The organism is Streptomyces sp. NBC_00659, from assembly GCF_036226925.1.
GTDB lineage: Bacteria > Actinomycetota > Actinomycetes > Streptomycetales > Streptomycetaceae > Streptomyces.
In genome coordinates, this window is the sequence record NZ_CP109031.1 from 2,242,586 (window position 1) to 2,472,036 (window position 229,451).

The 229,451-nt window shown below is 70.9% G+C and carries 197 protein-coding genes, 1 tRNA gene, 3 rRNA genes and 6 pseudogenes (2 of these 207 running past the window's edge); 79 read left to right on the forward strand and 128 right to left on the reverse strand.

What is annotated here, in order from left to right:
- From tatC to OG410_RS09695, 10 genes are all read right to left on the reverse strand, one after another.
- Positions 1–489, reverse strand: partial view of a twin-arginine translocase subunit TatC gene (gene tatC, locus OG410_RS09650; RefSeq protein WP_329298738.1) — the 5' portion only. Its footprint begins 459 nt before the window's first position; 489 of the gene's 948 nt are visible here — the first part of the coding sequence; the start codon lies at positions 487–489; its stop codon lies beyond the left edge, outside the window.
- Between the two features lie 47 nt (positions 490–536).
- On the reverse strand, positions 537–824 hold the full coding sequence (tatA, locus tag OG410_RS09655) for a Sec-independent protein translocase subunit TatA (RefSeq protein WP_329298739.1): 288 nt from the start codon (positions 822–824) through the stop codon (positions 537–539).
- A gap of 237 nt (positions 825–1,061) precedes the next feature.
- Positions 1,062–1,256, reverse strand: coding sequence for a hypothetical protein (locus OG410_RS09660; RefSeq protein ID WP_329298740.1), 195 nt, complete (start codon positions 1,254–1,256; stop codon positions 1,062–1,064).
- 25 nt (positions 1,257–1,281) lie between these two features.
- Positions 1,282–1,542 (reverse strand): hypothetical protein, encoded by a 261-nt coding sequence (locus OG410_RS09665; protein WP_103553753.1) that lies wholly within the window; start codon positions 1,540–1,542, stop codon positions 1,282–1,284.
- A gap of 140 nt (positions 1,543–1,682) precedes the next feature.
- Positions 1,683–2,708 (reverse strand): helix-turn-helix transcriptional regulator, encoded by a 1,026-nt coding sequence (locus tag OG410_RS09670; protein ID WP_328454264.1) that lies wholly within the window; start codon positions 2,706–2,708, stop codon positions 1,683–1,685.
- Positions 2,709–2,724: 16 nt separating this feature from the next.
- The gene (locus OG410_RS09675) at positions 2,725–3,678 is read right to left on the reverse strand and encodes a helix-turn-helix transcriptional regulator (RefSeq protein ID WP_328454262.1); all 954 of its coding nucleotides are present in this window, start codon (positions 3,676–3,678) and stop codon (positions 2,725–2,727) included.
- Between the two features lie 133 nt (positions 3,679–3,811).
- Positions 3,812–4,183, reverse strand: coding sequence for an FKBP-type peptidyl-prolyl cis-trans isomerase (locus OG410_RS09680; RefSeq protein WP_326788774.1), 372 nt, complete (start codon positions 4,181–4,183; stop codon positions 3,812–3,814).
- A 61-nt stretch (positions 4,184–4,244) separates the two neighbouring features.
- Positions 4,245–5,252 (reverse strand): FKBP-type peptidyl-prolyl cis-trans isomerase, encoded by a 1,008-nt coding sequence (locus OG410_RS09685; protein WP_329298741.1) that lies wholly within the window; start codon positions 5,250–5,252, stop codon positions 4,245–4,247.
- 128 nt (positions 5,253–5,380) lie between these two features.
- Positions 5,381–6,742 carry a Pup--protein ligase gene (gene pafA / locus OG410_RS09690; RefSeq protein ID WP_019066118.1) on the reverse strand — a complete coding sequence of 454 codons (1,362 nt, stop codon included), beginning with the start codon at positions 6,740–6,742 and terminating at the stop codon, positions 5,381–5,383.
- Positions 6,743–6,751: 9 nt separating this feature from the next.
- Entirely contained in the window at positions 6,752–8,011 is a 1,260-nt protein-coding gene (locus tag OG410_RS09695; RefSeq protein ID WP_329298742.1) for an MFS transporter, read from the reverse strand.
- 107 nt (positions 8,012–8,118) lie between these two features.
- Here OG410_RS09695 and OG410_RS09700 point away from each other — a divergent pair, with 107 nt between their 5' ends.
- Positions 8,119–9,132 (forward strand): LacI family DNA-binding transcriptional regulator, encoded by a 1,014-nt coding sequence (locus OG410_RS09700; protein WP_329298743.1) that lies wholly within the window; start codon positions 8,119–8,121, stop codon positions 9,130–9,132.
- Between the two features lie 102 nt (positions 9,133–9,234).
- Here OG410_RS09700 and prcA read toward each other — a convergent pair whose 3' ends face one another.
- From prcA to arc, 6 genes are all read right to left on the reverse strand, one after another.
- Positions 9,235–9,981, reverse strand: coding sequence for a proteasome subunit alpha (gene prcA / locus OG410_RS09705; protein WP_329298744.1), 747 nt, complete (start codon positions 9,979–9,981; stop codon positions 9,235–9,237).
- Between the two features lie 57 nt (positions 9,982–10,038).
- Entirely contained in the window at positions 10,039–10,884 is an 846-nt protein-coding gene (gene prcB, locus OG410_RS09710) for a proteasome subunit beta (RefSeq protein ID WP_329298745.1), read from the reverse strand.
- Positions 10,836–11,429 carry an endonuclease VII domain-containing protein gene (locus OG410_RS09715; protein ID WP_329298746.1) on the reverse strand — a complete coding sequence of 198 codons (594 nt, stop codon included), beginning with the start codon at positions 11,427–11,429 and terminating at the stop codon, positions 10,836–10,838. Before OG410_RS09715 ends, prcB begins: the two co-directional genes overlap by 49 nt.
- 32 nt (positions 11,430–11,461) lie before the next feature.
- Positions 11,462–11,680, reverse strand: coding sequence for a ubiquitin-like protein Pup (locus OG410_RS09720; protein WP_326788768.1), 219 nt, complete (start codon positions 11,678–11,680; stop codon positions 11,462–11,464).
- A gap of 156 nt (positions 11,681–11,836) precedes the next feature.
- Positions 11,837–13,348, reverse strand: a complete 1,512-nt coding sequence (dop, locus tag OG410_RS09725; RefSeq protein WP_443063730.1) for a depupylase/deamidase Dop — start codon at positions 13,346–13,348, stop codon at positions 11,837–11,839.
- A gap of 234 nt (positions 13,349–13,582) precedes the next feature.
- Complete coding sequence (gene arc, locus OG410_RS09730) at positions 13,583–15,349, reverse strand: proteasome ATPase (protein WP_326788767.1); 1,767 nt, start codon at positions 15,347–15,349, stop codon at positions 13,583–13,585.
- 253 nt (positions 15,350–15,602) lie between these two features.
- Between arc and OG410_RS09735 the strand changes: the two genes are divergently transcribed.
- The gene (locus OG410_RS09735; RefSeq protein WP_326788766.1) at positions 15,603–15,908 is read left to right on the forward strand and encodes a ferredoxin; all 306 of its coding nucleotides are present in this window, start codon (positions 15,603–15,605) and stop codon (positions 15,906–15,908) included.
- A gap of 99 nt (positions 15,909–16,007) precedes the next feature.
- Here the strand turns inward: OG410_RS09735 and OG410_RS09740 are convergent, their stop codons facing one another.
- The 3 genes from OG410_RS09740 to OG410_RS09750 form a co-directional block, all read right to left on the reverse strand.
- Positions 16,008–16,583: a hypothetical protein gene (locus OG410_RS09740; RefSeq protein ID WP_329298749.1), complete on the reverse strand. Its 576-nt coding sequence runs from the start codon at positions 16,581–16,583 to the stop codon at positions 16,008–16,010.
- 840 nt (positions 16,584–17,423) lie between these two features.
- On the reverse strand, positions 17,424–18,326 hold the full coding sequence (locus tag OG410_RS09745) for a tRNA (adenine-N1)-methyltransferase (protein WP_326788764.1): 903 nt from the start codon (positions 18,324–18,326) through the stop codon (positions 17,424–17,426).
- Between the two features lie 41 nt (positions 18,327–18,367).
- Positions 18,368–20,107 (reverse strand): site-2 protease family protein, encoded by a 1,740-nt coding sequence (locus OG410_RS09750; protein ID WP_329298750.1) that lies wholly within the window; start codon positions 20,105–20,107, stop codon positions 18,368–18,370.
- A 175-nt stretch (positions 20,108–20,282) separates the two neighbouring features.
- Here OG410_RS09750 and OG410_RS09755 point away from each other — a divergent pair, with 175 nt between their 5' ends.
- Positions 20,283–21,194 carry a RecB family exonuclease gene (locus OG410_RS09755; protein WP_329298751.1) on the forward strand — a complete coding sequence of 304 codons (912 nt, stop codon included), beginning with the start codon at positions 20,283–20,285 and terminating at the stop codon, positions 21,192–21,194.
- A 38-nt stretch (positions 21,195–21,232) separates the two neighbouring features.
- Positions 21,233–21,904, forward strand: coding sequence for a response regulator transcription factor (locus OG410_RS09760; RefSeq protein ID WP_328667884.1), 672 nt, complete (start codon positions 21,233–21,235; stop codon positions 21,902–21,904).
- 274 nt (positions 21,905–22,178) lie between these two features.
- On the opposite strand, the gene OG410_RS09765 is transcribed toward OG410_RS09760, so the two are convergent.
- The 3 genes from OG410_RS09765 to metH all read right to left on the reverse strand — a co-directional run bounded on the left by OG410_RS09765 (position 22,179) and on the right by metH (position 28,616).
- Entirely contained in the window at positions 22,179–23,783 is a 1,605-nt protein-coding gene (locus OG410_RS09765) for an ABC transporter substrate-binding protein (RefSeq protein WP_329298752.1), read from the reverse strand.
- A gap of 452 nt (positions 23,784–24,235) precedes the next feature.
- The gene (locus OG410_RS09770; protein ID WP_329298753.1) at positions 24,236–24,949 is read right to left on the reverse strand and encodes an HAD family hydrolase; all 714 of its coding nucleotides are present in this window, start codon (positions 24,947–24,949) and stop codon (positions 24,236–24,238) included.
- Between the two features lie 139 nt (positions 24,950–25,088).
- Complete coding sequence (gene metH / locus OG410_RS09775) at positions 25,089–28,616, reverse strand: methionine synthase (RefSeq protein WP_329298754.1); 3,528 nt, start codon at positions 28,614–28,616, stop codon at positions 25,089–25,091.
- A 266-nt stretch (positions 28,617–28,882) separates the two neighbouring features.
- Between metH and OG410_RS09780 the strand changes: the two genes are divergently transcribed.
- The 7 genes from OG410_RS09780 to OG410_RS09810 all read left to right on the forward strand — a co-directional run bounded on the left by OG410_RS09780 (position 28,883) and on the right by OG410_RS09810 (position 38,683).
- Entirely contained in the window at positions 28,883–29,647 is a 765-nt protein-coding gene (locus OG410_RS09780) for an IclR family transcriptional regulator (protein ID WP_329298755.1), read from the forward strand.
- A gap of 615 nt (positions 29,648–30,262) precedes the next feature.
- Positions 30,263–31,057 (forward strand): MIP/aquaporin family protein, encoded by a 795-nt coding sequence (locus OG410_RS09785; RefSeq protein ID WP_329298756.1) that lies wholly within the window; start codon positions 30,263–30,265, stop codon positions 31,055–31,057.
- Positions 31,058–31,172: 115 nt separating this feature from the next.
- The gene (glpK, locus tag OG410_RS09790) at positions 31,173–32,711 is read left to right on the forward strand and encodes a glycerol kinase GlpK (protein WP_329298757.1); all 1,539 of its coding nucleotides are present in this window, start codon (positions 31,173–31,175) and stop codon (positions 32,709–32,711) included.
- A gap of 19 nt (positions 32,712–32,730) precedes the next feature.
- Complete coding sequence (locus OG410_RS09795; protein WP_329298758.1) at positions 32,731–34,347, forward strand: glycerol-3-phosphate dehydrogenase/oxidase; 1,617 nt, start codon at positions 32,731–32,733, stop codon at positions 34,345–34,347.
- Between the two features lie 297 nt (positions 34,348–34,644).
- Positions 34,645–35,829 (forward strand): PAC2 family protein, encoded by a 1,185-nt coding sequence (locus tag OG410_RS09800; protein ID WP_329298759.1) that lies wholly within the window; start codon positions 34,645–34,647, stop codon positions 35,827–35,829.
- Positions 35,830–36,274: 445 nt separating this feature from the next.
- Positions 36,275–38,023 (forward strand): S8 family peptidase, encoded by a 1,749-nt coding sequence (locus OG410_RS09805; protein WP_329298760.1) that lies wholly within the window; start codon positions 36,275–36,277, stop codon positions 38,021–38,023.
- Positions 38,024–38,086: 63 nt separating this feature from the next.
- On the forward strand, positions 38,087–38,683 hold the full coding sequence (locus tag OG410_RS09810; RefSeq protein ID WP_329298761.1) for a hypothetical protein: 597 nt from the start codon (positions 38,087–38,089) through the stop codon (positions 38,681–38,683).
- Positions 38,684–38,782: 99 nt separating this feature from the next.
- Here the strand turns inward: OG410_RS09810 and mshC are convergent, their stop codons facing one another.
- The 4 genes from mshC to OG410_RS09830 form a co-directional block, all read right to left on the reverse strand.
- Positions 38,783–40,012 carry a cysteine--1-D-myo-inosityl 2-amino-2-deoxy-alpha-D-glucopyranoside ligase gene (gene mshC / locus OG410_RS09815; RefSeq protein ID WP_329298762.1) on the reverse strand — a complete coding sequence of 410 codons (1,230 nt, stop codon included), beginning with the start codon at positions 40,010–40,012 and terminating at the stop codon, positions 38,783–38,785.
- 94 nt (positions 40,013–40,106) lie between these two features.
- Complete coding sequence (locus OG410_RS09820; protein ID WP_329298763.1) at positions 40,107–40,934, reverse strand: SCO1664 family protein; 828 nt, start codon at positions 40,932–40,934, stop codon at positions 40,107–40,109.
- The gene (locus OG410_RS09825; protein WP_326788750.1) at positions 40,898–41,488 is read right to left on the reverse strand and encodes a DUF3090 domain-containing protein; all 591 of its coding nucleotides are present in this window, start codon (positions 41,486–41,488) and stop codon (positions 40,898–40,900) included. Before OG410_RS09825 ends, OG410_RS09820 begins: the two co-directional genes overlap by 37 nt.
- A 117-nt stretch (positions 41,489–41,605) precedes the next feature.
- Entirely contained in the window at positions 41,606–42,292 is a 687-nt protein-coding gene (locus tag OG410_RS09830) for a histidine phosphatase family protein (protein WP_329298764.1), read from the reverse strand.
- 98 nt (positions 42,293–42,390) lie between these two features.
- Here OG410_RS09830 and corA point away from each other — a divergent pair, with 98 nt between their 5' ends.
- Positions 42,391–43,389, forward strand: a complete 999-nt coding sequence (gene corA / locus OG410_RS09835; protein ID WP_329298765.1) for a magnesium/cobalt transporter CorA — start codon at positions 42,391–42,393, stop codon at positions 43,387–43,389.
- Between the two features lie 9 nt (positions 43,390–43,398).
- On the opposite strand, the gene OG410_RS09840 is transcribed toward corA, so the two are convergent.
- Both OG410_RS09840 and OG410_RS09845 read right to left on the reverse strand, forming a co-directional pair.
- Complete coding sequence (locus OG410_RS09840; protein WP_329304073.1) at positions 43,399–44,187, reverse strand: ferritin-like domain-containing protein; 789 nt, start codon at positions 44,185–44,187, stop codon at positions 43,399–43,401.
- A gap of 227 nt (positions 44,188–44,414) precedes the next feature.
- Positions 44,415–45,470 carry an LLM class F420-dependent oxidoreductase gene (locus OG410_RS09845; RefSeq protein ID WP_329298766.1) on the reverse strand — a complete coding sequence of 352 codons (1,056 nt, stop codon included), beginning with the start codon at positions 45,468–45,470 and terminating at the stop codon, positions 44,415–44,417.
- Positions 45,471–45,766: 296 nt separating this feature from the next.
- Here OG410_RS09845 and OG410_RS09850 point away from each other — a divergent pair, with 296 nt between their 5' ends.
- Positions 45,767–46,750, forward strand: coding sequence for an aldo/keto reductase (locus OG410_RS09850; RefSeq protein WP_329298767.1), 984 nt, complete (start codon positions 45,767–45,769; stop codon positions 46,748–46,750).
- Positions 46,747–49,041, forward strand: coding sequence for a helix-hairpin-helix domain-containing protein (locus OG410_RS09855; RefSeq protein ID WP_329298768.1), 2,295 nt, complete (start codon positions 46,747–46,749; stop codon positions 49,039–49,041). Before OG410_RS09850 ends, OG410_RS09855 begins: the two co-directional genes overlap by 4 nt.
- Before the next feature lie 96 nt (positions 49,042–49,137).
- On the opposite strand, the gene OG410_RS09860 is transcribed toward OG410_RS09855, so the two are convergent.
- Complete coding sequence (locus OG410_RS09860) at positions 49,138–49,854, reverse strand: hypothetical protein (RefSeq protein ID WP_329298769.1); 717 nt, start codon at positions 49,852–49,854, stop codon at positions 49,138–49,140.
- Positions 49,855–49,901: 47 nt separating this feature from the next.
- Between OG410_RS09860 and OG410_RS09865 the strand changes: the two genes are divergently transcribed.
- Positions 49,902–50,090, forward strand: a complete 189-nt coding sequence (locus OG410_RS09865) for a DUF5703 family protein (protein WP_326788735.1) — start codon at positions 49,902–49,904, stop codon at positions 50,088–50,090.
- 184 nt (positions 50,091–50,274) lie between these two features.
- Here the strand turns inward: OG410_RS09865 and OG410_RS09870 are convergent, their stop codons facing one another.
- The 3 genes from OG410_RS09870 to OG410_RS09880 all read right to left on the reverse strand — a co-directional run bounded on the left by OG410_RS09870 (position 50,275) and on the right by OG410_RS09880 (position 53,245).
- Positions 50,275–51,255: a chaplin family protein gene (locus tag OG410_RS09870; RefSeq protein WP_329298770.1), complete on the reverse strand. Its 981-nt coding sequence runs from the start codon at positions 51,253–51,255 to the stop codon at positions 50,275–50,277.
- A gap of 215 nt (positions 51,256–51,470) precedes the next feature.
- A complete protein-coding gene (gene chpH / locus OG410_RS09875) occupies positions 51,471–51,704 on the reverse strand; it encodes a chaplin ChpH (protein WP_329298771.1) in 234 nt (77 codons plus the stop codon).
- Positions 51,705–51,919: 215 nt separating this feature from the next.
- Positions 51,920–53,245 carry a M20/M25/M40 family metallo-hydrolase gene (locus OG410_RS09880; protein WP_326788732.1) on the reverse strand — a complete coding sequence of 442 codons (1,326 nt, stop codon included), beginning with the start codon at positions 53,243–53,245 and terminating at the stop codon, positions 51,920–51,922.
- Between the two features lie 186 nt (positions 53,246–53,431).
- On the opposite strand from OG410_RS09880, the gene OG410_RS09885 reads away from it, so the two are divergent.
- The 6 genes from OG410_RS09885 to OG410_RS09910 all read left to right on the forward strand — a co-directional run bounded on the left by OG410_RS09885 (position 53,432) and on the right by OG410_RS09910 (position 62,017).
- A tRNA-Leu gene (locus tag OG410_RS09885) sits at positions 53,432–53,519 on the forward strand.
- Positions 53,520–53,879: 360 nt separating this feature from the next.
- Positions 53,880–54,908 (forward strand): glycoside hydrolase family 11 protein, encoded by a 1,029-nt coding sequence (locus OG410_RS09890; protein WP_443063731.1) that lies wholly within the window; start codon positions 53,880–53,882, stop codon positions 54,906–54,908.
- Positions 54,909–54,946: 38 nt separating this feature from the next.
- Positions 54,947–55,954 carry a polysaccharide deacetylase family protein gene (locus OG410_RS09895; protein WP_329298772.1) on the forward strand — a complete coding sequence of 336 codons (1,008 nt, stop codon included), beginning with the start codon at positions 54,947–54,949 and terminating at the stop codon, positions 55,952–55,954.
- Positions 55,955–56,282: 328 nt separating this feature from the next.
- Positions 56,283–60,158, forward strand: a complete 3,876-nt coding sequence (locus OG410_RS09900) for a Pls/PosA family non-ribosomal peptide synthetase (protein WP_329298773.1) — start codon at positions 56,283–56,285, stop codon at positions 60,156–60,158.
- A 73-nt stretch (positions 60,159–60,231) separates the two neighbouring features.
- Positions 60,232–61,638, forward strand: coding sequence for a M1 family metallopeptidase (locus OG410_RS09905; protein ID WP_329298774.1), 1,407 nt, complete (start codon positions 60,232–60,234; stop codon positions 61,636–61,638).
- Between the two features lie 4 nt (positions 61,639–61,642).
- Entirely contained in the window at positions 61,643–62,017 is a 375-nt protein-coding gene (locus tag OG410_RS09910; RefSeq protein WP_329298775.1) for a YchJ family protein, read from the forward strand.
- 26 nt (positions 62,018–62,043) lie between these two features.
- On the opposite strand, the gene OG410_RS09915 is transcribed toward OG410_RS09910, so the two are convergent.
- Both OG410_RS09915 and OG410_RS09920 read right to left on the reverse strand, forming a co-directional pair.
- On the reverse strand, positions 62,044–62,745 hold the full coding sequence (locus OG410_RS09915; RefSeq protein WP_329298776.1) for a FadR/GntR family transcriptional regulator: 702 nt from the start codon (positions 62,743–62,745) through the stop codon (positions 62,044–62,046).
- Positions 62,746–62,888: 143 nt separating this feature from the next.
- The gene (locus OG410_RS09920) at positions 62,889–64,517 is read right to left on the reverse strand and encodes a transposase (RefSeq protein ID WP_329298777.1); all 1,629 of its coding nucleotides are present in this window, start codon (positions 64,515–64,517) and stop codon (positions 62,889–62,891) included.
- 166 nt (positions 64,518–64,683) lie between these two features.
- On the opposite strand from OG410_RS09920, the gene OG410_RS09925 reads away from it, so the two are divergent.
- Positions 64,684–65,202, forward strand: a complete 519-nt coding sequence (locus tag OG410_RS09925; protein ID WP_329298778.1) for a gluconokinase — start codon at positions 64,684–64,686, stop codon at positions 65,200–65,202.
- A 109-nt stretch (positions 65,203–65,311) separates the two neighbouring features.
- Here the strand turns inward: OG410_RS09925 and OG410_RS09930 are convergent, their stop codons facing one another.
- From OG410_RS09930 to OG410_RS09950, 5 genes are all read right to left on the reverse strand, one after another.
- Complete coding sequence (locus OG410_RS09930; protein ID WP_329298779.1) at positions 65,312–65,947, reverse strand: cytochrome b/b6 domain-containing protein; 636 nt, start codon at positions 65,945–65,947, stop codon at positions 65,312–65,314.
- A complete protein-coding gene (locus OG410_RS09935; protein ID WP_329304075.1) occupies positions 65,931–66,620 on the reverse strand; it encodes a molybdopterin-dependent oxidoreductase in 690 nt (229 codons plus the stop codon). Before OG410_RS09935 ends, OG410_RS09930 begins: the two co-directional genes overlap by 17 nt.
- A 345-nt stretch (positions 66,621–66,965) precedes the next feature.
- Positions 66,966–68,531 (reverse strand): APC family permease, encoded by a 1,566-nt coding sequence (locus OG410_RS09940; RefSeq protein WP_326788724.1) that lies wholly within the window; start codon positions 68,529–68,531, stop codon positions 66,966–66,968.
- Positions 68,532–68,571: 40 nt separating this feature from the next.
- Entirely contained in the window at positions 68,572–69,522 is a 951-nt protein-coding gene (locus OG410_RS09945; RefSeq protein ID WP_329298780.1) for a hypothetical protein, read from the reverse strand.
- Between the two features lie 315 nt (positions 69,523–69,837).
- Positions 69,838–71,493, reverse strand: a complete 1,656-nt coding sequence (locus OG410_RS09950) for an FAD-binding dehydrogenase (RefSeq protein WP_329298781.1) — start codon at positions 71,491–71,493, stop codon at positions 69,838–69,840.
- Positions 71,494–71,795: 302 nt separating this feature from the next.
- On the opposite strand from OG410_RS09950, the gene OG410_RS09955 reads away from it, so the two are divergent.
- The 6 genes from OG410_RS09955 to OG410_RS09980 all read left to right on the forward strand — a co-directional run bounded on the left by OG410_RS09955 (position 71,796) and on the right by OG410_RS09980 (position 76,717).
- The gene (locus OG410_RS09955; RefSeq protein ID WP_329298782.1) at positions 71,796–72,689 is read left to right on the forward strand and encodes a DMT family transporter; all 894 of its coding nucleotides are present in this window, start codon (positions 71,796–71,798) and stop codon (positions 72,687–72,689) included.
- Positions 72,690–72,948: 259 nt separating this feature from the next.
- A complete protein-coding gene (locus tag OG410_RS09960; RefSeq protein WP_329298783.1) occupies positions 72,949–73,464 on the forward strand; it encodes an NUDIX hydrolase in 516 nt (171 codons plus the stop codon).
- A gap of 87 nt (positions 73,465–73,551) precedes the next feature.
- Positions 73,552–73,944 carry a YidH family protein gene (locus tag OG410_RS09965; protein WP_329298784.1) on the forward strand — a complete coding sequence of 131 codons (393 nt, stop codon included), beginning with the start codon at positions 73,552–73,554 and terminating at the stop codon, positions 73,942–73,944.
- Positions 73,941–74,270 (forward strand): DUF202 domain-containing protein, encoded by a 330-nt coding sequence (locus OG410_RS09970; RefSeq protein ID WP_329298785.1) that lies wholly within the window; start codon positions 73,941–73,943, stop codon positions 74,268–74,270. The genes OG410_RS09965 and OG410_RS09970 overlap by 4 nt, the downstream gene beginning before the upstream one ends.
- Before the next feature lie 203 nt (positions 74,271–74,473).
- Positions 74,474–75,496, forward strand: coding sequence for a phosphotransferase family protein (locus OG410_RS09975; RefSeq protein ID WP_329298786.1), 1,023 nt, complete (start codon positions 74,474–74,476; stop codon positions 75,494–75,496).
- Positions 75,497–75,502: 6 nt separating this feature from the next.
- The gene (locus OG410_RS09980) at positions 75,503–76,717 is read left to right on the forward strand and encodes an acyl-CoA dehydrogenase family protein (RefSeq protein WP_329298787.1); all 1,215 of its coding nucleotides are present in this window, start codon (positions 75,503–75,505) and stop codon (positions 76,715–76,717) included.
- Between the two features lie 141 nt (positions 76,718–76,858).
- Here the strand turns inward: OG410_RS09980 and OG410_RS09985 are convergent, their stop codons facing one another.
- From OG410_RS09985 to OG410_RS09995, 3 genes are all read right to left on the reverse strand, one after another.
- Complete coding sequence (locus OG410_RS09985) at positions 76,859–77,452, reverse strand: TetR/AcrR family transcriptional regulator (protein WP_328454182.1); 594 nt, start codon at positions 77,450–77,452, stop codon at positions 76,859–76,861.
- A 73-nt stretch (positions 77,453–77,525) separates the two neighbouring features.
- Positions 77,526–79,187, reverse strand: coding sequence for a class I adenylate-forming enzyme family protein (locus OG410_RS09990; protein WP_329298788.1), 1,662 nt, complete (start codon positions 79,185–79,187; stop codon positions 77,526–77,528).
- Entirely contained in the window at positions 79,184–79,948 is a 765-nt protein-coding gene (locus OG410_RS09995; RefSeq protein WP_329298789.1) for an SDR family oxidoreductase, read from the reverse strand. Before OG410_RS09995 ends, OG410_RS09990 begins: the two co-directional genes overlap by 4 nt.
- A gap of 204 nt (positions 79,949–80,152) precedes the next feature.
- On the opposite strand from OG410_RS09995, the gene OG410_RS10000 reads away from it, so the two are divergent.
- Positions 80,153–81,400, forward strand: coding sequence for an exo-beta-N-acetylmuramidase NamZ family protein (locus tag OG410_RS10000; protein ID WP_329298790.1), 1,248 nt, complete (start codon positions 80,153–80,155; stop codon positions 81,398–81,400).
- A 125-nt stretch (positions 81,401–81,525) separates the two neighbouring features.
- Positions 81,526–82,848, forward strand: coding sequence for a serine-threonine protein kinase (locus OG410_RS10005; RefSeq protein ID WP_329298791.1), 1,323 nt, complete (start codon positions 81,526–81,528; stop codon positions 82,846–82,848).
- Between the two features lie 95 nt (positions 82,849–82,943).
- On the opposite strand, the gene OG410_RS10010 is transcribed toward OG410_RS10005, so the two are convergent.
- Positions 82,944–85,736 carry a penicillin acylase family protein gene (locus tag OG410_RS10010; protein ID WP_329298792.1) on the reverse strand — a complete coding sequence of 931 codons (2,793 nt, stop codon included), beginning with the start codon at positions 85,734–85,736 and terminating at the stop codon, positions 82,944–82,946.
- A gap of 299 nt (positions 85,737–86,035) precedes the next feature.
- On the opposite strand from OG410_RS10010, the gene OG410_RS10015 reads away from it, so the two are divergent.
- Together OG410_RS10015 and OG410_RS10020 are read left to right on the forward strand one after the other, a co-directional pair.
- A complete protein-coding gene (locus OG410_RS10015) occupies positions 86,036–86,638 on the forward strand; it encodes a hypothetical protein (RefSeq protein WP_329298793.1) in 603 nt (200 codons plus the stop codon).
- 479 nt (positions 86,639–87,117) lie between these two features.
- Positions 87,118–88,224: an RNA ligase (ATP) gene (locus tag OG410_RS10020; RefSeq protein ID WP_329298794.1), complete on the forward strand. Its 1,107-nt coding sequence runs from the start codon at positions 87,118–87,120 to the stop codon at positions 88,222–88,224.
- A 62-nt stretch (positions 88,225–88,286) separates the two neighbouring features.
- On the opposite strand, the gene soxR is transcribed toward OG410_RS10020, so the two are convergent.
- The gene (gene soxR / locus OG410_RS10025; protein ID WP_329298795.1) at positions 88,287–88,838 is read right to left on the reverse strand and encodes a redox-sensitive transcriptional activator SoxR; all 552 of its coding nucleotides are present in this window, start codon (positions 88,836–88,838) and stop codon (positions 88,287–88,289) included.
- Between the two features lie 106 nt (positions 88,839–88,944).
- Between soxR and OG410_RS10030 the strand changes: the two genes are divergently transcribed.
- On the forward strand, positions 88,945–89,406 hold the full coding sequence (locus OG410_RS10030; protein WP_329298796.1) for a MaoC family dehydratase: 462 nt from the start codon (positions 88,945–88,947) through the stop codon (positions 89,404–89,406).
- Between the two features lie 132 nt (positions 89,407–89,538).
- On the opposite strand, the gene OG410_RS10035 is transcribed toward OG410_RS10030, so the two are convergent.
- From OG410_RS10035 to OG410_RS10045, 3 genes are all read right to left on the reverse strand, one after another.
- Positions 89,539–90,165 carry a TetR/AcrR family transcriptional regulator gene (locus tag OG410_RS10035; protein WP_329298797.1) on the reverse strand — a complete coding sequence of 209 codons (627 nt, stop codon included), beginning with the start codon at positions 90,163–90,165 and terminating at the stop codon, positions 89,539–89,541.
- Positions 90,166–90,261: 96 nt separating this feature from the next.
- Positions 90,262–90,516: a YiaA/YiaB family inner membrane protein gene (locus OG410_RS10040; RefSeq protein WP_326788704.1), complete on the reverse strand. Its 255-nt coding sequence runs from the start codon at positions 90,514–90,516 to the stop codon at positions 90,262–90,264.
- A gap of 65 nt (positions 90,517–90,581) precedes the next feature.
- Positions 90,582–91,733 (reverse strand): acyl-CoA dehydrogenase family protein, encoded by a 1,152-nt coding sequence (locus OG410_RS10045; RefSeq protein ID WP_329298798.1) that lies wholly within the window; start codon positions 91,731–91,733, stop codon positions 90,582–90,584.
- A gap of 103 nt (positions 91,734–91,836) precedes the next feature.
- On the opposite strand from OG410_RS10045, the gene OG410_RS10050 reads away from it, so the two are divergent.
- Complete coding sequence (locus OG410_RS10050; protein WP_329298799.1) at positions 91,837–92,478, forward strand: TetR/AcrR family transcriptional regulator; 642 nt, start codon at positions 91,837–91,839, stop codon at positions 92,476–92,478.
- A gap of 123 nt (positions 92,479–92,601) precedes the next feature.
- Positions 92,602–93,645: a DMT family transporter gene (locus OG410_RS10055; protein WP_329298800.1), complete on the forward strand. Its 1,044-nt coding sequence runs from the start codon at positions 92,602–92,604 to the stop codon at positions 93,643–93,645.
- 73 nt (positions 93,646–93,718) lie between these two features.
- Here the strand turns inward: OG410_RS10055 and OG410_RS10060 are convergent, their stop codons facing one another.
- From OG410_RS10060 to OG410_RS10095, 8 genes are all read right to left on the reverse strand, one after another.
- Positions 93,719–94,801 (reverse strand): Zn-dependent alcohol dehydrogenase, encoded by a 1,083-nt coding sequence (locus tag OG410_RS10060; RefSeq protein WP_329298801.1) that lies wholly within the window; start codon positions 94,799–94,801, stop codon positions 93,719–93,721.
- 10 nt (positions 94,802–94,811) lie between these two features.
- Entirely contained in the window at positions 94,812–96,200 is a 1,389-nt protein-coding gene (locus OG410_RS10065; RefSeq protein WP_329298802.1) for an aldehyde dehydrogenase family protein, read from the reverse strand.
- 149 nt (positions 96,201–96,349) lie between these two features.
- Positions 96,350–97,696 carry an ABC transporter ATP-binding protein gene (locus tag OG410_RS10070; protein ID WP_329298803.1) on the reverse strand — a complete coding sequence of 449 codons (1,347 nt, stop codon included), beginning with the start codon at positions 97,694–97,696 and terminating at the stop codon, positions 96,350–96,352.
- A 240-nt stretch (positions 97,697–97,936) separates the two neighbouring features.
- Entirely contained in the window at positions 97,937–98,650 is a 714-nt protein-coding gene (locus OG410_RS10075) for a class F sortase (protein ID WP_443063732.1), read from the reverse strand.
- 52 nt (positions 98,651–98,702) lie between these two features.
- Entirely contained in the window at positions 98,703–99,407 is a 705-nt protein-coding gene (locus OG410_RS10080; protein ID WP_329298805.1) for a hypothetical protein, read from the reverse strand.
- Between the two features lie 228 nt (positions 99,408–99,635).
- Positions 99,636–101,891 (reverse strand): molybdopterin oxidoreductase family protein, encoded by a 2,256-nt coding sequence (locus OG410_RS10085; RefSeq protein WP_329298806.1) that lies wholly within the window; start codon positions 101,889–101,891, stop codon positions 99,636–99,638.
- Between the two features lie 401 nt (positions 101,892–102,292).
- Entirely contained in the window at positions 102,293–102,910 is a 618-nt protein-coding gene (locus OG410_RS10090) for a TetR/AcrR family transcriptional regulator (RefSeq protein WP_329298807.1), read from the reverse strand.
- 147 nt (positions 102,911–103,057) lie between these two features.
- The gene (locus OG410_RS10095) at positions 103,058–103,630 is read right to left on the reverse strand and encodes a hypothetical protein (RefSeq protein ID WP_329298808.1); all 573 of its coding nucleotides are present in this window, start codon (positions 103,628–103,630) and stop codon (positions 103,058–103,060) included.
- A gap of 215 nt (positions 103,631–103,845) precedes the next feature.
- Here OG410_RS10095 and hmgA point away from each other — a divergent pair, with 215 nt between their 5' ends.
- From hmgA to OG410_RS10115, 4 genes are all read left to right on the forward strand, one after another.
- The gene (hmgA, locus tag OG410_RS10100; protein WP_329298809.1) at positions 103,846–105,186 is read left to right on the forward strand and encodes a homogentisate 1,2-dioxygenase; all 1,341 of its coding nucleotides are present in this window, start codon (positions 103,846–103,848) and stop codon (positions 105,184–105,186) included.
- Positions 105,187–105,234: 48 nt separating this feature from the next.
- Positions 105,235–105,984 (forward strand): GntR family transcriptional regulator, encoded by a 750-nt coding sequence (locus tag OG410_RS10105; RefSeq protein ID WP_329298810.1) that lies wholly within the window; start codon positions 105,235–105,237, stop codon positions 105,982–105,984.
- A 41-nt stretch (positions 105,985–106,025) separates the two neighbouring features.
- Positions 106,026–107,240 carry a type ISP restriction/modification enzyme gene (locus OG410_RS10110; protein ID WP_329298811.1) on the forward strand — a complete coding sequence of 405 codons (1,215 nt, stop codon included), beginning with the start codon at positions 106,026–106,028 and terminating at the stop codon, positions 107,238–107,240.
- Positions 107,241–107,310: 70 nt separating this feature from the next.
- Positions 107,311–108,507, forward strand: a complete 1,197-nt coding sequence (locus OG410_RS10115) for a CaiB/BaiF CoA transferase family protein (protein WP_443063733.1) — start codon at positions 107,311–107,313, stop codon at positions 108,505–108,507.
- Positions 108,508–108,663: 156 nt separating this feature from the next.
- On the opposite strand, the gene OG410_RS10120 is transcribed toward OG410_RS10115, so the two are convergent.
- From OG410_RS10120 to OG410_RS10130, 3 genes are all read right to left on the reverse strand, one after another.
- A complete protein-coding gene (locus OG410_RS10120; protein WP_329298813.1) occupies positions 108,664–108,933 on the reverse strand; it encodes a hypothetical protein in 270 nt (89 codons plus the stop codon).
- A 115-nt stretch (positions 108,934–109,048) separates the two neighbouring features.
- Positions 109,049–109,837 (reverse strand): anti-sigma factor, encoded by a 789-nt coding sequence (locus tag OG410_RS10125; RefSeq protein WP_329298814.1) that lies wholly within the window; start codon positions 109,835–109,837, stop codon positions 109,049–109,051.
- Positions 109,838–109,892: 55 nt separating this feature from the next.
- A complete protein-coding gene (locus tag OG410_RS10130; RefSeq protein WP_328667960.1) occupies positions 109,893–110,435 on the reverse strand; it encodes a sigma-70 family RNA polymerase sigma factor in 543 nt (180 codons plus the stop codon).
- 351 nt (positions 110,436–110,786) lie between these two features.
- On the opposite strand from OG410_RS10130, the gene OG410_RS10135 reads away from it, so the two are divergent.
- From OG410_RS10135 to OG410_RS10150, 4 genes are all read left to right on the forward strand, one after another.
- Positions 110,787–112,328: a DUF4331 domain-containing protein gene (locus OG410_RS10135; RefSeq protein ID WP_329298815.1), complete on the forward strand. Its 1,542-nt coding sequence runs from the start codon at positions 110,787–110,789 to the stop codon at positions 112,326–112,328.
- Between the two features lie 111 nt (positions 112,329–112,439).
- On the forward strand, positions 112,440–114,023 hold the full coding sequence (locus OG410_RS10140; RefSeq protein WP_329298816.1) for a tetratricopeptide repeat protein: 1,584 nt from the start codon (positions 112,440–112,442) through the stop codon (positions 114,021–114,023).
- Positions 114,020–115,921, forward strand: coding sequence for an urease accessory protein UreH domain-containing protein (locus OG410_RS10145; RefSeq protein ID WP_329298817.1), 1,902 nt, complete (start codon positions 114,020–114,022; stop codon positions 115,919–115,921). The genes OG410_RS10140 and OG410_RS10145 overlap by 4 nt, the downstream gene beginning before the upstream one ends.
- A gap of 45 nt (positions 115,922–115,966) precedes the next feature.
- Positions 115,967–117,604 (forward strand): serine/threonine-protein kinase, encoded by a 1,638-nt coding sequence (locus OG410_RS10150; protein WP_329298818.1) that lies wholly within the window; start codon positions 115,967–115,969, stop codon positions 117,602–117,604.
- Between the two features lie 88 nt (positions 117,605–117,692).
- On the opposite strand, the gene OG410_RS10155 is transcribed toward OG410_RS10150, so the two are convergent.
- Positions 117,693–118,499, reverse strand: a complete 807-nt coding sequence (locus OG410_RS10155; RefSeq protein ID WP_329298819.1) for an SGNH/GDSL hydrolase family protein — start codon at positions 118,497–118,499, stop codon at positions 117,693–117,695.
- A 450-nt stretch (positions 118,500–118,949) separates the two neighbouring features.
- On the opposite strand from OG410_RS10155, the gene OG410_RS10160 reads away from it, so the two are divergent.
- The gene (locus tag OG410_RS10160) at positions 118,950–120,044 is read left to right on the forward strand and encodes a DUF5925 domain-containing protein (RefSeq protein WP_326788681.1); all 1,095 of its coding nucleotides are present in this window, start codon (positions 118,950–118,952) and stop codon (positions 120,042–120,044) included.
- Positions 120,045–120,076: 32 nt separating this feature from the next.
- Here the strand turns inward: OG410_RS10160 and OG410_RS10165 are convergent, their stop codons facing one another.
- Positions 120,077–120,451, reverse strand: a complete 375-nt coding sequence (locus OG410_RS10165) for a GntR family transcriptional regulator (RefSeq protein WP_329298820.1) — start codon at positions 120,449–120,451, stop codon at positions 120,077–120,079.
- 71 nt (positions 120,452–120,522) lie between these two features.
- Between OG410_RS10165 and OG410_RS10170 the strand changes: the two genes are divergently transcribed.
- The gene (locus OG410_RS10170) at positions 120,523–121,452 is read left to right on the forward strand and encodes a GNAT family N-acetyltransferase (protein WP_329298821.1); all 930 of its coding nucleotides are present in this window, start codon (positions 120,523–120,525) and stop codon (positions 121,450–121,452) included.
- Positions 121,433–121,933 (forward strand): DUF402 domain-containing protein, encoded by a 501-nt coding sequence (locus OG410_RS10175; protein WP_329298822.1) that lies wholly within the window; start codon positions 121,433–121,435, stop codon positions 121,931–121,933. The genes OG410_RS10170 and OG410_RS10175 overlap by 20 nt, the downstream gene beginning before the upstream one ends.
- 144 nt (positions 121,934–122,077) lie before the next feature.
- On the opposite strand, the gene OG410_RS10180 is transcribed toward OG410_RS10175, so the two are convergent.
- Complete coding sequence (locus tag OG410_RS10180; RefSeq protein WP_329304076.1) at positions 122,078–122,701, reverse strand: class I SAM-dependent methyltransferase; 624 nt, start codon at positions 122,699–122,701, stop codon at positions 122,078–122,080.
- Positions 122,702–122,862: 161 nt separating this feature from the next.
- Here OG410_RS10180 and OG410_RS10185 point away from each other — a divergent pair, with 161 nt between their 5' ends.
- Positions 122,863–122,997: a hypothetical protein gene (locus tag OG410_RS10185; protein WP_263974428.1), complete on the forward strand. Its 135-nt coding sequence runs from the start codon at positions 122,863–122,865 to the stop codon at positions 122,995–122,997.
- A 114-nt stretch (positions 122,998–123,111) separates the two neighbouring features.
- Here OG410_RS10185 and OG410_RS10190 read toward each other — a convergent pair whose 3' ends face one another.
- The gene (locus OG410_RS10190) at positions 123,112–123,594 is read right to left on the reverse strand and encodes a GNAT family N-acetyltransferase (RefSeq protein WP_329298823.1); all 483 of its coding nucleotides are present in this window, start codon (positions 123,592–123,594) and stop codon (positions 123,112–123,114) included.
- A gap of 176 nt (positions 123,595–123,770) precedes the next feature.
- On the opposite strand from OG410_RS10190, the gene OG410_RS10195 reads away from it, so the two are divergent.
- A complete protein-coding gene (locus OG410_RS10195) occupies positions 123,771–125,015 on the forward strand; it encodes a hypothetical protein (protein WP_329298824.1) in 1,245 nt (414 codons plus the stop codon).
- Between the two features lie 12 nt (positions 125,016–125,027).
- Here the strand turns inward: OG410_RS10195 and OG410_RS10200 are convergent, their stop codons facing one another.
- Positions 125,028–125,534 carry an NUDIX hydrolase gene (locus tag OG410_RS10200; protein WP_329298825.1) on the reverse strand — a complete coding sequence of 169 codons (507 nt, stop codon included), beginning with the start codon at positions 125,532–125,534 and terminating at the stop codon, positions 125,028–125,030.
- Between the two features lie 489 nt (positions 125,535–126,023).
- Between OG410_RS10200 and OG410_RS10205 the strand changes: the two genes are divergently transcribed.
- Positions 126,024–127,103, forward strand: coding sequence for a lytic polysaccharide monooxygenase auxiliary activity family 9 protein (locus OG410_RS10205; RefSeq protein WP_329298826.1), 1,080 nt, complete (start codon positions 126,024–126,026; stop codon positions 127,101–127,103).
- Positions 127,104–127,262: 159 nt separating this feature from the next.
- Here OG410_RS10205 and OG410_RS10210 read toward each other — a convergent pair whose 3' ends face one another.
- Together OG410_RS10210 and OG410_RS10215 are read right to left on the reverse strand one after the other, a co-directional pair.
- Complete coding sequence (locus OG410_RS10210) at positions 127,263–128,123, reverse strand: esterase/lipase family protein (protein ID WP_329298827.1); 861 nt, start codon at positions 128,121–128,123, stop codon at positions 127,263–127,265.
- Between the two features lie 170 nt (positions 128,124–128,293).
- Positions 128,294–128,740: a MarR family winged helix-turn-helix transcriptional regulator gene (locus OG410_RS10215; RefSeq protein ID WP_326788671.1), complete on the reverse strand. Its 447-nt coding sequence runs from the start codon at positions 128,738–128,740 to the stop codon at positions 128,294–128,296.
- 128 nt (positions 128,741–128,868) lie between these two features.
- Between OG410_RS10215 and OG410_RS10220 the strand changes: the two genes are divergently transcribed.
- Positions 128,869–129,243, forward strand: a complete 375-nt coding sequence (locus tag OG410_RS10220; RefSeq protein WP_329298828.1) for a cupin domain-containing protein — start codon at positions 128,869–128,871, stop codon at positions 129,241–129,243.
- 31 nt (positions 129,244–129,274) lie between these two features.
- Here OG410_RS10220 and OG410_RS10225 read toward each other — a convergent pair.
- The 7 genes and pseudogenes from OG410_RS10225 to OG410_RS10255 all read right to left on the reverse strand — a co-directional run.
- A pseudogene (locus OG410_RS10225) lies at positions 129,275–129,508 on the reverse strand (hypothetical protein); the annotation flags it as partial.
- A pseudogene (locus tag OG410_RS10230) lies at positions 129,492–129,971 on the reverse strand (DNA polymerase III subunit alpha); the annotation flags it as partial. The pseudogenes OG410_RS10225 and OG410_RS10230, both read right to left, overlap by 17 nt.
- A gap of 367 nt (positions 129,972–130,338) precedes the next feature.
- Positions 130,339–131,421, reverse strand: coding sequence for a S1 family peptidase (locus tag OG410_RS10235; RefSeq protein WP_329298829.1), 1,083 nt, complete (start codon positions 131,419–131,421; stop codon positions 130,339–130,341).
- A 386-nt stretch (positions 131,422–131,807) separates the two neighbouring features.
- On the reverse strand, positions 131,808–132,695 hold the full coding sequence (locus OG410_RS10240) for a slipin family protein (protein WP_329304077.1): 888 nt from the start codon (positions 132,693–132,695) through the stop codon (positions 131,808–131,810).
- Between the two features lie 165 nt (positions 132,696–132,860).
- The gene (locus OG410_RS10245; RefSeq protein WP_329298830.1) at positions 132,861–133,763 is read right to left on the reverse strand and encodes a S1 family peptidase; all 903 of its coding nucleotides are present in this window, start codon (positions 133,761–133,763) and stop codon (positions 132,861–132,863) included.
- 244 nt (positions 133,764–134,007) lie between these two features.
- Positions 134,008–134,808: a DUF1684 domain-containing protein gene (locus OG410_RS10250; protein WP_329298831.1), complete on the reverse strand. Its 801-nt coding sequence runs from the start codon at positions 134,806–134,808 to the stop codon at positions 134,008–134,010.
- A gap of 208 nt (positions 134,809–135,016) precedes the next feature.
- On the reverse strand, positions 135,017–136,276 hold the full coding sequence (locus tag OG410_RS10255; protein ID WP_329298832.1) for a DUF5685 family protein: 1,260 nt from the start codon (positions 136,274–136,276) through the stop codon (positions 135,017–135,019).
- A 289-nt stretch (positions 136,277–136,565) separates the two neighbouring features.
- Between OG410_RS10255 and OG410_RS10260 the strand changes: the two genes are divergently transcribed.
- Positions 136,566–137,003 (forward strand): cell division protein SepF, encoded by a 438-nt coding sequence (locus tag OG410_RS10260; RefSeq protein ID WP_329298833.1) that lies wholly within the window; start codon positions 136,566–136,568, stop codon positions 137,001–137,003.
- Positions 137,004–137,054: 51 nt separating this feature from the next.
- Here OG410_RS10260 and OG410_RS10265 read toward each other — a convergent pair whose 3' ends face one another.
- Positions 137,055–138,245 (reverse strand): acyl-CoA dehydrogenase family protein, encoded by a 1,191-nt coding sequence (locus OG410_RS10265; RefSeq protein WP_329298834.1) that lies wholly within the window; start codon positions 138,243–138,245, stop codon positions 137,055–137,057.
- Positions 138,246–138,470: 225 nt separating this feature from the next.
- Entirely contained in the window at positions 138,471–140,159 is a 1,689-nt protein-coding gene (locus OG410_RS10270) for an MFS transporter (RefSeq protein ID WP_329298835.1), read from the reverse strand.
- Between the two features lie 283 nt (positions 140,160–140,442).
- On the opposite strand from OG410_RS10270, the gene OG410_RS10275 reads away from it, so the two are divergent.
- Positions 140,443–141,594, forward strand: coding sequence for a glycosyltransferase family 39 protein (locus OG410_RS10275; RefSeq protein WP_329304078.1), 1,152 nt, complete (start codon positions 140,443–140,445; stop codon positions 141,592–141,594).
- A 251-nt stretch (positions 141,595–141,845) separates the two neighbouring features.
- Positions 141,846–142,892, forward strand: a complete 1,047-nt coding sequence (locus tag OG410_RS10280) for a phosphatase PAP2 family protein (protein ID WP_329298836.1) — start codon at positions 141,846–141,848, stop codon at positions 142,890–142,892.
- A gap of 150 nt (positions 142,893–143,042) precedes the next feature.
- On the opposite strand, the gene OG410_RS10285 is transcribed toward OG410_RS10280, so the two are convergent.
- From OG410_RS10285 to OG410_RS10300, 4 genes are all read right to left on the reverse strand, one after another.
- Positions 143,043–143,258 (reverse strand): proteinase inhibitor I78, encoded by a 216-nt coding sequence (locus OG410_RS10285; RefSeq protein WP_329298837.1) that lies wholly within the window; start codon positions 143,256–143,258, stop codon positions 143,043–143,045.
- A gap of 440 nt (positions 143,259–143,698) precedes the next feature.
- Positions 143,699–144,715, reverse strand: a complete 1,017-nt coding sequence (locus tag OG410_RS10290; protein WP_443063734.1) for a helix-turn-helix transcriptional regulator — start codon at positions 144,713–144,715, stop codon at positions 143,699–143,701.
- 75 nt (positions 144,716–144,790) lie between these two features.
- The gene (locus OG410_RS10295) at positions 144,791–146,071 is read right to left on the reverse strand and encodes an ABC transporter substrate-binding protein (RefSeq protein ID WP_329298838.1); all 1,281 of its coding nucleotides are present in this window, start codon (positions 146,069–146,071) and stop codon (positions 144,791–144,793) included.
- 6 nt (positions 146,072–146,077) lie between these two features.
- On the reverse strand, positions 146,078–146,617 hold the full coding sequence (locus tag OG410_RS10300; protein ID WP_329298839.1) for a hypothetical protein: 540 nt from the start codon (positions 146,615–146,617) through the stop codon (positions 146,078–146,080).
- 122 nt (positions 146,618–146,739) lie between these two features.
- Here OG410_RS10300 and OG410_RS10305 point away from each other — a divergent pair.
- The 3 genes and pseudogenes from OG410_RS10305 to OG410_RS10315 all read left to right on the forward strand — a co-directional run.
- Positions 146,740–147,213: pseudogene (locus OG410_RS10305) on the forward strand (hypothetical protein); the annotation flags it as partial.
- A gap of 152 nt (positions 147,214–147,365) precedes the next feature.
- Positions 147,366–150,359, forward strand: coding sequence for an ABC transporter permease subunit (locus OG410_RS10310; protein WP_329298840.1), 2,994 nt, complete (start codon positions 147,366–147,368; stop codon positions 150,357–150,359).
- Positions 150,356–151,084, forward strand: coding sequence for an ATP-binding cassette domain-containing protein (locus OG410_RS10315; RefSeq protein WP_329298841.1), 729 nt, complete (start codon positions 150,356–150,358; stop codon positions 151,082–151,084). Before OG410_RS10310 ends, OG410_RS10315 begins: the two co-directional genes overlap by 4 nt.
- Here the strand turns inward: OG410_RS10315 and OG410_RS10320 are convergent.
- Entirely contained in the window at positions 150,972–151,670 is a 699-nt protein-coding gene (locus OG410_RS10320; protein WP_329298842.1) for a LysM peptidoglycan-binding domain-containing protein, read from the reverse strand. The two genes, OG410_RS10315 and OG410_RS10320, sit on opposite strands and share 113 nt — an antisense overlap.
- A 201-nt stretch (positions 151,671–151,871) precedes the next feature.
- Positions 151,872–152,576: a transglycosylase family protein gene (locus OG410_RS10325; protein ID WP_329298843.1), complete on the reverse strand. Its 705-nt coding sequence runs from the start codon at positions 152,574–152,576 to the stop codon at positions 151,872–151,874.
- Positions 152,577–153,110: 534 nt separating this feature from the next.
- On the opposite strand from OG410_RS10325, the gene OG410_RS10330 reads away from it, so the two are divergent.
- Together OG410_RS10330 and OG410_RS10335 are read left to right on the forward strand one after the other, a co-directional pair.
- On the forward strand, positions 153,111–153,890 hold the full coding sequence (locus OG410_RS10330) for a hypothetical protein (RefSeq protein WP_329298844.1): 780 nt from the start codon (positions 153,111–153,113) through the stop codon (positions 153,888–153,890).
- A gap of 280 nt (positions 153,891–154,170) precedes the next feature.
- Positions 154,171–154,512: a hypothetical protein gene (locus OG410_RS10335; RefSeq protein WP_329298845.1), complete on the forward strand. Its 342-nt coding sequence runs from the start codon at positions 154,171–154,173 to the stop codon at positions 154,510–154,512.
- Positions 154,513–154,589: 77 nt separating this feature from the next.
- Here the strand turns inward: OG410_RS10335 and der are convergent, their stop codons facing one another.
- From der to aroH, 5 genes are all read right to left on the reverse strand, one after another.
- On the reverse strand, positions 154,590–156,068 hold the full coding sequence (gene der, locus OG410_RS10340) for a ribosome biogenesis GTPase Der (RefSeq protein ID WP_329298846.1): 1,479 nt from the start codon (positions 156,066–156,068) through the stop codon (positions 154,590–154,592).
- Between the two features lie 76 nt (positions 156,069–156,144).
- The gene (locus OG410_RS10345) at positions 156,145–156,858 is read right to left on the reverse strand and encodes a lysophospholipid acyltransferase family protein (RefSeq protein ID WP_329298847.1); all 714 of its coding nucleotides are present in this window, start codon (positions 156,856–156,858) and stop codon (positions 156,145–156,147) included.
- Complete coding sequence (gene cmk, locus OG410_RS10350; protein WP_329298848.1) at positions 156,816–157,511, reverse strand: (d)CMP kinase; 696 nt, start codon at positions 157,509–157,511, stop codon at positions 156,816–156,818. The genes OG410_RS10345 and cmk overlap by 43 nt, the downstream gene beginning before the upstream one ends.
- Positions 157,512–157,649: 138 nt before the next feature.
- Positions 157,650–158,735 (reverse strand): prephenate dehydrogenase, encoded by a 1,086-nt coding sequence (locus tag OG410_RS10355; RefSeq protein WP_329298849.1) that lies wholly within the window; start codon positions 158,733–158,735, stop codon positions 157,650–157,652.
- Positions 158,732–159,094, reverse strand: coding sequence for a chorismate mutase (gene aroH, locus OG410_RS10360; protein ID WP_329298850.1), 363 nt, complete (start codon positions 159,092–159,094; stop codon positions 158,732–158,734). Before aroH ends, OG410_RS10355 begins: the two co-directional genes overlap by 4 nt.
- 252 nt (positions 159,095–159,346) lie before the next feature.
- On the opposite strand from aroH, the gene OG410_RS10365 reads away from it, so the two are divergent.
- The 4 genes from OG410_RS10365 to OG410_RS10380 are packed head-to-tail and all read left to right on the forward strand — an operon-like array spanning position 159,347 to position 161,894.
- Positions 159,347–160,030, forward strand: coding sequence for a hypothetical protein (locus OG410_RS10365; RefSeq protein ID WP_329298851.1), 684 nt, complete (start codon positions 159,347–159,349; stop codon positions 160,028–160,030).
- Positions 160,031–160,056: 26 nt separating this feature from the next.
- Entirely contained in the window at positions 160,057–160,641 is a 585-nt protein-coding gene (locus OG410_RS10370; protein WP_326788647.1) for a DUF6529 family protein, read from the forward strand.
- Entirely contained in the window at positions 160,638–161,048 is a 411-nt protein-coding gene (locus OG410_RS10375; protein ID WP_329298852.1) for a Rieske (2Fe-2S) protein, read from the forward strand. Before OG410_RS10370 ends, OG410_RS10375 begins: the two co-directional genes overlap by 4 nt.
- A 21-nt stretch (positions 161,049–161,069) precedes the next feature.
- Positions 161,070–161,894, forward strand: coding sequence for a nucleotidyltransferase domain-containing protein (locus OG410_RS10380; protein ID WP_329298853.1), 825 nt, complete (start codon positions 161,070–161,072; stop codon positions 161,892–161,894).
- Here the strand turns inward: OG410_RS10380 and OG410_RS10385 are convergent.
- The 12 genes from OG410_RS10385 to OG410_RS10440 form a co-directional block, all read right to left on the reverse strand.
- Positions 161,862–162,680 carry a nucleotidyltransferase domain-containing protein gene (locus OG410_RS10385; protein WP_329298854.1) on the reverse strand — a complete coding sequence of 273 codons (819 nt, stop codon included), beginning with the start codon at positions 162,678–162,680 and terminating at the stop codon, positions 161,862–161,864. The genes OG410_RS10380 and OG410_RS10385 overlap by 33 nt on opposite strands.
- A gap of 3 nt (positions 162,681–162,683) precedes the next feature.
- Positions 162,684–163,706: an ADP-ribosylglycohydrolase family protein gene (locus OG410_RS10390; protein ID WP_329298855.1), complete on the reverse strand. Its 1,023-nt coding sequence runs from the start codon at positions 163,704–163,706 to the stop codon at positions 162,684–162,686.
- 11 nt (positions 163,707–163,717) lie between these two features.
- Entirely contained in the window at positions 163,718–164,461 is a 744-nt protein-coding gene (locus tag OG410_RS10395) for an NUDIX hydrolase (RefSeq protein WP_326788642.1), read from the reverse strand.
- A gap of 301 nt (positions 164,462–164,762) precedes the next feature.
- Positions 164,763–166,067 carry a pseudouridine synthase gene (locus OG410_RS10400; RefSeq protein ID WP_329298856.1) on the reverse strand — a complete coding sequence of 435 codons (1,305 nt, stop codon included), beginning with the start codon at positions 166,065–166,067 and terminating at the stop codon, positions 164,763–164,765.
- Entirely contained in the window at positions 166,067–166,723 is a 657-nt protein-coding gene (scpB, locus tag OG410_RS10405; RefSeq protein ID WP_326788640.1) for an SMC-Scp complex subunit ScpB, read from the reverse strand. Before scpB ends, OG410_RS10400 begins: the two co-directional genes overlap by 1 nt.
- On the reverse strand, positions 166,720–167,988 hold the full coding sequence (locus OG410_RS10410) for a segregation and condensation protein A (protein ID WP_329298857.1): 1,269 nt from the start codon (positions 167,986–167,988) through the stop codon (positions 166,720–166,722). Before OG410_RS10410 ends, scpB begins: the two co-directional genes overlap by 4 nt.
- Positions 167,989–168,006: 18 nt before the next feature.
- A complete protein-coding gene (locus tag OG410_RS10415) occupies positions 168,007–168,585 on the reverse strand; it encodes a hypothetical protein (protein WP_329298858.1) in 579 nt (192 codons plus the stop codon).
- Positions 168,570–169,697 (reverse strand): ParA family protein, encoded by a 1,128-nt coding sequence (locus OG410_RS10420; protein ID WP_329298859.1) that lies wholly within the window; start codon positions 169,695–169,697, stop codon positions 168,570–168,572. Before OG410_RS10420 ends, OG410_RS10415 begins: the two co-directional genes overlap by 16 nt.
- A 437-nt stretch (positions 169,698–170,134) precedes the next feature.
- Positions 170,135–171,259 (reverse strand): alanine dehydrogenase, encoded by a 1,125-nt coding sequence (gene ald, locus OG410_RS10425; RefSeq protein ID WP_329298860.1) that lies wholly within the window; start codon positions 171,257–171,259, stop codon positions 170,135–170,137.
- Positions 171,260–171,420: 161 nt separating this feature from the next.
- Positions 171,421–173,502: a tetratricopeptide repeat protein gene (locus tag OG410_RS10430; RefSeq protein WP_329298861.1), complete on the reverse strand. Its 2,082-nt coding sequence runs from the start codon at positions 173,500–173,502 to the stop codon at positions 171,421–171,423.
- A 216-nt stretch (positions 173,503–173,718) separates the two neighbouring features.
- Positions 173,719–174,345 (reverse strand): NUDIX hydrolase, encoded by a 627-nt coding sequence (locus OG410_RS10435; RefSeq protein WP_329298863.1) that lies wholly within the window; start codon positions 174,343–174,345, stop codon positions 173,719–173,721.
- 120 nt (positions 174,346–174,465) lie between these two features.
- Complete coding sequence (locus OG410_RS10440) at positions 174,466–176,133, reverse strand: CTP synthase (protein WP_329298864.1); 1,668 nt, start codon at positions 176,131–176,133, stop codon at positions 174,466–174,468.
- A gap of 548 nt (positions 176,134–176,681) precedes the next feature.
- On the opposite strand from OG410_RS10440, the gene OG410_RS10445 reads away from it, so the two are divergent.
- From OG410_RS10445 to OG410_RS10455, 3 genes are all read left to right on the forward strand, one after another.
- Positions 176,682–178,484: a glycoside hydrolase family 15 protein gene (locus OG410_RS10445; RefSeq protein ID WP_329304079.1), complete on the forward strand. Its 1,803-nt coding sequence runs from the start codon at positions 176,682–176,684 to the stop codon at positions 178,482–178,484.
- 107 nt (positions 178,485–178,591) lie between these two features.
- The gene (locus OG410_RS10450; RefSeq protein WP_329298866.1) at positions 178,592–179,986 is read left to right on the forward strand and encodes an FAD-binding oxidoreductase; all 1,395 of its coding nucleotides are present in this window, start codon (positions 178,592–178,594) and stop codon (positions 179,984–179,986) included.
- A 99-nt stretch (positions 179,987–180,085) separates the two neighbouring features.
- A complete protein-coding gene (locus tag OG410_RS10455; RefSeq protein ID WP_329298867.1) occupies positions 180,086–181,714 on the forward strand; it encodes a PucR family transcriptional regulator in 1,629 nt (542 codons plus the stop codon).
- A gap of 33 nt (positions 181,715–181,747) precedes the next feature.
- Here the strand turns inward: OG410_RS10455 and OG410_RS10460 are convergent, their stop codons facing one another.
- From OG410_RS10460 to OG410_RS10480, 5 genes are all read right to left on the reverse strand, one after another.
- Positions 181,748–182,884: a glycosyltransferase family 4 protein gene (locus OG410_RS10460; protein WP_329298868.1), complete on the reverse strand. Its 1,137-nt coding sequence runs from the start codon at positions 182,882–182,884 to the stop codon at positions 181,748–181,750.
- Between the two features lie 592 nt (positions 182,885–183,476).
- Complete coding sequence (recN, locus tag OG410_RS10465; protein ID WP_329298869.1) at positions 183,477–185,219, reverse strand: DNA repair protein RecN; 1,743 nt, start codon at positions 185,217–185,219, stop codon at positions 183,477–183,479.
- Between the two features lie 144 nt (positions 185,220–185,363).
- Positions 185,364–186,269, reverse strand: coding sequence for an NAD kinase (locus OG410_RS10470; protein WP_326788629.1), 906 nt, complete (start codon positions 186,267–186,269; stop codon positions 185,364–185,366).
- A complete protein-coding gene (locus OG410_RS10475) occupies positions 186,266–187,081 on the reverse strand; it encodes a TlyA family RNA methyltransferase (protein ID WP_329298870.1) in 816 nt (271 codons plus the stop codon). Before OG410_RS10475 ends, OG410_RS10470 begins: the two co-directional genes overlap by 4 nt.
- Before the next feature lie 75 nt (positions 187,082–187,156).
- Complete coding sequence (locus OG410_RS10480) at positions 187,157–187,447, reverse strand: hypothetical protein (protein WP_329298871.1); 291 nt, start codon at positions 187,445–187,447, stop codon at positions 187,157–187,159.
- Between the two features lie 42 nt (positions 187,448–187,489).
- On the opposite strand from OG410_RS10480, the gene OG410_RS10485 reads away from it, so the two are divergent.
- Entirely contained in the window at positions 187,490–187,837 is a 348-nt protein-coding gene (locus tag OG410_RS10485) for an SCP2 sterol-binding domain-containing protein (protein WP_326788626.1), read from the forward strand.
- Here the strand turns inward: OG410_RS10485 and OG410_RS10490 are convergent.
- From OG410_RS10490 to OG410_RS10505, 4 genes are all read right to left on the reverse strand, one after another.
- A complete protein-coding gene (locus OG410_RS10490) occupies positions 187,821–188,708 on the reverse strand; it encodes an ABC transporter ATP-binding protein (RefSeq protein WP_329304080.1) in 888 nt (295 codons plus the stop codon). The two genes, OG410_RS10485 and OG410_RS10490, sit on opposite strands and share 17 nt — an antisense overlap.
- 65 nt (positions 188,709–188,773) lie before the next feature.
- Positions 188,774–189,850, reverse strand: a complete 1,077-nt coding sequence (locus OG410_RS10495) for a FecCD family ABC transporter permease (protein ID WP_329304081.1) — start codon at positions 189,848–189,850, stop codon at positions 188,774–188,776.
- Between the two features lie 20 nt (positions 189,851–189,870).
- Entirely contained in the window at positions 189,871–190,914 is a 1,044-nt protein-coding gene (locus OG410_RS10500; protein WP_329298873.1) for a FecCD family ABC transporter permease, read from the reverse strand.
- Between the two features lie 283 nt (positions 190,915–191,197).
- Positions 191,198–192,226, reverse strand: coding sequence for an HAD hydrolase-like protein (locus tag OG410_RS10505; protein ID WP_329298875.1), 1,029 nt, complete (start codon positions 192,224–192,226; stop codon positions 191,198–191,200).
- Between the two features lie 72 nt (positions 192,227–192,298).
- Between OG410_RS10505 and OG410_RS10510 the strand changes: the two genes are divergently transcribed.
- A complete protein-coding gene (locus OG410_RS10510; protein WP_329298876.1) occupies positions 192,299–193,591 on the forward strand; it encodes a DUF1015 domain-containing protein in 1,293 nt (430 codons plus the stop codon).
- Positions 193,592–193,679: 88 nt separating this feature from the next.
- On the opposite strand, the gene OG410_RS10515 is transcribed toward OG410_RS10510, so the two are convergent.
- The 7 genes and pseudogenes from OG410_RS10515 to OG410_RS10545 form a co-directional block, all read right to left on the reverse strand.
- Positions 193,680–194,561, reverse strand: a complete 882-nt coding sequence (locus OG410_RS10515; RefSeq protein ID WP_329304082.1) for a hypothetical protein — start codon at positions 194,559–194,561, stop codon at positions 193,680–193,682.
- A 741-nt stretch (positions 194,562–195,302) separates the two neighbouring features.
- Positions 195,303–195,551: pseudogene (locus tag OG410_RS42560) on the reverse strand (DEAD/DEAH box helicase); the annotation flags it as partial.
- A gap of 836 nt (positions 195,552–196,387) precedes the next feature.
- Positions 196,388–196,504 (reverse strand): 5S ribosomal RNA (gene rrf, locus OG410_RS10525).
- A 137-nt stretch (positions 196,505–196,641) separates the two neighbouring features.
- Positions 196,642–199,764: ribosomal RNA gene (locus tag OG410_RS10530) — 23S ribosomal RNA — on the reverse strand.
- A 313-nt stretch (positions 199,765–200,077) separates the two neighbouring features.
- Positions 200,078–201,603: ribosomal RNA gene (locus tag OG410_RS10535) — 16S ribosomal RNA — on the reverse strand.
- Together the 16S, 23S and 5S rRNA genes form the textbook arrangement of a ribosomal RNA operon.
- Positions 201,604–202,245: 642 nt before the next feature.
- A pseudogene (locus OG410_RS10540) lies at positions 202,246–202,553 on the reverse strand (DNA-3-methyladenine glycosylase); the annotation flags it as partial.
- A 141-nt stretch (positions 202,554–202,694) separates the two neighbouring features.
- Positions 202,695–203,303, reverse strand: coding sequence for a DNA-3-methyladenine glycosylase (locus OG410_RS10545; protein ID WP_329298877.1), 609 nt, complete (start codon positions 203,301–203,303; stop codon positions 202,695–202,697).
- Between the two features lie 381 nt (positions 203,304–203,684).
- Here OG410_RS10545 and OG410_RS10555 point away from each other — a divergent pair, with 381 nt between their 5' ends.
- The 3 genes from OG410_RS10555 to OG410_RS10565 all read left to right on the forward strand — a co-directional run bounded on the left by OG410_RS10555 (position 203,685) and on the right by OG410_RS10565 (position 205,701).
- Positions 203,685–204,470: a sporulation protein gene (locus OG410_RS10555; RefSeq protein WP_329298878.1), complete on the forward strand. Its 786-nt coding sequence runs from the start codon at positions 203,685–203,687 to the stop codon at positions 204,468–204,470.
- 40 nt (positions 204,471–204,510) lie between these two features.
- Positions 204,511–205,050, forward strand: coding sequence for a YbhB/YbcL family Raf kinase inhibitor-like protein (locus tag OG410_RS10560; RefSeq protein WP_329298879.1), 540 nt, complete (start codon positions 204,511–204,513; stop codon positions 205,048–205,050).
- Between the two features lie 144 nt (positions 205,051–205,194).
- Entirely contained in the window at positions 205,195–205,701 is a 507-nt protein-coding gene (locus OG410_RS10565; RefSeq protein WP_326788617.1) for an HNH endonuclease, read from the forward strand.
- 69 nt (positions 205,702–205,770) lie between these two features.
- Here OG410_RS10565 and OG410_RS10570 read toward each other — a convergent pair whose 3' ends face one another.
- From OG410_RS10570 to OG410_RS10580, 3 genes are all read right to left on the reverse strand, one after another.
- Entirely contained in the window at positions 205,771–206,730 is a 960-nt protein-coding gene (locus tag OG410_RS10570) for an SPFH domain-containing protein (RefSeq protein WP_326788616.1), read from the reverse strand.
- 130 nt (positions 206,731–206,860) lie between these two features.
- Positions 206,861–207,295, reverse strand: coding sequence for an NfeD family protein (locus tag OG410_RS10575; RefSeq protein ID WP_329298880.1), 435 nt, complete (start codon positions 207,293–207,295; stop codon positions 206,861–206,863).
- Between the two features lie 96 nt (positions 207,296–207,391).
- Complete coding sequence (locus OG410_RS10580) at positions 207,392–208,183, reverse strand: ABC transporter ATP-binding protein (protein ID WP_329298881.1); 792 nt, start codon at positions 208,181–208,183, stop codon at positions 207,392–207,394.
- 121 nt (positions 208,184–208,304) lie between these two features.
- Here OG410_RS10580 and OG410_RS10585 point away from each other — a divergent pair, with 121 nt between their 5' ends.
- Complete coding sequence (locus tag OG410_RS10585) at positions 208,305–209,093, forward strand: hypothetical protein (protein WP_329298882.1); 789 nt, start codon at positions 208,305–208,307, stop codon at positions 209,091–209,093.
- Positions 209,094–209,431: 338 nt separating this feature from the next.
- On the opposite strand, the gene OG410_RS10590 is transcribed toward OG410_RS10585, so the two are convergent.
- From OG410_RS10590 to OG410_RS10605, 4 genes are all read right to left on the reverse strand, one after another.
- Positions 209,432–209,671, reverse strand: a complete 240-nt coding sequence (locus OG410_RS10590; protein ID WP_329298883.1) for a chaplin — start codon at positions 209,669–209,671, stop codon at positions 209,432–209,434.
- Positions 209,672–209,867: 196 nt separating this feature from the next.
- Complete coding sequence (locus OG410_RS10595; protein WP_326788611.1) at positions 209,868–210,113, reverse strand: chaplin; 246 nt, start codon at positions 210,111–210,113, stop codon at positions 209,868–209,870.
- Positions 210,114–210,258: 145 nt separating this feature from the next.
- On the reverse strand, positions 210,259–210,900 hold the full coding sequence (locus tag OG410_RS10600; protein WP_329298884.1) for a response regulator transcription factor: 642 nt from the start codon (positions 210,898–210,900) through the stop codon (positions 210,259–210,261).
- On the reverse strand, positions 210,893–212,059 hold the full coding sequence (locus OG410_RS10605) for a GAF domain-containing sensor histidine kinase (RefSeq protein WP_329298885.1): 1,167 nt from the start codon (positions 212,057–212,059) through the stop codon (positions 210,893–210,895). Before OG410_RS10605 ends, OG410_RS10600 begins: the two co-directional genes overlap by 8 nt.
- A gap of 183 nt (positions 212,060–212,242) precedes the next feature.
- Here OG410_RS10605 and OG410_RS10610 point away from each other — a divergent pair, with 183 nt between their 5' ends.
- The 3 genes and pseudogenes from OG410_RS10610 (at position 212,243) to OG410_RS10620 (ending at position 215,122) form a co-directional block, all read left to right on the forward strand.
- Positions 212,243–212,938: an SDR family NAD(P)-dependent oxidoreductase gene (locus OG410_RS10610; protein WP_329298886.1), complete on the forward strand. Its 696-nt coding sequence runs from the start codon at positions 212,243–212,245 to the stop codon at positions 212,936–212,938.
- 8 nt (positions 212,939–212,946) lie between these two features.
- Positions 212,947–214,060, forward strand: a pseudogene (locus OG410_RS10615) (S-adenosylmethionine:tRNA ribosyltransferase-isomerase).
- A 291-nt stretch (positions 214,061–214,351) separates the two neighbouring features.
- The gene (locus tag OG410_RS10620) at positions 214,352–215,122 is read left to right on the forward strand and encodes a transglycosylase SLT domain-containing protein (RefSeq protein WP_329298887.1); all 771 of its coding nucleotides are present in this window, start codon (positions 214,352–214,354) and stop codon (positions 215,120–215,122) included.
- Positions 215,123–215,203: 81 nt separating this feature from the next.
- Here OG410_RS10620 and OG410_RS10625 read toward each other — a convergent pair whose 3' ends face one another.
- Positions 215,204–217,687, reverse strand: coding sequence for an ABC transporter ATP-binding protein/permease (locus tag OG410_RS10625; protein ID WP_329298888.1), 2,484 nt, complete (start codon positions 217,685–217,687; stop codon positions 215,204–215,206).
- A 238-nt stretch (positions 217,688–217,925) separates the two neighbouring features.
- Between OG410_RS10625 and OG410_RS10630 the strand changes: the two genes are divergently transcribed.
- A complete protein-coding gene (locus OG410_RS10630; RefSeq protein ID WP_329298889.1) occupies positions 217,926–219,785 on the forward strand; it encodes a streptophobe family protein in 1,860 nt (619 codons plus the stop codon).
- Between the two features lie 579 nt (positions 219,786–220,364).
- Complete coding sequence (gene serB, locus OG410_RS10635; RefSeq protein ID WP_326788603.1) at positions 220,365–221,582, forward strand: phosphoserine phosphatase SerB; 1,218 nt, start codon at positions 220,365–220,367, stop codon at positions 221,580–221,582.
- A 73-nt stretch (positions 221,583–221,655) separates the two neighbouring features.
- Here serB and OG410_RS10640 read toward each other — a convergent pair whose 3' ends face one another.
- The 4 genes from OG410_RS10640 to OG410_RS10655 all read right to left on the reverse strand — a co-directional run bounded on the left by OG410_RS10640 (position 221,656) and on the right by OG410_RS10655 (position 224,502).
- On the reverse strand, positions 221,656–222,174 hold the full coding sequence (locus OG410_RS10640; RefSeq protein WP_329298890.1) for a SixA phosphatase family protein: 519 nt from the start codon (positions 222,172–222,174) through the stop codon (positions 221,656–221,658).
- 165 nt (positions 222,175–222,339) lie between these two features.
- Positions 222,340–222,555: a hypothetical protein gene (locus OG410_RS10645; RefSeq protein WP_329298891.1), complete on the reverse strand. Its 216-nt coding sequence runs from the start codon at positions 222,553–222,555 to the stop codon at positions 222,340–222,342.
- A gap of 282 nt (positions 222,556–222,837) precedes the next feature.
- Positions 222,838–222,954 (reverse strand): SGM_5486 family transporter-associated protein, encoded by a 117-nt coding sequence (locus tag OG410_RS10650; RefSeq protein WP_326788600.1) that lies wholly within the window; start codon positions 222,952–222,954, stop codon positions 222,838–222,840.
- A 120-nt stretch (positions 222,955–223,074) separates the two neighbouring features.
- A complete protein-coding gene (locus OG410_RS10655; protein ID WP_329298892.1) occupies positions 223,075–224,502 on the reverse strand; it encodes a CynX/NimT family MFS transporter in 1,428 nt (475 codons plus the stop codon).
- Positions 224,503–224,613: 111 nt separating this feature from the next.
- Here OG410_RS10655 and OG410_RS10660 point away from each other — a divergent pair, with 111 nt between their 5' ends.
- The gene (locus OG410_RS10660) at positions 224,614–225,300 is read left to right on the forward strand and encodes a FadR/GntR family transcriptional regulator (protein WP_329298893.1); all 687 of its coding nucleotides are present in this window, start codon (positions 224,614–224,616) and stop codon (positions 225,298–225,300) included.
- A gap of 96 nt (positions 225,301–225,396) precedes the next feature.
- Here OG410_RS10660 and OG410_RS10665 read toward each other — a convergent pair whose 3' ends face one another.
- The 3 genes from OG410_RS10665 to fabG all read right to left on the reverse strand — a co-directional run bounded on the left by OG410_RS10665 (position 225,397) and on the right by fabG (position 227,449).
- Positions 225,397–225,798: a hypothetical protein gene (locus OG410_RS10665; RefSeq protein WP_329298894.1), complete on the reverse strand. Its 402-nt coding sequence runs from the start codon at positions 225,796–225,798 to the stop codon at positions 225,397–225,399.
- Between the two features lie 158 nt (positions 225,799–225,956).
- On the reverse strand, positions 225,957–226,724 hold the full coding sequence (gene fabI / locus OG410_RS10670) for an enoyl-ACP reductase FabI (RefSeq protein ID WP_329298895.1): 768 nt from the start codon (positions 226,722–226,724) through the stop codon (positions 225,957–225,959).
- 5 nt (positions 226,725–226,729) lie between these two features.
- Positions 226,730–227,449, reverse strand: coding sequence for a 3-oxoacyl-[acyl-carrier-protein] reductase (fabG, locus tag OG410_RS10675; RefSeq protein WP_329298896.1), 720 nt, complete (start codon positions 227,447–227,449; stop codon positions 226,730–226,732).
- 271 nt (positions 227,450–227,720) lie between these two features.
- Here fabG and OG410_RS10680 point away from each other — a divergent pair, with 271 nt between their 5' ends.
- On the forward strand, positions 227,721–229,244 hold the full coding sequence (locus OG410_RS10680) for a TldD/PmbA family protein (protein ID WP_329298897.1): 1,524 nt from the start codon (positions 227,721–227,723) through the stop codon (positions 229,242–229,244).
- Positions 229,241–229,451, forward strand: the 5' end (the start) of a protein-coding gene (locus OG410_RS10685) for a metallopeptidase TldD-related protein (protein WP_329298898.1). It continues 1,184 nt past the right edge of the window; 211 of the gene's 1,395 nt are visible here — the first part of the coding sequence; it begins with the start codon at positions 229,241–229,243; its stop codon lies beyond the right edge, outside the window. The genes OG410_RS10680 and OG410_RS10685 overlap by 4 nt, the downstream gene beginning before the upstream one ends.

The window sequence follows — 229,451 nt, forward strand, 5'->3', positions numbered from 1 at the left end:
GAACTCCATCAGGACCTTCGCCGTGGTGGGAAGCACCTTGTAGGCGAAGAACGCGCCGCCGAAGAACAGCGGGACGCCGGTGCCGACGAACGCGTACGCGTACTTCTTCTCGCTCCTGTGCAGCCCCGGGGCGACGAACGCCCAGAGCTGGTAGAGCCACACCGGCGAGGCGAGCACGACGCCCGCCATCAGGGAGACCTTCAGCGCCAGGGTGAACGGCGCGAGCAGACCGTTGATCGTGATCTGCGCGCACTGGTGGTTCTTGGGCTGCTTCGCCAGTTCGGCGAACGTCTCCGGGCACCCGACGGAGTTCAGGACCGGCTTGGTGAAGAAGTTGATGATGTCGTTGTAGTAGAAGGCCGCGACGACGGTCACGAGGACGATCGCCAGCACCGCCTTCGCGAGCCGGTTGCGGAGCTCGCGAAGATGGTCCGCGAGAGGCATACGCCCCTCGGGGTCCTTCTCCGTGTTGCGGGCAGACTTGAGCAACCCACATCCTCATCTCATGCGGCGGGCCGGATGTCACCGGCCCTGCGTCAGCGCTGGGTCGTGTCCGTCGGCTCGTTGACCGGGCGCGAGCTGGTCACGTCGCCGGGAGCCGCCTGGATGGTGCGCTGAGCCGGGGTCTGCTCATCGGTGCTCGGCGGACCGGCCGGGGCCGGAGTGGTGCCGCCGTCGTCCTTCATCGCCTTGGCTTCGCTCTTGAGGATCCGGGCAGACTTGCCGAGGGAGCGCGCCATGTCCGGAAGCTTCTTCGCGCCGAACAGCAGGATGATGACGACGAGGATGAGAATGATCTCGGGAGCTCCGAGCCTTCCGAACATAAGTCTTTACCTTCTCACCGAGGCTGCATGGTCGGGGTGCCGTCCGATCGATCGGACATGTGTCCGGTCATCGTGATGTCAGCGATCGTAACGCTCAGGGGTAAACGCGGGGCAATCCCTGTGCGTACTCCCAGTTCGCGGCCCGCGCCTCGTTCTCCGGGCTGCGCCCCTGAGGGTACCTGGCCGCCGTAACAAGTCGACAGGCTGGCGTGACGCATTGCGTATCCATGGAACGACTCATACCGCGTCCATGGAGCGTGCCGCCCCGACCGCGGCTCTTTCCAGGTCGTCGGAGGCTGAGCCGATACGGCGGGCGGAATCGGCGACCTGGCGGCCCAGACGCTCCGCTTCCAGGAAGACACGGACGGCGAGAACCCCGAGAACCGTGATTCCCAGGAAACCCGCGGCGATCGCAAACATCGGCCAGAACATGACGACGACCCTAGTACCCCCGGCGCTAGAGAGTGGAGTGCAGCCGCAGCGTGCGGACCCCGCCCCCGGTGAGGAGTTCGACGATGCGTTCTCCGGCGGGCTTGCGGACGGCGGATCCGCAGGCGGGGCAGGTGAACGAGTAGAACGTCGTGCGGCTGCTGGCGCCGATGGCCAGGCGCAGGGCACCGGGCGTGAGCTCGAAGCCGGCCCGGCAGTCGGGGCAGGCGGCCTTGAACATCACCTCGACCACCCGGCGCATCCCGGCGAAGGCCGTCCCCACCGACATCTCCGGCGCGCCCGGGGCCGACCCGGCCCGTCCCGCCGTCCCCGTGGCCGACCCGGCGCGCCCCGGCGCCCCCGCCCGCCGCGCGGAACCCGGCTTCTCCGGGCTCCCCGGCCTTCCCTGCGCACCAGACGACGACGTCCTCAAAGCCCCTGCTCCCGCCCCTCGTACGGCCTGTCCGGGACCGCCCCGAGCCCGTCCGGCCCGTCGTAGGCGGCGAGCGCCTCGCGGGCCGCGCTGCGGGCGCTGTCCGCGAGAGCCTGCGGCGAGACGATCCGGCCGTCACCGCCGAGACGCAGGGCCAGCCGCCGCAGCGACGTGGGATCGGGGGTCCGCAAGGTGATACGCAGCCCGCCGTCCGGCAGCTCATCCGCGCTGTCGTGCGGGTAGTACTCGGCGACCCAGCGCCCGCCGGGACCCACCTCGACGACCACCTCCGGATCCTCGGCCGCGGGCTGGACCAGCCCCTCGGACAGGTCCCGCAGCTCGATCTCCGGCGGCGCGGACGGCTCGTCCAGGATGCGGATCTCGGCGACCCGGTCGAGCCGGAAGGTCCGGCGCGCCTCGGAGCGGCGACACCAGGCCTCCACATAGGTGTGCCCGACGCTGACCAGGCGGATCGGGTCGATCTCGCGTTCGCTCAGCTCGTCCCGCGAGGGCGAGTAGTAGCGGATCCACAGTCGGCGCCGCTCGGAGATCGCCCGGTCCACGTCGGCGAAGACGCCGCCCTCGGACTCGAAGGTCACCGACAGCCGGGAACTGGCACCCGCCGCCTCGCCCGAGGCGGCCTCCACCTTGGCGGTGGCCCGCAGCAGCGCCTGCCGGTCGCCCTCGCGCAGGCCGGGCAGGGTGGACACCGCGCGGGCGGCCACCAGCAGCGCGGTCGCCTCGTCGGCGGCGATCCGCAGCGGCTCGGCGACGTCGTCCGGGTTGTGCCACCAGATCCGGTCGCCGTCGGTGTCGATGTCGAGCAGATCCCCGCCGCGGAAACTCGTCCCGCACAGCGGCAGCACGTCGAGGTCGGAGATCAGCTCGTCCTCGGTGATCCCGAAGGCGCGAGCGACATCACCGACCCGGGCGCCGGGGCGCTCGCGCAGATACGTCACCAGCGAGAGCATCCGCCGGGTCTGGTCGATCGCGTTCGTGGGCCTGGCCGGTTTTCCTGCCACTTTCTTACTTTTCCCCTCAGCCCTTGGCCACGGCACGCAGCCGGTCGACCACATCGGCCCGCAGTTCGGCGGGCTCCACGACCACCACGTCCGGCCCGAACTCGACGAGCCAGGCGTCCAGACCGTGCCCGTACGGAATCTCCAACTCGTCCCAGCCGTCGCCCAGTTCCCGCACGGAGACGGCCTTGGAGCGCAGCGGGTAGCCGGCGCCGGAACGCAGCCGGATCAGCGCCGAACGGTCGGTGATCTCCCCCGCCCAGCCGGCCACCGTCTCGCGCACGGTCACGACGTCGGGGACCTCGGCCGTGTAGCGGCCCGCACGCGCGCGGACCTTGCCGGTGATCCGGGAGAGCCTGAAGACGCGCTCGGCGCCGCGGTCACGGTCCCAGCCCGCGAGATACCAGTGGCCGCGCCAGCACTCCAGGGCCCAGGGCTCGACATGCCGGGTCCCGGGCTGCGCCGCGTTGCCCTTGCGGTAGTCGAAGACGACCGGGCGACGGTCGCGGCAGGCGAGCATCAGGGGCTCGAAGGCCGCCTCGTGGACGGGGATGTGCGGTTCGAGGGCGCCGTGGGATCCGTACGGGTCCACGTCCTCGGGCAGACCCGCGGCGCGCAGCTTCTGGAGCGCGCCGCTCGCGGCCCCGGCCAGCCGTGCCTGCTGCCAGACCTTGGCGGCCAGACCGAGGGCGGCGGCCTCCTCGGCGTCGAGGGTGATCGGCGGCAGGCGGTTGCTGTCGCGGCGGGCGAGGTAGCCGACGTCGCCGTCGAGGTTCTCCACCGTCTCGATGACCAGGCCGAGTTCGCGCAGATCGTCCTTGTCCCGCTCGAACATCCGGTTGAAGGCGTCATCCGAGCCGGCTTCGAGGTAGGCCTCGATGGACCCGCGGAGTTCCCGCTTGCTGAGCGGCCGCCGCGTCCCGAGCAGACACAGTGCGAGGTTCATCAGCCGCTCGGCCTTGGCAATGGCCATCGACGCCCTTCCTATGGTGCTTCCGACCGATGACCGTACCGCCCCGGAGTGTCGCGGCAAAAGCCGAGGGCCCATGCCCGGACGGACATGGGCCCCAGATGATCGGATCCAGGTCGGATCCGGTCTGCCGTGATCAGACCGCGATCAGGTCGACCACGAAGATCAGCGTCTCACCGGGCTTGATCGCCGGAGTCGGGCTCTGGTCGCCGTAGGCGAGGTGGGCGGGGATGGTCAGCCGGCGACGACCGCCGACCTTCATGCCCTGCACACCCTTGTCCCAGCCCTTGATGACACGGCCACCACCGAGCGGGAAACGGAACGGCTCGCCCCGGTTCCAGCTCGCGTCGAACTCCTCACCCGTGCTGAACGACACACCCACGTAGTGCACCGTGACGTTCTGACCCGACTTGGCCTCGGGGCCGTCGCCCTCCCAGATGTCCTTGATCTCAAGGTCCGCCGGCGGCTGGCCCTCGGGGAAATCGATCTCGGGCTTCTCGATGCTCACGTCTTTGCTCCTGCTTTGTGTACGTAAGGACAACATGGACAGTCTTACATCCCCGGAGGGGTCAGAACGTCGCCAGGATGTCGACCGAGAAGACGAGAGTGGAGTCCTTCTCGATACCGCTGCCCGCCGGCGGGTTGTCGCCGTAGCCCAGAGCCGGCGGAATCACGATCAGGACGCGGCTGCCCACCTTCTTGCCCGTCAGCCCCTGCGCCCAGCCCTTGACGACCTGCTGCAGCGAGAACTGCGTCAGCTGGCCCCGCTTGTACGTCGAGTCGAACTCCTTGCCGCTGTCCCACAGCACACCCTCGTACTGCACCAGGACGCTGCTGTCGGCCTTGAGCTCGTCGCCGTCGCCCTCGATCACGTAGTTCGCCACGAGCTTCGTGGGAGCGGCCTTCTTCGGCACCGTGATCTTGGGAGCGGCGCCGTCCGTGTTCGTGCCGACCGTCGGCAGCGAGGCGTCGTTCTGCGGCACGTTCTTGCCCTTGGCGGAACTCTTGGAGTTGAACGTGCCCTCGATGTCCACCACGAACACCAGCGTGTCCGTGCCCTTGATACCCGCCTGCGCGTTGCCCTCCGAGCCATAACCCCAGGTCGGCGGCACCGCCATCTCGACGCGGCTGCCGGTCTTCTTGCCGACCAGACCATAGCGCCAGCCGTCGATGATGCTGCCCTGCGCCAGCTGGATGAGCAGCGGCGCCCCCCGGTCGTAGGAGTTGTCGAAAACCTTCGCCGTGGCCCAGATCTGACCCAGGTAGTTGGCCTGGACGTAGTCGTTCTCCGCGACCGTCTTGCCGTTGCCCGCGATCACCGTCCTGACCGCGAGATCCTTCGACGGCTCCCCGGTGCCCTTGGCCACGGTCGGCTTCTCACCGAACTTCGTACCGGCCGTGATCGCCGGCAGCGGCCCGTCGACGATCTTCGGCGGGGGCGGCGCGGACGCCGCCGCGGACGCCGAAGGCGACGGGCTGTTGCTGGACTTCGCCGTGTCTGACTTGCCGTCGTCACCGCATCCGGCGAGCGTGACCAGTCCAGCGGGTACGGAGAGAAGGAGTGAGCGTCGGCGCACGGTGGGGGCCTCGTATCGGTCGATCTTGGTGGATGGCGTGCGCGCAACTCTACGACGTGAGCAGGGCGCCGTACGGAAAACGTACGGCGCCCCGCGTTGCGTTCCGCGTCACCCACGGAACCCCCGGCTCACATTCCGGCGATCAGCTTCTCCACCCGATCGTCCACCGAACGGAACGGGTCCTTGCACAACACCGTGCGCTGCGCCTGATCGTTGAGCTTCAGGTGCACCCAGTCGACGGTGAAGTCCCGCCGCTGCTCCTGGGCCCGCCGGATGAAGTCACCGCGCAGACGCGCCCGAGTGGTCTGCGGCGGCACCGACTTGCCCTCGAAGATCTTCAAGTCGTTGCAGATCCGCGCGGCTTGCCCCTTCCTCTCCAGCAGGTAGTACAGGCCACGACGGCGGTGGATGTCGTGGTAGGCGAGGTCTATCTGCGCGACCCGGGGGTGCGACATGGTCATGTTGTGCTTCGCCCGGTACCGCTCGATGAGCTGGTACTTCATCACCCAGTCGATCTCGGTACCGATCCGGTCGAGGTCCTCGGCCTCGATCGAGTCGAGCACACGGCCCCACAGTTCGAGGACCTGTTCGACGGTCCCGGTGCGGATACCGCGGCGCTCACAGAAGTCCACGGCCTTCTCGTAGTACTCGCGCTGCACCTCCAGCGCGGAGGCCTCACGGCCACTGGCCAGGCGCACCTTCCGACGGCCCGTGATGTCATGACTGACCTCGCGGATCGCCCGAATGGGGTTCTCCAGAGTCAGGTCGCGCATCACGGTGCCCGCCTCGATCATGCGCAGCACGAGGTCCGTGGCACCGACCTTGAGAAGCATCGTCGTCTCGGACATGTTCGAGTCGCCGACGATCACATGCAGACGGCGATAGCGCTCGGCGTCCGCGTGCGGCTCGTCACGCGTGTTGATGATGGGCCGGGACCGGGTCGTCGCCGAGCTGACGCCCTCCCAGATGTGCTCCGCCCGCTGGCTGACGCAGTACACGGCACCGCGCGGAGTCTGCAGCACCTTGCCCGCACCACACAGCAACTGCCTCGTGACCAGGAACGGAATGAGAATGTCCGCGAGCCGGGAGAACTCCCCGTGCCGGGCCACCAGATAGTTCTCGTGGCACCCGTAGGAGTTTCCTGCCGAGTCGGTGTTGTTCTTGAACAGATAGACGTCGCCCGCGATCCCTTCCTCGTGCAGGCGTCGTTCGGCGTCCACCAGAAGACCTTCGAGAATGCGCTCGCCGGCCTTGTCGTGGGTGACGAGCTCCGTCACGTTGTCACATTCGGGTGTCGCGTATTCCGGATGTGATCCCACGTCGAGATAAAGGCGGGCACCGTTCCGCAGAAAGACATTGCTGCTGCGGCCCCATGACACGACACGGCGGAAGAGGTACCGCGCCACCTCGTCGGGAGACAGCCGACGCTGTCCCCTGAACGTACACGTGACGCCGTACTCGTTCTCCAGCCCGAAAATGCGGCGGTCCATGACTGAACATTACGCCCGATCCCCCGAGCTGAAACGGGGTTCGACGGCTCGGTTTGGATCATTTTCCGATGAGACCGCAACAACCTCGCCCCTCCCGGTAGCTGCGAGGACCCTGCCCGTGGCCAGCAGAACCACCAGCGCGGCAGCTCCCGCGACCCCCGCAACGGCGAAGCCCCGCCCCGCCCCGCCCCACTCCACGACCGGCCCCGCGACACCCGTTCCCACCGAAGCACCCACGGTGAACGTCGTCACAAGCCAGGAAAAAGCCTCGGTGACCGTACCGGTGGGCGCGTGCCGGTCCACCAGCACGAAGGCACACGCGATGCTCGGCGCGAGGAACACCCCGGCAAGCGTCGCAAGCCCCGTCATGGCCACCGGACCCGGCACCAGCACCAGCGGGACGTAACACACCGCCAGAAGGGCCACCAGCACCCGCAGTCGCCGCTCCGGCGCCCCGCCCCAGCGACGCGCGCCGTAGACCACACCGCCCAGCAGCGCCCCGAGCCCGATGCCCGCCATCAGCCAGCCGTACACCACGTCCCCGCCGTGCGCGTCGGCGTACGACACCGCCGCCACCGTGATCGAGCCGAGCGCCATCCCGACGAACAGGAACGCCCCGAGCAGGGCCAGCAGCCCCGGCGAACGCAGAGCACCCAGCCAGTGCGCCTCGCGCGGAGCCGAACGCCACGCGCGCGAGGGCTCCGAGACGACCACGGAGAGGGCACCGAGGACACCGATGACGGCCAGGATCAGCAGGGCGGCCTGCGCGGACCAGAGCGACACGCACAGCGTCACCAGCAAGGGCCCGACGGTGAACATGACTTCCTGCGCCACCGCGTCCATCGCGTACGCGGTGTGCACCTGCTCCTCCTTGCCCAGCACGGAGGGCCACAGCGCCCGCAGGCCGCCCTCCAGAGGAGGCGTGAAGAGCCCGGCCACGGCCATCGCGGCGCAGGCGAGCGCCACCGGCTCCGTTCCGGCCAGGGCGAAGGCGCCCATGCCGAGCGCCGAGACGACCGCGGCGGGCAGTTGCACCCGGGGCTGGCCGTACAGGTCCACCAGCCGGCCGAGCAGTGGCTGCCCGACCGCGTTGGCCACCCCGTACACCGCCGCGAGCGCGCCCGCCAGGCTGTACGTGCCTCCCCCGGCCCGCACGAACAGCACCACGGCGATGGCCGCCGTGGCGTTCGGCAGCCGCCCCACCAGCGTCCCCGCGAGCAGCCTGGCGGCATGCCTCGCCCTGAGGATCTCCAGGTATCCCGCGGCCATGGCATGCCCTTCCGGTAGCGCGTGACGTCCAAGTGTTACGTATAACGTCTCCCTCCATACGTACCATGTGCGCTGACCGGGAGTCCAGACGAAGGAGCAGGCCCACGGTGGCAAGAGGTAGCACGCGCCCCACCAGCCGGGACGTCGCCGAGGCCGCCGGGGTCTCCCAGGCAGCCGTCTCCCTCGTCCTCGGCGACAAGTGGCGCGGCCGCGTCTCCGCCGCGACCGCCGACCGCGTCCGCGACGCGGCCCAGGAACTCGGCTACCGCCCCAACCTGGCCGCCCGCAACCTCCGCCTCGGCCGCACCCGCACCGTCCTGCTGGTCGTCCCCGCCCTCACCACCGAATTCTTCGCGGGCGTATACACCGGCGCCGCCCGCGTAGCCGCCCAGCACGGCTTCGGAGTCGTCCTCTACCCCTCCCCCGAAGGCATCGGCCCCGCCCGCGACCCCTTCGGCTCCGCCCAGGCCGCCCTCGACGGCGTCATCGCCTCCTCCATGGCGGCCGACGCCCTCACCGCGATCCGCGGCGACCAGCTTCCCCTCGTCATGCTCGACAGCGACCCCGCCGGCAGCCAGGGCGCCGCCACCGTCAACCTCGACATCGCCGACGGCGTACGCCAGGTCACCGACCACCTCCTCGCACTCGGCCACCGCCGCTTCCTGCACCTCGCGGCCGACATCCCCTCCTGGACCTTCGAGGTCCGCGCCCGCGAACTGGCCTCCTGCCTCGTCGAAGTCCCCGGAACCAGCCTGCGGGTCGCCCACGCCCCCATCTCCTTCGAAGACGCCCTGGCCGCCGCGCAGACCGCACTCTCCACCCCGGGCCCCCGCCCCACCGCGATCGTCTGCGACGACGACAAACTCGCCGCGGGCGCCTACAAAGCCGCCCGCCGCCTCGGCCTGCGCATCCCCGACGACATCTCCGTCACCGGACTCGACGACCTCGCCCTGGCCCGCGCCCTCGACCCCGAACTCACCACGGTCCGCCTGGACGCCGAACGATTCGGCGAACAGGGCATGAAAGCCCTCCTGGCCGTCCTCGACGGCCGCACGCCCCCACAGGAGGACATCCCCGTCGAACTCGTCGTACGGGGCTCCACGGCCCCTCCTGGCACCTAGGGCCCTCGCCTCCCACAGCACACGGAAGGGGCCGCACCGGTCTGCACCGGGGCGGCCCCTTCCGTACGAACACCCGAACGGGCACGAGGTCCGACCACGACCTCACTCGTCGTCGTCGGCGTCCTCGGCCTCCGTCGCCGTCTCCGCGCCCCCGGCCTCCAGCAACCTGTCCAGCTGGCGGCCGACGATCCGCTTGAACTTCCGCTTCTGCGGCCGCGTCCGGTCCAGCACCGCGACCTCCAGCCGCTCCGCCGGAATCTCCCGCTCGCCACCGTTCGGCTCCCGGGACAGCGACTGGACAGCCAGCTTCAGCGCCTCGGCCAGCGACATGCCGTCCCGGTGCTGCGTATCCAGATACGTACTGATCTGCTCGGCGTTACCGCCGACAGCGACCGAACCGTGCTCGTCCACGATCGAACCGTCGTGCGGCAGCCGGTAGATCTGGTCACCGTCCGGCGTCTCCCCGACCTCGGCGACCACCAGCTCCACCTCGTACGGCTTCTCCGCCGCCGACGAGAAGATCGTGCCCAGCGTCTGGGCGTACACATTGGCCAGACCACGAGCGGTCACATCGGCACGGTCGTACGTGTAGCCACGCAGATCGGCGTAACGCACACCGCCGATCCGCAGGTTCTCGTACTCGTTGTACTTACCGGCGGCCGCGAAGCCGATCCGGTCGTAGATCTCGCTGAACTTGTGCAGCGCGCGGGACGGGTTCTCGCCGACGAACACGATGCCGTCGGCGTACTGCAGCACGACCAGGCTGCGGCCACGGGCGATGCCCTTGCGGGCGTACTCCGCCCGGTCGGCCATCGCCTGCTGGGGTGAGACATAGAACGGCGTCGACACCGGCTATCCGTCCCTTTCTGTCGAAGTCACTGGATCACCTGGGAAAAGAGGCCGGACTCAGAGCAGCGCGGCGCGCGGGCCGTCGGGCTGCTCCAGTCGCCGCTCCAGGATCGTGCGGGCGATCTCGGAGGACTCCTCGTCGGTGAGCCGGCGGAAGCCGCTCTCGGTGATCACGGTGACGATCGGGTAGATCCGGCGCGCGACATCGGGACCACCGGTCGCCGAGTCGTCGTCGGCCGCGTCGTAGAGGGCCTGGATGACCAGCGTCGTCGCCTGGTCCTCCGTCAGATCCCTGGCGTAGAGCTTCTTCATGGCACCGCGCGCGAAGAGCGAGCCGGAGCCCGTGGCCGCGTAGCCGTGCTCCTCGGAGCGGCCGCCGGTGACGTCGTAGGAGAAGATGCGGCCCTTGCCGCGGTCCACGTCGAAGCCCGCGAACAGGGGGACCACGGCGAGACCCTGCATGGCCATGCCGAGGTTGGAACGGATCATCGTGGACAGGCGGTTCGCCTTGCCCTCCAGGGAGAGCTGCGCGCCCTCCACCTTCTCGAAGTGCTCCAGCTCCAGCTGGAACAGCTTCACCATCTCCACGGCCAGACCCGCCGTGCCGGCGATGCCCACCGCCGAGTACTCGTCGGCCGGGAAGACCTTCTCGATGTCGCGCTGGGCGATGACGTTCCCCATCGTGGCCCGCCGGTCACCGGCGAGGACGACTCCACCGGGGAACGTGACGGCGACGATCGTCGTGCCGTGCGGGGCCTCGATCACACCCTGGACGGGCGGCAGTTGCCGCTTGCCCGGGAGCATCTCCGGCTGGTGCTCGGACAGGAAGTCCATGAAGGACGACGACCCGGGCGTCAGGAAGGCAGCCGGTAGACGCCCGGTGCTACGAGTGTTGGCTTCCACGCGTTTCCCTCCAGGTAGGCGGCAGCCCGACGAACAGCGTCGGGATCGTCTCCCAACTTGCCGATGGCCGAATTGCAGTTGAAGCACAGTACGCCACGGACACTACCCGTCTTGTGGCAGTGATCCACATGAATGGCAGGAGCTTTCAGGCAGATCACGCAGAGCCCCTTTTGAGAGGCGACCATCGCGTCGCGCTGAGCTTCAGTGAGGCCGTAGTTGCGTTTCAGGTGCCCAGCACGTCCCTCGGCAGCTCGACACGCCTTGCAACGCGTCGACAGCCCGTCCGAAGCCGTTGCATTGCGATGCCACTCGCTCCACGGCTTGACCTCACCGCATTTGAGGCACAGTTTGTGTCCCTCGGGCACATCCACCTGAGGGCGAACTTTCCGCCCGAGGCTCAGCTGACGCTTTCGGTGATAGTCCGACGCACAATCTCGACAGTGATGCTGCAGACCGTCCAGATTGGACCGCTTACGAGCGAAGGCCGCGTGCGGTTTGACTTCGCCGCACCGCACGCAACACTTCACACCCTCTTCATTCCCCAACCCGAAGTCCCCCGCGACCTTGGATTCGAAGGTTACTCGCCGCCTTTCTGAACGAATGACCTCACGAAGTCCTCGGCGTTCTCCTCCAAGACATCGTCGATCTCGTCAAGAACCGAGTCGACGTCGTCGCTCAGCTTTTCCTGGCGTTCCTTGAGGTCGTCGGTCGCTTGCGCGTCCTGTGTCTGCTCCTCGGCCTCCTCGGTGGAACGCGTCGCCTTCTGCTGTCCGCCGCCGGTGTCCTTGGTCGCCATAACCCTCACCCCGCTCGGTTCGACGTTCTTGATCAGACCCTACAAGCAGGGTCCGACATCGGCCCCGCAGTTGCCACAACGCACGGGGACCATCTCGATGATTCCCGTAACGCCGGGTATTCCACCCTGTCCGGCCGGTGCCGTCCCGGGGGAAGCTCAGTTGCCCGACAGCACCCTGACCAGGTCCTCGGCCGTACGGCAGCGGTCCAGGAGTGCCTTGACGTGATTACGCGTTCCGCGAAGCGGCTCCAGGGTTGGGACGCGCTGGAGCGAGTCCCGGCCGGGCAGGTCGAAGATCACCGAGTCCCAGGAGGCCGCCGCAACGTCGTCCGCGTACTGCTCCAGGCAGCGTCCGCGGAAGTAGGCGCGGGTGTCCTCCGGCGGTGTCGTGCGGGCCCGCTCGACCTCACTCTCGTCCAGCAGGCGCTTGATCTTGCCCCGGGCCGCCAGACGGTTGTAGAGGCCCTTCTCGGCCCGTACGTCGGCGTACTGGAGGTCGACCAGGTGCAGCCGGGCGTGGTCCCAGTCGAGGTCGTCGCGGCGCCGGTAGCCCTCCATGAGCTCCCGCTTGGCGACCCAGTCGAGCTCTCCGGCGAGGCTCATCGGGTCGTTCTCCAGGCGGTTCAGGGTGTCCTCCCAGCGCAGGAGGACGTCCATGGTCTGTTCGTCGGCGTCCGCCCCGAACCGCTCCTCCACGTATTTGCGCGACAGCTCGAAGTACTCCATCTGCAGTTGCACGGCGGTGAGTGTGCGGCCGCTGCGGAGCGTGACCAGGCGCTTGAGGGTCGGGTCGTGGGAGACCTGGTGGAGGGTGCGTACGGGCTGGTCGACGGCCAGGTCGACGGCGATGAAGCCGTCCTCGATCATGGAGAGGACCAGTGCCGTCGTGCCCAGCTTGAGGTAGGTCGAGATCTCGGAGAGGTTGGCGTCTCCGATGATCACGTGCAGCCGGCGGTACTTCTCGGCGTCGGCGTGCGGTTCGTCGCGGGTGTTGATGATGGGGCGCTTGAGCGTCGTCTCCAGGCCTACCTCGACCTCGAAGTAGTCGGCGCGCTGGCTGAGCTGAAAGCCGTGCTCGTGTCCGTCCTGGCCGATGCCGACGCGGCCCGCTCCGGTGACGACCTGGCGTGAGACGAAGAACGGCGTGAGGTGCCGCACGATGTCCGAGAAGGGGGTCTCCCGCTTCATCAGGTAGTTCTCGTGCGTGCCGTAGGAGGCGCCCTTGTTGTCGGTGTTGTTCTTGTAGAGGTGGATCGGCTGGGCGCCGGGAAGCTGGGCGGCGCGCTCCGCGGCCTCGGCCATGATGCGCTCGCCGGCCTTGTCCCACAGGACCGCGTCCCGCGGGTTGGTGACTTCGGGGGAGCTGTATTCCGGGTGTGCGTGGTCGACGTACAGCCGTGCACCGTTGGTGAGGATGACATTGGCCAGGCCGATGTCCTCGTCGGTGAGCTGGCTGGTGTCGGCGGCCTCCCGGGCGAGGTCGAAGCCTCGCGCGTCCCGCAGCGGGTTCTCCTCCTCGAAGTCCCAGCGGGCGCGGCGCGCCCGGTGCATCGCCGCCGCGTAGGCGTTGACGATCTGGGACGAGGTGAGCATGGCATTGGCGTTGGGGTGACCGGGGACGGAGATCCCGTACTCCGTCTCGATGCCCATTACTCGCCGTACGGTCATGCGGCCCTCCTTGCCCGGCGGCGCCCTCGGTCGGGGGCGCTGCTCAAGTACCGCTGGCGCTCCGGTGCGTGTGCGGTGCCCGTCCCCGCACTGCGCGACTCGGCGGTACGAAAGAGCCTAGAACGCCTTTGCGCTGGTGGGGAGATCATTTGCGTCATTGCTGTGCTCCGGCTTTGTCCTGAAAAACAGTCGGCTGCGGGTACCCGTCGGGGGCACCCGCAGCCGCCCTGTCTTTTACAGGTACTGACCGGTGTTGGCCACCGTGTCGATGGAGCGTCCGGTGTCCGCGCCCTGCTTTCCGGTGATGAGCGTACGGATGTACACGATCCGTTCGCCCTTCTTTCCGGAGATCCTGGCCCAGTCGTCGGGGTTGGTGGTGTTGGGCAGGTCCTCGTTCTCCTTGAACTCGTCCACGCATGCCTGGAGGAGGTGGGAGACCCGGAGGCCCTTCTGGCTGTGCTCCAAGAAGTCCTTGATGGCCATCTTCTTGGCGCGGCCCACGATGTTCTCGATCATGGCGCCGGAATTGAAGTCCTTGAAGTAAAGGACTTCCTTGTCACCGTTGGCGTAGGTGACCTCCAGGAAGCGGTTCTCCTCGGATTCGGCGTACATCTGCTCCACGGCTGTCTGGATCATGCCGTGGACGGTGGCCGCCCTGTCGCCGCCGTGCTCTCCCACGTCCTCAGGGTGCAGCGGGAGACGCTCGGTGAGGTACTTCTGGAAGATGTCCTTCGCCGCCTCGGCGTCCGGGCGTTCGATCTTGATCTTCACGTCGAGCCGGCCTGGGCGCAGGATGGCGGGGTCGATCATGTCCTCGCGGTTCGAGGCGCCGATGACCACGACGTTCTGCAGGCCTTCCACGCCGTCGATCTCGGCGAGCAGCTGCGGGACGATGGTGTTCTCCACGTCCGAGCTGACGCCTGATCCCCGGGTGCGGAAGAGGGATTCCATCTCGTCGAAGAAGACGATGACGGGGGTGCCCTCGCTGGCCTTCTCCCGTGCGCGCTGGAAGATGAGTCGGATCTGCCGCTCGGTCTCGCCGACGTACTTGTTCAGGAGCTCGGGGCCCTTGATGTTGAGGAAGAAGCTCTTGCCGGTGGCCTGTCCGGTCACCTCGGCGACCTTTTTGGCCAGCGAGTTGGCCACGGCCTTGGCGATGAGCGTCTTTCCGCATCCGGGAGGCCCGTACAGCAGGACGCCCTTGGGCGGCCGCAGCTCGTGCTCCTTGAAGAGGTCGGGGTAGAGGTAGGGGAGCTCGACGGCGTCGCGGATCATCTCGATCTGGCCGCCCAGACCGCCGATCTGCTCGTAGCCGATGTCCGGGACCTCTTCGAGGACGAGTTCCTCGACCTCGCTCTTCGGAACGATCTCGTAGACATAGCCGGAACGGGGTTCGAGGAGCAGGGCGTCCCCGGGACGGATATTGACGTCCAGGAGCGGCTCGGCGAGCCGTACCACCCGTTCCTCGTCGGTGTGCCCCTGCACGAGGGCGCGCTCGCCGTCCTCCAGGATCTCCTTGAGGGTGACGATCTCGCCCACGCTCTCGTACTCCATGGCCTCGACCACGTTGAGAGCTTCGTTGAGCATCACTTCCTGGCCGCGCCTGAGCTCGTCGAGCTCGACGCTGGGGCTGACGTTCACCCGGAGCTTGCGGCCCCCGGTGAAGATGTCGGCCGTGCCGTCCTCGTTCGCCGTGAGGAAGACACCGAAGCCGGCCGGCGGCTGTGCGAGCCGGTCGACCTCCTCCTTGAGGGCCACGATCTGGTCGCGGGCCTCACGGAGTGTGTTCGCCAGTCGTTCGTTCTGTGCGGACACGCCTGCCAGGTTGGTCTGCAACTCGACGATCCGCTCTTCGAGAATCCTCGTGTGTCGCGGAGAGTCGGCGAGCTTGCGTCGCAGGACGGCGATCTCCTGCTCAAGGTAGGCAATCTGCCCGGCGGGGTCATCGGACCCTCTTCCCGGGCGGATGCCGCGGTTCATGTCGTCGTCGTGGGCTGCCACGGTCCTCACCTCCTCCAAGGGGAGCTGGACGCTTCCAGACCCTACCTGGGTGGGTGTCGATTGAAACCCCTAGATCACAAAGACTGTCGGGGTGTGTCCGATCTTCACCCTTGCGCTCTCCCTCACGCCAGGGGAATACCCACCGAACATGCTTGGGAAGCGGGCGGAGGTAGGGTCGAAGTGTTCAACACCCGTCAGAGCTGGCCCGATTCCCCAGTCTTCGGTCCGCTCGACGCAGAAAACGGCAGGAGAAATGACCGTGCAGCAGGAGGCCGGAGTCGACGGCGAGGCGCTTGAGGTCTGGATCGACCAGGATCTCTGTACCGGCGACGGGATCTGTGTCCAGTACGCGCCCGAGGTCTTTGAGCTGGACATTGACGGCCTGGCCTATGTGAAGAGCGCCGAGGACGAGCTTCTGCAGGCCGTGGGGGCCACAACGCCCGTACCCCTGCCGCTTCTGCGCGATGTGGCGGACTCGGCGAAGGAGTGCCCGGGGGACTGCATCCATGTCCGTCGCGTTTCGGACAAGGTCGAGATCTTCGGCCCTGACGCGGAGTGACCGTTCGGGCACCCCGCGTCATCGTGTGACCGGGTTCCTCACACCCTCCGCGTCGCGGAGGGTGTTGCCTTTTGTTCGGGTCTTGCGCCGGGGGCGCGTTCAGGCACCGCGCGCTTCGGACGGTGTCGAGCGGATGAACGCGCCGTTCTTCCACTGCCACTTGGCGTTCTGCCTCAGGTCGGGGCAGCAACTCGGTACGTCGGCCGAGGAGTAGCCGAGCAGCGTGGCGGTGACGTCTCCGTCGCCGACCGCGAAGTCCGTGACGCTGAGGCGGTCCTTGGGGTCGATCAGGGTCGCGACGACCCGGGGCCGCTGTGCTCCCTCGGCCTGGGTGAGGACGTAGACGCCGCTGGGCGGGGTGCCCGAGCCGGCGTCGCAGCGGACGACGGCCACGGTCTCCGGGCGGCCGTCGCCGTCCAGGTCTCCGGAGGCCTTCTTCTCGACGAGGACCTTGACGGGTCCGCAGACGATCGGGAAGTCGACGCCGGTCGGGTCGGGGGCTGCCGCCGGTGCCGTCGCCGCGCTGGGGCCTGCGCCGGGCTGGGCCGCCGTCGCCGGGTCGGGCTGGACGAGGGAGGACAGCGCCACGACTCCGGCGATGGCGGTGGCCGTGGCGACCCACTGGATGGGGCTGGTCTGCGTGTGTGCCAGTTCCGGGACAACGGATTGCTGCACTTGGGGTTTCTCCCGCGAGGGCTGTGCCGGTGGGGTGGGTGTCCCGCATGGTGCCACACGTCACAGGCTGGCGGAACGGCGGGGTCCGGACTTGTGGGGCGTTCCGGCGCGGTCTTCGGCGGGGCCCCTGCACGGCTCCGGCCGGGACGCCGGGAGGGGTCCGGAGGGGCGCGCTGTCCGCCGGGTCCCGGCGGGCCTTGGCGCTGTGCCCACGGGCCGTGGCGCTGTGCCCAGGGGGGATGGCGGGGCGGTCGTCGGGGCTCGGGTGCGGTTCGGTCCCGGGGACGCGTGCGTGAGGGGCGTGTACGGGGCTGCCGTCGGCGGCGTCGGCCGCCGACGGGCTGCAGGTCGGCGAACGGGCTGCAGGCCGACGGCGGACTCCGGGCCGGCAGCAGACTGCGGGCCTACGGCGGGTGGACTGCAGGCCGGCGGCGCTGTCTCGGACGCCCGCCGACCGGCCGGAGACAGTGCTGGAGGAACCCCGGCGTCGCTCCGCCGCGGCCCTGCGGCAGGCCCGTGCCGTGGGCGTTGCGGGAGGCACTCCGGGAGGCCTGTCGGCGCGCTCCGCGGTCCCCCACCGCCCAGGCCGCCGGGGGACCGCCGGGCTTTCGCCCGGCGCACCTCGTTGCCTCTTGGCAGACCTTGCCCGCGGACCTCACGGCCCGTCGGCTGCCTTGTGAACGGCCCGCCGGCCGGGCTCGGGGGCCGGTCGCCTCGGCTTCCCGGGTCCGTCCACCGGTTTCTGGTGGCGGGTCAGCCGGTGTGCCAACACCAAAACACTGTGGCCGAGTTCCCGGAGGGTTCCGGGAACTCGGCCACAGGCGTGGTGTGTTGGGTACGTCAGCGGGCGGCGCCGCCGTCGGCGTTGGGACCGGAGTAGTCCTCGCCGTACGCGCCCTTGGCGGGGCGGCGGCGGCGCATGGGCGGCTCGACGCCGTCCGCGAGGCGGCGGGCGGTCAGCAGGAAGCCGGTGTGGCCGATCATGCGGTGGTCCGGGCGGACGGCCAGGCCCTCGATGTGCCAGTTGCGGATCATCGATTCCCAGGCGGTCGGCTCGTTGAAGCAGCCGATCTCGCGGATGGATTCGACGGTCCGGGCGAGCTGGGTGGTCGTCGCCACGTAGCAGCAGAGGATGCCGCCGGGGACGAGCGCCTTGGAGACGGCCTCCAGGCACTCCCAGGGAGCGAGCATGTCGAGGATGACCCGGTCGACGTCGGCGTCGCTCAGGTTGTCCTGGAGGTCGCCGACGGTGAGCTGCCAGGCGGGGTGGGGTCCGCCGAAGTAGCGCTCCACGTTCTGCTGGGCGATCTCGGCGAAGTCCTCGCGGCGCTCGTAGGAGTGCAGCATGCCCTGGTCGCCGATGGCGCGCAGCAGGAAGCTGCTCAGCGAGCCGGAGCCGACTCCCGCTTCCACGACGCGGGCGCCGGGGAAGATGTCGGCGAAGGCCAGGATCTGCCCCGCGTCCTTGGGGTAGACCACGGCGGCGCCGCGGGGCATGGACAGGACGTAGTCGGGGAGCAGGGGGCGCAGCGCGAGATAGGCGACGTTTCCCGTGGTGCGGACAACGCTGCCCTCGGGAGCGCCGATCAGCTCGTCGTGGGGGAAGGAACCCTTGTGGGTGTGGAAGTTCTTCCCGGCCTCGAGCGTGAACGTGTAGTGGCGGCCCTTGGGGTCGGTCAGCTGAACCTGGTCCCCGACCTTGAAGGGCCCGCGCCTGCGGGCGGCACCGGTCGGTTCGGACATGTGAACAGCCTACCGGTCCCCGGCGGGGCCGCCGACCACGGTCAGGAGGGGCGGGCCATGGCTTTGACGAAGGCGCGTTCCACGTCGGCGGCGGACAGGACGCCGTAGATCTCGCCGGAGTCCTCGACGACGAGGTACTCGGTGGCGGGGCTGGCGCGCAGGACGTCGAGGAGGTCCTCTCCGGCGAGTTCGGCGGAGACCCGCATGCCGTCGGTGAGGTCCTGGGCGAGGCCGCTGACGGCGACCCAGGGGCGGCGGTGTTCGGGGACGCCGACGATGGCGGCTTCGCGGACCAGGGAGAGGGGTTCGCCGTCGGCGTCGACGACGACGAGGGCGCGGGCGCCGACGTCGTTGGCGCGGCGCAGTGCCTCGGAGAGGGGGGTGGTGGTCTCGACGGGGACGGCGCGGCGGGTGAGGGAGCGGGCGCGCAGTTCCGGCAGGTGTTCGCGCAGGCGGGCCATGCGGAGGCTGTTGCCGGCGCCGGTCCAGATGATGGCGGCGAGGATGGCGGCGAGGAGGGCGTCGGTGATGGTGTCCATGCTGCCGGCGTTCTCGGGGGCCGCGCCGAGTGTCTCGGACTGGGTGAGGAGGGGCAGTCCGACGAGTACGGAGACGGCGAGGGCGCGGCCGACCCATGCGGCGGCGACGGTGCCGCTCATGGCTCTGCCGGTGATCTTCCAGACGACGGCGCGGAGCATGCGGCCGCCGTCGAGGGGGAGGCCCGGGAGGAGGTTGAAGGCGGCGACGATGAGGTTGGAGATCATCAGGCCGGCGAGCAGGACGCCGGGGACGGTGCCGGGCTCGACGGGCAGCATGGCGAGGTAGAAGAGGCCGGACAGGACGAGGGAGAGGAGGGGGCCGACGAAGGCGAGGACGAATTCGCGGCCGGGGGTCTCGGCTTCCTTCTCGATCTCGGAGACGCCGCCGAAGAACTGGAGCTGGATGCGGCGGACCGGGAGTTTGAAGCGGAGGGCGGCGACGGTGTGGGCGAGTTCGTGGACGAGTACGGAGGCGTAGAAGGCGACGGCGAAGAAGAGGGAGACGAGGTAGCGGGCCGCGCCGAGTTCGGGCAGGACGCGGTCGAGCTGGCCGCCGAAGACCCAGGTGATCAGGGCGGCTACGAGGAACCAGCTGGGTGCGACGTACACGGGTACGCCGAAGGGCCGGCCCATGAGGAGTCCGCCTCCGGGTTCCTTGGGCCGGCGCGGGGGGCGTCCTTTGGTGGTGCCGGTGCGGCGGGCGCCGGTGAGCCCGTCCTGGTCCTGGCCCTGGATCCGGCCGAAGGCCGGCTCGGAGGGCTCGGCGGGCTGGGAGGGTTCGCCGTGGGCTGCGATCTCCTCGGTGCGCTCGGTGGAGGCGGGTGTCTTCGCCAGGGGGTCGCGGGCCGGTTCGGGGTGGGCCGTGGTCTCGGGCGCGGGTGCGGGGGTCGCCTCGGGTCCGGGCCGACCGCGATCCGTGGAGCTGTCGTGGGGGCCGCGATCCGTGGTGCTGTCGTGGGGGCCGGTCTCCGCCTGGTCGGGTGCTTCGTCGCCCGGGCGGGGGGTGTCCTCGGACCGTGCGGGGGGCTCGCTCGCGGCCCGGGTGCCGGTGTCCGTGCCGGACTGCGTCCGGGTCCGGGAGTCGTGATCGGGGGCCGTGGGGTCCGGCCCGGTGGTCTCGGGCCCTGCCGGTCCGGGGTGCGCGTCGGAGGCCGGACCGGTGGAGGCCGAGGGCCTCCCGTGGCGCTCGGTCGCCTCGCCGGTGCCGGACCGCGGCTGCCCGCTCCCGCCGCTCTCGTCCACGATGTCCCCTCGTTCGAAGCGTCCCCCGCCCCCGGTTCATGCGGAGCGGGAGGGTCTGGGTCGATGGTATGCGGCCGTCGCGGTGCGTTCCGCCCCGGCACCCCTTCTGTTTTGCGTGCCGTCGTGCCCGCCGGGACCGGTTCACTGTCGGTGGCGGGCCGTATGGTCTGTTGTCATGGAAACCAGCACCGAGGGCGCCGTGCCCGAAGAAGCGGCCGTGACCGGCGGGGCCGTCGCCGACGGTCCGGCTCCCGCGGTCGCGCGCGCGCCCGCCTCGCTGTCGCCTTCGCGTGCCAGTGACTTCATGCAGTGTCCGTTGCTGTACCGGTTCCGGGTGATCGACAAGCTGCCGGAGAAGCCGAGTGAGGCGGCGACCAGGGGGACGCTGGTGCACGCGGTCCTGGAGCGGCTGTTCGACGCGCCGGCCGTGGACCGGACGGCACCGCGTGCCAAGTCGTTGATCCCCGCGCAGTGGGACCGGCTGCGGGAGACGAAGCCGGAGGTCGTGGAGCTGTTCGCGGACGACCCGGAGGGCGAGCGGCTGGCGCGCTGGCTGTCCGAGGCGGAGCGGCTGGTGGAGCGCTGGTTCACGCTGGAGGATCCGACGCGGCTGGAGCCGGCCGAGCGGGAGCTGTTCGTGGAGGCGCGGCTGGACTCCGGGCTGACGCTGCGCGGGATCATCGACCGGGTCGATGTGGCGCCGTCGGGCGAGGTCCGGATCGTGGACTACAAGACGGGGAAGGCGCCACGGCCCGAGTACGCCGAGGGTGCTCTGTTCCAGATGAAGTTCTACGCGCTGGTGGTGTGGCGGCTGAAGCGGGTGGTTCCGCGCCGTCTTCAGCTCGTCTATCTGGGCAGCGGTGACGTGGTGACGTACGACCCCGAGATCGGGGATCTGGAGCGGGTCGAGCGCAAGCTGCTCGCGCTGTGGGAAGCGATCCGGGAGGCGACGGAGACGGGTGAGTGGCGGCCGCGTCCCACGAAGCTCTGCGGCTGGTGTGATCACCAGGCGGTGTGTCCGGAATTCGGCGGTACTCCCCCGGTGTATCCGCTCCCGGTCAGGGCGCCCGGGTCGGGCACCGGGTAGCAGGGCAGAATGGGGCCGGACTAGCGAAGGAGACTTACGTGGCCATCCGCGTCCTACTGGTCGACGACCAGCCGCTGCTGCGCACCGGCTTCCGGATGATTCTGGAGGCGGAGCCGGATCTCGCGGTCGTCGGCGAGGCCGGTGACGGTCTCCAGGCACTCGATCAGGTTCGTGCCCTGCAGCCCGATGTGGTTCTGATGGACATCCGTATGCCGCGGATGGACGGTGTGGAGGCGACGCGGCAGATCACCGGGCCGGGACGGGACGGTCCGGCGAAGGTCCTGGTGCTGACGACGTTCGACCTCGACGAGTACGTGGTGGAGGCGCTTCGGGCGGGGGCCAGCGGTTTCCTCCTCAAGGACGCGCCGGCCAATGAGCTGGTGCAGGCGATCCGGGTGGTCGCGGCGGGCGAGGCGATGCTCGCGCCGAGCATCACGCGTCGTCTGCTGGACAAGTACGCGGGTCATCTGCCGTCCGGGGACGATCCGGTTCCGGACACGTTGCACACGCTGACCGACCGTGAGGTCGAGGTGCTGAAGCTGGTGGCGCGCGGTCTGTCGAACGCGGAGATCGCGGCGGATTTGTTCGTCAGCGAGACGACGGTCAAGACGCATGTGGGGCATGTCCTGACGAAGCTGGGGCTGCGTGACCGGGTGCAGGCCGCGGTGTACGCGTACGAGAGCGGGCTGGTGCGTCCCGGGGCGCAGTAGCGCCGGCCGGTACCGGTCTGTCCGAGGCAGCGCGAAGGGCGCCCGTTCCCCTGGGGAACGGGCGCCCTTCGCGTGTGACGGTCAGGTGCGGTGCCCGGCGGGACCTCGGACGGTCCCGCGGTGTGCGTGCGGGCATGTGCCAGGGCGTGGATGCCGTCACGTGCCACGGCGTGGGTACGGGCACGTTCCGCGTCGTTGAAGCCGAAAGACCCGGGACCGTCGGGTCCCGGGTCGGGCCCGGGGCTTCACAGCCCCGGGTCGGATGATGCTTGGGTCACTCGCTGACGCCGCGGCTCAGCTCCCACAGCTGAAGGGTGGAGGAGGAGTTGAGCGCCCACTCCGAGCCCGTGATGTCGTCACGCGCGGCAATGTACTGCTTGCCCTGCCAGAGCGGGATGATGGGAACATCGTCGGCCACGATGCTCTGGATCTCGTTGAGGCTCTTGGACGCGGTGAGGCGGTCGGCCTCGCGGCGGGAGTCCGGGATCAGGTCGTTGTTGATCTTGCTGTTCACGTACGGCGAGCCAAGGAAGTTGTCCTTGTCGAGGAACGGCGCCAGGTAGTTGTCGGCGTCGGGGAAGTCGGGGAACCAACCCATCCCGTAGACGTCGTAGGCGCCCTTCTGCTCGGCCGGGCGGAACTTGGCCCAGGGCGTGCCCTGGATGTCGACGTCGAAGAGGCCGCTCTTGTTGAGCTGGTTCTTCAGAACCTGGAACTCCTGCTCGGTGACCGCACCGTAGTGGTCGGTCGTGTAGTGCAGGGTCATCTTGACCGGAGTGGTGATGCCGGCCTTGGTGAGCAGCCCCTGGGCCCTGCTGACGCTCGGGTCGCCGTACTTGTTGAAGAAGGCGTTGGAGTGGCCCGTGATGGTCGCCGGGACGAGCGAGTACAGCGGCTCGGCCTGGGAACCGTAGACCTTGGAGATGAGCTCGCCGCGGTTGATCACCTGGGCCATGGCCTGGCGGACGGCCGCCGACTTCACCGACGTGGCGTTGGTGTTGAAGGCCAGGTAGCGGATCTCGAGGCCGGGCATCTCGTTCAGGTTGACGTTGCCACCCGAAGCGTTGTCCAGCTTGTTGATCTGGTCCGGCGTCATCGAGCGCGTCATCAGGTCGATGTCGCCCTTTTCGAGGGCCGCACCCATGGTGTCGGCGTCCGTGAAGGAGCGCAGCTCGACCTGGGAGTTCTTGACGTTCAGCTGACCCTTGTACCGGGAGTTCTTCGTGAAGACGGCCTTGGTGACGGTGTCGTCGCTGGCCTCGATCTTCACGCTGTACGGACCGGAGCCGTCCACGGAGAAGCCGTCGCGCAGCTTGTTCTTCTCGTAGTCGTTCGGGTTCACGATGCCGGCGACCGGGGTCGACAGCTTGAACGGGAAGGTCGCGTCGGCGATCTTGAGGTGGAAGATCACCTCGCGGTCGCCGCGGGTCTCGACGGTGTCGATGGTGGACAGCAGGCCGGCCACACCACTGTCGGCCTTGATGGCCCGCGCACGGTCGATCGAGAACTTGACGTCCTTCGCGGTGATCGAGTCACCGTTGGAGAACTCCAGGCCCTCGCGCAGGGTGCACGAGTAGCGCTCGTTCCCGCTGTCGGTGAACCCGCACTTCTCGGCCGCCTCGGGCTGGGGCTCGCCGTCACCACGCGGCTGGACCATCAGCGTCTGCACGGTCTGGCGCAGGACGTTCCAGGTGCCGACGTCGTACGCGTACGCCGGGTCGAACGGTGCCGGGGCTTCCTTCGACGCGGTGAACTGGTCCGTGGTACCAACAACGATGGCATCGCCGCTGTCGCCCCCGCTGGCGGACCCGCCGCACGCGGCGAGCACTGGGGCGAGCAGGCCGACCACGGCCGGCATCACCAAAGTCTTGCGGTTCATGCTCGTGTTTCTCCAGAGCTGTAGGTTCCGCGAACCGGCATGCAGGGGTGGCGCGGCGGGTCACGGGGTTACGGCGATGTTCTCGCGATGACATTAGTCCGCACCACAAGGTCGGCAATCCGATGCGGGAGCCGCCTTTCGCTCACGCTGCGAAACGGGGCGTGGACGCACCGATAACCCGACACGGGAAGGATTAGTGCAGGGTTTCACCAATCGGGACAGAAGGGCACGTCGCGGCTCCACGAAAGGGCGGTGCGGGCACAAGCCGGTCCCGCTGTCGACCCTCCGCCACGTGGCGAACGTCACACAGTAAAATTGATTGAAGCTTCCGGAATTGGTCGTTCCGCCCCGATATGCATTCCACCGAGCCCTCGCTCGCGGTTATCACACGGAACGGCCGAGCCTTTGCCGCGCATTCGACTCGGCACGCTGCGTAATGATTCCGGCGACGTTCAGTGATCGCGTGAGTGGGCTTTTGTCATCAGACGATGCAGAAAGGGCAGGTCGACCTCTTCGAGGGAATTCACGACGGTGCGACGGGCGGCCGGGGCGATGGGCGCGACCGAGGGCACCGCGATCACCTGGCAGCCCGCGGCCTCGGCGGAGGCGATACCGGTCGAGGTGTCCTCGATGACGGCGCAGCGTGCCGGTTCGGCGTCGAGCCGGGCGGCCGCGAGGAGGTACGGGTCGGGGAACGGCTTGGTCCGCTCCACCTCGTCGCCCGCGACGGTCAGGTGGAAGAAGTGCGAGCCGATCGCGTCCAGGACGCGGTCGATGATCCGCCGGTGCGAGGCGGAGACGAGCGCGGTGGGGATCTCGTGCGCCGCGAGTTCGGCGAGCAGCCGGGCGGCGCCCGGCATCAGCGGCAGGGAGTGGCCGATGCGCTCCTCGAAACCGTCGTTGAGCAGCACGGACAGTTCGGGCAGCGTGATGTCGGCGCCGGTGGCCTCGATGAGGAAACCCGCGCTGCGGGTCATCGGGCCGCCGACCACCACATGGCGCCAGGAGTCGTCCAGCGCGTGTCCGAGGGTCGCGAAGACCGCGACCTCCACGTCCCACCAGAAGCCCTCGGTGTCCACCAGGGTTCCGTCCATGTCGAGGAGTACGGCCTGCAGGGCTGAGCCTTCGGCCGTACGGATTCCGAGCGCGGGGACCGTACTGGTCATCCTGGCGCACCTCCTTGAGGGACGACCAGGCCGGTCGCTCCCTGGAGCGCCAGGGGACAACCGGCCTGCGATGGACCGATAAGTGTACGACTTATCCGATCAGCGTGCGCCACGGCGCGTGCCGCGGCGCGTCGGAACCTCACCGTGCGTTGAAGTACTTGGCCTCGGGGTGGTGGATCACGATGGCGTCGGTCGACTGCTCGGGGTGGAGCTGGAACTCCTCGGAGAGGTGGACGCCGATGCGCTCGGGTTCCAGGAGCTGCGCGATCTTGGCGCGGTCCTCCAGGTTCGGGCAGGCGCCGTAGCCGAGGGAGAAGCGGGCGCCGCGGTACTTCAGGGCGAACATGTCCTCGACCTCGGACGGGTCCTCCCCCGCGAAGCCCAGCTCCGAGCGCACCCGCGCGTGCCAGTACTCGGCGAGGGCTTCGGCGAGCTGCACGGACAGCCCGTGCAGTTCGAGGTAGTCGCGGTAGGCGTTGGCCTCGAAGAGCTTGGCGGTCTCTTCACCGATCCGCGAGCCCACGGTGACGACCTGGAGGCCGACCACGTCGGTCTCCCCCGACTCCTCGGGGCGGAAGAAGTCCGCCAGGCACAGCCGGCGGCCGCGGCTCTGGCGGGGGAAGGTGAACCGGGTCCGCTCGTTGCCCTGGTCGTCGAGGATGATCAGGTCGTCGTCCTTGGAGACGCAGGGGAAGTAGCCGTAGACCACGGCGGCTTCCAGCAGGTTGTCCCGCTGGAGGCGGTCGAGCAGCCCGCGCAGTCGCGGCCGGCCCTCGGTCTCGACGAGTTCCTCGTAGGTCGGGCCGTCGCCGGCGCGGGCCTGCTTGAGGCCCCACTGACCCTTGAAGAGGGCGCCCTCGTCCAGCCAGGAGGCGTACTCCTTGAGCTGGATGCCCTTGATCACGCGGGTGCCGGTGAAGGGGGCCTTCGGTACGGGGTTGTCGGTGGAGATGTCGGAGCGGACGTGGCCCTCCTGCGGGCGCTCCTCGATCTCGGCGGACGCGGTGGCCCGCACCCGGCGCTGCTTGAGTTCGGGCAGGACCGCGCCGGGCACTCCGCGCTTGACGCCGATCAGGGCGTCCATCAGGCGCAGGCCCTCGAAGGCGTCGCGGGCGTAGCGGACCTCGCCCTGGTAGATCTCGTGGAGGTCCTGTTCGACGTAGGCGCGGGTCAGGGCGGCGCCGCCGAGGATGACGGGGTAGTCGGCGGACATGCCGCGCTGGTTGAGCTCCTCCAGGTTCTCCTTCATGATCACTGTGGATTTGACCAGGAGTCCGGACATGCCGATGACGTCGGCCCTGTGCTCCCGGGCGGCGTCCAGGATCGCGGAGACGGGCTGCTTGATGCCGAGGTTGACGACGTTGTAGCCGTTGTTGGACAGGATGATGTCGACGAGGTTCTTGCCGATGTCGTGGACGTCGCCGCGCACGGTGGCCAGCACGATGGTGCCCTTGCCCTCGGAGTCCGACTTCTCCATGTGGGGTTCGAGGTAGGCGACGGCCGTCTTCATGACCTCGGCGGACTGCAGCACGAACGGCAGCTGCATCTGGCCGGAGCCGAACAGTTCACCGACCACCTTCATGCCGTCCAGCAGCGTCTCGTTGACGATGTCGAGGGCCGGACGGTCCTGCAGCGCCTCGGCCAGGTCGGTCTCCAGGCCGTTCTTCTCCCCGTCGATGATCCGCCGCTTGAGGCGTTCGTCCAGCGGCAGCGCGGCCAGCTCCTCGGCCTTGCCCGCCTTCAGCGACTTGGTGGTGGCGCCCTCGAACAGCGCCATCAGCTTCTGCAGCGGGTCATATCCCTCGGCCCTGCGGTCATGAATGAGGTCGAGGGCGGTGGTGACCTCCTCCTCGCTGAACCGGGCGATCGGCAGGATCTTGGAGGCGTGCACGATCGCCGAGTCCAGGCCCGCCCTGACACACTCGTCGAGGAAGACCGAGTTGAGCAGGATGCGGGCGGCCGGGTTCAGACCGAAGGAGATGTTGGACAGGCCGAGCGTGGTCTGCACGTCCGGGCGGCGGCGCTTGAGCTCGCGGATCGCCTCGATCGTCGCGATGCCGTCCTTGCGGGACTCCTCCTGACCGGTACAGATCGTGAAGGTCAGGGTGTCGATGAGGATGTCGGACTCATGGATGCCCCAGTTGCCCGTCAGGTCCTCGATGAGGCGTTCGGCGATGGCGACCTTGGTCTCCACCGTGCGGGCCTGGCCCTGTTCGTCGATGGTCAGCGCGATCAGCGCGGCACCGTGCTCGCGGGCGAGCTGGGTGACCTTCGCGAACCGGGACTCGGGTCCGTCGCCGTCCTCGTAGTTGACCGAGTTCAGGACCGCACGTCCGCCCAGGCGCTCCAGGCCCGCACGCAGCACCGGAACCTCGGTGGAGTCCAGCACGATCGGCAGCGTGGAGGCGGTGGCGAACCGGCCGGCCAGCTCGTCCATGTCCGCGACCCCGTCCCGGCCGACGTAGTCGACGCACAGGTCGAGCATGTGCGCGCCCTCACGGATCTGGTCGCGGGCCATCTCCACACAGTCGTCCCAGCGCCCCTCCAGCATCGCCTCGCGGAACTTCTTCGAGCCGTTGGCGTTGGTGCGCTCACCGATCGCCATGTAGGCGGTGTCCTGGCGGAAGGAGACCGTCTGGTAGAGCGAGGCCGCACCGGGCTCGGGCCGCGGGCTGCGCTCGGGGGGCGTCAGACCGTTCACCCGCTCCACCACCTGGCGCAGATGCTCGGGGGTCGTGCCGCAACAGCCGCCGATCAGGGACAGGCCGTAATCCCGGACGAAGTTCTCCTGCGCGTCGGCCAGGCCCTCCGCGTCGAGCGGGAAATGGGCGCCGTTCTTCGTCAGGACCGGCAGACCCGCGTTCGGCATGCACAGCAGGGGGATGCGGGAGTGCCGGGTGAGGTAGCGCAGGTGCTCGCTCATCTCGGCGGGGCCGGTCGAGCAGTTCAGGCCGATCATGTCGATGCCCAGCGGCTCCAGCGCGGTCAGCGCCGCACCGATCTCCGAGCCCAGCAGCATCGTGCCGGTCGTCTCGAAAGCCATCGAGACCACCAGCGGCACCCGCACCCCGGTCGCCTCCATCGCACGGTGCGCGCCCAGCACGGAGGACTTCGTCTGCAGCAGGTCCTGGGTGGTCTCCACGATCAGCGCGTCGGCACCGCCCGCGAGCAGGCCCTCGGCATTGGCCTGGAAACCGTCACGCAGCGTCCCGTAGGAGACATGGCCGAGCGTGGGCAGCTTCGTGCCCGGACCGATCGAGCCCAGCACCCAGCGCTGACGGCCGTCACGGGCACCGAAGGAGTCGGCGACCTCACGGGCGATCCTGGCCCCGGCCTCGGAAAGCTCATGGACACGGTCCGCGATGTCGTACTCCGCCATCGCCGAGTGATTCGCACCGAAGGTGTTCGTCTCCACGCAGTCGACGCCGACCTCGAAGTACGCCTCGTGGACGGAGCGCACGATGTCGGGGCGGGTGACGTTCAGGATCTCGTTGCAGCCTTCCAGCTGCTGGAAGTCCTCCAGGGTGGGGTCCTGCTCCTGGAGCATCGTGCCCATCGCGCCGTCGGCCACCACCACACGGGTGGCGAGCGCTTCTCGGAGTGCTTCGGTTCGCTTCCGGCCTTCGGAAAGACCGGACGAAAGGGACGGGTTCGGCAACGAGGCCATGAAGGTGCTCCCTGGAGTGCGACGGCTGTCGGCTTTGCGCTTCCCATGGAAGGCGCACGCCGTCAGGGTATCCGCAGCACCGCGAATCAGGCATGGGCGTCCACGACACGGACGGTCGTGGCATGGGTGACGGCGGTGTGGAGACGGACGGAACGTGGGGCGACCACCCATTGGCGGGAGCTCGGTGACGACCGGTAGTGTTCGACATTGCCGAACGGGAGCGGGTAGTCGCGCCGGCGGTCGAAGGGGACGGAGGCAGCACGGCGATGGCACGGAACATCCAGTCGCTCGAACGGGCAGCGGCCATGCTGCGGCTGCTCGCGGGCGGCGAGCGACAGCTCGGCCTGTCGGACATCGCCTCCTCGCTGGGCCTGGCCAAGGGTACGGCCCACGGCATCCTGCGCACCCTCCAGCAGGAGGGGTTCGTCGAGCAGGACACGGTCTCCGGGCGCTATCAACTGGGCGCCGAACTGCTGCGACTGGGCACCACGTACCTCGACGTCCACGAACTGCGTGCGCGCGCCCTGGTGTGGACCGACGACCTGGCCCGCTCCAGCGGCGAGAGCGTCTACCTGGGCGTGCTGCACCAGCAGGGCGTCCTGATCGTGCACCACGTCTTCCGGCCGGACGACAGCCGGCAGGTCCTGGAGGTGGGGGCGATGCAGCCTCTGCACTCCACGGCCCTGGGCAAGGTGCTGTCGGCGTACGACCCGGTGGCGCACAGCGAGGTCCTGGAGGTCGAGCGCAAGGCGTTCACCCCGCGGACGATCAGCGAACTGGACGACTTCGAGGGCGTCCTCGACGTGACCCGCGCGCGAGGGTACGCGGACGACGTCGAGGAGACGTGGACGGGGGTCGCCTCGGTGGCCGCCCCGATCCACAACCGGCGCCGCATGCCGGTGGGCGCGGTGGGCATCACCGGGGCCGTGGAGCGGGTGTGCAAGGACGGGGAGCTGCGTCCGGAACTGGTCGCCGCGGTGCGCGACTGCGCCCGCGCGGTATCGCGCGACCTGGGCGCCGGCCGGTTCTGACGCGAACGCCGTTCGCCGGGCCGTCCCACCGCGCGCTGTCCGTGGAACACCTGACGTCTGTCAGCCGCCAGGGGCCGTTCGACGCCTGGGGCCCACCGTTCGCCTGACGACCCGAACACTGTTCGCCCGGCGGCCCTGACCGTACACACCGCCCGCCGGGCGGTTTCGACCCGTACGCCGTTCGCGCAACCGTTCCCGGACGCACACCGTCACGGGTCCCTTCCGACGCGCGCGTCGGCCTCGGCGTGCGCCGCTCCCGGTCTCGTACCCGGCGAGGTCCGGGATTCACAGCGGCCGAGGCCGGGATTCACAGGAGCCGAGGCCGGGAAGCGGAATGCTTCCCGGCCTTCTTCGCATGCCCTCGGACGAGTGACGACGCACCGATAGCACACATCAATCAATAACGATCGCGTTTTCGATAACCGAACCCTTGACGAGGCGACGAAGCGAGAGCGAGACTCCCGTCCATCGGTCGGCATTGTCGAACACCTACCGGCAATAGACGTTAGGGTGTGGCAATGCCGGGGCCGACATCGCTCTCACTCCCCGAGAGCACGAACCACCGGAGGGACCCGGGGTTCGGCTTCCCCTGGACGAAGGACAAAGGAGTCGCGGGTGTCCAGCTCCGACATCTTCATCGGCGAGACCATCGGTACCGCCGTTCTCATCCTGCTGGGCGGTGGCGTGTGCGCCGCCGTCACGCTGAAGGCCTCCAAGGCGCGAGCCGCCGGATGGCTGGCCATCGCCTTCGGGTGGGGCTTCGCGGTCATGACCGCGGTCTACATCTCGGCGCCGCTGTCCGGCGCGCACCTCAACCCGGCCGTCTCCCTCGCCCTCGCGATCAAGGACGACGACTACAGCAACCTCGCCACCTACTGGGGCGGGCAGCTGCTCGGCGCCATGATCGGCGCGGCGCTGGTCTGGGTGGCCTACTACGGCCAGTTCCTCGCGCACCTCACCGACCGCGAGATCGTCGGCGGTCCGGGTGCGCAGGCCACCAGGACCAAGGCCGTCGAGGCCCAGGAGACCGGCGCGGGACCGGTGCTCGGCATCTTCTCCACCGGCCCCGAGATCCGTAACGCCGTGCAGAACCTCGCCACCGAGATCATCGGCACCGTGGTGCTGATCCTCGCGATCCTCACGCAGGGACTGAACAACGACGGCGACGGCCTGGGCGTCCTCGGCGCCCTGATCACCTCCTTCGTGGTGGTGGGCATCGGCCTCTCCCTCGGTGGCCCCACCGGCTACGCGATCAACCCGGCCCGTGACCTCGGTCCGCGCATCGTGCACGCCCTGCTCCCCCTGCCCAACAAGGGTGGTTCCGACTGGAGCTACGCCTGGATACCGGTCGTCGGCCCGCTCATCGGCGGCGCGATCGCAGCAGGCATATACAACGTCGCCTTCGCCTAGGAGCCCTGCTCCAGCACGCTTGGAAGCCGCGCCCCATGCACCATGAGCCGCACAGCACCGCTTTGAAGCACCGCGCCGTATACAGCCCCTCTCCCACGGACACCAGGAGCACACCGTGACCGACGCACACACCGCCGGCCCCTTCATCGCCGCCATCGACCAGGGCACCACCTCGTCGCGCTGCATCGTCTTCGACCGCGACGGACGCATCGTCTCCGTCGACCAGAAGGAGCACGAGCAGATCTTCCCGAAGCCGGGCTGGGTCGAGCACGACGCCACCGAGATCTGGACCAACGTCCAGGAGGTCGTCGCCGGAGCCATCTCGAAGGCCGGCATCACCCGTGACGACATCAAGGCCATCGGCATCACCAACCAGCGTGAGACCACGCTGCTGTGGGACAAGAACACCGGTGAGCCCGTCCACAACGCGCTCGTCTGGCAGGACACCCGCACCGACGCCCTCTGCCGGGAGCTCGGCCGCAACGTCGGGCAGGACCGTTTCCGCCGCGAGACCGGCCTGCCGCTCGCGTCGTACTTCGCCGGCCCCAAGGCCCGCTGGCTCCTGGACAACGTCGAGGGCCTGCGCGAGCGCGCCGAGGCCGGGGACATCCTCTTCGGCACCATGGACACCTGGGTCATCTGGAACCTGACCGGCGGTGTCGACGGCGGCAAGCACGTCACCGACGTCACCAACGCCTCCCGCACCATGCTGATGAACCTGCACACCCTGGCGTGGGACGACAAGATCGCCGAGTCCATCGGCGTCCCGCTGGCGATGCTGCCCGAGATCCGCTCCTCCGCCGAGGTGTACGGCGAGGTCACCGGCGGCCCGCTCGGCGACCTGCTCGGCGGCATCCCGGTCGCCTCCGCGCTCGGCGACCAGCAGGCGGCCCTGTTCGGCCAGACCTGTTTCTCCGAGGGCGAGGCCAAGTCCACCTACGGCACCGGCACGTTCATGCTGATGAACACCGGTGACAAGATCATCAACTCGTACTCGGGCCTGCTGACCACGGTCGGCTACCGGATCGGCGACCAGAAGCCGGTCTACGCCCTGGAAGGCTCCATCGCCGTCACCGGCTCGCTCGTGCAGTGGATGCGCGACCAGATGGGCCTGATCAAGTCCGCCGCCGAGATCGAGACGCTCGCGTCCTCGGTCGAGGACAACGGCGGCGCGTACTTCGTGCCGGCCTTCTCCGGTCTGTTCGCCCCGTACTGGCGTCCCGACGCCCGCGGTGTGATCACCGGCCTGACCCGGTACGTCACCAAGGCGCACATCGCGCGCGCCGTCCTGGAGGCCACCGCCTGGCAGACCCGTGAGATCAGCGACGCCATGACCAAGGACTCCGGCGTCGAGCTCACGGCACTCAAGGTCGACGGCGGCATGACCTCCAACAACCTGCTGATGCAGACCCTGGCCGACGTCCTGGACGCCCCCGTGGTGCGCCCGATGGTCGCCGAGACCACCTGCCTCGGCGCCGCCTACGCCGCCGGTCTGGCCGTCGGCTTCTGGACCAACACCGAGGACCTGCGCGCCAACTGGCGCCGGGCCGCGGAATGGACCCCCAACATGGACGCGGACGTCCGCGACCGTGAGTACAAGAGCTGGCTCAAGGCCGTCGAACGGACCATGGGCTGGATCGAAGACGAGAACTGACGAGGAGTAAGAACCCGCAATGACCAGCCAGTCCACCCTGCAGTCCGTGCCTGCCCTCGGTACGCACCCGGCCTCCGGCTCCAACCCGAGCCGCGCCGAGACCCGGGAGCAGCTCTCCAAGGCGACGTACGACCTTCTCGTCATCGGCGGCGGCATCCTGGGCATCTCCACCGCCTGGCACGCCGCGCAGTCCGGGCTGCGGGTGGCTCTGGTCGACGCCGGCGACTTCGCCGGCGCCACCTCCTCCGCGTCCTCCAAGCTCCTCCACGGCGGTCTGCGCTACCTGCAGACCGGCGCGGTGAAGCTGGTGGCGGAGAACCACTTCGAGCGCCGTGCGGTCTCCCGCCAGGTGGCTCCCCACCTGGCGAACCCGCTCACGTTCTACCTTCCCGTGTACAAGGGCGGGCCGCACGGCGCGGCGAAGCTCGGAGCGGGCGTCTTCGCCTACTCCGCCCTGTCGGCGTTCGGTGACGGCGTGGGACATCTGCTCAGCCCCTCCAAGGCCGCGCAGGACGTGCCCGAGCTGCGCACCGCCAACCTCAAGGCCGTGGCCGTGTACGGCGACGACCAGATGAACGACTCCCGCATGGCCCTGATGACGGTCCGCGCGGCCGTCGAGTCGGGGGCCGCGGTCCTGAACCACGCCGAGGTCACGGGCCTGCGCTTCACCCGGGGCCGGGTGACGGGTGCGGAGCTGCGGGACCGGCTGTCCGGCGACGAGTTCGGCGTGAACGCCCGGCTCGTGCTGAACGCGACCGGCCCGTGGGTCGACCACCTGCGCAAGCTGGAGGACCCGAACGCGGCTCCCTCCATACGTCTGTCCAAGGGCGCGCACCTGGTCCTGAAGCGCACCTCCCCGTGGAAGGCGGCCCTGGCCACCCCGATCGACAAGTACCGCATCACCTTCGCCCTCCCCTGGGAGGACATGCTCCTGCTCGGCACCACCGACGAGGAGTACGAGGGCGACCCGGCGGACGTCTCGGTCAACGAGAAGGACACGGCCCAGATACTCGACGAGGCCGCGTTCTCCATCCGCGACCAGCAGCTCTCGCGCGACCTGATCACGTACTCCTTCGCCGGTCTGCGGGTGCTGCCCGGCGGCCCCGGCGACACGTCGAAGGCCAAGCGCGAGACGGTCGTCACCGAGGGCCGCGGCGGCATGCTGTCCGTCGCGGGCGGCAAGTGGACCACCTTCCGGCACATCGGCCGTACGGTCATGAAGAAGCTGGAGTCGCTGCCCGGCCACCCGCTGGGCGAGGACTTCGAGCCGATGTCCACGCTGCCGAAGAAGCTGCCGCTGCCCGGTGTCGCCAACCCGCGCGCGGTCGCCCACCGCCTGCTGGTGGACGGACCGGCTCCCGGTCCGCGCATGGCCGCCGACACGGCCCGGCATCTGGCCACCCACTACGGCTCGCTGGCCTTCGACATCGCCCGGCTGGCCAACGAGAACCCGGCGCTCGGCGAGCGCGTCCACCCGGACGCCCCGGAGATCTGGGCGCAGGTCGTCTACGCCCGGGACAACGAGTGGGCCGAGACGGCGGACGACGTGCTGCGCCGCCGTACGACGCTGACGATCCGCGGTCTGGCCACGGACGAGGTCCGCGGCAAGGTACAGGATCTGCTCGACGGCAAGTAGGCGCCCACGGCCGGGCTGAGGGGCGGCTCCCACGGGGGGGGGGTGCCGCCCCTCGGCCCGTGTGCGGGCGCCGCGCGCTTCGTGGCCGCTTCCTGCGCGGCAACCCTCACGGCTGCCCGGCGAGTTGACCGGGACGGCCCGGAGGCGCGGGCGGGGCGGGGTGGCGGGCTCGCGTGTTTCCGGGCCTTCGACGGGGCAGTGATCCGTTCACTCCCCCGTGCAAGGGGGCTGCGGAGGTCCCCTCGGCACGCCGTAAGGTTGAGGCGTACGCGAGGGCACATCGGAAGGAGGCGCTGGGTGATCGAGCTGGAGGGGGTTCCCGAGCTGATCGACCCAGTCATGGTGGCCGCGTTCGAGGGCTGGAACGACGCCGGCGACGCCGCCTCCGCCGCGGTCGCGCATCTGGATCGGGAATGGAAGGGCGAGGTGTTCGCGGCGCTGGACGCCGAGGACTACTACGACTTCCAGGTGAACCGTCCGACCGTGTGGCTGGACGCCGGCGTGCGCAAGATCACCTGGCCGACCACGCGTCTGTCGGTGGTCCGGATCGGCGGCGAGAAGCCGCGCGATCTGGTGCTGGTCCGCGGCATCGAGCCGTCGATGCGTTGGCGCTCGTTCTGCAACGAACTGCTCGGTTTCGCGCACGAACTGGGCGTGGAGCTGGTGGTCATCCTGGGTGCGTTGCTCGGCGACACCCCGCACACCCGTCCGGTGCCGGTCAGCGGAGTCACCTCCGACGCCGACCTGGCCCGCACGATGGATCTGGAGGAGACCAAGTACGAGGGCCCCACGGGCATCGTCGGCATCCTCCAGGAGGCGTGCACGCACGCGGGCGTACCCGCCGTGTCCCTGTGGGCGGCCGTACCGCACTACGTGTCGCAGCCGCCCAACCCGAAGGCGACGCTGGCGCTGCTCAACCGCCTGGAAGACCTCATCGACCTGCGCATTCCGCTGGGCGAGCTGCCCGAGGACGCGCGTGCCTGGCAGTTGGGCGTCGACCAGCTCGCCGCCGAGGACAGCGAGGTCGCCGAGTACGTGCAGACGCTGGAGGAGGCACGGGACACCGCCGAGCTGCCGGAGGCGTCCGGCGAGGCGATCGCCCGCGAGTTCGAGCGGTATCTGCGCCGCAGGGACGGCGGCGGTCCGACGGCGGGGGCTCCGGGCCACGCGACGGAGAGCGGCGAGCCGGCCTCGTACCTCCGCGACACTCCCGGCGGCCGCACCCGGCCGCCGCTGGCCCAGCGCCCCGAGTCCGACAACGGGCAGGACACCGGCCCGGACGAGGAGTCGGGGAAGGACAGGGAGCCGGGCAGCGCCGGCGACGGCACCGGGCCGGACGCCCACGACCGCGGGTCCGACTCCGGGGACACCCCGGGCACGTCGAGCACGCAGGCCGCGCCGGACGCGCCGGACGCGCCGGAGTCCACGGACACGCCGGATTCCTCCGGCCCCTCCGACGCGGACGACTCCACCGAGGACTGACAGGACCCGAAGGGGCGGTGCGCGCCACGCGTACCGCCCCTTCCGGCTGTCCGGGTCCATCGCCGCGGCCCCGCCTTCACGTCCCCGCACGCCCCCCACACGTCCTCAGGAGTGCTGTCCCGGCGCACCATAGGCGGCCGACCACCACTGCCGCCCCGCTGCATGACATCCGTCTCGTCTACCTTCGGCCTGAATTCGGCGTGACATCTGTTTCAGGACGGATTGCACACGTTGCCCAATTCAACTTGTCGGCAAACCAAGTTGGCGAATTCGGGGTGGACGGGACGCCGTGGGCGTGCCAGGTTGTGCCTCGAAGGCGCCGCCCCGGCAAGGGACATGGCGCATGCCGCCGGCCGGAGGACAGCGCACGGCACGGCGTACGGCACACGCAGGGAACGGCACACGCAGGGACCGGCACCCCAGGGATCGAAGGGAGCGGTACGCGATGACCGACCAGGTACAGCCGGCGCAGGGCCCGGGAACGACCGGGCCGGGGCCCGACGGAGCGGGATTCACCTACCGAGGAGCCGAGCGGGAGCTGATCGTCGTCGCCCGTCCGGAAGCCAGGCTGCGCGCACGGGCCGAGGGCGTCCGCTCGGCGGCGGGCGCCGACGTCTCGGCCCTCGACATGTTCCTCAGCGACGAACAGCTCGTCCTGGAGCCGCTGTTCGGCAGCGAGGAACGTCTCCGGCAGTCCGCGGCGGCGGGCACCGGGAGCGGTCCCGACCTCGCGCTCTTCTACCGGCTGCGCGGCGCGGGCAGCCGCGCCCAGGAACTGCGCGCCCGGATCGCCGCGCTGCCGGGGATCGACGCGGCGTACGTGAAACCCGGCGCCGTTCCCGCGGCGCCGGAACCGGGACCGTGGACCGGCGGGAGCTCCGAGGACGGCCGGCGGCTGAAGGAGGGGGCGCCCGTCACCCCCGACTTCACCAGCAGGCAGGGCTACTTGCGCCCGGCGCCCGAGGGCGTCGACGCGTACTGGGCGTGGCAGCGGCCGGGCGGTTCGGGCCGGGGCGTCACCGTGATCGACGTGGAGGGCGCCTGGCAGCTCGGACACGAGGACCTGGCGTCGAAGCTCGCCGGCGTGGTCGTCGGCACTCCGCACACGGACCTCGCCTGGCGCAACCACGGAACCGCGGCCATCGGCGTGATCGGCGGCGACCGCGATGAGCACGGGATCACCGGGATCGTTCCGGACGCCGTGACCGCGGCCGCGTCCGTCCGGGGCATCGGGACGGCCGCGGCGATCCACGCGGCGGCGGAACGGCTGGGCCCCGGCGACATCATCCTGGTCGAACTGCACGCTCCGGGGCCCCGGTTCGACTTCGAGGAGCGCGACAGCCAGGCGGGCTACATCGCCCTCGAATGGTGGCCCGACGACTTCGCCGCCGTCCAGGACGCGACCTCCCGGGGCATCCTCGTGGTGGCGGCGGCCGGAAACGGCGCCGAGTCGCTGGACGACGCGCTCTACGAGCGGCGCCCGCCGGAGTTCCCGGAGTGGTGGCGCAATCCCTTCAACCCCTCCAATCCGTCCTCCGGGGCGATCCTGGTCGGCGCGGGCGCACCGCCGCCCGGCACACACGGCCGCGACCACGGGCCGGACCGTTCACGGCTCGCGTTCTCCAACCACGGCGCGCGCGTGGACGCGCAGGGCTGGGGCCGCGAGGTCACGACCACCGGTGGCTTCTGGGACCGGCCCGGCGATCTGCAGGGCGGGGCCGAGGAGATCGCCTGGTACACGGACACGTTCTCCGGGACCTCTTCCGCCTCCCCGGTGGTGGTCGGCGCTCTGGCGGCGCTTCAGGGCATGCTCAGGGCCGCGGGCCGGCCGCCGATGTCCCCGGAACGTGCGCGCGAACTGCTGCGGTCCACGGGTTCCCCGCAGCAGGACGCGCCGGACCGGCCCGCGTCCCAGCGGATCGGCAGCCGGCCCGACATCAAGGCGGCGGTCACCCGTCTGCTGCCGGAGGCGGTCGGCTCCGGCCGGGCCGAACGGTACTGGGACGAGTTGCTGCCGTATCCGCGCGAACTCCCGCCGAGGCTCCGGCTGTACGTGTCCGGCGCCTGGCGCAACCTCGACCACCCGTCCCCCGAGGTCCGTCAGGCGGTGCACTCCGCCTTCGCGGGGGGACGGCCCGATGTACGGGTCTGGTTCTCGGACGACGAGATCGTCGGCCTGGTCGTGACGGGCTGAGGACGTGGTCCCACCGGACCGAGACGGAACGCAACCAACCATGGATGGAAGGTGGCACCCCGCATGAGCACGATCCCGCAGATGAGCCAGCAGGGACAGCAGGGACAGCAGGGACAGCAGCAGTACCCGAGCACGTCGCCCTACCAGCAGCAGGGCATGGCCCAGCAGCAGCCGTTCGGACAGCAGATGCCCATCGGGCAGCAGACGCTCATCGGACAGCAGGCGCCGATGGGGCAGCAGGCTCAGCAGTCCTTCGGCCGGCACGAGACCGGGCAGCAGGTTCCGCAGTACCTCCAGCAGCAGCTCCAGCAGCTCGGCCAGCAGCAGCCGTTCCAGCAGCTGCTCCAGCAGCTCGGCGGTCAGCAGCAGCACCAACAGCACCAGCAGATCCAGCAGGGTGAGCCGCTGATCCTGCCGAGCGCCGTCGAGACCCGGGCCCTGTCCATCGGCATGGCCCAGCACTTCCAGGACGTCGTGACGCCGCTGCCCGGCCAGCCGCAGGCCCTGTACCTGTTCATCGACAACGGCTGGCGCAGGCTCGTCCACCCCGACCCGGTGACCCACGACGTGGTCCAGAAGGCCTTCGCCTTCGGGCAGCAGGTCTACGGGATCTACGACACCGGCACCGGCACACTCCAGTCCGTCATCGTGACCAGGTAGGGACGGAGGTTCCAGGAACATGGCGAGTGCCGGGCGGAGAATCCCCGCCCGGCACTCGCGTGTCCCGCCGCGCTCGGTGGAGTGCGGCGGGACGAGGTCCTACAGGGCGACGCCGAGGAGGGCGTCGACGGCCCGCGAGACGATGCCGGGGGCGCCCTCGTCCGTGCCGCCCGTCTCGTGCTGGAGCGCCGCCCAGCGGTCGACCGCGGCGAGCGCGGCCGGTGCGTCGAGGTCCTCGGCGAGCGCGGCGCGGATCTCCTCGACGAGCGCGTCCGCGGACGGCCCGTCGGGACGCGACACCGCGGCCCGCCAGTCGTCCAGGCGCGCGACGGCCTCTTCGAGGACGCTGTCCGTCCACTCCCAGTCGGAGCGGTAGTGGTGGGCCAGCAGCGCCAGCCGGATGGCGGCGGGGTCGACCCCGTCACGCCGCAGCCGGGACACGAAGACGAGGTTTCCCTTGGACTTCGACATCTTCTCGCCGTCGAGCGCGACCATGCCGGCGTGGACGTAGGCCTTGGCCATGGGGAACTCGCCGGTCAGCACCTGGGCGTGCGAGGCGCCCATCTCGTGGTGCGGGAAGGCGAGATCGGAGCCGCCGCCCTGGACGTCGAAGCTCATGCCCAGGTGGTCGAGGGCGATGGCGACGCACTCGATGTGCCAGCCGGGCCGGCCGCGGCCCAGCGAGCCGCCGTCCCAGCTCGGCTCGCCGTCACGGGCGGCCATCCACAGCATCGGGTCGAGGGGGTTCTTCTTGCCGGGCCGGTCCGGGTCGCCGCCGCGCTCGGCGGAGAGCAGGCGCATCGTCGCGGCGTCCAGGTTGGACACCTTGCCGAAGGCGGGGTCGGCCTCGACGGAGAAGTAGACGTCGCCTTCGAGTTCGTAGGCGGCTCCGGCGTCCCGCAGCCGCTCGACGAGCGGCACGATGCCGGGTATCGCCTCGACGGCGCCTATGTAGTGGCGCGGCGGCAGCATCCGCAGGGCGGTCATGTCCTCGCGGAAGAGGGCGGTCTCCTTCTCGGCGAGTCCCACCCAGTCGACGCCGTCGCGCTCGGCCCGCTCCAGCAGCGGGTCGTCGACGTCCGTCACGTTCTGGACGTAGTGAACCTGCCGCTTGGTGTCGAGCCACACGCGCTGCACCAGGTCGAACGCGTTGTAGGTCGCCGCGTGTCCCATGTGGGTGGCGTCGTACGGCGTGATGCCGCAGACATAGATTCGGGCGACGGGACCGGGGTCGAGGGTGACGAGCCCACCGGTCGCGGTGTCGTGGATCCGTAGGTCGCGGCCCTCACCAGGCAGGGCGGGGACCTCAGAAGCGGGCCAGGCATACATGGCATGAGCCTAACCGGACGGGACTTCCGTATACGAACTGGGCATGAACTGACGTTGGCAAGGCCGTGTCGCGCGGTGCGGACACGCCGCCGCGCTACACCGGGGGCCAGGGAATCGCGGGCCAGTCCCCGCTCGGTTCCGGGTGCTTTCCGGACGCGAGCATGGCCTCGACCCGCGCGCGCGTGGCCTCGGTCTCGACGGCGGTGACGAGTTCGGCCAGGCGGGTGGCCAGGGGCGCGCCCGGGGCCAGGGCGTCACGCAGGGAGGCCAGGACCCGAAGTGCCTCGTCCGTGAGCGGCTCCCCCGCCCATCCCCACAGCAGGGTGCGCAGTTTGTTCTCGGCGTTGAAGGTGACCCCGTGGTCGATGGCGTAGAGGCGGCCTTCCTGCGCGGGCAGCAGATGGCCGCCCTTGCGGTCGGCGTTGTTGATCACGGCGTCGAGGACGGCGAGCCGCCGCAGCCGGGCGTCGTCGGCGTGCACGAGCAGGGCCGTCCCGCCCTCGCCGACCTCGGCGAAACCGATCGCCTTCCAGCCCTCGGCGGGCTCCTCGCCCTCCACGAGGGCGAGGAGCCCCTCACCGTCCTCGGCGGCGGACGGCTCGATCCACATCTGGCACATGCCCTCGCCGTACGGCCCGTCGCGCAGCACGGTGGTGGGCACGAGCCCCCAGCCGGTCGCCTCGGAGACCTCGTAGGCCGCGACCTCGCGCTGGGCGAGCGTGCCGTCGGGGAAGTCCCACAGCGGCCGCTCCCCGGCGACGGGCTTGTAGACGCAGAAGGCTTCGCGGCCCTCGTAGGACACGGAGCAGTAGAGCACCGCGTTCGAGGCCTCGCGGATCTGTCCGCGTACCTTCAGCTCGCCCCGGGCGAGCAGCTCGGCGGTCGTCACGCTCCGCGGCGGTATCCGTTCTGGCGCGGACATACGTGTCCTTCCGGGTCGAGCGGGAGGCTGCACAGCGGGCAGGGGGGCCGGCCGGCGTTGACGACGTCGAGTGCGCGCTTGGCGAAGGCTCTGGCCTGCGCGCCGGTGAGCCGGACCCGGAGCATGGGCGGGCCGTTCTCCTCGTCCTGGAGCAGCCGTTCCTCGGCCTCGGCGAGGTCCTCGTCGGACTCCGCCTCGACTTCCACGAGGGCCTGCGCCTCGACGATCATGCGCTGTTCTTCACCGTCCCAGGCCAGCGCCATGGTGCCGACCCGGAACTCCTCCTCCACGGGGGTGTCGAGGGGGGCGGTGTCGGACACCTCGGTCGGGGCCATCGCCGGGACCGGGGCGCTGCCACCGGTGCGCCGGACGACCTCGTCGAGGAGTTCGTCCATCCGCTCGGCGAGCGCGGCGACCTGGGTCTTCTCCAGAGCCACACTCGTCACCCGGGGGCCGGAGGATGCCTGCAGGAAGAAGGTACGACGTCCGGGCAACCCGACCGTACCGGCCACGAAGCGGTCCGGGGGGTCGTAGAGGAACACCTGACGGGACACGTCCTGTCTCCATTGAATCGGCATGGGGACCGGCTGACGGCGCCGGCCCTCATCGGCTGAGAACGGGTTGACAACTGCTGTGCTGGTTCGACCGCTTCACCCTACTGCGGCCGACGATCACGGTGCGCCCGCACCGCCCCCGACCGGTGCGTCGCCGCCCGGCGGTTCCTCGCGCGGGGCCAGGGAGGCGAAATCACCGGTGTCCCCGAGACGCACGAGAAAGGGCCTCAGCCGGGTGTAACGGATCGCGGTGATGGAACACGGTTCGACAGAGATCCGTTGAAAGAGGTCGAGATGAAGTCCGAGTGCGTCGGCGACCAGCGACTTGATGATGTCGCCGTGCGAACACATGAGGTAGACCGCGTCACCGCCGTGGTCGCGCTCCACGCGCGCGTTCCACTCGCGTACCGCCTCGGCGGCGCGGGTCTGCATGGCGCGCATCGATTCGCCGCCCGGGAACGCGGCCGCGGACGGGTGCGCCTGGACGACGTCCATGAGCGGCTCGTCCTTGAGTTCGGCGAGCTTGCGGCCCGACCAGTCGCCGTAGTGGGCCTCCCCGATCCGTTCCTCGGTGTGCACGGGGACGTCGGGGCGGGCCTCCAGCAGGGGCTGGACGGTCTCCCGGCAGCGCTGGAGGGGGCTGGTGACGACCTCGGCGATCGGCAGCCCGGCCAGCCGGCCGGGCAGGGCCGCGGCCTGCTGCGTACCGCGCTCGTCGAGGGCGACGCCGGGCGTCCAGCCGGCGAGCAGTCCCGCGGTGTTGGCGGTGGAACGTCCGTGCCGGACGAGGATCAGGGTGGGCATGCGGCCCAGCGTAAACGGAGGGCCCGGAAAGTCGGCGGGCCCTGTGGAAAGCGGCTCCCCATGTGCGGCGGGGCCCCGGCGGCGGGAGAATCCGCACCGTGATCGTCGACTGCGCCATCTACCGTGACGGCCGGCGGACCGAGGACCGCGGTGACCTCTCCGACGCCCTGGCCCAGTGCCGCGCCGGGGGCGACGCCTTCGTGTGGATCGGCCTGTACGAGCCCACGGAGAACGAGTTCGAGCTGGTCACGGAGGAGTTCGCGCTCCACCCGCTGGCGGTCGAGGACGCCCTCAAGGCCCATCAGCGCCCCAAGCTCGAGGTGTACGAGGATTCGCTCTTCGTCGTCCTGAAGCCGGTGGCGTACGAGCCGGAGAGCGACACGGTCACCTCCGGCGAGGTCATGGTGTTCGTCGGCGACTCGTTCGTGGTGACCGTGCGGCACGGCGAGGAGTCGCCTCTCAAGGCGGTCCGGGAGCGTCTGGAGTCGGATCCCGAGACGATGCGGCACGGGCCGACGGCGGTGCTGTACGCGATCGCCGACGCCGCGGTGGACCACTATCTGGAGGTGGCCACCGAGCTCGGCACCGACCTGGAGCACCTGGAGGCCGAGGTCTTCTCCCCGCAGTCCGGAGGCTCGCGGAACACCGCGTCGCGGATCTACGCGTTCAAGCGGCAGGTCCAGGAGTTCCGCAGGGCGACGGTCCCGCTGGCGGTGCCGCTGGCCCGGCTCTCGGGTCCGGGCCCCAAAGCGGCGGACGTGCCGTTCGTGAACGAGAAGGCGCAGCCGTTCTTCCGTGACGTCAACGACCACCTCCTGCGGGTCAACGAGTCGGTGGAGGGTCTGGACCGGCTCGTGTCGGACATCCTCTCGGCTCATCTGGCCCAGATGAGCGTGCGGCAGAACGACGACATGCGGAAGATCTCCGCGTGGGCGGCCATGGCGGCGGTCCCCACGATGGTGGCGGGGATCTACGGCATGAACTTCGACCACATGCCCGAGCTGCACTGGCTGTGGTCGTATCCGGTGGTGATCGGGAGCCTGGTCGTCCTGGAGTTCCTGCTGTTCCGGCTCTTCAAGCGGAGGGGCTGGCTGTAGGCGGGCCGGTCACGCGCATTCGGCCGCGGCCGTGGCGGGGCCGTCGAGCGCGCCGCGCCGCTCGGGCGTCTTCAGGGTGACCATGCGGCGCCAGCCCGCGGCCCGCTCGTAGGCGTACACGGCGTGGATGCCCGCGGCGAGGACGGCCGCCCTGGCCCTGGACCAGCCGAGGACGCGGCCCATGCGGGCCATCACGGCGAGGCTGACGTCCCGGTAGATCCGGATCTCGGCGAGCGCGCACTCGCGCAGGGCCCGCTGGATGGCGCGGCCGTGGCCGGCGTAGGCGAAGCGCAGCAGTTCCTCGTGGCAGTAGGCGAGGTGGTTGTCCTCGTCGGCCGCGATCATCCGCACCGCGCGGCCGATGTCGGGGTGGTCGGCGAAGTACCTGCGCAGCAGGTCCATCTGCTCGGAGGCGCGCTGTTCGGTGACCCGGCTGTGGGCCAGATAGGTGACGATGTCCTGCACGGTGAGGGGCTCGTCGCCCTTGAGCTTGTCGTGTGCGAGGCCGATGCCGTGCCGCTCCAGGAGCATCGTGTAGTCGGTGTCGGACGGTACCTCGACGGGTTCGAGGCCGCGCTTCTTCATGAGGGCGTTGAAGATCCGGCCGTGCTTGTCCTCGTCGGCGCCGTGCCGGGCGATCTTGGGGGCGAGGGCACGCTCGCTCTCCGGGACCAGGGCGGCGATCCGGCCGTTCTCCCAGCCGCCCTGCGACTCCCCGCCGGCGGCGATGGAACAGAAGAGGCGGTACGACTCGTCGTTGTCGAGGATTTCCTGGAACAGGCTCTTGGCGGACAGCATCATTGACACCCTCTCTGCAGAGTTGTGCAGAAAACGAGTCAAATGGGTTGCTTGCAACCCGGCAACCGATGTGTCCGACAAATCCGCCGAACGATGGACGGCGCGGCTGATCCGGACGCGTAACCAAGCGGCCGTCGGCGCGTTGTTCCCCGTGACGGCCGTGGCGGGGAAGACCCCCGAGCCCCCACCACGGCCGCAGAACTTTCCCGGCGGCGGTTCCGCCGGGGCTACGCGAGTCCGGCCCGCTCCAGGGCCTCGGAGCCGGCCCGCAGCGAGGCGATCCGGTCCTCCAGCGTGAAGCCCGCGGGGGCCAGCGTGAGCGTGGTGACGCCGACGGCGGCGTACGCCTTCATGCGCTCGGCGATGCGCTCCACCGAGCCGAGCAGCGTCGTCTGGTCGATCAGCGAGTGCGGAATCGCGGCGGCCGCCCCGTCCTTGTCGCCGGACAGGTACTTGGTCTGGATCTCGGCGGCTTCCTTCTCGTAGCCCATGCGCTGGGCGAGCTGGTTGTAGAAGTTCTGCTTGAAGCTGCCCATGCCGCCGACGTACAGCGCGGTGTACGGGCGGAACATGTCGGCGAGCGCGGGGACGTCCTTGTCGTCGCCGACGGCGAGCGGCAGGGTCGGGCAGACGTCGAACCCCTCCATCGTCTTGCCGGCCTTCTCGCGGCCCGCGCGCAGGTGGCTGATCGCGGTGTCCTCGAGGTGCTCGGCCGAGGGGAAGATGAGCAGCGCGCCGTCCGCGATCTCGCCGGTCTGCTCGAGGTTCTTCGGGCCGATCGCGGCGATGTACAGCGGGATGTGCTCGCGCTCCGGGTGCACGGTCAGCTTGAGCGGCTTGCCCGGACCGCCGGGCAGCGGCAGGGTCCAGTGCTCACCGTCGTGGGACAGCCGCTCGCGCGTCATGGCCTTGCGCACGATCTCCACGTACTCGCGGGTGCGGGCCAGCGGCTTGTCGAACTTGACGCCGTACCAGCCCTCGGAGACCTGCGGGCCTGAGACGCCGAGGCCGAGGCGGAAACGGCCCCCCGACAGCGAGTCGAGGGTCGCGGCGGTCATCGCGGTCATCGCGGGCTGGCGGGCCGGGATCTGGAAGATGGCCGAACCGACGTCGATGCGCTCGGTCTGGGCGGCGACCCAGCTGAGCACGGTGGCCGCGTCGGAGCCGTACGCCTCGGCCGCCCAGCAGACGGCGTATCCGAGCCGGTCGGCCTCCTGGGCGACGGCGAGGTTGTCCGCGTCCATTCCGGCGCCCCAGTAGCCGAGATTGATGCCGAGCTGCATGGCCGATCTCCTTACCGATCAGTAACGTCCCTTGTGCCCGAGACCCTAGCGTGCGGGCGCCCCGGCGGGGAGCGGCGCGTTCTCGTTCCCGGTACGGGCGCGGCGCGCCGCCGGGGCCGCCCGTGCCCGGCGCCTCGCGGCCCCTCGCGTCCGTCCGGCGCCGCCTTCGCGCGTGTCCGCGTGCGCCGGTGACGTCCGCCGCCCCGTGGCACCGGCCGTCCCGGACCGCCCCCGCCGGGATTTCCGTTGTCCACAGGCCCCCACACCGCCGGTGCCGGACAGTAATCTCGGCGTCCATGGAGCAGAGGCATCTCGGCCGTACCGGCCTGCGTGTTTCCCGGATCGGACTCGGCACCCTCACCTGGGGGCGCGACACCGACGAGCATGACGCCGCGGACCTCTTGAAGACGTTCTGGGAAGCGGGCGGGAACCTCGTCGACACGGCGGACGTGTACGGCGACGGGGACGCCGAGTATCTCCTCGGGCAGCTGATGGAAGGGCTCGTTCCGCGCCGGGACCTGGTCATCTCGACGAAGGCGGGCAGCGTGCGCGAGCCGGACCGCCGCTTCGACGGCTCGCGCAGTCATCTGCTGTCGGCGCTGGACGCCTCGCTCGCCCGCCTGGGCACCGACTACGTGGACGTGTGGCACGTGCACGGCTACGACCCCCTGACACCTCTCGACGAGACCCTCCAGGCCCTCGACCTGGCCGTCAGCAGCGGCCGCGCGCGCTACGCGGGCGTGTCCAACTTCTGCGGCTGGCAGCTCGCCAAGGCCGCCACCTGGCAGCTCTCGGCGCCCGGTATACGCACCCGGCTGGCCAGTACGCAGATGGAGTACTCCCTGTTGCAGCGCGGCGTCGAGCGGGAGGTGCTGCCCGCCGCCCTCGACCTGGGCGTCGGCCTGCTGCCCTCCTCGCCGCTCGGGCGTGGTGTGCTCACCGGCAAGTACCGGGGCGGGACGCCGGCCGACTCCCGGGGCGGTTCGGAAGACCTCGCACCCTTCGTGGCGCCGTATCTCGACGACACGGCGAGCGGCGTCGTGGAGGCGGTGACGACCGCGGCGGACGGCCTCGCCGTGACCGCGCTCCAGGTGGCGCTCGCCTGGGTCCGCGACCGGCCGGGGGTCGTCGCCCCCATCGTCGGCGCGCGCAACGCACAGCAGCTCACGGCCGCGTTGTCAGTGGAGGCGCTTAGTCTTCCTGACGAGATCTGCCGGGCGCTCGACGACGTGTCGGCCCCGGTGCACCACTATCCCGATCACGACTGGAGCACGCTGTGAGCACGGAGCCCGAGACCACTCAGGACGCGGAGCCGGGGACGCCGGGCGCGGACACGGCCGCCGACGCCCCTGAGCCGACGGGCGAGGACGTGGACCGGGCGGACCCGCGCCCCGGGGACGGCGACGGGGACGGCCCGGGGGACGCCTCCGGGGACGGGGACGGCTCCGGGGACGAGGGCACCGAAGCGGGCGACGGCACGGGCGCCGAGGGAACCGCGTCCGCCGAAGGCGCCGCGCAGGTGTCCGAGGCGGCCGCCGAGTTGGCTGCCCAGCGCGTGGAACGGGAGCGGATCGAGCGGCGGAAGGCGGAGAAGCAGGCGCCGATCGAGGCCGGGGGCAAGCTCAGCGGCACGGCCGCGGACCTGCTCGCGGCGGTGCGGGCCGTGGAGAGCGGCGAGAAGCCCGTGGCCACCGCCTTCCGCGAGCCGGATCCCGCTCCGCGCAGGGCCGCTCCGGAACCCGCACGGCAACCGCGGCCCATGGTGGCTCCGGCCGCACCGGCACCCGGCGCGGCGCCGGAGGCGGTCGCCGCCGTCCGCGCCGTGCTGGCCGGAACCGGCGCACCCGAGACGCTCGCGGCGCAGGTCGTCGCGGTTCTGGGCGAGGGCGCGGACGACCGGCTGCGCGAGGACCCCTGGCAGTTGCTGCGGGTGCCCGGAGTGCGCCCCGAGCAGGCCGACGGGTTCGCCCGGACGCTGCTCGGCGCGGAATGCCGCCCGGACGACGAACGCCGTGGCACGGCGCTGACCGTGTGGCTGCTGGAGCAGGCGGCCGTCGCCGGGCACACCGCGCTGGACGCCCCGGCCCTCGCCGCCGCGCTCTCCCAGCGCTCGGTGCCGGACCCGGACGCGGCCGTGCAGAGCGCTCTCGCGGAGGGCGAGGCCCTGGTCTTCCAGGACGCGCTGGACGTCGCTCCCCCGGCCCCGGCGGCCCCGGACGACACGGAGGAGCCGCAGGAACCGCAGGAACAGCCGGTGCGGATCCTGATCGGCCTGGAGCGGTACGCGCTGGCCGAGGAGAGCCTCGCCGACGGACTCGCCCGGCTGATGAACTCGGTGCCGAAGCAGGACGGTCCGGCCGCCGAATGGGAGCGGGCCGCTGCCTCGGCACCCCGCTCCGCCGGGGAGCTGATCCGGGCGGTCGCCGCCCACGGCCTCGTGCTGCACACCGGCGGCGAGGCCTCGCGGTCCGAGGCGGCGGCGCTGCTGCACGCGGCACGCGCGCTCGGCCTGCGCGGCTGGGCCGCCGCGCACACCTCCGGCGGGCGCGACGCCTTCGCGGCCGGGCACGAGCCTGCGGACGGCGCCGCGGAGCACCCCACGGACGGCGCGGCGACGGAAGCCGCCACCGTCGCCGGACTTCTCTCCGGCTCCGAAGGACCGGGCCTGGACGCGGAGGGCGCCCTGGACCTGGACGTCCTGGTGGTCCTGGACGCTCCGCAGCTCGACGTCGAGACGGCGGCGATGCTCGTGGAGTCGCTGCCGGACGGGGCGAGGCTCGTGCTGAGCGGTGATCCGGGCGTGCTGTGGTCGGCGGGCCCGGGCCGGGTCTTCGCGGACCTGCTCGCCGGCCGCGCCTGCCCGCAGGTGGCCTCGCGGACCCCTGACCCCGGGCCCATCGGCGAACTGGTCTCCGGGATCGGCATCGGCGAGCTCAACCAGGTCGAGGCGCCCGGCAAGGAGGTCGTGATCGTCCCGGTGCGCGACGCGGGCGAGGCGGTCCACCGGACGGTCCAGCTCGTCGCGGACTCGGTGCCGCGCGCGATCGGCGTCCCGGCCGAACAGACACAGGTCATCACCCCGGGGCACGGTGGCGCGGTCGGCACCCGCGCGCTGAACACCGCGCTCAAGGAGCGGCTGAACCCCGGTCCCGGCCGTTTCGGCGGCTTCGACCCGGGCGACCGGATCGTCCACTCCCCCGCACCGGGCCGGGTGCTGCAGGGCCGCGTGGTGAAGGCCGACGCCGAGGGGCTGCACCTGGACTGCTCGGGCGCCCCCGTGGTCGTACCGAAGGAGCGGGTGGAGCAGACCGTGCGGCACGGCTGGGCGCTCACCGCGCACCAGGCGGTCGGTCTGCGCTGGCCGGCCGCGGTCGTGGTGCTCCCGGGCGACGCCGCGGCGGCCCTGACCCGGCCCTGGGTCTACACGGCCTTCGGGCGGGCCGAGCGTCATCTCTCCGTCGTGCACGGGGTGGAGCAGGCGTTGCCGCACGCGGTGGCCGAGGTCCCGCAGAAGCCGCGCACGACCCGCCTCCAGTCCCTGCTGAAGGCGCAGACACCGACGACGGGCTGATCGGCACCCGCGCTCCCGCGACTCCGGAAAACGCGGGTGGCGGTCACCGGAATCCGGTGACCGCCACCCGCGTACGCCGGTCCGTGCCGGGCCGGCTCAGCGATCCGCGTCCAGTGGGTCCAGTGGGTCCAGGGACTCGGTCTCCCCGTCGGAGCCGAGGTCGTTGTCCAGTTCGTCGTCCAGGTCGTCGTCCGACTCCTCGTCGAACACCGCGCTGACGTCGAAGCGGCAGACGACACGCTGCGGGTCGATCGACTCGAAGGGTGTCTCCAGCCATTCACCGGGCTCGGCCGGTTCGTCGGAGGCAGTCACCCAGAGCGTGGAGTCGCCCTCCTCCAGTCCGAATTCCTTGTGCCGGGTGGCGATCTCGTCCGGCTCGAACTCTCCGAAGAGGACCCCGAGCGCGCCGTGAACGGTGCCGGACGCCGCGTCGAAGCCCTCGTCGGCGGTGGCGCCGTCCTCCTCCACCGCCTCCACCCGCTGGGCCTGTGCCAGCAGTCGCTGCGGCTCCACCACCGCGTAGTCCCGGCGGATCACCACGCTCAGCGCGTTCGGCTCCTCGGGTCCGGTGTACGGAGGCAGGGTGTCGTCACCGCCGGGGATCTCGAAGGGCGTGACCTCGTCGTAGCGGTCGTAGAGGAGCTCGTCATACTCCTCGGCCGCCGCGGCGAGCTCGTTGAAAGCCTCGTAGACGGCCGGGTCGTCATCGCCCGTCCTGCGCTCGACCGCGGCCAGGTGGCGGTCGAGTGCGGTCTTGACCGCCTCTGCGGCGGCGCGTACCTCGGCAGCGGTGGGCTGCACAGCATCAGACATAGTGCAGACGCTATCCGTACAGGGCCTCTGCCCGCACAATAGATGCGATGCCGGAATACGAATTTGTCGACGTGTACGTACCTCGCGGGGTCTCCCGCAAGGACACGACACGTCTGCTGACGGACCATGCAGAGTACGGACACTGGGAGTTGGACCGCCTGAGCCTGCTCCGTGACGGCAGCCGCAGAGTGCGGTTGCGCCGGCGGATCATCCGCCAGGTACGCGCCACGTGGTGACGGAAGGCCGCTGAGCCGGCGCGGGCCCCGTCATCACGAGGCCCGCGCCGTCACTCCACGGGGGGAAGGCTGTGGCGCCCCGGTCCCGGTCGTGCCGCGCAGCGATCAGACCTGCGCGCCGGGTGATGTCCACGCCTTACTCTCCGATGCGACCATCGCACCGTCAGCCTGTCAGGCCAGGGCTTCACGCCGCGGCGCGCGCCCTGCGGTAGAGCACGGCGCCGGCCAGCAGCGCGGCGGCTCCCGCCGGTACGGCCGCTCCGATCGGCAGCTCACTGCCCGTGTGGGCCAGCTGGGGCGCACCGTCCGTGCCCGGCGTCCGCACGGCGGCCCCCGAGCCGGGCCGGCCGACCTGCACGGCACCGGCGCGGTGCTTGCCGCCGCCCGAGGTGGACGTACCCGGGTGACCCGGGGTTCCGGGGTTGCCCGGCTGACCGGGCTGGCCAGGGTGGCTGGGGTGACCGGGGGTTCCGGGGTTGCCCGGGTGGCTGGGGTGACCGGGGTGGCCAGGGTGACCGGGCTCGCCCGGGTGACCTGGGTGACCTGGGTGCTCACAGTGACCGTCGTGACCCGGGTGACCGGGCTGACCCGGGTGACCAGGGTGGCCGGGGTGACTCGGATGTCCGGGCCGGCCGGGGTGGTGTGTCTGGTGGCCGCCGGTGGACGCGTCGTTCGCGCAGCTGTCGCCCGCCGCCGCGTTGCCGATCCCCACGACGTTCACGCTGTTGCCGCAGACGTTCACCGGGGCGTCGACCGGCACCTGTACGTGGTTGCCGGAGCCCACGCCCGGCGAGTGGGCGGCGCTGCCGACGGCCCGTGAACCGCCGCCGGAGTGGGTCCCCCGGCCGGCGTGACCGCCCTGGCCGCTGTGACCGCCCTGACCGGACCGGCCTTCGGACGAAGCGCCTCGGCCGCCTCGGCCGCCGCGGTTGACGCAGGTGTTGCCCATCGCCGGGTTGAGCAGCCCGACCACGTTCACGGTGTTTCCGCAGACGTTGACCGGCACGTGCACCGGCGCCTGCACCGTGTTGCCCGACAGCACGCCGGGAGAGTCCGACGCGGAGCCGATCGCCCCCGAGTCGGCGTGCGCGGAGACGCCGGTGACCGCGAGCACACCACCGGCCGCCACCACGGTCATCAGGCCCTTGCGGGTGACCTGTCGCATAGCTGAAATCCCTGCCTTCAGTCCTTGGGACGTGGACCGACAGTCCTTGGGACGCGGACCGTCGAGAACACGCGCACGCCACAGGACGTGCGCGGGAAAGCCGGTCGGCCCCGGAGCGCATGGCACGCACTCCGGGGCCGACGGACTCAGACCTTCACGAAGTGACCCTCATGAGGTGACCCATGGGATCCCCCCACAGGGGAGGAGGCGCAACGTCAGCCGTTGAAGCAGGTGTTGCCGAAGGCGGGGTTCAGCAGCCCGATCACGGAGACCGTGTTGCCGCAGACGTTCACCGGAACGTGGACGGGCACCTGAACGACGTTGCCGGAGGCGACGCCCGGGGACTGCACAGCGGCACCCTGGGCGCCCGAGTCGGCGACGGCCAGACCCGCACCCGCGAGAACCAGGCCACCCGTGGCAGCGGCGGCGGCGACGATCTTCTTGATCATTATTCCTCCTGATAGGCAAACGCGGTCCAATGCAGCGGATCGCAACACCTGTAACGAGGAGGAAGTAGTAGGGCTATGGGCTTATGGTCGCATTCACCCATCCCGGGCGATCCCCGCACGCGCGGGCGAATGCCGGCGTCAACACCCCGCACCTCCACGGCGGCGCGGCAGGTCAGCCCGCAGGCACCGTGCCGGGGCGTTCCGCCGGCGGCACGTCACGACGCGTCGATGAATCGGTCCAGTACTCGGACGCCGAACTGGAGCGCGTCCACCGGCACCCGTTCGTCGACGCCGTGGAACATGCCCGCGAAGTCCAGCTCCGGGGGCAGCTTCAGCGGGGCGAACCCGAAGCAGCGGATGCCGAGATCGGCGAAGGACTTGGCGTCGGTACCGGCCGAGAGCATGTAGGGAACGGCACGCGCGATCGGGTCCTCGGCGGAGAGCGCGGTCTGCATGGCGTCGACGAGGGCCCCGTCGAAGCCGGTCTCCAGCGCCTTGTCCGCGTGCACGTCCTCGCGCTTGACCCGGGGGCCGAGGATCCGGTCGAGGTCGGCGAGGAACTCCTCCTCGTAGCCCGGCAGATAGCGGCCGTCGACATGCGCGGTGGCCTGGCCCGGAATCACGTTGACCTTGTAGCCGGCGCCCAGCTGGGTCGGGTTGGCCGTGTTCTGCAGGGAGGCGCCGATGAGCTTGGCGATGCCGCCGAGCCTGGCGAGCGTCTCGTCCATGTTCTCCGGGTCGAGCTCGGTGCCCAGGGCGTCGCCGAGCTCGTCGAGGAAGTGCCGCAGGGTCTTCGTCACCCGCACCGGGAACTTGTGCCTGCCGAGCCTCCCGACAGCCTCGGACAGCTCCGTGATCGCGTTGTCCTTGTGGATCATCGACCCGTGCCCGGCGGTGCCGTCCACGGTCAGCTTCATCCAGTGCATGCCCTTCTGCGCGGTCTCCACGAGGTACAGCCGCAGCTTCTCGTTGACCGTGAAGGAGAACCCGCCGACCTCGCCGATCGCCTCGGTGACGCCCTCGAAGAGATCGGGGTGCTTGTCGACCAGATGCCGGGCGCCCCACGTGCCGCCGGCCTCCTCGTCGGCGAGGAAGGCGAGGACGATGTCGCGCGGAGGCTTGCGGCCGGTGCGCATCCGCTCCCGCACGACCGCCAGGGTCATGGCGTCCATGTCCTTCATGTCGACCGCGCCGCGGCCCCAGACCATCCCGTCGGCGATCTCGCCCGAGAAGGGGTCGTGGGTCCAGTCCGCCGCGTTGGCCGGTACGACATCGGTGTGGCCGTGGATGAGGAGCGCGGGCCGCGAGGGGTCCTCGCCCTCGATGCGGGCCACGGTGGAGGCACGCCCCTTGTGCGACTCGAAGACGCGCGGCTCGAGGCCGACCTCGGCGAGCTTCTCGGCGACGTACTCCGCGGCCTTGCGCTCGCCGGGGCCCGAGTGGTCCCCGTAGTTGCTGGTGTCGATCCGGATCAGCTCACGACAGAGGTCCACGACCTCGTCCTCGCCCGTGACGTTCCTGGTCGTGCCGCTCTCGCTCACGCTGGTTCCTCCCACTGTCGCCGCTGGTGGTCCCCCTCATCCTCTCCCCGACCCGCCTTCCCGCCCAAGAGCGGCCCCCACCCGTCACACGCAGTTCACGCCGCGACGGGGGGTGATCGGGGACCCTCGAAAGCCTGGTAATGTTTCACCTGTCGCCGCGAGGGAAACCCGCGCGACAAACACCTTGTCCGGGTGGCGGAATGGCAGACGCGCTAGCTTGAGGTGCTAGTGCCCTTTATCGGGCGTGGGGGTTCAAGTCCCCCCTCGGACACCAGCGAGACCCCACTGCATGTGGGGTCTTTTGCATGTCCGGACCTCTTCGCGTCCACATGCCGGGAGATCTTCCGGTGCCCCGGCTCCTCCGCGCCACCCGCCGGACGGTCGGGCGATTCTTCGAAACTTTCGAAGAATCCATAACCTTTTCCGATCTTGGTCGATGCATCCCCGACAGGCACCCACCCCGAGGCGAGTCGCCTGATGCACTTGAGCAGGGATAACGCCACTCATCGACATTGCCATCTCCGACGAATGTTTCGGCTTGAGTGTCGAAAGTATTGACAGTTGACAGGGCCGGTTCAAAACTGTCGGCGATTCACAGCGCGCCACCTCACGAGAACGAGGAGGAAACACGCACATGATCGACGCACCCGCACCCCCTCCGGGCCGCCGCGGCGGCCGCTCAGGGGCGTTCCGTCACCTCAGGCTGCTCATCAGCGGTGTCTGCACCATGCTGCTCGTCGCCGTGGCCGCCATGACGCTGCCCGGCACCGCCCAGGCCGACACGGTCGTCACCTCGAACCAGACCGGCACCGACAACGGGTACTACTACTCGTTCTGGACCGACAGCAGCGGCACGGTGTCCATGAACCTGGGCTCCGGCGGCAACTACAGCACCTCGTGGAGCAACACCGGGAACTTCGTCGCCGGCAAGGGCTGGAGCAACGGCGGACGCAGGAGTGTGACCTACTCGGGCACCTTCAACCCGTCCGGCAACGCCTATCTGGCCCTCTACGGGTGGACGTCCAATCCGCTCGTCGAGTACTACATCGTCGACAACTGGGGCACCTACCGGCCCACGGGAACGTTCAAAGGCACGGTCACCAGCGACGGTGGCACGTACGACATCTACAGGACGACACGGACGAACGCGCCGTCCGTCGAGGGAACCCGCACCTTCGACCAGTACTGGAGCGTCCGGCAGTCGAAGCGGACGGGCGGGACCATCACCACCGGCAACCACTTCGACGCCTGGGCCCGCGCCGGAATGAGCCTGGGCAGCTTCAACTACTACATGATCCTCGCCACCGAGGGTTATCAGAGCAGCGGGAACTCCAACATCACGGTGGGCGACGCGGGATCGGGCGGCGGAACCGGGGGCGGCTCCGGCGGCGGAACCGGCGGGTGCGCGGCGGCCCTGTCCGCGGGCCAGCAGTGGAACGACCGCTACAACCTCAACGTCGCCGTCACCGGATCGAGCAACTGGACCGTGACGATGAACGTGCCCGCCCCGGCGAAGATCCTCTCGACCTGGAACATCAGCGCCAGTTACCCCAGCGCCCAGGTCCTGACGGCCAAACCCAACGGCAGCGGCAACACCTTCGGCGTCACCATCCAGACCAACGGCAACTGGACCTGGCCCACGGTCTCCTGCACCACGAGCTGAGCCCTCCCCCCACCCCCGAGGCCGAAGGACCACTTCGCATGACCTTCCGCACGAGAATCCGGACGGCGTCCGGACGACTTCGCTCGTTACGCTCGCTGATCACGGGGCTGGCCGTCGTCGCGACGGCCGTCGCGAGCCCCCTCGCCCTCGACGCCGGAGCCGCGCACGCCGCCACCTGCAACGGGTACGTCGGACTCACTTTCGACGACGGGCCGTCCAGCACCACGTCGACCCTGCTCAACGCCCTCAAGCAGAACGGGCTGCGGGCCACGATGTTCAACGAGGGCCAGTACGCGGCGTCCAACCCCGCGCAGGTACGGGCCCAGGTCGACGCCGGCATGTGGGTGGGCAACCACAGCTACACCCACCCGCACCTCGTCCAGCAGAGCCAGGCGCAGATCGACTCGGAGATCTCCCGGACCCAGCAGGCCATCTCCGGCGCCGACGGCGGCACGCCGAAACTGTTCCGTCCGCCGTACGGAGAGACCAACACGACGGTGAAGGCGGTCGAGGCCAAGTACGGGCTGACCGAGATCATCTGGGACGTCGACTCGCAGGACTGGAACGGCGCGAGCACCGACGCGATCGTCCAGGCGGCCGGCCGGCTCACCAACGGCCAGATCATCCTCATGCACGACTGGCCGGCCAACACGATCGCCGCGATCCCGCGCATCGCGCAGGGACTGGCCGCCCGCGGCCTGTGCGCCGGGATGATCTCCCCGGGGACCGGCCGTGCCGTGGCACCCGACAGCGGCGGCTCAGGTGACGGCGGTGGCGGTGGCGGCTGCACCGCGACGCTGTCCGCGGGCCAGCAGTGGAGCGACCGCTACAACCTCAACGTCGCCGTCACCGGATCGAGCAACTGGACCGTGACGATGAACGTGCCCGCGCCCGAGAAGATCATCGCCACCTGGAACATCACGGCCGCCTACCCCAGTGCCCAGGTCCTGACGGCCAAACCCAACGGCAACGGCAACACCTTCGGCGTCACCGTTCAGACCAACGGCACGTGGACGTGGCCGACGGTCTCCTGCACCACGAGCTGACCCGGCGGGACCGCACCGAGGAACGGCGTCACCCGGCACGGCGGGCGAGGGCCCCGATCATCGGATCGGGGCCCTCGCTCGCTGTGTTCACGGCGTCACGGAAAGATGTGGGGCAGATCTCGTCACGTTGACATATTCCCACGTCACAGTGTTGGAGGAGGGGGCGGGAAGCCCCCCTCGGGGACGCCTCGCATCGCTGATCCGCAGGTCCGAAGCTAGCGTCGTACTAAAATTGCAGGCTTGTTCGGAGCTGGACCGGAATATCCCCAGGCGTACCTGCGGGCCCACCGGCTCCCCGGAGTATCCGGGAACAACACGTGAGGACCCGATGGCAGCCCTCCAGCAAGGCCCCGCAGTCGCGTTGTCCGACGACGAGGTGCGTGCGGAGTTCGGTGACCAGGCGCGCTTCTCCGCCGCGTCGGCCGCCTCGCCGCGCACGCTCGTCGACATCTTCGACGCCTCCGTACGGGCGTACCCCGACGAGCCCGCTCTCGACGACGGCCGGCGCGCCCTCACCTACCGCGCCCTGGCCGCCGAGGTCGAGGCCGTCCGGTGGCGGCTCGCGGAGGCCGGGGTCGGACTGGGTGACCGGGTCGGCGTGCGGGTCCCGTCCGGTACGAACGAGCTGTACGTGGCGATCCTCGCCGTCCTCGCGGCCGGGGCCGCCTATGTCCCGGTGGACGCCGAGGACCCGGACGAACGGGCCGAGCTGGTGTTCGGCGAGGCCGGCGTGCGGGCGGTCGTCGGCGCGGAGCTCGAGCTGACCGTCGACGGACGCTCGGAGATTCCCGCCGGGCGGCCCGGTGTCGAGCACGACGCGTGGATCATCTTCACCTCCGGTTCCACCGGCAGGCCCAAGGGCGTCGCCGTGAGCCACCGCAGCGCCGCCGCCTTCGTCGACGCGGAGGCCGACCTCTTCCTGACCGAGGAGCCGATCGGCCCCGGTGACCGGGTCATGGCGGGCCTCTCCGTCGCCTTCGACGCCTCCTGCGAGGAGATGTGGCTGGCATGGCGGTACGGGGCCTGTCTGGTGCCCGTACCGCGCTCACAGGTGCGCAGCGGCGCCGACCTCGGGCCCTGGCTGGCGGAGCAGGACATCTCCGTCGTCTCCACCGTGCCCACGCTCGCCGCCCTGTGGGAGCCGGAGACCCTCAACGACGTCCGGCTGCTGATCTTCGGCGGTGAGGCCTGCCCGCCCGAGCTGACGCAGCGCCTGGTGACCGAGGGCCGGGAGGTCTGGAACACGTACGGACCGACCGAGGCGACGGTCGTGGCCTGTGCCTCGCTGCTGACCGGCGACGAGCCCATCCGTATCGGGCTGCCGCTCAACGGCTGGGAGCTGGCGGTCGTCGACGAGGCCGGCGAGCTGGTGCCGATGGGCGGCACCGGCCAGCTGGTGATCGGCGGGGTCGGGCTCGCCCGCTACCTCGACGCCGAGAAGGACGCCGAGAAGTACGCGCCGCTCGCCTCGCTGGGCTGGGAGCGGGCGTACCGCAGCGGCGACCTGGTCACGGCCGAACCCGAGGGGCTGATCTTCCTCGGGCGGGCCGACGAGCAGATCAAGCTCGGCGGACGCCGCATCGAGCTCGGCGAGGTGGACGCGGCGCTCCAGGCGCTGCCCGGTGTCGCGGGGGCCGCCGCCGCCGTGCGGACCGCGCGCGGCGGCAATCAGCTCCTCGTCGGCTATGTCGTCACCCAGGACGGCTGGGACCAGGCGGCCGCCGTCGAGAAGCTGCGCGCCGAGCTGCCCGCAGCGCTGGTGCCGCTGATCGCGCCGGTCGAGGACCTGCCGACCCGGACGTCCGGCAAGGTCGACCGGAACGCGCTGCCCTGGCCGCTGGAGGGTCTGGAGACCGGTGGTGCCAAGGAGCAGCTGTACGGCACCGAGGCCTGGCTCGCCGAGCAGTGGAGCGAGGTGCTGGGCATCCCCGTCGGCGGAGCCGGCGACGACTTCTTCGCGATCGGCGGCAGCAGTCTCGCGGCCGCCCAGCTCACCACGAAGCTGCGCGCCCGTTACCCGAACGCCGCCGTGCTCGACATCTATCAGCAGCCCGTGCTGCGCAAGCTGGCCCGGCATCTGGAGAAGTCCGGCCAGGACGACGGTGCCGAGCGGATCGTCGCGCCGGTCCCGCTGCGCGCCAAGCTGGTCCAGCTGCTCGTGCTGATCCCGCTGTTCAGCCTGCTCGGGCTGCGCTGGACGGTGGCGCTGGCCGCGCTCGGCAACGTACTGCACTGGTTCGGCCCGTATCCGTGGGCGCCGGGCACCTCGTGGTGGCTGGTGGGCGCCGGTGCGCTGGTTCTCTACAGCCCGCCGGGGCGGCTCGCCGTCGCGGCGGGCGGCGCGCGGCTGCTGCTGCGCGGTGTGAGGCCCGGACGGTACCCGCGCGGTGGGAGTGTCCATCTGCGGCTGTGGACGGCCGAGCGGCTCGCCGGTTTCAGCGGCGCGACCTCGCTGACCGGGTCCTGGCTGGAGCGGTACGCCCGTGCGCTGGGCGCCAGGGTCGGCCCGGACGTGGATCTGCACTCGCTGCCGCCGGTGACCGGCATGCTCAAGATGGGCCGGGGTGCCGCCGTCGGGTCCGAGGTGGACCTGTCGGGGTACTGGCTGGACGGCGACCGGCTGGAGATCGGCCCGGTGAAGGTGGGCGCCGGTGCCGTGGTCGGGACGCGCAGCATCCTCTTCCCGGGGGCCCGGGTGGGCAAGCACGCCGAGGTGGCGCCGGGCTCCGCAGTGGCGGGCCAGATTCCGACCGGGCAGCGCTGGGCCGGGGCGCCCGCGGTCAAGCTCGGCAAGGCGAAGCACGCGTGGCCCAAGGACCGGCCGCAGCGCGGCACGTACTGGCGGGTGATGTACGGCGCGACCGGGCTCGCACTGAGCGCGCTGCCCGTGCTGGCCGCCGTCCCGGCGCTGCTGGTGGCCCGGGTGTTCGTGAGCGCGGACGCCGGGCTCGGTGCGGCGCTGCGCGGTGCCGGGATCGCCCTGGTGCCGGCGACGCTCGCGTTCGGTCTCGCGTACGCGCTGCTGCTCCTGATCGCCGTACGGCTGCTGAGTCTCGGGCTGGACGAGGGCACGCATCCCACGCACAGCCGGATCGGCTGGCAGGCCTGGACGGTCACGCAGTTGATGGACCTCTCCCGGGAGACGCTGTTCCCACTGTACGCGGGGCTGATCACGCCGGTGTGGCTGCGGCTGCTCGGCATGCGGATCGGCCGGGGCGCCGAGGTGTCGACCGTTCTCGCGCTGCCGAGTCTGACGACGGTCGGCGAGGGCGCGTTCCTCGCCGACGACACGCTGACGGCGCCGTACGAGCTCGGGGGCGGCTGGATGCGCATCGGGCGGGCCGAGATCGGCCGCCGGGCCTTCCTCGGCAATTCCGGGATGACCGCTCCCGGCCGCAGTGTGCCGGACGGCGGTCTGGTCGGTGTGCTGTCGGCGACGCCGAAGAAGGCGAAGAAGGGCAGCTCCTATCTGGGGCTGCCGCCGATGAAGCTGCCGCGTGCGGCGCAGGGCGGCGATCAGAGCCGTACCTACGACCCGCCCGCCCGGCTGCTGTGGGCGCGCGGTCTGGTGGAGCTGTGCCGGCTGGTGCCGGTGTTCTGTTCGGCGGCGCTGGCCGTGCTGACGGTCGCCGCGCTGTGTGCGCTGGGGCCGTGGGCGTGGGCGTTCTCGGGGGCCGTGCTGCTCGCGGTGGGCGTGCTCGCAGGCCTCGTCTCCATCGTGGCGAAGTGGCTGCTGGTGGGCCGGCACCGTGCCGGTGAGCACCCGCTGTGGAGCGGTTTCGTGTGGCGCAACGAGCTGGCCGACACGTTCGTGGAGGTCGTCGCGGTGCCGTGGCTGGCGGGATCCGTGCCGGGTACTCCGCTGATGACGGCGTGGCTGCGCGGCCTGGGCGCCCGGATCGGCCGGGGCACGTGGGTCGAGAGCTACTGGCTGCCCGAGACGGACCTCGTGACGCTCGGGGACGCGGTCACGGTCAACCGGGGCTGTGTCCTGCAGACCCACCTCTTCCACGACCGGATCTTGCGGACGGATACTGTGGTCCTCCGTGAGGGCGCAACTTTGGGTCCGGGCGGAATCGTCCTGCCCGGCAGCACCGTCGGGGCCCGCTCCACTCTGGGTCCCGCGTCGCTCGTGATGGCGGCGGAGTCCGTTCCCGACGACACCCGCTGGCTGGGCAATCCGATCGAGGCCTGGCGTTCGTAGCAGACTTGACCTGATCGGACACGAAGGGCGGTACAGCGGCACGTCGAGCACAGGGCAGGGAGCAGTCGCAGCGGTGAGCGTTCAGCAGACAGCGGGACCGGACCCCTATTTCCCGGCGAACGGAGATCCCCGTTACCGGGTGCACCGGTACGAGCTGGCGCTGGACTACCGCCCCGGCCCGAACCGGCTCTCCGGCACCGCGCGGATCAACGCCATAGCGGGCCGTTCCGCGCTGCCCGAGTTCCAGCTGAACCTGGCGGACTTCCGGATCGGCCGGGTCCGTGTCGACGGCAAGGCCCCGCACTACACGCACCGGGGCGGCAGGCTGCGTATCCGTCCGCCGAAGCCGATACGGGCCGGCGCCGCCTTCACCGTCGAGGTGCACTGGTCGGGCAACCCCAAGCCGGTCAACAGCCCCTGGGGCGGGATCGGCTGGGAGGAGCTGGAGGACGGGGCGCTGGTGGCGAGCCAGCCGATCGGTTCGCCGTCCTGGTATCCGTGCAACGACCGGCCGGCCGACAAGGCCGCGTACCAGATCTCGGTCACCACGCCGTCCGCGTACGCGGTGGTGGCCGGCGGGCGTCTGCTGACGCGGACGACGAAGGCGTCGACGACCACCTGGGTGTACGAGCAGTCGGCGCCGACCTCCAGCTATCTGGTGGGCCTGTCGATAGGCAAGTACCAGACGGTGCTGCTCGGCGACCCGGGCCTCGGGGGCGTACCGCAGTCCGGGCACCTGCCCGCGCAGCTGCTCCCGGAGTTCTCCCGGGACTTCGCGCGGCAGCCCGCGATGATGGAGCTGTTCCAGGGCCTCTTCGGGCCGTATCCCTTCGGCGAGTACGCGGTGGTGGTGACCGAGGAGGAGCTCGACGTCCCGGTCGAGGCGCAGGGTCTGTCGCTGTTCGGCGCCAACCATCTGGACGGGTCGCGGGGTTCGGAGCGGCTGATCGCGCACGAGCTGGCGCACCAGTGGTTCGGCAACAGCGTGACGATCGCGGACTGGCGGCACATCTGGCTGAACGAGGGGCTCGCGAAGTACGCCGAGTGGCTGTGGTCGGAGCGCTCCGGCGGCCGCCCGGCGCGTCAGCTGGCCGCCGCCGCGCACCGGAAGCTGTCCACGCTGCCGCAGGATCTGCTGCTGTCCGACCCGGGCCGCAAGCTGATGTTCGACGACCGGCTCTACGAGCGCGGCGGGCTCACCGTGCACGCGATCCGCTGCGCGATGGGCGACGAGGCCTTCTTCCGCATGCTGCGCGGCTGGGCGACGCTGCACCGGGGCGGCACGGTCACCACGTCCGTCTTCACCGCGCACGTCTCGCGCTACGCGGCCGAGCCGCTGGACGAGCTCTTCACGGCGTGGCTGTACGAGACGGCGCTGCCACCGTTGCCGGAGGCGGCCCCGCAGTTTCCCGCCCGGCCCGCCCATCCGCCGACCTTTCCGCCCCCGAGCACGGACCCGGCCCGGGTCCGGGGAGAATGACGCGATGACCAGCCGTTCCTGTCCCTGCGGGCTCGCCGAGCCGTACGCGCGCTGCTGCGGGCGCTTCCATCGCGGTGAGGCCGCGGCGCCGAGCGCCGAGGCGCTGATGCGGTCGCGTTACTGCGCCTTCGTCAAGGAGGACGAGGGGTATCTGCTGGTGACCTGGCATCCGCGGACGCGGCCGGCCCGGGTGGACTTCGATCCCGGGATGCGGTGGACCGGCCTGGAGATCCTGGACACGGGTCAGGGTTCGGCGTTCCACACCACGGGGACCGTGACCTTCCGGGCCTCCTACCGGGGCGGTTCGCTGCACGAGCGGAGCCGGTTCGAGCGGGTGGACGGGGCCTGGGTGTACGTGGACGGGGAGTTCCTCGACTGACCCGGACCGGCCCCGGGGTGCTCCGGTCAGGGGGCCAGGACGTCCAGTTCCTGGAGCGCGCCGACCGTGATCTCGCGGGTGAGCTTCTCGGCGCGGACGGCGTCGCCCTCGCGGACGGCCTCGGCGAGCTGGACGTGCAGGGTGACGGCGGCGGGGTCGGGGTCCTCGAACATGACCTCGTGATGGGTGCGGCCGGACAGGACCTCCGCGACGACGTCTCCGAGGCGGGCGAACATCTCGTTGCCCGACGCCCTGAGAATCACCCGGTGGAAGGCGACGTCGTGGACGAGATACCCCTCCAGCTGGTGTCCGCGTGAGGTGGCGACCATGCCGAGCGCGCACTCGGTGAGCTCCGCGCACTGCTCCGCGGTGGCGTGCCGGGCGGCCAGTCCCGCGGCGACGGGTTCGATCGCCGAGCGCAGGACGGTGAGGGAACGCAGCTGGTGGGGACGGTCGGCGCCGGCCAGTCGCCAGCGGATGACCTGGGGATCGTAGACGTTCCACTCGGACTTGGGACGGACCGTCACGCCCACGCGGCGGCGGGACTCGACCAGGTACATGGATTCGAGCACCCGGACCGCCTCGCGCATCACGGAGCGTGACACCTCGAAGCGCTGTGCGAGTTCGTCGGTGCGCAGCACGCTGCCCGGCGGGTAGTCGCCCGCCGTGATCGCCGGTCCGAGGGTCTCCAGTACGTGTCCGTGCAGGCCCCGGCCCCGTGTGCTCATGGGGTCAGGGTACGAGGCATACACCACGAATAAAAAGTCAGACTTATATGTCACATACTCTTGAATTCGTCGTACCTAATGCGTTTCAGTATCGTCGGTATCAGATGTCGACGAAGACGCGATGCAGCACAGTCCCACCGTTCCTATGGGCTGAGCGGGAGTGAGTCCTGTTGCCAGAACCCATGCTCAGTCGAACGCCCCGGACGGTGTTGGGCGTTCTGGTTGCCCGTGTTCGCTCCGCGTCCGGGCGGCACGGATCGTGTCCGTGGTCCGGGAATGCGGGGGCGGGGTCCCTCACGCCGTGGAGTGTCCGGTTCGGCCTGGACGGTCCGATGCCCGTGCCCATCGCTCTGGTGGGTACGGGGCGGTGCCGTCCGACGCCTGATCGGATGCCCCAGGGCGCGCCTTCCGATGGCCACGGCGGCAGCGTCGTGGCGGGTGGTGGTGCGTCTGCTGGTGGTGAGGGGTTTCTGCCAGTGCTGGGCGCCCCAGCGGGAGGTGTAGGCGGGATCGACCGCGACCAGCGGGATGCCGAGTTCGGTGGCCATGGACACCAGGCGGGCGCGCAGCCGGGCGACGGGCATGCCGGAGATCAGCTTGCGGAAGTGTTTGCGGTGGCCGTGTTTCTCCCGGCTGGTCTCGGCGGTGAAGTCGAGGTCTTCGACGGCGATCGCGAGGTGGTGCCGTCTGACCCAGTGCAGGAGGCGGGTGAGGGCGTGGCGTACCTGGGCGTCGCGGTGCTGTGTGGTGCCGGACAGGATGTAGTCGAAGCGGCACGGGGCGCCGACCGGGTTGCCATGCTGGTCCAACCGCCAGGCCGCCAGGTGATCGGCGTTGGTGTCCACGCCGATCAGGCCACCGGCCCGCACAGCCGCCAGGGGCACGTTGGGGACAGGTGGGATGGTCCAGGAAGCGGTCAAATACCAGCGGGCTCGGCCGGTGTCCTCGTGGATGCGGTAGGCCACTGCCCGGTTGGCGTGGACGCGGTCGCGCCATGTCTCGCCCCGGTGGGCGAACGACACCCGCGCGGTGAAGACGTAGCGGCCGTGCGGGGCGTTGGCGAGATGGGCAAGCGGGGCCGGGAGCCGGATGCTGACCTGCCCGTCGGGGTTGACCCGGAGGGTCTCGTTGCCGTACCGCTTGCCGGACTCGCCGTCCGCCTGCAAAAACCGGCGTGCCGCCTCCCACCGGGCTCGCCATACCGGCTCGGTAAGCTGGGCCTGTTCCAGATGGTGGCGAGAATTGAGCAGTCGTTTCCCGCCCCGCACCACCCGCACCCGACCGGCCGCCCAGTCGGCCCGCGCCCGCTCCAGCCGGTCCTCCAGCACCCGCAGCCGACGCGCCTTGGCGTGCCACTCCCGCCGACTCCGGTAACCACCACCAGCGCGCCTCGAACCCTTCCCTCCGAGGGGGAGCGACAGCCGGTGCCGGATCGTCCGCACGCCGGTTTCCAACTGCTGAATATGCGCCTGCTGGCTACGCCTGGCCAGCGCCCACTGATCATGCGCGGCCTTCGTCAGCGACCCCGCCCACCGTGACGACGACTCCTCCGTCAGGACACGCTTACGCGACGCCCACCCCTCGTTGTCGTGCTTCAGACCGGCCGTACACCGTGCTTTGAGATCCCGGGACGCCAGCGAACCCAGGTGGTCGCCGACCAGCTGCAGCACCGACTCGTCCTCGACGGTGAGGCCCTTGAGCCGATCCCGGACCGCGACACCCGACGGACCGGGCACCACGAACGATGCCCCCACCACCCGCAACCCACTCACCCCCGGTCCGAAGATCCCGTCACCACAGCCAACGACCAGCTATACATAAAGGTCACGCATGCGAAACAAGAACTCTCGTTCAGTTTCCGGACCCGGCATGGACGCAAGCCGCCGACACTCAAGCACCCGCACCAAAACACCCTCATACACACCCTAGGAGCAGCAGTTGCCGACCCCCTTTGTCGTCGTGGTCATGGGTGTCGCGGGCACCGGAAAGACCACCATCGGCCCGCTGCTCGCGGCCCGGCTCGGCGTGCCGTACGCCGAGGGCGACGACTTCCACCCGCAGGCGAACATCGCCAAGATGACGGCCGGGACGCCGCTGACCGACGACGACCGGTGGCCGTGGCTGGACGCCATCGGGCGCTGGGCGCACGACCGGGCCGGGCTCGGCGGTGTGGTCAGCGGCTCGGCGCTCAAGCGCGCCTACCGGGACCGGCTGCGGGCGGCGGCGCCCGGGATCGTCTTCGTCCATCTGACCGGTACCCGTGAACTCATCGAAGACCGGATGTCGCACCGCACGGGGCACTTCATGCCTACAGTGCTCCTGGACTCGCAGTTCGCCACGCTCCAGCCGCTGACGGCGGACGAGGCGGGCGTCGAGGTGGACGTGTCCGGCGACCCCGCCGAGATCACCGAGCGGGCCGTGACTGCGCTCGACGACCTCACACCGCCACGGATGTGACACCCTCCTCTGCCGCGCCCTGTATCGGCCTTCACCGCCATCGTCGGCCTGCCGGAGTGCCAAATCGACCGTCTCTGGCCGATGGGCCGATCGGCCCGTCAGCCTCTGCTCACGGCCGCCACAGCGGATGTTCGCGGTCCGCCCACACCCGGCTCACCAATCCCGTGCGCAGGCCCCGCCGCGCCTCCGGGTCGCCCAGCGCCATACCGATGTGGCCCGCGAGGACGATGCCGACGGTGAGGGCCAGCCAGTCGTGGACGAAGGTCGCCGAGGTGCGCCACATCAGCGGGGCGAGGTGGGTGAACCACATCAGCAGACCGGTGCCCAGCATCACCAGGGTCGCCCCCGCGATCCAGGCCGCGTAGATCTTCTGCCCCGCGTTGAACTTGCCCGCCGGACGGGACTCCGGGTCCTTGTCTCGGCGCAGTGCCGCCCGCAGCCACACCCGGTCGTGCGGGCCGAAGCGGTTCAGGAAACCCAGGTCGCGGCGGAACGCCCGGGAGACGAGGCCCGCGAGGACCGGGACCGGCAGCATCAGACCGGCCCATTCGTGGACGCGGACGACGAGTTCGCGGCGGCCGACGAGTTCGGCGAACTGAGGGATGTACAGACAGGCCGCGGTGGCCACGCACACGCCCATCAGCGCGCCGGTGACCCGGTGCACCCAGTGCTCGGCCCGGGTGAAGCGCCGTACGCGGGAGGAGTGCACGGCTCCGGCCGGCGACGCGTCAGCTCGTGGGTTCATCGTCGCGTCCGTTCGAACGGCCGACCCAGGCGTCGACGTCGTACCCCCGGTCCTCCCAGTACCCGGGACGGACGTCCTCGGTGACGGTGATGCCGGAGAGCCACTTGGCGGATTTGTAGAAGTACATCGGGGCCACATAGAGACGGACGGGACCGCCGTGGTTGTGGCCGACGGGCTTGTCCTGCATGCGCAGGGCCACCAGGACGTCCGGGCGCCGGGCCTGGCGCATGGTGAGGCTCTCCGTGTACGTCCCGTCGAAGCAGGTGAAGCGGATGGCGCCGGCCGAGTGGTGCACCCCGGCGGCGTCCAGGAGATGCGACAGGCGTACGCCCTCGAAGGGGGTGCTCGGAACCCGCCAGCCGGTGACGCACTGGACGTCGTGCACCAGCCGGGTCTGGGGCAGGGCGCGCAGGTCGGCGAGGGTGTAGCTGGTGGGTCGGTCGACCAGTCCGTCGACGGTGAGACGGTAGTTCGTCTCGTTCTTGTGGGGGACGGACGCCGCCACCGAGTAGTAGCGGAAGCCGCCGCCGTTGGGCAAGAGCCCCGTCAGGCCGGTGGGGTCCTTCTGGGAGGCACCGGCGAGGAAGGCGTCCATCGCGCGCTGGAGCGTGGGCGCGGTCACCAGGCCGAGGGCGCCGAGTCCGAGCGTGCCGAGCAGCACCCGGCGGCCGATGGGCCTGCCGCGCTCTCCGGACGCCTCGTGTTCCTCGTGTTCCTCGCGTCCCGTACGGACCTCACCGGCCTCGCGGACTTCACGGTCGTCGCGAGCCTCGAGTTCCTCGCGGTCTTCCGGTTCCCGTGGTTCGGGGCGTTCCGGCTCGCGGGGCTCCGGCCGCTCGGGTTCCCGTGGCCTCGGTCGCTCCGGGTCCGGTTCCCCGGGCCTTTCAGTGTTCACCCCTTGATTCGAGCACCCGCGACCCCCAAAAGGCCAGCGGTGGCGGGTGCTCGTCAGCGTTCCGTCATCTCTTCTCACCCGCGGACCGGGAACATCGGCCCCTGAGAGGACGGCAGGGCCTCATCAGGTGGCGGACTCGGCCGCCTTGTCCAACTGGAACGCCTCGTTGCCGAGGCCGATCCGGGCGTGCGCCTCGGGCTTGCGGGAGCGCAGCAGCAGCCCCTGGACGAGTCCGGCGACCAGCGCGACCCCGATGACGGCGGGCAGTAGCACGTTCAGGACGGAGTCCGGCCCCGAGCCGACGAGTACGTCGAAGTCCTTGACCGTGTAGACCGCGATGCCGAGCAGGGAGACGCCCGCGACCGCGGTGGCGGCCAGCCGCCAGGCCTGGGCGCGGGCGGCGCCCCGGCGGACGAAGAACACGATGACCGAGAGCGAGGCGGACGCCATCAGAAGGATGACGCCGAGTGCTCCGATGTTGCCGCCCCAGGTGAAGAGCTGGAGCACGGGCGCGGTCGGGTCGCCGGCCGGCTTGTCGTCGGCCAGGGCGAAGCCGCCGACCACGATGAGCGAGACGACGGTGTGCAGGAGCGAGCCGGTGCCGGGGGCGCCGCTGGACTCGGAGGTACGGCCGAAGGCGGCGGGCAGCAGACCCTCGCGGCCCATGGCGAAGGCGTACCGCGCCACGACGTTGTGGAAGCTGAGCAGCGCGGCGAACATGCCGGTCACGAACAGCACGTGCAGAACGTCGCTGAACGTGGTGCCGAGCCGTGACTCGGTGAGGAAGAACAGCAGCCCGACGCTCTGCTTCTGGGACGTCCCGATGATCTGGGAGGGGCCGGTGGCGACGGTGAGCGCCCAGGAACTGATCGCGAAGAAGACGGCGACGAAGCCGATGGCCACGAACATGACGCGCGGCACGAGGATGTGCGGGCGGCTGGTCTCCTCGGCGTACACCGGGGCCTGTTCGAAGCCGATGAAGGCGGCGATGCAGAAGCACAGCGCGGTGCCCAGGCCCGCTCCGGTGAGCGTGTCCGGGTTGAAGGCGTGCAGCGACAGACCCGCCTCGGCGGGATCGCCGACGGCCGCGATGTCGAAGACGACGACGAGTATCACCTCGACGACCAGCAGCACGCCGAGCACCCACGCGTTGACGTCGATCTTCAGCCAGGACAGCGCGCCCACGATGAGCACGGCGACCAACGCCGGTATCCACCAGACGACTTCGAGGTCGAAGTAGGTGGCGAACAGCCCGGAGACCTCGAAGCCGAAGAGGCCGTAGATCCCGACCTGGAGCGCGCTGTAGGCGACGAGGGCGACCGCGGCCGCGCCCGCGCCCGGGGTGCCGCCGAGCCCGCGCGAGATGTACGCGTAGAAGGCGCCCGCGTTGTGGACGTGCCGGCTCATCTCGGCGTACCCGACGCTGAAGAGCACCAGGACGATGCCGAGGATGACGAAGAGCAGCGGCTGCCCGACGATCCCCATCACCGCGAATGTGGTGGGCATGACACCCGCGACCACCATGAGCGGGGCGGTGGCCGCGAGAACGGACAGCAGCAGACCCGCCGTGCCCAGCCGGCCGGCGCGCAAGGCCCGGTCCTGTCCCTTGAACGTGCTGATGCCGGCGCCGTCGGCGTCCGGTCTTCCCGTGCTCGACGTACTCGGTGTGCTCGAACTGCCCGTCGTCATCGCGGGGTCGTCCTTTCGGATGTCAGATCATCGGGGGCGATCACACCGTGCCGAGCACGCGGTCGCGCGCGGCACGGAAGGCTTGGTGTCCGTCGAGGTCCGGATACGACCACGGAGCCGCCGTCGGGTGGTCCGCGATCCGGAGGAACAGGGCGGCGGCCTCGCCGTCCCGGCCCTCGCAGATCTTGGCGTGGGCAAGGAAGTTGAGGTCGACGAGGCGGCGCGGGTGATCGCCGTGCTCCCACTCCAGCCACCAGTCGAACGCGGCCTTCATCACCTGGCGGGCCCGGCGTCCGGCCCAGTGCCCGGAGGCGACCGGGTCGGCGGGCTCGCTGCCGGCGCCGGCGAGCACGCGGAAGCGCTCGGCGTGCGCGACGACCGGAAGGATCGCGAGCGGCGAGTCGGCGGGCGCCTGCTCGGCCGACCAGTTGGCGAAGTCGTAGACCTCGTGCAGCGGGTCCTGGCCCGCGGCGGCGCGGCGCTCGGCGAGCCGGGCGACCATCAGGTGGTGCGCGTGGTGATGGACGGCGTGCCGGTGGCGCACCTCGTCGAAGAGGCGGACCACGTCGTCCTCGGCTCCGAGCGAGCGCTCCAGGAGGAGGAGCCCGAGCCAGGGGGTGGGGTCGTCGGGGGCGAGGGCCGCCGCCCGCCGGCAGGCCTCGCGGGCGCTGTCGGGGCGCTCCTTGCCGTGCAGGGCGCGTTCCACGGTGGCACAGCCGAGGAGTACGGCGGCGTCGGCGGATTCCGGTTCGGCCAGCTGCCAGTCGCGGGCCCAGGCGAGCGTCGCCGGCTCCTGCGCGAGGACGGTGACACGGTGCCCGCGGCGGTCCCAGTCGTCGCCGGTCGCGGCGAGCAGCGTCCGGACGTCGGTCCACCGCCCCTGGTTCAACGCGGTGCGTGCGGTCGCGAGTTCGGCGTCGTCGAGGGCGGCGTCGAAGGCCTGGGACGTCCGCTTGCGGCCGCGGCCCAGGGGAGGTGGGGGTGGTGACACCGCTGCTCAACCTCACAGGCGCGGTTCGTCAAAGGGTGATCACGCACAGCAAACCCGGAGCCACGGGTTCAAGTCAAGCTCGGGCCCGGTCACTACACGTGTCAACTGGCCACTTGTACACACCAGTTACCTGCACACCGTCCCGCAAAGTCCTGAACAGGCGCCTCGTCCAACCGACTTGGCGGGCTCTCTTGTCGCCGAGCCGCGGGCGGCCGTCACTGTCCTGATGACAACGGCCGCCCGGGTCGAGCGACTTGCAGATCGGCGCGATCAGAGCCGGGCCCGATCAGAGTCGGGCAGGACCGACGGACGCGATCACTTCACCGCCTTGGCCGCCGCCCGGCCCGCCGTGCGGCCGGAGAAGAGGCAGCCGCCGAGGAAGGTGCCCTCCAGCGAGCGGTAGCCGTGGACTCCGCCGCCGCCGAAACCTGCGGCCTCACCGGCGGCGTACACCCCCTCCAGCGGGTCGCCGCCCTCGGTCAGCACCCGCGAGGAGAGGTCCGTCTCCAGGCCGCCGAGGGTCTTGCGGGTCAGGATGTTGAGCCGCACCGCGATCAGCGGGCCGGCCGCGGGGTCGAGGATGCGGTGCAGGGGCGCGGTGCGGATCAGTTTGTCGCCCAGGTAGTTGCGTGCCCCACGGATCGACATGACCTGAAGGTCCTTGGTGAAGGGGTTGGCGATCTCCCGGTCCCGCGCGACGATCTCGTGGCGCAGCGCCGCCTCGTCGATGAGGGGCTTCTCGGTGAGCGCGTTCATCCCGCGCACCAGCGCCCCGAGATCCTTCTCGACGACGAAGTCGACACCGTTGTCCATGAACGCCTTGACCGGTCCGGGCACGTCCGCGCGGGCCCGGCCGAGGACGCCGCGGATCGACTTGCCGGTCAGGTCGGGGTTCTGCTCCGAGCCGGAGAGCGCGAACTCCTTGCCGATGATCTTCTGGTCGAGCACGAACCAGGTGTAGTCGTACCCGGTCTTCATGATGTGTTCGAGGGTGCCGAGCGTGTCGAAGCCCGGGAAGAGTGGGACCGGCAGCCGGTTGCCGCGCGCGTCCAGCCAGAGGGACGAGGGGCCCGGCAGGATGCGGATGCCGTGCTTGTCCCAGATGGGGTTCCAGTTCTGGATGCCCTCGGTGTAGTGCCACATGCGGTCGCGGTTGATGAGGCGGGCGCCGGTCTCCTCCGCGATCCCGAGCATGGCTCCGTCGACGTGGGCGGGGACACCGGAGATCATCCGCTCGGGCGGGGTGCCCAGCCGCTCCGGCCAGTTGGCGCGCACGAGGTCGTGGTTGCCGCCGATGCCGCCGGAGGTGACGATCACGGCCTGGGCCCTGAGCTCGAAGGCGCCGGTGACCGTACGGCTGCTGGCCTGGCCGCGTTCGATGCCGGACGGCTCCAGGATCTCCCCGGTGACGGTGTCGACGGAGCCCGCGCTGCGGGACAGACCGGTGACCCGGTGCCGGAACCGCAGCTCGACCAGTCCGCGGGCGACCCCTTCCCGTACCCGGCGCTCGAAGGGTGCGACGAGGCCGGGCCCGGTCCCCCAGGTGATGTGGAAGCGCGGCACCGAGTTGCCGTGCCCGTTGGCGTCGTAGCCGCCGCGCTCGGCCCAGCCCACCACGGGGAAGAAGCGCACGCCCTGCGCGTGCAGCCAGGGCCGCTTCTCGCCGGCCGCGAAGTCGACGTACGCCTCGGCCCAGCGGCGCGGCCAGTGGTCCTCCGGCCGGTCGAAGGCGGCCGTGCCCATCCAGTCCTGGAGAGCCAGCTCGTGGGTGTCCTTGATCCGCATGCGGCGCTGCTCGGGCGAGTCGACGAAGAAGAGCCCGCCGAAGGACCAGTGCGCCTGGCCTCCGATCGACTGCTCGGGCTCCTGGTCGAGGAGGATCACCTTGCGGCCGGCGTCGACGAGCTCCGCGGTCGCCGCGAGCCCGGCGAGGCCCGCTCCGATGACGATCACATCTGCGTCGTAGGCCATGGGCCCGTCCTCTCGGCAATTCCGACGGGTCTGATCGGGTCGGCGTCACGGGGGACGACCTGATGACGTTTGTCACGAACCGATCGGTGGCGTCGCTGGTTGGGGAGACATCGATGCCGGTCGGCCACGCGGCCGACCAGCACTTGTTACTGATCGGTCCGAATCCTTCGGTACGAAAGGTGACCGAGTCAACTGCCTGGTTCCGGTTGTTCCCGGGGGCGGGCGCGCGGACCATGGCACTACAGTCGGCGGGATACGCAACACTGGCCCGCCCCGACTTCTGACGCATCGAGGTACCCAGCGTGTCGGTACTGGTTCTGGTCCTCGCCGTGAGCGCGGCCTGCTGCCTGGGATTCGGGTTCGTGCTCCAGCAGAACGCCGCCTCGCACGCCCCGCTCAGCGACTTCCTCTCGCCGCGCATCCTGCTCGACCTCATCCGGGTCCCCCGCTGGCTGGGCGGTATCGGGCTCATGGTGTGCGGCATGGTCCTCGGGGCGATCGCGCTCGGCAACGGCGAGGTCTCGCTGGTGGAACCGCTCCTCGCCACCAACCTGCTCTTCGCGCTGGCGCTCTCCCGACATCAGACCAAACAGCCGCTGGGCCGGCAGGGCTGGGCCGGGCTGCTGCTGCTCGCCGGCGGTGTCTCGGCGTTCATCGTGGCCGGGCAGCCACAGGGCGGCGACGCCGTCGACGACCCGCTGCGGCACTGGCTGATCATCGGGATCGTGGTCGGGCTCGCCGTGCTGCTCACCACCTGTGCGAAACGGTCCCGGCTGAGCGCCGGACCCGTGCTGCTCGCCACCGCCGCCGGCCTGCTGTACGGCCTCCAGGACGCGCTCACCCGGGTCAGTGGCCAGCGGTTCAGTGCCGACGGGCTGGCCGAGCTGCTCACCAGCTGGCAGCCGTACGCGGTGCTCGTCCTCGGCGTGACGGGGCTGGTCCTCGTCCAGAGCGCCTTCGAGACCGCGCCGCTGCGGATGTCTCTGCCCGCGCTCACCGCCGCCCAGCCGCTGGCGGGCATCGTCTGCGGGGTGGGCTTCCTCGGGGACCAGCTGCGCACCGACGCGGGCGCCCTCGCCTGGCAGGCCGCGGGGCTCGCCGGCATCGTGACGGGGATCGTCCTGCTGGGCATGCACCCGGCGATGCCCTCGGGCACCGCGGAACCGGAACACTCCCGGGACCTCCAGCCGCACTGAGCGAGCCCCTGGACGGCCCGGGCCCTGACGCCGTACCCGGCAGCCGTCCAGCCGCACTGAGCGAGCCCCGGACCGCCCGGCCCCGTGATGCCGTACCCGGAGGCCGTCGAGGCACCGGACGCCGTCGAGGCCGCGCACTACGCCATCCGGCACACGCCCCGGCCGGATGCGCCGGCTCGCCACCCCGACGGGCCCGCAGACCACCCCGACGGCCGCGAGGACCGCCGCCGCGGAGCCCGGAGCTGCTTGGATGGAACCCATGAGTGCTGCTGACGAGATCCTCGACATCGTGGACGAGAACGACGAGATCATCGGGCAGTCCCCGCGCGGGGAGGCGTACGCGCGCGGGCTGCGCCACCGGGCCGTGTTCATCGAGGCGCGGGACGCCCGGGGCCGGCTCTTCGTCCATCGGCGCACCCCCACCAAACTGGTGTTCCCCTCGTTCTACGACATGTTCGTGGGCGGGGTCGTCGGCGCCGGCGAGTCCTACGACGACGCGGCGCTCCGCGAGGCCGAGGAGGAACTCGGCGTCTCGGGGCTCCCCCGGCCGACTCCGCTGTTCAAGTTCCTGTACGACGACGGGGCCGGCGCGAGCTGGTGGTCGGCCGTGTACGAGGTCCGCTGCGAGCTTCCGGTGAACCCGCAGGCGGAGGAGGTCGCCTGGCACGACTTCCTCACCGAGGACGAGGTGGAGCGCCGGCTGGAGGAGTGGACGTGGGTGCCGGACGGGCTGGCGGCCTACGAGCGGCTCACGGACTACCGGGCGATGGACTGATCGGCGATGGACTGATCCGCCCGGCCGAACGCGGTCGGTTCAGCACCGGAGGAGCCCGTCGTAAGGCTCCCCGGTAGGGTCCTGGGCGTGATCGAACTCGTGCGCAATGTCCGGTTGTGGTTCGCGCCGCAGGAGATCCGGTCCGAGGGCAAGACCCCGGACTACCGGTTCTCGCTGGCCAATGAGCGGACTTTTCTGGCCTGGCTGCGCACCGCGCTCGCACTCATCGGCGGCGGCTTCGCCGTGGACCAGTTCCTGCCGGACCTGCGCTGGGCCTGGCGCGCGGGTCTGGCCCTGGCGCTGCTGGCGGCGGGCGTGCTCTGCGCGCTGCGGGCCGTCAATCACTGGGTGCGCTGCGAGCGGGCGATGCGGCGGGACGAGGACCTGCCGGTGTCGCGCTTCCCGGCGCTGCTGAGCATCGTCGTCGCGGTCGTCGCGGTCGCGATGATCGTCGTCGTCCTCGTCGGCTGGGCGGGATGACCACCCCTCTCCGGGAGGAGCGCGATCCGGGCCTCCAGCCGGAACGCACGCGGCTGGCCTGGCGCCGTACGACCCTCTCCTGCACCGTCGCCGCGGTGCTCGCCGCGAAGGCGGCCCTGCACGAGCGGGACTCGGCCGCCGGGATCCTGGCGTTCTCGTTCTGCTGCGTCGCCTGGCTCGCGTTCCTGGCTCTCGCCCACCGTCGCATCCGGACGCTGGCGGCCGCGGGCCCGGCGGGTCCGGCCGCACTCGCGCCCCGGCTGGCCGCGGCGACGGCACTGTGCACGGTGGCGCTGGCCGTGTTCGCCGTGGCACTGGTGTTCTAGGCGTCGGGTCTTCCCGGCGTCGGCTCCAGGTGTCAGGTCTTCCGGCTGTCGGGTCCGGGCGTCGGGTCCTCCAGGTGCCGGCTGCCCCCGAGCGGCGCTCGTCCGGGGGAGACGCCGATCACGTTTGACGCAGCGGCTGGACGACATACCGACTGGTCGGCATCATGGTCATGTCCCGATACCCGTGTGCTGAGGAGCGACAGATGAGCCCGGACCACCCGCCAGGTCTCGATCTCGACCGGCTGCGCGGCCTGCTCGACCGCGAGCGGCCCGGACTGGTGAACGGCCCGCTGAGCGGCCGGCTGATCGAGGGCGGACGGTCGAACCTCACGTACGCGGTCACCGACGGCACCGCCCGGTGGGTCGTACGACGGCCTCCGCTGGGCCATGTGCTGGCCACGGCGCACGACATGAGGCGTGAGCACCGGGTGATCAGCGCCCTGCACCCGACAGCCGTGCCGGTCCCGGACCCCGTGCTGCTGTGCGAGGACGAGTCGGTGCTCGGCGCCCCGTTCTACGTCATGGAGTTCGTGGAGGGCACCCCCTTCCGCACGGCCGACCAGCTCGCCCCGCTCGGCCCGCAGCGCACCCGCGACGCCGTGCTCGGCCTGGTGGACACCCTGGTCGAACTGCACGCGGTGGACCCCGCCGCGGTCGGCCTCGCCGACTTCGGCCGCCCCGAGGGCTTCCTCGACCGGCAACTGCGGCGCTGGGGCAAGCAGCTGGCCGCCTCCCGCAACCGTGAGCTCGCAGGCATCGACGAGCTGCACGCCGCCCTGGGCCGCGAACTGCCCACCTCCCCCGCACCCACCGTCGTGCACGGCGACTACCGCCTGGACAACGTGCTGATCGGACCCGACGACCGGATCATGGCGATCCTGGACTGGGAGATGTCCACCCTCGGCGATCCGCTCACCGACCTGGGACTGCTCGTCATGTACAGCACGCCCCTGGACCTGCCCAACTCCCCCATCAGCACGACCGCTTCGGCCGCCGGGCACCCGGCGGCAGCCGAGATCGTCGAGCGGTACGCCGCGCGCTCGGGGCGCGACGTCTCCGCGGTCTCCTGGTACACGGCCTTCGCCTGGTTCAAGCTCGCCGTGATCCTGGAGGGCATCCACTACCGCTACACCAAGGGCCAGACGGTCGGCGCGGGCTTCGACCGCATCGGCGAGCTGGTTCCCGTCTTCATCGAGCACGGCCTGACCACCCTTCAGGAAGGCTGATCCGCCATGGACTTCGCATTCGACGCGCGCACCGAAGAGCTGCGCGGGAAGCTGCTCGCCTTCATGGACGAGTACGTGTATCCGGCGGAGGCCGTCGCGGAGGAGCAGCGCGCCCTGCTGGCCTCGCCGTGGGACACGCCCGCCGTGGTCGGTGAGCTGAAGGCCGAGGCCCGCAGGCAGGGTCTGTGGAACCTCTTCCTTCCGGACTCCGAGTACGGTGCCGGGCTGACCAACCTCCAGTACGCGCCGCTCGCCGAAATCACCGGCCGCAGCCCGCACCTGGCGCCCACCGCGCTGAACTGCGCCGCTCCGGACACCGGGAACATGGAGGTGCTCACCCAGTTCGGTGACGAGGCGCAGCGCAAGCAGTGGCTGGAGCCGCTGCTCGCCGGGGAGATCCGTTCCGCGTTCGCGATGACGGAGCCCGAGGTCGCCTCCTCGGACGCGACGAACATCACCACGCTCATCGAGCGGGACGGCGACGAGTACGTCGTCACCGGCCGCAAGTGGTACATCTCAGGGGCGATGAACCCCGACTGCAAGATCTTCATCGTGATGGGCAAGACGGATCCGGACGGCGCCGACATCCGCCGCCAGCAGTCGATGATCCTGGTCCCGCGTGACACCCCGGGCCTGGAGGTCCGGCGCGCGATGCAGGTGTACGGCTACGAGGACCACTCCCACGGCGGCCACGCGGAGGTCGTCTTCGATCACGTCCGCGTCCCGGCGAGCAACCTGATCGGCCAGGAGGGCGGCGGGTTCGCCATCGCGCAGGCGCGGCTCGGTCCGGGCCGGATCCACCACTGCATGAGGCTGATCGGCATGGCGGAGCGGGCCATCGAGCTGATGTGCCGCCGGGCGGTGTCCCGTACGGCGTTCGGCAAGCCGCTGGCCCAGCAGGGTGTCGTGCAGAACTGGATCGCCGACGCCCGGGTCACCGTCGAGCAGCTTCGTCTGCTGGTCCTGAAGACCGCCTGGATGATGGACACCGTCGGCAACAAGGGCGCCCACACCGAGATCCAGGCCATCAAGATCGCCACTCCGCGCGCGGTCGTGGACATCCTCGACAAGGCGGTCCAGCTGCACGGTGCCGGCGGCGTCAGCCAGGACTTCCCGCTGGCCGAGCTGTGGGCCGCCGCGCGGACGCTGAAGCTCGCCGACGGTCCCGACGAGGTCCACCAGCGCTCGCTGGCGTACCGGGAGATCAAGAAGTACGCGTGACGCCCGGCGGGGCGGGGGACTTTCTCGCCCCCTCCGCCCCTTCTCGTCCCGTACCCGGGGGCGCTGCCCCCGGCCCCCCGCTCCTCAAACGCCGGAGGGGCTGATTCTTCAGCCCCTCCGGCGTTTGAGGACGAGACGTCGTCAGGGGCGCAGGGCGCGCAAGAGCAGGTCCGCCAGGTGGTCGGCGACCTCCTGGGGGGCCAGGGGGCCGTCGGGGCGGTACCACGTGGACAGGTGGTGGACCGAGCCGAAGTGGTAGTCGACGACCAGGTCGGCGGGGGTGGCCGTGGAGAAGACGCCCTTCTTCTGGCCCTCCTCGACCAGGGCGCGGAAGCGCTCGTGGTAGCGGCGCCGCTCGGACCGCACCTGCTTGAGCTTCTCGGGGCCCAGGTGGTGCATCGACCGGAAGAAGATCGAGGCGTCGTCGAGATTGTCGATGGTCGTGACGACCACGTCGGCCGCCGCGCGCCGCAGCCGCTCCTCGACCGGCGCGTCGGCGTCCGCGAAGGCGTCCAGCCGCTCCTGCTGGAGGCGCAGCACGCGCGCGTAGACCTCGTGCAGGAGGTCGTCCTTGGAGCCGAAGTAGTGGTACAGCGCCCCCTTGGTGACGCCCGCGGCCTCGACGATCTCCTGCACCGAGGTGCGGTCGTAGCCCTGCTCGGCGAAGAGCCGGGTGGCGGCGGCAAGGAGCCGCTGCGGGACGGGCGTACCGTCACCGTCCGTCGTCCTGGGCACTGCCGCCACCTGCCTTTCGTGCGTTCACATCGATGTCCGTCGTCCGCGAGGAGTCTGCGAGGAGTCCTGGAGACTACGGGGAGTCCTCGGACCGGGAACGCAGTTCCCGACGAAGGATCTTCCCACTCGCCGTCTTCGGCAGTTCGGGCAGGATCTCCACCCGCCGCGGATACTTGTAGGCGGCCAGTCTCTCCTTGCAGTACGCGGCCAGCGCGTCGGGGTCCTCGACGGCTCCGGGCCGCAGGCTGATGTACGCCATGACGGTCTCCCCGCGGTAGCCGTCCGGGATCCCGACGACGGCCGCCTCCCGGACCGCCGGGTGGGTGTGCAGGACGTCCTCGACCTCGCGCGGCCACACCTTGAAGCCGGACGCGTTGATCATGTCCTTCTTCCGGTCGACGACGTAGAGCCAGCCGTTCTCGTCCATGAAGCCGATGTCGCCGGTGTGCAGTTCGCCGTCCGGGAAGGTCTCGGCGGTGGCTTCGGGGCGGCGCCAGTAGCCGGGCACCACCTGCGGGCCGCGGACGAGGATCTCGCCCTGTTCTCCGAAGGGAACCTCCTGGCCGAGGTCGTCGACGATACGTACGACCGACTCCGGGCCGGGAACGCCCACGGCCAGGGTGCCGGAGGCCGGGTCCACCGGTGCCTCCAGGCCGGGCGGCACGGAGGCGCAGGGCGCGGTGCACTCGGTGAGCCCGTAACCGTTGCGGATGTACGGCCCGAAGCCGGCCCGGAACCGTTCGACGAGGGCGGGCGGCAGCGGGGCCCCGCCGGAGGAGATGTTCACGAAGGAGGAGAAGTGGTCCGGCGTGACGTCCGGGTGGGCGGCCAGCGCCATGAAGGCGGTCGAGGGGCCGACGGTGTAGAGCGGCCGGTGTTCGGCGAAGGCGTCGAGGACGACCCCGGCCTCGAAGCGGTAGGCGAGGACCAGCGTGCCCGCGCTGTCGAGGCAGGCGGCGAGCTCGCAGACCATCCCGGTGATGTGGAACAGCGGTGCCATCGCGAAGTACACGGGCGCCTCGGGCAGCGCGAGGCCGGTCCGCTGCCGCTCGGCGTTGTACATGATGTTGCCGTGCGTGTTGGTGGCTCCCTTGGGGGTGCCGCTGGTGCCCGAGGTGTAGCTGATCAGCGCGATGTCGGACGGGCCGAGGGCGCGGTCGCCGGGTGCCTTGTGCCCGTGCCGGGCGACGGCGAGGAGGTCGTCGGCCGCCTCGTCCACGGGCAGTCGCCCGAAGGCCAGCACGCGTTCGTCATCGCGGGTCTGGAGGTCCCGTTCGCAGGCCGTCAGGACGACGCGTACGGGCGAGTCTGCGGCGGCCTCGCGCAGATACGCGTCCCAGGCGCGGTCGGAGCAGACGAGGGCGACCGTCTCGGCGTCGTGCAGGACGTGCCGGACCTCGCCGGACTTGTACATCGGGTTGACCGGCACGACCGTCGCGCCGGCCTTCCACGCGCCGAGCAGGGCGAACACGAAGTGCGGGGAGTTCTGGAGCATGATCGCCACGCGGTCGCCGCGTTCCACGCCCCGGGCGGCGAGGTGCCCGGCCACGGAGTCGCTCAGCTCGTCGAGTTCGCGGTAGCTCAGCCGTCCGTCGAAGTAGGCGAGCGCGGTGCGGTCCGGGGTGTGCGCGACGACGTCCGCGAGGGCGTGCACCAGGGTGTCGGCGGGGTTCACCGGACCGCGCTGCGCCTCGCTGAGCAGGGCCGTCCAGGGCCTGTCGGAGTAGCGGGTCACTCGGCGGTCTCCCACTTCTGCTGGAGGTGGTTCATGTTCGTCATCCAGCGGTCGGGGTCGGCGGCCCGCGCCTGGTAGTACCCGGCGACCTCGGGGTGCGGCAGGACCAGGAAGCGGTCCTCCTCGATGCCCTTCATGAGCGCGTCGGCGACGGCCTCGGGCTCGATGGCGGTGGGCTGGAGCACCAGGTCGCCCGCGCTGCCGGTGGCCTCCAGCATGTCGGTGCGCACGCCCTGGGGGCAGATCGCGTGCACCTTCACACCGCGGTGGCGGTACGTCAGGGACAGCCACTCGGCGAACGCGTACGCGCCGTGCTTGGTGACGCTGTACGGCGCGGCGCCGATCATCGTGAGCAGTCCGGCGGCCGAGACGGTCGAGACGAACCGGCCGCTGCCGCGCTCCAGCCAGTCCGGGAGCAGCGCGTGGGCGGCGCGCACATGGGCCATCACGTTGACGTCCCAGGCCAGGGCCCACACGCTCGCGTCGGCCGCCTCGGAGCCGCCCGAGGCGACTCCCGCGTTCGCGCAGTAGACGTCGACGGAGCCGTCGAGGGCGTCGCGGGCCTCGGCCACTATCGCGGAGGCGTCGCCCACGACCGCGATGCCGCCGATCTCGTCGGCCACGGCCTTCACCTTGGCCGCGTCGAGGTCGTTGACCACGACCCGAGCTCCCTCGGCGGCGAAACGGCGGGCCAGCGCGGCCCCGATCCCGCCCCCCGCTCCGGTGACGACGACTCCCGCACCCTGCATGGCTTCCACCACGGGTCTCCTTCGACGCGACGTGACACGGCTCTGCTGCGACGCCAGACTAACCGGTCGGTATGTGGCTAGGGAAGGGTTCTCTGCCGCCGCGCGGACGGCGCCGTGACGAGCCACGACAGGCCGGTCGGGTCCGCGCCCTACGAACTTCCCCCGCAAGCCCTTAGCGTGCCTGTGCCAGCCTTCCGCGATCACGGAGGTCCCACCATGCGCATGTCCCGACGGTCACTGCTCGCGGCCGGCACCGCCGCGACCGCCCTGACCCCCCTGCCCGCCGAAGCGGCGGCGCGTACCGCGAGCCCCGGCACCCGGCTGCGCACCGGCTTCGAGCGTCTGGCCGGGGACGGGTACGCCCTCCTGGGCGGCGGACGCGTCGGCATGGTCACCAACCCCACGGGCGTCACCCGCGACGTCCGGCACATCGTCGACGTCATGCACGCCGACGCCCGGGTGGACCTGACCGCCGTCTTCGGCCCCGAGCACGGTTTCCGGGGCACCGCGCAGGCGGGCGGGTCCGAGGGACGCTACGACGATCCGGCGACCGGACTGCCCGTCTACGACACGTACGTGAAGAGCGGTCAGGCCCTCGCCGACATCTTCACCGCGTCCGGCGTGGACACCGTCGTCTTCGACATCCAGGACGTGGGGGCACGCTTCTACACGTACATCTGGACGCTGTACGACTGCATGGAGGCGGCGCGGCTCGCCGGGAAACGGTTCGTGGTCCTCGACCGGCCGAACCCGGTCACCGGGCGCTCGGCCCAAGGGCCCGTCCTGCACAAGGAGTTCGCGACGTTCGTCGGGCGGCAGCCGATCGCGCAGGCGCACGGGATGACGGTGGCGGAGCTGGCCCGGCTCTTCAACGGGGAGTTCCTGGCGGCACCCGTGGAACTGGACACCGTGCTCATGTCGGGCTGGAGACGCGACCGGTTCTACGACACGTCCGGGCTGCCCTGGGTGCCGCCGAGCCCCAACATGCCGACGCCGGACACCGCGCTGGTGTACTCCGGGACCTGTCTCTTCGAGGGGACGAACCTGTCGGAGGGACGGGGTACGACACGCCCCTTCGAGCTGCTCGGCGCGGAGGGCATCGACGGGCGCTGGGCCGCTGCGGCCGGTGAACTGCGGCTGCCCGGCGTGCACTTCAGAGAGGCCTACTTCGCTCCCACCTTCTCCAAGTTCCAGGGAAAGACCATCGGGGGCGTCCAGATCCATGTGCACGACCGGGCGGCGTTCGAACCCGTCCGTACCGGGATCGCCCTGCTGGTGACAGCGAAGAAGGTGTGGAGCGGCTTCGCCTGGCGCTCCGACAACTGGATCGACAAACTGACGGGCTCGACGCTGGTGCGCACGATGATCGACGCGGGTGCCGGCACCGACGAGGTCGTGGCGGCCTGGCAGGACGAGTTGGAGGCCTTCCGCAGGGTCCGGAAGCACTACCTCATCTACAAGTAGGGCAGAGCACGCTTCCACGAACGAGTGAGTCTGCGTGACGGATAGGTCGTCATGTATGGCCAACTTTCCCCGCCGGGTGGACGATGCGCCCATATCGCACCGCCCGCGGGGTCAGGGGGCCTGACATGACGGAACCGGCAGTGAGCGTTTCTCCCTACTGGGAACTGACCTTCGACGCGGACGGGGACGTGGACGGCCGCCGACGGGACCGGTGGCTCGAGGAGGTACCGCGGCGAAAGGTCCGCGACCTGATCGTCTTCGCGCACGGGTGGAACAACGACCGTTCGGCGGCCACCCGCCTGTTCAGCCAGTTCCTCGAACCCGTCCCCGGTCTCGCGCCCACCGCTCGGCTCGGATACGTGGGGGTGGTCTGGCCCTCCATGCGGTTCTCGGACGAACCGGTCCCGGACTTCTCCCCGTCCGTGGCCCCCGATGTCACCGGGGACAGCGCCTCGCCGCTCGGCAAGAACACCCGGCACGCCCTTCTGGAGGTGTTCCCCGGCCGCGCCACCGTGGTCGAACAGATCGCCCGGCTGCTCGACCAACAGCCTGACGAGGGAGCCTCGTTGGAGGAGTTCGGCCGGCTCGTACGGCTGCTCGTCGAGGTCCGGCCGGGGGGTCCGGGGGCCTCCTTCGCGGCAGACACCCTCGCCGAGGGCGTACCGGAGAGCGATCCCGAGATGCTCTTCGGGAACACCGCGACGGTGTGCGCCGAGTTCGCGCAGGCGCTCGCCGGGACCGGGACCCCCGGTGCCGAGACGTTCGCGCTGCCCCGGCTGTGGGACGGAGCGCTCGAACTGCTGCGCCAGGCGACGTACTACGCGATGAAGAGACGCGCGGGCACGGTCGGCGAGCGCGGGCTCGGCCGGGCGGTCGGCCAGCTCGCGGCGGCGGCACCTGACGTGCGGGTGCATCTGGTCGGGCACAGCTTCGGCGCCCGGCTGGTCTCCTTCGCGCTGCGCGGACTGCCGCCCGGGGTGCGCGCGGTGAAGTCGGTGACGCTGCTCCAAGGAGCCTTCTCGCACTACGCGTTCGCCCCGCGGCTGCCCCACGATCCGCGCGCGAGCGGTGTGCTGGACGGCCAGTACCACCGGATAGACGGCCCGCTGGTGTGCTGCTACTCCCGCTTCGACTCGGCGCTCGGCACGGTCTACCCGCTGGCCTCGCGGATGGCGGGGGACGGCCGGTCCGTCGTGGCGGACTTCGGCATCGGCCGTGCGCTCGGCGCGCAGTGGGGCGCGATGGGCCACGACGGGGTGCAGGCGGTGCCGGGGACGAGGTCGTTCACGCTCGCCGAGGCGCTGCGCACCCGGCTCCCGGTCTCGGGGTGCGTGAACGTCGACGCCGCCTCGGTGGTGCGCCGGGGCGGCGCCCCGTCGGGTGCGCACAGCGACATCTGTCATCGCGAACTGGCCCAGGTGGTGCTGGCGGCGGGCCGCGTCAGGTGACCCGCCGCCGTTCAGGGCCTGACCGGCGGATCACGCCGGACAGGCCCTGAGCGCCGATCGCCCCTAGGGGCGGTCCCGGCGGCGCCGCTCGGCGCTCACCGGTGCGAGGTGTACTCGACGACCTGCTGGAAGGTCGGCCGGTTCTGCCAGGTGATCTTGCCGTGCTTGATGCCGCCGAGCGTCCGCTGGACGATCGAGTCGGCGCACCACTGGTCACCCGCCGAGCACTGGTCGTCGCCGGGGTACACGGTCGACGCGCTCTTGCCGGCCGCCTCCTTCAGCGAGCCGATCAGGGCGTCCCGGCAGGCGGTGAGGCTGCCCCCGCCGCAGTACGTCTGCGGCAGGCCGCCCTGCACGGACTCCCCGAGCACTGCCCGGATGTCCTTGTCGACATAGCTCCACCAGCCGTACTGGAAGGAGCTTCCGGCGTGCGAGCCGGTCGGTCCGTGCCCGGCGGACGGTGCTTCGTCGACGGGGAGGTTGTTGCCGAACGCGGTGTACAGGTCGCTGCCGAGCCCCGGCTGGAACTCCGCCTTCACCAGCAGCGGCCACCAGGCGTCCAGGATGCGGATCGCGTCGGCGTCGGCGTAGGTGTGCGAACCCGCGGAGGTCTCCTTGCGCCTGGCGCCCGCCGTCACCCAGGCGGACAGCTTGCTCACGGCCGCGGCGGCCGTGGAGTCCGTGACCGGGGAGCTGTTGACGACCTTGAGCAGGTCGGGGAGCACGTCCTCGGCGCGCAGATCGGCGAGTGCCGCGTCGGCCATCGCCTTCACCAGCGCGGACCTGGTCACTCCGCCCGCCGCGACCAGCTTGGACACCCGGTCCTCCAGCAGGTCGCCGCGGTGCACCGAGCCGTCGCCCCAGGAGGCCGTGGTGTAGTCCTTGGCCTGCTTGTTGTTCCAGGAGATGTAGTAGTCCTGGTCCACCGAGTTGGGGTGCGCGGACGCCGGGGTGTAGGAGGCGGTGTTGGTGGCCGGGTCCCAGTTCTGCCACTCGTACGCGGCCTGCGCCCACACCGGGAACTCAGCGTCGACGCCGCCCGCCCGCACCGGGTTGTCACCGCTGTTGTAGTAGGCGGTGTGCGCCGAGTCGGCGTAGAACCAGTTGAAGGTGTAGTTGATGTTCTGGACCGCGCTCTGGAAGGTGGCCGGACTCTTCACGAAGTCGGGGTCGTTGAGCATCTGGAAGCCGATGATCGAGTCGGCCTCGTGCATGTAGGAGGAGCGCAGGGTGGTGTACGCGACCTTCTTGCCGCCCACGGTCGCACGGTAGGCCACGGGACCGTACTTGGTGCGGTAGACCTGCATCCGGTACGACCCGGCGGCGGTGCCGTCGGCGGTGGTCGGCTTCCAGGAGTTGGTCCGCTCGACCTTGTCCATCGCCGTGCAGGTGCCGTGGTACAGGTAGTGGTAGTCGTCCTGGCACAGTTCGACGGCGTAGGTGTCGATGATGTCCTGGCCGGAGGTCGTCGCGCTCCAGGAATAGTCCTGGCCGCGGCCGAGTTCGACGTACATGCTCAGGCCCGCGAAGGAGGCGCCGCGGGCGCTCAGGCCCGGGCCCTGGATCTCCTGGAGCATGAGGAGCTGTGGCGCGAAGTAACCGGTCTGGGGGCCGAAGACGGCGATCGGGTGGCCGCTCGCCGTGTGCTTGCCGCTGACCACGAGGGCGTTGGACATGCCGCGCCTGGCGGAGGTGAGCGCGGTCGTGGCGGCCGCGGCCGAGGTGCTGGTGGCACTCGCGCCGGCCGCGCTGCCGGTACGGTCGTAGACCAGCGGCTCCTGGGCCACCGAGCCGGCGTCGGGCAGGGCCTGGCCCTGCGCGCTGTCGGGCTTGGAGGCGTACGGGAAGCTCTCGCCGTTGTGCACGGTGAGCGCGGCTTCGGGGTCGTTGCGCTCGCGGAAGGACTCCCAGACCTTGGTGCCCTCGGTGACGCCGTACTTGGACTGGGCGGCGAGCAGCGAGATGGCGTTGTTGACCTCTCCGCCGCCTCCCGAGCCGAACAGCGAGCCGATGACGGAGGCCAGCGCGACCAGGTCGGTGAGCTTGAAGTGGTCGATGGTGCCGGCGTTGGTGATGGAGTCCTTGTGGCCGGTCAGGACGTATTCGCCGGGGAAGTAGCGGCCGCTGTCCGAGGCGTCGATGTAGGCGTTGACGCCGTCGATGTAGGCGTTGGCGTCGGCGAGGGCCTGGACCCCGCGGGCTCCGGCCTTGCTGGTCGCGCTGTCGATCTGGGCCTGCAGATCGGCCTCGGTGTAGGGCGCGTTGCGCCAGAACTCCTGCTCCAGTCCCTGGTTGGAGGCCGCGCCGCCGGCGAAGCTGGTGAGCTGGCCGCGTCCGACGTGCCGGAAGACGTCCATGAGCCACAGCCGGTCCTGGGCCGCCGCGTACCCGGCGCCGTACTCGGTGCCGTAGCGGGTGGTGCCGGTGATGTGCGGGACGCCCTTCTTCTTGTCGCGGACGATCGTCACGTCGGTGCGGCCGCCGGGCTTGGTGGTCGACTCGACCTGGTTGGAAGCGACGCCGAAGGAGGCGTCGTTGAAGAAGTCGTTGATCTTGGCGTCGGTGAGCGCGGAGTAGCCGGAGGGCAGGCTGCCGTAGGGGCCGAGCTGGTCCTCGGCGTGAGCGGGCTGGGTTCCGAAGGCCTGGTTGAGCAGGATCTGGGCGAGGGTGGCGTTGCCGTTCTCACCGGGCGGCAGGATGTCGGAGCACTGACCGCCGCAGTAGTCGTTCGCGGCGGCCTCGGCCGAGGTGTCGGCGGCGGCCGCAGGGGAAAGCGGCGACAAAAGACCGGCAATGAGCACGCATAGGGATGCCGCCTTGAGGAACTTGGGGAATCTGCGGGGAGTTCTCAGTCTGTCCAAGGTGGTGCGTGGGGTGCTCGGTGGCATGTCAGCTCCTACCGACGGGGGGTGGGCCGGACGTTACCGCCGGTATCCCCGAGTTTGAAGATGAACATGCGTCAGTTTTTGGGATTCACAGCGAGTGAGGGCGTACCGGCGGTCCGGCGGACGGACGGCCGGCGGCGACGGGAGGCGTGGTCGGGACACTCGGCGGGTGGCTCGCGGGGGGTCGTCGAAAAATTGGATGGAGCCGAATCGCTTGTCGATACGTCTACTCGACGACGTCCGTACGGGACGGCGCCGAAGTGACCGGAGTACAGGTGCAGGTGTGACGGAGGTGCAGGACGATGGCCGGTTTCCGGAGTCTGGCGAGACAGGCGCGAGATCCGAGGTGTGATCTGGCGCTGCGGCGGTACTCACTGCGCAAGTGCCTGGAGCGGTTCGCCCCTTACGGGCATCGGGCGACCTGGGACCATCTGTGTTCCCGGGCCGGGTTCGACCCGGAGGACCGCTCCCCCGATCCGGCGCGGCTCGTGGCCGCACTGGACGAACTGGAGGAGGCCCGCTCCGTCTGGCTCGCCTACGAGGTCGCGTTCGCGCAGCGTCGCAAGAAGGAGAAGCACGACGGGCTGCGCAGGCCGGGCAGTGTCGACGACTGGCACCGGCTGACCTGGGGCGGCTTCGGTGTCGCCTGGTGCGACGACCCCCGTGTCCACCCCCATGAACCACTGGCCGAGGTGCTGCGCCGGCTGATCGCGGCACTGGAGCGCGAACCGGGCACCGTCTGCCCCGTGTGCGCCGGTGAGCGCCTTGTCTGGATGTACGAACTGGCCCACGAACCGTCGTCGGGTCCCGTCTGCACGAGCTGCGGAATCGTGGTGCCGCGGCCCGTCCTGACCCCGGAGGCGCTGGCCGACGCCAGGCGCGGCCGGCTGCTCGTGTCCGCGTGAGTGCCCCGTCCGGCCGAGCCGGGCCGGGCGGCGGACCCAGGGGGTGAGCCGCCGGCCGCGGAAGGTCCGTGGCCTGGCGCGTACTTGCCGCAGCACCGGGTCGGCCGGGAGTGTCCCGCGCCGACGGGGGACTCGGTGCGGCTCCGTGCGGACGGAGCCCGGACCGGCACGGCGCCACCGTCGTGCCGATGCCGCCCGGACGACGGTCCGGCCGACGGCCGGTGCTCTCTTCGTCCGGGCCGCGGCCGAGGCGGTGGTCCGCCCCCGTGCGCTACGACGCCGGATCCGGACCGGGCTGCGAGGTGTCCTCTGTCGCCCACGAGGACCGCACCCGACTGATGCCGACGGCCGCCCGACTGGCGCGGGCGTGCGCCGGGATCGCGGTGACGGTACCAGCCGTAAAACCGCTGGCTCCAGCCGTTTCTCCCGCGGACAGTTGGGGGCGATGAAGAACCCCTGAGCGACCCCTGGAGTCCCCCATGTCGACGCTGCGCGTCACCGCCGAAGTGCTGACCGTCCACGAGCATCCGAACGCCGACGCGCTCGAACTGGCCCAGGTGGGTCTGTACCGGGCCGTGGTCGCCAAGGGCGCGTACCGCACCGGCGAGTGGGCGCTCTACATCCCGGAGCAGTCGGTGCTGCCGGCCCCGCTGATCGAGGAGCTGGGGCTGACCGGACGTCTGGCGGGCAGCTCGTCGGACCGGGTCAGGGCGGTGCGGCTGCGCGGCGAGCTGTCGCAGGGGATCGTGTGCCGCCCGAAGGCGCTGGCGGACGTGGACCTGGCGCGGGCCGCCGAGGACGGCACGGACTTCGCGGAGTTCCTCGGCATCGTGAAATGGGTGCCTCCGATCCCGCCCACGATGAACGGCGATGTCGAGGCGGCGCCCGATCTGCTGCCCTGGGTCGACATCGAGAACATCCAGCGGTACCCGGACATCTTCACGCCGGGCGAGCCCGTCGTCGTGACGGAGAAGCTGCACGGCTCGGCCTGTCTGCTGACCTACCTCGCCGACGAGGGCCGCGTCCATGTGTCCTCGAAGGGCTTCGGCTCCAAGTCCCTGGCGCTGAAGGAGGATCCACGCAATCTGTACTGGCGCGCGGTGCGCGGGCACGGTGTCGCGGAGGCGGCCGCCGGGATCGCCGAACGGCTGGGCGCACGCCGTGTCGGCATCTTCGGCGAGGTGTACGGGGCCGGTGTGCAGGACCTGTCGTACGGCGCCGACGGCCGCCGCGAGACGATCGGTTACGCCGTGTTCGACGTGTCCGCGGAGATCGACGGCGAGGTCCGCTGGCTGGACGCGCAGGAGCTGCTGGCGGGCGAACTCCCCCTCGCACCAAGGCTGTACGAGGGGCCGTACGACGTCGAGCGCGTCCTGGAGACCGCCTCCGGCCGGGAGACCGTGTCCGGGCGCGGGCTGCATCTGCGCGAGGGGGTCGTGATCCGGCCCGGGGCTCCGGCTCCCGGCGGACCGGAGGGGACCTTCGTCGCCGCCGAGCGGTACAGCCCGGTGACGGGAGGACGGGCGATAGCGAAGGCGGTCAGCCCGGCCTATCTGACCCGCAAGGGCGGCACGGAGTACGAGTGACGTGCTCGCGGGCAGGGCGAGGCGGCTGACGCGTCGGGGGCGGGGCTGTCGAGGACCACGCGTCAGCGGCAGTCCCCCGCCGCCGGTTCCCGGCGCGGCCCGGGTTCGCACGCGGCCGCCGGCCCACGCTCCCGGGGAGCCGGCGCCGGCTGCGTTCCGGCCCGCTCCACCATGAGGCGGGAGCCGGCCCGGCGCTCGCCGAGGACGTCGTCGGGGTTGGAGAGCACACAGGTCTCCAGGGAGAGGCAGCCGCAGCCGATGCAGTCCGTGAGGTGGTCGCGCAGCCGGCCGAGCTGTTTGATGCGCTCGTCCAGTTCGGAGCGCCAGGCCCGGGACAGCCGGGCCCAGTCCTCCCGCGTCGGGGTGCGCTCCTCGGGGAGCTCGGCGAGCGCCTCGCGGATGGTGGCCAGCGGGATGCCGACGCGCTGGGCGGCCCGGACGAAGGCGACCCGGCGCAGCGCGTCACGGTGGTAGCGGCGCTGGTTGCCCGTGGTGCGGCGGCTGCTGATCAAGCCCTTGGACTCGTAGAAGTGCAGGGCGGAGACGGCCGCGCCGCTGCGGGCCGACAACTGTCCGACGGTCAGCTCGTGGACCGTCTCGGGGATCTGGGGCACTCCTCCAACCTACCCACCGCGCCACGTGTCCGGTCCGTTGACATGCGCCGCCCGGCCGACCATGCTAAGCAGTCGCTTAGACTATGAGATGCGGGAGGCCAGGGACATGGCAGAGCCGAGGACGTTCGCGACGGTCGACGAACTGCGGGGCGCCGTGGGCGAGCAGCTGGGACACACGGACTGGGTCGAGATCGAGCAGAAGCGCATCGACCTCTTCGCGGAGGCCACCGGCGACCACCAGTGGATCCACGTCGACCCCGAGAAGGCCGCGACGGGTCCGTTCGGCACCACGATCGCCCACGGCTATCTCACCCTGTCGCTGCTGCCGCTCTTCGGCCCGCAGCTGATCAGCGTCGAAGGCGTGAAGATGGGCGTCAACTACGGGACGAACAAGGTCCGTTTCCCCGCCCCCGTTCCGGTCGGCTCGCGGCTGCGTGCCACCGGGACGATCACCGCGGTGGACGACGTGCCCGGTGGCGTGCAGGTCTCCCTGGCCTTCACCGTGGAGCGCGAGGGCGGCGACAAGCCGGTCTGCGTCGCGGAGTCGGTCTCTCGTTACTACCTCTGAACCGCGTGCGGGTCGGGCCCGGCACCGGCGCGTGCGGGTCGGGCCCTGCGCATGCGGGTCGGACCCGGCGTGTACGCGTCCGCCGGCCCGGCCCCGGCCGAGTCCGGGGACGGGCACAGGACCGGCCGGGCCCTACTCCTTGAATCCCACCATCCGCCGGACCAGGTCGGCGTAGAGCGCGCCGACCTCGTCGGGCGTGCGGGGGCCCTCGACGTTGAACCAGCGGGCCACGTCGATGCACAGGGACAGTACGGCGACGGTGGTGCCGGGGACGTCCGGGACGTCGAACTCGCCGGTCGCGACACCGTCCTGGATGATGCCGCGGACCTCCGCGTCGACCTGCCGGCGCAGCGCGATGATCTCCGCGCGGGCGTCGGGGCCGAGGGCCTCCAGCTCGTACTGGACGACGCGGGCCGTGGTGTGCTGGCCCGCGTGCCACCGTACGAAGGAGCGCACGGCGTCGGAGAGCCGTTCGGCCGCCGTGCCCTCGGCCTCGGCGGCGGTGCGCACGATGTCGAGCGCCTTGTCGTGGCCGATCCGGCTGATCCGGTGGAGCAGCTCTTCCTTGGTCTTGTAGTGGATGTACAGCGCGGCCGGGCTCATGCCCGCGCGGCCCGCGATGTCCCGGGTCGTCGTCGCGTGGTACCCGCGCTCGGCGAAGGCCTCCACCGCGGCCACGAGCAGCCGCCGCGCCGCGTCAGGGGTCACCTCGGACCACGGCTGCATCTCGCCGCCGGTCGTCTCCTGCGCCGCACTCATCGCTGTTCGCCCCTTCTTCACTGACAGGGTGAACACCATACCCCCGAACCTGAGCGAGCGCTTAGCGCCTTCGGCCAGGTCATGGCCGCGCGGGGATCAGAGCTTCTCGAACGGGTCGTACACCCGGGTGCCGGGACGGCCCCCGTCCTGGCGGTCGCGGATCACCTTGGCGAGCGTGAAGGAGGACGTCACCAGATAGAGGACGGCGATGGCCAGGAAGCCCCGTACCCACGCGTCGGCCTGGAGCTTGAAGATGCCGAGCGCGGTGGCGGCCATCGCGACGGAGAAGGAGGCCACGGCCTGTCCGTAGAAGGCGGCCGTGTTCTGCTGTTTGACGGGTGTCTCGGTCATGGGACAAGGGTCGGCGGATGCGGCCGCCGCCACATCCGCCCTCGTACTCAGGCACGTACTCAGAGTCAGAACGCCGAGACACCCGTCAGGGCGCGCCCGATGACCAGTTTCTGTATCTGGCTGGTGCCTTCGTAGAGGGTCATCACCCGGGCGTCGCGCAGGAGTTTGCCGACCGGGTACTCGTCGATGTAGCCGTAGCCGCCGTAGACCTGGAGGGCGTTGTTCGCCGCGCGCACGGCGGCCTCGGAGGCGAAGAGCTTGGCCTTGGAGGACTCGGTCGCGAACGGCAGTCCGCGGTCGACGAGGTCGGCGACCCGCCAGGTCAGCAGCCGCGCCGCGTCCACGTCGACGGCGATGTCGCTGATCAGTTCCTGGACGAGCTGGTGGTGGGCGATCGTCTTGCCGAACTGCTCCCGCTCGGTCGCGTACGTCACCGCCGCTTCCAGGGCGGCCTGGGCGATGCCGACGCAGCCCGCGGCCACCGACATCCGGCCCTTCGCGAGTGCCGACATGGCCACCGTGAAGCCCTTGCCCTCGGGGGCCAGCATGGCGCTCGCCGGCACGCGTACGTCCTCGAAGGCGAGTTCGGCGGTGGCCTGGCCGCGCAGCCCGAGCTTGCCGTGGATGGTGCGGCGGGTCAGACCGGGGGTGTCGGTGGGCACCAGGAAGGCGGAGACGCCCTTGTGGCCCGGGCCGTCGGTGGAACGGGCGAAGAGCAGCACGACATCGGCCCAGGTGCCGTTCGTGATGAACATCTTGCTGCCGTTGATCACATAGTCGTCACCGTCGCGCACGGCCCGCGTCGACAACTGGCCCGCGTCGGAGCCGGTGCCCGGCTCGGTGAGCCCGAAGCAGCCGACGTACTCGCCGGAGGTCAGCCCCGGCAGCCAGCGCCGCTTCTGCTCCTCGCTCCCCCAGGCGGCGATCGACTTGGCGACAAGCCCGAGCGAGACGGAGACGATCCCGCGCACGGAGGAGTCACCGCGCCCGAGTTCCTCGGTGACCAGACAGTACGCGAGGTGGTCGCCGCCGCTGCCGCCGTACTCCTCGTCGATGGTGAGGCCGAGGAAGCCGACCTCGCCGAGCTTCTTCACGATGGACCGGTCCACGTCCTCCGCGCGGTCCCACGCGACGACGTGCGGGGTGATCTCGCGGTGCACGAAGTCCTTGGCGAGCTGCCGGACGGCGGTCTGCTCATCGCTGAGCCCAAGGTTCATGCCGGGTCACCCCACAGGTAGCTGACATCGGATAGCGGACTTTGAAAGCCGTACATTTAAATTAGCACTGCTAGTTTGTTGGCGCAGCCCTACTATGTGCGCCATGGCCCGACCGCGCAAGCCCCTCCTCAGCACCGACCGCATCGTCGAGGCGGCACGGTCGCTGGTGGACGCCGAGGGTCTGGCGGCCGTCTCGACCCGCCGGCTCGCGGCGGAACTCGGGGTGAGCGGGCCCTCCCTCTACAACCACTTCCGCACCAAGGACCAGATCCTGGAGGCGGTCGCGGACTCGGTGAGCGCCCAGGTCGAGCTGTCGATGTTCCAGGACGGCCGCGACTGGCGGACCGCGCTGCACGACTGGGCCGTCTCCTACCGCGCCGCCCTGCGCGACCACCCGAACATCGTCCCGGTCCTCGCGCGCGGACCGGGCCGCAGGCCGGCCGGGCTCCGGCTCGCCGACGCCGTCTTCGGCGCCATGGTCGAGGCGGGCTGGCCGCCGGCCCAGGCCACCTCGATCGGGGCGCTGATGCGGTACTTCATCATGGGGTCCGCGCTGGGTTCCTTCGCCGGCGGCTTCGTGGACGACGAGAGCGCCTACGACCCGGACGACTATCCGCACCTGGGGCAGGCGCACCTCCTCGCCGAACAGCAGGAGAAGATCGACGAGCGGGCCTTCGAGACGGGACTCGGCGCGCTGCTGGACGGCCTCGCCGTGCAGTACGCGAGGCTGGTCCGGGAGGGCTGAGCGGGCCGGTCCCCGGCACGGCACCGGGCTCGGCTCCACACGCGACGCCGGGCTCGGACGTGCGCCGACCTGCGCGTCCGAAATCCGCGCGACCCACGGCCGCGGCCCGCCTAGCCTCGGGGCATGATGAACACCTTCCCTGTCGCACCGCCCGGTCGGCGTGCGCAGTTGCTCGCCGCCGGTGCGGCGGCCGTCACCGTCGGCCTGTGGGCCTCCGCGTTCGTCTCGATCCGCAGCGCGGGCGCCGCGTACTCGCCCGGCGCGCTGGCACTGGGGCGACTGCTCGCGGGAGCCCTCGTACTCGGAGCCGTGTGCGTGGCGCGCGGCGAGGGGCTGCCGCCGCGCGGCGCCTGGCGCGGGATCGCGATATCCGGGGTGCTGTGGTTCGGCTTCTACATGGTGGCTCTGAACTGGGGCGAGCAGCAGGTGGACGCCGGTACGGCGGCGCTGGTGGTGAACATCGGCCCGATCCTGATCGCCCTGCTCGGCGCGCGGCTGCTGGGGGACGCGATGCCGCCGCGACTGCTGGCCGGTATGGCGGTGTCGTTCGCGGGCGCGGTCGCGGTGGGGCTGTCGATGTCCGGTGGCGGTGGTTCCTCGGTGCTCGGTGTCGTGCTGTGCCTGCTCGCCGCCGTCGCGTACGCCGGCGGGGTCGTCGCGCAGAAGCCCGCGCTCGGGCGCGCGAGTGTGCTCCAGGTGACGACCTTCGGCTGTCTGGTCGGGGCCGTGATGTGTCTGCCGTTCGCGGGTCAGCTCGTCCACGACGCGGCCGACGCACCCGTCTCCGCGACCCTCAACATGGTGTACCTGGGCGTCTTCCCGACCGCGCTGGCTTTCACGACGTGGGCGTACGCCCTCGCCCGGACGAGCGCCAGCCGCATGGGCGCGACGACGTACGCGGTGCCCGCCCTCGTGGTGCTGATGTCCTGGCTGTTCCTCGACGAGGTCCCGGGGCTGCTGACGCTGGCGGGCGGGGTGCTGTGCCTGGCGGGTGTGGCGGTCTCGCGCTCCCGGCCGCGCCGGGGGCAGGCGTCGGCGGAGCCGCCCGTACCGGGTGCCGCCGCCGGACCGGCCGCCGTGCCCGATGCGGCACCCGCGCCGGCCCCGACGGCGGCTCCGGCGCCCACGACGGCCCCGGGGACGGGGAACCGGACCGGACAGGGCTGACACCGGGCCGCCTCGGGACCCGGACTCCCGTCCGCCCGAGGCGGCCCGCAGGTGCCGGCCGCGGCGGGTGGCTCTAGAAGACCACCAGGGCCCGGCCCCCCTTGCCCGCGATCATGTTGTCGAAGGCCGCGGGGATACCGTCCAGGGCGATGTGGTCGGTGACCAGGCCCCCGAGGTCGAGACGGCCCGCGCGTACGTGCTCGGCGAGCACCGGGAGATCGCGGGCCGGGTCGGAGTTGCCGTACACGCAGCCGGCGAGGGTCCTGCCCCAGTGGAAGATCTCCAGGGCGTTGAAGGTGACCTGCTGGTCCTTGCCGCCGATGCCGACGACGGTGGTGCGGCCACCGCGCCGGGTCGACTCCCAGGCGGTCCGGATGGTGACGGCGCGGCCGACGCACTCGACGGCGACGTCGACGCCCTGCTTGCCGGTGAGGGCGCGGATCTCGCGGGCGGTGGTGTCGGAGGCGACGACGTAGTCGGTGGCGCCCGCCTCACGGGCGAGTGACTCCTTCTCGGGCGAGACGTCGACCGCGACGATCTTCGAGGCGCCCGCGATCCGGGCGGCCTGGAGGGCGGCGAGCCCGACCCCGCCGGCCCCGAACACGGCGACGGTCTCGCCGGGCCGGACCTTCGCCGAGTTGTGGACGGCGCCGTATCCGGTGAGGACCGCGCAGCCGAGCAGGGCGGCGTCGGTGAGCGGGATGCCGTCGGGGACGGGCAGGAGGCAGGACACCGGGACGACCGTCTCCTCCGCGAACGCGGCGACGTTCAGGCCGGGGTACAGATCGCTGCCGTCGGAGGCGCGGCGGGCGTACACGGTGCCGGCGCCGGTGAGCGCGTCGGCGCACAGCCACACCTCGCCCAGCGAGCAGGCGTGACAACTCCCGCAGGATGGAGCCCAGTTGAGGACGACACGGGAGCCCGGGGCGACCTGGGTGACACCCTCGCCGACGGCGACGACGGTGCCGGCACCCTCATGGCCGAGCACGGCGGGTACCGGCACCCGCATGGTGCCGTTGGACAGGGACAGATCGGAGTGACAGACCCCGGCGGCGGCGAGTCTCACCCGGACCCGGCCCGGCCCGGGGTCGGGGAGTTCGATCTCGGCGATCTCCAGCGGGGCACCCACGGCGGGAAGGACGGCGGCGCGAACCACGTGAACGCTCCTAGAACTGGAGGGACTTGGTCTGGAGGTACTCGGACAGTCCGTGGGCACCGAGTTCGCGCCCCACGCCCGACTGCTTGTAACCCCCGAAGGGGGCCAGGGGGTTGAAGCGTCCCCCGTTGATGTCGACCTGGCCGGTGTCGAGCCGCCGCGCGAAGGCGACCGCCTCGGACTCCTCGCCCGCCCACACCGCGCCCGCGAGCCCGTAGACGGTGCCGTTGGCGATCCGCAGGGCGTCCTCGGTGTCCTCGTAACGCAGGATCGACAGGACGGGGCCGAAGATCTCCTCCTGGGCGATCGTCATCCGCTCGGTGACGTCGGCGAAGACGGTGGGGCTGACGAAGTAGCCCTGTTCGCGGGGGGATTCGGGGCCGCCCGCGACGAGCCGCGCGCCCTCGGCGACGCCCTTCTCTATGTAACCGCGCACCCGGTCACGCTGCTTGGCGTTGACGACGGGGCCGATGCGGTCGCCGTACTTCGCGGCGGCGGCCGCGGCCAGCTCGACCGCCTCGTCGTAACGCTCGGCGGGGACCAGCATGCGGGTCCACGCGCTGCACGTCTGGCCGGAGTTGGACATCACGTTGGCGACGCCGACGTTCACGGCCTTGGCGAGGTCGGCGCTCGGCAGGATGACGTTCGCGGACTTGCCGCCGAGTTCGAGGGCGACGCGCTTGACCGCGGCGCCCGCGGTCGCGCCGATGCGCCGGCCGACGGCCGTGGAGCCGGTGAAGGAGACGAGGTCGACGTCCGGGTGCTCGGCGAGCGCCTGGCCGGCGACCGGGCCGAGGCCGGTGACGAGGTTGAAGACACCCGCCGGGACGCCCGCCTCGGCCACGGCTTCGGCGAAGAGCTGGGCGGTGAGCGGGGTGTCCTCGGCGGGCTTCAGCACCACCGTGCAGCCCGCGGCGAGCGCGGGGGCGACCTTGGCGACGATCTGGTGCAGCGGGTAATTCCAGGGCGTGATCGCGCCGACGACGCCGACGGGCTCCTGGTAGACGGTCGAGTTGCCGACCTTCTCCTCGAAGGCGTACGTCGCCGCGAGCTCGGCGTAGGAGCCGGCGACCAGCACCGGGACGCCCGCGTGCACCGCCTGGGAGAACGCGAGCGGCGCTCCCAGCTCGGCGGTGACGGTCTCGGCGATCTCGTCCTTGCGGGCGGCCAGCACGTCCCTCAGGGCGGACAGGCGGGCGGCGCGTTCGGCGGGCGGGGTGGCGGCCCAGCCGGGGAACGCGGCACGCGCGGCGCGCACGGCGGTGTCGACGTCCAGGGCCGTGCCCGCCGGGACCTGGCCGATCACCTGCTCGTCGACCGGGTTCACGACCTCGATCGTGTCCCGTCCGGCCGCGGGGCGCCACGCCCCGTCGATGTACATGCCGTCATGTGCCTTCATCGTGTTCCTCCCGGGCGGGGGCAGCGTCGTCCGGACCCTAAACTAGCGATGATAGTTTTGCGGCGCCAGGGTGACCTTCCGCACCGCAGGTCACGGGCACCGGCCCCGCGCGGAGTCCGCACCCCGCACACCCCGCGCACCCCGGGGAGTCACTCCTCCAGGTCGGGAAGCCGCTCCGGTGCCGGGCAGATCCGTTCGCCGCTCCGGTCGAAGACGAACAGGTGGGCGAGGTCCACGAGGAGCGGGATCTGCATGCCGTGGCGGAGTTCGATGTCGGGCGTGGTGCGGACGACGAGATCGCCGGGCAGCCGCCCCTCGGGTGGTGTCTGCCCGGGGTGATCGGCCTCGTCGTCCGAGGGGTGGTCGAGGACGACGACCGGTCCGGCCCGCAGCGCCCCGGCGCGCCCCCGCAGCCGGTCCAGGACGGTGCCGGCGTCACGGCGCCGTCGTCGCGTCGGGCGGGACGGGCGCGGCGACTCCAGGTCGGGCACGACGGCCGGCCGGGAGCCCGTGTTGAAGTGGACGAGGACCTCGTGCCCCTGGAACTCCACATGCTCGACCAGACCGGTGATCGCCACCTCGCCCGGTCGGGCATCGGACGCCCTGGCGAGCCGTATGGCCTCGGAGCGCAGCCCGACGATCACCTCACGGCCCTGCTGCACCCGGAGCAACTGGTGGTCCAGACAGAGGGGTTCGGGCAGCCGTAGGTACTGCTTGCCGAGACTGATCGTCATGGCGCCGTCGAGCGGGGCCCGGACCAGGCCGCGCAGCAGGTTGATCCGCGGGGTGCCGATGAAGGCGGCGACGAAGACGTTCGCGGGCAGCCCGTAGACCGTGCGGGGCGTGCCCAGTTGCTGGAGGACTCCGCCGCGCATCACGGCGACGCGGTCACCGAGCGACATGGCCTCGGCCTGGTCGTGGGTGACGTAGACCGTGGTCGCGCCGAGGTCCCTGGTGAGCTGGGAGATCTCGGCCCGCAGGTGGTTGCGGAGTTTGGCGTCGAGATTGGACAGCGGTTCGTCCATCAGGAAGGTGGAGGGGTGGCGCGCTATCGCCCGGCCCATCGCGACGCGCTGCCGCTCGCCGCCGGAGAGCTGGCTGGGGAAGCGGTCGAGGAGGTCCTGGATACCGAGCATCCGGGCGGTGGCGTCCACCCGGGCCCGGGGATCCTCGCCGGGTGTCTCGATCCGCAGCGGGAAGCCGATGTTGTCGCGGCTGGTCATGCTCGGATAGAGGGCGAAGTTCTGGAACACCATCGCCATGTTCCGCTCGGAGGGCGGCAGGTCGTTGGCGTACTCGCCGTCCAGGCGCACCTCGCCCTCGGTGACCTCCTCCAGTCCCGCGATCATCCTGAGCACGGTCGACTTGCCGCAGCCGGAGGGACCGAGCAGCACGAGGAATTCGCCGGGCCGGATGTCCAGCGAGAACCGTTCCACGGCACGGGGCCCGCGGGCGTACGACTTGCTGACGTGGTGCAGGGAGATGGCGCGTGTCATGACAGGTGCCCCCGGGGGCGTGCAAGGCGCTGGTGCTCCGCGGCCGGTCGTCCCGCACGGGTCGTACGGGACCTTGAGTCACGGAAGCTAACGGACCGCACACGTCCGGGGGAAGACACGTGGCGGTATCGGACGGGCGGGTTCGGTACGGGCGGAAACGGACGATCGGATACCGGTCGGGCCGGGACCGGGCACGGGAATCCTTCGCCGCAACTCCGGTCCGCCGCACCGCGGTTCGCCTCACCGGGGGCCGGCCCGCCCCAGGATCTGCGTGAGGTGGGCGAAGGCGATGACGTTGGCGGCGTATCCGGACCTGTGGTCGTAGGCGCCGCCGCAGGTGATCAGCCGCAGTTCGGGGCGCCCCCGGCTGCCGTACACCTCCTGGTCGGGGAACTGCGCCTTCGCGTACGTACGTACGACGTCCACCGTATAGACGGCGGTCCGCCCGTCCACGCGCCGCGCCTCGACGCGCGCGCCGGGACGGATCCGTTCGAGCGGGGCGAAGACGGCGGGTCCCGTCCGGGTGTCGCGGTGGCCGACGACGAGGGCCGTACCGCGTTCGCCCGGCGTGGGACCGTCCGTGTACCAGCCGACGGGCTTCGGATCGTCCACGGGCGGCGCGGCGAGCCGTCTTCGGCGGTCCAGCCCGAGACCGATGACCTGTGCGTCGACGCCGAGGGAGGCAATGCGCAGGCGGACGGCCCGGGAGCGGGGCAGCGGTGCGGGCGGGGACGCGGGCCGGGCCGCCCGGCGGGCGGGCGGGGACGGATGCCGCCGCGCTCCGCGCGCGCCGCCGCCGGGGCGGGCGTCCGGCGTGTGCCGGGTGCCCGCCTTGCCGGCCGGAGCCCGGGAGGCGGCGCCGTCGTCGCGTACGGCGCCGGACGCCACCGTCCCGGCGGGCTCACCGTCCCCCGCCCACCAGACGCCGCCCGCCACCAGTGCGACGGTGACCACCAGGGTCCGCGTCAGGCGGTAGGCGCGCGTCCGGTACCAGGGCCTCCGTCGTCTACGCGGCGCCATTGCCGCGTCGGCGCAGCCGCAGGAACACGACTCCCCCGGCCACGACGAGACCCGCGGCCGCCGCACCGGCCACCGGCGAGAAGTCCCGCTCGTGAGCGAGTCCGCCGCCGCCCGCCGGAGGTCCTCCGTTGGGGCCGCCGGGGTGTCCACCCTGGTGTCCGCCCGGGTATCCGCCCGGGTGGGTGGGTGTCGCGCTCGGCGTCGTGCTCGGCGTCGTGGACGGGGACGTGGACGGGGACGTGGACGGGGACGGGGACGGACTGCCGGGGGGGCAGTCGACCCTGAAGACCTTGCTCTTGCCCGCGCCGTTCTCGCCCTGGAAATTCCAGGTCAGCTTGTACTGGCCGTCGGGCAGCGTGAGGTCCCCTGTCCAGCCGTGCCCGGACGCGGGCACGATCAGGTTGCCCGAGAGGGTGGCACCATCGGCGACAGGAGGCTGGGTCACGATGGACCAGGTGATCTGCTGTGCCCCGTCGAAGTTGAAGCCATCGAGGTAGAAAACGCAGACCTTCGGATCGTCCCGCTGGTCGTCGACCGCGGTGTTCTCGTCGTGGACCTTGACGTCGCCGTTGTCACCGGGGGCGGCGACGGCCGGGGCACCCAGGAGGGTGGTGCCCGCGACCGCGAGGGCCACGAGGGCACCGGCGCCGCGACGTGGGCCGGAGCGGTGCGAGAGGGACGAGATGGACATGCGAGTTCCTCCGAGTCAGATGATTTTCATACAAATCCCACTTCATCTGACTACCTTTCACATCCGCCCCGGAAAAGATCGCAACTGCGCCTGGCACCCCGCCAGGTATCGCTCTTCCGGCGCAAGGGCACCCCGGTCCGCCGCGGCTCGTCGCGCACCCGCTCCGGCTTCGCCGGGGACCTCGGTGCGATCCCCGGCGACAGCAGCGACAGCGCGCCCGGTGACGTCTCAGGGGCAGACCGCCAGTTCCACCGGCACCCCGTTGAGGACCGCCGTTCCGGACAGCGGGTCGAGAAGCGAGCCGTCGAGGAGCTGGTTGACGTTGACTCCCGGATCCAGGGCGGCATGGTTCATCCGGGTGCCGGGGCGGTCGTGGCCCCAGCCGTGCGGAAGGCTCACCACCCCGCGCCGTACGGTGTCGGTGACCTCCGCCGGGGCGATCACCTCGCCCCCGGCGCCCCTGACCCGCACCGCCGCCCCGTCGGCGAGCCCCAGCCGGGCGGCGTCGTCGGGGTGGATGTGCAGGGTGCAGCGGTTGGAACCGCCGGTGAGCGCGGGGATGTTGTGCATCCAGCTGTTGTTGGAGCGCAGATGACGGCGGCCGACGAGGACGATCGCCGCCGGGCGCTCGCGCAGCGCCTCGCGCAGGCGCGGCAGATCGGCGGCGATCGGCTCCGGAAGCAGCTCGACCTTCCCGCTGCGGGTCTTCAGCCGGCGCGGCAGGCTGGAGGAGAGCGGTCCGAGGTCGATGCCGTGCGGGTGCGCCAGCAGCTTGCCCAGGGTCAGGCCGTCGGAGCGGGCGCCGAAGCCGTCGCCGTACGGGCCGAGGCGCAGCATCATGTCGAGCCGGCGTTCGGGGCCGTTCTCGCCGGTGAGGGCGGCGGCGAGTTCACGCGGGTCGCGCCCGTGCACCGGGGACGCACTGTCCCCGGCCGCCTTGGCGAGGGTGCCCTCGATGACCATGGTGTCCACGGCGGACGGGTCGGCTCCGTGCATGCCGGTCGCGGCGAGGACGAGCCGGGCGAGGATCTCGGTCTCCGCCATCCGGCCCTCCTCCAGGGGGACGGCGGGGCGGTTGTAGCGGACCTGGTTGCGGACGGCGAGGGTGTTGAACGCGAAGTCGTGGTGCGCGCTCCGGGAGGGCGGGGGCGGCGGGAGCACGACGTGGGCGTGGCGCGAGGTCTCGTTCAGGTAGGGGTCGACGCTGACCATGAAGTCCAGCGATTCGAGCGCCTTGTCGAGCCGGAGGCCGTCGGGTGCGGAGAGGACGGGGTTGGCGGCGACGGCGATGACCGCGCGGACCGGGCTGCCGTCCTCGGTCGGGGTGTCGATCTCCTCGGCCAGGGCGGCCAGGGGCAGTTCGCCCTTGGCCTCCGGGTGCCGGCTCACCCGGCTGTGCCAGCGGCCGAGGGCGAAGCCGTGGCCGGGGCCCGCCGGGCGTGTCCGGTCGGTGGCGGCCGTCGGGAAGAGGGCGCCGCCGGGCCGGTCGAGGTTGCCGGTGAGGATGTTGAGGACGTCCACCAGCCAGCTGGCCAGGGTGCCGTGCGGAACGGTGCAGCTGCCGATGCGGCCGTAGACGGCGGCGGTGGGTGCGGCGGCCAGCTCGCGCGCCAGCTCCCGGATGGTGACGGCGTCCACGTCGCAGGCCGCGCTCGCCGCCTCGGGGGTGAAGTCCCGCAGCGCGTCCGGGAGTTCGTCGACACCTTGGACGTTCGGGGCGAGTGCGCCGAGGTCGACGAGCTTCTCCTCGAACAGGACGTACGCCATCGCCGCGAGGAGCATCGCGTCGGTGCCGGGGCGGATGGCCACGTGGCGGTCGGCGAGCTTGGCCGTGCGGGTGCGGCGCGGGTCGATGACGGTCAGCGTGCCGCCGCGGGCCCGCAGCGCCCGGAGCTTGCCGGGGAAGTCGGGGGCCGTGCACAGACTCCCGTTGGACTCCAGCGGGTTGGCGCCGATGAGCAGCAGGTGGTCGGTGTGGTCCAGGTCCGGCACGGGGATCGCGTTGGCGTCGCCGAACAGCAGTCCGCTCGACACGTGCTTGGGCATCTGGTCGAGCGTGGAGGCGGTGAAGACGCTGTGCGTGCGCAGGGCGCCGAGCAGGACGGTCGGATACAGGGCGCCGGCCATGGTGTGCACGTTCGGGTTGCCGAGGACGACCCCGAGGGCGTGCGGCCCGTACCGCTCGACGACCGGGCGCAGTCCGGCGGCCACCGCGTCGAAGGCCTCCTCCCAGGTGGCCTCGCGCAGGACGCCGTCCTCACGGACGAGGGGGGTGCGCAGTCGGTCGGGGTCGCCGTCGGCGGCGCCGAAGGAGGCACCCTTCGGACAGATGAAGCCCTTGCTGAACACGTCGTCCCGGTCACCCCGGGCACCGGTCACCCGGGTGCCCTCGATGGTCAGGGTCAGCCCGCAGGTGGCCTCGCACAGGGGGCAGACGCGCAGCGCGGTTCGGGAGTCGGGGGTGGTACCGGAGGTACGGGACACGGGGTCCTCCCGGAGGGCGGTGGCTTGGGTGGCACACGGACGCGAGTGAGCATACCGACCGGTACGCATGACGGCGAGGGCCCTCCGGGCGTCCGTCGGAATTCCGCGCACCGGGTTCCCGCGCCCCGCGAGCGACGCGCCACGGACATCGCCACCCTGAGAAAGGGACGGGGATCGGGGGAGTCCGAGAGATCCGGGGGCGAGAGGTGGTCAGGGGGGCCGAGAGGTCGGGGCGAGAAGTCCGGGGTCGAAAGATCCGGGGAGTCCGAGAGATCCGGGGGGGCCGGGGGGCCGGGGGGCCGAGAGATCCGGAGGGGGTCGAGAGGTCCGGGAAATCCGGAGAATTCGGGGAGTCCGAGAACTCCCGGGGACTCCCCCTTGCACGCGCCGGACGTCGGCCGTCAGTCGAGAACCCTGGCCAGATACGCCCGCAGCAGCTCACGGGTCTCCGCGATGATCCGCTCGTCCCCCTCGGGATCGACCCGGAAGGCGAGGTGGACCAGGGTGTCGGCGCTCTCCACGGCGACCAGGAAGCAGCGGCGGAGGTCGTCGTCAGGTTCGCGGTCCAGGTAGCCGGAGAGCAGGTCGGTCAGGCGGTCGGCGACGCGGGTGTTGGGCTCGGCGTAACGGGCGCCGACGGGAATCTGGTTGCCGAAGTCGACGAGGGAGAAGCCCGGCGCGGTGCGCTTCATGGCGAGGTATTCGTCGAGCACCGCGTCCATCGCGGCCCGCCAGCCTCCCCCGCCCGCCTCGCGCAGACTCTCGGTGACGCGCTCGCTGTAGAGCTCCAGGTTGCGCTGGGCGAGCGCGTCGGCCATCGCCCGCTTGTTGCCGAAGAAGCGGTAGACGGAGCCGATGGGCACACCGGCCCGCTGGGCCACGGCCCGTGTGCTCAGCCCGTCGTAGCCCACCTCGTCGAGGAGGTCGGCGCAGGCGTCGAGGATTCTGGTCAGTCGTTCTGCGCTACGCCGTTGTACGGGCGCTCTGCGGAGCGAGGTCGCGTGGGGCACGGTCTTCATGATGCCTTTCCGACGGGGTCCGGTGAACCTCGCCCATCAGTACGCACCTCCGTGCCATGACCACTCATTTTCGGCGGGCACATCCGTGCCGTGACCACGCGTCACGCCTCGGGCCCGCCACCTGGGAGGTCCCCGGGGCCGACGGCGTCAGCCCGCCGCGGGCGACGCCGTCGAGGCGGCGGCCTCGGCCTCCGGTGTCCGCGATTCCGGGCCGGGTATCGCGCCGGAGCCCGAGGCGGTGATGTCGGCCGTGCTCTCCACGGGCTTGCCGTGGACGGCCCAGACGGTGCCGTCGTCCGCGTACAGCCGCGCGGTGATGTGGTGGGTGCCGCGCGGCACGAGGTGCCCGGCCAGGTGGTACTCGGTGGCGCGCAGCCGGGCGACGGTCCGGCCGTCGACATAGAGGTGCGCGATGCCGTGCCCGGCGACCGGAACGGCGCGCGTGCCCTCGGGCGAGAAGCGGAAGTCGCGGACGGTCAGCCGCACGTCCCAGCCGTCGGCGGAGTCCGGCTGGATCTCGATCGCGACCTCGGGTGCCCCCTTCTTGTCCACCGCACGGTAGAGCCGTCCCTCCTCGTCCGTCTCGTCGAGCAACGTGCCCACGGGCGAGGCGGAGACCGCGGTCCCCCGCTCGTGCGCATCACCGGCGCCGCAGCCCGCGGTTCCGCCGCACAGGGCGCAGACCACGAGCGCGGTGAGCAGTCCACACATCCACCGCATGTCCGGGAGCGTAGAACAAGGCCCCTTACGGCCGGATCCCCCTGAAGTCGGGTTCTTGGAGCGGCCGCACACCCTTGAGGACTAGGACCTGACCGGAGAGGTCCTAGTCCCCTGGCACATTCCGGCCAACCCTCGACCTGCCCCGGCCGGCCTCTTGCGCGGGGCGGGAGGGAATCCTACGGTGATGCATAGGAATCAGGCGCGAGGGAGCGATCATGAGCGGGGACGCGAGGAAGACGGCCGAGGGGCTGGCCTACCTCTCCGGATTCGGCAACGAACACAGCTCGGAGGCGGTCCCGGGGGCCCTGCCGCACGGCCGCAACGCGCCGCAGCGAGCACCCCTCGGCCTGTACGCGGAGCAGCTGAGCGGTTCGGCGTTCACCGAGCCGCGAGCGTCCAACCGGCGTTCGTGGCTCTACCGGATCCGGCCGTCGGCCGCGCACCCCGCGTTCACCCGCACCGACAACGGCACGCTGCGGACGGCGCCGTTCACCGAGACGGTGCCCGACCCGAACCGGCTGCGCTGGAACCCGCTCCCCGAGCCTCCCGCCGGGACGGACTTCCTCGCGGGCCTGTGGACGCTCGGCGGCAACGGCGACGCCGGTCAGCGCACCGGGATCGCGGTGCACCTCTACCACGCCAACGCGTCGATGGAGCGGGTGTTCAGCGACGCCGACGGCGAGCTGCTCATCGTCCCGGAGCGCGGCGGCCTGCTGCTGCGCACCGAGTTCGGGCTGCTGCACGTGGAACCGGGCCAGATGGCGCTGATCCCCCGGGGGGTGCGTTTCCGGGTGGAGCTTCTGGACACGGCACCGGAGGGCGGGCGCGGCCGCGGCGCCCGGGGTTATGTGTGCGAGAACTACGGGGCGCCCTTCCAGCTGCCCGACCTCGGCCCGATCGGCGCCAACGGCCTCGCCAACGCCCGCGACTTCCTGGCCCCGGTCGCCGCCTACGAGGACGTCGAGGGTCCCGTCGAGGTGGTGAACAAGTTCTGCGGCAACCTCTGGACGGCGACGTACGACCACTCGCCGCTGGACGTCGTCGCCTGGCACGGCAACCATGTGCCGTACGTCTACGACCTGCATCGTTTCAATGTGATCGGCTCCATCAGCTACGACCACCCGGACCCCTCGATCTTCACGGTGCTGACCTCGCCGTCCGACACCCCGGGTCTGGCCGGTGTCGACTTCGTCGTGTTCGCGCCGCGCTGGCTGGTGGGCGAGGACACGTTCCGGCCCCCGTACTTCCACCGGAACGTGATGAGCGAGTACATGGGCCTCGTCGAGGGCGCCTACGACGCGAAGGCGGAGGGCTTCGTGCCGGGCGGCGGCTCGCTGCACAACATGATGTCGGCGCACGGTCCGGACCAGGAGACCTTCGACCGTGCCAGCGCCGCCGAGCTGAAGCCCCAGAAGATCGACGACGGTCTGGCGTTCATGTTCGAGACCCGCTGGCCGATGACCGCGACGGCCCAGGCGGCCGGGGCGGAACATCTCCAGCAGGGCTACGACGACGTGTGGAAGGGGCTCGGAAGGCACTTCCGTCCGGCCGGCTGACCTTCACCGGCCGTTGCCTTCCACGCCCGCGACCTGTACGGATACCTCGTGACCTCCTTTGCTCCGGACTCGATCGTCCTGAACCGCAAGCTGCCGCTGTGGTATCAGGTGTCGCAGTCCCTGCGTGCCTCGATACTCGGCCGCGCTCCCCGGGATCCCCTGCGCCTGCCCACCGAGGAGCAGCTCGCGGGGCACTACGGCGTGAGCGTGCTGACCATGCGGCAGGCGCTCAAGGAGCTGGAGGTCGAGGGGCTCATCACCCGGCACCGCCGGCGGGGCACGTTCATCGAGCCGAGTGCGCGGCGCGGCGCGCCCGTGCGGCTGCTCGGCTCGGTGGACGCGATCGTGGCCCAGCAGTCGGGCATGACGACCGAGCTGCTGGATCAGGGGAAGGCACCCGTTTCCGGCGAACTGGCGGAATTCTTCCCGGATGTGGCCGAGGTGGCGACGTACCACCGGCTGCGCAGCGACGAGACGACGGGCGAGCCGACCAACCACGCGCGCAACTACCTCCGGCAGGAACTGGCCGACCGTATCGACCGGGAGGATCTGATCCGCTGGCCGATGACCAAGGTGCTGCGGGACGTGCTCGGGGTCGGCATCAGCCGGATCACCGACACGGTGGAGGCCACGCTCGCGGACCCGGAGACGGCGCGTCTGCTCCAAGTGCCGCTGCTCAGCCCGATCCTGCGCTACACGGGCGTCATCCACGGCACGGACGGGCAGGCGCTGGACGTGGCGGTCATCCACTACCGGGGCGACCGCTTCTCGTTCACGGTCACCCTCGACGCGCACTGACGATGGCGTACGGGGGCGGCGCGCGGCGCCCGCGTCGTACGATGCCGGGCGTGACGCCCGACGCCGCTCCGCTGCTCGCGGACCTCATGCCGTGGTCCGTCGCACCGCCGAGGCTGGGCCGGAGGTGGCCGACGGCACCCGACCCGGCCTCCCTGAAAGCCCGCTGGGACGCCCTCGTGCGGGCCGTAGGGGAGGACCGCGAGACGCTGTTCGGGCCGACGCGGGCGCGCACGACGCACTCCGCGGTCGCCCAGCTTCCGGGCCAGTCCAGCGGGACGGGCCGCCTCGCCCGGGCGTCGGACTCCTGCCCGGCGCCGGTCCGCGTGCTGAGCGCCCCCTTCGACGAGCAGTGGCTGATTCCCGATCACCGGCTGATCGACTCGGCCCGCCCCGAACTGTGGCGGGTGGCGGACGAGGAGCAGGTGTTCACGGTCGAACAGAGCCCGGTGCCCGAGGCCTCCGGTCCGGCTCTGCTGGCCGCGTCCGTGCTGCCGTTGAGCGCGGGCCGCGGCGGGCGGGTGCGTCCGCTCTACCGGCGCCCCGGTGGCCGTGAACCGAACCTGGCCCCGGGCCTGCTGGAGCATCTGGGCTCCCGCCTCGGCGACACTCCCGCTCCCTTCGACGTCCTCGCCTGGACGATGGCGGTCGCGCGGCACGGCCGCGACGGATGCGCGGTCCCGCTCACCGCCGACCCCGAAGTATGGTCGTACGGCGTCGAGTTGGGCCGGCGCATGCTGCGGCTGATGCGCCGGGAGGGCGAGCGCCCCAAACTCCCCGGCGGCCGGCGGCCGTACGTCCGCGCGCCGCTGTCCGCCCTCCCCCAGGGCCCCCGGCCGGCCGCGGGCCCCCCGTTCACCGACCCGTACTACGACCGCGCCGAGGAGTCCCTGCACCTCGGCGACGGCAGGATCTCGCCCGTGCCGCCCGAGGCCTGGGACTTCGAGGTCGGCGGCGTACGCGTGCTGGAACAGTGGTTCGCGGCGAGGACGGGGGTGGCGGAGCCGGGCACGCTGGAGGCGATCGGCCCCGTCGGCTGGCCCCAGGCGTGGACGTCCGAACTCCTCGAACTCATCACGGTGCTCGCACTCCTCGCGGAACTGCGCCCCCAGCAGGCCGCGTTGGAACCGCGGTCACCGATCACCCGGACGGAGCTGCGCACGGCCGGGGTGCTCCCGGTCCCGGACGCGGCGCGCCGCCCGGCCTCGGTGCTCGACCACCACGAAGAGGGCCCGGAAGGCCAGTTCGCGCTGATCTAGGGCCTGTCTTCAGTTGTCGGTGGCAATCAGTGCATGACAAAAGTATTGCCGGGGGGCCATGATCCATCGCATGCAGCCAGAGCCCCTGCCCCTCGAAGGCATCACCGTCGTCGCCGTCGAACAAGCCGTCGCCGCGCCCTTCGCGACCCGGCAGCTCGCCGATCTCGGCGCCCGGGTCGTCAAGGTCGAGCGGATCGACGGCGGGGACTTCGCGCGTGGCTACGACACCGCGGCCCAGGGCCTGGCCTCGCATTTCGTGTGGTGCAACCGGGGCAAGGAGTCCATCGCCCTCGATCTGAAGGACCCGCGCGGGCTCGACGTCGTCCGCCGGCTCGTCGCGGACGCGGATGTGTTCGTGCAGAACCTCGCCCAGGGCGCGGCTGCGCGGCTGGGCCTGGACGCGGCGACCCTGTGTGCCGAGCATCCCCGGCTGATCGCCGTGGACATCTCCGGATACGGGCCGTCGGGGCCGTACGCCGGCAAACGGGCGTACGACATGCTCGTGCAGTGCGAGGCGGGGCTCGTGTCGGTGACCGGGACCCCCGGGCAGCCGGTGAAGGCGGGCATCCCGGCCGCGGACATCGCGGCGGCCATGTACGCCTTCTCGGGGGTCCTCGCGGCCCTGGTCCGGCGCGGCACGACCGGGCGCGGGGGCCCGGTCGAGGTGTCGATGCTGGACGCGCTCGCGGAGTGGATGGGGCATCCGCTGCACCACGCGATGCACGACGGGACCGCACCGGCTCGCACCGGCCTCGCCCATGCCGTCATCGTTCCCTACGACGCCTATTCGACGGCGGACGGCGGGCGCGTGCTGTTGTCGGTGCAGAACGACCGGGAGTGGCGGCGGCTCGCCCAACAGGTTCTGGGGCGGCCCGAGACGGCGGACGATCCTCGTTTCGCGACGAACGCGGCGCGGGTGGCGGACCGGGAGCGCGTGGACGCGCTGGTCGCCGAGGCGCTGGGCGCGCTGGGCACCGACGAGGCGGTGGCCCGCCTGGAGGCCGCGGGCATCGCCTGCGCGCGGCTGCGGGACGTAGGGGAGGTGGCGGAGCATCCACAGCTGGCGGCCAGGAACAGATGGCGGGAGGTGGGATCGCCGGCCGGGCCGCTGCGGGCCCTGCTGCCTCCGATCACCCTGCCGGGCGGGGCGGAGGCGCGGATGGGGTCCGTCCCGCGGCTCGGCGAGCACACAGGGGTGGTGTTGCGGGCGCTGGGCATGACGGACGCGGACGTCGCCGAGCTGCGGCGGGACGGAGTGGTGCGCTGAGCCTCACGGCCCGGTGATGGTGGTGACCCGCGCTCCGGATGTGGTGATCACCGGGGCCGCTGCCCGCCGTGGGGATGACGGACGCGGAAGGGCAGCGTTGCGCCGGTTCGGTGGAGTCGCCGGAGCGCGGGTCGAGAAGGCCGGTACCGACAGCGGTCAGCGGTCGCCGAACAGCGAGCGGCGCAGCCGCCTGAGCGGTGCGAACAGCGAGACCCGCCGCACGCGCGCACCCATGGAGCCGCTGTCGTGCGCGTGGTCACGGGTCGTGAGCTCACGCATCAGCGACGTCGCCTCGACCGTCTCGCGCTGCGGTATGGCAGGGCCACCGAGCACCGCGAGATGTCGGTCGAGGCGCGAACTGGTCGCGCTGCTCCCGCACGTGATCGCAGGGACACGCGCCCTGCTGTGCACCGTTATCTGTTCCATGTCACTCCCCACCCGTACAAGTCCACCCGGCCCGGGCAGACTAACCCTATCGCCCCCTCATGGCGCGCGTGTATCTCGGACAAAGGATTCACCTTCCCCATAAGGGGGTTGACGGTTACTCTCCGAATCCAACCGTTTCCAGGGCGAGTTGGACAACCGGCGAGGTAGTGGGCTGTTCTGAGCCCCCGTGAGGCTCGACGGTCACTGCGAGTGACGTCGCGTTCGCGTTCAGCCCGTCGGCCACGAGGGGCGTGTCGCCGTCGAAGAGACCGAGAGAACGCGGTTTCTCGTTGGGGCGCATGAGCCACAGCTGACGGACGCGTCCGCCGGAGGGCTCGCCGAGTCCGCTGAGTGTCACGACGGCGCGCCGCTCCGACGCGGAGGCCACTACTCCGATTCCGCGGCCCCGCGCGTCCCGTTCACCGGTCGCCCGCGCGTCCGGTGCCGCGAGAACGTGGGCGATCTCACGCGCCTGGGCGCGCTCCTGGTTCAGCTCGTCGCGCGCCTGGGTCGCCTGCACCGCGAAGAGCGCGGCGACGACGAGGGCCGCGGCGGCCGTGGCGGTGGCGAGCGGGGCGAACAGCGGGCGGAGCCGGGGGGCACGCGCACGGGCGGGCTGATGGGCCGGCCGCGCACGGGGCAGGTCCCGGGCCGTGTGTTCCTGCGGTGTCGTCCGTACGGCGGTCAGCACCCGCGCGCGCAGCGCGGCCGGCGGGGCCGCCGCCGTGGACCAGGCGAGCCGTACGGCGTCCTCGGTCAGCGCCCGCACCTCCTCGGCACAGCGGTCACAGCCCTTCAGATGACGTTCGAAGCGGCGCCTCTCGTCGCTCTCCAGCGCGTCGAGGGCGTAGGGGGCGGCGAGCGAGTGAAGATCGCGGCCCAGCAGACGGTCGAGGACGCTCATGCGGCACCCCCCTCTCTTCCGTTCGGATCACGGCCCGGCAGGCGGTCGTCGGCGTTCACGCGACTCCTCCCAGGCAATCGCGCAGGCGGGTGAGCCCGTCGCGCATACGGGTCTTGACGGTGCCCAGCGGCAGGGAGAGCCGCTCGGCGACTTCTCGGTAGGTGTAGCCGTCGTAGTAGGCGAGGGTGACGGACTGCCGCTGAAGGGCGGTGAGCCGGTCGAGGCAGCGGCGGACCCACTCGCGTTCGAGCCCCGCCTCGACCTCCTCGGCGACCTGGTCGAAGGCGGGGTGGTGGTTGCGCTGCCCCTCGCGCTGCTCACGTTCGGTGGCCGCGCGGGCGCTGCGCACCCTGTCGACGGCACGGCGGTGCGCGAGCGTGAGGATCCAGGACAGTGCGCTGCCGCGTCCGGGGTCGAACCGCGGCGCGGAGCGCCAGAGTTCGAGCAGCACCTCCTGCGACACCTCCTCCGACTGCGCCGGGTCCCGCACCACGCGGCGCACCAGTCCGAACACCGGCCCGGACACCAGTCCGTACAGCTCCTCGAACGCCTTCTGGTCGCCTCCGGCCACCAGTACCAGTAGCTCGTCAGCCTCCACCCGTCCCCCTCTCCGGCCGTGCACGGCCCGTCCTTTCCTCTACTTCTTCGCAGCGAACCTGTCTACGGATGGGTTACGGATCAGCGAGCCGAAAACGCGCGTCCACCGCTGATCAGTTCCTGTCTCCGAGGCCTGTTCGTCCCCTGTCCGCCGGTGACCGTCCCCCTGTCCGCGACCGGCACTGTCGCACGTCCCGCGCCGACCGGTTCGGGCGGGCGCCGGGAAAGAAGCCGGCCCGTCGATGAAACAAGCTGGGATAACCGCCGTAAAGACGTTTGGGATTCGACCAATCCACCCGGGCGACCGCTCCGAATGGCGTGCGTCAGGCAAGTTGGACAGAGGACGGACGGCATGACACCTATCTCCAGGAGCGGCGCGGGTCGAAGGACTCTCGCGACCCTCGTATGCGGTGCGCTGGCTGCCGGGGGGCTCGCGGCCGCCGGTGCGACGGCGCTGGCGCCGGGGGCGGCCTCCGCCTCCAGCCACCGGGAGGCCCCGCTGATCTCGGGCACTCCCCAGTACGACAACACGGACGTGTACGCGTTCGTCAGCCCGGACAAGCCGGACACGACGACGATCGTGGCGAACTGGATTCCCTTCGAGGAGCCCGCGGGCGGTCCGAACTTCTACACGTTCGCCGACGACGCCCAGTACGACCTCCACATCGACAACAACGGTGACGCACAAGGTGAGTTGATCTACCGCTACACCTTCAAGACGCACCGCAAGAACGGCGACACGTTCCTGTACAACACGGGTCCGGTCACCAGCCTCGACGACCCCGACCTGAACATCACGCAGACGTACGACATCGAGCTGCTGCGGCTGCACAACCAGCAGCTGGTGTCGAAGACCAAGGTCGCGGACGACGTTCCGGTCGCCCCGTCCAACGTCGGCAAGGCGTCGATGCCGGACTACGCGAAGCTGCGCCACCACGCGATCTCCAAGCTCGCGGGCGGCACGACGACGTTCGCCGGCCAGGCGGACGACCCGTTCTTCCTGGACCTGCGCGTCTTCGACCTGCTGTACGGCGGGAACCTGACCGAGGTCGGACGGGACACCCTCAAGGGCTACAACGTCAACTCCATAGCCCTTCAGGTACCGAACGACATGATCCGCGAGTCGGCCGGACAGCCGGTCGTCGGCATCTGGTCCACCACGCAGCGCAAGGACGCCCGCGGCCAGTACCGCCAGGTCTCGCGTCTCGGCATGCCGCTGGTCAACGAGGTCGTCAACCCGCAGAAGGACAAGGACAAGTTCAACGCGTCCGCGCCCTGGGAAGACGCCCAGTTCCTGAAGAACGTGACCAACCCGGAGCTCCCGAAGCTCATCGAGGGGATCTACAAGATCAAGGCCCCGGCCGAGCCCCGCAACGACCTGGTCGACGTGTTCCTGAAGGGTGTGAAGGGCCTCAACCAGCCGCCGCACGTGCGTCCGGCGGAGGAGCTGCGGCTCAACACCTCGATCAAGCCGGCCATGCACCCCAAGCGGCTCGGTGTCCTCGACGGCGACAACGCGGGCTTCCCGAACGGACGCCGGCTCACGGACGACGTGATCGACGCCTCGCTCCAGGTGGTCGAGGGTGAACTCGTCGGCTCCAAGAACGACTTGGGTGACGCGGTCGACAAGAACGACAAGAAGTTCGAGAAGTACTTCCCGTACGTGGCCGAGCCGACCTCGGGTTCGCGCGGCGCGCTCGCCAAGGGCACGACCAGCGGGACCGATGTGCGCAGCCAGCTCGGCGACGCGCTCCAGCCGGCCGGCTCCGGCTCCGGCAGCGGGACCGACACCATGCTGATCGCGGGCTCCGCCGCGGCGGGTGCCGCCGGCATCCTGCTCATCGGCTCCGGTCTGCTGTGGTGGCGCCGACGGATGTACAACCGGGCCTACTGACCCGGCTCACCGACTGGCGCGGCCCGCACGCAGTTCACCCCCCACGGTGCGGGCCGCGCCGCCCCCCACCCCCCACAACGACCGTTTCGCCAAGGACTTTGAGGAGAGGGCATGTCCCCGCGTACGAACGACAACGCGACGCCGGACGCCGAAAGGGCCACGCCCGCCGAGGTCACCCCGGAAGCCGCCATCACCGAGGTCGCCGCCGAAGTCTCCCCTGCCGAGGCCACCTCCGACGTCGCCCCCGCCGAGGCCGCCTCCGAGGCCGCCTCCGCCGAGGCCGCCTCCGATGGCCCGTCCGGTGAGAACAGCGCGGACGGGGCCGACGAGCGGGTGACCGCCGTACGCCGGCTGTCGCAGTCGCAGCGGCGCTGGCGGGCGGCTCAACTCGGTTTCTGCGCGACCGCGTTGGCAGTCGCCATGACGGCGGGCGCGGTGGTGCTCGGCGCCCTGAGGGACAACGGAACGACTCCCGCCGTCGCGGCCGTGTCCAACGGTGTGTCGCCCCAGCTGCTCGCGAGCGGCGACCTCGACGCGAGCGTCCTCTCCCTCCAGGCCCATCTCCGCTCCCAGCCCAAGGACTTCGGCGGCTGGGCCACGCTCGGCCTCGCCTATGTCGAACAGGCCCGCACCAAGGGCGACCCCTCGCGCTATCCGCAGGCGCAGGAAGCGTTCGACCGGTCCCTCAGGCTGCGCCCCGACTACGATCCGGCGCTCGCCGGACGGGCCGCCCTCGCGGCCGCCCGGCACGACTTCACCGGCGCCCTGAAGTACGCGGACCTCGCGCTGAGGCAGAACCCCTACAGCGAACGCGCCCTGTCCTCCCGCATCGACGCTCTCGTCGAACTCGGCCGCTACGACGACGCGTCCGAGGCGGCCGACCTGGCGGACTCGCGGCGCCCGGGCGTACCGGTCTTCACCCGGTTCGCCTACGTCCACGAGCTGCGCGGCGACGTGAAGACCGCCCGCCGGGTCCTGGAGCAGGCGCTCACGACGGCGACCGGCCGCGGCGACATCTCGTACGTGACGTCCGCGCTCGGCCAACTCGCCTGGAACCAGGGCGACTACCACTCCGCCCTCACCTACTACGCGCGGGCGCTCGCCGCCGACGACAGCTATCTCCCCGCCCTCGAAGGCCGGGCCCGCACCCAGGCCGCGCTGGGCGACCGCGCGGCGGCGATCAAGGGGATGGAACAGATCGTGCAGCGTTTTCCGCTGCCCCAGCCTCTCGTCGAGCTCGGCGAGTTGTACGAGGCCCGTGGCGCGGCGGGCGACGCGGAGAAGGCCCGCGACCAGTACACGCTGGTCGACGCCTGGATCTCCCTCGCCCACGCCTACGGCGTCAACGCCGACCTCGACACCGCGCTGGCGGCCGCCGACCACGGCGACCACAAGGCGGCGCTGGCGGCGGCCCGCGCCGAGTGGGCCCGTCGGCACACGGTGCACACCGCGGACGCGCTCGGCTGGGCCCTGCATGTGTCGGGCCGCGACGCGGAGGCCCTGCGGTACGCGCGCCAGGCCACGGCGACCGGCTACCGCAACGCGTCCTTCCTCTACCACCTCGGTGTGATCGAGAAGGCCACCGGCCACACCGACAGGTCCCGCACCGCGCTCAAGGCGGCCCTGGACCTGAACCCGGGCTTCTCGCCGCTGGGCGCCCGCGCGGCCCGTAAGGCACTGGAGGCCTCGCAGTGAGGGCGCCCCGGTTCCTCGCCCTGTGCGGCACGGTCCTGACCGCGGCCTGCGCGCTCGTGCTGGTCCCCTCGGTGCAGGCGAGCGCGCATCCGCTCGGCAACTTCACCGTCAACCGCTACGACGGACTCGTCGCCGCCCCCGGGCAGTTGCGCGTCGATCACGTCGAGGACCTGGCCGAGATCCCCGCCACCCAGGCGAAGCCGGACATCAAGAGGCTCGGCATGGCCGGCTGGGCCCGGCAGCGGTGCGAGACCGCCGCGCAGGGCAGCGAGGTCACGGTGAACGGGCGAGCGGTGACACTGACCGCGGGCGCGAGCAGGGCACACCTGCGGCCGGGGCAGGCGGGACTCGACACCCTGCGCGTGGAGTGCCGGCTGACGGCTCCGCTGTCCGGCAAGGGCACGCTCACCGTGGGCTTCCGGGGCGCGGGCGCCGACCGCGGCCCCGGCTGGCGCGAGATCACCGCCCGTGGCGACCGGATGACGCTCGCCTCCTCGGACGTACCGCGGAAGTCCGTCTCGGCGGAGCTGACCCAGTACCCCAAGGCGCTGCTCTCCTCGCCCGCCGACACCGCCGGCGCGTCGCTGCGGATCCGCCCCGGCGGCCCCGCCCTCGTCGAGGAACGGCGCGACGCTCCGGCCGCCTCCGTGCTCCCGCGCGGCGCCGACCGCTGGACCCAGGCCCTGAACAACCTGGTGGCCCGTCATGACCTCACCTTCGGCTTCGCCTCCCTGGCCCTGCTCATCGCGGTGGGCCTGGGGGCGATGCACGCGCTCGCGCCCGGCCACGGCAAGACCCTGATGGCCGCGACGGCGGCGGCGCGCGGGGGCCGGGCCCGGTTCAAGGACGTACTGCCCCTGGCCGCTTCGGTGACGGTCACCCACACCCTCGGCGTCGTCGCGCTCGGCCTGCTGGTCACCGCGGGCTCGGCGGCGGCCCCCTCCGTGATCGCCTGGCTGGGCGTGTCCAGCGGTGTCCTCGTCACGGGGGCGGGCGCCACGCTCCTGCGGCGAGCCTGGCGCAACCGGCCCTCCGCACACGGACACGACCACGACCACGGGCACAGCCACGAGCACGGTCACGGGCATGACCACGCGCACGACCACGGGCAGCCGCACGACCACACCCACGCGTCCGCCCACGGGCACGAGCACGAGCACGGTCAGGACCGGGACCGGGACCGGGACCCGGCCACCGGCCACACGCACGACGCCGAACCCGGCCACACGCACGACCACGAGCACCCGCCCGTCCCTTCGCACACGCACGACCACGACCACATGGACGCTCCGCACCGGCATGCCGGTCACACCGCGCGCCCCCTGGTACTGGCCCACGCCACCGCGTCCGGCACCCCCACCGCGACGACCACGGCGACGGCGACGGCCACCCGACCCCACGGTCACGACCACCCCCACCCGCACGACCATAGTCACGACCACGGTCACAGCCATGACCACAGCCACGACCACGACCACCGCTCGGGAGGCACCCCCCACTCCCCCACCCTCGAACACACCCACGGCGGCTTCACCCACACCCATGAGATCGCCCCCACGCTCCGTGGAACGATCCTGCTCGGCTTCGCCGGTGGGCTGGTGCCCAGTCCGTCGGCGGTCGTCGTCCTCGTGGGCGCCGCGGCGCTCGGACAGGCCTGGTTCGGCCTTCTTCTCGTGCTCGCGTACGGCGTCGGACTCGCCCTGACGCTGACGGCGGCCGGTTTCGCCGTGGTCAAGCTCGGCAGCGGCGTGAACCGCGCCCTCGCAGGACGCCGACGGTGGGCCGAGGGACGCGTCGTGCTCCTGGTCCGCAGGACCGCGCCCCTCGGATCGGCACTGATCGTCGTGGCCCTCGGGGCCGGATTGGTGCTCAAGGGGGCGGCATCCGTACTCGGCTGAGCTACTTTTGGGGAGAAATCGCGCGGAAGCGAATGGGGGACGCACGTGTCCGAAGATCCGGGCAGTGAACGTGTGATCGCGGGGCGCTACCGGCTGCTCTCGCCCTTGGGCGAAGGCGGTATGGGCACGGTGTGGCGCGCTCGCGACGAAGTGCTGCAACGCGAGGTCGCCGTGAAGGAGGTCCGCGCCCCGGCCGGGCTTCTCGAGTCCGAGATCGAGCGGATGTACGCGCGTCTGGAGCGGGAGGCGTGGGCTGCGGCCCGTATCTCCCACCGCAATGTCGTGACGGTGTACGACGTGGCCATGGAGGACGGTCGGCCCTGGATCGTGATGGAGCTGGTCCGCGGCATCGCCCTCTCCGATCTGCTGGACGCCGAGGGGCCGTTGGACCCACAGCGCGCCGCCCACATCGGCGCCGAGGTACTCGCCGCGCTGCGCGCCGCGCACGAGGCGGGGGTCCTGCACCGGGACGTCAAACCGGGCAACGTGCTGATGGCGAACGACGGACGGGTCGTCCTGACGGACTTCGGCATCGCGACGGTCGAGGGCAGCTCCGCCCTGACCATGACGGGCGAGGTCATCGGATCGCCGGAATTCCTCGCCCCGGAGCGGGCGTTGGGACGTACCCCCGGACCCGAGTCGGATCTGTGGTCGCTCGGCGTACTGCTGTACGCGGCGGTCGAGGGCAACTCGCCCTTCCGGCAGCCCACTCCGCTGAGCACCCTGCGGGCCATCGTCGACGAACCCCTGCCGCCGACCCGTCGCGCGGGCCCGCTCGCGCCCGTCATCGAGGGGCTGCTCGCCAAGGACCCTGCCGAACGGACGAGCGCCGGGTCGGCCGAACACGAGCTGCGCGTGGTCGCGGCGGGCGGTAGCGCGCCCACGCGTCCCATGGGCGCCGGGACCCGCTCTTCCGAGGCACCGACGATCGGGGCGTTCGGACTGCCGGCGCCGTCCTCCGCGACACCGCCCCAGGGGTTCGGTCCGCCTCCCGCGACCCTGCCCTCGGCCACTCCCGCACCGGAGCCCGACCGCAACCGCCGGGCGGCCGTCGCCATCATCGCGGGACTGGTCGCGCTGGCACTCGCCCTCGGCGGGCTGACGTACGCCCTGCTGAACCAGGACAACGGCGACGGCGGGAACACCGGGCGGGGGAACAGCAGCAGCGGGGGCACCACCGACGGCGGCGGGACCTCGGGCGGCCAGAAGAGCGAGAACGCCACCGCCGGTGCGACCGGCGGCGAGAGTCCCTCCAGCAGCGCTCCCGCGGGCGGGAGTTCGACCACCGCGCCGCCCGCGCAGTCCGTCCACGTGACGCTCTCGGGGCATCACAGCGACTACCGGGGCAGCTGTCCGCCGCCCGCCGCCCAGGCTCCCTCGTTCACGGCGACGTTCACGGTGGGCCGTGTCCCGGTGGACGTCGAGTACCGCTGGGTGACGAAGACGGGCGAGGTGACCGATCCGGGCTGGAAGACGCTGTCGTTCCCCGCGAACGGCGGCAGAACGCAGCAGAAGACGGTGGTGGCGACGACGTACGACACGAGCGGGGAGTTCGCCAACTCGATCAGCGTGGAGGTGCGCAGCCCGGTGCGCGTGACCTCCGACTCCGTCCCGTTCACCATCACGTGTGTGACGGAGACCCCGACGGACGGGGCCTCCGCGTCCGTGTCCGCATCCCCCTGACAGGGCGGGCGATGTCCCGGCGGGGCGGACGTTCGCCCCGCCGGGACGGGTGTTCTCTCGAAGGGTTTCCGGGGTGGGGGCCCGGAGGTCAGACGGCTCCGGAGAAGGCCGGCAGGTAGCCGCCGGAGTGGCCGCTCGCGGTCGGGTGGTACGACACGCCGATGTCGAGCCAGTTCAGGCTGTGCAGCCAAGCGCTGCCGGAGCAGATCTCGTGGCCGGTGAAGGTGCCCCTGACGTCGGCGAACGTGAAGCCGTGTGCGCCGGCGCGAGCGGAGATCGCGCTGTCCAGATAGTCGGCGGCGCCGTTGATGGCGGACCGTTCGTTCTCCGAAAGTCCGGTCAGGCAGCTGCCGTTGAGCTTGTAGAAGCGGGGGTAGCCGATGACGACCACATGCCCGGCCGGGGCTTTCGCGCTGATCGCCGAGTAGACCGAGTCGAGCTTGCCGGGGAGCGTGGAGTCGACGTACGCCTTCGCCGTGGCGATGCGTGCGAGGCAGTTGCTCTCGGACTGCAGGACGCAGGTCGTCATGACGTCCGAGAAGCCGGCGTCGTTGCCGCCGATGGTGATCGAGACGAGGCCCGTGGAGGAGCTGAGCGGGCCGAGCTGGTTCGCCAGGACATCACCCGTACGAGCGCCCGAGCAGGCGGTGAAGTCGAACGACGAGGGTGAATGCGCGGCGTTCCAGAGATAGGGGTACGCCTTCGTGCTGCGGTTGCAGGAGCCGCTCGAGCTGATGTAGCTGCCCGCGCCGACGCCGGAGGAATAGGAGTCACCGAGCGCCACATAGCCGGTGGCGGCCGCGGTTTGCGCCTGCGCCGCGGCCGCCCCGGTGAGGGCGAGGCCGACGGCCAGGAGGAGTGAGGTCATGTATGCCGAAAATCTGGGACGTCTCATGGAACCTCCCTTTAGCAGGATCTCTGCCACAACTTTGGTAGCAGCTACGCATGTTGACAGGAAGTGTCCATGCCAAGACTCTTAACGCATCAACCAGCCGATCCGCCCCCGTTCATCACATATTTCGCTACATGTCCATGACGGTCGGATGACAGCCGGATGACTCGGGCCGACGGCTCGTCAACTCCCCGAGTTCTCAATGGAAACGGCGGCCGTCCCGCACGGCGAAGCAGTAACGCCCCTGGTTTGATGGGAAGTTGCATTCACGCCGTGGTCCACGGCACCGGGGGAACCGGCCGTGGGACGGATCCCGTCGCACCGCAGTCCCGCAACAGGACGGCCCCGCAGCAGCGGGAGGGGATACACCGGAAGGGCGGGACCGAGCGCGACACATACGACGCACCGCGGAAACCGGGTGCACAGGGCGCCCTTGTGACAGATCATGGCGACATGTCTGCGAACCCACACGACGCTCTGCCGATCAGGCTCAACGTCGACGACAGCGACTCGCCGTCGGACGTCGTCGACGCGCTGTTCCTCGGCCGCTTCGCGACGGGCGAGCAGCCGCACTCGCACGCGGCGAACATCGACCGCGTACGGTCCGGGGCCACTCTGCTCCCGCCGGGCGCCCGGGTGCTGCGCTCCGCGCGCGACGACGACCGCAGCGCCACCCTCGCCGAGGGCGACGGCTGGACCCTGCTGGTGTCCCGCTGGAACCGCGGTGCCGACGTCACGGTGACCGCGACCAGCGTCGAGCTCGCCGAGAAGGTGCTGAAGCAGGCCACGGACGGCGCGGCGGACGAACCCGAACCGCAGCCGGAGAACGTCACGATGGGCTTCTGGTACGTGTCGCCGCGCCGGGGACCGCACCGCACGACCCGGCAGATCTCCGCGGGCACCTGGGAGGAGATCCGCCCCAACTACACGGCGCCGGTGGCGGACGCCATGGACCACCTGATGAAGACGACCCCGGAGGGCATCGCGGGCCGGCTGCTGCTGCTCCACGGGCCGCCCGGCACCGGCAAGACCTCCGCCCTGCGCACGCTGGCCCGTTCCTGGCGCGACTGGTGCCAGGTGGACTGCGTGCTGGACCCCGAACGCCTCTTCTCCGACGTCGGCTATCTGATGGACATCGCGATCGGCGAGGAGGACGGCACCGGCAAGGGCCGCTGGCGGCTCCTCCTGCTGGAGGACTGCGACGAACTGATCCGCGGCGAGGCGAAGCACACGGCGGGCCAGGCCCTGTCCCGGCTGCTCAACCTCACCGACGGACTGCTCGGCCAGGGCCGCAACGTCCTCGTGGGCGTCACGACCAACGAGGACCTGGAGCGCCTCCACCCCGCCGTCGTCCGCCCCGGCCGCTGCCTCGCCCGCATCGAGGTCGGGCCGCTCACCCGCCGCGAGGCGGTGGGCTGGCTGGGCACCGAGGAAGGCGTCTCGCGCGAGGGTGCGACCCTCGCGGAGCTGTACGCGCTGCGCCGCGGGACGACCCCGACATCCGTCCCGGACCAACGCGAGGGCGCGGACGCGGGGCTGTACCTGTAACCGGCCCGATCCGACCGTCGCCCCCTGCGGCGCTAGGAGACGTCCTCGAAGGCCGCCCGCAGTGCGTCTCGTACGGCGGCCAGGGCGGCGTCCTCCGTCAGGCCGAGCCGTCGCGCGCGCTCGGCGTAGGCCTGCGCGGCCGACGCCGCCTCGCGGGACGCGGCGTCCCCGGCGGCCGCCACGAACGTGCCGTTGCGGCCCCGCGTCTCGATCACCCCGTCCGACTCCAGGGCCCGGTAGGCCTTGGCGACGGTGTTGGCCGCGAGGCCGAGCGACTCGGCCAGCCCCCGTACCGTGGGCAGCTTGTGGCCGACCGGCAGCGCTCCGGACCGGGCCTGCTCGGAAATCTGGGCGCGCACCTGCTCGTACGGCGCGGCCCCCTCTGTGATGCGGATCTTCAGGGTCACGCGGTGATTGTCCCGTACCAGCACGAAAATGAGAGGCACCCGCACGCTGCGCCCGCGTAACGTGCGATCACATGACCGTGATCGTTCGCGAACTGCGGCACGGAGACCCGGTGGACGCCGCGGGCTTCGCGCGCGTTCGCCGCCAGGCCCTCCCGTTCATGCTCTTCACCCCCGAGTCCGTCGCCTACGACCTGGAGCGGGCGCATCCGGACTCCCACTACCGGCCGTTGGTGGCCGAGGAGGACGGGGAACTGATCGGCACCGCGCAGGTGCTCCTCGTCCACGACAGCCCCGAGCCCGGCCAGGGAAACCTCAACATCTACGTGCACCCGGAACGGACGGGACGCGGCGCGGGTTCGCTGCTGGCCCGCACCGCCGAGGAGCAGCTGGCCGCCCTGGGCGCGACCCGACTGCACGCCTGGGTGCTGGACACACCCGAGAACCGCGCCTTCGCCGAGAAGCGGGGCTATCGCGCCGCCCGCTCGGCGCACTTCCTCCGCCTCGACCTGGCGAACGGCACCCTGCCCCCGCTCCAGTCCCCGCCGGACGGTGTGGAGTTGCGGACCGGAGCGGACTTCGCGGACGACCCCCGGCCACTGTTCCGGCTGGACGCGGAGGCAAGCCTCGACGAACCGAGCGACATCGAGCACGAGTTCACGGACTACGACGCCTGGCTGACGGAGACCTGGCACCACCCTCTCCTGAACCTTGAACTCACGTCCGTAGCGCTCGTCGACGGCCGCCCGGCGGCGTTCAGCGCGGCCCGCACCGACGGCGGCACCCGCTACGGCACCGCGATGACGGGCACCGGCCGCGCCTTCCGGGGCCGGGGTCTGGCCAAACTCGCCAAGAACCACTCCCTGCACCGGGCCCGCGCGGCCGGGTTCACGGACGCGTTCACGGGCAACGACGCCGGCAACGGCCCGATGCTGGCGATCAACACATGGTTCGGCTATGAAATCTGCGCAACGGAGGTGAGGTATGTCCGTGACCTCGGCTGACACGCCCGGCACGTTGGAGATCGTGCTCGTCAAGGCAGGCCGTACGAAGATCAGTTACCCGGCCGAGCTGCTCGCCGACGACGGCACCCGGGTGGTCGTGCGCGCCCCCTGGGCGGGAGACGGCGTCCGTGACTTCGGCTTCGTACAGTTCGAGAAGGGTGATGTCTTCACCGAGTACTACTGGCGGGACCGCTGGTACTCGGTGAAGGAGGTCCAGGGCGCCGCGGGTGAGCGCAAGGGCTGGTACTGCGACATCACCCGTCCGGCCACCCTCTCCGGCGGCCGGCTGGTCGTCGAGGATCTCGACCTCGACCTGTGGCGATCGGCCGACGGCACGGACGTACGGCGCCTGGACGAGGACGAGTTCGCGGAGAGCGGCCTGGCGACCACCGACCCGGCCGCCGCGGCCGCCGCCGAGAAAGCCCTGGACGACCTCGAACACCTGGCTCGCGAGGGCGGCTTCGAGGCGCTGCTGGCGTAGCCGACGACACCGCCGGACGCGCCACTCGGTGACTGGCTCCGCTCGATGACCAGCCCCGCTCGATGAGCGGCGCTGCTCCATGAGCGGCGCTGCTCCATGAGCGGCGCTGCTCCATGAGCGGCGCTGCTCCATGAGCGGCGCTGCTCAGAAGCGGGCCACCACCGCGTACCGCTCGTCCTCGACGTCGCGGCCCCACAGCCGCGCGTCGGCCGACAGCGGGGCCACCCGCAGGTCGGCGGGGTCGGACAGCAGCGGCCGGAGCAGGGTGGCCATCCGCTCGGCGGATATACCGACCGGGCTCACGGTCCCCCACACTCCCTCGACGAGCACCAGCCTTCCTCCCGGGCGCAGCAGCCCGCGCCAGTGCCGCAGCACCCGCCCGGGGTCGGGCAGCGTCCACAGCACATGGCGGCTGAGCAGGACGTCGAAGCGCTGCTCCCCGACGGGCGGCGCCACCGCGTCGCCGACGAGGAAGACCGCGTCCCGCCCGGCCAGCTTGGCGCGTGCCTGGTCGATCATGCCCGGGGCGAGGTCGACCCCGGTGACCCGGTGGCCCTGCTCGGACGCTATGAGCGACAGGCTGCCGGTGCCGCAGCCCACGTCGAGCAGGTCACCGGACGTCTCGGGCAGCCAGTCCCGCATCCGGGCGACCCAGGCACCACGGACCTCGGGATCGCGCAGCCCGTGGTCGGGCTCCTCGTCGAACGTGCCGGATTCCGCGTCCCAGTCGACGCCCGCCCGTGTATTCGTACCGCCGTCGCTCACCATGCGTTCCACGATGTCACCCACCACTGACAATCGGCCCGAGCCCATCACGGACGGCCGACGAGTGACCCGCGCCACAGACATTTCGCGACCGATGAGGAACTCTCCCCGAAACGGTCTACCTCCGTACAACCGCGGAATCCGGTAGACACGAGGAGGCAGCCATGCGCCGTGTGACCGTGCAGAAGCCCCTGAGGAAGTCGGACTCCCGCCGTGTACGGGACGAGCCCGACGAGCGCCCCGCCGAGCGTCCGGAGGTCCGGAAGGACATCGCGCGCACCTGGTGGCCGGACGGCTGAGCCGGCGCGCCGGGCACGGCACGCGTTCCGCCGGATCAACGGCGGGCGGTGAAGCCCCGCGGTCGGCACGAGGTGAAGGCCTGCCGACCGCTCACCGTGGATCCCGTCAGACCGTCAGGCCAGCCGCTTGCGGTAGTGGATCCGGTCGTACGGCCCGTCGGCGCGCCGCTCGGCGACCTCGTACCCGTATCGCGGATAGATCTTCTGGTTCTCCCACATCATGGCGTTGGTGTAGAGCCTGATCTCGTCCAGCCCGAGCGCCCGCGCGTGTGCCTCGACGAAGCGCAGCAGCCGGCCCCCGATGCCCTGGCCGTGGGCATCGGGCCGGACCGCGATGATGTCGAGGTACAGATGGTCCGGGCGCTCCTCGACGACCACGAGCCCGAGGACCGGCTCGCCCGTGACGAACACCCGTCCCGTGGCCACGTTCGCCGCGTGGTCCGCTTCCATGGGCACCGGCACGAGCCCGATGCGCTCCACGTAGGGCTGGAAGGCGGCGTCGATCACGGCTTTCACGACGGGCACGTCCCCGGCGCCGGCACGCCGTACCCCGAACCCCTCGGCCGTCTCCCCGAATTCGCCCGACGTCTCCGCCATGCCCGCACCCACTTACCTGATCGCAGTCACGTACACCCCCTGTATACCGAACGCCGCCCCGAAGCTCCTCAGCCGCGACGGCTGGAGGGCGATGTGCCAGTGCCGATAGTGTCGCCGCAAAGGACGCGAGCGGACCTTCCTCAGGTGCGCTCGAAAACGCCACCGGTGGAGGAACCGTGTCCCCTGCTGCGGGAAACAGCACCCACGTCTTTCTGAGCGAGACGGAACATCATGGCAGCACCGTCACCGACCCCGGAGGACTACGCGCGCGGATAGTACAGAACGCTCTCTTCGCCGAGCGGCTGGTCATCACCGATTCTCAGGTGCTCCACAACGTGGCATTACGCTCACTCCTCGACGGGCAGACCCCGTCGACCCCCGAATGGCGTGCGGATCTCGCCGAATTGATCAGCTCGGGCATGCTGGTCATCGTGCGACGCGACTCGGCGGGTTCCTTTCGTGAGATCCGGGACGAACACAAGGCGCGCAATGTCGTCGATGTTCCGACCGAGGAATACGCCGAGCTCATGGACGAGATCACCGAAGGGCATCTCGCTCCGTACTCGGTGAACGAGGTGAGCGCGCGCTTCAAGCGGAGGACTGCGGATCGTCTGACCGATCTGATCGGACCGCCCGACGACTCCTATTCCCGGACCCTGCGCGCCGCGGTGGAATGGATCCACGGTCAGGATCCGCTTTACTACAACTCCCTGCGCGGATGGATCGCGGAGCGGCGAGCGGCCCACGGGGAGAGCTCCGAAGTCGCGCTGGAAGCCGTCGAGCGGTCGGCGAACTGGTCCTTCAGAACTTCACTGCCCGCCGCACTGGAGATACCCGTGGCATGGGGTGCCGTGCGCACGCCGTCCACGGTCGCGCTGCAAGGGGACGCCCTCCAGGGCGAATTGACCCTGCCTGGCTACGCACTGAACCCCTACGTGCTGGCGCGCCTCCCCGCGGGCGTGGTCAACGAAGCCGTCGGGCTCGCATCCCGGAAAGTGGTCGTCGATCAATTCGCGAAGGCTCACAGCGGCCGACCGGTGGACACCGACGCACTGAGGGACGGCGTCGAAGACTTCTGCATGCACCTCCAGGAAGCCGCAGTCGCCGCCTTCCGGGGCCTCGACGCCGACGCTCTGGCCGCTGTCCGGGACGAGCGGGTCAAAGCCAGGCTCCACGTCTCGGCATCCTCCGTTGCCACCGGTTCCCTCGACACCCTGATCGGATTGATAAGTTCCGGCTTCAACCCTGCTTCGCTCATGCTCAATCTCCTCTCCATGCCCTTCGACATCGCCCAGGACAAGAAGGAGAGGAAACTGAAGAAGGAATCCGAAAGGCTCAAGAACGCCTGGCGGCTCGAGAAGCAGCTCCCCGAGCATGAGAAGCTGCTGCGGATCGTCAGTCCGACGGAACCCCCCGAATGAAGTGACCGTCCGCTAGGGCTCCCGTGACCAAGCCAGTGCGGCGGCGGCGATGGTGATCGCACACCGTACTCGCTGCTCCGTGAAGGCTCTCCGCAACTCGGCGGAGCTGAACCAGACCGGTTCCTCCACCGATTCCATGACCTCCGGTGACCGCTTCCCGAACTCAGGGGTCGCCACAAATGCCTCGACCACTTCGATGGAAGACTCGATCAGGCCGGTGTCCGCGTGGAGCACGCCCAGACGTTTGGTGCTGGTCGCGGTCAGGCCGGTCTCTTCGTTCAATTCCCGGGCCGCGGCTTCCTCGACCGACTCACCGGACTCCCGGCCTCCCCGCGGGAATTCCCACGACAGATCGCCGATCGGGTAGCGGAAAGCGGGAACGAGCGCGACGGTGTCGGCCCAGCGAGGCACAACGACAACACCCGGCGTCGACCACTTCCATCGAAGATAGTGCCCCGGTTTCCCGTCAGGAGAGACGACCGCGTCGTCGTACAGGCTTCCGTAGGCGTTCCGGTACACCTCGACAGCCTCTTGTCTCCGGATACGGCGTGGTTGCATCGACTGCCTCCGAGAACAGACTTTCGAGACCAGACTTCGACAATTGACCTACAAGGCGACACCCCATCAACCGTGCCCGTCGGCCCGGCCGGCCAATCCACGGGTCGCCGTCGGCAGAACACCCCGCCTCTCCGGAGACAGCACCGTGCGAGCCGTGCGGGCCACCGCTCGGCTGTCACGGTGACCTGCGCGCGAGAGCGGACGGCCACGGACCGTTCAGCGACCCCGGCACCGGCACCCGGCAGGTGGGACACCCCCCCTCCGAACGCCCTTCCTCAGCCCCCCGTTAGCTCTGCCTTAAAGGCACCATAAGGATCTCCGTCACCCGCCTCCAGCAGGCGATTCCACGGCTTCTTGGGGCTAGCTTTCTGATCACCCCCCACGGGATCCCCCGCACGGAGCGCCGTGCGGGACTCACCCCACGCACCAGGACCGTTCGAGGAGTTCCCCATGTCCGCACGCCGCAAGGCCGCCGGCGTCGCCGTCCTCGGTGCCGCCCCGCTCGCCCTGTCCGCGCTGGCCGCGGCGCCCGCCTCGGCGCACGGCTCGATGGGGGACCCGGTGAGCCGGGTGTCCCAGTGTTACGCGGAAGGTCCGGAGAACCCCCGGTCGGATGCCTGCAAGGCGGCCGTCTCGGCGGGCGGCACCCAGGCGCTCTACGACTGGAACGGCATCCGTATCGGCGACGCGAACGGGCGGCACCAGGAGCTGATCCCGGACGGCAAACTGTGCAGCGCCGGCAACGCCGAGTTCAAGGGGCTCGACCTGGCGCGCTCCGACTGGCCCGCGACGAGCGTGAGCAGTGGCTCGTACACCTTCAAGTACCGGGTGACCGCCCCCCACAAGGGCACGTTCAAGGTCTACGTCACGAAGTCGGGCTACGACCCGTCGCGGCCGCTGGCCTGGGGCGACCTCGACCTGGCGCACCCGGTCGCGACGGCCACCGACCCGGCGGCCTCGGGCGGCTTCTACACGTTCTCCGGCACCCTCCCGGAGCGCTCCGGCAAGCAGCTCCTGTACGCGGTCTGGCAGCGCTCGGACAGCCCGGAAGCCTTCTACTCCTGCTCCGATGTGGCGTTCGGGGGCACAGGTGGCGACAAGGGCTCGGGCGGCGGCAGCGCCCCGGCACCGAGCGCCTCGGCGCCGTCCGAGAAGCAGATCGAGGACGGCAGCGACAAGTCGACCGTGGAGCACCACGGCCACGGTGACGACGATGCCGGTACGTCGGCGGAGCCGGCCGCGAGCACGGACACCGCCAAGACAGCCGAGGACACCAAGTCGGCCGGGACGGCCGAGGACTCCGGGGCCACCGCTGATTCCACCAATTCCACTGATTCCGCGGGCTCTTCGGACTCCTCGGAGAACCTGCCGGAAGCCGCCGGTTCCGCTCGGAGTCTCGCCGAGACCGGCGGCGACGCCTCCACCTCGTACATCGCGATCGGCGGTGCCGCCACGCTCGCGCTCGGTGCCGCGGCGCTGTTCGCCTCGGTGCGGCGGCGCGCGACGCCGGGCAGCCGGCGCGGGCGCTGAGAGCCGGACGACTCCGGGGGCTGACCGGCGGCTCAGGCCGGACAGCCCCCGGCGGCGTGCTCCGCCGTCCGCGTTCCGCACACGCGGGACGCGGACGGACGGACGATCACGCCAGAGTGCTCGGGCGGACCACCATGGACGAGTGGTCCGCCGAGCCGGTCAGCTGAACACCGACGCGCAGGTGGTGGTGGACGCGTGCGCCGGGTCGAGCGCGTTCGCCACCTCGTGGTACGCGATCCGGTCGAAGATCCCGATGGCCACGTGCTCGGAGAGGTCGAGCCCGCACAGGTTCTGCAACAGGACGTTGTGGACGTCGGATCCGCTCAGGAATCCGGAGCTGTACGGCGTGACCACCTCGTCGTACTTGGTGGCGATGACCGTGTAGTGGACGCCGGGGACGGTGTCGCCACCCGCGTTGAGCTTGGTCAGGAACGCGGAGCCGGCGATCTGGTCCGCAAGTCCCGGAGTCGCCGCGGACAGCAGGTCCTCCGCGCCCGGGAAGTACGGGAGCAGCTTGGTGAGTCCGTTGAGGGACGTGCCGTGGTTGTCGGGGGCGATACCGACGAGGGCGTTCACCTTGGCGGCTCCGCCGAGGAACTTGAGGTAGTAGCGGGGCATCATGCCGCCCTGCGAGTGGCCCACCACGTCGACCTTGGCGGTGCCGGTCGCGGCGAGCACTTTGTCTACGAAGACCTGGAGCTGTGCGGCCGACTTGTCGATGGGGCCGAGGCCGTTGAAGAAGGGGACGCCGGGCAGCTGCCCGTAGTCGAGGGAGAAGACGCAGTACCCGCGGCTGGTCAGGTAGGGGGCGAGGGCCAGCCAGTTGTCGACGGAGTTCCCGAAGGTGCCGTGGACGAGGACGACGGGGCGCGGGTGCGTGGCGGACGGCTTGCAGGAGTAGTTGTTCCAGCCACTGCTGGGGGCGGAATCAGCTTGTGCTGTGGCGGCGGGGACGACGGCGACCGTGGCGGTCAGGAGCAGCGCGGCCAGGGGTCTGAGCACTCGCTTCCAGGGCAGCATCGGGTGATCTCCTTGCGGCTCAAGGGAGTTGTGGGGGTTTACGCCCTGTGATCCGGATCACGAGGATGCTGTTCACTCGTCAAGTTACGGGCGAGTAGCAGACGTGTGAAGTTACGCGTCAGTAAAAACTTCCAGTGATAGCCGGAACGACCGCCGCCGGTGACGGAACGTCACCAGGTGGGCCTGATGGGACCGTAGGGCGCGATGCTCGCCAAACGCGTGCGCAACGCGCGCATTTCACCCTCCCCCAGCACTTCGGCCCACGCCCGTACGGCGTCCGCGGCCGCCTCTTCGGCCGCCCGGGTGCAGGCCCATCCGAGCTCGGTGAGCACGAGGAGCCGGGCCCGCGCGTCGTCGGGGTGCGGCCGCCGCTCCACGTACCCCTTGCGGACGAGCTCCTCGACGAGCTGACTGGCGGCCTGCTTGGTGACCCCCAGGTGGGCGGCGACGTCGGTGACCGTCGCTCCGTCCGGAGCGAGCCGCGCGAAGGCGAAGCCGTGCGCGGGCCGCACCCCCTCGAACCCCCGGGCGACCACGCCTTCGTGGATACGTTGCGTCAGCTCGCCGGCGGCGGCGAGCAGGGCGGCGGACAGGGCCATGGCCTCGGAGTTCTGCACGCACGCATTGAAACACCCTTGACTATTCGGTCAAGCCGCTTGACCATAATCGCGAGACAGGTAGTCAAGCCGCTTGACCACATTCCAGCAGTCGGCGACCCCGCCGGCTCACCGATCCTGGAGGCACCGTGCCCGTCGTCCGTTCGTCCGAAGCCGTCGCCCACGAGATCCACGGCGCCCGTTTCGTCTCGTACGCCGCTCCCCGCAGCGGCAGCAAGGAGCTGTGCGCCTGGCGCGCGGAGATTCCCGCGGGGCATCAGGCCCCCGTGCACACCGTCAACCGCGAGGAGATCTTCCTTCTCCTCTCCGGCGAACTGCTGGTCACACTCGACGGCCGCACCGAGCGGATCACCGCGGGCGACACCGTGATCATCACCCCGGGCGCGACCCTCGGCATCGAGAACCCGACCCAGGAGGCCGCGCTCTCCTGGGTCACCACGTCCATCGGCCTCCAGGCGGAACTGGCCGACGGCTCGACCCTCACACCGCCCTGGGCGAACTAGGCACCCCGGGGACGCCGACCGCCGGACGGCGTCACGCGGCCGGCGTCCCCGGGCCGATCACGTGCGGGCCGAACTTCGCCCGCGCCCGGTCGGCGACCTCCTCGATACGGCGGACCTTCTCGTCGACCGGGTCGAAGGTGAGCTGACGGGAGGCCTGCGCCGCGGGGGTCAGCCCCTCGGCGCGCAGGGCGATCACACGGACCCGGGCACGCTGGAGGCCCAGCGCCTCGTACATGCGGTACGCGGTGCCGGTCCGCGCCGACGAGACGCGGTTCGGGGAAGTGCACGCCGCCGATGCCGAGGTCGTCCTCGGGGTCGACGCGGCAGGCGGCGACGGTGGCCCGCGTCTGTTCGAGCAGCCGGTGCGTGGTGTCGCGTCAGCAGCCCGCCGCCTCGACGATCCGTTCGGCGGCGGCCGGCATGGCGGCCTCGTCCTTGAGCCAGGCCTCGCCGGAGTCCAGCTCGCGCCGGGGGTCGACGGGGACGAGCCGGCGGGCGGCGTCCAGGACGTCGGCGACCGGGCCGAGGCCCGCGTCGGCGTACCGGACGGCGTTGCTGAGCACGGGACGCACACGCTGTTCGGCGGCGAAGCCGACCATGCGGGCGGCGAGGCGCAGGGAGCCGGGGCCGGTGCCTTGACGGCCGTGCCAGACGGCTTCGAGGCGCAGGGCGTCGCCACCGAGCCCGCGAGGGTGTCCCGGTCGGTGAGCGCGAGGGCGTCCATGCCCCGCTCGGCGAGGCGCCCGGGCGCGAGGCCCCGTACCGCAGGGAGAACCCGGAGGCGGTGTACAGATGCGCGAATCCCGGCACGCACACCTCCCGACCTCTGAGCCTTTACCGACTCTCGAACACTTGTTCCCGGCTACTCACTCCACCACACCAACTCTCGAACACTTGCACGATATCCGTCGGGACCCGGTCCCACCTGCGCGAACACCGGACGGCTCGGACCGCGGGGCATGCGGGAGGAGCGCCGGCGTTCCTCCCGCCCGGGGCTCCCGGCCTGGAGAACCCGGGAGCCCCGCCCCCGCGACGTGCGCGGGAGCGGGGCTCCGCCTTCCCGGGGGAGGCCTGACCGGGAAGGCCGTCAGCCGGTCAGCCGATCTGGGCGCCGAAGGCCGAGAGCGCCTCGGGCACCGGCTGGAAGAAGGTCTCGCCGCCCGCGGTGCAGTCACCGCTGCCGCCGGAGGTGAGGCCTATCGCGGTGTCACCGGAGAAGAGCGAGCCGCCGCTGTCGCCGGGCTCGGCGCAGACGTCGGTCTGGATGAGACCGTTGACGACATCGCCGTTGCCGTAGTTCACGGTGGCGTCCAGGCCCTTGACCGTGCCGTCGTGCACCTGGGTCGTGGAGCCGCTGCGGGTCACCTTCATGCCGACGGTGGCGTCGCCCGCCTTGGTGATGGGCTGCGTGGAGCCGTTGTAGAGGTCGACCTCGCTCGGGTGGTCCGTGGTCGCCGTGTACTTGACCAGGCCGAAGTCGTTGTCGGGGAAGCTGGACTGCTCGTTCGTGCCGATCTGTTTGCCGTCGGAGTCCGACCAGGTGGAGATCGCCTCGGTGCAGTGCCCGGCGGTGATGAAGTACGGCTGCCCGCCCTTGACCACGTTGAAGCCGAGCGAACAGCGCCCGCCGGAACCGCTGATGGCGTCACCACCGGCGATGAAGGTCTTGAACTCCCCCTTCGTTCGCTTGAGTTCGGCCTTGGCGCCGAGGCCGTCGACGACCTTGGCAAGTCTGGCCCACTCGGCGTCGGAGACCGTGCGGTCGGCGGTGACGACGACCTGGTTGGTCTCCGGGTCGGTGGCCCAGGACGTACCGGGGATGCTCGCGTCCTTCTTGAGCGTGGTGCGGGCGCCGGACAGCTCGGCGAGGGAGTTCTCGACGATCCTGGCCCTGGCTCCGGCCGCCGTGACGGTCTTGGCCGCGGCCTCGTCGAGCACGTTGACGACGAGGTGCCGGGACTTCGCGTCGTAGTACGTTCCCGCGCCATCGGCGCCCAGGTCCTCGCCGAGGGCTGAGGCGAGCTTTCCGGCCGCCGCGACGGAGAGGGTGTGCGGCCCGCGGCTCTTCGGGGCCTCGCTCGCGTTCGCAGTCTGGAAGGTGACTCCGGCGGCGACGAGTGCGGCGATGCCCGCACCCGTGATGAGGGCAGGCCTCTTGGACATACGTCGGTGCTTCAACTCACGTCCTCCTGTGGGGGGTCGGTCCGGGAGGTTGTGGGGACCTCCGGGACCGGAAGGCGTACGGACATGGGCGCCCGGCACGACGAAAAGTCCGTACCGTCGCGTCCATGCCAGTTGTTCCTCGACCACTATTCCGAGACGCACAGGGAACACACAAGGTCGACTTCAGGACGCCTGTACGACAACAGCCGTACCCCTTCTACGTCCTGACTGTGCGTGGTCACGCCCCGTGGATTCGCACAGCAAACGCGGAAACACGCGTCGCACCGCAGCGGCTCACGAGATCTGGCCCTGTCTTGATATCGCCCTCGCGCGGGGCGCATCCAAGAAGGCTCTCCCGCAAGGCGGTTGCTTCCGCACCGGTTGCTCCGCCCGGCGGCGGACTACTCGAGCTCGGCCCCGGGCTGCCGTTCCACCACGGGTGACACACCCGGCGTCCGCTCCGACTCCGGCTGCGGCTGCGGCTGCGGCTGCGGCTGCGGCTGCGGCTGAGCAACCGTCGGCGGCTGTCCCGACTGGGCCCGTTCCAGGAAGCGCAGCAGTTCGACCGGGAAGGGCAGGACGAGGGTGGAGTTCTTCTCGGCCGCGACGGCCACCACCGTCTGGAGCAGCCGCAGTTGGAGCGCGGCCGGCTGTTCCGACATCACGCCGGCGGCCTCCGCGAGCTTCTTGGACGCCTGAAGTTCCGCGTCCGCGTTGATGATCCGGGCCCTGCGCTCGCGGTCGGCCTCGGCCTGGCGGGCCATGGACCGTTTCATCGTCTCGGGCAGCGAGACGTCCTTGATCTCGACCCGGTCGATCTGCACGCCCCAGCCGATCGCCGGGCTGTCGATCATCAACTCCAGCCCCTGGTTGAGCTTTTCGCGGTTGGAGAGCAGATCGTCCAGGTCGCTCTTGCCGATGATCGACCGGAGGGAGGTCTGCGCCATCTGCGAGACCGCGAAGCGGTAGTCCTCGACCTGGATGATCGCATTCGCCGCGTCCACCACCTTGAAGTAGACGACCGCGTCCACGCGGACCGTGACGTTGTCCCGGGTGATGCCCTCCTGGGCCGGGATGGGCAGGGTCACGATCTGCATGTTGACCTTGCGCAGCCGGTCCACGAACGGCACGACCATGGTGAAGCCGGGGCCGCGGACCTCGGAGCGCAGCCTGCCGAGCCGCAGCACCACGCCCCGTTCGTACTGTTTGACGACGCGGGCGGCGGCCATCGTGTAGACCAGCCCCACGGACACGACGGAGACTCCCGCCACCACCAGTTCCTCGACCATCACGGCCCCCCAGGGTCCGACGTGGCGCACCGGGCGTGCAGAGCGCGCGCTTCGAAGGTAGACCCGTCACCGGAGCAAGGGCGAGCCCCCGCACGCTGGTTGCGTGCGGGGGCTCGCCTGCTGCTGACCGCAGGTCTGACTGTGGGGGGTTGTCGTACGCGCCGGTCAGAAGACGTGGACCCCGTAGGCGCTGAGGGCCTCGGTCACGGGCTGGAAGAACGTCGTACCGCCGGAGGTGCAGTTGCCGCTGCCGCCGGAGGTCAGACCGTACGCGACGGTGCCGCCGTAGAGCGAGCCGCCGGAGTCACCGGGCTCGGCGCAGACCGTGGTCTGGATCATGCCGTAGACGATGTCGCCGGAACCGTAGTTGACCGTCGCGTTGAGCGCGGTGACACGGCCGCTGTGGATGCCGGTCGTGGAGCCGCGACGGTAGACGGTGGTACCCACGGAGGGCGTGGCAGCGCTGGTGATGTCCTGGCTGCCGACCGCGCCCGACTTGGCGACGGACGTGTTCGTGTAGCGCACGATGCCGTAGTCGTTGGTCGGGAAGCTGGAGCCGGCGGTGGTGCCGAGCGTGGTCGTGTGCCCGGAGTTCGACCACCAGGTGCCCGCGCCGTCGGTGCAGTGACCGGCGGTCAGGAAGTAGTAGTTCCCGCTGCTGTCCTGGACGTTGAAGCCGAGCGAGCAGCGCCAGCTACTCGCATAGATTGCGTCGCCGCCGGCGATCAGTTTGTTGAACTTGCCCGCGGTGTGCTTGATCGTGAGGGCGTCGGCGTTGGTGCCGGCGTCCTTCTTGATCTGCGCGATCTCGGCTTTCGAGACCGTGCTGTCGACGGTGACGACCACACGGTTCGTCTTGGCGTCGACCGCCCAGGCGGTGCCCGCGATGTCGGACTGGAGTACCGACTTGTTGACACTGCTCAGCTGAGTGGAGCTGAAGGTCTGGACGTCGGACGCGTTCGCACTGGGGATTGCGAACGCTGCCGCGGCGACGAGTCCGGTGGTCACGGCGATCAGCCGACTCCGTCTCGCGATGCCACTGCGGGGGGTGGTGCGCTTGATCCTCACGTTTCGTTCCTCCGAAGGGAAGTAAGGGGTCCCGTGTCGTGGGGTCGGGGCCCGTGAGGCGCAGCCGGGAGCCGCCCGTCCGGATTCCGAACAAGCCATGCCCCTGACAAGCGCTGAGGGGGAGTATTCGGCTGTGCGGCCGACAGGCGCAAGGGCGCCTTTCGGCCGTGCAGCGTTCAACTTGCCCTCATCCAAAGGAGGTTGATCATCGGACCACTGAAGGCGCAGGATTTCCCGCGCGTTTTCAGGAGTCCCGGGGACCTCGGGCCAATCGGCGCTCCCCCGCGGCGACGGCCACGCGCAGCGTATTTCCGGGCGGCGGGAACGGGCAGACGAAATGGTCGGCGAACGCGCACGGCGGAAGCACGGTCCGGTTGAAGTCCGCCGTCGTACGCCCCTCGGCGTCGGGCGCCGCGGGCCGCAGGAACCGGAAGCGGTAACTGCTGTCCCCGCTGGTGGTGTCGGCGAAGACGGCCCACAGCGTGCCGTCGCTCTCGACCGACACCTGGAGGGTGATGTCCTGCCCGTCCAGGGTGAAGGCGAGGACTCCGCCGAGGGCGAGCCCGCGGGTCACCCCGTCGGCGTTCTCGACGCGCACGGTACGGCCCTCGCCGTACGGGGTGAACTGTCCGGGCACCGCCCAGCGCTCGTCGTACGGGGTCGCCTCGATGCCGGCGAAGGCTTTCCGGGCGGGTGCGTCGGGGTCGTAGTCGCGTACGCCCCACATCCCCTCGCGCGCCAGGACGACGAACCGCCGCTCCCCGCGTCCGACCCGGGCTCCGCCGGCCGGTCCGTAGTCGGCGTCCACCACGATGTCGCCGGTGAAGGGCTCGCCGTCGACCGTGAGCCCGTCCTCGGCGGCAGCCGTCAGGGTCACTTGGCCGCCCTTGACGGCCCAATGCCCCGGGATGTCCGGAAGTCGCCCTTCCGGATAGTCCTCGATCCAGTGGGTTCCGGTGAGCGCGAGCGGTCCGTACGGCGCCGAAACCGTCGCCACGCGGTGCTCCTGCCAGTGCTTCCAGTCCTCGGGTGCGTCCGTCGTCATGTGATCAACCCTTCCACACGAGCGGCTCGGCCAGGTCGAGGTGCGGGCGCGACGCGATGCCCGTCTATTCGGTTATTCGGTGCGGCACGATCCGCGGTCCTGGAGCGGCACCATCACCCGGTCCGCGAACTCCTCCGGTCCGCAGGGCATCGCGGGGCGCGAGGACGAAGCCGTCTGCGGCACCGCCCCCCATGCGCCTTTCCGCCCGTCACAACCCGCAGTCACAGCACTCGCAGCACTCACAGCACTTGCACGCCTCGCAGCAACCGCAGTCGCAGTCGCAGTTGTTCAGGCATCCTTCGCGCTTCTTGCGCGACCACGGGCCCTCGTACTGATCGGCGCAGCACATCTTGCAGGTGCAGCACAGTCCGACGGCGGCGGCGCAGCCGGCCCAGAATCCGCGCTTGCCGGGGTTGGGAGGCTGGACGGAAGGGCCGCCGCCGAAGGGGTTGCCGCCACCGGTGTACGGATTCCCGCCCTGCCGGGGCGGACCGAAGGAGCCCTCGGGTCCGAGCAGGACGGCGGAGCCCGGCGCGTCGAGAAGACGGCCGGACCCGGGAGAGCCGAGGGAGCCGTGCGGTCCGTGTGCTCCGTCCTCCGCGTGCCCGCACCCCGACGTCCCGAACGCGCGGTCCACCGAGCGGCCCAGTTCGTGGGCGAGCAGTACATGCGCCAGTCTGCCGTCGGTGAACTCGGCCTCGCGCAGCGCGAGCCGTATCCCGTGCAGGGCGTCATCGGCGAGCCGACGGGCCTCGGTGAGCGAGGTCCCGGTGGCGGAGAGGGGGTTCCAGGCTCCTGACGCGGCGTCGGTTTCCCTGTCCTCCACGGCGTCCAGCAGATGAGCGAGCCGTCCGAAGAGCCGTCCGGCCTCGGCCAGCGGAGCGGCGTTGCCGGGGCGGCCCGCGAGGACGGCGGTGTACGCGAAGGCGGCGGCGGTGGCGGTCTCGGTGGGTTCCGTGACGGTCAGCAACGGCGTTCCCGGCCCGGCCAGCGCCTCGATCCCGACCTGCCGGTCCACGGCGTCGACGAGCACGGCCGTGTCGAAGCCGACGGCGGTTCCCGTTCGCGCCCCGGCCCTGCCCCAGCTCGCGGCCACCCGGCGCGCGGCCGACGCGACCGGCTTGCGCGCCAGGATCCCGTCCCCGTCGGCGACATGGTCGCGCACCTTCGCCGAGGCGAGGACCAGCGAGACGGCGGCGGCGAGCCGCGCGCCCTCACCCTGCGCGACGGAGGCGGTCCGCATGCCGCGCAGCGGACAGGGGCCCGCCGTGCGACGCCATCCCGTCGCCCGCTCGGCCTGAGCCTCCGTCAGAACCGATATCAGCAGGCCGTCATAGTTGGTGACCACCCGCGCGAACTGACCGTGGTCCCCGCGCAGCGCGAGACAGAGCCCGCACAGATGCGCCATCCACTGCGTCTTGAGCCCCTCACCGAGACGGTGGCTGCAGGGCCTCACGATTCCGAACACGACACTCCCCCGTGACCCGTACGACATTGAGGTCGGGCATCGTATCGACCCTCCCGTTCACCCGTACGCCCCGCTCGTCACCCGGTCGCCGCGAGAAATCATATTTCACTCTCAGTCAGCAGCCTTACCCCGTACGACCCTTGGGGGGCGCGGGCTCTCGACGGATTCGCTGTGCACCAGTACCGTCACGAAACCCCCACGCGGCGTCTATCCACTTGGCGCGACATCCGCATCATGGACGACCATGGGGATGCGGAAGCACGAAAGACCGCTGTGAGAGGAGGCGTCCATGGGATCGGTGCGCAAGGCGAGTGCCTGGCTTGGCCTCGTCGACGACAACGATGACGAGCGTTACTACGACGACGACTACGCCGAGGGTCAGGACTCCGGCAACGCCTGGGTCACCGACCCTCGCGTGAAGGTTGCTTCCGAGACGGCGGAGGAGAAGGGCCGCCGGATCGGCACGGTCACCCCGGACAGCTTCCGGGACGCACGCGGTATCGGCGAACTCTTCCGGGACGGCGTCCCGGTCATCATCAACCTCACGTCCATGGAGGCCGCCGACGCCAAGCGCGTGGTGGACTTCGCGGCCGGCCTGACCTTCGGTCTGCGCGGCACCATCGAGCGGGTGGCGACCCGGGTCTTCCTGCTGACCCCCGCGCATACGGAGATCGTCAGCGGCGACGCCGCGGGCCGTCAGACGGACGGTTTCTTCAACCAGAGCTGAGGCAGGGCCGCTCACCGGCCCTGCCCGGCCGGTGCTTCACACGCGGGACCGTCACCGGAAGGCGTCGAGCCCGGTGAGCGCCTTGCCCAGCACGAGCTGATGCATCTCGACGGTGCCCTCGTAGGTGAGCACCGACTCCAGGTTCGTGGCGTGCCGCATCACGGGGTATTCCAGCGAGATCCCGTTGGCACCGAGGATCGTGCGCGAGGTACGGCAGATCTCGATGGCCTCGCGTACGTTGTTGAGCTTGCCGAAGCTGATCTGCTCGGGGCGGAGCCGTCCCGCGTCCATGCGGCGGCCCAGGTGATGGGCGAGCAGGATCCCCTTGTGCAGTTCGAGGGCCATGTCGGCGAGTTTGGCCTGGGTGAGCTGGAAGCCGCCGATGGGGCGCCCGAACTGCTCACGCGTCCTCGCGTACGCGAGGGCGGACTCGAAACTGGACCGCGCCGCGCCCATGGCGCCCCACACGATCCCGTACCGCGCGTGCGAGAGGCAGCCGAGCGGGCCCTTGAGGCCGACGACGTCGGGCAGGACGGCGTCGGCCGGCAGCCGCACGTCGTCGAGGACGAGCTCGCTGGTCACGCTCGCCCGCAGGGACCACTTGTGCTTGATCTCGGGGGCGGAGAAGCCGGGCGCGTCGGTGGGCACGACGAATCCGCGGATGCCGTCGTCGGTCTGCGCCCAGACGACGGCGACACCGGCGACGGAACCGTTGGTGATCCACATCTTGCGCCCGTTCAGGATCCAGTCCCCGCCGTCGCGCTTGGCGTGCGTCCGCATGGAGGCGGGGTCGGAGCCGTGGTCGGGCTCGGTCAGCCCGAAGCACCCGATGATCTCGCCGGAGGCCATGCCCGGCAGCCAGGCCCGCTTCTGCTCCTCGCTGCCGAACCGGTGGATGGCGTACATGGCCAGGGAGCCCTGAACCGAGACGAGCGAACGGATCCCGGAGTCGGCCGCTTCGAGCTCCAGGCAGGCGAGGCCGTACTGCACGGCGCTGGCCCCCGCGCACCCGTACCCCTGGAGCGACATGCCGAGGGCGCCGATCCCGCCCAGCTCCCGCGCCAGTTCCCGGATGCCGGGCAGCTCGCCCTTCTCGTACCAGTCGGCTACGTACGGCAGCACCCGGTCCGCGGCCCAGCTCCGCACGGTGTCGCGGACGGCCAGCTCCTCCGCGTCCAGCAGGTCGTCGATCCCGAGCGGGTCGGCGGGGTCGAAGGGCGGCAGCTTCGAGGACGCGGACATACGACAGCCTCCGGCAGGGTGACAACTAGCACCGCTAGTTAAGGATCTCGGCCCGACGTTACGACGCAGTGTCCCGCAAGTCCAGGGCACTTGCTCACAGCACCCGGGAGCCCGGCGCCCGGCCGGCCTGCCCAGTGGGCGACGCGGGGCGACCAGGGCTTCCGGCTCGCGGGTGCGGCACCGGCTCGCGAGCCGGAGGCCCTGCCCAGGAGCGGACCGGGGAACCTAAGCGGAGACGCGGCTCTCGGCGGTCCCGGCGGCGTCACGGGGAACCGGAATACCGGTCGGGCCCGGCGCCACCGGAATACCGGCGGGGCCCGGCGCGGAGGCCGGGACGGCGACGACGTCCGAGGCGGGAGCCGCAATCGCGGCGGTGCCGCACTCCATGACCCGCGGCAGCCGCAGCGCCATCACCGCGCCGAGCAGCAACAGGCCGGCGCTCACCAGCAGGGTCACGTGCAGTCCGTGCACGAAGGAGTCCCTGGCGGCCTGCCGCAGGGCACCGCCGGACGTGCCGCCGAGCCGGTCGGCGACCTGGTACGCCTCGCCCAGCGAGTGTCCCGCCGCCGCCGAATCGGCCGCCGGGACCCCGGGGACGGACGACAGCCCTGGCGTGTACGCCGCGTTCATCACGCTCCCCAGCAGCGCGATCCCTATCCCCGCGCCGAGCTGGTACGAGGTCTCGCCGATCGCCGCGGCGCCGCCCGACTGCGCCTGCGGCGCCTCGCTGAGCATGGACTCGTACGCCCCGAAGAGCGTGGTCTCCAGGCCGAAGCCCAGCAGCACGAAGCCGAAGAGCAGCAGCGTGGCGTTGTCGTTCCCGCCCATCGCGGTGAGCGTGACGACGGCCGCCGCGGTGAGACAGAACCCGAAGGAGACCATCGCGCGCGGCCCGAACCTGCGCAGCAGCTTCGCCCCGGCGAGACCGGCGGCCATCGCCGCGATGGTGAGCGGCAGCAGCCGCAGCCCGGTCTGCAGGGGCGACAGGCCGAGTACGAGCTGGAGGTACTGCGCGGCGATCAGTTCCAGGCCCACCAGGGCGAGCATGGCGAGGACGATGCACCCCACCGACGTGCTGAAGGCGGGACGCGCGAACATGCGCAGGTCGACCAGGGGATGCGCGCGCCGCCGCTGCCGCCGTACGAAGACGGCCATCAGCACGGCGCCGACGAGCAGCGGCACGAGGGTGAAGGGGCTGAAGGGCGCCTCGCCGCCGCCGAGACGCTTCACGCCGAGGACGAGTCCGAACAGGCCGGCGGCGGCCATGAGCGCCCCGACGACGTCCCAGGGACCGTCGCGGTCGCCGTGGGACTCGGGCAGCAGCAGCCGTCCGACCGGCAGGCTGATGATCATCAGCGGAATGTTGACGAGGAAGACCGATCCCCACCAGAAGTGTTCGAGGAGGAAGCCGCCGAGGAGCGGTCCGACCGCCGCTCCGACGGCGGCGACGGCGCTCCAGATGCCGATCGCGAGCGCCCGTTCGCGGCGGTCGGGGAAGACCTCGCGCAGGATCGACAGCGTGGCGGGCATGATCATGGCGCCGCCGATGCCGAGCAGGGCGCGGGCGCCTATCAGAAGCTGCGCGTTCCCGGAGAAGGCCGCGATGCCGGAGGCGACTCCGAAGAGGGCGTAACCGAGGAGGAGGACCCGTCGTCTGCCGATCCGGTCACCGAGCGTGCCGAAGAGGATGAGGAGCGAGGCGCAGACGAGCGGATAGATGTCGACGATCCAGAGCAGTTCCATCGCGCCGGGCTTCAGGTCCTCGGTGACGGCGGGCACCGCGACATGGAGAACGGTGGCGTCGATGGCAACGAGCAGCAGGCTGACGCACAGGACGACGAGGACGACCCAGCGGTTGGCACCGGCTCCGGTCTCCCGACGGCATCGCGCAGCGGCCGTGGTCGTCCCGGACATGTACGTACCTCCAGAGGTTCCCTCGCGTTCTGCGGATCCGCAGGGTGGGGACTCCCTGGGGTTGCGGCCCGGAGAGCGGAGTCCCGGGCCCACGCAACAAAGGCGAGTGAGCCGTCAGCGTACGCGAGTTCTCGCCCGTGACACGTGGCGGACCTCTCACGTTCGTCGGCGGGGTGTGTGGCGTACGCCACGCCGCCCGCACGTCGTCACGCCCCGTGCGGCCTGCCGGTTCCGCGGTCCGCCGATAATCGGGCCCGTGACCGATCCGGAGAGTCCCGCCCCGATGCCCCGCGGGAGCGCCCTGCGCCGAGCCGCACCCGCGCTCCTCGGTTACGCGGCGGTGCGCGCCCTGGGCCTCGTCACGCTCGCCGTGTGGAGCGCGGCGAGAGGCGAGAGCGCCCACCGGCTGCTGTCGGGGCGCTGGGACTCGCTCTGGTACACGAGGGTCGCCGAGCTCGGCTACGGCTACGAGGTCCGCCTCCCGAACGGTGACGTGCACGCGAATCTCGCGTTCTTCCCGCTGCTGCCCTGGCTGGAGCGGATCGTCCATGCGGTGACACCGCTGTCGTACGCGGACGCCGGGCTGCTGGTCGCCGCGGTGGCCTCGCTCGCCGCGGCCTGGGGGATCTTCGCGGTCGCCGACCACGTCCACGGCCGGCGGGCCGGGGTGTGCGCGGCGCTGGTGTGGGCGGTCCTGCCCGTCGGCGTCGTGCAGTCGATGGCGTACAGCGAGTCACTGTTCACCGCGCTCGCCGCGTGGTCGCTGTACGCGGTGCTGACCGGCCGCTGGCTGACCGCCGGGCTGCTCGCCGCGTTCGCCGGGCTGACCCGGCCGGTGGGAGTCGCCGTGGTCGCGGCCCTGTGGGTGGCGGCGATTAGCTCGTTCGTGGGAGAACACCGGCGCGGCGGAAGCATGCCCCGGACGGACGGCGCGCGTCCGTGGCGGCGCGCCCTCGCCATGATCATCGCGCCGCTGGGCGCCGCCGGTTACGTGCTGTGGGTGGGCCGGCGCACGGGCAGGGGCCCGCTCGGCTATCTCGACGTCCAGGCGGGGTGGCGCAACGGCTTCGACGGCGGTTACGCCTTCGGGCGCTTCGTGGCCGAGAAGTTCACCTCGTTCCCGTCCGCCCTGGCCGGTGCCGCCCTGATCGCCGGAGTCGTGCTCGTCCTGTCGCTCTACGTGACATGCGTGCGCCAGGGGCAGCCGCCGGCCCTCCTGGTCTACACGGGGATCGTCGTCGCGCTCGCCCTGTGCGCGTCGAGCTACTTCGGCTCGAAGCCGCGCCTGCTGCTCCCCGCCTTCCCGCTCCTGTTCCCTCTCGCCAGGGCCCTGGCGAGGCTGCGTACCTCCAGGTCGGCACTGGTCGTCGGGGGCGTCGCGGTGGCCTCGGCGGCGTACGGGGCCTTCTGGCTGAACGGCTCAGGACCTCCCTGACCCGCCCGGCGACACCCCGCGCGGGACCGGTGAGCGGGCGGCGAATTCCACACCATCACCCGGTGAACGAATATAAAAGTGCCATAAAATCGAAGACCCTCGGAGACCAATGGAATTGAAGGCTCCGTGGTCACGGGATTAGCGATTCATTGGAAATGAACATGATCCTGAGAGGAATCCCACATCACATCGTCATCACAAACCGAGTGAATCGGCCTGGAACGCAGCTCACTCGCTGTAACGTCGATTGAGTGCGTACCGAACGAAACCTCACCCGTCTGGACCGGGTCTTCGCCCGGCTGGACCGTGAGCCGGAACGACCGGCCCACATCGATGTGCCGAAGATGAGTCGGCACAGGGTTGTCCTCTTCGCGGCGACCCTGGCCTTCTACCTGGCGATCGTGTGGGCCGTGGCGATCACGTCGTGGCTGGTCCGGTTCGACTGGCAGGTCATGTTCTTCCGGCCCTACCAGCAGTGGCCGGAGATCCACGCGTTCCTGGACTACTACGTGGTGCTCGGCCAGCGCGGCCCCACCGCGGTGATGGTCGCCGCGTGGCTGGGCTGGCGCTCCTGGCGCCAGCACACACTGCGCCCGCTGCTCACCCTGGGCGCGTCCCTGCTGCTGCTCAACCTCACGGTCGGCGCGGCCAAGCTCGGCATGGGCCGTCTCGGCCCGCACTACGCCATCACCATCGGCTCGAACGAGATGGGCCTGGGCGGCGATATATTTCCGTCGGGCCACACCGCCAACGCCGTCGTGACCTGGGGAATCCTGGCCTATCTGGCGTCGACCCCGAGAGCCAGACGCTGGCTCTCGGCGCTGTCCGCCGTGGTCTCGCTGGGCGTCGGCCTCACCACCGTCTACCTGGGTACGCACTGGCTGAGCGATGTCCTGCTGGGCTGGGCCGCGGGTCTGCTGATCCTGCTGGCGCTGCCCTGGTGCGAGCCGCTGATCGCGCGCTCCGAGGCCGGGATCTTCGCACTTCGCGATCTGTGGCGCACCCGCACCCGTCGCGGCCGTACCGTGCCCGCGCCGGCCCCCTCTCCGGTCCCCGCACCGGTCCTGTCCCCGCAGGCCGTCGCGGTGGACAGCGAGATGCCGGCCCGCGGGGCCGTCGCCTCCCGTCCGCCCAGATCCCCCGCCCACCTGGCGCCGGGCCCGCACACCGCCCGCTCGGAACGCACCCCGGTGACACCGGCGGGCAGTCGCCGTCCGGCGCACCCGGACCGCCCGCCCCACCCGGACCGTCCGGCGCGCGCGGCCGCCGCGACGGCCCGCCCGCTGACGGGCGGCTGAGAACTGCGGGGCCGGTACGCACAGCCTCTCCCCGCACAGTGAAGGCCCCCGGCTCGTCGAGCCGGGGGCCTTCACACGTCGTGGCGCGGCACTCGGCCGCGCTCGGCACGCCGCCGGCCGAACGGGCCGCGGTCCGCCGGGGCGGGGCGCTCAGCCCTTCCAGCAGCGCGTCACCGTGCCGTCCGTGACCTCGAAGTTGAGCCGCCCCACCAGGTACTCCATGGTGATGATCGCGCCGTGGGGCAACGTGCGGACCGTCGGCCAGCCTTGCTCCTGCGCACGCTCCCGCGCCCTGCTCACCTCCATCCCGACATAGCTCTCCGGACTGTCCTGCGGCTCTGCGTGAGAGGGGGGAATGGGTGCCATGACCGCCACGTTAGGCGGCACGCCCTGGTGGTGGAAGCCCGATCGGCGACGAAGCGTCACCTGTCCCCCGCCGGTCACACTTCTGTCACAGGATCACGACACGTGTTTCGCCGAACTCGATCTCCCGTATGAAGGGTTCCTTCGGTGTTCCGCACGCCTTCGAACGTAATTCTGAGTCGTCGTCCGGACGTCCCGAATAACCCGGCGAAATGGCCGGAGCGGGGGTCGGCCCGTGCCCGGCGGCGGATTTCCCTATCCGGTCGGCTCCGATTACGGCACGCTCCGCGGAAGCTGACGCCGCATAGGAAATGCACGCTTCGATCACAGAACCCCCGCACGTTCCTCGGCCGGCACCCGGGACTTCCGCCACGGCACCCGGACCGTGACCGGCGCCCCCTCGGGACCCGGTCTCAGGCCCTGGCTTCCCGGGCCCCGGCCGCTCAGGCACCGGCTTCTCGGGGCCCTGTCTCTCCAGCGCCCGGGACCACCGGTCCCGGCCTCTCCAGCGCCCGGGACAACCGGTCCCGGGCCGCCCTCATCGCGTCGCCGAGTTCGGCGGGCTCCAGGATCTCGAACTCGAAGCCCGTCATCATCACGTGGATGACCATGACATCGAGGCTCGGCGCCCCGGTGCGCAGGAGGCAGCTGTCCTTCCCCAAGGCCTCCAGGGTCCCGGCCGAGGGTGAGATCCGCGCGGCGGCCTGCTCCAGCGGCACCAGCAGCCGGACGACGGCGTTCGTCGCGTAGGCGCCGGTGGAGACGCCCTTGGAGACGTACTCGGCCAGATTCTCGGCCGGTGGCGTACGGGGCGTGAAGCGCGGCCCGTGCGGCGGCCTGGGCGTGATGCGGTCGGCCCGGAACGTACGCCAGTCGTCGCGGTCGACGTCCCAGGCGACCAGGTACCAGCGGTGCTCGGTGCACACCAGCCGGTACGGCTCGACGGTACGGCGCGTCGCGGAGCCCCCGTGATCGCGGTACTCGAAGCGCAGCCGCTCGCTGTCACGGCAGGCGTTGGCCAGTTCGGTGAGGACGGCGGGGTCGACGGCGGAGGTCCCCGGACCGCGCAGCATCGGCACGGTGAAGGCGTTCAGCGCGCCGACCCTGCGCCGCAGGCGGCTCGGCAGGACCTGTTCCAGCTTGGCGAGCGCGCGGACGGAGGACTCGCCGATGCCCTCGATGCCCTGCCCGGCCGCCGTGCGCAGCCCTACGGCCACCGCGACGGCCTCGTCGTCGTCCAGGAGCAGCGGCGGCAGCTCGGCCCCGGCGCCGAGCTGGTAACCGCCGCCCGTACCCGGGCTGGCGTTGACGGGATAGCCCAGCTCGCGCAGCCGCTCCACGTCACGGCGGACGGTGCGCGCGGTGACGCCCAGCCGCCCGGCGAGATCCGCGCCCGACCACTCGCGGTGGGCCTGGAGCAGTGAGAGCAGGCGCAGCAGTCGTGCGGATGTCTCCAACATGCCGCCGAGTCTGCCAGCGCTTGCGGACAGATACTGTCCGCAAGCGCTGGGACGTTCTTGGCGCTGGGACGTTCTTCAGGGCCGGTAGGCGATCTGCGGTACGTCGAAGCAGTTCGTGTTCATGTCGCCCTGGGTGACCCAGCCCCTGCCGTCGCGCCAGCGGGCCACCGAGAGGCACGTCCGACGCGTTCCGGGCGGCTCGGCCAGGCGCTCGTAGGTGACGGGGAGCAGCAGCCCGCCCGCGGTGTAGGGCGTGCCCCGGTTCATGAACGCGTCGACGCACGCCCGGGTGATGCCCGTCCGGACGCAGGACTTCGCCGCGTCCGTGAACCACCGCGCCGCCGCCCAGCCCTCGAGCTGCCACTGGGAACGGGTCGGCAGGGCCTTGGTCGCGTCGCGGAACGCCCGTACGGCGCCGTCGTCCGTGTCCTCGTAGTTCCGGCTCGACCCCGTGGCCCACAGCGCGTTGCGGCAGCGCGGCGCGTCCTTGTAGTCCTCGGGCACGGTGGACGTCCAGTTCTGGACGTTGGTCACCTTGGCGGTGACGTGGGCGCCGACAGCGTCCATGGCCTTGCACAGCTGGGCGTTTCCGTGGGTGTCGACGGCGTCGAAGACGAGGTCGACACCCTGCGCCTTCAGGTCGGCCGCGGCGGCCCGGAAGTCGGGCAGCGCGAAGTCGACCTGTTCGGTGACGACCCGGTAGCCCTCGGCCCTGAGCCCCTCGGTGACCAGCCGGGCGTAGGCGGCGGAGGCGGACTGGTTGTAGGAGACGACGGCGGCCGTGCGGGCGCCGTGGACGCGCTTGAAGTAGCGGTAGACCTCGGTGCCGCCGTAGAGCTCGCCGTTCCAGCCGGGCGTGCCGTCGCGCGGCGCGAGGCTGCCGTAGATCCCGTACAGGTGCGGGTAGGTGTCGTACGCGGCGCCGATGGGCTGGCCGCCGATGTCGGGCACGCCCGCGCGGGACACCTGGGAGGCGCCCGCGTAGTCGAACGCGGTCGTCGCGACGAGGGCGACGACCTTGTCCTGTTCGATCAGCCGTTGCACGCAGGCGCTGTTGCCGACGCCGCTGCCGCCGTCGTCGCAGAGCCTCACCTCGACCGGCCGTCCGCCGATGCCGCCCCGGGCGTCGAGCCGGTCGAACCAGGCCTTCGCCCCGTCACGCGGTCCCGTGAACGCGGAGGCGCCGACGGGGCTGGTGGCGCTGCTGATGATGCCGACGCGGATCGGCGCGGCGGATTCCCGGGGCGTGGGCGTGGCGCGGTTCTCGAAGTCGCTCTCGGGGAGCCGGCTGCCGCAGGCCGTGCCGAGCAGGAGCAGCAGGCCCGCGACGGCGGCGCCCGTCGCTGTGCGCCGCACCGCTGATCAGCAGCCCGGGACGGGACTCGACGACCCGTTGCCGCTCAGCTGCACCAGCGCGCAGAGCGTCTTGACGGAGACCTTCCAGGTGCCGTTCTGCTCGACGGCCGTCCCGGAGGCGTTCGGCAGGGCGGTGGCGCCGTTCAGGGTCAGCGTGTAGGTCACGTCCGCCCCGGTCGGCGAGGTGAACTCGATCTTCTCCACGTTCGCCTTCACCTGCTGGCCGCGCTGGTCGCCGTTGAAGCCCTGGAGCAGCGGCGCCATCTGGTCGCCGTTCTGCAGGACTGCCTGCTTCTCCTTCGCGGAGACGGCCGGGTCGAAGAACTTCTCCCAGTTCTGCCTGATCTCCTGCTGGGCCGCCGCCGGGTCGGCCGGAGCCGTGGCGGACGGCACGCCGGTGGACCGGTCCACCGAGGGTGTGGGCGAGGCGGAACCTCCGCCGCCGCTGTCGTCGCTGCACGCCGTGAGGGCCGCGGCGAGGACGAGTACCGCCGCCACCGCCACTCCCCCGACGTTCCCCCGCCTGAGGTCGCTCCCGAGAACCATCTGGCTCACCACCGGGTGTCGGTCCGGGCCGGAAGCGCCCGGTGCTTTCAGGGTCAGCTTCCAGAAGGCATAGTGCAAGCCATCGGCTGACATGGACAGATACCCGACGTGTGGGAGTCCGGATGCGGACAGCTCGACTGCGGAGCGTGCACCCCGTCCAGTGGGCCGGCTGGGCCGCGCTGGCCGCCGGCGCGGTGCTGTGCGTCATCGGCTGGTACGGCATCTCGGGTGAGCGGTACGCGGAACGTCAGCTGCCCTACCTCGCCTCCTGCACGGTGCCCGGTGCCGCGCTGATCATCGCCGGCGCGGTGCTGCTCGCCCAGGGCCGGAACGCCTCGGCGGCGGCGCGCGTCGAGGAGCTGTACGGGCTGCTGGTGGCCGCCGGGGCCGCCGACGCCGAGGAGCCGGGGCCGGCGGCGGCCGGGCCCCTGGCCGTCAGCGGCGACCTCCTCATGGTGCCCGGCGGCACCCTGTACCACCGCGCGGACTGCCCGCTGGTCGCCGGGAAGCCGGAGGCACTGCCGGCCGACTCGCGCGTCCTCGCGAGCGGGGACCTGGGACCGTGCCCGATCTGCGAGCCCGACGCCGAGGACGACGCCTCCACCGCCGAGCCGCCCTCCCCCTCCCCCGCCGCCGCGGGCCCGCCCCTCGCCGAACGGCCGGCCGCTCTCGATCGCCCGTCCACGCCCGATGGCCCGACCGCCCCCGAGCGTCCCTCCGCCGGTCCCGACGACTGAGGTCCTCGCCGATGTCCTCGCTGACGTACGACCTCACCCTTGCCGGTCTGTCGATCGGCGGTGCCGCGGCGCTCACCGGGATCGGGCTGATCGTCACCTACCGCGCCACCGGTGTGCTCAACTTCGCGCACGGCGCGATCGCGATGGTGTGCGCGTATCTGCTGCGCCAGTTCACGGTCGAGTGGGGCTGGCCGCTCGCGCTCGGCGCGTCGGTGACCCTGCTGGTGGTGGCCCCTGCCATCGGGATGGCCCTGGAGCGCTTCGTGTTCCGGCCGCTGTCCCTCCTCGGCGGCGACCCGGCGCAGACCCTGGTCGCGAGCATCGGGGTCTTCGTGCTTCTGGTCGGCGGGGCTGCGCTCGTGTGGGGCACCGGCGCGCGGGCGGACGCGCCGACGCTGGTGTCGGCGGATCCGTGGGGGCAGCTCGCGGTGGCCGTCGCACTGGCCGCGGGTGTGGGCGCGGTGACGCGCTGGACCCGCTTCGGCACGGAGCTGCGGGCGGTCGTCGACGACCGCCCGCTCGCGGTGCTCGGCGGTATCGACGCGGACCGGGTGGCCGCGGCGGGCTGGGCCTTCGGCTCGTTCACGGCGGGCCTGACGGGCGTGCTCCTCGCGCCGTACGTGCGGCTGGACCCGTACGGCCTGCCGCTGCTCGTCATCGAGGTGATGGCGGTCGCGGTGGCGGCCCGGATGCGCAGCCTCCCGGTGGCGATCGTGGTCGCGCTCGGTATCGGGGTGGCCCAGAGTCAGCTGACCCGGCTGCATCCCACGGGCTGGGCGGAGCCGCTGCTCCAGGCGGTCGGCGCCAACCTCTTCGTGGTCGCGCTGCTCGTCGCCGCGCTCGTCCTGCCCGGTATCGGCACCCGTGACGCGCTCCCGCGCCAGGCGGCGGTCCGCGTGCCGACACCGCCCGGGGCCTGGGCCGTGGCCGTCGTGCTGTTCCTGCTGCCTCTGGGATTCGCGGGCTCGGACCTGCGCACGTCGGTGCAGGTGCCCGCGCTCGGTGTCGTCCTGCTGTCGCTGGTCGTGGTCACCGGCCGCGGTGGCCAGATCTCGCTGGGGCAGGCCGCGTACGCCGGTCTGGGCGCCCTGTTCACGGCGCTGCTGGCCGCGGGCCGGTTCCCGGGGCTGCCCCGGCTGCCCGAGCTGGCCGCGCTGGCGGTGGCCGTGCTGCTGGTGGCCCCGCTCGGTGTGCTGACCGGCTGGCCGGCCATCGGACGGCACGGTCTGGCGCTCGCGGTGGCCACCTTCGCGGTGGGCGTGGGCGTCAGCCGGTTCGTCTTCGCTCAGCCGTACGCGGTGTCCGGTCTGTCCCTGGACCGCCCGGCCGGATTCGGCGGCGACCGCGCGTACTACGTACTCGAACTCGTCCTGCTGGCCGCCGCCCTGCTCGCCGCGCACACGCTGCGCCGGGGCCGGACGGGCCGGGCCCTGGCCGCGATGCGGGACCACGAGGCGGGCGCCTCGGCGGCGGGCGTCCGTGTCCCGGAACTGAAACTGACCGCGTTCGTCGCGGGGGCCGCACTGGCCGCGCTGGGCGGCGGCATGCTCGGCATGGGGCTGCGTGCCTTCGACGCCACCCAGTACGACCCGGTCCGCAGTCTGCTCTGGTTCGCGGCGGTCGTCGTGCTCGGCGCCGACAGTGTCCTCGGCGCGCTCGTCGCCGCGGCTCTGCTGGTCGGGCTCGACGCGGGGGCCCGGGGCGGGGTGGCGGCCGCGCTGATCGGCCTCCTCGCCGTCCTCGTCGGCCGCTTCCCCGAGGGCCCGTACGAGGCCCTGCGCACGGCGGCGTCCCGGTTCCGGCTCCGCCCCCGGGCGACCCTGACGCCCCGGGGCGTCAGGGTCCGCCGACACCTGCGCACCGTCGGCAGGGACCGCCTCGAAGCACTCGGGCCTCCGGCGGGCCCGGAGGCCGTACCGACGAAGGGCGCCATGGCGGCCGTGGCGGCGGAGGGCGCGGCTGCGGCGACCGCGGTGACCGGCACCGGCGGGGAACCCGGGCCCCGCCGAGGTCCGGCAGCACCGGCCGGCATCAGCCCGAAAGCCGCACGACGCCCGGGACCTGCCACCCGAACCGACCCGCGCCGAGAAGCCGGACAGGGCCCGGGCCACCCGGCACCCAGCGACACCGGCCGACAAGCCGGACCGCACCCGGAACCCACCGCACCGTCCGACGCCGGCCAGGAACCCGGGCCGCGCCCGGGGCCCGCCGCAAGGGCCGCGTCCGCGGGCAGGTCCGGCGCGGGAAGGCGGGCGGTCGCCGGGACGGAGCCGGTACGGCGGACGGTCGCCGGAGCTGCCCGGCGGGCCGGGGCGGACACGCGACCGCTGGCCACCCGTCGGCTCCGCGTCGCCTATGGCGGGTTCACCGCGCTCGACGGGGCGACTCTCGACGTCCCGCCTGGCCGGGTCACCGCGGTCGTGGGGCCCAACGGGGCCGGGAAGAGCACCCTGTTCCACTGTCTCGCGGGCACGCTGCGCCCCTCGGGCGGACAGGTGCTGCTCGGAGGGCGGGACATCACACGGCTCGCGGCGCACGCGCGGACGCGGCTGGGGATCGCACGGACCTTCCAGCAGCTGGCGGTCTTCCCGTCGCTGACCGTGGCCGAGAACGTGCGCGTGGGCGCCGAGCAGGGCCGGACCGCGGATCCTGGGGCGGCGGAGCGGGCGCTGCGGCTGCTCGGGCTCGACGGGCCGGTGCGGTCACTGCCCGCGGCGGGGCTGCCCACCGGGACACTCCGGCGCGTCGAACTGGCCCGGGCGCTCGCCGGGAACCCCCGGGTGCTGCTGCTCGACGAGCCCGCGGCCGGGCTCGACACCGGCGAGGTGGCCGCGCTGGCCCGGGTGCTGCGGGCGCTGGCCGCGGACGGCATGGCCCTCCTGGTCGTCGAGCACGATCTCGATCTGGTCGCCGACCTGGCGCACACCGTGCACGTCATGGCTGCCGGACGGATCGTCGCCTCGGGGCCCGCCGACCGCGTCCTGGACACGAGGCCCGGCGGATGAGCATCGCCCTGCGCGGCGCGCGCGTACGCTACGGCCCCCTGGAGGCCCTGCACGGCGTGAGTCTGGCCGCCCCCGGCCCCGGCCTCACCGTACTGCTGGGCCGCAACGGCTCCGGCCGTACGACCGCGCTGCGCGCCCTCGCCGGGACCGTGCCGCTGGCGGCCGGCGCCGTCGTCTGGGACGGCGCCGACGTGACGCGCCTGCCCGCGTTCGAGCGGGCCCGGCGCGGACTGTGCCTCGTCCCGGAGCGCCGGGCGGTGTTCGGCTCCCTGACCGTCCGCGAGAACCTGGAACTCGGGGCGGCCGGCCTCGCGGCCGCGCTGGAGGCCTACCCGCCGCTGGAACCGCTCCTCCCCCGCCGGGCGGGCACCCTCTCCGGCGGCGAACAGCGCATGCTGGCCCTCTCCCGCGCCCTGTCGGCCCGCGCGCGCGTGGTGCTCGCCGACGAACCCGCGCAGGGCATGTCGCCGGCGGTCGCGGCCCGGACGTACGCGCTGCTGGGCGCTCTCGACGCGTGCGTGGTGATCGCCGAGCAGCGGCTGCCGCAGGCTCTGCGGGAGCGGGCGGGCCGGACGACGTACGTCCACGAACTGCGCCGTGGCGCGGTCGTGTTCAGCGGAGAGGCCACCGAGACGGCGGCGCGGATCGGTGGGCCGCCGGGTTCAGGGGCGGGCCGAACAGGGCGGGACCCCCGGTACGGGAGGCGCCCGCCGCCTTCGGGATGACGAGCTGGACGCCCTTGGCCAGCCGGTCGGGGCTGCCGCCGATCTTCTTCTTGTTGGCGTTGTAGAGCGTCTGCCAGCCGCCCGTCACGCGGTACTTGCGGGCGATCGACGCGAGCGTCTCGCCGGTCTTCACCACGTGGAAGGGACCCTGGAGTCCGTACGACCGGGAACAGGCGGGCCAGGCACCCCAGCCCTGGACGGCCAGCACCTTCTTGGCGACCTTGATCTGCTGGGCGCGGGTGGCGAGATCGGCGCGGGGAGCGTAGGCGAGCCCGCCGAAGCGGACCCAGGTGGGCTGCCAGAACTGGAGCCCGCCGTAGTAGCCGTTCCCGGTGTTGGCGTGCCAGCGGCCGCCGCTCTCGCACTCGGCGAGACAGGTCCAGGGCCACTCGTCGTTCGCGCAGTCGGAGGCACCCCGGACGGAACCGGGGCCCGGGAGCGGGGGCGGCGCCGCGGCGTCCGCGTCGCAGGGAACGAGGGCGGCCAGTACGGCGGCGACCACGGCCGCGTACCGCGCACGTCCGTTCGGCAGCCGGGACGCGATGCGGGTGCTGGGCGGAATCCGCCTGGTCGGCATGAAGGACATCGGGCCACGCTAAGCAGCGCGTCCCGCTCGCCCGCCCAGCCGGCGCCCGGCGCGCCCAGGGCCCCACCCGGTCGGAGGACCGGGCGGGGCCCAGGGTCTGTCGCCCGGATCACGCGGCGGGACGCGGGGCAGTGCACCGCGCCTCGGCGCCACCTGATCCGAACGGCAGACCCCTGTGCCCGGCACGAGGGGGAGCGTGGCTCAGATGTCGAGCCGCTGGCCGGGCACGATCAGGTCGGGATCACCGCCGATGACGGACTCGTTGGCGGCGTAGATCTTCCGCCAGGTGGTCCCGTGCCGCGCGGCGATGGCACTCAGGGTGTCGCCTTCGCGGACGGTGTAGTCGCCGCGGGACGAGCCGCGGCCGACGTGGCCCGGCGTACGGGCCGGCGTCTTCGCCGCATCCCGCTTCGCCGGGGCGGACTTCCGAGCCGACTCGTGCGCCGGCTTCGAGGCCGACCCGGTGCTCGCGGATCCGGCGGCCTGCCCGGAACCCGAGGAGCCGGGCGCGTTCCCGTAGGCCCCGGCGCGGGCCGAGCAGGTGGGCCAGGCACCCCATCCCTGTGCGCTCTGGACCTTGGTCGCGACGGCTATCTGCGCGCTCCTGGAAGCCTGGTCGGCGGTCGGCGCGTACGCCGTGCCGCCGTAGGCGCGCCAGGTGCCCGCGGAGAACTGGAGCCCCCCGTAGTAGCCGTTGCCGGTGTTGATGTGCCAGTTGCCGCCGCTCTCGCACTGGGCGATGCGGTCCCACACTCCACTGTCGGCCGCGGCGGCGTCGCCGGTCGCGGCGAGCAGTCCGAGCGGGGCGAGCAGTGCCGCCCCGGCGAGGACCGCCGTCGTACGTGTCCTGTTCGCCGTACGAACCTTGTGACCGTTCTCGTGAGTGCTATCGGCACATGCGGACATGTATTTCCCTCTCGAAACACCCGGGGTCCCCCAGGACGGGACGCGGTGACCTGCGCGTAGGACGCGGCCCTCGCGCTCCGACCCGTCCACCGGCGGCGTGCTGTGATCCGAAGCGGATCGGCCGGCGGACGTTCCCGAGCGGTGCTCGTTGCACACGGCGAAGGAATCTATGGACCCCGGCGCCCCGATATCAACCAACTCCTTGTCATTCGAGGCCAGTTAGCGGTTACCGCGGGTATCATCGATTTTCGGCCACCCGTTTCATTGGGTGATTTCCGGATTTGTCGACCCTCGCCTCTTGTGATCTGTGACCCACTTCACCCATTCAACTTCCGCCGTACTTCCGGAAGTTGACTGGGAGTAACCGATTCCGGGGGCGTCTTCACGCTGGGCGTCGGATGGTTCGATTCCGTTCGCCCTCGGGCGTGACTCCGGCCACAGATCACCCGTTGACATCTTCATGAGCCGGGAACCCCCGGTTCATGGGCCGGGAGCCACCCGGCACCGCCACGCACCGCATCCCGAGGAGCCACCGTGCCGCGCATGCTCGACGTCAGCGACGACGTACGCGCCGAGATCGGCGACGAAGAAGCCGACCGGCTGCTCGCCGGAGAGAACGCCCCCGGCAGTTACGACTGCACGTCGTGCCGCACCCCGGGCGACTCGGAACAGGAGCGCACCAGCACCGTCCTGTTCATCGGCGACGAGACCGCCGTCCTCGCCTTCGCCCACGCCACCTGCCTGCCCTCGCAGGTCGTGCAGGTCACCGAGGACCAACTCCAGGGCGCCGTCCGCTCGATCCACCCCGACGGCGCGCCCACCGCCCACGCCCCCGCCCCCGAGCAGGCCGTGCTCGGCGTCACCAGCGGACTCGTCCTGATCAACGGCGAGCTGCACCCGGCACTCGTCGTCGAGCCGACCGGCCCGATCGTGCGACCCGGATCGACCGATATCGGCGACGACTTCCTGCCCCTGCTGATCGAGCAGGGCTTCATGCCCGCGATCGAGCTGAACTCGGTGCCGCCGGTCCTGCACGGCTGGTCCGTGCTGCTCGCGGCGGGCCAGCTGCACGCCGTCCTCCAGCCGGGCACCGGCGGCGGCTCGCCCGTCGCCTGGTGGCAGGCCCACCAGGCGCTCCAGGTCACCGACAGCTGGCGCGCCGCCGCGAACAAGCTCCAGCAGGTGCTCCTGTTCGCGGCGCCGGTCGGCTCGATCGGCCGTCAGCCTCGGGAGGACCTGCTGCGCGACGCGCTCGACAAGGCGGCCGCCAACGGCAAGCTGGTCGCGGCGACGATGCCGCTCGCCGGTATCTGAGGACGGCGGGACAGCCGACAGAGCGGGACGGGGCGGGGAACCACGGGCGGGTGGCCGACGCCGGCCACTCAGGGGTGCCCGTGCGGTTCCCCGCGCCCCCGCGCGCGCCGCTCACTCCGGACGGCCCGCGAAATGACCGCTCCGGCCGCATCCGTTGGGCGGTGGGGTCGTTGGCACGTACGTGCACACCTACGACGTCCCCGGCCACCGGCCCTTCCAGCCGGTCCTTCCCTCCGGCTCCCCCCTCCGTTCGAGCAGAGAGGTGCCGGCGTCGCGACCGGTGCAGGACCCTCATCAGGGCAGCTCATCAGCCACGCCGATCTACGACGCGCTCCACGCCGAGTGGATCAGAGCGTTCAGGACCCTGCCCGGCGACCGTCACGGTGAGGAGAACCTGGAGTTCAAGGCCTTCGGGATCCTCGGGCGCGGTCCGAACTCGTTCAGCTCGTCGGGCACGTACAGCTCGTACAGCGCGGGAGCGCAGACCGCCCGGCAGATCACCGCACAGCACGGGCACACCACGGCGACGACGGCCGTCTGGCAGCCGGGCGCGCGCCAGCACGGCACGGGGATGCATCACATCCCGGCCGCGCTCCCGCCCGCCCCGCGCAGGGGGCTGTGAGCGGCGGGATCCATGAGCGGTGACGCGTGAGGGGCGGCTCCCCCGGGGAGCCGCCCCTCACGCTTCGCCCGTGGGCGTTACTTCTTCTTGTTGGCACCGCGCTTCTCGCGCACCCGCACCGAGATGTGGATCGGCGTGCCCGCGAAGCTGAACTCCTCACGCAGCCGGCGCTCGATGAAGCGGCGGTAGCCGTGCTCGATGAAGCCGGAGGCGAAGAGCACGAACCGCGGAGGCTTGGTGCCCGCCTGCGTGCCGAACAGGATGCGCGGCTGCTTGCCGCCGCGGACCGGGTGCGGATGCGCGGCGACCAGCTCGCCGAGGAAGGCGTTCAGACGGCCGGTCGGAACGCGGGTCTCCCAGCCGTCCAGAGCCGTCTCGATCGCCGGGACGAGCTTCTCCATGTGACGGCCGGTACGGGCCGAGACGTTCACCCGGGGCGCCCAGGCCACCTGGGCGAGCTCGGTCTCGATCTCCCGCTCCAGGTAGTAGCGGCGCTCCTCGTCGAGGGTGTCCCACTTGTTGAAGGCGAGGACGATGGCGCGGCCCGCGTCGACCGCCATGGTGACGATGCGCTGGTCCTGCACGGAGATGGTCTCGGACGCGTCGATCAGGATGACCGCGACCTCCGCCTTCTCGACGGCGGCGGCGGTGCGCAGCGAGGCGTAGTAGTCCGCGCCCTGCTGGAGGTGGACACGCTTGCGGATGCCCGCCGTGTCGACGAACTTCCAGGTGATGCCGCCGAGTTCGATGAGCTCGTCGACCGGGTCACGGGTGGTGCCCGCGACCTCGTTGACGACCACGCGGTCCTCGTTCGCCACCTTGTTCAGCAGGGAGGACTTGCCGACGTTCGGGCGGCCGATGAGGGCGATGCGGCGGGGGCCGCCCACCGCGGTGCCGAAGGTCTGCGCCGGGGCCTCGGGCAGCGCCTCCAGGACGGCGTCGAGCATGTCGCCGGTGCCGCGGCCGTGCAGCGCGGAGACCGGGTGCGGCTCGCCGAGACCGAGGGCCCAGAGGTACGAGGCGTCGGACTCGCCGCTCATGCCGTCGACCTTGTTGGCGCACAGGATGACGGGCTTGCCGGCCTTGCGGAGAAGGCGTACGACCGCCTCGTCGGTGTCGGTCGCGCCGACCTTGGCGTCGACGACGAACACGACCGCGTCGGCGGCCTCGATCGCGTACTCCGCCTGCGCGGCGACGGACGCGTCGATGCCGAGGACGTCCTGCTCCCAGCCGCCGGTGTCGACGAGCTTGAAGCGGCGGCCCGCCCACTCGGCCTCGTAGGTCACGCGGTCGCGGGTGACACCGGGCTTGTCCTCGACGACGGCCTCGCGGCGGCCGATGATGCGGTTCACCAGGGTCGACTTGCCGACGTTCGGGCGGCCGACGACGGCGAGGACGGGCAGCGGGCCGTGGCCCGCCTCCTCGATCGCGCCCTCGACGTCATGGATGTCGAAGCCCTCTTCCGCGGCGAGCTCCATGAACTCCGCGTACTCGGCATCGCCAAGTGCCCCGTGCTCGTGTTCCGCCGAGCCGTCGGGCTGGATGTGGTCGTTCATGAAGTCCGTACCTCGTCGTTCATTCGTGGTGATCGGTGGATCACCCGTAACCGGGTGATCCACTACTAAGTGTCGCCTAACGCCCGGCGGGGCGCCCGGCGTTTTCCCGGCGTCCGGTCAGACGCATGGCCTCGTCCAGGTGGGCGCTGAGCTGCTTCTGGATCCGGCCGGTGGCCTCGTCCAGCGCCTGTCGCGTGCGCCGGCCGCTGCCGTCGCCCGCTTCGAAGGGGTCGCCGAAGACGACGTCGACCCTGCTGCGCAGCGGGGGCAGCGCCTTGGTCAGCCGGCTGGCCCGCTCGGAGCTTCCCAGCACCGCCACCGGGACGATCGGGGCTCCGCTGCGCACCGCGAAGTACGCGAGCCCGGCCCGCAGCGAGGCGAAGTCGCCCTCGCCCCGGGTGCCCTCGGGAAAGATCCCGAGGACTCCGCCGGACGCCAGAACGCCGAGGGCGTCGGTGATGGCGGCGCGGTCGGCGATCTCCCGGTCGACCTTCAGCTGGCCGATGCCGAGCAGGAACGGGTCGAGCGGGCCGACGAACGCTTCCTTCTTGATCAGGAAGTGTGTGGGCCTGGGCGCGACGCCCATGACCATCGGCCCGTCGATGTTGTGGGAGTGGTTCACGGCCAGGATCGCCGGGCCGGTCGCGGGGACCTTCCAGGCGCCGAGCACGCGCGGCTTCCACAGCCCGTACATCAGGCCGACGCCGATCCGGCGCCCGACCTCGGCACGTCTCGCGGAGGGTGCGGTCACTTGGCGTCCCGCTTCTCCTCGACGAGGGTGACGACGCACTCGATGACCTGCTGGAGCGTGAGGTCGGAGGTGTCCACCTCGACCGCGTCGTCCGCCTTGGCGAGGGGGGAGGTCTTGCGGCTGGAGTCGGCCGCGTCCCGCTTGACCAGCGCCTCACGGGTCGCGTCGATGTCCGCGCCCTTCAGCTCACCGCTGCGCCGGGCGGCACGCGCCTCCGGGGAGGCGGTGAGGAAGATCTTCAGGTCGGCGTCGGGCAGCACGGTGGTGCCGATGTCGCGGCCCTCGACCACTATGCCGGCGGGCGCGGACCCGGCGAGGGTGCGCTGCAGCTCGGTGATCCGGGCACGCACCTCGGGGACGGCGCTGACCGCGCTGACCTTGGAGGTGACCTCCTGCGTACGGATCGGGCCGGCGACGTCGGCCCCGTCGACCGTGATGGTCGGCTCGGCCGGGTCGGTGCCGGAGACGATCTCCGGCTTGCCCGCGGCGGCGGCGATCGCGGAGGGGTCCGTGACGTCGATGTCGTTGCTGACCATCCACCACGTGATGGCGCGGTACTGCGCCCCGGTGTCCAGGTAGCTCAGACCGAGCTTCGCGGCCACGGCCTTCGAGGTGCTCGACTTGCCCGTGCCGGAGGGGCCGTCGATGGCGACAATCACAGCCGGAGCGGTACGGGCGGCGCCGTTGTCCACGGTGGGAACACCTTCCTGGTGCGAGGTGGAGGTCTCTGCGGGACGCGATCGCGCCCCGCACAAGGTTACCGGCCCCGCGGACCCCGTATTACTGGCCCTTCCCGGCGGCGGTATCGCCGGCCCTTTCCGGCGGCCGTCTCACTGGCGCAGCGCCCAGCCCCGCTCCCGCAGTGCCGCGCCGAGCACCGGCACCGCCTTCGGCTCCACCATCAGCTGCACCAGACCGGCCTGCTGACCGGTCGCGTGCTCGATGCGTACGTCCTCGATGTTGACGCCGGCCATCCCCGCGTCGGCGAAGATGCGGGCGAGCTGACCGGGCTGGTCGTCGATGAGAACGGCCACGACCTCGTAGGCACGCGGCGCGGAGCCGTGCTTGCCGGGGACACGGACCTGGCCCGCGTTGCCGCGCCGCAGGACGTCCTCGATGCCCGTGGCGCCCTGGCGGCGCTTGGCCTCGTCGGAGGACTGGAGGGCACGCAGGGCCTGGACCGTCTCGCCGAGGTCGGCGGAGACGTCCGCGAGGAGGTCGGCGACGGGGCCCGGGTTCGCGGAGAGGATGTCGATCCACATCCGGGGGTCGGAGGCGGCGATCCGCGTCACATCGCGGATGCCCTGCCCGCAGAGCCGTACCGCCGTCTCCTCCGCGTGCTCCAGGCGCGCGGCGACCATGCTGGAGACCAGGTGGGGCATGTGCGAGACGAGCGCCACGGCGCGGTCGTGGGCGTCCGCGTCCATGACGACGGGCACGGCACGGCAGTGCGACACCAGTTCCAGGGCGAGGTTCAGGACCTCGGTGTCCGTGTCCCGGGTCGGGGTGAGCACCCAGGGCCGGCCCTCGAAGAGGTCGCCGCTCGCGGCCAGCGGACCGGACTTCTCGCGGCCCGACATGGGGTGCGTGCCGATGTACGGGGTGAGGTCGAGGCCGAGCGCCTCCAGCTCGCGGCGGGGACCGCCCTTGACGCTGGCGACGTCGAGATAGCCGCGGGCGAGACCGCGCCGCATGGCGTCCGCGAGGGTCGCGGCGACGTGCGCCGGCGGTGCGGCGACGATCGCGAGGTCGACGGGCCCCTCGGGTGCCTCGTCCGTGCCGGCGCCCAGCGCGGCCGCCGTACGGGCCTGCTCCGGGTCGTGGTCGGCGAGGTGGACGACGACGCCGCGGGAGGCGAGCGCGAGGGCCGCGGACGTGCCGATCAGCCCGGTTCCGATGACGAGCGCGGTCCTCACTGGGCGATGTCCTTGCGGAGCGCGCCCGCGGCGCCCAGGTAGACGTGCACGACCTCGGCGCGCGGCCGGTCGGACTCGATGTGGGCGAGAACACGGACCACCCGGGGCATCGCGCCCTCGATGTCCAGTTCCTGCGCGCAGATCAGCGGGACGTCGACGATGCCGAGCTTGCGCGCCGCCGCGGCCGGGAAGTCGCTGTGCAGATCGGGTGTCGCGGTGAACCAGATGCTGATCAGGTCGTCCGTGGTGAGCGCGTTGCGCTCCAGGACGGCGGTGAGCAGCTCGCTGACCTGCTCGTCCATGTGGGCGGCCTCGTCCCGTTCCAGTTGGACGGCGCCCCGGACCGCTCGTACCGCCACGGTGATGCTCCTCACTGATCTGTGTGCACGACGTGTCACACCAGCGTAGTCAGCCCCGGGGCGCCGGTGTGCGGCGCCCGCCTGACGAGACGAGGCTGGGTGCGGGATCCGGCCGGGACCGGCTGCCCGGACGCGGTGATGTCACCCGAATCGCCCCATTCCACTGCTTCTGGCGAGAATGCGCCCGTGCGCCTCTGGACTCGGGCGCGCGCGTCCGCTCTCATGGCAGGAGACCGCCCAGGGGAGGACCGGATGAAACGACCAGGGCCCCTTCTCACCCTCCTCGCGGGGCTGGTGTTCGGCGTGTTCCTGCTGACGCTCAACGCGACGACGGGGACGAAGAGCACGTCGAACCCGTACGGGGAGGCGTCGCCGGGCGTCTCGGTGTCGGCCACCGCGCCACCGGGCTCCGCCTCGCCGTCGCCGTCGCCGAGCCTCCCGCCGAGCCCCTCGGCGTCCCGCAGTGCCGTTCCCAACGCCGACTACGCGGGCCGTACCGACGACGACACCTCAGCGGTCGCGGTCTCCCTGCGGGGCGGCAAGGCGATCGCGTACTTCTGCGACGGGCACGACAAGGAGTCCTGGCTGAAGGGTGCCGTCGAGGACGACGGGACCATGAAGCTCACGGGCAGTCACGGCGACGAGCTGAACGGAACCCTCCAGGGCGACAAGCTGATCCGCGGCACCGCCGATGTCGGCGGGCAGCGGTACGCCTTCACGGCCGACAGGGCCGTCAAGCCCTCCGGCCTGTACCGGGCGACGGCCACCGTGCGCGGCGCGAAGGTCGACGGCGGCTGGATCGTGCTGCCCGGCGGACGGCAGGTCGGCGTCGTCGAGCGCGACGGCACCCCTTCTGCGGCACCGTCGATCGACCCGGAGACCGGCGCCGTGACGATCGACGGCCAGAAGATCATCGCCCGCCCTGTCACCCCCTGACCGCCTCTTTCCACCGGGAGCCGTTCATGACCGTGGACCCGAACGCCGCCACCCAGGGCTTCCCCTCCCCGCCGCCCGGCCACGGCCGCGCCGACGCGGCCCGCTACCTCGTCCCGGCCCTGGTCGCCGCGGCCGTCGCGGTCGGCCTCGGTGTCTACGGCAAGGTCCACGACCCCACGGGAACGGCCTTCAATCTCGCCGGTTTCAGCAGCACGGGCGCCGTGAAGTCCTGGCTGGCGACGACGGCGTTCTTCTTCGCCCTCGTCCAGCTCGTCTCGGCGCTCATGATGTACGGGAAGCTGCCGGGCCCGGGCTGGGCGGCGAGGCTGCACCGGTGGTCGGGACGGATCGCGTTCCTGGTGGCGGTACCGGTCGCGGTCCACTGTCTGTACGCGTTGGGCTATCAGACGTACAGCACACGCGTCATGTGGCACTCGCTCCTGGGGTGCTTCTTCTTCGGTGCCTTCAGTGCCAAGATGCTGCTGCTCCGCTCGGAGCGCCTGCCCGGCTGGCTGCTGCCCGTCGTCGGCGGACTCGTCTTCGCCGTGCTCACCGCCGTCTGGCTGACATCCGCCTTCTGGTTCTTCCGTACGTTCGGAGTGACGACATGACCGACCGCTCGACGCGGCGCACCGTGATCCTCGCCGCGGGGGCGTCCGCGCTGCTCGCGGGGTGCAGCGAGTACGGCGACAAGAACAGCTCCCCGGACGAGTCGCCGAAGGCGTCCAGCGGACAGCAGCTCGCCACGACGAGTGACATCCCGGTCGGCGGAGGCACGATCTTCAAGGACCAGAAGGTCGTGGTCACCCAGCCGGCGAAGGGCGACTTCAAGGCCTTCTCGGCGATCTGTACGCACGCGGGCTGCACGGTGAACAAGGTCGCGGACGGCACCATCGACTGCCCTTGCCACGGAAGCAAGTTCAGTGTCGAGGACGGGGCGGTGAAGGCCGGCCCCGCGCCGCGTCCGCTGCCCGCGGAGAAGATCACGGTGGAGGGAAACTCGATCCGCCTGGCGTGAGACGGCCCGTAGGCTCCGGACATGCGCTCCGAAGCCCCCGTACCCCACGCGGCCCCGACAGGTCCGCCGGCCCCGGCACAGCCTGCGTCCTCCGCTCTCGCGGGGTCGCCCGTGCCGTCCGGCTCGCCCGCCCCGGCGGTACCGGAGGCCGGGATCCCGCTGGTGCGGGACCACACGGTCTACTCCTGTGTGATGGGGTCACGCGCCTTCGGGCTGGCCACGGACGGCAGTGACACGGACCTCCGGGGCGTCTTCCTCGCCCCGACCGCGCTGTTCTGGCGGTTCGAGAAACCTCCGACCCATGTCGAGGGCCCGGCGCCGGAGCAGTTCAGCTGGGAACTGGAGCGGTTCTGCTCGCTCGCGCTGCGCGCCAACCCGAACATCCTGGAGTGCCTGCACTCCCCGCTCGTCGCGTACGTGGACGACACCGGCCGCGAACTCCTCGACCTGCGCCAGGCTTTCCTCTCCCGTCAGGCGCACGAGACGTTCACCCGCTACGCCCTGGGCCAGCGCAAGAAGCTGGAGGCCGACGTCCGTACGCACGGCGCCCCGCGCTGGAAGCACGCCATGCATCTGCTGCGCCTGCTCATGAGTGCGCGCGATCTGCTGCGCACCGGCGCCCTGACGATCGAGGTCGGGGAGGAGCGCGAGCCGCTGCTGGCGGTGAAGCGGGGCGAGGTGCCCTGGAGCGAGGTCGAGCGCTGGATGCTCCGGCTGGCCACGGAGGCCGACGAGGCGGCCGTCGGCAGCCCGCTCCCGCCCGAGCCCGACACCGCGCGCGTCGAGGACTTCCTGATCCGGGTCCGGCGGGCCTCAGTGCTCCGGGAGACCGCCGGAGACCGTTAGTCCTCCCGGGACCACGTCCTGGCCTCCCCCGAACCCGTCCAGCCGGACCCTGACCACGAAGGCCTGCAGAGCGTCGTACGCGGAGGCGGCGTCCGGCAGTTCGGAGGCCTCCTGTGCCTCGTCGAGGAGTACGTGCAGCCGCTCCACGTCCTCCTCCACACGGGCGCGCGGGATGTCCGCGGGCCCGTGTTCCCGTTCCGCCTTCGCGGCGATCAGGTCCGCGAGATACGCGGGAGAGGCGATCTGCCCGGCCAGCGTGGGCAGATCGGCCTGCACCTCCCCGCTGCGCATGAGGTGGATGCCGGTGAGCAGCACACGGAACGTGTAGAGCAGCGGCTTGAGTTCGCCGCTCTTCTCGAAGAGCCGCCACTGTGTGGCCGCGAACCCCCGGTAGTGGTGGGCGTGGTGACGGGTGACGACATCGGGGGCGAGCGAGATCAGCTCACGGTGTTCGTCGCTCGTGCGCACGACCAGCGGCGACAGGAGCTGCTCCAGCACATAGCCGTTGCGCCGCAGCATGAGGCGTACGAACTTGCGCAGGTCGTGGGTGACCAGGTCCATCTCGGTCCCGTCCCGGAACCACATGCGCGACCGGGTCTCCTCCGGCTCGCCCAGCCCGACGAGGGCGGCCGTCGGCAGCACATGGACACCGCGCAGGTCGACGTCGGAGTCGCGGGACGGGAAACCGTACAGGTGCGCTCCGGAGACGGTCGCGAAGAGCACGGGGTCGGGCTGTTCGCCCACCACGCTCGCGAGGTCGGCGCCGGGACCGAGGACGTCTGTCATGGCTCAAGCATCCCAGAGCGCTCCCAGCGACATGAGGTCGCTCTGGTACTCGACGCGGTCGGCCCAGTCGGTCGGCCAGGCCTCGGAGCCGTGGTGGGCGCCCGCGAACGCCCCGGTCAGGCAGGCGATGGAGTCGGAGTCGCCCGAGGTGCAGGCGGCCCGGCGCAGCGCGGTGACGGGTTCGTCGACGAACATCAGGAAGCACAGCAGGCCGGTGGCGAACGCCTCCTCGGCGATCCAGCCCTCACCGGTGGCCAGGCAGGGGTCGTCCTCGGGCGACGCGGTCCGCACGGCCTGGCGGAGGTTGTCCAGGACGGCGATGCACTCGTCCCAGCCGCGGGAGATGTACGCCTCGGGTGTGGCGTCGTGGCAGAAGGTCCACAGGTCGCCGAGCCAGCGCGAGTGGTAGCGGTGCCGGTTCTCGTGCGCGTACGCGAGCAGCAATCCGATCAGTTCCGCGGGCCGGGCGCCCTGGGAGAGCAGCCGGACGGTGTGCGCGGTGAGGTCCGAGGCGGCGAGCGCGGTGGGGTGGCCGTGGGTGAGCGCGGCCTGGAGCTGGGCGGCGCCGGCGCGCTGTTCGTCGCTGAGTCCGCGGGCGAGCCCGACGGGCGCCACGCGCATGTTGGCGCCGCAGCCCTTGGAACCGGTCTGGCTGGCCTCCTGCCAGCGGCGGTTCTCGTCCTTGAGGAGGTCGCAGGCGACCAGGCAGGTCCGGCCGGGGGCCCGGTTGTTCTCGGGCGACTGGTACCAGTCCACGAACTCCTCGCGGACCGGCCGTTCCATCCGCAGCGGGCCCAGCAGTCCGCGGTCCATGGCGGTGCGCAGTCCGTTGGCGAGCGCCAGGGTCATCTGGGTGTCGTCGGTGACGATCGCGGGCCTGGGCAGCGCCATCTGCCGCCAGGGGCCGAACTTCTCGAGGATGGCGGGCACGGTGTTGAACTCGGTGGGGAACCCGAGCGCGTCTCCGAGGGCCAGGCCGATGAGGGAACCGGTGGCTGCGCGTTTGGTCAGGGTCGTGCTGGTCATCGGGGCCGTCCTTACGAGGTGGGACGCAGCAGTGGTGGGTGCAGAACCTTGGCGCCGCCCGCGCGGTAGAGGGCGGCGGGTTTGCCGCGGCCGCCGGTGAGGCGTGCGGCACCGGGGACCTGCTCGACGAACCCCGGCGTGGCGAGGACCTTGCGCCGGAAGTTGGGCCGGTCGAGCGTGGTGCCCCACACCGTCTCGTAGACGTGCTGAAGCTCCCCGAGGGTGAACTCGGGCGGGCAGAAGGACGTGGCGAGGCAGGAGTACTCCAGCTTGGCGCCCACGCGTTCATGGGCGTCGGCCAGGATCCGGTCGTGGTCGAAGGCGAGCGGGCCGAGCGCGTCGAACGGCAGCCACCGGGCCTGCGCCGCGTCGCCGCCGCCGTGCGGTTCGGGCGGGTCGGGCAGCAGTGCGGCGAACGCGACGGAGACGACCCGCATACGGGGGTCGCGGTCGGGTTCGCTGTAGGTGCGCAGCTGCTCCAGGTGGAGTCCCGAGAGGTCCGACAGGCCGGTCTCCTCGGCGAGTTCACGCCGTGCGGCCGTCTCGGCGGACTCGCGGGGCAGCACGAAGCCGCCGGGCAGGGCCCAGCGGCCGGCGTACGGTTCCCGGCCCCGCTCGATCAGCAGGACCTGGAGTGCGCCCGCGCGTACGGTCAGGACGGCCAGGTCGACGGTGACGGCGAAGGGCTCGAAGGCGTACTTGTCATAGCCCTCGGGTGCCTCACCCCCCGGCGCGCGGTCTTCCCCTGTCGCCACCCTCGCGCCCCCTTTTTATGGTCACCTTGACCATGGTCATTACGACTATAAAGGGAGCGGGGGGTGTCAACAAGGCTTTCGGCCGGTGCAGTTGTGACTCCCGGAGCCGGCGCGGGAGCCACGGCCTCCGTTCCGGGCCGGGAGCGCGGACGGTTTGCTCCGTTCACTGGTACAGACCGGCGGGGAACCGGGAAACGAATCGGCCGGCCCCGGAGAAGTTCCGGGACCGGCCGTGTCACGCGCGGGATGTCCGCGGGCCGCGGGAGCCGTGGGGCTCCCGGGCCTCAGGGGGCTTCCGGGGTCAGAGACCGACCTCGGCCATGAGCATGCCGACCTCGGTGTTCGACAGGCGGCGCAGCCAGCCCGACTTCTGGTCGCCCAGGGTGATCGGGCCGAAGGCGACGCGCACCAGCTTGTCGACCGGGAAACCGGCCTCGGCGAGCATGCGGCGCACGATGTGCTTGCGGCCCTCGTGCAGGGTCACCTCGACGAGGTAGTTCTTGCCGGTCTGCTCGACGACACGGAAGTGGTCCGCCTTGGCGTACCCGTCCTCCAGCTGGATGCCGTCCTTGAGCCGCTTGCCCAGGTCGCGCGGGATCGGGCCCACGATGTGCGCGAGGTAGACCTTCTTCACGCCGTACTTGGGGTGGGTCAGGCGGTGCGCCAGCTCGCCGTGGTTGGTGAGCAGGATGACACCCTCGGTCTCGGTGTCGAGCCGGCCCACGTGGAAGAGCCGCGTCTCGCGGTTCGTCACGTAGTCGCCGAGGCACTGGCGGCCCTCGTTGTCCTCCATCGTGGAGACGACACCGGCCGGCTTGTTCAGCGAGAAGAACTGGTACGACTGCGTCGCGACCGTCAGGCCGTCGACCTTGATCTCGTCCTTCTCCGTGTCGACGCGGAGCCCCTGCTCCATGACGATCTCGCCGTTGACCTCGACCCTGGCCTGGTCGACCAGCTCCTCGCAGGCACGCCGGGAGCCGTAGCCCGCTCGCGCGAGGATCTTCTGGAGGCGCTCGCCCTCCTCCTCGGCGCCCGGGAACGTCTTGGGCAGCTTGATGTCCGGCTTGCCCGCGTACCGGTCCCGGTTGCGCTCCTCGGTCCGCGTCTCGTACTCACGGGAGCGCGCGGGCTCGGTGCGGCCGCCGCGCTGCTGGCCCTGCTTGGGGCCGCCCTTGGCGCCACCGCGCGCGGAGGCTCCGCGACCGGACTTCGGGCCTTCGTGCGTGCCGCCGGGGCCTACGTCGTAGCGACGCTCCTCGGGACGGGGCTTGCTGGGACGCTTCGGCTGGTCGTCGCGCCCCTGCGCCGAGCTCCTCGGCTGGAAGCCGCTCCCGCCGGTTCCCCGCGAGCCGCTCCCGCCGCTGCCGCGCGAGCCGCCGCCGCTCCCGCCGCGCGAGCCACTGCCACCGCCGGCCCCACGCGAGCCACCGCCGCCACCGCCGGCCCCACGGGAGCCACCGCCGCCACCGCCGGCCCCACGGGAGCCACCGCCACCGCCGCCGGCCCCACGGGAGCCACCGCCACCGCCGCTCCCGCCGGTTCCCCGCGGGTTGCCGCGCCCGCTGTTCCTGCCACTGCCGCCACTGCCGCTGCCACTGCTTCGCATCAAAGTTCCGTCGTCGTCGTGTCGTCTGCGTCTGCGTCCGGTGCATCCGGATCGAACGACGGGACCCCTTCCAGCGTCTCGGCCTCGATCGCGTCCGCCTCGGGGAGGAAGGGCGCGAGCTCCGGGAGCTCGTCCAGACCACGCAGGCCCATTCGCTCCAGGAAGTAGTTCGTCGTCGTGTACAGGATCGCACCTGTTTCGGGTTCCGTGCCCGCCTCCTCGACCAGACCGCGCTGGAGGAGGGTCCGCATCACACCGTCACAGTTGACTCCGCGGACCGCGGAGACCCTGGACCGGCTGACCGGCTGGCGGTACGCGACGACGGCGAGCGTCTCCAGGGCCGCCTGGGTGAGCCGGGCCTGCTGGCCGTCCAGGACGAAGCGTTCGACGGCGCTCGCGTACGCGGGACGCGAGTAGAAGCGCCAGCCGCCCGCGATCAGTCTGAGCTCGAATCCGCGGCCCTGGACGGTGTACTCGTCGGCCAGGGCGCGCAGCGCGTCCGCGACCTGCCGCCGGGGCCGCTCCAGGATCTTGGCCAGGTGTTCCTCGGTGGCCGGCTCGTCCACGACCATCAGGACGGCCTCCAGGGCGGCCCCGAGATCGAGGTCGGCGACGGTGGGCGGCCCCGCGGGGGTGCCGGTGCTCTCCTCGCTCACGCCTTCTCCTTCTCGCTCCCGCGCCCTGCCGCGTCCTTCGCCCCGCCCTTCGCCTCGCCCTTCGCCGTTTCCGCCGGCCGGTCGAACTCGTCCGTCACCCGCGGACCCTCGCCGTCCACCCCGCCCGTCCAGCGCACCAGGAGGTCCCCGAGAGCCTCCTCCTGGTCCAGGGCGACGGCCTTCTCCCGGTAGAGCTCCAGCAGGGCCAGGAAGCGGGCGACCACGGTGAGGGTGTCGTCGGTGTCCTCCACGAGCGAGCGGAAGCTCGCCTCGCCGAGTTCCCGCAGCCGCGCCATCACGATCCGGGCCTGTTCCTGCACGCTGACGAGCGGCGCGTGGATGTGGTCGACGTACACCTGGGGCTTGGGCCTGGGCTGCATCGCCTTCACGGCGAGCCTCGCGAAGCCCTCGGCCCCGATGCTGATGACGACCTCGGGCAGCAGTTCGGCGTACTGCGCCTCCAGGCCGACGGTACGGGGGTAGCGGCGGGCCTCCTCGTCGAGGCGCGCGTTGAAGATGTCCGCGATCTGTTTGTACGCGCGGTACTGCAGCAGCCGCGCGAAGAGCAGGTCCCGTGCCTCCAGCAGGGCCAGATCGGCCTCGTCCTCGACCTCGGCGGCGGGCAGCAGCCGGGCCGCCTTCAGGTCGAGCAGGGTCGCCGCGACGACCAGGAACTCGGTCGTCTGGTCGAGATCCCAGTCCGGGCCCATCGCCCGGATGTGTGCCATGAACTCGTCGGTGACCTTGGACAGCGCCACTTCGGTCACATCGAGCTTGTGCTTGGAGATGAGCTGGAGCAGCAGGTCGAAGGGCCCCTCGAAATTCGAGAGCCGCACCTTGAAGACACCGCTCCCGGAATCGGCGGGAGCGCCGCCGGAATCCTCGTCGGCCGAGGGGGCCTCTCCGGCGCCCGCGCCGTCCGTACCGGGCCGCGGGGGGTCGCCGGGTGCCGTGGGCGCCTCGGTCGTCCCTCCGCCGCCCTCGGGCGGCTCCGCCGGCCCTTCCGGCGCCACGGAGGGCGCGGTGGGGCCTTCAGGCGTCCCCGGGGGCTCGGCCGGTGTCCCGGGCCCGCCGGGCCTCCCGGCGCCCTCCCGGGGCGTCTCGGGCGGCTCTGCGGGGGCCTTCGGGGGTTCGGCCGACGGGCCGGGCGGGACGGAAGGCTCAGGCGGTGCCTCGACCGGCCCCGGCGCGGTGCCGGGACCGCGCCCCAGCGCGCGCCGACGGCCGCCGGAGGCGGCTGACGGGGGCGGGACGTTCGAGGTCATAACCGTCGAAGGCTACCGCTACCGCCCGCGCAGTCGCCGGACGAGAATGCTCGCGTCCCCGCGGGACTCCAGATCCGCCAGGACCACGGCGACCGCCTCGCGGACGATCCTCCCGCGGTCGACGGCGAGACCGTGTTCGCCGCGGAGCACCAGGCGCGCGTGTTCGAGGTCCATCAGTTCCTCGGCGGACACGTACACCGTGATCTTCTCGTCGTGCCGTTCCCGCCCGCTGGGCCGGCGGTTCGCGGCGCGTCCCCGCTTGCGGGACGACTGCACGGACGTGGAAGGGGCGGCAGAACCTTCCTGCGCCGGCCGGCCGCGCCCCGAACGGTCCGGGGCGCCGGCCCGGCTGCGGGACTCCCCCGCGTCGGACGACTCGGTGCCGGCGGCGACGTGTTCGTCGCCCTCGCCGTCACCGCCCTGGACGGGTACCGACTGGGGCGCGTCCTCCCCGGCCGCCGCGTCGCTCTCGCCGGCCGGAGCCGGCACCCGGGCCTCGCCGTTGGTGCGGCGGCTGGGGGTGGACGACTGGAGCGCCATGCCCCCGGTGGTACGGAACAGTTCGTCGGCCCCCGGCAGACTCACTCGGCGTGACACCGGGCGAGCACCTCCCTGGCGAGCTGGCGATAGGCGGCGGCGCCGACGGAGTTGGAGGCGTAGGTGGTGATCGGCTCACCGGCGACCGTGGTCTCCGGGAAGCGGACGGTCCGGCCGATCACGGTGTGGTAGACGTGCTCGTCGAAGGCCTCGACGACGCGCGCGAGCACCTCACGGCTGTGCACCGTGCGGGAGTCGTACATCGTGGCGAGGATGCCGTCGAGCTCCAGATCGGGGTTGAGCCGTTCCTGGACCTTCTCGATCGTCTCGGTGAGCAGCGCGACACCGCGCAGCGCGAAGAACTCGCACTCCAGCGGCACGATCACCTTGTGTGCCGCCGTCAGCGCGTTCACGGTGAGCAGGCCGAGCGAGGGCTGGCAGTCGATCACGATGTAGTCGTAGTCGGCCAACAGCGGCTTCAGGGCGCGCTGGAGCGTGGACTCGCGGGCGACCTCGCTCACCAGTTGCACTTCGGCGGCGGACAGGTCGATGTTGCTGGGCAGCAGGTCCATGTTCGGGACCGCCGTCTTCAGGAGCACCTCGTCGGCCGCCATGCCCCGCTCCATGAGCAGGTTGTAGACGGTGAGGTCGAGCTCCATCGGGTTGACGCCGAGTCCCACGGACAGCGCGCCCTGCGGGTCGAAGTCGACGAGCAGCACCCGGCGTCCGTACTCCGCGAGCGCGGCACCCAGGTTGATGGTCGACGTGGTCTTGCCCACGCCGCCCTTCTGGTTGCACATCGCGATGATCGTCGCGGGGCCGTGACTGGTCAGCGGACCCGGGATCGGGAAGTAGGGCAGCGGGCGCCCCGTCGGGCCGATGCGCTCACGGCGCTGACGGGCCGCGTCGGGCGCGAGCGTGGCCGCGTACTCCGGATCGGGCTCGTACTCGGCGTCGGGGTCGTAGAAGTGCCCCTCGGGCAGTTCGTCGTAGTCGGCGAAGTGGGTGTGGTTCCCGCCACTTCCGTTGCCGGCCATGGCGTTCACGTGATGGCCATCCATGCTCGGGTGTGCTGTCTGAGTCGTCCGGGGACTCTGATGGGCTGCGAAGGTGCGGACAGCGACGGAGCCGACAGCCTCGAGCCCCGTGGGGCTCTGGCCCCGCGCCGGCATTCCTGGTTGACCACCCCCGGGAGTAAATGTCGACTCATTCACAAGTCGTCTTACCTCCTTGGTGACCAGGGAACTTCTCGATAGGTCAGCGTGGCACCATGCCGACGATTGGCGACTCTATGGCGTGTCACCGCTCCGCAGCAACACAATCCGCCGGACCCGACCCGATGTGTCGGCAACCGAACATCCCTCTGTCAAGGGCGTAAGGCCGTCGCACGGCAGGTTTCACCGGTGTGCGAATCGGTTGAAGAGTTACGTTCGTGGCGAGTTGAACGAGTGCCGCAAAGTGACCCGACACACACCGGGCCGGACCTTGTCGGGCAAGGTCCGGCCGGGTGTGCGTTGTTGACGACCCGTGTTGACGTATCGCCTTTTCTCGGCGCCGAGTCGACAGCCGATGCCGGCCCCCGGAGTCACCCCCGGAGCCGTCGGGAAACTCAGCCGAGCAGGCTCTCCAGCGCGACGTGCTCCAGCCCGTGGGCCTCGGCGACCTCGCGGTAAACAACCTTGCCGTCATGGGTGTTGAGGCCCTTGGCCAGTGCGTTGTCACGGCGCAGGGCCTCGGTCCAGCCGCGGTCGGCGAGCTCGACGATGTACGGCAGTGTGGCGTTGGTCAGCGCGTACGTCGAGGTGTTGGGGACCGCGCCGGGCATGTTGGCGACGCAGTAGAAGACCGAATTGTGGACCGGGAAGGTCGGCTCGGCGTGCGTGGTGGGACGCGAGTCCTCGAAGCAGCCGCCCTGGTCGATCGCGATGTCGACAAGGACACTCCCGGGCTTCATCCGCGCGACGAGCTCGTTGGTGACCAGCTTCGGCGCCTTGGCGCCGGGGATCAGGACGGCACCGATCACGAGGTCGGCCTCGAGGCAGGCCTTCTCCAGCTCGAAGGAGTTGGACATGACGGCCTTGACCTTCGTGCCGAAGATCTTGTCGGCCTCGCGCAGCTTGTTGATGTCGCGGTCGAGCAGCGTCACCTCGAAGCCCATGCCGATGGCGATCTGCGCGGCGTTCCAGCCGGAGACACCGCCGCCGATGACGACGGCCTTGGCCGGCAGCACACCCGGGACACCGCCGGGCAGGACGCCGCGGCCGCCGTTGGCGCGCATCAGGTGGTAGGCGCCGACCTGCGGGGCGAGACGGCCCGCGACCTCGGACATCGGGGCGAGCAGCGGCAGGGCGCGGTTCGGCAGTTCGACGGTCTCGTAGGCGATCGCCGTGGTGCCGGACTCCAGGAGGGCGTCCGTGCACTCCTTGGAAGCGGCCAGGTGCAGGTAGGTGAAGAGCGTCTGGTCCTTGCGGAGGCGGTGGTACTCCTCCGCGACGGGCTCCTTGACCTTCAGCAGCAGGTCGGCGGTGGCCCAGACCTCGTCGGCGGTGGACAGGATCTGCGCTCCGGCGGAGACGTACTCCTCGTCCGTGATCGAGGAGCCGACACCGGCGTTCTGCTCGACGAAGACCTGGTGGCCGTGGCGCACGAGCTCGTGCACACCGGCGGGGGTGATGGCCACCCGGAACTCGTTGTTCTTGACCTCGCGGGGGATGCCGACCTTCACGTCGATCACGGTCCTTGACTCAGAGGGCTCTGGGGAATGCATGCCGAGGCGATGCAAGCCAGGCAATGCATGTCATACCCGACGCACGGGAGCACACCGGGAGACACCACGGAAGAACGCGGCGGAGCCAGTCTAATGAAGGGATTCCCGCTGTCTAGCCTTTCAATGCGTCAATCTTCAGCGGATGAACTGCGGATTTCGTAGGCGTTAGCGTCGCGTTCCCCTCCGGACGCACTCTCCGGGAGCTCATCTCCCAGCATGCGCTCGGCCGCCGCTCGGTGCAGCCGGGCGGCCGCCGGGTCGCCGAGCCGGTCCAGGGTGTCGGCCAGCCTGACCTGGAGCGCGGCCTGCAGACGTACGTCGTCCGCGCGGCGCGCCCACTCGACGGCTTCCTGGCAGGTGCGCAGCGACTCCTCGGGACGTCCCGCGTACTCCTGGACCCGGGCCATCTCGCTCAACGCCCTTGCCTGGGAGGCGACATCACCGTTCTTGCGGTGCCAGGCGACCGCGGCGCGCCAGTTGACCTGCGCCTCTCCGTAGCGGCCCGCGTAGGTGTGCGCGGTGGCGATACGCCCGTACAGCCGGGCGGCGTCCACGCGCTCGTCCCGGGCGAGCCGCTGGGCGAGCGCCCTGCCGTACCAGTCGGCGGCCCGGTCGTGGTCCCCGAGTTCCTGATGGGCGCCGCCTACGGATTCCATCGCGCGGCCCGTCGCGTACGGGTCGTTCGCCTCGCGTCCGGCGTCCAGTGCGGCCCGGTAGCGGGCGAGGGCGTCGGTCCCGCGGCCGGTCTGCGCGTCGAGGTCGGCGAGATTGAGCAGGGCCGCCGCCTTCTCGCGCGGCAGGTTCCGGCGCTCGGCGACGTCCAGCACGAGACGGTGGATGCCGTACAGGTCGGACGCCGCGGCCCGGGTGCCGAAATGAGCCGCCATCGCCCGCACCAGGGCCGCCATCAGCCGCCGGGCGAGGGTGTCCAGCTCCCCGTCGGCGACCGCCAGCCGCGCCGAGGCGAGCAGCGCGGGCCGGCGCACCCGCAGCCAGTCCTCGGCCGCCCCGGGACCGGAGAAGCGCAGGGCGCGCGGCATCCCCGCGAGCTTCTCCCGGGCGGGCGAGCTGTCGGTCTCGGTGATGGCACGGCAGGACACCAGGAGCCGTACGGTCCGCTCCAGCATCCGGGCGCGGGCCAGCTGCACCTCCGCGGCCCGGTCATGGGTGTCGACGAGCGTCCGGAGCAGGGGATGGAGGCAGCCGGGAACCTCGTACTGCGGCAGCTCCGAGGGGACCGCCCGCACCAGGCCGAGGCCGACGAACTCGTCCAGCGTGGTGTGCGCCGTCTGGACCGAGCAGCCGGCCAGCGCGGAGGCGGTGTGCGGGTCGACGAGGCCCGCGGGGGCCAGCGAGAGCAGTCGCAGTATCCGCGCGGCGGTACCCGCCAGGGAGGCGTACGAGAGCCGGAACACGCGGTCCAGCGGTGTGCCGTCCTCGCCCTCGGTGCGCAGCTGCTTGGCGAGATCGGAGACGGCGGCGGCGGGGCGCGCGGCGAGCCAGCCGCCGGCCAGCACCAGGGCGGTCGGCTGGCCCGCGCACAGTTCGACCAGTCCTTCGGCGGCGAGCGGGTCGACGGTGATGCGGACCGAGCCGGTGAAGTGGCCGAGGAGTTCGAGGGCGGACTTGGTGTCCAGGCCGCCGAGCGTGCAGGGGCGGACGTCCGCGATTCCGGTCAGCGGCCCGCCGGAGACGGCGACGACCAGGCAGTCCGGGGAGTCGGGCAGCAGCGCGTCGACCTGCCCGGCGTCGGCGGCGTCGTCGAGCAGGAGCACCGCCCGGCGGACCGCGAGGGCCTCGCGCAGCCGCTCGCCGAGGTCGTCGGCGTCGGCTCCGGGGGGTGCGGACAGGCCGAGGGCGGTGAGCAGTTCCCGCGCGGTGGCCTCGGTGGGCACCTGGGTGCCGTCGGGTTCGGTGAGACGGGCGCGCAGTATGCCGTCGGGGTAACTCTCGGCGACCTGCGCGGCGAGCTGGGCCGCCAGCGCGGTCCGGCCGGAGCCGGGCTTGCCCGCGATGAGCAGCACCCGGGCCCGCGGGGCCTTGCGGCCGGCGATGGTGTCGAGGCCGGCGCGCTCGATGTCCGCCCGGAGTTCCTTCAACTCCCTTGTACGGCCCAGGAACTGACTCTTCGTAGGAGGGGACCCGGCAGCCGGCCGCTGCCCCTGGGACGACACCTTGGTGCCACCGCCGTCCACCGCCTGATCCGCCACGGGCCACGCTCCCGTTCCACCGCACGCGCAAGCCCGCCGGGACTCCGGTACGGGCGTTTCCCGAGCCTAGTTCACGCTCTGCGACGATCCGTGCGGAGCGCGGCGGCGATATCCCCCGATCGGATCAGGCGATCGTAGGACCGGTGCCCCCGGACGGGCGTACGCGGCCCGTCCGAGGCGGGCTTCCGGGACGGCACGGCCGCCCGGAGGCGGACGTCAGGCCTCGAAGGGGCGCGCGGGCCAAGGCGCGTCGGCCGGGCGCAGGGCGTCGAGTCCGGCGCCGTGTCGCGCGGCGAGCAGCGAGAGGACGCCCACGACCAGGCAGTTGTTGTGCAGGTCGCCGGCGAGCACACCGCTGACGAGTTCACCGAGGGGGACGCGGGCCAGTTCCATGTCGGCCTCCTCGTCCTCGACCTCGAACCGCTCGCCCTCCGCCTGGGAGAGGTCACGGGCCAGGAAGATCCGGATGGCTTCGTCGCAGCCGCCGGGCGTGGTGTAGACGTCGGTCAGCACGCGCCAGGTCTCCGCCTTGACGTGCGCCTCCTCGTAGAGCTCGCGCTGGGCGGCGTGCAGCGGGTTCTCGCCGGGGATGTCGAGCAGGCCCGCCGGGATCTCCCACAGCTTGTGGCGCACGGGGTGGCGGTACTGGCTCAGGACCAGGACACGGTCCTCGTCGTCCAGGGCGAGCACGGCCACGGAGCCCGGGTGGACCTGGTAGTCGCGGCGGGCGACGGATCCGCCGGGCATGACCACGTCGTCGGTGCGCACCGAGGTCTTGTTGCCCTTGAAGGGGGTCTCGGTCGCCCGGACCTCCCACTCCTCGGGGGTGTCCTTGATCGTCATGGCCTGTCCTCCCACGCGCAAAAAAAAGAGTCCGGTCCGGTGACGGAACCGGGGCACGCGCCCGCGGGAACTCCCGCGGACCCGCGCCCCGGTCACCGTACAACCTGGTGCTACTTGGCCCTACTTGCCCGTCTTGCGTGCCACCGCGGCCTTGACCAGGCCCGCGAAGAGCGGGTGCGGCCGGGTCGGACGGGAGCGCAGCTCGGGGTGCGCCTGGGTCGCGACCAGGTACGGGTGGACGTCGCGCGGGTACTCGACGTACTCGACGAGCTTGCCGTCCGGGGAGGTGCCGGAGAACTGAAGGCCGGCCTTCTTCTCCAGCTCGGCGCGGTAGGCGTTGTTCACCTCGTAGCGGTGACGGTGCCGCTCCTCGACGTACTCCTTGCCGTCGTACACCTCGCGCACGATCGAGCCCTCGGCGAGCTTGGCCGGGTACATGCCCAGGCGCATGGTGCCGCCCATGTCGCCCTCGCCCGCCACGATGTCGAGCTGCTCGGCCATCGTGGAGATGACCGGGTGTCCGGTGCCGGAGTCGAACTCGGTGGAGTTGGCGTCGGGGATGTCGGCCAGGTTCCGCGCGGCCTCGATCACGATGCACTGGAGGCCGAGACAGAGGCCGAGCAGCGGGATCTTGTTCTCTCGGGCGTACTGGATCGCTCCGACCTTGCCGGAGACGCCGCGGTCGCCGAAGCCGCCGGGGATGCAGATCGCGTCGACGTCGCCGAGCTGCTTGGCCGCGCCCGCGGGGGTCTTGCAGTCGTCCGAGGTGACCCACTTGATCTTGACGCGGGCCTTGTTGGCGAACCCGCCGGCGCGCAGCGCCTCGGTGACCGAGAGGTAGGCGTCGGGCAGGTCGATGTACTTGCCGACGAGCGCCATGGTGATCTCGTGGACGGGGTTGTGGACACGGTCGAGCAGATCGTCCCAGGTCGCCCAGTTCACGTCGCGGAAGGGCAGGTCCAGCTTGCGGACGACGTAGGCGTCCAGGCCCTCGGTGTGCAGGACCTTCGGGATGTCGTAGATCGACTTGGCGTCGATCGCGGCGACCACGGCGGCCTCGTCGACGTCGCACATCAGCGAGATCTTGCGCTTGATGGCGGTGGGCACCTCACGGTCGGCCCGCAGCACGATCGCGTCCGGCTGGATACCGATGTTGCGCAGCGCCGCGACCGAGTGCTGCGTCGGCTTCGTCTTCAGCTCCCCGGCGGGGCCGATGTACGGGAGGAGCGAGATGTGCACGACGAACACGTTGTCGCGGCCGACCTCGTGACGGACCTGGCGGACCGTCTCCAGGAAGGGCAGCGACTCGATGTCGCCGACCGTGCCGCCGACCTCGGTGATGACGACGTCGACGTCGTCGGTCGCCATACGGCGGATGCGGTGCTTGATCTCGTTGGTGATGTGCGGGATGACCTGCACGGTGTCACCGAGGTACTCGCCGCGCCGCTCCTTGGCGATGACGGTGGAGTACACCTGCCCGGTGGTCACGTTGGCCGAGCCGTCCAGGTCCACGTCGAGGAAGCGCTCGTAGTGCCCGATGTCCAGGTCCGTCTCGGCGCCGTCGTTGGTGACGAACACCTCGCCGTGCTGGAACGGGTTCATGGTGCCCGGGTCGACGTTCAGGTACGGGTCGAGCTTCTGCATGGTGACGCGCAGACCCCGCGCCTTGAGCAGCGCGCCCAGGCTGGAGGCGGTCAGGCCCTTGCCGAGGGAGGAGGCGACACCCCCGGTGACGAAGATGTGCTTGGTCGTCGTGGCTGTGCTGTTTCGAAAAGCACTGGGCGGCATGGCCAAGAGGGGGCTCCCGTGGTCGGTCTGGGGTGCGTGCCGGCGTGGGGCCCGGAGATTTCCGGGGGTTGCCGTCGCTGCGGTTCGGGGGTTTCTTGCCCACCGGTCCACGGGCTACCAGGGTATCAGCGACCGGACGAGGTCGCTTCCGGCCACGCTCCGCGCACACCTGAGCACCCGGCTCGGCACACAGCTCACACACCGCTCACTCGATCGGCTCAGCCGGGTTGTACGGAGCGGCACGCGGATCTTCCACGTGCGTCGTATCCTGCTCGGACACTCGCTGCCGAGCCCCTCCGGCACACGGCACCATCCCGTACGTAACCGGAACAAAGAGGGCCTGTCAGTTCGTTCGAAACGACAATCGCATCGCCCATCGCACCGACAACCGGCGTTTCGCAGCGACGCACGACGGACGTCCCCCATCATCGACGTTCCGCAGTTACCGACTCCCATTGCCTACTGTTTTTGCAGTACCTACGTTCCCTTTGACCGCAAGAGCGACCGCCCCGCGAAGGGGCGCCGTGGCCGTTCGACTGGAGATGCACGTGGCCGGGCGCATCGAGGACTACGCACTCATCGGAGACATGCAGACAGCCGCGCTGGTCTGCCGGGACGGCACAGTCGACTGGCTGTGCCTGCCCCGCTTCGACTCCCATGCCATCTTCGCGGGACTGCTCGGCACGGAGGATCACGGCTTCTGGCGGCTCGGTCCCGCGCACGCCGCCGACGCGCAGCCACCCGCGGCCTCGCGCCGCCGGTACCGCGGCGACTCGCTGATCCTCGAATCCGAGTGGGACACACCGCGCGGCACGGTCCGGGTGACCGATTTCATGCCCCCACGCGACGGCGCGCCGCAGCTGATCAGGATCGTCGAGGGCGTCACGGGCCGGGTGCCGATGCGCTCCACGCTGCGCATGCGGTTCTCGTACGGCCGCGTCGTGCCCTGGGTGCGCCGGCACGAGGGGCGCACGGTCGCGGTCGCCGGACCCGACTCGGTCTGGTTCGACACGAACTGCCAGACGTACGGCAAGGACCTGACCACCTACGCCGACTTCACCGTGGCACCGGGCGAGCGCATCGCCTTCACCGTGTCGTGGGAGCCCTCGCACAAGCAGCCGCCGCCGCTGCCCGAGCCGGAGCAGTCGCTGGAGGCGACCGAGGACTTCTGGCGCGACTGGGTCGACCAGTGCACGTACCACGGCCCCTACCGCGAGGCCGTCGTCCGCTCCCTGATCACGCTGAAGGCCCTGACCTACGCGCCCACGGGCGGCATCGTCGCCGCGCCCACCACCTCCCTCCCGGAGGAGATCGGCGGCGTACGCAACTGGGACTACCGCTACACCTGGCTGCGCGACGCGGCCATCACCCTCTCCTCGCTGCTGCGCACCGGCTATCGCGAGGAGGCCCGCGCCTGGCGCGAGTGGCTGCTGCGCGCGGTCGCCGGCGACCCGGAGAACCTCCAGATCATGTACGGCATCGCCGGGGAACGGGAGTTGGGCGAGGCCGAACTCGACTGGCTTCCCGGGTACGAGGGTTCGACGCCCGTCCGGGTCGGCAACGGCGCCGCGCACCAGCTCCAGCTCGACGTCTACGGCGAGGTCACCGAGGCCCTGCACCTGGCCCATATGACGGGCCTGTCCCGCAACGACTACGCCTCGCTCCTCCAGTTGAAGCTGATCCGCTACCTGGAGACCCACTGGGACCAGCCGGACGAGGGGATCTGGGAGGTCCGGGGCCCGCGGCGGCACTTCGTGCACTCCAAGGTGATGGCCTGGGTCGCCGTCGACCGCACGATCAAGCTCATCGAGTCCGGGGACGCGCACGGCCCGCTGGAGAAATGGCGCGAACTGCGCGACGACATCCACCGGGACGTGTGCGAGAAGGGCTACGACCAGGAGCGGAACACCTTCACGCAGTCCTACGGCTCGAAGGAGCTCGACGCCTCCCTGCTGCTCATCCCGCAGATGGGCTTCCTGCCGCCGGACGACAAGCGGGTGATCGGCACCATCGAGGCGATCCAGCGCGAGCTGTCCACCTCCGACGGCTTCATCCTGCGCTATCCGACCTCCGGCGAGAACGCGGGCGTGGACGGTCTGGCGGGCGACGAGGGCGCCTTCCTCGCCTGCTCGTTCTGGATGGCCGACGACCTCGCGATGATCGGCCGGGTCGACGAGGCCCGCAAGCTCTTCGAGCGTCTGCTGGCCCTGCGCAACGACCTCGGTCTGCTGGCCGAGGAGTGGGACCCGCGTCTGCAGCGCCAGGTCGGGAACTTCCCGCAGGCCTTCAGCCACGTCCCGCTCATCGACACGGCCCTGCGGCTGACGGCGAGCGGGGCGTACGGCGGCTGAGCCGGCCCGTGCCGGGCGCGTGGGGGATCCGTCCCCGACGCGCCCGATGCGCCGTACCCGCCTAGCCTGGGAGGAGTCCTGTCCCCTCATGGAAGGGGGCTGCCTCCATGGCTCCCCTTTCGAAGGCCGGCGCGGCGCTGGCCGCGTTCCGCGCGGGTCTCTCCGGCGATGTGGTCACCCCCGACGATCCGGGGTACGACGAAGCCCGGACGATCTTCAACGCCATGATCGACCGGCGGCCCGCCGTGATCGCGCGGTGCGAGGGCGAGGCCGACGTGACACGCGCGGTGCGCTTCGCGCGTGACCTCGATCTGCCGATCGCCGTACGCGGAGGCGGTCACAGCGTCTCCGGCATGTCGCTCAACGACGGCGGTCTCGTCATCGATCTCAGCCGCATGCAGGCCGTCACCGTCCACCCCGGGTCCGAGACGGTCCGGGTCGAGGGCGGAGCCCTGATGAGCCATCTCGACCGGGCCACCCAGCCGTACGGCCTCGCGACCACCGGCGGCCGCGTCTCCACGACCGGCGTCGGCGGCTTCGTCCTCGGCGGCGGCAGCGGCTGGCTGGACCGCTCCTTCGGCCTCGCCGTCGACAATCTCCTCGGGGTCGAGCTGGTGACCGCCGACGGTTCCCCGGTACGCGCCACCGACCAGGAGAACCCGGAGCTGTTCTGGGCCCTGCACGGCGGCGGCGGGAACTTCGGCGTCGCCACCGCGCTGACCCTCAAGCTGCACCCGCTGCCCGAGTTCTCGATCGCCATGGTGATGTTCCGGCCGGACGCCGGCCCCGACGTCGTGCGCGTCTACCGCGAGATCGTCGAGAACGGCCCGCCGGAGGCGAGCGGCGGCGTCCTCTACCTGACCGGCCCGCCCGAGGAGTTCATGCCCGGGCATCTGGTCGGCAAGCGGCTGTGCGCCGCCCTCGTGGCGTACGCGGGCGGCGAGGAGGACATGCGCAAGGTCGCGCAGCCGCTGCTGGCGCTGCCGCACGAGGTCGAGATCGTCACGGCCCTGCCCTACCCCGACTTCAATTCCATGCTCGACGACCCGCCCGGCATGCGGAACTACTGGTCGGCGGAATACCTCACCGGCGCACCCGACGACTTCGTGGACGTCTTCTGCGCCCTCGGCGACGCCATGCCCGTCCCCACCGGCAACCAGCACGTGCTGTTCCCGCAGGGCGGCGCGATCGCCGCCGGACCGTCCCGGTTCCCGGTCCCCTACCGCGACGCGCCCTGGGCCGTGCACCCCTTCGGGATCTGGGAGGACCCGGCCGACGACGAACGGTGTGTCGCCTGGGTCAGGAAGGTCCGCGAGGACGTCCGGCCGTGGAGCACCGGCGCGGTCTATCTGAACTTCATCGGGGACGAGGGCACGGACCGCGTCACCGCCGGGCTCGGCGAGGACAACCTCAGGCGGCTGGCCGCGGTGAAGGCCGAGTACGACCCGGACAACGTCTTCCGCTTCAACCACAACATCGCCCCGGTACCGGCCGCCGCCTGACCTCGGCACTCACCCGGACACCGCCCGCGGCGGCTCCCCCGGCCGCCCGCCCCGGCCCGGAGATGCCTCCGCGAGCCGTCCGCGGGTAGCGTCCGCTCCATGGACAGCCGTTACGACACGCAGGGCGCCGGAATCACCGTGCAGCGGGCCCTCGAGCTGCCCGGACTGCGCAGCGGGCTGCCGGAGATCATCGCGGGGGCCGACCGGCTGCAGCGGACCGTGCGCTGGGTGCACGCGGGCGAGGTGCCGAACATCGCCTCGCTGCTCAAGGGCGGCGAACTGCTGCTGACCACCGGGTACGGTCTCGGCACCCGCCCGGCCGACCAGCGCGCGTTCGTCCGCACCCTGGCCGAACGCGGGATCGCGGCGCTCGTCGTGGAGCTCGGCCCGCGCTTCACCCGGCTCCCGGCCGCGCTCGTGGAGACGGCGCGTTCCACCGGTCTGCCACTGGTCCAGCTGCACCGTGAGGTGCCCTTCGTGACGGTCACGGAGGAGATCCACACCGAGATCGTCAACGGCCACTACGCGCTGCTCCAGCAGGCCGAGGAAGTGCACCGGCGCTGCACCGAGGCCCTGCTCGGCGGCGGCGGAGTGCCTCAGGTCCTGCGCATCCTCGCCGACTTCAGCGGCAACCCGGTCTTCCTGGAGACGGCCGACGGACAGCTCCTGTACGCGGCCGGGACCGGTTCCACGGGCGCCGACCCGCTCCAGGTCTGGGAGGGGCTGCGCGGCCAGCACAAGGAGGAGCCGCCCGCGGGAACCACCCTGGTGGACGTGCCCGGCGGCGGCCCCGGCACCGGCTCCGTACGGGCCCGCCTGGTGCTGCTGCCCGTCGGCGCTCCGGTCGCCCCGGTGCACCGGATCGCCGCCGAGCGGGCCGCCGGCATCCTGGCCGTCGTGCTGATGCAGGCCCGCCAGGAGGAGGAACTGGCGGCGCGGGGGCGCGGCGACTTCCTGACCGACCTGGCCGAGGGCCGTATCGAGGCCGAGGACGCGCCGGCACAGGCCCGGGTACTCGGCTTCAAGCCCGGCTCCGGCCCGCTTCTGCCGGTCGTGATGCGACTCGCCGACGGTCTCGCGCCCGGCGGCGGCTGGGCGGTCCTGGCCCGCGCCGTCGCCGAGGAGCTGGCCTCGGTGGGCGTCCCGGTGCTGCTGGGCGTACGTCCCGTCGAGGGCCGGGTCCCGCTGCTGCTGGGCCTGCGCTCGGAGTCGGAGCGGGGGGCCGTCGCGGACCGGGTCGCGGCGGCGCTGCGCGCCGGGGTGGAACGTGCGGGCATGCAGCGGCCCGGGGCACAGCCGCCGGTGGTGGTGGTCGGGGTCGCCGGGGGCTGGGCGGCCGCGTCGGCGGGTCTGCGGCACGCGGCGGAGACGGCGACGGCCGCACAGGGACTGTCGGACCGGCCCTGGTACGACGCACGCCGTCTGGACATCGACCTGCTGCTGTGGCGCCTGCGCGAGCACCCCGACCTGGCCGCCTTCGTGGAGCGCGCGATCGGCCCGCTCCGCGACCACGACGTCCGCTCCAAACCGCCTCTTCTTCCCACCCTCCAGACGTACTTGGCGCATGCGGGCCGCAAGGCGGAGACCGCCCGCGAACTGCATCTCAACCGGCAGACCCTGTACAACCGCCTCGCCAGGATCGGTGAGTTGCTGGGCATGGACCTGGACGACCCGCAGACGGTACTGGCGTTGAGTCTGGCGCTGCGGGCACGCAGACACGTTCCCTGAGGACGGCCCGCCTGCCCGCCCCAGGTCCGGGTGTCAGACCAGCGGCCGGAACTGCGTGAACTCGTCGTAGACACTCAGCACTTGGGCGACCGTCTCGTCCTCCGTCGGCCACGTGGCGGCCTGCCGGACGCCCTTCTCCCGCAGCGCCTCCCGGAGCGCCGGATCGGCGAGCAGTCGCAGGACGGCGTCGGCGAGCGCCTTCGCGTTGCCGTACGGGACGAGTTCGGCCGCGTCGCCGACGGTCTCGGGGATACCGCCGACCGCTGTCGCGACGAGCGGAACACGCGCGTGAAGGGCCTCCTGCGCCAGCACCGAGCGCGACTCCCAGCGGCTGGGCAGCAGGACGAGGTCGGCGGCCGCCAGCAGTTCCGTGACGTCCTCGTGCCGCCCGATGAGCCGGACCGGCAGTTCCTCGTCCTCGATCCGGCGCTGGAGAACGGCGCGCAGCGGCCCCTCCCCCGCGATCACCAGCAGCGGCATGGGATCGAGGCGGCACCAGGCGCGCGAGGCGTCCAGGAGGGTGTGATAGCCGCGGTGCCGGTCGAGCGAGCCGACCGCGATGAGCAACGGGCGGTCGGTCGAACCGAGTTCGGCCCGCGCCTTGTGCCGGAACCGGTCGGGTTCCACCGGCTCGACGGGCAGGCGCGGCGCCGGAAGCGCGACGGCGGCGAGCCGCGCGTCCCGCGCTCCCCTCCTGCGGGCCCGGTCCACCAGGTCCGACGAGGTCCCGAGCACCACGGCGGCGGCTCTGGCGACCCTGCGTTCGAGGAGCCGCAGGACATGGGCCCGGGCGCCGTCCGCCTCCGAGCGGGTGTGCCAGGTGACGACGAGGGGAACGCGTCGCCCGCTGAGCGCCAGCACGGCCCGCAGCGCCGCGTGGATCCCGTGCGCGTGCACGAGATCGGCGTCCGCGCAGGCCGCCCGCAGCGCGGACACCGAGGCGGGGTCGCTGCTGCGGGGCACGGGAACGTGGTGCGCGCCGACCCCGGTGAACCCGTACACGCGGTCCGCCTCGGCGGGAGCGCAGACGGTGACCCGGACCCCTCGGGCGACCAGACCCGCGGCCAGCGACCGTACGTGCGCGCTGCTGCCCGCGCTTCCGCCGCCGAGCACCTGCACGGTGCGCAGCGGCGACTGGCCGTGCGCTGAGTGGCTGCTCACGTGGCTCACGCGGCCGGGGCTCCTGGTTCGGCGTCGGACGGTCACGAGGAAACGTACAGAAGGTCGTGCGGAGGAGGGGGTACCGCACGTCGTGCACCGCGTACTACGCCAAGGATGCCAGGCCTCCCGGGCGTTCCGGCACCGCCATCACGACGAGGGCACGTCAGACAAGGCAACCCGGCGACGACCATCACCCGCACGAGTGATGAATAGTCCATTCCGGGGAGGACGGGATCACCAGACCGAACAAGCCCCTTGACCCCCGCGAGTCACCTGGACCTCTGGAAGACCCCGGCGCATCACACGCCACCTCGGTACCGCAAACGCCCCGGCGCGCCGCACCGGCACGGAAGGCGCACCCGCGCACCGAGAGGCGCGCCGAGCCGCACACGGCGCACCCAGGAGCCCACACTCCCCGGCCCGCCCGTCGTATTCAGCCCCTCCGGCGTTTGAGGAGCGGGGTCTGGGGCGGAGCCCCGGGTACGGGATGGGCAGGGGCTGAGGGGGCGAAAAGAGCAGGCGACACGGCCACGGAGCCGGGCGGACCCGCCCACGTGGACTGGCCCGGCCGGACTAGTCCCGCCGGGCAGGGTCGTCCCTGCTAGGCGTCCGCGCGGGCCGCAGCCAGGAGTTCCTCCGCGTGCGCCCGGGCCGTCACGGAGTCCTCCTGGCCGGCGAGCATCCGGGACAGCTCGCGGATCCGCTCCTCGCCCTCCAGCACCTTCACACCGGACCGGGTCACGGACCCGTCGTTGGTCTTCTCGACCAGGAGCTGCCGGTCGGCGAAGGCGGCCACCTGCGGCAGGTGCGTCACGACGACGACCTGCGCACTCTTGGCGAGCCGTGCCAGCCGCCGCCCGATCTCGACCGCGGCCTTGCCGCCGACGCCCGCGTCGACCTCGTCGAAGAGGTACGTCGGCACGGGGTCGGTCCCGGCGAACACGACCTCCACCGCGAGCATGACCCGCGAGAGCTCACCGCCGGACGCCCCCTTGGCGATGGGCCGCGGCGGCGCCCCCGGATGCGGGGCGAGCAGGAGTTCGACCTCGTCGGCACCGGCCGGGCCGTAGGCCACCGGGCGTCCGCCGACCTCCACCCCCTCCGGGTCGTCCGTCTGCCGGAGCTCGAAGGACACGCGCGCGTGCGGCATCGCGAGCGAGGCCAGCTCGGCGGTGACGGCGGCGGCGAACCGTTCGGCGGCCTCCGCGCGGGCGTCCGTCAGCGCCTGGGCCAGGCCGCCCAGTTCGCCGCGCAGCGCGTCCCGCTCGGCGGTCAGCTCGCCGAGCCGGTCGTCGTCGCCGTCGAGTTCGGTGAGCCGCTCGGAGCTCCGCTCGGCCCAGGCGATCACGGCGTCGATGTCCGCGCCGTACTTCCGTGTCAGCTGGGTGAGGGCGGCCCGGCGCTCCTCGACGGCCGACAGCCGCAGCGGGTCGGCGTCGAGGTCGTCGGCGTAGCCCGCGAGTTCGCCCGCCACGTCGCCGAGCAGGATGGCGATCTCCCCGATGCGCCCGGACAGCGTGGCGAGCGCCGAGTCGTGCGACCGTACGGCCTCAAGAGCGCGGTGGGCGCCCGCGACCAGCGTGGCCGCGTCGATGCCCTCCGGGTCCTCGGGATTGCCCGCCAGCGCCGCGTGCGCGGCGGTGGCGGCCGATGCCAGCGCCTCCGCGTGACCGAGCCGCTCCGCCTCCGCCGCCAGCTCGACGTCCTCGCCGGCGCGCGGCTCGACGGCCGCGACCTCGTCGAGTCCGAAGCGCAGCAGGTCGGCTTCCTGGACCCGCTCCCGCGCGCGTGTCGTGATCTCGTCCAGCTCGGCCGAGACGGCCCGCAGCCGGCGGTAGGCGCCCGCGTACTTGGCGAGCGGCACGGCGACCGCGTCACCCGCGTACCGGTCCAGGGCCTGCCGCTGCCGGGACAGTTTGAGCAGCCCCTGCTGGTCGGTCTGGCCGTGCACCGCGACGAGTTCGTCGGCGAGTTCGGCGAGCACGCCCACCGGCACCGAGCGTCCGCCCAGATGCGCGCGTGAACGCCCCTCGGCCGAAACGGTACGGCTGATCAGCAGCATGCCCTCGTCGAGCTCGGCACCCGCTTCCTCGGCCCGTACGACGGCCGTCCCGCCCGCGGGTACGCTGATCCGCCCCTCCACGACCGCGCTCTTGGCGCCGATCCGCACGAGGGCCGGGTCCGCACGCCCGCCCAGCAGCAGCCCGAGGCTGGTGACCACCATCGTCTTGCCCGCACCGGTCTCACCGGTCACGGCGGTGAAGCCGGGTGACAACTCGACGACCGCGTCGTCGATGACTCCGAGCGACCGTATCCGCATCTCCTCCAACACGCCCCCGACCATACGAGGTTTTCCCGGCGCCGTGCGACGCCGCCCCCCGCAAAGAGAACCGAGCGTTACCTTCCGAGGGGGATCTCGTTCGCCGACGGCCCGCGCGGAGGCGGCCCGGCACCCGGGCGGAACCGGGTGCCGGGGGTGTGGCTGTGGCTAGTGCGGTGCTCCGCGCCACCCGGAGACGGGCAGTGCGAACTTGGCGACGAGCCGGTCGGTGAAGGACGCGTGGTGCAGCCGGGCGAGCCGCACGGGCACGGCACCGCGCCGCACCTCGACCCGCGCGCCCGGCGGCAGCTCCACGGTCCGCCGTCCGTCGCACCACAGGACGCCCGGCGGAACGTGCGGCAGCACCTCCACGGCGAGCACCGAGTCCGGTGAGGTCACCAGCGGCTTGGCGAACAGGGCGTGCGCGCTGATCGGGACCATCAGCAGGGCCTCGACCTCGGGCCAGACCACGGGCCCGCCCGCGGAGAAGGCGTACGCCGTCGACCCGGTCGGGGTCGCGCAGACGATCCCGTCGCAGCCGAACCCGGTGACGGGCCGCCCGTCGATCTCCAGCACCACTTCGAGGAGCTTCTCGGCGGACACCTTCTGCACGGCCGCCTCGTTCAGCGCCCAGTCGGTGTGCACGATGTCGCCGTTGCGGTGCACGACCACGTCGACGGTCATGCGTTCCTCGACCTCGTAGGCCCGGGTGACGACCCGGTCGACGACCTTGTCCAGATCGTCGCGCTCGGCCTCGGCGAGGAAGCCGACCCGCCCGAGGTTGACGCCGAGCATCGGCACACCGGAGGCGCGGGCGAACTCGGCGCCGCGCAGCAGCGTTCCGTCACCGCCGAGGACGATGAGCAGCTCGCAGCCGTCGAGGCACTGCGGAGTGGCCTCCTGGACCAGCTCCACCTCGGCCGGCAGCGGCAGATCGGCCGCCTCGGCCGCGAGGACCCGTACGCCGATCCCGGAACGCAGCAGCCCCTGGACGACCAGCTCGGCGCTGCGGATGGCTGCCGGCCGCCCGGTGTGGGCCAGCAGGAAAACAGTACGAGCTCGGGTCTGTGTCAACGCGGCCCCTCCGCCACTGCACGGTCAACGTCGGCCGGGTCGAGTTCGGGTGCCCCGGCACTCAGCCACAGAAAGTACTCGACGTTGCCCGACGGTCCGGGCAACGGGCTCGCTGTCACGCCCTTCACTCCGAGCCCCAGTTCGTAGGCTCGCCCCGCCACACCGCGCACGGTCTCGGCGCGCAGCTCCGGACTGCGCACGACACCGCCGCTGCCCAGCCGGTCCTTCCCCACCTCGAACTGCGGCTTGACCATCATCACCAGGTCGGCATCCGGCACCGTGCACCGCGCGAGGGCGGGCAGCACCAGTCCGAGCGGGATGAAGGACAGATCCCCGACAACAAGGTCCACGGACTCCCCATCGATCGCCTCCAACGTCAACTCGCGTACGTTCGTACGGTCCTTGACGGTGACGCGTTCATCGCTCTGGAGAGACCACGCGAGTTGTCCGTAACCTACGTCCACGGCGACGACATGGGCGGCGCCCGCGCGCAGCAGTACGTCGGTGAAGCCCCCGGTGGACGCGCCGGCGTCCAGTGCCCGCCGCCCCTCGACCTTCAGGCCCTGCGGCCCGAAGACGGCGAGCGCGCCGGCGAGCTTGTGTCCGCCGCGCGAGACGTAGTCGGGGTCGCTGTCGTCCTTGCTGACCACGATCGCCGCGGCGGTCTCGACCTGCGTGGCGGGCTTGGTCGCGAGGGTCTTGCCCACGCTGACCCTGCCCGCGGCGATCAGCTGTCCGGCGTGCTCGCGCGAGCGGGCGAGCTTCCTGCGGACCAGCTCGGCGTCGAGGCGGCGGCGTGCCACTCCTGCCACGTTCGGTTCAGCTCCTGCGGTCGTACGGCGATGGAAAGGGTCGCCCGGGACGTTCCCCGGGTGTCCCGAAGGATCTCATTGCGGGGCGGCGGCCGGGCGGCCGTCGAGCGCGGTGAGCGCGTCGCGCAGCCCCCGGTGCACATCCTCGTACACCTCGAGGTGTCCGTCCGTGGCGAGGTGGTCGGCGTCGGCGAGGCGGTCGAGCCGGGCGTCGACGTCGGCGTCGCCCGTCGGGACACGCGGGATGTTCAGCGGGGCCGGTGCGGCGGGGTCGTACGCGGGTTCCGGTTCCGCCTGCGCGGCCGGGCCGGGCTCCTGCTCGGCCATGGCCTCGGGAGGCTCCCCCTCGGGGACTGAGTCGTTCATGCCCCGACGCTACCGCGAAGGGCTGCGGTACCGTCGATCACGATGGCGACGACAGAGGAGTGCCGCACCGCACTCGACAAGCTTTCGGACAACATGGCGGGCGCCGACGGGGACGTACGCGCCGCGGCGGCCCTGGACCGCTCGCTGAGCTGCCGTATCACCGACCTGGACATCACCTTCGTCGGCCGTCTCAGGGGCGGCCGGATCGAGGTGCTCGACACGCTCCAGGGCCCGCCTCCCGAGCGGGCCCAGATCCGGCTGACCATGAACGGCGACGACCTGGTGTCGATGGTGAACGGCGAGCTGAACTTCGCCAAGGCTTGGGGCTCGGGCCGGGTGAAGCTGGAGGCGGGCCTGCGCGACCTGTTCCGGCTCAGGACCCTTCTTTAACGGACGCGGCGGCGGGGACCCTGGCCTTGCGAGCCGCGGGCACCACGAGCGGTGTCCCGGTCTCGGGGTCGTCGATGATCTGGCAGCGCAGCCCGAAGACCTCCTCGACCAGCTCGGCCGTGACGATGTCGTTCGGGGCGCCCTCGGCGATGACCTCGCCTCCGCGCAGGGCGATCAGGTGGGTGGCGTACCGGGCCGCGTGGTTGAGGTCGTGCAGCACGGCGACCAGGGTGCGGCCCCGGGTCTCGTGGAGCTCGGCGCACAGGTCGAGGACGTCGATCTGGTGCTGGATGTCGAGATAGGTCGTCGGCTCGTCCAGCAGGAGCAGCGGGGTCTGCTGCGCGAGCGCCATCGCGATCCACACGCGCTGACGCTGGCCGCCCGACAATTCGTCGACGTAGCGGTCGGCGAGCTCGGCGACCCCGGTCGAGGCCATCGACTCCTGCACCACGCGCTCGTCCTCCGCGGACCATTGGCGCAGCAGGCCCTGGTGGGGGTAGCGCCCCCGGCCGACGAGGTCGCCGACCGTGATCCCGTCCGGTGCGATCGACGACTGCGGCAGCAGCCCGAGGGTGCGCGCCACCTTCTTCGCGGGCATCGACTGGATCGCCTGTCCGTCGAGCAGCACCCGCCCGGCCGAGGGCTTCAGCATGCGCGAGAGGGCACGCAGCAGCGTGGACTTGCCGCAGGCGTTCGGGCCGACGATCACGGTGAAGGAGTTGTCGGGAATCTCCACCGACAGCTTCTCCGCGATGACGCGCTGGTCGTAGCCGAGGGTGACGTTGTCGGCGGACAGGCGGTTCACAGTGCTCCTTGGGGTGTTCTCGTGCGCCTGGTCGTTCGCCCGCGCCGCGTTCTTCGCTTCCCGCACAGCCGGGTCCGCCAAGCCGCTCACAGCCGGGTCCGTCGGGCTCACGGCCGGGTCCGCCGGGCCGCTCATATCCGGCCCGCCTTGCGCTCGGTGACCAGCAGCCACAGCAGGTAGACACCGCCGAGGACGCCGGTCACGACGCCGACCGGCAGCTGATCGGCGCCGAAGGCGCGCTGCGAGGCCCAGTCCGCGACGATGAGCAGGGTCGCGCCCATGCACATCGACGGCATGAGGTTCGGTCCGGGCGACCGGGTGAGCCGCCGGGCGAGCTGCGGCGCGGTGAGCGCCACGAAACCGACGGGGCCCGCGGCGGCGGTGGCACCCGCGGTGAGCAGCACGGCGGCCACCATCAGCAGCAGCCGCGTCCGCTCGACGCTCACTCCGAGGGCGTACGACACGTCGTCGCCCATCTCCATCATCCGCAGCCCGCGCGCGTTGCCGAGGACGAGGGGGACGAGGACGGCGCACAGGATGAGCAGCGGCCAGACCTGGGCCCAGTCCCGGCCGTTGAGGGAGCCGGTCATCCAGACGACGGCGCGGGCCGCGTCGACGAGGTCGGCCTTGGTGAGGAGGTAGCCGTTGACCGCCGTGACGATCGCGGAGACGCCGATGCCGACGAGGACCAGGCGGTAGCCGTGCACGCCCTGCTTCCACGCGAGCAGGTAGATGGCGAATCCGGTCAGGAGTCCGCCGACGAGCGCTCCGAGGGCGACCTCGGTCGCGCTGCCCGAGTACAGCACGATCACGATGAGCGCGCCGGCGGTGGAACCCTGTCCGAGCCCGAGCACGTCGGGGCTGCCCAGCGGATTGCGGGAGACGGACTGGAAGAGCGCTCCGGCCAGCCCGAGCGAGGCCCCCACCAGCAGCCCGACGAGAACGCGCGGCAGCCGCAGGTCGTTGACGATGAACTCCTGGCTGGGGCTGCCGTCGCCGGCCAGGGTCTTGAGCACGTCGCCGGCCGGGATCGGGAAGTCGCCGGTGCCGATGAGGACCACGCTCGCCGCGGCCGCCGCAACCAGCAGCAGGACGACCACCAGGAACGTGCGGACGTCGAGGCGGACGGACAGTCCACCGCCGGTGCGGACGGCACGGACACGGCGACCGGGAAGTGCCGGGACGCGCCGGTCGCGTGCGGTTCGGATGCTTCGGACACGTGGGGTCGTCACAGCTGCGCCGTCCTCCGTCGCCGTACGAGAAAGATGAAGACCGGACCGCCCAGCACCGCGGTGACGATGCCGACCTGGAGCTCCGCCGGCCGGGCGACCATCCGCCCCAGGACATCGGCGCCGAGCAGCAGCACGGGCGACAGGACGGTGGCGTACGGCAGGATCCAGCGCAGGTCGGGCCCGGTGAAGGAGCGGACGGCGTGCGGGACCATGAGCCCGACGAACACGATCGGTCCGCAGGCGGCGGTCGCGGCCCCGCAGAGCACGGTCGCGGCGGCCATCGACAGCGCCCGGGTGCGGTTCAGGTTGGCGCCGAGCGCCCGGGCCGTGTCGTCGCCCATGGACACCGCGTTCAACGGCCGGGCCAGAGCCAGCGCGACGAGCGTGCCGACGGCGAGGAAGGGGGCTACCTGCTCGATCGTCGAGTCGGTCGCCGAGGCGAGCGAACCTACGGTCCAGAAGCGCATCTTGCCGAGCGCCGCGTCGTCCATGAGCATCACGGCCTGGAGATAGCCGTACAGCGCGGCGCTGATCGCGGTTCCGGCGAGCGCGAGCCGTATCGGCGTCGCACCCCGGCTTCCGCCCAGGAACCAGACCAGCGCTCCGACCGCGGCCGCGCCGAGGAAGGCGAACCAGACGTAGCCGCTCAGCGAGGTGACGCCGAAATAGGTGATCGCGGTGACGACGGCGGCGGACGCGCCCGCGTTGATCCCGAGCAGACCGGGGTCGGCCAGCGGATTGCGGGTGAGCGCCTGGAGGACGGCACCGGACAGCCCGAGCGCGGCGCCGACCAGCAGCCCGAGCACGGTGCGCGAGATCCGGTCGCCGACCACGACATCGGCGTACGTCCCCGAGTCGTGGAACAGGCCGTGCCACACCTGGTCCAGCGGCAGCGCCTTCGCGCCGATCGCGATACTCGCCAGCGCGACCAGCAGCAGGACGCCCACGGAGACGAGGAGCCCGAAGGCCCGTATCGCCCGGCGGGTTGGGGGCGCGGGGGCGGTTTCCGCGCGCTGTTCAGGAGGACTGTCGACCAACACGAGGTTAGGTTAGCCTACCCTCGCGTCAGCGTTTCGGGGCGCCCGCACACCCGGCCTCACACCGAGGCCCAGGTCAGCCACCCCACCGACCCCGCCCCGCCCACGAGCGAGCAACGGCAGCACCAGCCCCCATGCCCTTCCCGGGCGCCTGGCGTGCACAGGGACTAGGGACCGGTACTGGGACAGGGGCCATGGGCCAGGACAGGGACCGGTCCCTGTGCACTCCAGGTCCGATCCGGTCCACTCCAGGTCCGATCCCGGTACCGGCCCGGTCGGACAAGCCCTAGAGGCCCAGCCGAGCCAGCGCCTTCCCCCCGTCCAGCTCGCACGCGCTCTCACCCGCGGCCGTCCACGCCGCCGCGCACAGGGCCCGCAGTCCGTCGAGGGCCTCGCCCTCGCCCGTCAGCTCGAGTTCCTGGCCGCCCGCCGTCGCCGTCCAGCCGCCGCAGCGGAACCCGTCGCCCGCCTCGACGACCTCGGGCTGCCCGGTGAGCATCCCGCGCAGATCGGCGTCGACATACGTCGGCCGGTGCTGCGGAGGCGCGGCGAGGAGCTGTGCCCCGTCCGTCACACCGGTGAGGACGAGCAGCGAGTCCACCTCGCCGTTGAACGCGCCCTCGATGTCCGTGTCCAGCCGGTCCCCGACCACCAGCGGCCGCTCGGCCCCGGTCCGCAGAATCGTCTCGCGGTGCATCGGGGGCAGCGGCTTGCCCGCCACCTGCGGCTCGGCACCCGTGGCGATGCGGACGACCTCCACCGCCGCGCCGTTCCCGGGCGCGATCCCGCGCGCGCCCGGAATCGTCAGATCGGTGTTGGAGGCGAACCACGGAACCCCGCGCGCGATGGCGTAGCACGCCTCCGCGAAGCGGGACCAGGTCAGATCGGGACCGCCGTACCCCTGGACGACCGCTACGGGCTCGTCCTCCGCCGAGTCGACCGGCTCCAGCCCGCGCTCGCGAAGGGCGACCCGCAGCCCCTCGCCGCCGATGACGAGCACCCGCGCCCCCGTCGGCACCTGCTCGCTGATGAGCCGGGCCACGGCCTGCGCCGAGGTGATGACGTCCGAGGCCACCGTCGGTATGCCCAGCTCCGTAAGGTGCCCGGCGACCGCGTCGGGGGTGCGCAGCGCGTTGTTGGTGACGTACGCGAGGTGCATGCCGCCCGCGCGCGCCGTCGCCAGCGAATCGACGGCGTGGGCGATGGCGTCACCGCCCGCGTACACCACCCCGTCCAGGTCCAGCAGCGCCGTGTCGTACGCCTCGCTCAGGGCCTGCCCACTGCCCTCGGGCCGCGTCCTGACGGTCTGGCTCATTGCGCATCGCTCCTCGTTCGATCCCGTTGCCCCGATCATCGCGCATGCCACTGACACACTTACGATGCCCCAATGAACTATGCAGGTCCCGAGGAGGAAACACCGGCAGGGAGCGGCCTCGAACTCACCCCGTTCCGAGGCCTGCGCTACGACCCCGACCGGGTCGGCAGCCTGGCCGCCGTGACGTCCCCGCCGTACGACGTGATCGTCCGGCCCGACGGACTGCTCGAACTCGAGTCGGCCGACCCGTACAACATCGTCCGGCTGATCCTGCCGCAGGACGGCACCCCCGCCGCCCGCAACCGGCAGGCCGCCGAAACGCTGCGCCGCTGGCTGTCGGAAGGCGTCCTGGCGGCCGATCCCGAGCCGGGCCTGTACGTGTACGAGCAGCGCGACGGGGCCCTGCTGCAACGGGGCGTGATCGGCAATCTGCGCCTGTCCGATCCGGCCGACGGTGTCGTGCTCCCGCACGAGGACGTGATGCCCCACGTCATCGCGGACCGCGCGGCCCTGATGCGCGCCACGTCCGCCAACCTCGAACCCCTGCTGCTGACCTATCGCGGCAACGGTTCCGGATACGGCACCGCCGCCGTCATCGAACGCACCGCGGCCCTGCCGCCGCTGCTGTCCACCACCACGGAGGACGGCATCAGCCATCGTCTGTGGGCGGTCACGGACCCGGCGGAGCTCTCGGAGATCCGCACGGACCTCGGCCGGCACCAGGCCCTGATCGCCGACGGCCACCACCGCTGGGCCACGTACCTTCGTCTACGCGCGGAGCATCCTTCCCCGAGCCCCTGGGACTACGGTCTGGTCCTCCTGGTGGACACCGCCCGTTACCCACTGCGCGTCCGGGCCATCCACCGCCTGCTGCACGGCCTGCCGGTCGCCGAGGCGCTGGCCGCCCTCGGTGACTCCTTCCGCGTACGCCACCTCGACGTGCCCCTCGCCGAGGCTCTGGAGGCCCTTTCCTCGGCTGCCTCCGCGGGGAACGCGTTCCTCCTCGCCGGCGACGGCTCCTTCCACCTCGTCGACCGCCCGTCGCCGGACCTCCTGGCCCGTACGATCCCGGCCGAGCACCCGGAGGCCTGGCGCTCACTGGACGCCACGGTCCTGCACGCCACGCTCCTGGACCATGTGTGGGGCATCCCGGAGGACTCTCCCGCACACATCGCGTACATCCACGACACGACCGCCACCGTCGAGAAGGCGGAACGCGACGGAGGCACGGCCGTCCTGATGCACCCGGTGCACGAGGACGTCGTACGCGATCTGGCGCGCCAGGGGGTCACGATGCCGCGCAAGTCGACCTCCTTCGGGCCGAAGCCGGCGTCCGGGCTGGTTCTGCGGGCGCTCGCTCCCTGAGAGGGCGTGGTCCCCGAAAACGCCACGTGGGCGGCGGCACACCTTCCGGTGTCCCGCCGCCCACGTGTTTGCGCCGTGGTGTCCGGCGTCAGCTCTGCGGACGCTGAGGAGCGTCGTCCTCGTCGGCGTCCTCGTCCTCGTTCTCGTCCTCGTCCTCGTCGAGGTCGTCGACGTCGTCCGTGATCTCGTCCGTGGTCACGGACTCGATCTCGTCGTCCTCGTCTTCGTCCTCGTCGTCTTCGCCTTCGTCGTCGTCCGCGTCCTGGTGCTCGGCCTCGGCGCGGATCTCCGTCGCGGTCTCGGTGGTGTCCCCGTTCCCGGCTTCCTCGTCGTCCTCGACGAGGACGTCGACGAACTCGACACCGTCCATCTCGGCGAGGCGGTCGGAGGCGTCCGTGCTGCCGTCCTTGTCGGACTCGACGGTCTTGGCGAACCACTCGCGTGCCTCGCCCTCACGTCCGGCGGCCAGGAGCGCGTCGGCGTAGGCGTACCGCAGTCGCGCGGTCCAGGGCTGGACGGAGTTCGAAGCGAGCTCGGGGCTCTGCAGGGTGACGATGGCCGCGTCGAGCTGGTCCATGTCACGCCGGGCGCCGGCGGCCACGAGCCGCATCTCGACCTGGCTCGCCTTGTCCAGCTTCTGCACCTCGGGCGCCCCGGCCATCTCCAGCGCCTTCTCGGGCCGGCCGAGGCCACGCTCGCAGTCCGCCATGACGGGCCACAGCTCCACGCTGCCGGTCATCCGGCGCGCGGCGCGGAACTCCGCGAGCGCCTCGCTGAACTTCTGGTTCGCGTACGCGGCGAAACCGGCCGCCTCGCGCACGGCGGCGACACGCGAGGCCAGCCGCAGGGCGATCCTCGAGTACGCGTAGGCGCCCTCGGGGTCCTCGTCGATGAGGCGGGCGACCATCACCAGGTTGCGGGCGACGTCCTCGGCGAGCCCCTTGGGCAGGCTCATGAGCTCCTGGCGCACGTCCTTGTCGATCTCCTCGCCCGTGATGTCGTCCGGGATGGGCAGCCGCTTGATCGGCTCACGGTCCCGCTCCCGCTCGTCGCGGTAACGGCCGCCACCGTGCCGGTCGTCGCCACCGCGGTCGTCGCGGCCACGGAAGCCACCGGGGCGCCCGCCCCGGTCGTCGTGGCGCGGTCCGCCACGGCCCCGGTCGTCACGGTCACGGAAGCCGCCGCCCCGGTTGTCGTCACGGCGGAACCCACCGCGGTCGTCATCACGACGCGGGCTGCTGGGCCGCTCGTCGCGACGGAACCCACCACGGTCGTCATCACGACGCGGGCTACTGGGCCGCTCGTCGCGACGAAAGTCCCCACGAGCATCCCGGTCGTCGCGGCGGAAGGGCGGACGGTCGCCGCCACCGCTGCCGCGGTCGTCACGGCGGAAGCCGCCACCACTGCCGCCGCCCCGGTTGTCGTCACGGCGGAACCCACCGCGGTCGTCGTCACGGCGCGGGCTGCTGGGGCGCTCGTCACGACGGAAACCGCCACGGTCACCTCCGGCACTGCCACCGCGGTTGTCGTCGCGGCGGAAGGGCGGACGGTCGCCGCCACCGCTGCCGCGGTCGTCACGGCGGAAGCCGCCACCACTGCCGCCACCGCGGTTGTCGTCACGGCGGAACCCACCGCGGTCGTCGTCACGGCGCGGGCTGCTGGGGCGCTCGTCACGACGGAAACCGCCACGGTCACCTCCGGCACTGCCGCCACGGTCGTCACGGCGGAAACCTCCGCCACCACTGCCCCCACGGTTGTCGTCACGACGGAAGGGCGGACGGTCACCGCCACCGCTGCCGCCGCGGTCGTCGCGGCGGAAGCCGCCACCACTGCCGCCGCCCCGGTTGTCGTCACGGCGGAACCCACCGCGGTCGTCGTCACGGCGCGGGCTGCTGGGGCGCTCGTCACGACGGAAACCGCCACGGTCACCTCCGGCACTGCCGCCACGGTCGTCGCGACGGAAACCGCCACCGCCACCGCTGCCGCTGCCGCCACGGTTGTCGTCACGGCGGAAGGGCAGACGGTCGCCGCCACCACTGCCGCCACGGTCGTCACGGCGGAAACCTCCGCCACCACTGCCCCCACGGTTGTCGTCACGACGGAAGGGCGGACGGTCACCTCCGGCACTGCCGCCGCGGTCGTCGCGACGGAAGCCGCCACCACTGCCACCGCCACGGTTGTCGTCACGGCGGAAACCTCCACGGTCACCGCCGCCACCGCGGTTGTCGTCACGGCGGAAGCCACCGCGGTCACCGCCGGCACTGCCGCGGTCGTCGCGACGGAAACCGCCGCGGTCGTCGTCACGGCGCGGGCTGCTGGGCCGATCGTCGCGGTTGAAGGCCGGACGGCTGTCGTCCCGACGGAATCCGCCGCCGCTGCCACCGCGGTCGTCACGACGGAACGGCGGCCGGCCGCCCCGATCGCCCTCACGACGGTCGTCACGGCCGCGGGGGGCGCCGCCACCGCTGCTGCTGCCGCCGCTGGTGCTGCCACCACGACTGTCGTCGCGACGGAAGCCGCCACGGTCCCCGCCACTGCGGTTGTCGTCACGCCGGCCGGAGCCGCCACGGTCGTTGTCTCGGCGCGGGCCGCCGCGGTTGTCACCGCGGTCACCACTGTCACGACGGCGCTGGTCGCGCTCCGGTCGCTCGTCGGGAGAGTTGGTGGACATGGGTGACTCCTGTCATCGGTACCGCAAGTCATTCTCGCGCAGCCAGGTACCTGGCGCGCTTCGGCAAAACAAAAAAAGACCCTTGGGCCCAGCGAGTCGCTGGGACCAAGGGTCCTCTAATTTTAGTTCGGCGGCGTCCTACTCTCCCACAGGGTCCCCCCTGCAGTACCATCGGCGCTGTGAGGCTTAGCTTCCGGGTTCGGAATGTAACCGGGCGTTTCCCTCACGCTATGACCACCGAAACCCTGTTAGACGCCTCGTGATGAAACGAGGCCTCGAACGGGCAGCGAACAAGCACACTTTTAAATTGATTAAGTGGAACTGTTCAGCCAGCACAACCGTTCGTTGTCTGGGAACTACACAGTGGACGCGAGCAACTGAGGACAAGCCCTCGGCCTATTAGTACCAGTCACCTCCACCCGTTGCCGGGCTTCCAGATCTGGCCTATCAACCCAGTCGTCTACTGGGAGCCTTAACCCCTCGAGGGGGTGGGAATACTCATCTCGAAGCAGGCTTCCCGCTTAGATGCTTTCAGCGGTTATCCCTCCCGAACGTAGCCAACCAGCCATGCCCTTGGCAGGACAACTGGCACACCAGAGGTTCGTCCGTCCCGGTCCTCTCGTACTAGGGACAGCCCTTCTCAATATTCCTACGCGCACAGCGGATAGGGACCGAACTGTCTCACGACGTTCTAAACCCAGCTCGCGTACCGCTTTAATGGGCGAACAGCCCAACCCTTGGGACCGACTCCAGCCCCAGGATGCGACGAGCCGACATCGAGGTGCCAAACCATCCCGTCGATATGGACTCTTGGGGAAGATCAGCCTGTTATCCCCGGGGTACCTTTTATCCGTTGAGCGACGGCGCTTCCACAAGCCACCGCCGGATCACTAGTCCCGACTTTCGTCCCTGCTCGACCCGTCGGTCTCACAGTCAAGCTCCCTTGTGCACTTACACTCAACACCTGATTGCCAACCAGGCTGAGGGAACCTTTGGGCGCCTCCGTTACTCTTTAGGAGGCAACCGCCCCAGTTAAACTACCCATCAGACACTGTCCCTGATCCGGATCACGGACCCAGGTTAGACATCCAGCACGACCAGACTGGTATTTCAACGACGACTCCACCTGAACTGGCGTCCAAGCTTCACAGTCTCCCAGCTATCCTACACAAGCCGAACCGAACACCAATATCAAACTGTAGTAAAGGTCCCGGGGTCTTTCCGTCCTGCTGCGCGAAACGAGCATCTTTACTCGTAGTGCAATTTCACCGGGCCTATGGTTGAGACAGTCGAGAAGTCGTTACGCCATTCGTGCAGGTCGGAACTTACCCGACAAGGAATTTCGCTACCTTAGGATGGTTATAGTTACCACCGCCGTTTACTGGCGCTTAAGTTCTCAGCTTCGCCACCCCGAAGAGTGACTAACCGGTCCCCTTAACGTTCCAGCACCGGGCAGGCGTCAGTCCGTATACATCGCCTTACGGCTTCGCACGGACCTGTGTTTTTAGTAAACAGTCGCTTCTCGCTGGTCTCTGCGGCCACCCCCAGCTCACCGAGTAAATCGGATCACCAGTGATGGCCCCCCTTCTCCCGAAGTTACGGGGGCATTTTGCCGAGTTCCTTAACCATAGTTCACCCGAACGCCTCGGTATTCTCTACCTGACCACCTGAGTCGGTTTAGGGTACGGGCCGCCATGAAACTCGCTAGAGGCTTTTCTCGACAGCATAGGATCATCCACTTCACCACAATCGGCTCGGCATCAGGTCTCAGCCTTGATGTGTGACGGATTTGCCTATCACACGGCCTACACCCTTACCCCGGGACAACCACCGCCCGGGATGGACTACCTTCCTGCGTCACCCCATCACTCACCTACTACAGGTCTGGTCCGTCGGCTCCACCACTCCCCTTTGCCCGAAGGCTCCGGGGCGGCTTCACGGACTTAGCATCGCCTGGTTCGATGTTTGACGCTTCACAGCGGGTACCGGAATATCAACCGGTTATCCATCGACTACGCCTGTCGGCCTCGCCTTAGGTCCCGACTTACCCTGGGCAGATCAGCTTGACCCAGGAACCCTTAGTCAATCGGCGCACACGTTTCTCACGTGTGTATCGCTACTCATGCCTGCATTCTCACTCGTGAACCGTCCACCACTGCCTTCCGGCGCGGCTTCACCCGGCACACGACGCTCCCCTACCCATCACAGCGGGCGTTGGCCCTATTGCTGCAATGACACGACTTCGGCGGTACGCTTGAGCCCCGCTACATTGTCGGCGCGGAATCACTAGACCAGTGAGCTATTACGCACTCTTTCAAGGGTGGCTGCTTCTAAGCCAACCTCCTGGTTGTCTGTGCGACTCCACATCCTTTCCCACTTAGCGTACGCTTAGGGGCCTTAGTCGATGCTCTGGGCTGTTTCCCTCTCGACCATGGAGCTTATCCCCCACAGTCTCACTGCCGCGCTCTCACTTACCGGCATTCGGAGTTTGGCTAAGGTCAGTAACCCGGTAGGGCCCATCGCCTATCCAGTGCTCTACCTCCGGCAAGAAACACACGACGCTGCACCTAAATGCATTTCGGGGAGAACCAGCTATCACGGAGTTTGATTGGCCTTTCACCCCTAACCACAGGTCATCCCCCAGGTTTTCAACCCTGGTGGGTTCGGTCCTCCACGACCTCTTACAGCCGCTTCAACCTGCCCATGGCTAGATCACTCCGCTTCGGGTCTTGAGCGCGCTACTGAATCGCCCTATTCGGACTCGCTTTCGCTACGGCTTCCCCACACGGGTTAACCTCGCAACGCACCGCAAACTCGCAGGCTCATTCTTCAAAAGGCACGCAGTCACGACGCATCGAGTAAACTCAATGCGCGACGCTCCCACGGCTTGTAGGCACACGGTTTCAGGTACTATTTCACTCCGCTCCCGCGGTACTTTTCACCATTCCCTCACGGTACTATCCGCTATCGGTCACCAGGGAATATTTAGGCTTAGCGGGTGGTCCCGCCAGATTCACACGGGATTTCTCGGGCCCCGTGCTACTTGGGTGTCTCTCAAACGAGCCGTTGATGTTTCGACTACGGGGGTCTTACCCTCTACGCCGGACCTTTCGCATGTCCTTCGCCTACATCAACGGTTTCTGACTCGTCTCACAGCCGGCAGACTGTGAAAGAGAGATCCCACAACCCCCCAAGCGCAACCCCTGCCGGGTCTCACACGCTTGAGGTTTGGCCTCATCCGGTTTCGCTCGCCACTACTCCCGGAATCACGGTTGTTTTCTCTTCCTGCGGGTACTGAGATGTTTCACTTCCCCGCGTTCCCTCCACATACCCTATGTGTTCAGGTATGGGTGACAGCCCATGACGACTGCCGGGTTTCCCCATTCGGAAACCCCCGGATCAAAGCCTGGTTGACGGCTCCCCGGGGACTATCGTGGCCTCCCACGTCCTTCATCGGTTCCTGGTGCCAAGGCATCCACCGTGCGCCCTTAAAAACTTGGCCACAGATGCTCGCGTCCACTGTGCAGTTCTCAAACAACGACCAACCACCCGTCACACACCACTTACGCGGTGCTTCACCGGGGCCGGCACTGAAGGCAGCCTTTTCGGCCGTACCTTCAGACACCCAACAGCGTGCCCGGCACCCTCGCCACTCATGATCAGCTTTCCACGCTCCGAAGAGCAGTACTTGCAGCCCGAGATGACTGAGAGTGCCGAATAATCAACGTTCCACCCATGAGCAACCACCGTCGGACGTGTGCCGACGTAATGGCCCTGGACCACCGGGCAAGCCCGGCGGCCTAGATGCTCCTTAGAAAGGAGGTGATCCAGCCGCACCTTCCGGTACGGCTACCTTGTTACGACTTCGTCCCAATCGCCAGTCCCACCTTCGACAGCTCCCTCCCACAAGGGGTTGGGTCACCGGCTTCGGGTGTTACCGACTTTCGTGACGTGACGGGCGGTGTGTACAAGGCCCGGGAACGTATTCACCGCAGCAATGCTGATCTGCGATTACTAGCAACTCCGACTTCATGGGGTCGAGTTGCAGACCCCAATCCGAACTGAGACAGGCTTTTTGAGATTCGCTCCGCCTCACGGCTTCGCAGCTCTTTGTACCTGCCATTGTAGCACGTGTGCAGCCCAAGACATAAGGGGCATGATGACTTGACGTCGTCCCCACCTTCCTCCGAGTTGACCCCGGCAGTCTCCTGTGAGTCCCCATCACCCCGAAGGGCATGCTGGCAACACAGAACAAGGGTTGCGCTCGTTGCGGGACTTAACCCAACATCTCACGACACGAGCTGACGACAGCCATGCACCACCTGTACACCGACCACAAGGGGGGCACTATCTCTAATGCTTTCCGGTGTATGTCAAGCCTTGGTAAGGTTCTTCGCGTTGCGTCGAATTAAGCCACATGCTCCGCTGCTTGTGCGGGCCCCCGTCAATTCCTTTGAGTTTTAGCCTTGCGGCCGTACTCCCCAGGCGGGGAACTTAATGCGTTAGCTGCGGCACCGACGACGTGGAATGTCGCCAACACCTAGTTCCCACCGTTTACGGCGTGGACTACCAGGGTATCTAATCCTGTTCGCTCCCCACGCTTTCGCTCCTCAGCGTCAGTAATGGCCCAGAGATCCGCCTTCGCCACCGGTGTTCCTCCTGATATCTGCGCATTTCACCGCTACACCAGGAATTCCGATCTCCCCTACCACACTCTAGCTAGCCCGTATCGAATGCAGACCCGGGGTTAAGCCCCGGGCTTTCACACCCGACGTGACAAGCCGCCTACGAGCTCTTTACGCCCAATAATTCCGGACAACGCTTGCGCCCTACGTATTACCGCGGCTGCTGGCACGTAGTTAGCCGGCGCTTCTTCTGCAGGTACCGTCACTTTCGCTTCTTCCCTGCTGAAAGAGGTTTACAACCCGAAGGCCGTCATCCCTCACGCGGCGTCGCTGCATCAGGCTTTCGCCCATTGTGCAATATTCCCCACTGCTGCCTCCCGTAGGAGTCTGGGCCGTGTCTCAGTCCCAGTGTGGCCGGTCGCCCTCTCAGGCCGGCTACCCGTCGTCGCCTTGGTGAGCCAGTACCTCACCAACAAGCTGATAGGCCGCGGGCTCATCCTTCACCGCCGGAGCTTTTAACCCCCACCCATGCAGGCAGGAGTGTTATCCGGTATTAGACCCCGTTTCCAGGGCTTGTCCCAGAGTGAAGGGCAGATTGCCCACGTGTTACTCACCCGTTCGCCACTAATCCACCCCGAAGGGCTTCATCGTTCGACTTGCATGTGTTAAGCACGCCGCCAGCGTTCGTCCTGAGCCAGGATCAAACTCTCCGTGAATGTTTACCGGTAATCCGGTGGAACATCACGAGAGCGGAACAACCGGTCGGAATAGGACCGGCGTTCACAGCGTCCTCGCTGATGCGCCTGCCGGAACAATGCCCGGCAGGACTTTTTCAAAGGAACCTCGTCCCGACCGAACGGCCGGAGACGGGGTATCAACAAATCTGGCGTTGATTTTTGGCACGCTGTTGAGTTCTCAAGGAACGGACGCTTCCTTTGTACTCACCCTCTCGGGCTTTCCTCCGGGCGCTTCCCTTCGGTCTTGCGTTTCCGACTCTATCAGACCGTTTCCGTATCCGATTTCCTCGGTGCTTTCCAGGTTTCCGCTTTCGCGTTTCCCTTTCCGGCGAGTCCGACTCTATCAGAACCTTTCGGGCCCGACCCCCAGTCAGCGGGGTTTGCCTTCCGGCCTTTCAGCGCTTTCGCGTTTCGCGGCCTTTCGACATTCACTACGTTAACCGATTCCCTCGGCGACTCATAATCGAGTTCCGCGGGTTCGAATTCAGACGTGCAGGCACACCGAATAGACCCCCCGCTGAGGGGAAGTCGTAGGTAGTGGATGGCCGCTCTCGGCTGCTGGCTGAACGCCGTAACCGGTTCAAGCGGCTCGGGCTACATTACGGATCCCGAAGGGGCTAGTCAAGTTGAACAGCGGCGTGGCGCATGCGCTCTATAAGGACTCACCGTCGGGTCGTCGGTGACCCGGAAACGCCTGGGGTGAACGCCTCCGTCGCCGCAATCTCCGGTACGTGGACCGTTGCGTACCTGGTCGGAGGGGACGGGGGTACCTCCCGGCAAGGTCAGGAGCGAACCTTCGGGCCGAAGGCGTCCGTTCCGTCGAGCGACCGGCCCACCCCCAGTGCCGTCGCGTGGCGCGCCGACCCTTTGGCCAGTTCCCTGCCGTATCGGGCCGAGAGTCGACGTTTACAGGCGAGGTCCGCGTCCTCGGCCCGAGCCACGGACCGGGACCGACGGCTCCGGCGGATCTGGCGCACCGCGGCGCGTAGTCCGTCAGAGGGACGCGCATCGCACGCGGGCGATCACGGATCTTCGGGACCGGTTCCGCGCCGACTCGCCGGCGCGCCGGCTCAGGCTCCGGCTGACGGCTTGGCTCTCGGGCTCAGTCGGTACGCCGAGACCGTTGGATCACCGGCGAGATAGAAGCGGTGCTGCCAGTCGTGGGCTCTGCTCACTCCTACCCGAGGTCCGGTCCGTACGAGCGCGGCGGGTACCGGCTCGCCCACGGACAGGGCGACCGAGGCGTCCGTCAGCAGGTCTGTGCCGTTGTGCTCCGCAATGATGCCGAGCGCCTGGCAGAAGTTCCCCGGACCCCGTGCGAGACGTGGACTCTCGACCTTGTCCCCCCGTCGCTCGCGTGCCAGGTCTTCCCCTTCGATGACCCTGCCTGCCCGGATGAGGACAGCCGAAGCGATGCCGTCCGCCCCGGTGACGACGTTGGCGCACCAGTGGAGACCGTGGGACCTGTAGACGTACAGATGCCCTGCGGGGCCGAACATGATCGCGTTGCGTGGTGTCCTGCCCCGGTAGGCGTGGGAGGCCGGGTCGGCCGCGCCGGAGTACGCCTCGGTCTCCGTGATCGTGATGCTCACCGTTCCCTCGGGTGTCGCGTGGGTGAGGACGGCGCCGAGCAGGTCGGGGGCGACTTCTTCGGCGGGGCGGGCGAGGGCGGCCCTCATGCCGACCGCCTTGCCGGGCCGTGAGTCTCCGCGCGGCGCTGCGCGATCGAGACGTCGGGGGTGGCATGTACGAGGACGCGTCCTGGCAGGTCGGGGGTGGCGTCCAGGACAGGGCGGTCGAAGGAGCCCCGCGTCAGGGGCGTACGGTCAGGGGCCGCGATCACGGCATACGAGCGTAGTCCCTCCGCCCTCCCCGGCGCGGTGGAGTCCGGAGCCGTTCGGAGCAGTCCGGACGGATATGTGCCCGCGGGGTGGTCAGGGGTCCTCTCCCTTGTAAGGGTGAGGGCGCGGAACCGGTCGGGGCCGGATCGCGTTTGTAGGGATCAAAGGATCCAGACGGGCAGAGAACGAACAGGCATTGCCTGGGGAGGAAGTGACGACATGGGGTTCAAGCGGCTGCTTGCGAGCTTGGGGGCCGGTGGGGCTTCGGTCGAGACGGTGCTGACCGAGGCCAACACCGTTCCGGGCGGCGTCGTCCAGGGTGAGGTGCGGATCCAGGGTGGTTCGGTCGACCAGTCGATCGAGGGTCTGTCGGTCGGCCTGCAGGCCAAGGTCGAGGTCGAGGGCCACGACGACCAGGAGTACAAGCAGGACATCGAGTTCACGAAGCTGCGCCTCGGCGGGGCCTTCCAGCTCCAGGCGGGCGCCGTGCACACGGTCCCGTTCGGGCTGGAGATTCCGTGGGAGACGCCGATCACCATGATCGACGGGCAGAGCCTGCGCGGCATGAACATCGGTGTCACCACCGAGCTGGAGATCGCCCGCGCCATCGACTCGGGTGACCTGGACCCGATCAACGTGCACCCGCTGCCGGCGCAGAAGGCGATTCTCGACGCCTTCATCCAGCTCGGCTTCCGCTTCAAGAACGCGGACATGGAGCGCGGCCAGATCCGGGGCACGCGGCAGCGGCTGCCGTTCTACCAGGAGATCGAGTTCTACCCGCCGTCGCAGTACCGCGGGCTGAACCAGGTGGAGCTGAGCTTCGTCGCGGACGACCGTGCCATGGACGTCATCCTGGAGATGGACAAGAAGCCGGGCCTCTTCAGCGAGGGCAGCGACTCGTTCCGTTCCTTCCAGGTGGGTCTGCACGACTTCCAGGGCACGGACTGGACCGCCTACCTGAACCAGTGGCTGTCGGAGGTCGGCAGCAAGCGCAGCTGGTTCTAGGCTCGGAGCTGAGATTTCCGCCCGTTCAGGAGGTACTGACGTGACCGAGCTCAAGAGGCCGCCGCTTCCCCACGACTTCCATCCGCCGGTGCCTGCGTTCACGCTCACCAGCGAGGATGTCGAACCGGGCGCGGTGCTGAAGGACGCGCAGGTCCACGCGGGCGGGAACACCTCGCCGCAGCTGAGCTGGGAAGGCTTTCCGCCGGAGACCAAGAGCTTCGCCGTGACGTGCTTCGATCCGGACGCCCCCACGGGGAGCGGATTCTGGCACTGGGTGCTGTTCGACGTCCCGGTCTCGGTGACGGAACTGCCCGCGGGCGCGGGCAGCGGCAAGTTCGAGGGTCTGCCCGACGGTGCCGTCCAGGTGCGCAACGACTACGGGTCCCGGGACTTCGGCGGCGCCGCGCCGCCGGCCGGGGACCCCGCGCACCGGTACGTCTTCACGGTGTACGCCGTGGATCAGGAGAAGCTCGGTCCCGACGCGGACGTGTCGCCCGCCGTGGTGGGCTTCAATCTGCGGTTCCACACGCTGGCGCGCGCCCAGTTGATCGGCGAGTACGCGGCTCCCGCCGAAGACTGACGTTCATAGAACGTTTGCCCGCCTCTGGTCATGGAAGTGATCAGAGGCGGGCATTTTTTATTGCGTTGTCCATCTCGGCGTGCCCGGCCAGAGTTGATCCCAGCCCGCCGCAGGTGGGCCGGTGCGCGATAGGAGGTGGGCTGGATGCGGGACACGCTGGTACTGAACGCGAGCTTCGAGCCGTTGTCGACGGTGACGTTGAACCGAGCCGTCGTTCTGGTGCTGACGGACAAGGCCGTCGTCGAGCAGGCTCACCCCGAACTGCGCATGCGCGGCGCCGCGCTGGACATACCCGTGCCCCGGGTGATCAGGCTCTGCCGTTACGTCCGGGTGCCGTTCCGAAGACAAGCGCCGTGGTCGAGGCGGGGTGTGCTGGTACGCGACCGGCACCGGTGCGCCTACTGCGGGCGCCGGGCCACGACCGTGGACCACGTCGTGCCGCGGGCTCAGGGCGGTCAGGACTCCTGGCTGAACACCGTGGCCTCGTGTGCCGAGGACAATCACCGCAAGGCCGACCGTACTCCGGAGCAGGCCCAGATGCCCTTGCTGCGGCAGCCGTTCGAGCCGACGCCCGCGGACGCCATGCTGCTGGCGCTCGGTCAGGACGACTTCGACGCGCTGCCGGAGTGGCTGGCCCAGCCGGCCGCATAGCCCGTACGACATGACGATGGGGCCCACCTCCCGCGGGAGGTGGGCCCCATCGTCGTAGCGTCGTGCGCGTCAGTCCGTGATGGACGGCTTCTCGCGGCGCTCGCTGTTGCCGCCGGAATCCCCGGAGGAGCCCCGGTTGCCCGAACCCCCGCCCAGGTTGCCGAAGTTGCCCATGGCCCCGCTGAGGCCCTTGAGGGCGTCGCCGATCTCGCTGGGCACGATCCAGAGCTTGTTGGCGTCGCCCTCGGCGATCTTCGGGAGCATCTGGAGGTACTGGTAGGAGAGGAGCTTCTGGTCCGGGTCTCCGGCGTGGATGGCCTCGAAGACCGTGCGGACGGCCTGGGCCTCGCCCTCGGCGCGCAGGGCCGCGGCCTTGGCCTCACCTTCGGCGCGCAGGATCGCGGACTGCTTCTCGCCTTCCGCGGTGAGGATCTGGGACTGGCGGATGCCTTCCGCGGTGAGGATCGCGGCGCGCTTGTCACGGTCGGCGCGCATCTGCTTCTCCATCGAGTCCTGGATGGAGGTGGGCGGTTCGATCGCCTTCAGCTCGACGCGGTTGACGCGGATGCCCCACTTGCCGGTGGCCTCGTCGAGGACGCCGCGCAGGGCCGCGTTGATCTCCTCGCGCGAGGTGAGGGTCCGCTCCAGGTCCATGCCGCCGATGATGTTGCGCAGGGTGGTGACGGTGAGCTGCTCGATCGCCTGGATGTAGCTGGCGACCTCGTACGTCGCGGCTCGCGCGTCGGTGACCTGGTAGTAGATGACGGTGTCGATGTTGACGACCAGGTTGTCCTGGGTGATCACCGGCTGCGGCGGGAACGGCACGACCTGTTCACGCAGGTCGATGCGGTTGCGGATGGAGTCTATGAACGGGACGACGATGTTGAGGCCTGCGTTCAGCGTCCGCGTGTAGCGGCCGAAACGCTCGACGATGGCGGCGCTGGCCTGCGGGATGACCTGGATGGTCTTGATCAGGGCGATGAAGACCAGCACCACCAGAATGATCAGGACGATGATGATCGGTTCCATCGATGCTCCCCGTACCCTTCTCCACTCGGCAATTCCGAAAGATCTTATGGGTGTTGAAGATCTTGCTGGACGAGTCTGACAGAACGTCGTCTGCCACGTGGGGCGTTCGGTTCACTTGCGTTGTACGAGGTCACATGACGATGGCCGTGGCTCCGTCGATGTCCACGACATCCACTTCCTGGCCCACCTCGTAGGCCTGTGCGCCGTCGAGGGCACGCGCGGACCAGATCTCTCCGCCGAGCTTGATGCGGCCGGCGCCCGAACTGTCCACGCGTTCCAGGACGATGGCCTGCCTGCCCTTCAACGCGTCGATCCCGGTCGCGAGTTCGGGACGCTGGGCACGGTGCCGGGCGGCGATGGGGCGTATGACGGCGATGAGCGCGACCGACACGACGACGAAGACGAGTACCTGGATGACGACACCGCCGCCGAGGCCCGCGGCGACCGCCGCCGCGACGGCACCCACGGAGAGCATGCCGAACTCCGGCATCGCGGTCACCACGAGCGGGATGCCGAGTCCGGCCGCCCCGACCAGCCACCACACCCATGCGTTGATGTCGTTCACGTGGTCATGGTAGGACCGCGCTCCCCCGGCGGACAGAGTGCGCGATCAAGTCGGGTACGCCGGGTGACGGGGGTGCGTCCGCGTGTTGTGACGGTTTCAGGCCATCGGCAGACCCTGCGCGGTCCAGCGCTCGCCGATCTGCTCGACGACGAGGGGCAGGCCGAAGCAGAGGGAGAGGTTGCGCGAGGTGAGTTCGAGCTCCAGCGGGCCGGCGGCGAGCACCTTGCCCTGACGGATCATCAGGACGTGGGTGAAGCCCGGGGCGATCTCCTCGACGTGGTGCGTGACCATGATCATGGAGGGGGCGATCGGGTCGCGGGCGAGCCGGCCGAGGCGGCGCACGAGGTCCTCACGGCCACCGAGGTCGAGGCCGGCCGCGGGCTCGTCGAGGAGCAGCAGCTCGGGGTCGGTCATCAGGGCGCGGGCGATCAGGGTGCGCTTGCGCTCGCCCTCGGAGAGGGTGCCGAACCTGCGCTCCAGGTAGTCGCTCATGCCGAGGCGGTCGAGGAAGGCACGGGCGCGCTGCTCGTCGATGTCCTCGTAGTCCTCGTGCCAGCCGGCGGTCATGCCGTACGCGGCGGTGAGGACCGTCTGGAGGACTGTCTGGCGCTTGGGGAGCTTCTCGGCCATCGCGATACCGGCGATGCCGATGCGCGGGCGCAGGTCGAAGACGTCGACCTTGCCGAGGGTCTCACCGAGGATGGTGGCGGTGCCCGCGCTGGGGAAGAGGTAGCTGGAGGCGACGTTCAGGAGGGTCGTCTTCCCGGCGCCGTTGGGGCCGAGGATGACCCAGCGCTCCCCCTCCTTGACCGACCAGGAGACCTGGTCCACCAGAGCCCGGCCCTCGCGGACCACGGATACGTCCACCAGCTCCAGTACATCGCTCATGAGCGCGTTGTCTCCCATTGCAGTCTCGGCCGTCGCTTACGTCTGTGGACGAAGCCCCCAGGGAAAACCTACGCCACCGGTCGGCCACCCCGACCCATCGGCCGGTCCTTAGGGTGGGGGCATGCTCTCGGAACCACGCTCAGGACAGCTGACGGCATGGGGAAATGCCCTATTGGCCGGACTTGTTTCTCCGGACGACGCCGTGCTCGCCGTCGTCGGGGACGACGCGGTGCACCGGGTCGAGGGGTTGCCCGACGAGTCGGCGCCCGTCGGGCTCACGCTCGCCCTCGGCCGGCTGCGCACGCTCGGGGTGACCGGACTGCGGGTCGCGCTGCCCGCGCCGGGGCATCCGCTCGGGCTCAGCGGACCGCCCGAGTTCAACGCGCGCGCCCTCGACGCCGAGGAGGCCGTGGTCTGCCACGGCGCGGCACTGGGGCTCGTGCCCGAGGTGTACGAGGCCGGGCCCGTCGGCGATGTGCATGTCGAGGTCGTCTGGCACTGCCTCGCCGTACGCGAGGCGCCGCCCGCCGACGTGCCCTCGCTCGGGGAGGCCGAGCGGGAACTGGCGGAGGCGCTCCGCGACGCCACAGAGGTGCTGTCACGGCTGGACGTGGCCGGCTCGGGGCCGGTCGCGGCGGCGGCGATCGACGCGTTCCGGGCGCGGGCGGAACGGGGGCGCGAGGTGCTGGCCCCTGGGTACCCGCCGCGTGCGGTACGGGTGCTGGAACTGGCTCAGCGGGTCGGGGCGCTGATCTCCGTGGCGTACGAGAGCGGGCACGGCGGCGCGGTGAGCGCGTCGGAGATGGCCGCGCGGGCCGAGGCGCTGCGACCGGTGGAACGGACGGCCCGGCGGGCGCAGGTGGCCGCGTACAACGCCTTCGTGGAGGAACGCGAGCGCGGGGTGCGCTGAGCGCGGGGTGCGGGGTGGCGCTCGGTGGTGAACTCGGTACCGGGTGCGGTGCCGGGCTCGGTGCCGGGTGCGGTGCCGGGCTCGGTGCCGGGTGCGGCCCGCGGTCCCGCTTCCTCGCACGGCTCGCGGCCCGGGTTCCTCGGAGCGCGGACGCCCGGAGCGCGCACCTCGCACGGCGCGCACTCCGGGGGCGTGAAGCGCCTTGAGCGTCTGCGGGCCGGAGCAGGCGGGCACGGGGGGATGCCCGCGCGTCCTCGGGAACCCGCGTGGCCGGATCGTGACGCCGGAAGGGCCCCACGAAACGTTTCCGTTCGTGGGGCCCTTCCGGACGGGGTGGCTCAGCCGTTGACGCCCACGTTGCCGAACGCCGGGTTCAGGAGGCCGACGACGTTGACGGAGTCGCCCACGACGTTGACGGGGACGTGGACGGGGACCTGGGCGACGTTGCCCGAGACGGCGCCCGGCGAGTGCGCGGCGGCGCCCTCGGCACCCGAGTCGGCGACAGCGGCACCGGCACCGGCACCCGCGGCGATACCGACGACGGTGACGGCCAGGGCGGCCTTCTTGGCGATGTTCATGGGAAGCGTTCCTCCTGCGTTCACGATCCGACCCTGTCGCGGGTCGTACGCTGAGCAACGCCCGGGAGCCGAAGACGGCACGGGAAGGCCCCGCCGGTTGCCCCGTCCGGTTCAGTCCACGGATGAGCGGACAAGCCGACCGGCCCCCAGGGAGTCCCTGGAAGGCCGGTGGTCGTGGTCGCCTCGACGGGGAACCTCAGCGGTTGAGGCCGAGGTTGCCGAAAGCCGGGTTCAGGGCGCCGATGACGTTCACGCTGTTGCCGACCACGTTCACCGGGACGTCGACCGGGGCCTGGACGAGGTTGCCGGAGACGACTCCCGGGGAGCCCACGGCCTTGCCGCCCGCCGACGCGCCGTCCGCGGCCGAGGCCATGCCCGCACCGGCGGCGACCAGACCGCCGGCCACCATCGCGACAGCCGTGAACTTCTTCAGGTTCTTCACTTGCGAAACCCCTCCTCGCGCACACCGCGGCGGACCACCGCGGCGCACTGGAGAACGGCCGGGCCCCACGGAGGATGCGCCATCCGGGTGACATACACACGACGGTATGAATCTCATCCCGGAGCGAAACCCTCCGAATTGACGATCAGTCCGTGATTCCGTTCCGCACCGCCCAGAGCGCGGCCTGGGTCCGGTCGGCAAGGTCGAGTTTCATCAGGATGTTCGAGACGTGGGTCTTCACCGTCTTCTCGGAGAGGACGAGGGCGCGGGCGATCTCCCGGTTGGAGCGGCCGTCCGCGATCAGGCCGAGCACCTCCCGCTCCCGTTCGGTGAGCGAAACACCTCTCCCCTGGCCCGAGTTGACCTCCTCCTGGGACAACAGGGCGCTCGCGACCTCGGACTGCAGGACGACGTGTCCCGCGTGGACCGAGCGGATGGCCCCGGCCAGCGCGTCCGGGTCGACGTCCTTGTACACATACCCGGCGGCGCCCGCGCGCAGGGCCGGCACCACCGTGCGCTGCTCGGTGAAACTGGTGACGATCAGCACGCGCGCGGGGTTGGCGAGTTCGCGGAGCTTGCGCAGCGCGTCGATGCCGTCCATCCCCGGCATCTTGACGTCCATGAGGACGATGTCCGGTTTCAACTCCTCGGCGCGGGCTACGCCTTCGGCTCCGTCGGACGCCTCCCCGACGACCTCGATGTCGCCCTGAACTTCCAGGAACGTGCGCAGTCCCCGGCGGACGACCTGGTGGTCGTCGACGAGCAGCACCTTGATTGTGTCAGCCACCAGGGACCTCCATCTCGATCACGGTGCCCTTCCCGGGCGCCGATTCCACGGTGAGTGTGCCGCCGACCCCGCTCGCCCGGTCCCGCATGGACACCAGGCCGAGATGGCGGCCGGCGCTGCGTATCGCGGTGGGGTCGAAGCCGCTGCCGTCGTCACGGACGTGCAGCACGGCACCGGGGCCGCGCCGGTCCAGGGTGACGTCGACGCGGGCGGCGCCGGAGTGCCGCAGCGCGTTGTGCAGGGCCTCCTGGGAGACCCTCAGCACGGCCTCCTCCTGGGAGGCGGGCAGTGCTCGTACACCGTGGCTGGAGAAGGTCACGCGCGCGGAGTGGGCGCGGTCGAGGACCTGGATCTGGGTACGCAGGGTGGCGACGAGCCCGTCCTCGTCGAGGGCCGCGGGGCGCAACTCGACGACGGCGGCGCGCAGTTCTTCGGTGGCCTCCGCGGCGAGCGCAGCCACGTGCTGGAGTTCGCCCTTGGCGCGGGAGGGGTCGCGGTCGACGAGGGTGGCGGCGGCCTGCGCGGTCAGGCGCAGGGAGAACAGCTTCTGGCTGACGGCGTCGTGCAGTTCGTGCGCGAGCCGGGAGCGCTCCTCGGCGATGGTGAGTTCGCGGCTGCGTTCGTAGAGCCGGGCGTTGGTCAGGGCGATCGCCGCGTGCTGGGCGAGGATGGTGAGGAGTTCCTCGTCGTCCTCGGTGAAGCCGCAGCGGCCGTCCGGCCGGGGACACGGCGGCTCCCCTTCGGGCCGCACCTTGTTCGCGAGGAAGAGTGCGCCGATGATCTCGTCGCCGTCGCGGATGGGCAGGCCCAGGAAGTCGGACATGTCGGGGTGGGCCGCGGGCCAGCCCTCGAAGCGGGGGTCCTTGCGCACGTCGGCCAGGCGCTCGGGGCGGGCCGCGCGCAGCATCGCGGCGAGGATGCCGTGCTGGCGCGGGAGCGGTCCGATGGCTTTCCACTGCGCGTCGCTGACCCCGTCGACGACGAACTGGGCGAAGCCTCCGTGGTCGTCGGGCACGCCCAGCGCCGCGTACTGCGCGTCGAGCAGTTCGCGCGCCGAAGCGACGATCGTCTTGAGGACGTCGCGCACTTCGAGATGCCTGCTCATGGCCAGCAACGCGGAGCTCACCGCGTACAGGCCCGACCGGGGTTCGTGACTCATGGCCCCAAACTACCGGCGGGGTGTGACACCGCGTATCGGCCCGGTGGTCTCGTCCTCCGGGCCATTGGGCCTAGGACGAAGGGCCCCTGATCATTGCGGCCCGAGCACGAGGCGCCCGGGCGGGCCGCGTTCCTACCGTGAGGACACCCGCCGGGAAGGCGGCTGAGCGAGGGGACGGATGTCATGCCGGTAGCGATCATCACAGGGGCCTCGAAGGGACTGGGGAGGGCGCTCGGAGCGGCTCTGGCCGAGCGCGGCTGGGATCTGGTGCTCGACGCCAGGACGGCCGGGGTGCTGGAGGAGACCGCGGAGGCGCTCCGCGCGTACGGGACGCGGGTGGAGGCTCTCCCCGGGGACGTGACGGACGCCGGTCACCGCGCCGACCTGGTGGCCGCGGCCCGGAAGCTGGGCGGTGTCGACCTGCTCGTGAACAACGCGAGCGCGCTGGGCGCGGAGCCGCTGGTGCGCCTGGAGGAGCTGGATCCCGAGGGGCTGCGGCGGGCTCTGGAGGTCAATGTGGTCGCCGTGCTGGGCCTGGTCCAGGAGGCGCTGCCGCTGTTGAGGGCGGCCGGGGCCGGCGCGGTCGTCGGCGTCAGCTCGGACGCCGCGGTTCAGGCGTACGAGACATGGGGTGGCTACGGGGCCTCGAAGGCGGCGCTGGACCATCTCTCGGCGGTGCTCGCCGAGGAGGAGCCGGGCCTGCGGGTGTGGGCGGTGGATCCGGGGGACATGGAGACGGACCTCTACGCGGCGGCCGTACCGGACGACGACGGTCCGCGGCCGGCGCCGACCAGCGCGGTTCCGGCCTTCCTGCGTCTGCTCGACGAGCGGCCGGCCAGCGGGCGCTACGCGGCCTCGGATCTGCCGGCGGAACGGTGACGACGGCGATGGGGGTCTCCCGGGCCGGGCGCGGCCGGGCGTGGGGAAGCGTTCCGGAGGAGCTGTCGGCGCGGGTGCCGGCGGAACAGCGCGGTCCCGGCCGCGACCGGGATTCCGTACGGCTGCTGGTGTCGCGCGGTACCGAGGTGTCGCATCACGCGTTCGTGGAGCTGCCCGGGCGGCTGAGGGCCGGGGATCTGCTGATCGTCAACACCTCGGCCACTCTGGCGGCGGCCGTGGACGGGCGGCTCGGGCACGCGCGCGTGGTGGTGCACTTCTCCACGCGCGGCGACGACGGGCGGTGGGCGGTCGAACTGCGGGATCCCGACAGCCGGGGAACCACGCGCGCGCGTGCGGGCGGTCCCGCGGGGACAGTGGTGTGCCTGCCGGGGGACGCGCGCCTCGTCCTTGAGGAGCCGCTGACCCCGCGGGGGCAGCGGCTGTGGTGGGGGCGTGTGCCGGACGCGGACGTGCTGGGGCTGCTGCGGCGGTACGGGCGGCCCATCCGCTACTCCTACACGGACCGGGACCAGCCGCTGTCCGTGTACCAGACGGTTTTCGCGCTGCCGTCGGACGACGGGGCGGGAAGCGCGGAGATGCCGAGCGCGGCGCGCCCCTTCACTTCGCGTCTGGTGGCGGAGCTGGTGAGCCGGGGGGGTGCAGTTCGCGCCGGTCACCCTGCACACGGGGGTCGCCTCGGCGGAGTCGCACGAGCCGCCGTATCCGGAGCGGTACGAGGTTCCGGCGGTGTCGGCCCGGCTGATCAACGCCGCGCGGGCCGGCGGAGGCCGGATCATCGCGGTCGGTACGACGGCGGTGCGGGCCGTGGAGTCCGCGACCGGTGAGGACGGGCTGGTCCGGGCGGCGAAGGGGTGGACCGGTCTCGTGGTGACTCCGGAGCGCGGTGTGCGGGCCGTCGACGGGCTGCTGACCGGGCTGCACGAGCCGGAGGCCTCGCATCTGCTGATGCTGGAGGCGATCGCGGGAGGGGCGGCGATCGAGCGTGCGTACGAGGAGGCGCTGCGCGGGCGCTACCTCTGGCACGAGTTCGGCGACGTGCACCTCATCCTCCCCGAGGGGCCTCACTCTGAGCGTTACTCTCGCAACTCCACGTCAGAATGATCGTGGTCCCCTGTGAGCCCGCGCATAGGGTCCACGTCACGTACGAAGGTGCATAGGAGATAAAAGGGACAAGGTGAACAGGGAAGACATGCCACTCTGCCCCAATTTGTCCCATCTGCGTCCACTACCCAGCTTCGTAGGTCACAGCTTTGCCAGGGCATTTTGCGACCGCTAAGAATTGCTCATGTCGCTCAGCGCCTCGGGTTCTCCCCCGGGGCGTTTGTTCCGGAAACACAGTCCCCAACCGGGACGAAGAGCGACCTCCGCGCTATTCGAAGAGGTCTGTCAGTCATGCTCAAGAACATTGCCGCTCGTGGTCGTAGTCCGAAGCTGACGAAGCTCCACAAGTACTCGGTCGCCGGTGTGGCCACCCTCGGTGCCGCCACCCTCGCGTTCTCCCTGGCGCCGGGCGGCTCCCACACCACCACGGACGCCGCCGCCGCCTCCACGGCGCCCGTCGCCTACAGCGGAAAGCAGATCAAGGGCGTCGAGTCCGACGTGGTCGGCACGAGCGCCGCCGCTCTGAAGGCCAAGACCATCGAGGCCAAGCACAAGGCGGCGGACTCCGCGGCCGCGGCGAAGAAGAAGGCCGCCCAGGCGGCGGCCGCCAAGAAGAAGGCCGCCGCCCAGGCCGACGCGAAGAAGAAGGCCGCCGCCCAGGCCGACGCGAGGAAGAAGGCCGCCGCCGCGAGCCGCTCCACGCAGCGCATCAAGATGCAGCCGGTCTCCGCGAAGACGTACGCCAACAACCTCGACGGCTGGATCCGCGAGTCCCTCGACATCATGAAGGCGAAGGGCATCCCCGGCTCGTACCACGGGCTGCACAAGAACATCATGCGTGAGTCCTCGGGCAACCCGATGGCCATCAACGACTGGGACATCAACGCCATCAACGGCATCCCGTCGAAGGGCCTGCTCCAGGTCATCCCGCCGACGTTCAAGGCGTACCACGTGGAAGGCACCTCGTGGGACATCTACAACCCGGTCGCCAACATCACCGCCGCCGCCAACTACGCGGCTGACAAGTACGGTTCCATGGACAACGTGAACAGCGCGTACTGAGGACTCAGCGCGGAGTTCCCCACAGACGCCGAAGGGCGGCACCCCGATCAGGGGTGCCGCCCTCGCGTCGTTCCCGGGCCTCTACTTGCGCATGACCTCGGGCTCGTGGCGGCGCAGGAAGCGGGCCACGAAGAAGCCGCAGGCGATACCGAGGACGATCAGCGCGATCATGTCCACGGTCCAGGCTCCGGCCGTGTGGTCCCACAACGGGTCCGTGCTCGTCGGGTCGTCCTGGTTCGGGAAGATGTTGTTCAGGTCCAGCGTGGCCCCGGACGCGGCCACCGCCCAGCGGGCCGGCATCAGGTACGAGAACTGGTTGACGCCCACCGTGCCGTTCAGGATGAACAGACAGCCGGTGAAGACCACCTGGACGATCGCGAACATGACCAGCAGCGGCATGGTCTTCTCCGCGGTCTTCACCAGCGAGGAGATGATCAGGCCGAACATCATCGACACGAAGCCCAGAGCCATGATCGGCAGCGTGAGCTCGACCTTGGGCAGGCTCTTGAGGATCAGGCCCTCGGACGGGACCTCGCGGCTGCCGAAGCCGATGGCGCCGACCAGCGCGCCCTGCAGCATGGTGATCACACCGAGGACGATCACCTTGGACATCAGGTACGCCGAACGCGACAGACCCGTCGCGCGCTCCCGCTCGTAGATCACCCGTTCCTTGATCAGCTCACGGACCGAGTTGGCGGCGCCCGCGAAACACGCCCCGACCGCGAGGATCAGCAGCACGGTCGTGGCGGTGCCGTTCGCGACATGGGCGCCCGACGGCAGGATCTTGTCGTTGACCAGCAGCGTCTTGCCGTTGTCGATGAGCAGACTGACCGAACCCAGGACAGCGGGCAGGATCACCGTCAGCGCGAGGAAGCCCTTGTCCGACACGATCACCGAGACATAGCGGCGCATCAGCGTCATCAGCTGGGAGCCCCAGCTCTGCGGCTTCGGCGGCTTCATCGCCTGCGCGGACGGCATCTGCGTCGACTGCGGAGCCACCGCGTCGATGTCCGCCGCGTACATCTGGTAGTGCTGCGAGCCCTTCCAGCGGCCCGCCCAGTCGTAGTCGCGGTAGTTCTCGAACGCGGAGAACACATCGGCCCAGGTCTCGTAGCCGAAGAAGTTCAGCGCCTCCTCCGGCGGACCGAAGTAGGCGACGGAGCCGCCGGGCGCCATCACGAGGAGCTTGTCGCAGATCGCGAGCTCCGCCACCGAGTGCGTGACGACGAGGACCGTACGGCCGTCGTCGGCCAGGCCGCGCAGCAGCTGCATGACATCGCGGTCCATGCCCGGGTCGAGACCGGAGGTCGGCTCGTCCAGGAAGATCAGCGACGGCTTGGTGAGCAGCTCCAGAGCCACCGAGACACGCTTGCGCTGGCCACCGGAGAGCGAGGTGACCTTCTTCTCCTTGTGGACGTCCAGCTTCAGCTCGCGCAGCACCTCGTCTATGCGCGCATCGCGCTCCTCGCCCGTGGTGTCGGCGGGGAAGCGCAGCTTGGCCGCGTACTTGAGGGCCTTCTTGACGGTCAGTTCCTTGTGCAGGATGTCGTCCTGCGGGACCAGACCGATGCGCTGGCGCAGCTCGGCGAACTGCTTGTACAGGTTCCGGTTGTCGTAGAGGACGTCGCCCTGGTTGGCGGGGCGATAGCCCGTGAGCGCCTTCAGGAGCGTCGACTTGCCGGAACCCGAGGGGCCGATGACCGCGACGAGCGACTTCTCGGGTACGCCGAAGGAGACGTCCTTGAGGATCTGCTTGCCGCCGTCGACGGTGACCGTCAGGTGGCGGGCCGAGAAGGAGACCTCGCCGGTGTCGACGAACTCCTCTAGCCGGTCGCCGACCAGCCGGAACGTCGAGTGGCCGACGCCGACGATGTCGTTCGGGCCGAGCAGCGCGGAGCCGCCCTTGGCGATCGGCATACCGTTGACGTACGTGCCGTTGTGCGAGCCGAGGTCGCGGATCTCGAAGCGGCCGTCCGGCGTCGCGTGGAACTCGGCGTGATTGCGGGAGACCTGGAGGTCGGAGACCACCAGTTCGTTCTCCAGCGCACGACCGATGCGTATCACGCGGCCCAGCGAGAACTGGTGGAAGGTCGTCGGGCTGCGGTCGCCGTAGACCGGCGGTGCCCCCGCGCCACCGCCGGGCCCCTGCTGCTGCGGAATGCCCCCCGCCTGCTGCGCGTTCTGCGCAGGCGTCGACGCCTGCGGCGTCGGCTGCTGAGCCCAGCCGGGGCCGGCGCCCTGCGCCGCGAACGGCTGCTGCGCCACCGGGGCCGCGGCACCGGACACACTCAGGCGCGGACCGTCGGTCGCATTGCCGAGAAACACAGCCGATCCGGGACCGATCTCCAGCTGGTGGATCCGCTGCCCCTGTATGAACGTGCCGTTGGTGCTCCCGTGGTCGTCGATGACCCAACTGCGGCCGTTCCAGCTGATCGTGGCGTGGCGCCAGGAGACCCTGGCGTCCTCGAGCACGATGTCCCCCTGCGGATCACGTCCGAGGGTGTGAGGCCTGGACGCGTCGAGCGTCCAGGTCCGTCCATTCAATTCCAGTACGAGTTCCGGCACTCCAGCCCCACTGAGTTGTCCCCCGAGTTTCCCCCATCACAGGGAGTCTAGGGATGTCGAACATCGTGGGGAACTATTTCAGTTCAGGCCCCCTGACCGAAAGTCGGGCCTTGTGAACGTCGGTGACGGGCGGGTTGCCCGTATCCGTTGACGGGGTTGAAACCGGCCCGGAGAGTGGTAATCCCACACGAGGGGGACATGCGCGGGATCACCGCGGCGCTGATCGGGGGGTCTGGCGATGAGCATCGGGACCATGCACCACGGCGGGAGCGCCAGGAGGGTGCCGTGGGGGGACGTGCTGTTGTCGGCGGTCGCCTCCGTGAGCTGGGCGCTGATCGGGATGGCGGGCACCGCCGCGCTCGGTCTGCACCTGCTCGGGGCGGACGCGGCGGCCTCGCTCGGCCCCATGACCGCCGCGATGGTGGCGCTCGGAGCGGGCGGCACGGTGACACCCTCCGGCAACGTCTCGGCCTTCGGGCTGAAGGGAGCGCAGGCGCACACCGCCATACAGATCACGCCGCTCGGCGTCGGGCTGGTCGGTGCCCTGCTGCTGTCGTGGTTCTTCCTGCGCTCCTTGCGCGGGGCGGGAGTCGTCATCACACCGGCCGAACTCCTGGCGCGCGCGGGCTCGGTGGTCGCCCTGTTCGTGGCGACCCTGGGCGGGCTCGCCTGGGCCGGACACGACGTCATCACGATCGACGGCGACAAGCTCGGACTCGGCAAGGCCGCGGGCGGTGACGGCGGGCTCGGTTCCATCACCGACAAACTCCCCGGCGGCCTCGGGGACCTCGGCGGACTGCTGCCCGGCAGGATCGACGACCTCGTGAAGGCCAAGGCGGCCGTGGGGTTCTCCGTCGACACCGTGCCGACCCTGCTCGGCGGAGCCACGTGGGCCGCCGCGGTGCTGCTGATCGCGCTGCTGGCCTCCCGGCGTACGCCGTTGCCGCGCGGCTGGGACGCCGTGCACCGCGCGGTACGGCCGGCCGTCTCCTCGCTCGTCACCGTCCTGCTGGTCGCCGTCCTCGCCGGGCTCGCGGCGGCCGCGTACGCGGCGATCGGCGACGACCACCCGAAGCGGATCGCGGGAGCCGCGCTGCTCGGCGCGCCCAACGGCGTGTGGCTCGGCATCCCCCTCGGGCTCTTCGTCCCCTGGGACGGCAAGGCCACGGGCGAGCTCGCCAAGCTGTTGCCCGACCCCCTCGACAAGCTGCTGACCGCCGACGCGTCCCGGCCCGTCACCCTCGGACGGCTCGCCGAACTCGACGGGCGCGTATGGCTGTTGGCGCTCGCGGCCGCTCTGATGATGCTGTACGCGGGCGTCCTGACGGCTGCGCGTACGCCATTCGTACGGGCGGTCGGTGCGACGGCGGGGGGAGGTTCGGGGGGGCCGGATGGACGGGGGGACAGTGCGCTGCGGTTCGCCGGGCGCTGCGCACTTCGGCTGGGGGTCGTGACGGCGCTGGCACTGCCGCTGCTCGCCTGGCTGACGGAGGTGTCGGTGGACGCCTCCCTGTCCGTGTTCGGGTTCGACGCCTTCGGGGCGGGGATCGAGCTGCGCGGGCGCCTGGGGATGGCGCTGGTGCTGGGTGCGCTGTGGGGGGCGGGGGCGGGGGGCGCGGGGGCGTTGCTGGCTCGGTCGAGCGGGGCCGCGGGGCGGAGGGTCGCCGGGGCTGCCCTTGCTGCCGGGGTGGCATGGGGGGACGGGGAGGCTGGGGGGCTTGGGGGGCCAGAAGGACCAGGGGTTTCTGGGGGGTCCTGGGGGGCTGCGGGATCCGATGGGCTTGATGGTGCTGGTGCTGCTGATGGTGGGACGGTCGGGCCGTATCGGCCTCGGGGGTCGTACCGGGCGCCCAACCCTGACACCAATCCCTACCTGAGGGTTCCGGACGAGTTGCGGGAACCGGAGGACCGGAGAGCGGCTCCGAGGGGTTCTCGTTCCCGGGCACCGGGTGATGTGTACGGGGCGCCGACCGTGGTGGGACCGATCGGGCCGTCGTCGAAGCGGCGGCCGGACGGGCCGCCGCCGCTGCCTCCCCCGCCGCCTGTTCCGCCGCCGCCGGACGAGGGGCCGCCGCCTCCGCGTCGGCCCCGGCGTTGAGGACGGTTCGCTGCGCCGGCGTTCGCGGGTCTCGGTCCGGTGGGGGCGGGGCCGTGCGGGTTCGCTGCGCCGGCGTTTGCGGTGTCGTTCGGTGGGTGGGTCGGGGCCGTGCCGGTACATCCGCCCGTCGCCGTTGGATCAGACGTGAGTTTTCCGGGGAGCCGCTGCTCGATCCGGGCGTAAGCGACGGGCATCCGATGTACCGGCACGGCCCCTTCCGCCGAATCCCGGCCGCGAATACGTCGTGGTTTAGGCCGTTCACCGCGAGTGTGTGGTGGCTTGGGTGTCGGCCCTCACGGGCGTGAATTTCAGCCCCTCCGGCGTTTGAGGAGCGGGGTCCGGGGCGGAGCCCCAGGGGTGGGAAGGGTAGGGGCGGAGGGGGCGAGGAACAAGTTGTGGGGCACGTGGGACCGGGGGTGAGGTGAACCGGAGGGTGCGGGGTGCCGTGGGGAGGTCCCCGGGCCGGCCGGGTGGACGTTCGTCACCCGTGGGTCCTGCGGGCGTCACCCAGTGTTCCGTGTCCGCTAGGCGGACCGGGCGGGCGGAAGGCACTGGGTGCCGGATACGGTGGGAAATACCATGAGCGCTTCACATACCCCTGATGTGCCCACTCTTCTTGTCAAGATCTTCGGCAAGGACCGGCCGGGCATCACCGCCGGACTCTTCGACACCCTCGCCGCCTACTCCGTCGACGTGGTCGACATCGAGCAGGTCGTCACCCGGGGCCGGATCGTGCTGTGCGCGCTCGTGACCGAGCCGCCCGCAAGCCTCGAAGGCGATCTCCGGTCGACCGTCCACAGCTGGGCGGAGTCGATGAAGATGCAGGCGGAGATCATCTCCGGCCTCGGCGACAACCGCCCGCGCGGCTCGGGACGTTCGCTGGTCACGGTGCTCGGACATCCGCTCACCGCGGAGTCGACGGCCGCCATCGCCGCGCGGATCACGAAGACGGGCGGCAACATCGACCGTATCTTCCGGCTGGCCAAGTACCCGGTGACCGCGGTCGAGTTCGCGGTGTCCGGTACGGAGACCGAGGTGCTGCGGACCGCGCTGGTGACCGAGGCCTCGGCACTCGGTGTCGACATCGCGGTCGTGGCGGCGGGCCTGCACCGGCGGGCCCAGCGGCTCGTCGTGATGGACGTGGACTCCACGCTCATCCAGGACGAGGTGATCGAGCTCTTCGCGGCACACGCCGGGTGCGAGGAGAAGGTCGCCGAGGTCACGGCGGCCGCGATGCGCGGTGAGCTGGACTTCGAGCAGTCCCTGCACGCGCGCGTGGCGCTCCTCGAGGGGCTCGACGCGTCGGTGGTGCAGAAGGTGCGCGAGGAGGTACGGCTGACGCCGGGCGCGCGGACCCTGATTCGTACGCTGAAGCGGCTCGGCTTCCAAGTCGGCGTAGTCTCCGGCGGGTTCACCCAGGTCACCGACGATCTGAAGGAGCGGCTCGGGCTCGACTTCGCCCAGGCCAACACCCTGGAGATCGTCGACGGGAAACTGACCGGGCGGGTCACCGGCGAGATCGTGGACCGGGCGGGCAAGGCGCGGCTGCTGCGCCGGTTCGCCGCCGAGGCCGGCGTTCCACTGGCCCAGACCGTGGCGATCGGCGACGGCGCCAACGACCTCGACATGCTCAACGCCGCCGGTCTCGGGGTCGCGTTCAACGCGAAGCCGGTCGTACGGCAGGCCGCGCACACCGCGGTGAACTTCCCGTTCCTCGACACGGTCCTGTATCTGCTGGGCGTGACCCGTGAAGAGGTCGAGGCCGCCGACATGCACGAGGACGAGAACGCCGGCTGAGTGACGGTCCCGACGACGGATGGGGGCCCGGCACCGTGACGGTGCCGGGCCCCCATCCGTCGTCGTGGCGGGTTCACTCCGTCGGGGCCCAGTAGTCGGTCAGGGTGGCCGATCCGGGTTCGAGGGACTTCCAGGGGCCGTCGAAGGCGAGGACCGCGAACGCGGCGGTGTGGAAGCCGTGGGCGTTCATCCGGGCGCGGGTGTCGCCCTCCGCCCGGCCCGCCAGGACCTCGGCGAGGCCGTGCACGCCCGGGTTGTGGCCGATCAGGATCGCGTTCCGGGCGTCGTCCGGGGTTTCGTTGAGCACCGCGATCAGCTCGCCGGGCGAGGCTTCGTAGATCCGCTCCTCGTAGACCGTTTTCGGCCGGTGCGGGAGCTCCTGGACGGCGTGCTTCCATGTCTCGCGAGTCCGGATCGCGGTGGAGCAGAGGGCCAGGTCCAGGGGGATGCCGCTGTCGGCCAGCCTGCGTCCGGCGACGGCGGCGTCCATGCGGCCCCGGTCGGAGAGCGGCCGCTCATGGTCGGACATCTGCGGCCAGTCGGCTTTCGCATGCCGGAAGAGGACGATCCTGCGGGATTCTGCGACGCTCATGCGTCCCAGCTTCGCACGAAACATGCCATGGGGCGCAGGGAGTTGATGCGGTCCCCCGGCGAGGGTGACGCCCTGCTCCGTCAGGGGGAATGGCATCCCCCGCGAAGGGGGCCGGGGCGGGCCCGGACTCCCTGGTGCGCGGCGGCCGGGCCCGGGGTCCGCGGCTCACGGAGCGTTGTGCATGACCGCTTGCTGGACGCGCTCGAACAGGTGGGTGATCGCCGGGTCGCCGGTCGCGGCGTGCGCGTCCGCCGGGTTGAGGATCATGAGCAGCAGGGTGACGAAGGCGAGCGTGGGCAGAGCGAGGGCCCACCAGGGCAGCCGGATGTCCACGCGTCCCGTGGTCGCCGGGTGGGGGCGGGTGTGCGTAGGGGCCGACATGCCGCCTCCGTGAGTCTTCGAGTGGTCCCTGGCCGCGGTTCGCGGTCACGATTCGAAGCTACGGAATCCGCCGCCCTCGGCCCATCCGGTGATCCACCCACTTGACCCTGACACTCACCCCCTAGGGGATGGGGGGTTATCCCTACCTCCGGGCGCGAGGGCCGGCCGATGTCACGGACGGCGCGGGCCGGAGGGGCGTGCGGGGCGTCACGGCACCGGTGCGACGGCGGTCGGCGCGACGCCACCGGGCCCGGGGCCCCGCCGGTCACCGGGAGGCGACGGTCAGGGGGAGGCGACGGACGCGATGATGCCGATGATCACTGTGATGGCCAGCATCGCGCCGAGCACGAGCAGCAGCTTCTTCTGGCCGTTCTGGGGGTTCGGGTCGAGCACAGGCATACGGCCAGTCTCGCACCCTTCGTCCGCCGTACCGCCGCCGGGGCCCCGCTTCCGGGCTCCGCCGGGGCCCATTTCCGGGCTCCGCCGTACCGCTGCCGGGGCCGATTCCGGGAGCCGGGGTCATCCGGCGGCCTCGTCCTCCACCGTGCGGTCGCGGCCCGCCATGATGCCGACGGCGATCTGCGGGACCATCAGCCCGGCCATCAGCGCGAGCGGCAGGCCCCAGCCGCCGCTGTGCTGGTAGAGCACGCCCACGAGCAGCGGGCCCGGGATCGAGATCAGGTAACCGGCGCTCTGGGCGAACGCCGACAGTTCGGCGACACCGGCGCCGGTGCGGGCGCGCATGCCGACCATGGTCAGTGCCAGCGGGAAGGCGCAGTTGGAGACGCCGAGCAACAGCGCCCAGGCCCAGGCGCCCGCCGCCGGGGCCAGGTAGAGGCCCGCGTATCCGGCGAGTCCGCAGAGGCCGAGGACGACCACGATGGGCCCCTGCCGGGGCAGGCGGGTGGCGAGACGCGGGATGACGAAGGCCAGCGGCACGCCCATCACCATCGTGACGGCGAGGAGCAGTCCCGCGGTGCCGGCGGCGACGCCCGCGTCGCGGAAGATCTGGGCCATCCAGCCCATCGTGATGTAGGCGGCGGTCGCCTGGAGGCCGAAGAAGACGGCCAGGGCCCAGGCGGTACGGCTGCGGGTGATGCGCAGTCCCTCGGGCGCGTGGCGGGTGACGGCGGCGGCAGCGGGCGCCGGGACACCTGCACGGGACGCGGCGGCGGGCGCGCGGTCACCGGTACGGGACGCGGTGGCGGAGGAGGGCGCGGTGGCTGCGGCGGGCGCGCGGTATCCGGTACGGGACGCGCCGGACGCGGCCGGTTCACGGTCACCGGTGCCGGGACCGGCGCCCCGCGCTCGTACCAGCAGCACCCACGGCAGGACGGCCGCCGCCGCGAGTCCCGCCCACACCACGAGACCGGAGCGCCAGTCGCCGCCGAGGGCGTCGGTCATGGGGACGGTCGCCGCCGCGGCGGCGGACGTGCCCAGGGCCAGGGCCATCGAGTACAGGCCCGTCATGGAGCCGACCCTGTCGGGGAACCAGCGTTTGACGATCACCGGCATCAGGACGTTGCTGACGGCGATGCCCATGAGCGCGAGCGCGCTCATGGCCAGGAAGCCGGCCGTTCCCCCGATGTACGGACGCACGGCGAGGCCGGTCGCGATGGCGACCATGCCCGCGCAGACCACGGCGGCGGGCCCGAAACGGCGGGCGAGCCGCGGTGCCGTCACGCCGAAGACGGCGAAGCACAGAGATGGCACGGAGGTGAGCAGTCCCGCGGTGCCGCCGCTCATACCGAGGCCGTCGCGCACCTCTTCGAGGAGGGCGCCCAGGCTCGTGATGGCCGGGCGCAGGTTGAGGGCGGCGAGGACGATGCCGGCCACCATGAGCCGTGTCGTCCACGCGCGCGGGAGGGGCGTTGCGGGTGACGTGCTGCCGGTGGGGCGGCGTATCACGGGAGGCCGTGTCGGCGTGCGGGTTTCCTCGGGGACCATGAGGCCATCATAGAATCATGGGATGATTGGCTGTCCAATGCCGCTGCGTTAATCTCCGGAATCTCCGGCCCCGCGCGAACGATCACACCCGGGCCCGTACGAAGGACCGTCATGCCGCTGAGCCATCCCCGCCGTTCGGCCCTGTCCGAGCAGGTCATCGCCGAGCTGCGGAACCAGATCACCTCGGGCGAGTGGCCGGTGGGCTCCCGTATCCCCACCGAGCCGGAGCTCGTCGACCAGCTCGGCGTCGCCCGCAACACCGTGCGCGAGGCGGTCCGGGCACTCGCCCACAACGGGCTGCTGGACATCCGGCAGGGATCGGGCACCTACGTCGTGGCGACCAGCGAGCTGGCGGGCGTGATGCACCGCCGGTTCGCGGACGCCGATCCGCGGCACATCGCCGAACTGCGCTCCACGCTGGAGTCGAGCGCCGCGCGGCTGGCCGCCGAACGGCGCACGGAACGCGATCTCAAGCAGTTGGAGGCACTCCTCGTACGCCGTGAGGAGGCCTGGGAGTCGGGCGACGCGGAGGCCTTCGTGGCCGCCGACGCGACCTTCCACCTGGCGGTGGTGGCCGCGTCCCACAACGACGTCATGACGGCGATGCACGCGGATCTGGGCGAGGTGCTGCGCGACTGGCTGCGCGTGGACGTCGGCAAGGAGCTGACGCCGGAGTCGTACATGGACCATGCCCTGCTCGTCGACGCGATCAGGACGGGCGACACGGAGGCGGCGGCCGCGGAGGCCGCGAGCTATCCCTTCCAGTGCCGGCCCGGCCCGCCGGGAGCCCGGGAGTAGGCACGGGCACGGAGCGCCGGCCCGGCCCGCCGGGAGCAGGCACGGACACGGAGCGCCGGCCCCGGGACGGGCGCGGAAGCCCGGGGCCGGCGGATCTCAGTCCTCATGGGTGATCCAGACCGCGCGGATCTCCTTCCAGCAGCGGCCGGTCAGCCGGACGGTCGTCGCCGGTCCGACCTCGACCGGGGCGCTGTCGCTGTCGATGTCCCACCAGCGGGCGCATTCGACGTGCAGGGCGACGCGGTCGGTGCCCACATAGGGGTTGTGGCAGTACGCGACGGCCCGGGAGCCGGTGACGGTGATCCGGCACTCGGCGCCGAACGGCTGGGGCACGGCCGGCCGCCGCGCCCCCTTGTTCCCGGCAGCCCGCGGGGACCCTTCGTTCACAGACCCTTCGTTCCCACCCTGCGCGCGAGGGTGGGACATCGCGTCGTACGGAACGGCCAGAACCAGAGCGACAGCGGCGGACACCGGAACGAAGCGGCGGGACAGGCGCACAAGGGGACCTCCTCGGCCGTAAGGCTGCGGGGCGGGCGGTGCGTTCTCCCAGAGTGCCGGTCAGGGGGTCCCGCCCGCCCGGCCGACTGGGCCGAACGGGCGACGCCCCGCTCCCCGCGCGTTGCGGGAAACGGGGCGTCGGAACCGGGCGTAAGCGTTTACGCGCCGATGGCGTGCAGGCCGCCGTCCACGTGGACGATCTCGCCCGTGGTCTTCGGGAACCAGTCGCTCAGGAGAGCGACGACACCGCGTCCGGCCGGCTCCGGGTCCTTGAGGTCCCACTCCAGCGGGGAGCGGTTGTCCCACACGGAGGCCAGCTCGCCGAAGCCCGGGATGGACTTGGCGGCCATGGAGCCGAGCGGGCCCGCCGAGACGAGGTTGCAGCGGATGTTCTGCTTGCCCAGGTCGCGCGCCATGTAGCGGCTGGTGGCCTCCAGGGCGGCCTTCGCCGGGCCCATCCAGTCGTACTGCGGCCAGGCGAACGAGGCGTCGAAGGTGAGACCGACGACCGAGCCGCCGTTCTGCATCAGCGGCAGGCAGGCCATGGTCAGCGACTTCAGGGAGAACGCCGAGACGTGCATGGCGGTGGCGACCGACTCGAACGGCGTGTTGAGGAAGTTGCCGCCGAGCGCGTCCTGCGGCGCGAAGCCGATGGAGTGCACGACGCCGTCCAGGCCGCCGAGCTCCTGACCGACGACGTCGGCCAGCCGGCCCAGGTGCTCGTCGTTGGTGACGTCGAGTTCGATGACCTTGGTGGGCTTGGGCAGCTTCTTGGCGATGCGCTCGGTCAGCGTGGGCCGCGGGAACGCGGTGAGGATGATCTCGGCGCCCTGCTCCTGGGCCAGCTTCGCCGTGTGGAAGGCGATGGAGGCCTCCGTCAGCACACCGGTGATCAGGACGCGCTTGCCCTCGAGGATTCCACTCATGGTGATCAGTGACCCATTCCCAGTCCGCCGTCAACAGGGATGACGGCTCCAGTGATGTACGAGGCGTCGTCCGAGGCGAGGAACCGCACCGTCGCGGCGATCTCCTCGGGCTGCGCGTAACGGCCCAGCGGTACCTGCGACACGATGTTGCCGCGCTGCTCCTCGGTGAGCGCCTGCGTCATGTCGGTGTCGACGAAGCCGGGCGCGACGACGTTGAAGGTGATGTTGCGCGAGCCGAGCTCGCGGGCGAGCGACCGCGCGAAGCCGACAAGGGCGGCCTTGGACGCGGCGTAGTTGGCCTGCCCCGCCGAGCCGAGCAGCCCGACGACCGAGGAGATGAGCACGACGCGGCCCTTCTTGGCCCGCAGCATGCCCCGGTTGGCGCGCTTGACCACGCGGAAGGTGCCGGTGAGGTTCGTGTCGATGACCGAGGTGAAGTCCTCCTCGGACATGCGCATCAGCAACTGGTCCTTGGTGACGCCGGCGTTGGCGATGAGGACCTCGACCGGGCCGTGCTCGGCCTCGATCTCCTTGTAGGCCTGCTCCACCTGCTCGGTGTCGGTGATGTCGCACTTGACCGCCAGGCACCCCAATTCCGTCAGGGCGGCCGGCGGCTCACCGGACCGGTACGTGATCGCGACCTTGTCGCCTGCGTCGGCGAATGCGCGGGCGATGGCGAGGCCGATGCCCCGGTTGCCTCCGGTGACGAGAACCGAGCGGCTCAACGGATCACCCTTTCGTTAGCGGACTGAAACCCCTGCAATACAGGCGCCTTCCCCGAAAACCTATCGGTCCGCCAGGCCTCCCAGAGAATCGGGCACCGACAGTGGGTTCGGGTCGCTGCTGTCGGATCCCTACAGAAAGCCGGGGCTCCACGGCCTGAAGACGGACGCCTCGCGGCCGAAAGACGCGCCCGGTCACGGCAAAGGCGTGGCCGCCGGACCCGCCCGCGCGACATGATCGGACCCGACGGGCCACGACAGCAGGGAGACCTCGGTGCCTCATTCCATCGACGAAGCCTTCACGGCGCTACCGCTGCGCGCACTCGCCGACGCCGCGCTCGCGCGGGCGCGGGCGCTGGGCGCCGACCATGCGGACTTCCGGTTCGAGCGGGTGCGCAGCGCGTCCTGGCGGCTGCGCGACGCCAAGCCGGCCGGATCGTCGGACACCACGGACCTGGGGTACGCCGTACGGGTCGTGCACGGCGGGACCTGGGGGTTCGCGTCGGGCGTCGACCTGACGATGGACGCGGCCGCGAAGGTCGCCTCGCAGGCGGTGGCGATGGCCAAGCTGTCGGCCCAGGTGATCAAGGCGGCCGGGTCGGACGAGCGGGTGGAGCTGGCCCGGGAACCGGTGCACGCCGAGAAGACGTGGGTCTCGTCGTACGAGATCGACCCCTTCTCCGTGCCGGACGAGGACAAGGCGGGGCTGCTGGCCGACTGGAGCGCGCGGCTGCTGGCGGCCGAGGGCGTCAACCACGTCGACGCGTCCCTGCTGACCGTGCACGAGAACAAGTTCTACGCGGACACCGCCGGGACCGTGACCACGCAGCAGCGGGTGCGGCTCCACCCGCAGCTCACCGCGGTGGCCGTCGACGACTCCAGCGGCGAGTTCGACTCGATGCGGACGATCGCGCCGCCGGTCGGGCGCGGCTGGGAGTACCTGCTGGGCACCGGCTGGGACTGGGACTCCGAGCTGGAGCGGATTCCCGTACTGCTCGCGGAGAAGATGCGGGCGCCGAGCGTCGAGGCGGGGCTGTACGACCTCGTCGTCGACCCGTCCAACCTGTGGCTGACCATCCACGAGTCCATCGGGCACGCCACCGAGCTGGACCGCGCGCTCGGCTACGAGGCCGCGTACGCCGGGACCTCCTTCGCCACCTTCGACCAGCTCGGCAAGCTCAGGTACGGCTCCGATCTGATGAACGTGACCGGTGACCGCACCGCCGAGCACGGCCTCGCGACCATCGGGTACGACGACGAGGGCGTCGAGGGCCAGTCCTGGGATCTCGTGAAGGAGGGCACGCTCGTCGGGTACCAGCTCGACCGGCGGATCGCGAGCCTGACCGGCTTCGAGCGCTCCAACGGCTGCGCGTACGCCGACTCCCCCGGGCATGTGCCGGTGCAGCGGATGGCCAACGTCTCGCTGGCGCCGGACCCCGGCGGGCTGTCCACCGAGGACCTGATCGGAGGCGTCGACCGCGGCATCTACGTCGTCGGCGACCGCTCCTGGTCCATCGACATGCAGCGCTACAACTTCCAGTTCACCGGCCAGCGCTTCTTCAAGATCGAGAACGGCCGGATCACGGGCCAGCTCCGTGATGTCGCGTACCAGGCGACGACCACCGACTTCTGGGGCTCGATGGCCGCGGTGGGCGGCCCCCAGACGTACGTCCTCGGCGGTGCCTTCAACTGCGGCAAGGCCCAGCCCGGCCAGGTCGCCGCGGTGTCGCACGGCTGCCCTTCCGCCCTCTTCAAGGGTGTCAACATCCTCAACACCACGTCGGAGGCCGGTCGATGAGTGCCCGTACGAACAAGCCGCACGAGATCGTCGAGCGCGCCCTCGAACTGTCCCGGGCCGACGGCTGTGTGGTGATCGCCGACGAGCAGTCCACCGCCAACCTCCGCTGGGCGGGCAACGCGCTCACCACGAACGGGGTCACCCGCGGCCGCACGCTCACCGTGATCGCCACCGTCGACGGCCGCGAGGGCACCTCGTCCGGTGTGG

What these genes read in the sequence shown, in the direction of transcription:
- OG410_RS10290 (WP_443063734.1), bottom strand. Translation starts at nt 144,715, where the DNA reads ATGTTGGAGACATCCGCACGACTGCTGCGCCTGCTCTCACTGCTCCAG.
- OG410_RS10365 (WP_329298851.1), top strand. Translation starts at nt 159,347, where the DNA reads ATGAAACGACCAGGGCCCCTTCTCACCCTCCTCGCGGGGCTGGTGTTC.
- OG410_RS10435 (WP_329298863.1), bottom strand. Translation starts at nt 174,345, where the DNA reads ATGACGATCAAGGACACCCCCGAGGAGTGGGAGGTCCGGGCGACCGAG.
- OG410_RS10380 (WP_329298853.1), top strand. Translation starts at nt 161,070, where the DNA reads ATGCGCTCCGAAGCCCCCGTACCCCACGCGGCCCCGACAGGTCCGCCG.
- OG410_RS09840 (WP_329304073.1), bottom strand. Translation starts at nt 44,187, where the DNA reads ATGCTGTCCGCCAAGAGCCTGTTCCAGGAAATCCTCGACAACGACGAG.
- recN (WP_329298869.1), bottom strand. Translation starts at nt 185,219, where the DNA reads ATGGTCGGGGGCGTGTTGGAGGAGATGCGGATACGGTCGCTCGGAGTC.
- OG410_RS10090 (WP_329298807.1), bottom strand. Translation starts at nt 102,910, where the DNA reads ATGAAGACCGTGCCCCACGCGACCTCGCTCCGCAGAGCGCCCGTACAA.
- OG410_RS10485 (WP_326788626.1), top strand. Translation starts at nt 187,490, where the DNA reads ATGGCGACGACAGAGGAGTGCCGCACCGCACTCGACAAGCTTTCGGAC.
- OG410_RS09720 (WP_326788768.1), bottom strand. Translation starts at nt 11,680, where the DNA reads ATGGCGACCAAGGACACCGGCGGCGGACAGCAGAAGGCGACGCGTTCC.
- OG410_RS10010 (WP_329298792.1), bottom strand. Translation starts at nt 85,736, where the DNA reads ATGCCACCGAGCACCCCACGCACCACCTTGGACAGACTGAGAACTCCC.
- OG410_RS09665 (WP_103553753.1), bottom strand. Translation starts at nt 1,542, where the DNA reads ATGTCGGTGGGGACGGCCTTCGCCGGGATGCGCCGGGTGGTCGAGGTG.
- OG410_RS09850 (WP_329298767.1), top strand. Translation starts at nt 45,767, where the DNA reads ATGGAGCAGAGGCATCTCGGCCGTACCGGCCTGCGTGTTTCCCGGATC.
- OG410_RS10080 (WP_329298805.1), bottom strand. Translation starts at nt 99,407, where the DNA reads ATGTCCATCTCGTCCCTCTCGCACCGCTCCGGCCCACGTCGCGGCGCC.
- OG410_RS10655 (WP_329298892.1), bottom strand. Translation starts at nt 224,502, where the DNA reads ATGGTCCCCGAGGAAACCCGCACGCCGACACGGCCTCCCGTGATACGC.
- OG410_RS09895 (WP_329298772.1), top strand. Translation starts at nt 54,947, where the DNA reads ATGACCTTCCGCACGAGAATCCGGACGGCGTCCGGACGACTTCGCTCG.
- OG410_RS10585 (WP_329298882.1), top strand. Translation starts at nt 208,305, where the DNA reads ATGCTCTCGGAACCACGCTCAGGACAGCTGACGGCATGGGGAAATGCC.
- OG410_RS10285 (WP_329298837.1), bottom strand. Translation starts at nt 143,258, where the DNA reads ATGGCACCCATTCCCCCCTCTCACGCAGAGCCGCAGGACAGTCCGGAG.
- OG410_RS09765 (WP_329298752.1), bottom strand. Translation starts at nt 23,783, where the DNA reads ATGAACCGCAAGACTTTGGTGATGCCGGCCGTGGTCGGCCTGCTCGCC.
- OG410_RS10260 (WP_329298833.1), top strand. Translation starts at nt 136,566, where the DNA reads ATGGGATCGGTGCGCAAGGCGAGTGCCTGGCTTGGCCTCGTCGACGAC.
- fabI (WP_329298895.1), bottom strand. Translation starts at nt 226,724, where the DNA reads ATGAGTGGAATCCTCGAGGGCAAGCGCGTCCTGATCACCGGTGTGCTG.
- OG410_RS10125 (WP_329298814.1), bottom strand. Translation starts at nt 109,837, where the DNA reads ATGAGCGTCCTCGACCGTCTGCTGGGCCGCGATCTTCACTCGCTCGCC.
- OG410_RS10480 (WP_329298871.1), bottom strand. Translation starts at nt 187,447, where the DNA reads ATGAACGACTCAGTCCCCGAGGGGGAGCCTCCCGAGGCCATGGCCGAG.
- OG410_RS10185 (WP_263974428.1), top strand. Translation starts at nt 122,863, where the DNA reads ATGCGCCGTGTGACCGTGCAGAAGCCCCTGAGGAAGTCGGACTCCCGC.
- OG410_RS09845 (WP_329298766.1), bottom strand. Translation starts at nt 45,470, where the DNA reads ATGCAGCTCGGCATCAATCTCGGCTACTGGGGCGCCGGAATGGACGCG.
- OG410_RS09975 (WP_329298786.1), top strand. Translation starts at nt 74,474, where the DNA reads ATGAGCCCGGACCACCCGCCAGGTCTCGATCTCGACCGGCTGCGCGGC.
- OG410_RS10205 (WP_329298826.1), top strand. Translation starts at nt 126,024, where the DNA reads ATGTCCGCACGCCGCAAGGCCGCCGGCGTCGCCGTCCTCGGTGCCGCC.
- pafA (WP_019066118.1), bottom strand. Translation starts at nt 6,742, where the DNA reads ATGGACCGCCGCATTTTCGGGCTGGAGAACGAGTACGGCGTCACGTGT.
- OG410_RS09950 (WP_329298781.1), bottom strand. Translation starts at nt 71,493, where the DNA reads ATGGCCTACGACGCAGATGTGATCGTCATCGGAGCGGGCCTCGCCGGG.
- OG410_RS10070 (WP_329298803.1), bottom strand. Translation starts at nt 97,696, where the DNA reads ATGACACGCGCCATCTCCCTGCACCACGTCAGCAAGTCGTACGCCCGC.
- OG410_RS09915 (WP_329298776.1), bottom strand. Translation starts at nt 62,745, where the DNA reads ATGAGCACACGGGGCCGGGGCCTGCACGGACACGTACTGGAGACCCTC.
- OG410_RS10170 (WP_329298821.1), top strand. Translation starts at nt 120,523, where the DNA reads ATGACCGTGATCGTTCGCGAACTGCGGCACGGAGACCCGGTGGACGCC.
- OG410_RS09900 (WP_329298773.1), top strand. Translation starts at nt 56,283, where the DNA reads ATGGCAGCCCTCCAGCAAGGCCCCGCAGTCGCGTTGTCCGACGACGAG.
- OG410_RS10115 (WP_443063733.1), top strand. Translation starts at nt 107,311, where the DNA reads ATGCAGCCAGAGCCCCTGCCCCTCGAAGGCATCACCGTCGTCGCCGTC.
- OG410_RS10605 (WP_329298885.1), bottom strand. Translation starts at nt 212,059, where the DNA reads ATGAGTCACGAACCCCGGTCGGGCCTGTACGCGGTGAGCTCCGCGTTG.
- OG410_RS10240 (WP_329304077.1), bottom strand. Translation starts at nt 132,695, where the DNA reads ATGGTCGAGGAACTGGTGGTGGCGGGAGTCTCCGTCGTGTCCGTGGGG.
- OG410_RS10065 (WP_329298802.1), bottom strand. Translation starts at nt 96,200, where the DNA reads ATGAAGGCACATGACGGCATGTACATCGACGGGGCGTGGCGCCCCGCG.
- dop (WP_443063730.1), bottom strand. Translation starts at nt 13,348, where the DNA reads ATGACCGTACGGCGAGTAATGGGCATCGAGACGGAGTACGGGATCTCC.
- OG410_RS10035 (WP_329298797.1), bottom strand. Translation starts at nt 90,165, where the DNA reads ATGAGTGCGGCGCAGGAGACGACCGGCGGCGAGATGCAGCCGTGGTCC.
- OG410_RS10450 (WP_329298866.1), top strand. Translation starts at nt 178,592, where the DNA reads ATGGCTCCCCTTTCGAAGGCCGGCGCGGCGCTGGCCGCGTTCCGCGCG.
- OG410_RS09780 (WP_329298755.1), top strand. Translation starts at nt 28,883, where the DNA reads ATGGCACGGAACATCCAGTCGCTCGAACGGGCAGCGGCCATGCTGCGG.
- OG410_RS10410 (WP_329298857.1), bottom strand. Translation starts at nt 167,988, where the DNA reads ATGACCTCGAACGTCCCGCCCCCGTCAGCCGCCTCCGGCGGCCGTCGG.
- OG410_RS10005 (WP_329298791.1), top strand. Translation starts at nt 81,526, where the DNA reads ATGACGGAACCGGCAGTGAGCGTTTCTCCCTACTGGGAACTGACCTTC.
- OG410_RS09970 (WP_329298785.1), top strand. Translation starts at nt 73,941, where the DNA reads ATGACCACCCCTCTCCGGGAGGAGCGCGATCCGGGCCTCCAGCCGGAA.
- metH (WP_329298754.1), bottom strand. Translation starts at nt 28,616, where the DNA reads ATGGCCTCGTTGCCGAACCCGTCCCTTTCGTCCGGTCTTTCCGAAGGC.
- OG410_RS10265 (WP_329298834.1), bottom strand. Translation starts at nt 138,245, where the DNA reads ATGTCCGCGTCCTCGAAGCTGCCGCCCTTCGACCCCGCCGACCCGCTC.
- OG410_RS10180 (WP_329304076.1), bottom strand. Translation starts at nt 122,701, where the DNA reads ATGGTGAGCGACGGCGGTACGAATACACGGGCGGGCGTCGACTGGGAC.
- OG410_RS10400 (WP_329298856.1), bottom strand. Translation starts at nt 166,067, where the DNA reads ATGCGAAGCAGTGGCAGCGGCAGTGGCGGCAGTGGCAGGAACAGCGGG.
- OG410_RS09675 (WP_328454262.1), bottom strand. Translation starts at nt 3,678, where the DNA reads ATGGCCATTGCCAAGGCCGAGCGGCTGATGAACCTCGCACTGTGTCTG.
- der (WP_329298846.1), bottom strand. Translation starts at nt 156,068, where the DNA reads ATGAACGACCACATCCAGCCCGACGGCTCGGCGGAACACGAGCACGGG.
- OG410_RS10580 (WP_329298881.1), bottom strand. Translation starts at nt 208,183, where the DNA reads ATGAGCGATGTACTGGAGCTGGTGGACGTATCCGTGGTCCGCGAGGGC.
- OG410_RS10045 (WP_329298798.1), bottom strand. Translation starts at nt 91,733, where the DNA reads ATGAACCTTGGGCTCAGCGATGAGCAGACCGCCGTCCGGCAGCTCGCC.
- OG410_RS10120 (WP_329298813.1), bottom strand. Translation starts at nt 108,933, where the DNA reads ATGGAACAGATAACGGTGCACAGCAGGGCGCGTGTCCCTGCGATCACG.
- OG410_RS10645 (WP_329298891.1), bottom strand. Translation starts at nt 222,555, where the DNA reads ATGTCGGCCCCTACGCACACCCGCCCCCACCCGGCGACCACGGGACGC.
- serB (WP_326788603.1), top strand. Translation starts at nt 220,365, where the DNA reads ATGAGCGCTTCACATACCCCTGATGTGCCCACTCTTCTTGTCAAGATC.
- OG410_RS10370 (WP_326788647.1), top strand. Translation starts at nt 160,057, where the DNA reads ATGACCGTGGACCCGAACGCCGCCACCCAGGGCTTCCCCTCCCCGCCG.
- OG410_RS10175 (WP_329298822.1), top strand. Translation starts at nt 121,433, where the DNA reads ATGTCCGTGACCTCGGCTGACACGCCCGGCACGTTGGAGATCGTGCTC.
- OG410_RS10630 (WP_329298889.1), top strand. Translation starts at nt 217,926, where the DNA reads ATGAGCATCGGGACCATGCACCACGGCGGGAGCGCCAGGAGGGTGCCG.
- OG410_RS10310 (WP_329298840.1), top strand. Translation starts at nt 147,366, where the DNA reads ATGTCCTCGCTGACGTACGACCTCACCCTTGCCGGTCTGTCGATCGGC.
- OG410_RS10030 (WP_329298796.1), top strand. Translation starts at nt 88,945, where the DNA reads ATGGCAGAGCCGAGGACGTTCGCGACGGTCGACGAACTGCGGGGCGCC.
- OG410_RS09820 (WP_329298763.1), bottom strand. Translation starts at nt 40,934, where the DNA reads ATGTCCGCGCCAGAACGGATACCGCCGCGGAGCGTGACGACCGCCGAG.
- OG410_RS10620 (WP_329298887.1), top strand. Translation starts at nt 214,352, where the DNA reads ATGCTCAAGAACATTGCCGCTCGTGGTCGTAGTCCGAAGCTGACGAAG.
- OG410_RS09910 (WP_329298775.1), top strand. Translation starts at nt 61,643, where the DNA reads ATGACCAGCCGTTCCTGTCCCTGCGGGCTCGCCGAGCCGTACGCGCGC.
- OG410_RS09735 (WP_326788766.1), top strand. Translation starts at nt 15,603, where the DNA reads ATGACCGTGCAGCAGGAGGCCGGAGTCGACGGCGAGGCGCTTGAGGTC.
- OG410_RS10020 (WP_329298794.1), top strand. Translation starts at nt 87,118, where the DNA reads ATGTCGACGCTGCGCGTCACCGCCGAAGTGCTGACCGTCCACGAGCAT.
- OG410_RS10505 (WP_329298875.1), bottom strand. Translation starts at nt 192,226, where the DNA reads ATGAGCCAGACCGTCAGGACGCGGCCCGAGGGCAGTGGGCAGGCCCTG.
- OG410_RS09960 (WP_329298783.1), top strand. Translation starts at nt 72,949, where the DNA reads ATGAGTGCTGCTGACGAGATCCTCGACATCGTGGACGAGAACGACGAG.
- OG410_RS09865 (WP_326788735.1), top strand. Translation starts at nt 49,902, where the DNA reads ATGCCGGAATACGAATTTGTCGACGTGTACGTACCTCGCGGGGTCTCC.
- OG410_RS09805 (WP_329298760.1), top strand. Translation starts at nt 36,275, where the DNA reads ATGACCGACCAGGTACAGCCGGCGCAGGGCCCGGGAACGACCGGGCCG.
- OG410_RS09870 (WP_329298770.1), bottom strand. Translation starts at nt 51,255, where the DNA reads ATGCGACAGGTCACCCGCAAGGGCCTGATGACCGTGGTGGCGGCCGGT.
- OG410_RS09930 (WP_329298779.1), bottom strand. Translation starts at nt 65,947, where the DNA reads ATGAACCCACGAGCTGACGCGTCGCCGGCCGGAGCCGTGCACTCCTCC.
- OG410_RS10570 (WP_326788616.1), bottom strand. Translation starts at nt 206,730, where the DNA reads ATGGAACCGATCATCATCGTCCTGATCATTCTGGTGGTGCTGGTCTTC.
- OG410_RS10140 (WP_329298816.1), top strand. Translation starts at nt 112,440, where the DNA reads ATGTCCCCGCGTACGAACGACAACGCGACGCCGGACGCCGAAAGGGCC.
- OG410_RS10555 (WP_329298878.1), top strand. Translation starts at nt 203,685, where the DNA reads ATGGGGTTCAAGCGGCTGCTTGCGAGCTTGGGGGCCGGTGGGGCTTCG.
- OG410_RS09745 (WP_326788764.1), bottom strand. Translation starts at nt 18,326, where the DNA reads ATGTCCGAACCGACCGGTGCCGCCCGCAGGCGCGGGCCCTTCAAGGTC.
- OG410_RS10050 (WP_329298799.1), top strand. Translation starts at nt 91,837, where the DNA reads ATGGCCCGACCGCGCAAGCCCCTCCTCAGCACCGACCGCATCGTCGAG.
- OG410_RS09980 (WP_329298787.1), top strand. Translation starts at nt 75,503, where the DNA reads ATGGACTTCGCATTCGACGCGCGCACCGAAGAGCTGCGCGGGAAGCTG.
- OG410_RS10110 (WP_329298811.1), top strand. Translation starts at nt 106,026, where the DNA reads ATGCCGGGCGTGACGCCCGACGCCGCTCCGCTGCTCGCGGACCTCATG.
- OG410_RS10135 (WP_329298815.1), top strand. Translation starts at nt 110,787, where the DNA reads ATGACACCTATCTCCAGGAGCGGCGCGGGTCGAAGGACTCTCGCGACC.
- OG410_RS10275 (WP_329304078.1), top strand. Translation starts at nt 140,443, where the DNA reads ATGCCCCGCGGGAGCGCCCTGCGCCGAGCCGCACCCGCGCTCCTCGGT.
- OG410_RS10545 (WP_329298877.1), bottom strand. Translation starts at nt 203,303, where the DNA reads ATGAGGGCCGCCCTCGCCCGCCCCGCCGAAGAAGTCGCCCCCGACCTG.
- OG410_RS10610 (WP_329298886.1), top strand. Translation starts at nt 212,243, where the DNA reads ATGCCGGTAGCGATCATCACAGGGGCCTCGAAGGGACTGGGGAGGGCG.
- OG410_RS09695 (WP_329298742.1), bottom strand. Translation starts at nt 8,011, where the DNA reads ATGGCCGCGGGATACCTGGAGATCCTCAGGGCGAGGCATGCCGCCAGG.
- OG410_RS10250 (WP_329298831.1), bottom strand. Translation starts at nt 134,808, where the DNA reads ATGACGACGGACGCACCCGAGGACTGGAAGCACTGGCAGGAGCACCGC.
- OG410_RS10015 (WP_329298793.1), top strand. Translation starts at nt 86,036, where the DNA reads ATGGCCGGTTTCCGGAGTCTGGCGAGACAGGCGCGAGATCCGAGGTGT.
- chpH (WP_329298771.1), bottom strand. Translation starts at nt 51,704, where the DNA reads ATGATCAAGAAGATCGTCGCCGCCGCCGCTGCCACGGGTGGCCTGGTT.
- hmgA (WP_329298809.1), top strand. Translation starts at nt 103,846, where the DNA reads ATGAGCGGGGACGCGAGGAAGACGGCCGAGGGGCTGGCCTACCTCTCC.
- mshC (WP_329298762.1), bottom strand. Translation starts at nt 40,012, where the DNA reads ATGTATGCCTGGCCCGCTTCTGAGGTCCCCGCCCTGCCTGGTGAGGGC.
- OG410_RS10590 (WP_329298883.1), bottom strand. Translation starts at nt 209,671, where the DNA reads ATGAACATCGCCAAGAAGGCCGCCCTGGCCGTCACCGTCGTCGGTATC.
- OG410_RS09860 (WP_329298769.1), bottom strand. Translation starts at nt 49,854, where the DNA reads ATGTCTGATGCTGTGCAGCCCACCGCTGCCGAGGTACGCGCCGCCGCA.
- OG410_RS10300 (WP_329298839.1), bottom strand. Translation starts at nt 146,617, where the DNA reads ATGGTTCTCGGGAGCGACCTCAGGCGGGGGAACGTCGGGGGAGTGGCG.
- OG410_RS10420 (WP_329298859.1), bottom strand. Translation starts at nt 169,697, where the DNA reads ATGCCGGCGCGGGGCCAGAGCCCCACGGGGCTCGAGGCTGTCGGCTCC.
- OG410_RS10315 (WP_329298841.1), top strand. Translation starts at nt 150,356, where the DNA reads ATGAGCATCGCCCTGCGCGGCGCGCGCGTACGCTACGGCCCCCTGGAG.
- OG410_RS10160 (WP_326788681.1), top strand. Translation starts at nt 118,950, where the DNA reads ATGTCTGCGAACCCACACGACGCTCTGCCGATCAGGCTCAACGTCGAC.
- OG410_RS09940 (WP_326788724.1), bottom strand. Translation starts at nt 68,531, where the DNA reads ATGACGACGGGCAGTTCGAGCACACCGAGTACGTCGAGCACGGGAAGA.
- OG410_RS10385 (WP_329298854.1), bottom strand. Translation starts at nt 162,680, where the DNA reads ATGACAGACGTCCTCGGTCCCGGCGCCGACCTCGCGAGCGTGGTGGGC.
- OG410_RS10320 (WP_329298842.1), bottom strand. Translation starts at nt 151,670, where the DNA reads ATGTCCTTCATGCCGACCAGGCGGATTCCGCCCAGCACCCGCATCGCG.
- OG410_RS09795 (WP_329298758.1), top strand. Translation starts at nt 32,731, where the DNA reads ATGACCAGCCAGTCCACCCTGCAGTCCGTGCCTGCCCTCGGTACGCAC.
- OG410_RS10270 (WP_329298835.1), bottom strand. Translation starts at nt 140,159, where the DNA reads ATGTCCGGGACGACCACGGCCGCTGCGCGATGCCGTCGGGAGACCGGA.
- tatA (WP_329298739.1), bottom strand. Translation starts at nt 824, where the DNA reads ATGTTCGGAAGGCTCGGAGCTCCCGAGATCATTCTCATCCTCGTCGTC.
- OG410_RS10375 (WP_329298852.1), top strand. Translation starts at nt 160,638, where the DNA reads ATGACCGACCGCTCGACGCGGCGCACCGTGATCCTCGCCGCGGGGGCG.
- OG410_RS10390 (WP_329298855.1), bottom strand. Translation starts at nt 163,706, where the DNA reads ATGACCAGCACGACCCTGACCAAACGCGCAGCCACCGGTTCCCTCATC.
- OG410_RS09660 (WP_329298740.1), bottom strand. Translation starts at nt 1,256, where the DNA reads ATGTTCTGGCCGATGTTTGCGATCGCCGCGGGTTTCCTGGGAATCACG.
- OG410_RS09770 (WP_329298753.1), bottom strand. Translation starts at nt 24,949, where the DNA reads ATGACCAGTACGGTCCCCGCGCTCGGAATCCGTACGGCCGAAGGCTCA.
- OG410_RS10510 (WP_329298876.1), top strand. Translation starts at nt 192,299, where the DNA reads ATGAACTATGCAGGTCCCGAGGAGGAAACACCGGCAGGGAGCGGCCTC.
- OG410_RS09830 (WP_329298764.1), bottom strand. Translation starts at nt 42,292, where the DNA reads ATGCCCACCCTGATCCTCGTCCGGCACGGACGTTCCACCGCCAACACC.
- OG410_RS09810 (WP_329298761.1), top strand. Translation starts at nt 38,087, where the DNA reads ATGAGCACGATCCCGCAGATGAGCCAGCAGGGACAGCAGGGACAGCAG.
- OG410_RS10325 (WP_329298843.1), bottom strand. Translation starts at nt 152,576, where the DNA reads ATGTCCGCATGTGCCGATAGCACTCACGAGAACGGTCACAAGGTTCGT.
- OG410_RS10455 (WP_329298867.1), top strand. Translation starts at nt 180,086, where the DNA reads ATGGACAGCCGTTACGACACGCAGGGCGCCGGAATCACCGTGCAGCGG.
- OG410_RS10440 (WP_329298864.1), bottom strand. Translation starts at nt 176,133, where the DNA reads ATGCCGCCCAGTGCTTTTCGAAACAGCACAGCCACGACGACCAAGCAC.
- OG410_RS09755 (WP_329298751.1), top strand. Translation starts at nt 20,283, where the DNA reads ATGGAAACCAGCACCGAGGGCGCCGTGCCCGAAGAAGCGGCCGTGACC.
- OG410_RS10000 (WP_329298790.1), top strand. Translation starts at nt 80,153, where the DNA reads ATGCGCATGTCCCGACGGTCACTGCTCGCGGCCGGCACCGCCGCGACC.
- OG410_RS10640 (WP_329298890.1), bottom strand. Translation starts at nt 222,174, where the DNA reads ATGAGCGTCGCAGAATCCCGCAGGATCGTCCTCTTCCGGCATGCGAAA.
- OG410_RS10210 (WP_329298827.1), bottom strand. Translation starts at nt 128,123, where the DNA reads ATGCTGCCCTGGAAGCGAGTGCTCAGACCCCTGGCCGCGCTGCTCCTG.
- OG410_RS10095 (WP_329298808.1), bottom strand. Translation starts at nt 103,630, where the DNA reads ATGCGGTGGATGTGTGGACTGCTCACCGCGCTCGTGGTCTGCGCCCTG.
- OG410_RS10155 (WP_329298819.1), bottom strand. Translation starts at nt 118,499, where the DNA reads ATGAGACGTCCCAGATTTTCGGCATACATGACCTCACTCCTCCTGGCC.
- OG410_RS10190 (WP_329298823.1), bottom strand. Translation starts at nt 123,594, where the DNA reads ATGGCGGAGACGTCGGGCGAATTCGGGGAGACGGCCGAGGGGTTCGGG.
- OG410_RS10055 (WP_329298800.1), top strand. Translation starts at nt 92,602, where the DNA reads ATGATGAACACCTTCCCTGTCGCACCGCCCGGTCGGCGTGCGCAGTTG.
- OG410_RS10565 (WP_326788617.1), top strand. Translation starts at nt 205,195, where the DNA reads ATGCGGGACACGCTGGTACTGAACGCGAGCTTCGAGCCGTTGTCGACG.
- OG410_RS10650 (WP_326788600.1), bottom strand. Translation starts at nt 222,954, where the DNA reads ATGCCTGTGCTCGACCCGAACCCCCAGAACGGCCAGAAGAAGCTGCTG.
- OG410_RS10040 (WP_326788704.1), bottom strand. Translation starts at nt 90,516, where the DNA reads ATGACCGAGACACCCGTCAAACAGCAGAACACGGCCGCCTTCTACGGA.
- OG410_RS09890 (WP_443063731.1), top strand. Translation starts at nt 53,880, where the DNA reads ATGATCGACGCACCCGCACCCCCTCCGGGCCGCCGCGGCGGCCGCTCA.
- OG410_RS10660 (WP_329298893.1), top strand. Translation starts at nt 224,614, where the DNA reads ATGCCGCTGAGCCATCCCCGCCGTTCGGCCCTGTCCGAGCAGGTCATC.